The sequence below is a fragment of the Emticicia sp. TH156 genome (assembly GCF_002855535.1).
Classification (GTDB): domain Bacteria; phylum Bacteroidota; class Bacteroidia; order Cytophagales; family Spirosomataceae; genus Emticicia; species Emticicia fluvialis.
The window spans coordinates 115,343-346,028 of the sequence record NZ_PKRS01000001.1; the positions used below are offsets into that span (position 1 = coordinate 115,343).

Consider the following 230,686-nt stretch of genomic DNA (forward strand, 5'->3'; position numbering starts at 1 on the left):
AAGCTTTGCCCGTTAAAGCCGGAAGCCATCAATGCCAGTAAAATGGAACTGGGCCCCACCAAAGGCCTGACTTTATAACCCAGTTGATGGGCAAAGCCAACAGCAACAGCACCGGGGTCGGCAATACCGGGGCAACCGGCCTCGCTTATAATGCCTGCGTCAGCTTTTAGTTTTTTCAGTTGAGCCAGTGTCTGGTCTTGTGGTGTGTCTTTGTTTAGTTCATGAAACGTAAGCTCGTCTATCACCCTCCCAACCTTCAGGCTACTGATAAACCTCCTGGCAGTACGTATATCCTCAGCAAAGAAAATATCAACCTTTGTAATTACCTCAACTATCTGGGGCGACAACACACTGGTCTGTGTGTCGGGGGCCAATATGGTCGGAATCAGAAAAATATTCATCTTATGTAACAGGTAATAAAAACGAAAGGCATATCATATCTGTATAGACAGGGCAGCCTTTATGGCTTAATTATTTCAGTTTCATCCGGTTTATCAAGAGTCAGAGCCTGATGATATTGATTGAGCCTCCACATAGATAAGCCTATTAAAACCACATAAATAACCGAAACGGCATAAGCCAAATAAATAAAGAACTCGTGATAATTGATGCTTTTCTGAAAGAAGTTCTTGTAAAACAGTACCAGAATGCTGCCCAGATATGCGTAATAATCGGCAAAGGTAATCATAAAACCCACAGTACCCGAACGTTTGAAGGCCGCAATCATCCGCTCAAAATAAAGACTATTACACATGGCATAGGCCATATACAAGCCAAGACCCAACGTGGTGAGCCAGACAACTGGCGATATTACCCCTTGCTGATATAGCAATGTACTTAGCCCAATCAGGGCTCCACCCAGAAGCATGAGACACTGAATAAGAACAAAAGCCATGTAGTTGTTCTGCACCCAGCGCATGGCGGCCATCAATAGTAACACAGCAATAGCAATGGGTATTTCTGTCTGGGTAAAAATGGCTGAGTTATTTCCATAGCCGAGGGTTTTCCATATTTCGGGGGCAAAGTTATCGCGAAACTCTCGGAAGGTTGTAAGCAAAATATAAGAGACCACAAAAATAGTAAGGGTCAGTGTAAACTCATTAATAAATGCTTGCCTGTCTGGCTTCCGCATGGGTTTTCGTTCCGACCTACTGGCTTTATCTTTCTCGCTGGGCGGCGGTATCTGTCCCATTAGCCTTACGCAACAACCAAAGGGTAGTATCATAATGGCGCAAGCTACAAATGGCATCCAGGATTCGCTTACTTCCAGCGTGGCCATAACCCATTTACCAATGCTTTTGGCAAAGCCAGAACCCATAATAAAAGACGCCGTAAGCACGGCCACAAGCAGGTCAGTTACACGCCGGCCTTCCAGAAAACCAAGCATAATACCATACACCATACCTAAAGGCAGGCTGGCCAGAAAAATAAAAAACAGATTGTAAGGCGCCGGAACCCAAGCAAAAAACAGGTAACAAACCCATGACACCAAAATAATGAACATCAGATTACGGGCTCTGGCGGCCGGTGCCAATTCAGACACATATTTGATACCCAGACCTTTAGATACTGCAAAGCCCAATACCTGAGCCGTAATAATTAGTATTTTATAATGAATGCCAAAGAAATAAAGGTCATCATAAGTAGCGGCAGTGTAGGCGCGCCTGAACGGATAAAAGCACAGATAGGTAAAAAAGGCAGCTATGGAGGTAAATACAGCAAATGCTGTTGAATTAACTGCCAAATATGCTTTAAGTTTGTTCATTTGGTATGAAGTGTAAGGTAAATCTGGAAGCACTGCTGCCGGGGGCAGAAAAGATTAATTAAATTTTCATAGATGTATGTTCATGCAAATTTGAGAATTCCGAATGAATTACCTAATTTTACATCAAAAAAATAAGCTTTTATTCTAAGCCACAATGAGAGAGATACAATTTAGAGAAGCCCTGCGCGAAGCCCTTTCAGAAGAAATGAGACGTGACGAGAACGTTTTTCTGATGGGTGAAGAAGTAGCCGAATACAACGGTGCATATAAAGTAAGCCAAGGAATGCTGGACGAATTTGGCCCTAAACGTGTGATTGACACTCCTATTGCCGAGCTTGGTTTTGCCGGTATTGGTGTAGGAGCAGCAGCCAACGGGTTACGTCCGGTTATTGAGTTCATGACGTTTAACTTTTCTTTGGTAGCGATTGACCAGATTATTAACTCAGCAGCTAAAATGATGGCCATGTCAGCCGGGCAATATACCTGTCCGATTGTATTTCGTGGGCCAACCGGTAATGCCGGGCAGCTGGGTGCACAACACTCACAAAACTTTGAAAACTGGTTTGCCAATACGCCCGGTTTAAAAGTGGTGGTACCGCATAGCCCTTACGATGCCAAAGGTTTGTTGAAATCATCTATCAGAGACAACGACCCGGTTATTTTCATGGAGTCGGAGGTGATGTACGGCGATAAAGGTGAAGTACCACAGGAAGAATACCTGATTCCGCTTGGCAAAGCTAACGTGCTACGCGAAGGCTCTGATGTTACCATCGTTTCTTTCGGAAAAATGATTCCGCGTGTAGTTTTACCTGCCATTGCAGAATTGGAAAAAGAAGGCATTAAAGTTGAGTTGATTGACTTGCGTACAGTAAGACCTATCGATTACGCTACTGTAATTAACTCTGTGAAGAAAACCAACCGTTGCGTGGTAGTAGAAGAAGCATGGCCATTGGCGGCTATTTCGTCAGAAATCACTTATCACTTACAACGTTACGCTTTCGATTACCTGGATGCGCCCGTTATTCGTGTTAATAATATGGATATTCCTTTGCACTATGCGCCAACTTTAATTGAAGCTACATTGCCAAACGTAAAACGTACAATTGATGCTGTGAAAAGCGTATTGTACAAAAAATAAGCGTTTGTAAAATATATTATAAAGCAAAAATCTCCGGAGGGCTCTCCGGAGATTTTTCATTACCGGCCTATTCTGATGCCGAAGGTTGTCAGATTCTGAGACCAGTTCATATCAACAGTTTCATAAGGCGGAAACTTACTACGCGTGTTGCGGCTCTGGAAGAAGTTATTGACATCTCCCTCCAGAAAAAAAGTAAACGCCTTGTAGCCCAGGTTCAGAATTAATCCGTAACGATAGGGGTTATCTTTGCTTTTTATAGGAATTTTTACATCCTGCTGGTTAATTGATTTTATCTCAGGGTAAATCTGGCTACCGCCTATTAATCTTCCTATATAAGCTCCGAAACCAAAATGAAAGGTTTTCTGGTTTGAATTACCATAGAAATTAACAGTGGGTATTATCTTGAAATTGATATAAAACAAAGATTGATTGTAAGCCGATTCTGCTTTGGGGCCAGCAGTACCCACCAGGTTATCTATGGTATAATAGTTTCCAGCAGGCGACGGCCTGTAAACGGCAACGGTGTCAAACCCGGCAACATTGGTATTGCTTGCGCGCAGCAGGTATGAAACCCTGTTATTGATGTCGCGGTTCAGGTAATACCAGCTGATATCAAATCCATAATGCAGTAATAGTTCTTTTCTGCCTGTTTGTATAAAACTCTCCTGGCGCATGAGCCCAATACTGATATTTGGCGATGCGAACGTCTTTTGTCTGAATAAATCTGATGTGTTTTTGTAGGGATTATACACTGAATTTCCTCTTTGCAGATACCTGGCCGAACTAAAACCCAATGACAGATTCAGATAGGTGTTTCTGGTAAGCCTTTGCCACGGAGTAAGCCCCTCTAACTCTTGCTGGCGGGTGGTTTCTTTGGTAAAGGTATTGCCTTCGTAGTCTTGCCTGATACTGCGTCTGACATTCGAGGGCATCTCTGCCAGATCCTGATTCATTTGTCTTACAATGCGGTTCAGGTCATATTTTTCCAGCGCCTTCAGGTCTTCCTGTGTTGCGCCCCACAATACAATCTTTTTTCGCTTGCCTATATTTACCACTATTGAGTCTATTGCTGCACTGTTTATCATTGCAAAGCCATAGGTATCAGTACCTACAACCAACAACAGCAGCAAAAAGAACTTCTTCATGGCAGGTAATACATTAAAGATACGAAGTAACAGGCCATTATTTAACGGTAGAATCGGCAGGTATGGATTCATTTTTGAAACTCTGCTTCACAAATGCCCATATCTTATTAGGTTTGTTAGGATCTGCGGCCTCAGGGGTTTTATCAACCTGCCTGGCAAGGCGTTCCTGGCGGCTTTTTTTCTTCTCTTTTGGAGCAATTACATAATCGTCTTCATCTTCAGGAATCTCCAGTATAGCTACCCTTTCTCGTTTGGCAGGGGCAACTGCCGCAGCAACTTTATCAACAGGCTTACTGGGTCTGAAGATAATGGGGGCGTCAAAAATAACAGGGCGTACATAAGCCGGCTCATTTCTTGATGTTACATTGTTGTAGCTAAACTCCTGCTCGCCGTCTTCAGTAGTTACCAGATTATCAAACGTTTCATTGGAGTTTTCGTTTGGCTCCGGCACAAATGGTTTCACTTCGTTTAAAGACCGGCCATTCTTTTTATGCGCTTTCCGACCCGTATTCTGCTCTTGTGGCTTGTCTTTCAGCGCTACCAAATCAGATTCATTAAACCGGGCTTCTACTGAAAGCGGTTGTGGAGATTTAGCAGATGGTGAATGACGAGGCTCCATTTTATTGGCCATTATGCTAGTTTTGTCTGCAAGCACTCCATAAACTCCGGCAAGGCCAAGCATCACTATTCCTGCTGCAGCGGCTTTCCACCATACGAAACGCTTCTTAACATCTTGTTTTTGTTCAATGCGCTGCCACACCCGGCTTTTATCCCAATCGGGGCTAAAGTCAGAATTCTCAAGATTTTCTCTGATTTTACTATAAAAGTTCTCTGTTTGCATGACTTTTATTAGCTATTTGTAATTTCTTTTGCAATAATTTGCGTGCGTGGTTCAACTGCGACTTTGAGGTTCCCTCGCTTATCTGCAGTTGTTCTGCAATTTCTTTATGTGTGTAACCTTCAATGGCATACAGGTTAAAAACCGTACGGTACCCATCGGGTAATTCGGCAATCAGCCTGTAAATCTCCTCTGTCGAAATCCTGTCGAGTATATGATCATCAACTGGTACATCCACCGCTTCACTTTCAGGCATCAGATGAAAACTTGCCTGCCGGCGCAGTAGCATTAATGCCTCATTCACCACAATTTTTTTCATCCAGGCCTCAAACGATCGCAGGTTATCGAATCTGAAATGGATAATGCCATCAAAAATCTTCAGAAACGAATCAACCATTAAATCTTCGGCCAGCATTCGCTCACGTACGTAACGGTACGCAATCCGATACAAAAAACTGCCATAATGCTCAAAAATTTCTTTCTGAGCAGCAGCGTCTTTTTGTCGCAGACGTTCGATTGTAGAGGTTAGAATCAAAGTTTAAACTTGGCTTTTAGTGTTAATGCGTAAAAGGGTCAAAAAGTTGTATCAGCCAATAAAAAAACCTGAAATTAAACAAAAAATAAACCTTATGCAGGAGAAGAGCCGGGTATAAAACCCATCATTGGGTGATTCTGAAAAAAGCAGCAACGGCTTTCGCCGCATAGAGGAAGAGAATGTTGAAGGTATTTACCCTTACCCCTCTCTGATACCGGAGAGAGGGGCATTAAGGGTTATTTTTTATTTACTACGTTGAATCGCTTTCAGCAAAGACGTGTCATCGGTAGTATCAAGTGCTATTTCCCATATCATTACACCTCCGCAGCCGCGTTTTTTGGCCAGTCTGGTTTTGTTTTCAATGGTGATTGTTCCGTTATAAAAGGCGCCTTTCCAGTAATCATCGTACGCACTGGCGCCGTCTTTGATTAAATCGCTATAACCCGGACCATAGTTACCCATACCTTTTTTTGAATAGAAGGGTAGGCCCAACACGGCTTTGTGCGCTGGCAGGCCGCGTTCTTTAATCCAGTAGTCAAGACTTTTTACAGCTAATGAGTAGGGTGAGTGTGCAATAACATAACTCGGGCCGTAATCAGCGTCATAAGCCATCAGATTCAGCCAGTCCATCTTGTCAAATGCTGCTTTTTTGATTCCACCACCCGTTTTGCCATAAGAAATAACGGCTGCGGTAAGTTGCTTGCCTTTTTTATGCAGGGAATCTGCCAGCTCTGAAACCAGACTTACATAATGGTCGGCTGACGGGCTGTCTTCATCCGGATACTCCCAGTCTAAATCTACTCCATCAACGCCATACGTTCTTACAAACTGCAAAACGTTTCTTACAAACGTATGGCGCCCTTCGGCGCGCTCAGCCATTTTATGAAAACGGGTGTCGTCTCCGCCGCCATCGCCAATACCCCAGCCCCCAATAGAAATAAACACCGATTTTTTATGCTGATGTGCCACTTTTACCAGGCTTTTCAGCGACTCAGGATTGCCCAGTGGCAACAGGGTGTCTCCGGTTTTTGCCGGAATGGCAAACGAATAATTGATATGCGTAAGCAGGTGCATAGGCAATTTTTCAGCCGGGATGGAAGGCGTGTAATAACCTACCACCTTAAATTCTTTGTTTTGTGCAGATACAGCATGTGCCACTACTGACAGCATCAGTAACGATAATAACCAGGATTTAACTTTCATTTTTCTTTGGATTTGGTTTTGCATTTATTCAATTACCAGCCAGGTGTAACCCTCAGCAGGTAGCTGAACTGTTATTTCAATAGAATAATCACGGTTTAATGGATAAGCAGTTGCTTTGCCGCTTTGTTCTCTTACTTTAGCTACTTTGGTTAAGCCAGAATAATAGAGCGGCAGCTTAATTCTACGGTTGATGTTTTCTTTTAGAGGATTATACAGCATAACCAGGCCTTTGGTAGCCAAAGCAGGATTCACGTGCATGATACCGTCCCAATCGCGGCCGTCCGGGCGCCGCAGATGTACGATGTCAGAATTAAGGATATCTCTGTATTTTTTATACCATTTAATGGTTTCAGTTACTACTTTTTTTGTTTCCGGGGTATCATATAACCTAGGGCCGCGATAGCACGCCTGTATGCCTGCTCCGTAATACTGCATCATGAGTTGTTTGTAGTCTTTCAGGTGTTCGCTCAGAGGCTCTAATACTGCTTCGGCTCCGCCACCCTGGTATTTGGTAAGTGGCACAAAACCCCAGCCCATTGATGGAGTTTTATCCCAGGTGCCATCAAAAATATTCTGGCGGTTCAGTATTTTCTGTTGCTCTCTTGAAAGCGAAAAGTTAACCTCTCTGTAACCCAGCGCAATTTTGTGTGAGCCATCCATAAAATACCAGTCGGGCGCGTTAATATAAACACCACGGGCATTGAGCCATTGATAAAACTCTTTTTGCATTTGCATCTGTACCCATTGCGAATCATCTAAACCTTTGTGGCCGGGGTGTCTGGTAGAAGCGCACACATCGCCCGGATACGGGCCGTCATGTTCCAGCAGGTCAAATCCGGTTTCACTGATAAACTTTTTCAGGCTTTTGATATAATTAATTCCCCATTCACTGGCCAGACAAGGCGCATGGCCAAAGAAAGCGCCTTTATCAGGCAAACCCGTTACTGGGTCTATAACATCGTTCGCATCATCAATCCGCCTGCTGCTGAATAATGAATAACCCCCGAGTTTAATTCCTTTACTATGGGCATAGTCAGCCAGTTCTTTAAACTTCCGGATGTTCGCATCTGACGCATCTTCCATATTCAGGCCACTGCCAAAACTTAAAATCACCATTTCGTAGCCGGTTTCGGCACATTGGTCAATTACACCCTTCACGGTGGAGGGGTCTGTGCTGATGAGGTGCATAAAGACGGGGTTCTGGGTTGTCCAGGGTGCAATGGCACTATACATTTTACGGCGGGCCAAACCGTTTCTTTCCCTGTCGTAGCTGTCCAGAAGCAGTTCATACGTGCGGATGGATTTGTAGTTTGCTCCGGATGCCAGGTCTATACCTACGCCTAAAGTCGGATACACTTCTACCACACAAGGGGTTTCGAAATTGTAATTCACCTGCGATGTATAAGTACTGTCTATCTTCCAATGTGTGGCCTGGTCTGAAAGCTCATAGCGCATGGCATTGTTGTAAGCATAATTGTTTTCTATGTATATCTTTTGCGGTTTTTTCATCTTCTCAGGCTTACCTACTACCGCCGATTCTTCTTCTGGTGTGGCCAGAATCTCATTTACAACCTGTGTCAGCCTGAATGCCCCCTTCGATTGATTACTGATAGTAACCCATTTACTAAGCAACGGGATACCATCAAAAACTTCATAATGCACTGCTACCTCGATACCTTTCAACTCCGGCAAACCAGACTGAAAGAACAGCATAAGGCTTTTACCTTTGGGTTGTTTAGGGTTGGCTGTCCATGTGGTGGGTTTCCAGTCAAAATGAGGTTTTACTTCTCCTGTTTCATAACGCACAAATTTGAAGTCGTCTGGCCCGGCAGATAACCCGGATATCCACTCTTCTAACAGATACGCGTGTTCTTTTTGCCCGTATAGCCCACCCACATTAAAGGTCTTGCCATTGATAACCACCCGTGCCTCGGGTCTCACCGAACGCACAAATTGTTCGTTGGTTGAAAGGTTTTTGAAACTGACGGTGGCTGCGTTCGGACTGATTTTTATCCGGCGGCTAACCAATCCGTTCGTAATTTCAAGCATAAGTCCGTTCTGCAGAACATTCACTTTACTTTTTTGCATAAAAGGACGCACCAGCCAGTCTTGACTGGGGGTCTGGGCGAATGTCTGGCTGACAGCCAAAAGACCAATAAAAAGCAGATTGTTGAAGGTCTTACGGTGGCGCATATTATTTATGGGCATTAGATAGTTCATAAGTCCAGGCATACTGGCACGGAATAGTATTAGGGTTTACCTGCGGGGCAACTATGGTAAGTACTTTGTTTTTGTATGTAAACTTAATATCGCCGTTAAAACCCAGCAATTTTACTTTGGTGGGTTTTTCTATATTTTCAATTATGATGTTATCCTGCCATTTGCTGCAAATGGCATAGATATTAGCGCCTTTTTGGGTAAAATGCAGCTTTGAATCTTTTGCATAGGCGGGGGCTTTGTCCCATTTGCGAGAGCCATAAATGGCTTCTCTGTTTACCTTCATCCAGTCGCCTATTTCTTTTAATCGTTGCTGCATAATAACCGGAATCCTGCCGTCGGCAGTTGGCCCTATGTTAAGCAGAAAATTTCCTCCGCGCGCAACAATATCTACGAGTTGGTGCACCAGTTGCTCGCCTGTCTGGTAAACTTCCAGATTTTCATTGCGGTTATAGCCGAAAGATTCACCAATACCTCGGCATTCTTCCCAGGGTCTGGCAAATCCATTGGTCGGCAAATTGTCAGTGCCGCCATGACCGTACTCAGACGTATAAAAACTGCCATGTTTACTCTTGGTATCGTTACCCCAGCGGTCGTTAACAACCACACTGCTTTTTACGGGCGAATCATTATACAGCCAGGCCAGGAACTCTTCGCTTTGCCAGGTTTTGGCAGGGTGGTCCCATTCGCCGTCTGTCCAAAGAATATCGGGCTGATATCTGGTTACGAGGTCTTTCATTTGTGGAATCATCCGTTCGTTCACATACTTGTTTACATCGTTTTTATAAACCGGACTAAACCATTCGTATAAAGAATAATAATAGCCCATGTGCAGATTTCTGGCCTTTACTGCCTTAGATAAATCTCCGGCCAGGTCCCGGTGCGGGCCCACATCAACGGCATTCCAGTTCCAAGACTGGGCACTGGGCCAGAGTGTAAAACCCTCGTGGTGCTTTGACGTAAGGACTACATATCTGGCACCGGCCTGCTCAAATATCCTGGCCCAATCTTCTGGTTTAAACATTTCTGCTTTAAACTGCTGCACGAAGTCCTGATACGAAGCCTTGCCGTAGTTTTTTTCATGAAACGCTACAAACTCTTTATGAATTTTTAGATTAGGCGCAAAGAGCCGCTGCCAGTACCATTCGGCGTAGCCACTGCCAAAGCCGTCGGCATTAGAATTGGTTGCCCAGGCAGGCACAGAGTAGATTCCCCAGTGAATAAAGATTCCGAACTTGGCATCCTGAAACCAGTCTGGCGTGGGGCGCTGGTCGAGGCTATTCCAGTTGGGCTGATACTGGGCGTATGTTTGCAGACTTACCAGTGTTGTTAGTATTAGAAGGTATTTTTTCATGTTTACAGGTTGAATAAAGGCGTGCCGCGGTTTGATACCGCAACACGCCTGAGTACCTGAATCAACAGGTTATTATTTTATCAATTACTTAGGGAAATGGCTCTTTGCCATAAATACCTTGCCGCCGTCGTCGGCCAGCGTAACGGAATAACTGAAACCATGCTGAATAGAATAGGCACCGTATTCGCCCTGTTTATTGATGGCAATAAAACCTACCTGAAAGCCTTTGGCTTTTTCAGGGTTAATTCTTACAATACGCTCTACGGCTATTTTGCAGGCCTCTTCAGGCGTTTTGCCCAGGCGCATCATTTCGACCACCAGGTGGGTACCGGCAACTCTGATAACCTCTTCTCCCTGACCAGAGGAAGTGGCAGCACCGACTTCGTTATCCACAAACAGACCGGCACCAATAATGGGGGAGTCTCCTACCCTTCCGTGCAGTTTAAATGCCATACCACTGGTAGTACAGGCACCTGAAAGGTTACCTGAGGCATCCATGGCAATGGTACCCATGGTATCGTGGTTGGCGGTACCGTCTTCAAAATAACTCGGGGCAAACGGGCCGCTACCATTTTTACGAGCTTTAATCTGCTGTTGTTCTATATTAATTACAGGTTTGTATTCAGACTTCTTCAACCATTCTTTATAGGTTTTTTCAGCATCCGGCGATAACTTATCAGGCTCTCTTTTGAAACCATTTTCTAAGGCAAACTGCAAGGCGCCGTCGCCTACCAACATTACATGCGGGGTGGTTTCCATCAGTTTGCGGGCTACCGAAATAGGGTGTTTGATGTGCTGCAAAAATGCTACTGAGCCACAGTTGGCTTTTTCGTCCATAATACAGGCATCAAGTGTTACTTTTCCGTCACGGTCAGGATTCCCCCCCAACCCTACACAACAATTAATGGTATCTTCGATTGAATTGGCTGCTACCTCTACGGCATCGAGCGCGCGGCCGTTCTTTTTCAACACTTTCCAGGCCTCGGCGTTCACGGCCAGGCCGCTGTCCCACGTGGAAACCACAATGGGTTTGCCGGCTATGGTTTTTGTGTTAGAAAATGCCCTGCTTGCCGACAGGAATGGTAAGCTAAAAGCCGACCAGCGTATAAATTTTCTTCTCGATTGCATTATTTTGTTTGTATTAGGTTATTGAGCTTCTTTTAATATTTCACAAATGCACGGTCAACGGTGCCGTTATCATAAAAATCAAGTATGGCATAGGCAGGCTCGAAGTCTCTGAAAGGGCCTTTCCACCAATTACCTGAAACCGCCCCATTATTATAATGCGTTACTCCCTGATAGGTAAGCGCCTCTTGCATGTGCAAATGCCCACTTAAACAAACCTTTACGTTTGGATAATTTCTGAACAGGTTCACTAACGCATGCGCATCGGTATGAATTAAATAGTGCGGTTGCAGCAGGTCGCCGTTTTCGGGCATTTTATCAAAAAACAAACTGGCTGCCGCTGATAAAATGGGTATATGAGAGGAAACACAAATATGCTGCTGTGCCGGGGTATTGTCTAGCTCTGCCTTTAGCCATTCCAACTGCTCGGGGTCAATCTGACCCATAAAGCCGCCCTGAGGATAAAGCTGGGTAGAGTCAAGCATAATGAATTTCCAGCCTTTTTTTGTAAAAGTGTAATACCGTTTGGGCATCCGGAACTCTTCTACAACCCACTGTTTGCCATAGAGGTTGTCGCCTTTTAAATCTGCTGTTTTATTAAACCATCCCCATATATCATGATTACCGATAAGATGTTTAACTTCCAACCTGTTGTTTTCTTTCAATAACTTGCTGAAAAGGTTGAACTGTTGGCTGGTACCTTGTTTGGTGTTTTCAAGTGCGTCTAATATGGCATCACCGCCGTTGATTATAAAATCCGGCCTGGGAGACAGCATATTGGCGCTTTGATAAGCTCTGGCCATGCCGGCTTCTGCCTCGCGAATGGGTGAAACATGCACATCTGACAAGTAGGCTACCCTAAATGCCTTTTTACGGGCAGATGCTGCTTTTGATTCAACTCCTATCATGGTTCCTGCAATTGCACTATTTTTCAGAAATCGCCGGCGGTTCATATCCTGTTATCTGTTAATTTTCAACACCCATGCATAGCTGTTACCTGCAGATTTTCTGGCTTTTTCCGGAATTTCAACTACTATTTTACCATCCTTTGCCATCCATTTTATTTTCTCCTTGCTGCCCAATAAACTTACGGTTGCCGTTTTGGCCAATGTAAGTTTACTGATTTCAATACTGGCAGGAAGCGTTTCGCCTTCATCAGCCCTATAAATGGCATAAGTAGTATTGCCATTATGCGTAAACACCAGTTTGTTTTGTTTACCCAGTTCGTTGTCACCTCTTGTATTATAAATGGCCTCCCCATTTACCTGCATCCACTTACCAATTTCTTCCAGACGCTGATACGCTTCTGGATGGAAATCTCCCTCAGGACCCGGCGCAATATTCAAAAGCAAGTTACCATTTTTTGATACTACGTCGGTCAGAATATGAATTAATTTTCTGGCCGGTTTAAAGTTCTCTTTTGGTATATAACTCCAAGAATCGCCCATGGTCATACAGGTTTCCCAGGGTATTGGCATGTAATGGTCCGGAATCTGTTGCTCAGGCGTTACATAGTTTTCAAATTCGCCACTTACGGTTCTGTCTACTACCAGCAAACCCGGCTGATGGCTTCTTGCCATTCCGGCAATGCGTGGCATATCGATGTCCTGGTCGAAAGGAATGGTTCTCTGCCATGAAACTGTGGAATCGATAGTGCTGAACGGACGTACCCAACCCCCATCAAGCCAGAGGATATCCATCTTGCCGTAGTCGCTCATCAATTCTTCAATCTGGTTGTAGGTAAATTGCTTGAAAGCCTTCCATTTTTCTGGATATCTGGCCGGATGGTACGACGGATTACGGTCTTTTGGTGGAAAATATGACCACCAGTAATCGTTAGAATGCCAGTCTGGCTTAGAGAAATAGGCGCCAATCATGAAGTCGTCTTTACGGAAAGCTGCAAAAACCTCTTTGGCAATGTTGCTTTTCGGGTTAGAGGCAAAAGGTGTATTAGTAATTTTATAATCGCTTTGTTTGGTGTCAAACATCGCAAAACCATCGTGATGTTTGGTGGTAAAAACCAAGTATTTCATACCTGCATTTTTAGCTGCCGCAGCCCATTTGTCAGGATTAAACTGAATGGGATTGAAAGACTTCGGCAGGTCTTCGTATGCTTTTTTGTATTCGTACCAGTTGTCTTTGAAAGGGCCTTTGCGTTCGCACCAGCCTTCGTCTTCAGGGCAAAGGCTCCAGCTTTCTACAATACCCCATTTGCTGTAAGTACCCCAGTGCATCATTAAACCAAACTTTACATTCTGCCACTGGTTTAGTTTTTCTTTTACTTTGGGGTCGGTGGGTACAACATATTTATCATGATTCTGCTCTGAGTGTTGCTGAGCAGAAAGTGTGTGCGCCCAAACGGCAATGATAAGTGTGACTAGCGTTTTTTTCATTTTACTTATAATGAGAAAAGAAAGTTTAGCGCAGCAAAGGAATTGGTACCTTCTGTGTCTTGTTTTCTTATTCTCTTGTTTATCAATAATAATTACTGGTTATGGTTTAGACAGCCCCAACGAACGAAACACCGTTTCGTTATACGTTTAATAAATGCGGCCGTTCGCGTTCAATTTTCAGAATCAGCTCTCCAAAAAGCGTGTTGGCCCATGCAAACCATTTGCGTGTAAACTGAGAGGCATTGTCTTTATCGAAAGACTCATGCATAAAACCTGTGCCTGCATGTGTGGTTTTCAGGTAATACAACTGGGCCTTTATCTCCTGCTCACTAGTGGATGTCATGGCACGCATAATGATGCTCATGGGCCAAATCTGATTAACCAATGTATGCGGGCTTCCGATTCCCTCGGCAGCTTTGCCTTTGAAGAAATACGGGTTGCTGTCGCTCAGCACGAAACGTCTGGTGTTCTGATACACCGGGTCTGTAGCTTTTACCGCCCCCAGATACGGCAGGCTCAACAGGTTGGGTACGTTGGCATCGTCTTGTAACAGGCAGTTACCAAAACCATCTACCTCCATGGCATATACTGGCCCGTAGATAGGATGTTTGATGACAGCATATTTTTTAATAGCTGTTTCAACCTGGTTGGCAAGGGCTTTACATTCTGTTGCAAAGGCGGTATTATTCAGCACTTTCTCTGATATTTCGGCCAGCTGACGGAAAGAAACAACCGCGAACAGATTGGCAGGAATCAGGAACGGGTACTGGGTGGCATCGTCGGAAGGACGGAAAATACTGTGAATCAGCCCGTTTGGTTTGGTATTATTACCATAGCCATTACCGGGTACAGTATCTGTAGACCAGGAGGTGGTACGACCAAAACGGTAAGGCCCCCTGTCGGTAAAGCGCTGTTGCACTTTGCAGGTGGCAATAATCAGTCTGGCTGCCTGAAACCATCTGGCATCAAAAATACTGGTATCGCCCGAGGTTTTCCAGTAATGATAGGCCAGCCGAACGGTGTAGCACAGTGAGTCCAGCTCCCATTTACGTTCATGCAACTCAGGTTTCATGTCTGTGTGGTCGGAGTACCACTCCGACTTACCCGGCCCGTCGTTAAACGCATTGGCATAAGGGTCAATGAGTATGCACTCGGTCTGGCGGTTAACTACCCCCGCTATCAGGTCTTTCAGGCGGTCATCCTGCTTGATTAAAGGCAGGTAAGGCCATACCTGGGCCGAGCTGTCACGCAGCCACATGGCATGAATGTCACCCGTAATTACAAACGTATCTGGTCGGCCGTTTTTGGTTTTGAAAATAACCGTTGTATCAAGCGTATTGGGGAAACAGTTTTCAAACAACCAGGCCAGTTCAGGGTCTTTTACAGACTTTTTTATGCGCGCAATAGTGGCCTCAATGGCCGGGCTGGTAAAGTTTCTTTTGTCTGGCGCGACCCTCACAGTCGGGAAACCAGCGGCAAAGGCATTGGTACCTGCCAGCAGGCCTATACCAGCCAAAGAGGTAGTTTTAATAAAATCTCTTCTATTCTGATGCTGCATTTAACAAATAGGTTAATAATTAAATTCGGGCTGCCCTTAAGCGGTTTTCAGCAGGTTTTCAACCACATAGGTATGCACCCCATATATTTTGGCGTTTTCGCCCAGTTGAGAAATTTCAATTCTTAAATCTTCCTTGAAGTCGGTTAAGCAATACTTATTAATGGCGTGTTCTATCGGGTTTACGATGAGTTTCTGCGCTTTAGACAGCACGCCGTCAATAATAATAATCTGAGGATTAAATAAATGCACAGCTATAGACAAACCCTTGCCCAGTTCTAAGCCTATGTTGTGTATTATGTCAATAGCAAAGGCATCGCCCTGTTGGGCAGCCTCAATTACCATTTCAAGGTTAATGTCTTCAATTTTGTCTTTATATTCACCCAACTTAGACACTTTACCATGTCTTAGGCCGTCTTTGATGTTTTTAAGCAAGGACGAGGCCGAGGTTATGGTATCAAGACAACCTACTTTTCCACAGGTGCAAAGCACGCCATCAGGATTCACCTGAATATGCCCCAACTCTCCGGCAAAACCAGAGGCGCCGTCAAATATTTCACCGTTTACTACTACTCCCAGACCAATGCCCCAGTCAACATTAATAGACAACACATGATGCTTGCCTCTGGCCAGCCCGAATCGATACTCGCCAAATGCATTGGCTTTAGAATCGTTCAATACATAGGCTGGAAGCCTGAAATGCTCTTCAATTGATTTGGCCAGCGATTTATTCTCGCTGTTAAGGCTTTTATAGGTGTAGTTGATACCCGTATTTTTATTGACCAGACCCGGGATAGAAACCCCGATAGCAATCAGTTTTTTACCCTTCGTTATTTTCTGCTCTATTACGTTGTCTACCAACGAAAAAAGTGTTTCAAGAAAGATAGGATTGTTTTTTAGCTGTAAATCAAAAACCTGTGTAAAAATGACCTGATTACGGAGGTTAAGCAGAAAAACCTTGGTGTCGTGTGTGTTGATGTCTAGCACCATTACAAACTTTTCTTTGGGATTTATGCCGTATATAGCCGGCCGGCGGCCCTGCTTAGACACCCCAAATCCTGTTTCAATAATCCATTTTTCTTCAACCAGTTCTTCAATAAGTGCGGTAATTGACGGAATACTGATGTGTAATGAGTGAGAAAGCTCTGCTATGGTATTGGTTTCGTTGAGATACAACTCAGAGACGATGCCCTTTTTCTGTCTGTTTTTTTTGATATCGATGACCGATTCTCTACTGGTCACTTCAAGATCGTTATCGAGAGATACTTCTGACATTGTTTATAATAATTTAATGAGGTTAGGCTCATAACAAACAGGCAGGCGCTTTTAAGTGGGCTCCGGTTATGATTTTATATTTTCGTATAGGGTGAATTTTAAAAAACAGTAAGCAATTTATTAAAAAAACAGCAAGACTTTTTCTTGAATCAGGCTTTTTTGCAAATCAGGCCTAAATATCATATAAAATTTAATAAGACTTCATATGTTTTTAAAAAAATTTAATAATTAGTTTTTATTAATCAATTTTTATTTATGTTTGTAACCACATTTAAGATTTTTTTAAAAATCTGTTCGCATCAAAAAGTATCACTATATCAATTTTATATTGATTTTTTTGAACCGCATTCTTAATCCACCATATAAGTTTTGCTTTTTATCTCCTGTTTTCGCTACCCGTAAAACGGAGTATTTTAAGACCATTACTATAAGAATGTTTAACCTTAAATCGTCAGAGTATAGCTAAAAATTAACTAAATCTAGCCTATCTATGGAAGCAAAGTATATAGTAGGACACCCTCATAAAAACGTTTACTTGTCTTGCCGCCCGGCAAGATAACAGCACGTTGCCTGAGTGGTCATTTTCCTGTTATGCTTCAATGCCGATTCTGAAAATGCACCATTCAGCTGATTTTACCGATTTTCAAAGCAATCATTTTTAACCCAAGTCAAATTTATATGAGAAATTTTTTACCAAAGTTGGTGGTAATACTTTTGATGGGCTTCAGCCTGCCGGTATTAGCCCAGACCATTACAGGTAAGGTAACAACGAACGGAGAGCCGCTGCCCGGCGTTTCTGTAGCCGTTAAGGGCGCCCCTAACGGAACCATTACTGACACAGAAGGTAAATACACACTTACTGTACCTAATCTGAAAAGCACAATTGTTGCTTCTTTTATTGGTTTTACAACGCAGAACATTGACATTAACGGACGCTCAATTATTGACATTGAGATGGTTGAAGATGCCAAACAACTTAACGAGGTAGTTGTAACGGCATTGGGAATTAAGAGAGAATCAAAATCTATTGGTTACTCGGCCCAGAAGGTGGCATCGAAAGACCTGGTACAGGCTGCCCCGCCAGATATCGCATCTGGTTTGATGGGTAAAGCTGCCGGTCTGAACATCTCTCAACCAAACGGTGTGCAGGGCAGCTCTCAGAGAATCGTTATCCGTGGTAATAACAGTATCCTGGGCAGCAACCAGCCTTTGATAGTTATTGACGGTATACAGGTACAAAACGACCCCGTTGGCGGTACACAAGGTAAAAGTGGCGACGTAACCAGCCCTAAAGACTGGGGTTCGTTCCTGAACTTTGTAAACTCTGACGAGGTAGAGGATATCACCATCCTGAAAGGCGCCAACGCAGCTGCGCTTTACGGTGCACGTGGCGCTAACGGGGTTATTATGATAACCAGCAAAAAAGGTGGTAAAAGAGAAGGTTTTGGTTTAGACTATAACTTCTCGTCGCTATCAACAACGGCTTACCGTTTTCAGGATGTACAAAACGAGTACGGTTATGGTGGGGCATCTGCCCTTTGGTCGGCAACGCAACCTTTCCCAACAACTTCAAAAGGCGAATTGCGCTACCCTGGTAACTACCCATGGGATGCACAGGACGTAAACAATAACTACCGCAGTGGTGGCCCTATTCCGGGTGGTTATTCATCTTGGGATATTTTCAGCTGGTATGGCCCGGCTTCATCATGGGGACATAAACTGGATGGCACTGAACTTATCTGGTGGGACGGCGTTAAACGCAAATGGGCTCCACAACCAGACAACAGAAAAGCTTACTTTAACACCGGTAACACTACTACGCATAACTTGTCGTTCAGCGGTGGCGGAGACTACGGAACTTTGAGAGTGGGTTTGACCAGATTAGACAACAAAGCTATTGTGCCGAACAGCAACTATGACCAGACCAATGTAAACCTGGGTTCGTCATTAAACATTTCGAAAAAAGTTAAAGCTGAAATCACTACCAGCTATACGAACTATAACCGTCTGAACACGCCTGAGTCTGCCAACGATAACGGTTGGGCAAACTTTATGATTCACGGTATGTCACGCGATTACATCCCGTTAGAGTTTGACACTTACAAACTATCAAACGGAAGCAAAAACATTTTTGACCAGACTTCTCCATTCAAATATTATCCTTACAACAACAATGCTTTTAAGGATATGTTCTGGAAATTCTACGAAAACAACCAGAGACTATCACGCAATCAGTTGTTAGGTTCAATCCGTTTATCGGCAGACATCACGCCGTGGTTGAACATCGCCGGTCGTACGTCGTTAAACAATTCAACTACCAGCATCGAAAGCAAAAATACGCCTGTGGATGTTGCGGGTATTCAGGGAGCTTATGGTATGGAAAACATCAACAATACCGACCTGAACTTTGAGGCATTCACAACCTTACATAAAGACGGTTTGTTTGGCTCTAAATTTAACGGTAGCTTGTTAATTGGTAACTCGGCTCTTCGCAGCAGAAGCCATGGTGTAAATACCTGGAACGCCGGTAACTTTGACGTACCGTTCAAGTATTACCTGAACAACAACCTGGATAAAACCAAAATCACAACCGGTGAAACCCGCTATGATTTAAACCTGAACTCGTTGTTTGGCATTGCCGACCTTTCTTACAACAACTACCTGTTCTTGCAATTAACAGGCCGTAACGACTGGTCGTCTACCCTTCCAATTGCTACTTCGTCATACTTCTTCCCATCAGGAAGCTTGAGCTTTGTGTTTACTGAGGCAATTGACGCCTTCAAAAATCAGAACGTGCTAAGCTACGGTAAACTGAAAGTATCTTTGGCCGAGAGTGCTAACGGTACTAATCCTTACCTGACCCAGTACACTTATAATACCTCTACCATTACCAACACTATTAATGGTACAGCCGCAACTTCTTTTGGTGGTCTGCCGGTTCGTAGTTTACAAACTACGTTGCCTCCGGCTGGCTTATTGCAACCACAAAGAAACAAATCATTTGAAATTGGTACTGAGTTAGGCTTCCTGGGCGGTAAATTAAGCATGGAACTAACTTACTACCAGACAAGAGCAACCAGCCAGATTCTGAGCTCATCGCTGGCTACTTCTTCAGGTGCTACTGCAGTAACATTTAATACAGGAGAATTGGCAAATAAAGGTTTCGAGTTTATTGTAAGAGCTACACCTGTTAACTCTGGTTCATTCAGATGGGATCTTGCTTTGAACGGTGCACATAACCAAAACAAGGTTATTTCATTGGCTGACGGTATTGAGCGTTATCCGATTGCTGACCTTTGGGGAACAAACGGCGCCTTGATGTATGTAAAAGCAGGTGAAAACTATGGCACAATTTACGGATACGACTATACTTACTTAAACGGCCAGAAAGTGGTTAAACCAGTGGTTGATAAAACAACCGGTAAAGTAGTTGGTACACAATATGTAACCACTGCAGACCCGGTTGCTATTGGCAACACAACACCGAAACTGACAGGTGGTTTAACTAATAATTTCCGTTACAAAAACTTCAGCTTGTATATCCTGACCGACTTCAAACTGGGTGGTGATATTTACTCGGCAGACTACGGTGCTTCAGTTGGTCATGGTTTGTCGCCAAGCACATTAACAGAAAGAAACGGTGGTGGTTTACCATATACTTATCCTGATGGTAGCACAGCTAACCACGGTGTGATTCTTGAAGGCGTATTTGCCGACGGAACCAAAAATACAGACGTGGTACATTATATGTATAAATATGCAGGACAATACATGGGTTGGTCTAACGTAAAAATGCCAAGAAGCAACCTGGTTTTCGAAAACTCGTGGGCCAAACTTCGTGAGGTAAACCTTACTTACTCTATCCCGTCAGCTATTGTAAAACGTACTAAATTCCTTCAGGGGCTTGACGTATCGTTTGTTGGCCGTAACCTGTTCTATTTATTCACAACCTTGCCTGACAGAATGAATCCTGAGGCTATTAACGGTATTGGCAACGCCCAAGGTTTCCAATGGTCGCAATTCCCGGGCACTCGTGATTTAGGTATCTCATTAAAAGCAAGGTTATAATCCATTAAACACAGAATCATGAAATATCTATCAAAAATATTTATAGTAACCTTACTGATTACGGCAGTATCATGTAAGAATGATTTTGAGGAAATAAACGCTCCGTGGGACAAACCCAACAGCGCCTCAACGCCAGAGATGTTCAATGCGGTAATCAGTTCACTGCCATTGACAGCCGGAGAACAATCGGTTATGAATGCCTGGTTGTACCCCATTACACAGCAGGCCGCCATTACTTCTGGTTCTTACCCATACGACAACGCCAAAAATGATGTTTGGCAGAACTACTACTATACCCTTGGTAACGTAAGAGTAATTGAAGACAGAATTGCTAAAAGTGCAGACCCTGCCTCAATGAACAACGTGTCGGCTATGCTTAAAACTATTATGGCTTACAAGTCGTTTAAACTGACAAACTACTACGGTGCAGTACCTTACAAAGAGGCCGGATATGCTGCTTTGGCAGCAGATAAAGGCGTGGGTGTGTATAAATCAAAATACAATACCCAACAGGAAATATACACAGATATTCTGACAAACCTGAAATGGGCAGTTGATAACCTGAAAACCGATGCCTCTCAGTATTCGTTGGGTAACTATGAAACACTTTTCAAAGGAGACATCAGTAAATGGATCCGGTTTGCCAATAGCCTGCGCTTGTATATAGCTGCCACTATTTACAACAAAGATCAGGCTTTAGCAACTGCTCATATTACAGACGCGCTAACCAAACCTTTGCTTGGCGACACTGAAAACGTAGGAATCTGGCCAGCGGACCTGAACCTTTCTCTACAATGGCGTGAGTGGTCTTTTTCTGCTAACTGCTACTTAAGAATGGGTTCAACTATGTGGAGCCTGATGTCTGCTAATGACAATAAAGACGGTAGTGGTATATTTGACCCGCGTGCCCGTATATTTTATGAACCAAACAACGCAGGCGAGTGGGTTGCATATCCGCAAAACCCGGTTTCAGGCGTAACACCTACAGAAGGTGGTACACCTTATGACAAAAAACGTTACACAGCCTGGAGCGATAAAGGCGCCAGCAACCTGTATTCGCCGGTTAATTTGTATTTCGAGCAGGATCTAACCACTATCCCTGAACTTATCCTTACAGCAGCGCAGGTGCGTTTTATCAAAGCCGAAATTTACAACAGAGGTATGGGTGTTGCAGCCAACGCTGCCACAGCCAAAGCAGAATATGAGTCGGGTATAAAAGCATCGGTAAATATGTGGAAAGGCATTGCGTTTAAATCGCCGGTTTGGACAGTAGCAAAACCTTCATCTGCTACAGCAACCGATGCAGAAATCAGCACTTTGCTGTCGAGCCCGGTAGTGGCTTACGCTGCCGACCCTGCTACTGCCTTGAAACAGATATATGCCCAGCTATGGATTGACCAGTTCAGACAACCATTTGATGCCTGGACATTGAAAAGAAGAACAGGTGATAAAACGCCGGTTTCAACTTCAAATTCACAGTATTACACTGGTAACTTCGGTACTTACCAACGTTTTGTGTATCCGGACGACGAAATCACCTACAATGCAGACAACTTTAAAGCAGCTGCAGGCGGAACAAACCTGAACAGCACAAAATTGTGGATAACACAATAATTTGCACAAATATTTTATTATATTTGAACGAATAATTCAAAAATATTAAGTAGAATTGTTTCATCATAGTTTTTCCAGAAAAGGCCCTCAATCGAGGGCTTTTTTCTTTTCAGGAGGTTTTTATCTTGAAGATTGAGAATCAACAAAGCTTCTTGAAAACTTCACATAGAATCATAACACTTAGCTATGGCGGGTTGATTTTTTATTCTATTTTCGCGCATTGTTTTTTGTGACTAAACCAACCAATCACTACTATATGAAATCCTTCCTTTTTAAGACTATTGTCTTTTTGAAAAAGCCAAGTATCATTTATCGTTTTCTGGCTATTCCTGTTGCATTTTATGCCATTTTTTCAATCGCCATTCCGGACATCCAATTCAATATGGCAAGCGGCAAGACCGTAGAAATGTCATTTGACCAGCTAATCAAAACGCCAAAAGCAGAATTGCCCCGCTATTTAAAAATTAAAGATGCCGTTGTACCATCAGGGACTTACGTTTATGAAAGAAGCAAAAAGAGAGGCACTCTCAGAGGCATTTATTATCCGGTTTATCCAGAACAGAAACAGAGTATTAAAATCAGTGGCGCAAAAGTGGATAGCCTTCTCAAGGCAGCAAATGTTAAATCTTCTTCACTTCAAAATGAGGCCGACAGCAGTGTTTCTATTCCAATAATGCAGGATTACAGCAGCACAGAGGCCAAACTTGTGATTCATGATACCCATGTACAGGAAAGTGATATAAATGATAGCACAGGCCATTATTTTGATTCTCCGACTTTTTCTATCGAAGGTCGCAATAGCGGCGATGCCATACCTGATGATATAAAAAGTTTATTTACCGAAGATGGTATCAAGATTAGTAATGATGCCATATTGTTAAAAAAAGGTGAAACAGTTATGAAAACGTCATCGGCAATAATTCTAAGCGTTGTTGCCTTGATTATTGGAGTACTGGGAATCCTTACGTTTTTCCCTACAAATGTGCTTGCCAATTGGGCTGGGGTAAGTATTGTTTCAGAACCTGCCAAAAATGAAGGTGAGGCATCATCTCCTGAAAACAAAGCTTAATTATATAAGGCATTTTACAAAAAAAGCACCGGCGTGGGTGCTTTTTTTGTAAAACAGACTTCACTTAGCTTCTCCCCTATCTTCCACTATATCCTTATGCTCCTCCGCCACTTGCCTGATAAGATTACCTCCGGCCGGAATCCAGTCTGAAACTTTTGAAATAACCGATGGTGCCACTTTAGTGATGACCGGATAAGTGACCGATTCCTGCGTAAGATGTGAAGGCAGTTTTATGTCAATAGCATTGAGTAACCACAAGAAAACACTGATACCAAATACCCAGGTAAATATGCCGACTATTGCCCCTGCGAAGCCATCAATGGTACCCAGAATAGTAAACCGGAGCGCCCGGCTGAGCATCCAACCCAATTTGTTGATTAAGAATATGGTAGGAAAGAAAATAATAGCAAAACTCAGATAAGGCAAAAATCGGTTAGCCGTGTTTTCGCCAATGGCGGGGGCCAGCCAGTTCATGCCTATCCCCAGAAACTTAAAGCCCAACACAAGGGCTGCAATAAAAGCCAGAACACCAATAATTTCTATAAACAGGCCCTTTACATAGCCCTTATAAGCACCAAACAGAATTGGCACAATGAAAATTAAGTCAAGCACGTTCATGTTCTACAACAGGGTTATCAGGAATAATACGTAAAACTCCTGAAAAAATTTCTTTCCAGTTCCGGAGTTATACAAAGGTAAAATTTTTAAGCACAAAAAAGCGCTTATCAGACATAGAAAACCGCCTCAAAAAAGTCGATTGACAAATTCAGAAAACTACTCTAATTATCATAAAAAGACAGGTATAACACAAAAAAGCAAGAATAATTCCCTTAAATACACCAAATTTCGGCCTCTAAAATTTATCCTGATATTTTTCTCTTGATTATCAATATCTTAAAAACTATTTAGATAAATTCTAAAAACAATTATTGCAAACTGTGGTATTAATCTGTAAGTTTGACTACACTTTCATGAAAACAATTGGAGTAACCTTAAATTATACTAAGATGACTGACGAGCAATTATTAGAAGTAGAACCCCTGCTCATTGAGGATAAAACAAGATTTGTCCTTTTCCCGATTAAGCATAACGATATATGGGAGTTTTATAAAAAACATGAGGCATCTTTCTGGACAGCAGAAGAAATAGACCTTTCGCCGGACCTGAAAGACTGGGAGAATCTTAATGATGGGGAGCGTCATTTTATATCACACGTACTGGCTTTCTTTGCCGCATCAGACGGAATAGTTAATGAAAACCTGGCGGTTAACTTTATATCTCGCGTTCAGTTTGCCGAGGCCAAATGTTTTTACGGTTTCCAGATTATGATGGAAAACATCCACTCTGAAACCTATTCGCTTCTGATTGACACCTACATAAAAGACCCCGTAGAGCGTGATAAAATGCTCAATGCCATAGACCACATACCTTGTGTAAAGAAAAAAGCCGACTGGGCTTTGCGCTGGATAGACAATGGCAATTTTATTGAACGCCTGCTGGCCTTTGCCGTGGTTGAAGGAATTTTCTTCTCTGGCTCGTTCTGCTCTATTTTCTGGTTGAAAAAACGCGGTTTAATGCCCGGCCTTACTTTCTCTAACGAGTTAATATCGCGCGATGAAGGTCTGCACCGTGACTTCGCCTGTCTGCTTTATACCCGTTATATTAAAAACCAGCTGCCTTCTGAAACCATTTATTCACTAATTAAAGACGCGGTGGCAATTGAGAAAGAATTTGTAACCGATGCCCTGCCGGTTTCGTTAATTGGTATGAATGCCGAGTTAATGTGCCAGTATATTGAATTTGTGGCCGACCACTTGCTGGAGTCATTAGGACTGGAAAAAATATACAACACAGGCAATCCTTTCGACTTCATGGATATGATTTCGTTGCAAGGTAAAACCAATTTCTTCGAAAAACGTGTGGGCGAATATCAGAAAGCCGGCGTTATGTCGCAAAAAGAGCAGATGTCGTTCTCGCTTGACGAAGAGTTTTAATCAAGAAAAACATTTTGTTACATAGTTTGGTAATCTATAGGGGCAAAAGATGTTTTGCTCCTATTTTTTTTAAAATTAAAGACTTTGGTAAAGCTCAGTGAGCCGGGCGGCAATAGGCTTGCCTGCAAATTGCTTAATGTGCTCCTCTCCTGCTTCAATCAGTTTGTGCTGCAAGGTTTTATTGCTTAGCACCTCCTGCATTTTTTGCGCTATGTCGGCTGCATCAAGCGGGTTAGCATAAAGTGCCCCCTCCCCCCCTGCTTCTTCAAGGCAAGAGCCTGTTGCTGCCACCACCGGCACCCCGCTGCTAAGGGCTTCAATAACAGGTATGCCGAAACCCTCAAACACAGACGGATACACAAACAAACTACCACCTTGATACAAGGCAGGTAAATCGTCCATAGGCACCCCACTTAGAAACCTGACAGACTGAATACGATTTTGCTGTACGTATTTCTTTAGCTCGTCCAGATATGCGGATACTCCCCCTACCAGCACCAGTTCATACGCTTCGGTATTTAAGGATTCAAATGCCTGTATTAACCTTAGCTGGTTTTTCCGTTCGGTAAAAGATGCCACACATAGTATGTAATCTTTCGTAATACCATACTTTTTTTTAACCTGCGCCAGCGTAGCCTTGTCTGTTATTGGCTGACTAAACTGTGGTTGAAACCCCTGGTATATAACGGTTATCTTGTCGGCCGGTGTGCCATAAAACTCTATGATATCACGTTTGGTTTGCTCACTTACAGCCACAATGGCATCGGCGTTCTGGCAGGCATATCTGAATTTCCGCTGATAAAAAAACCTGTCTATGGCAGGGTATTGCTCAGGATACCGCAGGAATATCAGATCATGTATAGTCACTACTGATTTTATACCGGCTTTACCCAGACCATACGGAATCTCATTACTCAGGCCATGAAAAACCTCAATTTTATCAGTCTGTAAATCTTTAGTAATAAATCTGCTACGCCACAAGGCATTGGGCAGGTAGGCGTACGCCGCAGGAAGCTTAATATTTAATTGATTTTTGAAAGGCATCTGCGCATCAGGCCAGGTTGCTTTCTGCCTGGGTGTGTAAGCATAGTAGGCGTGTTGGGGGGCGTGTTCCAGCAAAGACTCTATAATAAACCTGCTGTAATTGCCTAAACCCGTGTAGTTATTAAAAGCCCGCTTGGCATCAAAACCTATTCTCATTGAACTATCTTTGCATTAAATTTGTAAATAAATATTAGGTCATACTTTTAAGAGACCTCCTTTTTACACCATTCAATATTTTTTTCCCTTAGGGGTTTATGGAATATCAAATCTATACTTTACCCAATGGTATTCGTATTGCACATCGTCAGGTACCACACACACAGATTGTGCATTGCGGCCTGATGCTCGACATGGGTAGCCGTGATGAAAAACCCAATCAGGTGGGTCTGGCCCACTTCTGGGAACACATGGCGTTCAAAGGTACAAAAAAGCGCAAATCTTATCATATAATTAATCGTCTGGAATCGGTAGGAGGCGAACTGAATGCCTACACCACCAAAGAGAAAATCTGTTTCTATGCGTCGGTGCTGGATAATCACTTCGAAAAATCAGTTGAATTACTGGCCGATATAACTTTTCATTCTACATTCCCTGAAAACCAGATTGAAAAAGAACGCGGGGTGATACTAGAAGAGATGTCGATGTATCAGGATTCCCCCGAAGATGCCATCCAGGACGATTTCGATGGGATTGTATTTGCCAATCACCAGTTGGGCGCTAATATTCTGGGCACGCAAGACAGTGTAAAATCGTTTACACGCAAAAGTCTGCAGCAGTTTATAACAGAGAATATGGATACCGACCGGATAGTTTTTTCGGTTGTTGGCAATATATCGTTCAAAAAGGTGGTTCAGATTACCGAAAAGTATCTGAAAGAAATACCTGCACGCAAGAGTGAAATCAGACGCGAGCCTCCGCAGTCTTATCTGCCGCAACAGGTAACCCTTACCAAAAGCATAACGCAGGCACACTGCGCCATTGGCCGCCCCGCCTATGCGCTGAAAGACGAACGCCGGCTACCATTTTTTATGCTGGTGAATCTCTTCGGTGGCCCGGGCATGAACTCACGCCTGAATATGACATTGCGCGAGAAATACGGACTGGTATATGGCATTGAGGCCAATTATTCGCCCTTTATAGATACCGGTTTTCTGGGAATATATTTTGCTACCGACAAGGCTAATCTGGAAAAGGCGAAGTCGCTCATCAGAAAAGAAATGCAATTGCTGAAAGAAAAACCTTTAGGTAAGTTGCAACTGCATACAGCCAAAGAACAACTGATGGGACAACTGGCTATGGCTGAAGAAAGCAACCAGAGTTATATGTTGATGATGGCCAAGAGTATTCTGGACCTCGGCAGGGTAGAGTCTTTAGAAAGCATATTCAATGCCATAAAGAAAATTGAAGCCCATGACCTGCAAAGTGTTACGCAGGAAATGTTTGATGAAAACCAGCTGAGTTACCTTACGTTTCTGCCTGAATAAAAACATAGCAAGAAAGAATTATACTTTTCGAAGCATTTTGAGAAGGCCGGACGAGCCTTTAACCGACTTTTTTTACTTTTGATAAATGAAAATTCTGGTGCGATGAAAAATATATATTTTACTGCCGGCCCGGCCGAATTATATCCCCGATTTGAGGAGTTTCTAAAACAAGCGGTTGAAGAGCAAATCGGCTCTATTTCGCACAGAAGTGGCCAATTCAGGAAAATATATCAGCATTGCGTCGAGAATCTTCGGGTTTTAATGAATATTCCCGAAACATCGGGTATCTTCTTTACAGGTTCGGCCTCAGAGGTATGGGAACGTATATTGCTCAACATGGTAGAGCATGAGAGTTTCCATTTGGTAAATGGTTCTTTCTCTGAGAAATTCTACAAATATGCCGGAAGCCTGAACAAATTTGCTCACAAGCAGGAAAAACCCATTGGTGAGGGCTTTAGCTATGCCGAAGTAGAAGTACCTGAATATGCCGAACTGATTTGCACTACCCAGAACGAAACCAGCACAGGCGTACAAATGCGCGAGGCTGATATTCATAAGCTGAAACGCAGCCATCAGAAGAAGTTCATAGCGGTTGATATGGTTTCATCTGCCCCGATTCCTGAACTGGATTTGTCTTTGATAGATACCGCTTTCTTTTCTGTACAAAAAGCCTTTGGTCTGCCTGCGGGTCTGGGCGTGTGGATTGCCAACGAGAAATGCCTTGAAAAGTCTAAAAAACTGGCAAAACTGGAAGGCCTGCATACCGGAGCACACCATACTTTACCAGCACTCTGGAAAAACTACGAGACTTTTGAAACCCCAGCCACACCCAATGTACTGGGTATTTATCTGCTTGGCAAGGTGGCCGAAGACATGAACCGTATCGGCATTGATACCATCAGAAAAGAAACCGACGAGAAAGCACGCAAAATATATAAGTATCTTGAAACCAGCAGCCTTTGCAGCATAGCGGTTCAGAACCCTGAACACCGCTCAAGAACCGTGATAGTCGCCAATACCACCAAGCCCTCTAAGCTAATTATTGATACGCTGAAAGAGAAAAATATGATTATCGGCAGTGGATACGGCCCCAATAAAGACACACAGATAAGAATCTCGAACTTCCCATCAAACACGCCTGAACAGGTAGATAATCTGTTGAAAGAGTTGAAGAATCTGGAGTAGTATATCTATTTAGTGATTTAGTGAATGAGTGATTTAGTGATTGTTTCGCTTAAATCTGATTAAATTCACTCAATCACTCCGTTTCTATCCCCCTTTCAAAACATATTCGTCAGAAATGCCAGCAATCAGGATGATGATGGTTACTGCCCCTGCCCATTTCACAATACAAACTACCTACTTTTAATAGCCCAGGCTTGCGCTAAGCCCCGTGCGGCATTTCCTCTCTGATTGAGATAGAAATTCCCGAAGTCATTCACCCCGCCATTAAATATAGACGGAATACTGTGCATCAGCAGTATAATAGCCACCGCTACGCGGAGTAAGAAGGTGTGTTGAGTTTTATAGAAATTTTATTACTTAAAAATTTCTATAAAATATTGATTATCATTAATTTATACAGTACTCTTTTTTTCTCATTACAAAATTTTCTCTATTTTTGGCTTATATCATAAACCTATTTAATCCCCCATGATAAATCAAGAAGCCAAAAACATCGACGAATTCATCGGCTGGTTCCCGCCTGAAGTACAGAAAATATTGCAGAATATACGCCACTTGATTCAGGAACTAGCGCCTGAGGCTACCGAGGCCATTAAATATGCCATGCCTACTTTTATACTTAATGGTAATCTGGTGCACTTTGCGGCTTTCAAAAATCATATTGGCTTCTACCCTGCCCCTACCGGCACAGCCGCTTTTAAAGAAGACCTTGCACCCTATAAAACCGGCAAGGGTTCAATCCAATTTCAGTTAAATGAACCCATACCTTATGATTTAATACGGAAAATCGTATTGTTCAGGGTAGAAGAAAACCGGAAGAAGGCCAAACCGGCCAAAAAGAAAAAAAGCGTACCTGCTAGTTAAGAAACGGATTAGAACGGCGCTCCTGACCTATGGTGGTAGAAGCGTTATGCCCGGGATATACCGTGTAATCGTCGTCCAGTGTCATAAATTTATTTCTGATGCTATTCATGAGGTCGGTGTAGCTGGACATCGGGAAATCATATCGCCCGATACTGCCTTTGAAAAGCACATCACCACCAATTATAAACTTTTGGGCATGGTTTACAAAAGACAGATGCCCCGGTGCATGGCCCGGTACAAACAATATTTCCAGTGTTGAGTTACCGAATTTTATCACATCTCCCTCATCAATAAAACCATCTTCCTGCACGGGTTCATAGCCGGGTATGCCCCATACTTTACACCGGTTTTCTACATCGCGCAGCACCGGCACTTCATTTTTGTGCATGAGCATTTTTACGCCAAATTTACGTTTCACAAAAGCACTGCCAAAAACGTGGTCCAGGTGTGTATGGGTCTGCAACAAATGCTTTACGGTTAGTTGATTATCAGCAATGAAATCGGCCAGTTCTTCTTTCTCATATTGCGCCAGACAACCCGGGTCAATAATAACGGCCTCTTTGGTTTCATCCCACAGCACATAGGTATTCTCTGCCAGAGGCGAAAAAGTAAAATAATGGATATGAATCATCGGTTCTTGTAAATTTAGGGCTAAAGTTAGGAAGAAAATGAATGAATTAATAAGGCATTTACCTACCAGGCTTTAACTATCTGAATTTCTTGAAACTTTTCTTTTTGTCTTTGGCAGGTGGCTGGGCGTTATTGCTTTGTACCTTTTTCTTCGGGTTTGAAAGTAGGCGCTCGGCTAAATCAGGGCGATTGAGTTTGAAGAGACGGCTACGGATCCAGTTCTTAAACTCCGGCTTATACCAGAAAAAGAAGCGGTTCTGTGCCAGTTTCTCTTCTTTGGTTTTGGCGGTTTTAATGGGTTGCAGGGTATACGGATGCACGCCTGAGTAATAGATAACCTCGGCCACTGTCATTGGCGTAGGCGTAAAGTCTTGTACCTGCTCCAGTTGAAAGCCTAAGTCTTTTGTTTCGGCAGCCAGATTGGCCATATCGGCTTCTTCACAACCAGGGTGAGACGAAATAAAGTAAGGAATCAGCGGTTGTTTCAAACCATGCTTATCCTGTATGTTATCGTATTTCTGCTTGAATTTCCTGAAATATTTAAAAGAAGGCTTCCGCATTACACGCAGCGTATCATCAGAAGTATGCTCAGGTGCTACTTTCAGTCGACCGGATACGTGGCGGGTTACCAGTTGCTCCATGTAAGCATCATGGTTGCCATCCTGATTGTTCTTGTTAAAATCATCTACCAGTAAATCATAGCGGATACCCGAACCCACAAAGGCCTTCTTTACGTCCGAGTGCGCATCAACTTTCTGATAAATCTGGGTAAGGGGTTTGTGCGAAGTATCCAGATTAGAGCAGATAACCGGATGAATACAGCTTGGCGCCTGGCAACGGGCACAGATAGATTCATCTTTGCCCTTCATGCGGTACATATTGGCCGATGGCCCGCCCAAGTCGGAAATGTATCCTTTAAACTCAGGGTGCTGAACAATCTGGTCTACCTCTTTCATGATTGACTCCTCGCTTCTGGAAGCGATAAACTTACCCTGATGCGCCGAAATGGTGCAGAAACTACAACCCCCGAAACAGCCTCGGTGCATGTTTATCGAGAACTTAATCATCTCATAAGCCGGAATCGGCCCGCGCTTTTTGTATTTAGGGTGAGGCAAACGCGTATAAGGCAAATCAAACGACTGGTCAATTTCCTTTTCATCCATTATTTTGAATGGCGGGTTAATAACCAATGTTTGCGCACCAACTTTTTGAATAATGCGGTTGGCCTGCCATTTGTTCGACTCCACCTCAACAATCTTGAAATTGGCAGCGTATTTCAGCTTATCGGCCAGGCATACCTCGTGGCTTGCCAGTTCAACGGTGTTCCAGCCTCTGTCATCAGGTAGAGCCTCAGCAGTATCCTGCATATAAGCTACCTGATTAATATTTTTGATGGTGTTCAGAGGAACACCCTTTTTAACCAGTTTCAGTATTTCGCGTAGGGGTTGTTCTCCCATGCCATACACCAGTAAATCTGCCCCTGAATCGGCCAGAATAGTAGGCATCAGTTTGTCTTGCCAGTAATCGTAATGGGTAACCCGCCGCAGTGAAGCCTCAATCCCCCCAATCAGCACAGGTACATCCGGATACAGCTCTTTCAGTATTTTAGTATAAACCGTAGTGGCATAATCAGGGCGATACCCTGCCTCACCCCCCGGTGTGTAAGAATCGTTTGATCGCAAACGTTTATTGGCTGTATAGTGATTCACCATCGAGTCCATACAACCGGCCGTTACACCAAAGAAATATTTGGGTTTGCCATATTTTTTAAAATCACGTAAATCGTCTTTCCAGTTCGGTTGCGCAATAATAGCCGTTCTGAAACCCTCACTCTCAATAATACGCCCGATAACAGCCGTACCAAAGGCAGGGTGGTCAACATAGGCATCGCCCGACACGAGTATTACATCTACTTCGTCCCAGCCTCTTTTCTCCACTTCTTTCAGGGTAAGCGGCAGCCAATCTGTTATGGGTCTTTCTGGTCTTATTATCATACTACAAAATTAGGGCTTTTTACGAGAAACAAGGCATTTTATTGTTATATCGGCCACAAATGCATAAAAAACCAACAAAAAGCGAATTCTTAACAACAATACCAGGCTTTAGGTTTCAAAGAAGAAAAATTATACTTTTTCAATAAAGAGCCTGTTGGTATTTCCGATTGGCATTTACGGGTATTTTTTCACGGAATGGAGACAGACAAAAACAGGCTGGTTTTTTTGCGCATTTAAACGCGTACCGGAAACGTTCCCGAAAACGAAACCGGTATATTTTATTAAAATTGTTTCAGAATGTCTTTGTTAAATACAAAATTTACATTAATATTCTACTGATTATTATCTGGCTGAAGTATTTTTGATGAAGCAACCCCAACACCTAAAAGCCGCTTCTTTTGTACTTTTTATAGATTTACCTAAACCCTAAATACACCAGCTCCGGTACTTATTCCACAAATAAACTTACAACACTATCGTGAAACAATTAACTATGGAAGGGGAATTTTAAAGTGTGCGGCTGTGAGCCTGGCAATGCCCTTTCGGGGCAATAGCAGGCAAAGCAGCCGCATCAATCCCTGTTTCTTTTGATACCTCTATTCAATATAAAAATACAGCGTGAAATGAACAACGATTTAAAAAATGATATTTCAAGAAGAAAATTCCTAGAGCTCGGCAGTAAGGGCCTAATGGCAACAGGTGCGATGGCTTTTGGCGTACCAACCATTGTACCGGCCTCAGTTTTTGGTAAAAACGCACCCAGCAACCGCATTAATGTGGGTGCCATAGGTGTGGGCCGGATATCGCGCGGGCACGATATGCCGGGTGTTTGGAAGCACGAAAACGCACAGATTATGGCCGTTTGCGACCTTGACAGCAACCGGGTTGATGCGGCACAGAAACTGGTAAATGGTTATTATACCAAAAAGACCGGAAAAGACTTTAACGGGGTGAAAGGCTATGGCGATTATAGAGAATTATTGGGTAATAAAGATATTGATGCCGTTATTGTAAGTACGCCCGACCACTGGCATGCGCCCATTGTAATACATGCGGTAGAAGCAGGCAAAGATGTGTACTGCCAGAAACCGGCGTCACTTACCATATCGGAAGGAAGAATGATGGCCGATGCCGTAAAAAGAACCGGCCGCATTGTGCAGATTGGCAGCCAGCAGCGGTCTACTTCTCAATTCAGATATGCGGTAGAGTTGGTAAGAAACGGAAGAATAGGTACATTGCAGAGAGTATATGTAGGACTACCAGGCGACCCCTCAGGCAATGAAGAGCCTGAGATGCCTATACCTAAAAACCTAAATTACGATATGTGGCTGGGTACCACGCCGGAAGTTTACTATACAGAAAAGCGAGTACACCCACAGGTAGGTTTCGACCGCCCGGGCTGGTTGCGTTGCGAGCAGTTTGGCGCCGGAATGATAACCGGTTGGGGCGCGCACCATATTGATATAGCTCACTGGGGTATGAATACCGAGCTATCAGGCCCGATTGAAATATGGGGCAAGGCCGATTTCCCAACCAGCGGTTTATGGAATGTACATGGCATTTTTACGACCCATGCCATGTATGAAAACGGAGTGGAGATGATTATCAGCAATGAGATTCCGAACGGTATTCGCTTTGAAGGAACAGAAGGCTGGATTTTCGTATCACGCGGAGACGGGGCGGTAACCTCAAGCGACCCGATAGCCAAACAAAATGCTGCCAAGAAACTGGATGCCAGCGACCCTAAGCTGCTAACCTCTGAAATTGGTCCGAATGAGATACACATGACCATAAGCCCTGACCACCACGGCAACTGGCTGGAAAGCATTGCCAGCAGGAAAGACCCGATTGCTCCGGCCGAAATAGGGCATCGTTCATGCACAGCATGCTTGTTGCACCACGCAGCCATGAAACTGAAAAGGAAACTATATTGGGACCCAAAAACAGAACGTTTTAAAAACGATAAAGAGGCAAACGCATTACTTGCTCGCCCGCAAAGAAGTGCGTATGCCATTAAAGTCCGTAAATAACCCACAAGAATATCTGATGAGAAAAAAACACTTGATAACAGGATTTGCTTTAGCGCTTGGTATGTTATTCAATAAAGACGCATCTGCCCAGTCTTCAAAAGAAATAAAACTGATAACCCTGGACCCCGGTCATTTTCACGCTGCATTGGTTCAGAAAAATATGTATCAGGAAGTAAGCCCGGAAGTAAGGGTTTACGCCCCTGCCGGAACAGACCTTGATTTCCACCTGCAACGCATACAGGGCTACAATACGCGTAAGGACAACCCGACTCAATGGCAGGAGAAAGTATATACCGGCAATGATTACCTTGAGAAAATGCTGGCCGATAAGGCCGGAAACGTAGTAGTAATAGCAGGCAATAACCGTATCAAGGCCGATTACCTTCAAAAGTCAGTCAATGCAGGTTTCAATGTACTGGCCGATAAGCCGATGATTATCAACGGTGGTGATTTCGAGCAATTGAAACAAACATTTGCCGCGGCAGCCCAAAAGAACGTTTTGTTGTATGATATCATGACCGAGCGTTACGAGATTTCAACCATGCTTCAGCGTGAGTTCTCTATGTTACCCGGCGCATTTGGTAAGCTGGAAAAAGGAACCCCCGATAACCCTGCCGTAACCAAAGAGAGTGTGCATCATTTTTATAAGTATGTTTCGGGTAGTGTGCTTACGCGTCCGGCCTGGTTTATGGATATTGCCCAGCAGGGAGAAGGCATTGTAGATGTAAACACGCATCTGGTAGACCTTATTCAATGGGAATGCTTCCCGCATCAGGTTATTGATTATAAAAAAGACATCAGAATTAACGATGCCCGCCATTGGACAACAGATATGACTCTGAGCCAGTTTAAGGCCATTACCAAGTTAGCAGGCTTCCCCGATTATCTAAAAAAAGACGTAGTAAAAGACACCTTGCTGAAAGTATTCTGTAACGGTGAAATCAATTATCAACTCAAAGGCATACATGCCAAGGCATCGGTTATATGGGCGTATCAGGCGCCGGAAGGTGGCGGAGACACCCATTATTCTATCATGCGTGGCACGAAGGCCAATCTGATAATCAGACAGGGAGCAGAGCAAAACTATAAACCAACACTGTACATTGAGCCGGTAACAAAGGCCGCAAGCTATGAAGCTGATTTATTAAAGGCATTGGCTGTGGTTCAGAAACAGTACCCGGGTGTTAGTCTGAAGAAAAACGCCAAAGGCTGGGAGGTTGAAATACCCGAGAAATACAAAGAAGGACACGAAGCACATTTTGGCCGTGTAACAGAAAAATACCTGGAGTTTCTGAAACAAGGCAAGCTGCCTGCCTGGGAAGTACCCAACATGCTTGCCAAATATTACACCACTACGCAAGCCCTGAAAGTGGCAACCAAAACCCGATAAAACTAACCTGATTAAACTATGGAGAACAACCCCAATAACCGACGTAAATTTTTAAAGGATAGTCTGGCTAGTACAGCAGGTCTTGTACTTTCGTCTAGCCTTGTGAACGAAATTGCCGCAAAGTCTGCCACAGTTGAAGCGCCTTATTTACACCGGAATCTTGAACCCGGCATTCGTTTTTCGGTAATCGGCCTTAACCATGGCCATATTTATGGCATGACAGAGGCCATTATTCGTGGAGGCGGGCAGCTCGTTTCTGTTTACGCAAAAGAACCTGATTTACTGGCGGCTTATGTGAAAAGATACCCGGACGTAAAACAAGCTGGCAGCGAGAAGGAAATATTGGAAGATAAATCAACCCAGTTGATATTGAGCGCTGCCATAGCCAGCGAACGCGCACCGATAGGCATCAAAGCCATGCAGCATGGCAAAGATTTTATGGCTGACAAACCCGGAATAACCAGCCTTGAGCAATTGGCCCTGGTAAGAAAAGTGCAAAAAGAAACCAGGCGTATTTACTCAATTATGTTTAGTGAGCGTTTCGAAAACCGTGCTACCGTTAAAGCTGGCGAACTGATAAAAACCGGTGCTATTGGCAAGGTTGTACAAACCATTGGGCTTGGGCCACATAGAATGAATACTAAAACCCGCCCTGAGTGGTTTTTTGACAAGAATAAATTCGGGGGCATTATCACCGATATTGCTTCGCATCAGTTCGACCAATTTCTGTTTTTTACGGGGTCAACCAAAGGTGAGATTGTGAGTTCCCAGATAGGTAATCTGAACCACCCTGAATTTCCGTTGTTTGAAGATTTCGGCGATGCGATGGTGAAAGGTAACGGTGGTACCGGATACATAAGAGTAGACTGGTTTACGCCAGACGGACTAAAAACCTGGGGCGATGGTCGATTGACGATTCTTGGGACGGAAGGGTATATTGAAATACGTAAGAATATTGATATTGCCATTAAAGACAAAGGCAATAACCTGTATCTGGTAAACAACCAAAAAACCGAGTACATCGATTGCAGCAATGAACCCCTGCCATTTGGCAGCCAGCTGGTAAGCGATATTGTAAACAGAACCGAAACCGCCATGACCCAGGACCATTGTTTTTTAGCGACAGAACTGTCTTTGAAAGCACAGAAATTTGCTAAAAGGTTGGAGCCTATAGTGAAGTAAATTACTAAGTACATATAGCTGAAAGCAGTTACATATAAAATTGTAACTGCTTTTTTGTTATCCGGTTTATCAACCAAGTTGTTTCACTTGGGTACTATTATGAGCTTTTTCATACGCTGCTCTGCTGCATGTCAGGTGAATACCTGCAACCACTTGTTACTTTTGTAAAATTACATGAACCAAAGCACAGCTTTTCGGTTATGTATACATATACGTTAAACAATAGCAAACATGAAAAATCTAAACGCAATAGGTCTTGACACAGAAAAGTCAAACGCACTGGCAGAAAAACTGAACGAATTGTTGGCTAATTACTCCATCTTTTATCAGAATGTAAGAGGGTATCACTGGAATATAAGAGGAGAAAAATTCTTTGAGCTACACCTTAAATTTGAGGAGCTATATAATGACCTGTTATTGAAAATTGATGAGATAGCCGAAAGAATACTGACACTGGGGCACTCGCCGAATCATAGTTATTCAGGCTACAAGAAAATATCAGAGATTAAGGAAAGTAGTCAGGTTTCTGATGGTCTGGAGGCTGTTAATGATATTTTGAATTCTTTCAAAATAATTATATCTTTCCAACGAGAGCTATTGAGTTTGTCTGCCGATACCAATGACGAAGGCACTAATGCATTAATGAGTGACTACATCAGAGCTCAGGAGAAATTAGTGTGGATGTACTCTGCTTATTTGCAGAGGTAGAGTATGAGCAATTATAAAAATAGATATACAACCAAAAGAGACATGCTTGTTAGAGCAGTCTCTTTTGGCTTTCCGAGAAATAAACCAACCGAATACCCTTGCTAATCTCATCAAATATGCTTAAGATTGTTTCACGAACAACCCTGCTGAGATGAGATTCCGATTAACCTTAAAACCTATTACCCCCCGTCAGAAGCTAACGCTGAATTATAACCATCCTTTTTCAAGCTGGATATACACCCGTATCAAAGAATCAGATGCCTCCTATGCCGCCTTTCTGCATCAGAAAGGCTATCGCACTCAGGATTCTACCAAAACCTTTAAACATTTTACGTTCTCAAAGTTTGTTGTACCTCAAAAAGCCAAAGCGATTGAAAAGGGCGACGACTACATGCTGTTATCTGACCAACCCATTTATATTACCGTTTCTTTCTTCATTGATAAAGCCGCCGAAGACTTCATTATTGGCCTCTTTAACAATCAGCAAATCAGCATTTATAACAAAAAATACCAGGCCGATTTCATCATATCTTCAGTTGAATCGTTACCTGCGCCCGCTTTTGCCAATGTGCCCCTGCGCTTTAAAGCCACCTCGCCAATGGTGATAGCCGAAAAACGCGCCGACGGTACTGATGAATACCTACCCCCCACTGACCCCCGGTTTGCCAGATACTTTGTACAGAACCTGTTTGATAAATATGAGTCGGTACACGGCAAAAGTATAGACATAGACACCGCCACGCTTGATAAGCTAATCAGAATTAAGCTCATAGATACCGAAAAGATGCGTTCTAAGCTCATCTGGATTAAGCAAGACCGCAACGACGAAACTAAAATTAAAGGCTACGAAAATTTTAGTTTTGATTTAACCGCCCCGGCCGGAATAATAGAAGCAGGATTTTACGGTGGCATAGGCAAATACACCTCGGCGGCAGGCATGGGGTTCCTGGAATTTATATAAAACAACAAGCTGATGAATGTCTTCCACGACAATAGCCCTAAAAACCGGCTATTAGGAATCCTTAAAAATCTTTTGGAGCAACCGTGCCATTATACCATTAAAATGCTGGCTGCCCGGTATAATGTGAGCCAATCTATCATCAAAAAAGATTTTGATGAGCTAAAAAACGCATGGTTTACATTAAAATACGACAAACAATACCGATACTACCTGGTCTCGGACAAATCGCTGGAACACCTTGAAGACGTGCTGTTTTTTACCGGGCCAGAGAAAGAGTTCTTACTTGAAGCACTCACCAAAGCCAACGCTACCGACAAACGGCTTGAGAAAATAAGGTCTAAGCTGGAGCGCATTTATGACGTATCAAAACTGGGCAGCAGTTTGTTTTCAAGAACTTTTCTTGATAAGGCCAATCTGCTTGAACAAGCCCGAAAACAAAAACGCGTAACGACACTGCTTAACTACCGCTCGACCATGAGCAGCCAGGTAAGCAACCGTGTGGTTGAGCCATTTCATATAAGTACCAAAGAAGACATACTGCATGCCTATGACCTGGAAAGGAAAGAGATACGCCATTTCAGGATTTCGAGAATTGAGCGAGTAGAACTGCAAACTGAAAACTGGCAACACGAGACCTTGCACCATGTAGCGGCAACAGACCCCTTTAGAATAGTCAGCGACCAGCAGGTATATATACACTTAAAGCTAAAGACCGGCGCAGTGAACGAACTGATTGATAAATTTCCGGTTTCGCAGGCGTATATACAGCCAAGCAGCACAGAGAAAGACATCTACCATTTTGAGTGCAAAGTAAATGCCGAGTTTAAGGGCATCAGCAACTTCATTTTGGGTCACTCAGAATACATAGTTGAGATTGTTGAGCCTGAATCACTCATTGAACATATTAATAAGAAGGTGGAGGGGATAAAGTTTTAGGGGTAGGGTGGATAATGAGTTAGGTGAACTAATATGTTTGTAACGGGAATTGAAATTTTGAATTCGAAGCTATTTTTTAGATTTCTTTTGAAACAAAGGATTAGTTTTCTTTAGATTTTCTAACTCTAACAACAATTTAGGCATGATTAAGTTTTCGATTTCTTGGCTTCGCTTTGCTGATATTGTTTTGCCTTTGATATTGTCAAAACAGCTATCATCAAATACAATTTCAGAGCTAGAGCTTCCTTTTTTGATAGTCAATTTCATATACATTGAAAAATATAACCCAAAGATAATGAAAGAATTCAATATCCTTTTCATAAATAGAAATTTGATTTTTTACAATTTCATTTTCAATGAGTTGAAGCGCAAGACCTTGGAATGCATTAAGTTGATCTTCTATGGCTTTGTCTTTAAAATCTATTTTCCAACCCGAGAGAGGTCTTCTAATATAGTAAAGGTACTTAGAAGTGACTAAATACATCTCTTTTACATTAAACTGAATAACTATTTGGATATCTTGAATGGAAAATGAAGAGCCACTTGGATGATTATGAACAAGGGTAGAATCTGCCAATTCAAATGCATATTTATTAGAAAGAGAAACGCTATTAATATCGCCCTTGAATCGTCTCTTCTGTTTACCATTTTTGAAAACATAAAGATTCTCTAGTGAGTCAGACCTAATTTTTCGAATGGCTTGTTCAATTGTTTTAGCTTCATCAATAGGAAGCGGGTAATGTGCATCGTCCATAATATACATTTAAAATGACTTCCCGGGTACGATTAAGGGTCTTTCAAATACAAGAACTCACTATAATTTCAATTCCCTGGGAAGTCCCACAAAAATAATTTGTTTTTTTTTACTTTATAGTACTATTTGCAGAAATAAATTGATAAAGATTCAAATACAATAAAACTCTATATGGCTATATGAGATTACACATTCACTTATCCCAAAATAAAGAGACAGTGCCTTTTACGTATCAAGAGAGGCAAGTCAGCAAACTGCATTATTGGCTAGGACACAATGAGGTGCATGACAAATTATCTCTTTATTCATTCTCATGGCTAAAGAAAGGCAAACAGGAAGGTAAAAAGGGCCTAAACTTTATTAATGGCAGCCAATACTTTATTAGTTGTTTTGATAGCCAGAATATTAAAAAAATCATTCAAAGTATCCAGACAGATAATGATTTTGGCTGGGGGATGAAAATCATATCCCTAAGCCTTGAAAAAGAACCTGTTTTCAACAATGAACACTCGTTTTCGTTAGGCAGCCCGGTATTTATAAAAAGGCCTCGTTCGGGAGAGAAGGATGCGAAATTCTACTTTTATAACGATTCAGAAGCCAACATTTTTCTCACCCAAACCCTAATCAATAAGCTTAAGCAAGCAGGACTATCAAGTGAAAGCGTTGAAGTAAAATTTGATGAATCGTATGCCAGCCCTCATATAAAAGGCTGCACTTATAAAGGAATTAAGAATAAAGGGTCTATGTGCTCAGTGATTATTAAAGGTACACCTGAGCAACTTGCTTTTGCTTGGAATGTAGGTGTAGGTAATTCTACAGGTATTGGCTTTGGCTCACTAATCTAAAATTAAAGAATTATGGAAAAATACTATGTAGTTAAATACAGCGGTCAATTTGGTTTTATTAAACCATGGACAGCGGTAAGAGACAGTGAAACTTTCTCTCAGCAATTTTTAACGCCATCTATTGTAGAAGGCATTGAAAAAAAGTTGTTTCCGGAGTTGTTATCAGAAAATGGAATAAAAAAGATAGTTGGGCATAGACTTTCATATACTCAAATCAGTTCTCAGCAAGAAGTCATTCAAACCCGAGGTTGGAATTCTACCCGACAAGGAAAGCAAATTCTTTTCGATAGACCTAAAGCTATTTTGTTGAGAGGCATCTTATTAGAGCCTGTGCTTCATCTTGCCTTTTTAACTAAAGCAGATGCTGAATCAGCATTAAGCCAGCATATCTGTCTTGTCAGAAATGAAGACTTAATGCTCCCAGTATCACTCGAAGAAGTATCGAAATACGACTTCAACAATGATACTGAGCGATTTGCAGGCTATGAATTAATCTTTGAAAAAAACGAAAAATCATTCATTGCCGGCTATCACAGACTAACGAATGACGTAATGCATGGATGGCTTAAAATAGTTGGCACACCTGTAAAACAATTCTAATGGAAAAGTTATACGCTAAATCAGGCCCGGAATGGACTTCTTTGGAGGATCATCTTTTGCATGTAGCATTTGCTGCTAAAGCATTTGCCAAACACCTTAAAAAAAATGAAGAATTAGCATACAAAGGAGCTATTTTACATGATATTGGCAAGGCACATCCTGCGTTTCAAGAGCGTCTTTTTAGCAATGCGAGGAAAAGTAAAACATTCAGACACGAAATCAGCTCGTTATTCTTTTTATCAATATTTCCTGCTGACGAATACGAAGCTTTAATAGAAATGATTATTGGGCATCATAAATCTGTAAATAATGATGCAGGCGAAAAGGGTCTACTTGATTTAGAAAAAGGATACGATTATTTGGATTATCATTTAGGAAAATGGGAAGAGTGGAGCGTTAAAGCCATTGAATTATTAAATAATTTAGGAATACATGCCTCAACTATTACAAAGGCGCAAGCACTTCAAAACATAGATTTTGTAATAACATATTGTAAGAAAAAAACGAAAGAAAGGGGTTACTCAGAATGGCGTGGACTTCTAATGGGAGCAGACCACTTTGCTTCTGCCGTTATTAATGATACAGAAAAACATATTAAAAAAGCTTTTAAAAACCCAAATCTCTGTTTTTTCAATAGAACAAGTGCTTTATATCCTTTATCATTAATTGATAATTTCCGCTCAGAAAAAAAACACACCATAGTTGTAGCATGCACAGGTGCAGGCAAGACTGACTACCTTTTTAAAAGATGTAAAGGGAGAGTGTTTTATACTTTACCTTTTCAGGCATCAATTAATGCAATGTTTAAAAGAGTTGCACATTCACTTAAAGATACTAATCCGGAACTCGACATTAGGGTCTTACATGCTGCTTCATGTGTTGTGAAAAGAAAAAACGATGAAGAAGAAGAAAGCGTTTTACAATCATTATTTGGGTCCTCAATTAAAATTCTTACTCCTCATCAATTGGCAGCAATTGCTTTTGGAATGAAAGGATATGAAGCATTACTGCTTGACTTAAAAAGTTGTGATATTATTCTAGATGAAATTCATACTTATTCAGGTATCTCTCAATCAATAGTTTTAAAACTAATTGAAATCTTAAAGGCAAATGATTGTAGAATCCATATTGGAACTGCTACAATGCCAACAATTCTATATAAAAAAATAATCGAGCTATTAGGAAATGATGTACTTGAAACCAGCCTTTCAGACGAAGAACTAGACAAGTTTAATCGACACAGGGTATTTAAAATTAACTCATTTGAAGATGCTAATCAGATTATATCAAATTCAACAACTCATAACGAGAAAGTTCTAATCGTTTTAAATACTGTTGACAAAGCTCAGCAAGTTTATGATTTGATTAAAGAGTCCTATCCAGAAATTGATAAACTTTTATTGCATAGCAGGTTTAGAAGATGTGACAGAAATGAAAAAGAACTAGATTTAATTGGCTTGGATAATGAAGGAAATCCGATACAGACATTTAATACTTCAAATAAAGCATGTATAGTTGTTTCCACGCAAATTGTTGAAGTAAGTCTGGATATAAGCTTTGATGTTATGATAACTGAAACAGCTCCTTTAGATGCTCTTATTCAAAGGTTTGGCCGAATAAATAGAAAAAGAACTACAGAAAATGCAGAAACAATAAAAGATGTTTTTGTGATTGCTCCGCCTGAAAGCGCTAAGGATGCTAAACCTTATGACATTGAAATTTTGAAACGGACTTTCAATGTATTAAGCAATGGCGAAATTCTTAAAGAACGTGAACTTCAACAAAAAATCGATACAGTTTTTACAGAAATCAACTTTTTAAAGATTGAAGAGCATGCAGTTTTTAAGTCTGATGGAAGAATTAGCATTGATAAACTCACCCATAGTAGAGAACCCATATTAATGCAACTACTTGAAATTGATTCCGTATCATGTATTCGTGAATCAGACCAGGATGAATACGAAAATTCTAACTTTGAAAGGAGGCTTGAATTGGAAATACCCGTCAGATACTTTTCAGTGTGCAAAATGAATCAATCAGAAAAAGGGAATAAACCTTTTATTATTCCTGATAAAGCCTATGACCTAGAAAAAGGACTATTTGTTAAAGAAATAAAAGAAGAAAATTTTAACTCTAAGTTTCAAATTTTATGATAACAACCGTTGTTGGAAAAACATTTTTAGAAGCATATAATGCAAAATATGAAGTAAATAAATCTCCGAAAGAGTTTTTTGAGGAAGTTTATTTTGAGTTATTCTATAATCACGCTAAATATATGCAATGGGTGACCAACTCTCCGTTTGTTCAAATGAAAACAGGCCAAAAACCTGAACTTTTGACTCATACTGAAAGAATTGAGAAGCTCGAAAACTTATTCGAAAAGGTTGAAAATTCAGAACCTGACGCAAGTTTTGCACTCGGTTTCCCTGCATCTGAATTAAAAGAATACGCAAGCACGTCTGGCCTGGTTAGTGATTTAGTTATACCAACAACACCCGATGACATTTACTTATCATGGATTGGCAGCGGTCTAGGGATTGGAGTAGCCGGTGGGTTTTCCATACTTTATAATGATGCTAAAATTACCTTACAGACTTTCGAAGGATGGAAAATTTATAGAAAATACTTAGAAGATGATGGGTTAGATAAACTTAGGGGGAATCAAATAAATACTTGGAATGGACAGTGGTTGAAATATTCATTAGATAAAGATGAATACAGGGAAGACTTTGATTTTACTGAATTAACTAATCAAAAAATCTTTGCTGTAAGTGAGACATTGGCAGAGGTTAATACTGTAAACTGGTCAGAACTTTTCTTTAGTCTCTCTCAATTGTATCCACAAGGCGAATTAACTGGTTACGTATACGGATTCGGTCAAACTAACAAAACTATAGGGTTTATACCTTTTTATCTAAAATCTGGCAGTAGAATAATTGATATTTATCGTCAATTATTCGGAGAATTAAATACTGACAAAAAACGCTTTGAAGCTCTTTTTGGGATGCACATTAAACGCGCTTGTGAGCTTGGCAGTATAGGATTGCAAGCACTTAGGCCTGAAGGGCTTGTTAAGTATATGAAAGAAGATAAAACTATTTCATTAAAGAAAGAAGAAGATACATTTAATTATTACGCATATAAAACCTGGCTTATAGCAATGATATCAAAAAACAAAGATGAAATAACAGATTATACACTTGAATTGGCGGAGACCTTTTTAGAGTATAGAAACCGCGGGAGTAAGAATGATAGAAAAACTCTATTAGAAAAATTATTCTCAACGAAAACAAAAAAAGCTTTTTTAACAAATCTGACAGAAATGATAGAAGGCTTTGAAAAAGAAGAAGATAGATTAAAACTTAGGAATTTTAGAAATGAAACTCATTTGATGACAAATGAAGAATTTGAATACTTTCACATATTACTAAAATTTGACTACACATTTGTTGAAAAAAATAATAAAAACTAAATAAAAATATGAATACTATTTATATCAGAACTTTAAAACGAGCAGAACACACAGTGTTTTGTGTTGCAGATGGCCAAAAATATTATTATGATAATCAATTTGGAAGAAGAATTCCTTTCTCAAGTGGACAACAAGTAAAACGCTCATTAATTGAAACATTATGTGATGCAATTAATCAAAAGCCTTCTCCAACTACATTCATATCTGAAATTGTAAATGTAAAAGGTAAGAAAGAAATCAATGAAGGAGAGGTCTTTGGCACTTGTGATCCGACTTTCGCAGACCAATTATTTGGAGGATGGATGAAAGCTTCCAAAGCTCTTGAAGGGGTTAAAAAAGAAAGGACTCTAAAGAGAAGAAGCCCTCTTTCTATCTCTGCAATGCGAGCTTTACACCCACTATTGGCAGGAATGCAAAAAGAAGCTGGATCTTTTGATAGAAGCGAAAGACCTAATAATCTAATCGTTGTGAGAGATGAAAAAGGCAATCAATTGTCAGATGAGGATATAAATGACTTATTAGACGGAAAAGACCGAAGCCTAACAAGAAAATGGCTAAATGCATCTGATAGAGCCTCAGGCTTGTTTGTTTCAGATATAGCAATTGATTTAAGACGCTTATTTTCTGTCTCATTAAATAGTTTTGAACCTGAAATGTCAGATAAGACTATTGATAAACTAAAAGAAGAAGGATGGAAAGAATCGGAAAACGTATTTGGCAAATGTCTTGTAGCACCAAAAGAATTAAGAAAAGAATGGATTAAAGGATTAGCTAAAGCAATCATTGACTGGAGAATCACCTCAAATCAGGCAAGAACATTTAGCTTAATGGATACTTTAGCAATATCAATTAGTGATAATGCAAATCTGATAGCAGGTAGCATTAGAGCAAAATTATCGGAAGAAGATTCAGACAAAGCCAATCCAATTGTTGAAGAAAACCTGAAAGGTGTAAACACATTTATTACACTTCAAGCCGGAGGATACATACAAACAAAAGGAGAAACTTCAGACGCCCTCGAAAAAGCAGAAGAAAAGCTGATAGAGCTTTTAACAAGTTTTGACTACGAGAATCAATTATAAACCATGCCCATCACAGCTACCCTCGTCAATTATCTGATGGTTTGTTACCGGAAACTCTGGCTACACGCCAACGGCATCCGGATGGAACATACCTCTGAGATAGTTGCTGAGGGTAGGCTCATAGGGCAGGAAAGCTACCCCCAACGCGCCGAACGATACACCGAAATTGAGGTGTCGGCGCAATTCCCCCACCCTGCTTACCAGTTTATATCGCTGGCAGCAAAAATAGATTTCTTTGACCCCTCAACGGGTGTGGTGCATGAAATAAAAAAATCAAACGCAAAAGAGCACGCCCACGTAGCGCAGGTGCAGTTTTATTTATATGTGCTGCGGCTTAACGGTATCCGGGCCGACTATGGGCTGCTTGAGTACCCAAAACTTCGTATTACTGAAAAAGTAAGCCTTTCGGCTTCTGACCAACAACAACTGGAAGCGCTCATTATAAAAACTCATGAAATTGCTACCCTGAGCCATTGCCCCGACAGGCTGCCAGTCAGTAAATGTAAGTCTTGCAGTTTCTTTGAATTTTGCTGGGTTGGAGAAGAATAAACCTGTATCATGAAAAAAACATACTACTTGTTTAATCCGGGCAGGATGTCGCGCCGCGACAATACGCTTAGTTTTACCCCCATCGACGAAAATAACGTGGAAGAGCAAACGCGTTACATTCCCATTGAAACCGTAGATAACATCTATTGTTTTGGTAGCCTCGATGCCAATTCTGCTTTGTATAATTTCCTGGGTAAGAACCATGTATCTGTTCATTTTTTCGATTATTACGAGCATTACACAGGCTCCTTTATGTCTAAAGATTATCTGCTGGCAGGCAAAATGCAGATAGACCAGACAAAGCATTACAGTTCTGACAAAAAACGACTTATAATTGCCCGTAAAATTATTGACGGTGCGGCGTTTAATATGCTCAAAAATCTGAGTTATTATGCCAACCGGGGCCGGAATCTGGCAGAGGCTATTAACCGTATCAACAGCTACATCGTACTTATACCCAATGCCACAAAAATTGATGAACTGATGGGCATTGAAGGGAATATCAGGCAGGCATATTACGCAGGATTTGATGAGATAATCAACGATTTTGAAATGGGGAACCGCACAAAACAGCCACCAACCAACGAAATTAACACCCTGATATCGTTCGGCAATATGCTATGTTATACGGCTTGCCTGAGCCAGATCTATCATACCCAATTAAACCCTACCATCAGCTTTTTGCATGAACCCGGCTATCGGAGGTATTCTCTGGCCTTAGACCTGGCCGAGATTTTTAAACCTATATTGATTGACAGGCTCATATTTACGGTTCTGAACAAGCATCAGATAAAAGCTGGCGATTTCAGAAAAGAGCTAAACGCCTGTGTTATGAAAGACTCGGCGCGGAAAACATTTGTGCAAGCCTTTGAAGAAAAACTAAAAGAGACTTTCAGGCACCGGAAACTGAGCCGCAATGTGTCTTACAAGCAGTTAATAAAGCTAGAGTGCTACAAGCTACAAAAACATATTTTGGGTATAGAAGAATATAAACCATTCAGGATGCTGTGGTGACCCATTGACAGAAAAATAATAAACTGCTATGTATGTGATTCTTGTTTATGACATAGGCGAAAAGCGGGTCGGCAAAATGCTTAAGTTTTGCCGGAAGTACCTGAACTGGATTCAGAATTCGGTGTTTGAAGGAGAAATAACCGAAGTAAAGCTGAAGGAAATGCTGATAGGCGCAAAGAAGATAATGAATGAAGAAACCGACAGTATTATTATTTTTAAGAGCCGGGAAGAAAGGTGGCTCGACAAAGAAATTATAGGTATTGAAAGGATGACAACCGATAATTTTCTGTAGGGGGGGGTGTCGTCGGTGCCTATAAAAACAGTTCATTGACATACTAAAAAATTAACACTGAGCAGGCAACTTACTGATTATCAATAGTCGTCGATGTACAGGCAAAATCCTTTCATTATACATCGACGACTTTTCGATTGATTTTTCCATCCAAAAACCTTATTTTTACATCATCTGAGCCGTTTTTTCAACGGCCATCAATCGCACCATATAGGAATTGAAATATATGGAAACCCAGAGAATGTGGCTACAATACCTCCAACCATCAATCGCACCATATAGGAATTGAAATAACAAACCGGACTTAGAAGCAATGGATTCTATTTACACCATCAATCGCACCATATAGGAATTGAAATACAAAAAGGCACGACAATGACAGAAGAGCAGCACAACCATCAATCGCACCATATAGGAATTGAAATTACATTCGACTCTTTTAATAAGTCCGCCTTACTAGATACCATCAATCGCACCATATAGGAATTGAAATGTTGTCACTTTTCAACGCCTCGGTAATGTCTTTCAACCCATCAATCGCACCATATAGGAATTGAAATTCAGAACACCTACGATAGCTTTAAACTTCTTTTCAACCATCAATCGCACCATATAGGAATTGAAATAATTTAAAAAAAGGGGGTAAAGTTATTACAAAGGGAGCCATCAATCGCACCATATAGGAATTGAAATATCGATTTGAAGAGGGTTCCAACTGATGCGCCTAGTTCCATCAATCGCACCATATAGGAATTGAAATTCTTTCAACCGTGCTTATGTCGGATGAAAGACTATAACCATCAATCGCACCATATAGGAATTGAAATCTACTTGCCGGCCCCGTTTGTATATACCCCTTAAAGTCCATCAATCGCACCATATAGGAATTGAAATAGAAACAATGTTTCTGGAGAAAATAGCGTATTCGGTCCATCAATCGCACCATATAGGAATTGAAATCCCGTTGCACGTGCGTTGTCATCCAGTCCGGCCCGTATCCATCAATCGCACCATATAGGAATTGAAATTCATAATAATACCCGTTTGTTTCGTCATAATAAGGCCATCAATCGCACCATATAGGAATTGAAATTCTATAATTTCCACCGGATGACAAAAAATTAAAATCCCATCAATCGCACCATATAGGAATTGAAATCTCGAAATGCCTGATATTTCCTGCTCTCTTGTTCTGCCCCATCAATCGCACCATATAGGAATTGAAATTCAGTACTGGGGTGCCGGTACATCATAAACATATCCCCATCAATCGCACCATATAGGAATTGAAATTTTACATTGGGGTTAAGTATCGTAATTGAAGTCGTATCCATCAATCGCACCATATAGGAATTGAAATTTCGGCCTCTTATTCTGGCAGCAAAGCAGCCCAGGAACCATCAATCGCACCATATAGGAATTGAAATTGCTTATCCTTATTAAGCGCTGCATAAAAGCAATTCCATCAATCGCACCATATAGGAATTGAAATGGCTAAATTCAGAACCTGGGTATTAAAACAATATGGCCATCAATCGCACCATATAGGAATTGAAATTGCGTTTGTAATTCCGGCCGTAACAATGTTGGTTCCATCAATCGCACCATATAGGAATTGAAATCTTTTAGTTTATTAATCAGCTTTGTCATCTTCAACCATCAATCGCACCATATAGGAATTGAAATAGCCGTAGAATTATAAAAACAAACTTTATTTAAGGTCCATCAATCGCACCATATAGGAATTGAAATTTGCCTGTATTAAAGTTGCATTTGTAGTATTGTTATGCCATCAATCGCACCATATAGGAATTGAAATGAAAAACCGTGAAAATGTTAGTGTTTCCGGGTTCCCCCATCAATCGCACCATATAGGAATTGAAATTCGCCAAAAATTGCAAAATATGTTCCTAAACTCAACAACCATCAATCGCACCATATAGGAATTGAAATAAAACTGCTGATATTGGAAACGGTATAATCGTAAAAACCATCAATCGCACCATATAGGAATTGAAATTCACCCCATTCATGTAATGCCGGAAGTCTGTATTTATCCATCAATCGCACCATATAGGAATTGAAATAAAGAAAATACTTTCTTTTACTGATGCAGATGCTAGCCATCAATCGCACCATATAGGAATTGAAATTATCATACGTCCACACATACTCGCAACGGTTATCCACCATCAATCGCACCATATAGGAATTGAAATTTTTTTTCAGTCAGTTCAAATTTTGAATTTTCCGGTACCATCAATCGCACCATATAGGAATTGAAATTAGCTGCAAAGCTTCTTGGCTTTGCTCCTTTATACGCCATCAATCGCACCATATAGGAATTGAAATTTTCAACTATCCAAGCCCCGTGTAGTTGCTCGTAGGCCCATCAATCGCACCATATAGGAATTGAAATATAACTGCAACTTGCGTTTATAGTACTCCACATCTCCATCAATCGCACCATATAGGAATTGAAATGCAAAAATAGAGCAGGCCGGACGAGTTCGCAAGAGGTCCATCAATCGCACCATATAGGAATTGAAATTTTCAGGGTTTTGCATAGCTACGAGAAGGTTAAAAGTCCATCAATCGCACCATATAGGAATTGAAATAAGCAAACCCGGCACCCGCCTGCGCATCCATCACCAACCATCAATCGCACCATATAGGAATTGAAATTTAATTGAAAGGTTAAAGAATCCAATTAAAGGCAAAGCCATCAATCGCACCATATAGGAATTGAAATAACATACCTTTATTGTTGTAATCGTTGGCCCCTGCACCATCAATCGCACCATATAGGAATTGAAATCTAAACGCTCACGGTCTGAAATTGACTTTTCAAGTACCATCAATCGCACCATATAGGAATTGAAATTGAAATAATTTGCTTTGGTTTTCTGCGTCTGTCACCATCAATCGCACCATATAGGAATTGAAATAAAACGATTTGAGTAAGAAAGATTAACTTGGTCATTCCATCAATCGCACCATATAGGAATTGAAATTGCTCCAACCATTGTCTACAATGGCCTTCTGGTTACCATCAATCGCACCATATAGGAATTGAAATTGAATTATTCAATAAATCTGGCAGGTTTGACCAGAACCATCAATCGCACCATATAGGAATTGAAATCCCCAATCCAGTTTAGCCCATGCTGCGATTTCATCGCCATCAATCGCACCATATAGGAATTGAAATTGAACTTGTTTTTGTTATATGCTTTTTGATACTAACCCATCAATCGCACCATATAGGAATTGAAATGAAGCCCCAATCAATTACAGGGTGAAAGGCATTATATCCATCAATCGCACCATATAGGAATTGAAATTTTCCTTCGGGAACACACACAGACAGCCAGAGGGCTCCATCAATCGCACCATATAGGAATTGAAATTAATAATAATTTGTTTTAATCTTCAATAGCTGCTACCATCAATCGCACCATATAGGAATTGAAATTGCAGATAATCCCTTGTCCATAGTTATTTTTATCTTCCATCAATCGCACCATATAGGAATTGAAATCCAAGACCAGATGGTATAATTTTAAATTTTGATGAATCCATCAATCGCACCATATAGGAATTGAAATTATTTATCAAATATCGAAAATGGTAAAGCTAACCCGACCATCAATCGCACCATATAGGAATTGAAATTAAGGGCGCGCACGGCGCACAGGCAGACGTAAGCGCCATCAATCGCACCATATAGGAATTGAAATGTAGCTGGTACCCATTTTTGTGCATAACGCGTATTGCCATCAATCGCACCATATAGGAATTGAAATTAGATATAGACAAAACAACTGTTTTACAGTTCTACACCATCAATCGCACCATATAGGAATTGAAATAGCAGTGGTTAAAAGCATCTATAGGAACGTTGAGGGCCATCAATCGCACCATATAGGAATTGAAATAAATGACGGGTGCGCAAAATCTATATCTAAAGTAATCCATCAATCGCACCATATAGGAATTGAAATTGAATAAATTTTCAGTAAGAACAGCCGGACAAAGTGCCATCAATCGCACCATATAGGAATTGAAATAACTTCTTTGAATGTAGGTAATTATGAGGCTGCTACACCATCAATCGCACCATATAGGAATTGAAATTTCTGCATAACCGGCCCATATCCATGCCGGATGGCTCTCCATCAATCGCACCATATAGGAATTGAAATATCGTCCTGCCATTCAGGTAATTCCAGTTTTTGTATCCATCAATCGCACCATATAGGAATTGAAATTTTCTACGTTCAAATCATATTTAAACGTATTATTTGCCATCAATCGCACCATATAGGAATTGAAATTAGGCTTTGGGGTTATGGTGGCTCAGCTTACGGTCAACCATCAATCGCACCATATAGGAATTGAAATATTAGATTAAGCCCTTTTGCATTAAAAGGCAGTTTAACCATCAATCGCACCATATAGGAATTGAAATTTACGAGCCAGTTTTCGCCGAAAAACCCTTCGCCCCCCATCAATCGCACCATATAGGAATTGAAATTGATATGGGCTACAGTTGAGGGCAATGCGATTGGACCATCAATCGCACCATATAGGAATTGAAATGCAGCTGTGGTATGTTTCTATGTACCTCTTTTAGTTCCATCAATCGCACCATATAGGAATTGAAATTTCGCGGTGGCCGTACTAATATCCTACCTGATGGCCCATCAATCGCACCATATAGGAATTGAAATTAGGCTTTGGGGTTATGGTGGCTCAGCTTACGGTCACCATCAATCGCACCATATAGGAATTGAAATGTCTAAATATACAAATTTCTTAGTACGGGCAGATAACCATCAATCGCACCATATAGGAATTGAAATATAATCAATTCGTTCCTGTTGTGTCATTATATGTTCCCATCAATCGCACCATATAGGAATTGAAATTCAATATTGGGCTAATGTGCCACACAGCGCAAACAATCCATCAATCGCACCATATAGGAATTGAAATTCAATCAAGGCCGTTTCTGTAGCAAGTGAAACACGTTCCATCAATCGCACCATATAGGAATTGAAATTTGGTCGTAAAGTTTTACAAAAGTTTTTCCGGCAAACCATCAATCGCACCATATAGGAATTGAAATATAATCAATTCGTTCCTGTTGTGTCATTATATGTTCCATCAATCGCACCATATAGGAATTGAAATTACAGCGCAAACAATTTCAAGGATTGACTTTTGAGCCATCAATCGCACCATATAGGAATTGAAATGATATTACGCCAGGCCTCAATCAAACCAGGGTTTACCATCAATCGCACCATATAGGAATTGAAATCACCAGGCACTTCAAAGCTCAATTGCGGCCTGTAACCATCAATCGCACCATATAGGAATTGAAATTCAATATTGGGCTAATGTGCCATACAGCGCAAACTACCATCAATCGCACCATATAGGAATTGAAATAACCTTTTCAAGAACTAAACGTGTCTGCCTGGCTCCCCATCAATCGCACCATATAGGAATTGAAATTACCTCATTATACGATTTTTCTGAATACTCAATAACCCATCAATCGCACCATATAGGAATTGAAATTGCGCGTTTCTCGTTGTCAGAAAGGAAAGGCATTTTCCATCAATCGCACCATATAGGAATTGAAATAACAGCGAAACGGCTAAGCTGCAAAACGACACCCTGAACCATCAATCGCACCATATAGGAATTGAAATACCTCAAAATTGTTTGGAAACAACAAAATGTCACACACCATCAATCGCACCATATAGGAATTGAAATGCATTCGCGTGTACACTGATTAAAACAGCATCTTTATCCATCAATCGCACCATATAGGAATTGAAATGTACTGACGGGTGTAAAATTTTACCCGATTTCGCAAACCATCAATCGCACCATATAGGAATTGAAATGATTTTGGGAACAGGGCTTAAAATCCAACGCTTTGAACCATCAATCGCACCATATAGGAATTGAAATAAAAATAAAAGAAGCACGCGAAAAGCAAGGGTTAACACCATCAATCGCACCATATAGGAATTGAAATTTTCTATTTCTAAAAAGCTTAAGCGTTTGCTTAAGCCATCAATCGCACCATATAGGAATTGAAATTTAACAATTACGGCGGCATGACAGCAGAACAAATACCATCAATCGCACCATATAGGAATTGAAATTTTAACAAGCATTGCCTAGTTCTACATGGTGTGCACCATCAATCGCACCATATAGGAATTGAAATTATTACAGCTCAACGGTTACGCCTAAAGCAGACATTCCATCAATCGCACCATATAGGAATTGAAATTAGCTGCAAATAATACCTATATAGCTAATCTGAAAACCATCAATCGCACCATATAGGAATTGAAATAGTTTTATGACACGAACGCGCTTATCTATGCCTTAATCCATCAATCGCACCATATAGGAATTGAAATTTCGTCAAGATAAACGTATGGAGGCGCACCGTCTTCACCATCAATCGCACCATATAGGAATTGAAATGTCTTTATTTTCAATCAGTGTTACCTTAGCATGGCAGCCATCAATCGCACCATATAGGAATTGAAATTGATATGGGCTACAGTTGAGGGCAATGCGATTGGATTCCATCAATCGCACCATATAGGAATTGAAATAACAGCGAAACCGCCCGGCTGCAAAACGACACCCTGACCATCAATCGCACCATATAGGAATTGAAATATGGCCGATAAAACATAAAAGTAGTTAGCCATATGAACCATCAATCGCACCATATAGGAATTGAAATTGTATTCTGGAAAAAAATGCGCTTACTGTGGTTTCCCATCAATCGCACCATATAGGAATTGAAATAACCCTGAATTTTAAAAGGTTCCCCGGGATAATTATCCATCAATCGCACCATATAGGAATTGAAATATATTGATAATGCGCTAGACAGGCTAAAAAGCGGCTCCCATCAATCGCACCATATAGGAATTGAAATGTATAGGACACAAAAAAAAGGTTGCACCAGGCGGCGCCATCAATCGCACCATATAGGAATTGAAATTTTGTCTGACTTAGATTCTTTTCTTTCAACCATTTCCCATCAATCGCACCATATAGGAATTGAAATTTTATACGTATCTTACCGTTCACAAAACCAGATAGTACCATCAATCGCACCATATAGGAATTGAAATTATATCTTACGCAGAGGGTAAGAGACCGGAGGGAGAGCCATCAATCGCACCATATAGGAATTGAAATAAAGTCTTTCCGGCACTTGTCCCCCCTTGTACCCCCCCATCAATCGCACCATATAGGAATTGAAATGTGATTGCCAGCGGCTTTTCGCTGTTTGACAAGTTCCATCAATCGCACCATATAGGAATTGAAATACCGGGGTGTTGGGGGACAAACCAGTACACAGATACCATCAATCGCACCATATAGGCATTGAAATATGCCGGTATAAACACGATGGATTTTTCTACGTTGCCACCAATCGCACCATATAGGAATTGAAATCGATACCCGACGATTACGGAGCAAATACGGGCAATAGACCACCAATCGCACCATATAGGAATTGAAACGATAGTACGGATTCCGATATTAGCGATTCTACTATTTCCACCAATCGCACCATATAGGAATTGAAACTCCTGAAACATCCGGGTTTTGCCCAGATGCACCACACCCACCAATCGCACCATATAGGAATTGAACCGCGTTTTTATGCTCTGTAAATAGAAATTCGGTCAACCACCAATCGCACCATATAGGAATTGAAACTAAAGCGGTACGCTGGAGAAAGGATAGCTAAATCCACCACCAATCGCACCATATAGGAATTGAAACACTTCATCAAGTAGGGCATTTTCAGAAAATATCCTACCACCAATCGCACCATATAGGAATTGAAACTTCAAAGAGGTTTAATAAAATCTAATTTATGCAACAACCACCAATCGCACCATATAGGAATTGAAACAACGCGATTTATGTCAACTGAGGTGTACCCCCCACGCCACCAATCGCACCATATAGGAATTGAAACGTTTGGGTACTACTACCAGTGAGCTTTTGAGTATGACACCACCAATCGCACCATATAGGAATTGAAACTGTGTGTATTAAAGCCTGAAACTCCAAAGGGTTTTGTAACCACCAATCGCACCATATAGGAATTGAAAGTTTCAGTCTATTTTGAACGTGGTCTCATATTCATTAACCACCAATCGCACCATATAGGAATTGAAAGACAATCCCCGCGATTGTAACCGACAAAGAACCTGGTCCCACCAATCGCACCATATAGGAATTGAAACATGTATTTTGCATCTTTAAAGTTGTATTTATAATTAGCCACCAATCGCACCATATAGGAATTGAAACAAAATTACAACGGTAATAACTGCATTAACTAAAAACACCACCAATCGCACCATATAGGAATTGAAATACAGCATTCAAAAACAAAATTTTCGGAATGGCTTTACTTTTGCTATGGTTATGGCCATAAAATCAATCCTTATTAGTAAACTATTACATATATCCTTAGCCACTATTTTTCCTGCTTTCTCTCTAAACATTCGCTAAATTGCTTTCCATATTCTTCAGTTTTATAGCTTACGCTGTTATCAATCAAAAAAAAAATTAAATATTCTGTAATGTTTCGTTAGGTGGGTCGTCTATGTTATTGAAATGGATTTAAAAGTATTTACACAATCGGTTCTTCAACACCAGGCTCGCTTATACAGGGTGGCCAAATTATACCTCAGGAATTCTGAGGAGGCAGAAGATGCCGTGCAGGAAGTATTTTTGAAACTGTGGGACAAACGACAACAGCTTGAGGCATACCAGAGTGTGGAAGCGCTGGCAGTACAGATGACCAAGAACCTTTGCCTTGACAAACTGAAGTCGTATGCCTACAACCACACGCATACCGGATTAGAGACCTTTGATATAGGCGAATTTGCCTACACACCTTATGAACTGGTGGAGTTAACCGATAGTAATGAATTATTAAAGAAGATTATTGACGCCTTGCCTGAAATTCAGAAAACGGTTTTGCACCTGCGCGATGTGGAAGAGTATTCATTTGAAGACATTGAGCAGGTTACAGGCCTGACCGTCAACAATATCAGAGTTATTTTATCAAGAGCCCGGAAGAGTGTCAGAGACAGTTATTTAAAAGTGAACAATTATGCATCAGGAAATTGAAAAATTATTGGAGAAGTACTACGAGGGAGAAACGTCGCTACAGGAAGAAAAGTATATCAAAGATTTTTTCAGTAAAAGCGATGTGCCACCCCATTTGCACCACCATGTGGCCGAATTTGGGTATTACCAAAAGGCAGCGGAAGAGCAACCCTCTGCGCAAATAAAAACTCAGGTATTAAACACCATACAAAAGCGCGGAAGGGTGGTGCAGTTTGGCATCGTTAGCAGAAGAATAGCCGCCGGCATTGCCTTGTTAATAGGTGGATTTACTGCCGGATACTATTACAATAACAGTAGGCCGGATATACTGATTGTTGAAAGCACGCCGGAATCAAACCTAAAAAAAACCTTACAGTTTGAACAGGTGAAAATGACGTCGGCCAGTGACCGGATTGATGCCGTACATCAAAGCCTTGAGCTGAAAGAGCTTGACCAGGAGCTGATACAGTTGTTAATCAATACCCTGAATTTCGACGACAACGTAAACGTTCGCTTGGCTGCCTGCCAGGCGCTGGCTCGCTTTGAAGATGAACCCATGGTTCGAGAAGGGCTCATTCAGTCGCTCAAAATACAAACCGACCCAAATATTCAGATTACACTTATTGAGCTGCTGGTAATAATGAAAGAGAAACGCGCATCAACTACCCTTGAGCAAATCTCTAAAGACAAAGCAGCATTGGATATTGTACGTCTGAAAGCACAGGAAGGCGCAGCCAGATTAATAACCTTGTAAACAATTAACAACAAACGGATTTTCGAAGAAATGTAAGGCCTTGTTCAGCGAATATCCCATTTTTAATCGATTCAGAATTATCTAAAAGCAAATTACAATGAAAAAACACATGCTTATACTCGCCTGTCTTTTTCTGACAGCCATTTATACCCAGGCGCAGGAATACAAACACAAACTTGCCAACAACGCCAGCAGCAAAATAGCCATAGAGCTGGATGCCGACAACCTAAAGATTGAAGGCCATAGCGGTGATGAGGTGATCATCAGAGGGGGAAGTACTGAAATACTACCCGAACAAGCCAAGGGTTTAAAAGCCTTGTATAATACAAACGTTGATAATACCGGTATAGGGCTTTCTGTTACGTCAGAAGATGGAATATTAAAGATTGAAAAAGCATCAAGAAAGTCGGCTAAATACACGATTCTTATCCCGAATAAAGCAAGTCTGATGTACAAACAGATTAACTGGCAAGGCTCCTGGATAGCCATCAATAATGTAGAAGGAGACCTGGAAATGAAAACCAACAATGCCGACATGAAACTAAATAACGTTACCGGGCCTATTGTAGCCAGCAGTATCAGTGGCAATTTTACGGCTGTTTTCAAAAACGTGAACCAATCAAAACCATGTGCTATTTCTCTGGTGAGCGGCGAGATTGACCTTACACTGCCCTCAACCACAAAAGCTTCGGTATTGGTAAAATCGGTAACAGGTGAGGTTTATAGCGACCTTGACATGAACCTGAAACCGGGTAAAGATGGTTTGCCAAAAGTGAGTGGCGGCCACAATATAGCAGGCACTCTGAATGGCGGCGGCGTAAACCTGAATCTGAATTCGGTAAGCGGCAATATTTACCTACGCAAGCAAAAATAACAACCTTTGTCCTATATAAAAATTATGAAAAAGCTATTAATATTACTTATGCTGGCATTTAGCCAGTACATCGGCTACGCGCAAAAAACAAAACTAATAGAAAAGCATCTGCCTTTTTCTACGGCTCAATCGGTTAATCTTAATCTCAGATTTGCTGATGACATTCAGGTAAAATACTGGGATAAAGCCGAGGTTTACGTAAAAATTGCCGTAGAAATAAACTCTGGTAAGCTGAATGATGCGTTAACGGTAAGCAGCAATAGTACAACAAGCCAGATAAGTCTGAAAACCGACTTTAACAATGCGCTGCTTGAAGACGGGAATGTAGAAGACTGCCCTGATAGCAAAGCCCACCAATCATCATGGAACCGCAACGGCAAAAGCTATTATGTGTGCAGCAAAATAAACTATGAGGTTTATCTGCCTAAGCAAGCCGAACTAGAGCTGGAAACGATAAGCGGAAACATCTGGATTAACTCAGTTTACAGCGCAATAAAAGCCAAGAGCATCAGCGGGTTTGTTGATGTAAGCTGGCCTAAAGGCAAAGGTGGAACCCTAGGTATGAAAACCGTTACCGGCGAAGTTTACTCTGACCTGAAAATTGATTTCACAAGCAAAAGACAAAAGAACCCTATAGTTGGGTATCCGCTTGAAGGCACTGTAAATGGTGGCGGCCCCAAAGTAACATTAGAGTCTATCAGTAATAATTTATATGTAAGAAGTAAATAATAAGTTGGTAGTCCGGTGGTTTAGCCTGTTCATCACAGGATTTGAATCACCGGATTTTTTATCCAATAACCTGCCACATCAATACTACGGCTTATATTAACTAAACCATGCCCGACAATCCTGTAAAGGGATTATCAGGCATGGTTTTAACTGCTATTCTTCAATTCTTCAGAACCGCCACTCGAGACACCCTGCTTTCAATGTTAAAATCGTAGATTAATTTCTCATTGCCCGACAATCCTGTAAAGGGCCTATCAGGCATGGTTTTAACTGCTATTCTTCAATTCTTCAGAACCGCCACTCGAGACACCCTGCTTTCAATGTTAAAATCGTAGATTAATTTTTCATTTCCGGCAGATACCGCCAGGGTATAAGCGCCGTCGTCAAGATGCTCTACATTCAGCACCAATGGTTTATTAGTCTGGCTAAGCTCCTGATAAAACACTTCACCCTTAGCGTTATAAATTTCAATGCTTGCGGTATTTTTTGTTACATCATCAAAAAGTACTTTCAGACGAAGGTTGCTCATATCTAAAACACTGATTTTTGATTCGATTTTTGTGCCTTTGGCAACCGGAGTTTCTGCTTTTGCATAGCTAAAGCTGCTGATAACTAAACCCAGGGCAAGAATAAAAAATGACTTCTTCATGATACATAAAATTTAAAATGTTGAACTGTTTTTTTCTTTGATGAGTCAAATATACAGGTCATTTTTATAGCAGAAATGCAGAATAGATAAACCCGGAACCTAAGATGATGAAAGCTGAGAAGGACTTGATTTAGGCACATATCGACAAAAAACAGGCAATTTTGGGCTTACAAGAACATACATCGTCATAATTCAGGTTTTTATCTACCTGTATCACGATTTGTTCCACATCATAAAAGAGGCCTTAAACCTTTAAGAATAACGGGGGGGAGTTCAGCACAATCAGAAATGGCGGGCCATGCTGTTCAAATCAGGCAGGTTAGGTAAGCAGTGGTGTAAAACTTAAAAACAAGCCCCATAAAAAATATTATTCTATGGGGCACTTTACCGTTATTTGAAATTGAATGCTTTTTTCAACTTATCAAAAATATCGTTATTCTTATAAAACCCTGCAAACATTTCAGCGCCTTTGCCGTAAGCAAAAACCGGAATCATCACAGCTGTATGCCCACCTGTAGTAAACTTGCCTTCCACTTTACCGTCTTTAGAAAGGCCGTTCAAAGAAAAGCCACCAGTTTCGTGGTCTGCCGTAATTATTACCAGGGTATTACCGTCTTTATCCGCAAAATCAAAGGCCTCGCCAATGGCTTTGTCAAAATCAAGCATTTCGTTCACAATATACTGGGTGTCATTTGCGTGGCCACCCCAATCTATCTGAGACCCTTCTACCATCAGGAAAAAACCCTTTTTGTTTTGTTTCAGAATATTCAGCGCCGTTTGGGTAGACACCAGCAACTGGTCTCCCCTGCCCTCCGATATCTTCACAGGGTCGCCCTCTGCAATCAGCCCGGCCAGTTTACCACTTTTTACTTTGGCCACCTCATCAATTGACTGCGCAACCTGATAATTTTTGCTTTTCAGTTCATCTAGCAGGTTTCTTCCGTCTTTTCTCTGGTTAAAATACTTACGGCCACCCCCAATAAACAGGTCAATATCTGTTTTAAGGAAATCAGCTGCTATTTCTTCCGACATCTTTCTTGAAGGCTGATGCGCAATAAATGATGACGGCGTCGCATCTACAATGGCACATGTAGCCACCAGGCCGGTAGCCAGCCCTTTCTGCTCGGCAATTTCAAGAATCGTAGGCAACGGATTCTTATCTGCATCAACCCCAATTGCGCCGTTATAGGTCTTTTGCCCGGTAGAAAACGCAGTGGCGCCAGCGGCTGAATCGGTAATAAAATTATCGGCCGAATGGTTCTTATGAAAACCAATTACTTTACTGCGCTCAATGTTAAGCGGGCCTTTAGCCGAAACAATGCCCGAGTAAATCTGGGCGGTGCCCATGCCGTCACCAATCAGAAAAATAATGTTTTTTGGATACTGATTTTTCTGTGCTTCAACTGTAAACGACCCTATTGTTGCCAAAACAGCAAGCGCACTTAACCACAATGTTTTTTTCATTAAAATGCTTTTTTTTATTAATACCCCGGCCCGCCCTTAAAAGACCATTGTGTACCTGCTGATACACCTAAAGACAGGGCATCAAAATGTGAATAATTATAAAACGAGGGGACAAAAAACGGAAAGAACCACCAAATAGCAGACCATCTTTTGTTATGATTTTATTAAGAATAACACAAGCCACACAAGAACAAGCCAATTTTTGGCGTTTATAGAGGCAAAAACGTATATATATCCACCAAAACTTTTATCTACTAAATATGCCATTTGCGTGGCATATTAGCCGTTCACCTCTCCATTTTTGATTAAACCTCCTAAATAATTATGTTTTTTGTTTACATTTTAAGAAATTTGAACAGCTGCATACTATGAGACACAAAGTATTTACTTACCGAATTTTATTATTTCCTGAGGCTTATCTGAAGAGTTAAATTTACTCTGATGTCTCTTAAATGCGAACACATGAAAACTAAGAATTATAAGATTTTCTACACTGATGACGACATTGACGATAAAGAAATATTTAAAGAAATAATCAACGAAATACATCCTGATTTTTTGATTGAGTTTCAGAGTGACGGGATAGAATTGCTATCGATGCTGAAAGAAACCCAGGCCAAGCCGGACATACTTTTTCTTGACCTGAATATGCCTTATGCCGATGGCTTTGAGGTATTGAGTGAAATACGACAAGACTCATCGCATAAAAATCTTCCTGTGGTGATACTCTCTACATCAAACGATACCAGTTCTATTGCCAAAGCAAAAGAATCGGGGGCTACTCTGTATGTTTGTAAGCCTGATTCTTATACCAAACTCAAGAATATTCTTGCCGAGTTATTGAGTTTAAACTGGAACAGCTATTTAGAATCGCAGCCTGTGAAAGAATTTGTTTATTGCTGAACAAATATCTTTTCTCTGACAATTGCCTGAGGAATACATGACCCACCAAGATAGCATTTTAAGCAAACTCAGGTCTGAGACCGGAGTTCTGCATACTGAATTAGAAAAAACTGCTCTTTCAAAAGCCCTGCTTGAAGAAAACGTTTCAATGGAAAACTACCTGCTCTATCTTCAAAAAATGAAGAGTGTGGTTGATTTTTACGAAAATTGCGTTTTTCCGGTTTTGATTGATACACTTGCTGATTTGCCACGCAGACGAAGACTTGCGATGATTGACCATGATTTGAACCGGTTATCGGCAAAGCCAATAGAACAGGATGTTTTTAATATTCAGAATGCAGGTGGGCATCCGCCCGTTCCGTACGCCTTAGGTTGTATGTATGTAATGGAAGGCTCAACACTGGGTGGCAGAATCATTCTTAAGCATATTGAAAAACACTTAGGGCTTTTGTCATCTGACGGCGCTTCTTTTTTTGAAGGCTATGGCGCCGAAACGGGGCAATTGTGGAAGTCGTTTTTAACAACATTACAGACTTATTCATTACAAAATGATGCTGATGCCGCTATCGTTGCCGGAGCAACTGATACCTTCAGGTCAATAAAAAATCATTTGGAGTCTTAACAGATGGCATTGAAAGATATAGTTAACCGCGAGCTTGTTAACCTTACCAATTGCGAACAAGAGCCTATTCATATACCGGGCAGTATTCAGCCTCATGGTTTTTTAGTAGCCACAGACACTAACGGGGTAATCAGATATTGCAGTGCCAATATCCCTGAATTTACCCAGTTCAAAGTCGAAAACCTGCTTCAGCAACCTATTGAAGTGCTTATCGGGGCCGACCAGCTTTCGCAGTTCAGGCACTACCTTACTGAGCTTCAGCGCACATCGGCGGCGCCTCATATTCTTGGTATAGGAAACACTCAGTTTCAATGTATGGTACATCAGGCAGAAGATACCTTTTTGTGTGAATTTGAGCCGGTTTCGGAGCATATTCCAAGGGTATCGGCAGTTTATGACCAGGCCATTAACTTTGCACGGTACATGAGCCAGGCCATGACCCTGCAACAGCTTTGCCATAGCGTAGCTACAGAAATACGGGCATTAACCGGATATGACCGCGTAATGGTGTATCGTTTCGATAAACAATATAACGGCGAAATATTTGCAGAAAGCAAAGTTGATGAACACGAGCCTTTTCTGGGTTTGCATTATCCGCACACGGATATTCCTGTTCAGGCACGGCAGCTATACATCAGGAACCTGATGCGCCTGATAGTAGATGTTAATTACACCCCTGTACCGATACTTACTAAAGAAAACAGCAGCAACAAAGACCTGGACCTCAGCTGCTCAACATTGCGCAGCGTATCGCCTATTCATGTGCAGTACCTGAAAAACATTGGTGTAAGCGCCACACTAACTATTTCTCTTTTGCACGAGGGCAAGCTGTGGGGGCTTATTGCCTGCCATCATTACTCGGCCAAATATCTTGACCATTACACCCGCATTACAGCGCAGTTGCAGGGGCATTTTCTAACATCACAGATTCAGGTTCGGGAAATGGCCGAAGGTTACGCCGTGGCAGCCAGAATAAACACCTCTTTAGAGACTTTACTGAACAAAACATTTGTACCCGAAAGAGCCTCTTTACAAGCATTGGTAAATCAGCCTCAGATACTTGAAATATGCCATGCCGCAGGCGTAGCGGTGATACTGAACAATGTTGTATACAAAGCAGGAAAAACACCTGACGACCCTGTAATTCTGCAAATTGCAGAGCTGGCCAGACAAAAAGCAGCAAACGGCATTTTTAACACCTCGGCACTTTCTGAAGATTTTCCTGAAGCCATAGCATGGTGTTCGGTGGCCTCTGGTATATTGTATTACCAGCTGGGGGTAGTGCATAATGAAGCCATAGTCTGGTTCAGACCAGAAAGCCTTCAGACTATTAACTGGAGCGGAGACCCTGAAAAAGCCATAATGAAAGATGTAAACGGGCTTTCGCCAAGAAAATCATTTGAAAAATACCAGCAGATTGTAAAATGCCGCTCTTACGACTGGACCCAGACAGAGCTGACCGCCGCCGCTACTTTTTCATATTCTATTCAGAAACTTATTACACTTATTCTGCTTACTGAAGAAGAAGCCCGCCAAAGAGAATTGACCAGACAACTGGAGGCATCGAACCTTGAATTGGAAAATATCAGTTGGATAAGCACTCATGATTTAAAAGAACCGCTGCGTAAAATACAATTGTTTTCGTCGCGCTTATTGAACATTGACAAGAATCTATCGGCTGATATGAGCGCCACACTCCAAAAAATGAATGCTTCTGCCAACAAAATGCAGAAACTTATTTCAGATATCACTAATTATTCCAGAATCAGGCATTCTGAAACAACACTCGAAAAAATTGACTTAGCTGCCCTGATCAATAAAGTAAAACAAGAGCTTGCAGAAGATATTGAAGAAAAAAACGCCAGCGTTGTTGCAGTTAATTTAGCTTTCATAGAAGGCATACCCGTTATTGTGCATCAGTTGTTCAGCAACCTGATAGGTAATTCTATGAAGTTTATCAAAGATGGCGTATGGCCGAAAATAGTAATTAAGCAAGAGCAGGAGCCAGTAAAATCACCAGAACCTGACGACACAAAACTATACTACAAAATTACTGTTGCTGACAATGGCATAGGCTTTGAAAACGAATTCAGCGATAAGATATTTAAGATATTTACACGCCTACATTCGGCAGATAAATATCAGGGCACAGGTATAGGGCTTGCCTTGTGTAAGAAAATCATGCAGTTGCACAATGGATATATCTATGCAGAAAGCGGAGAAAATCAGGGAGCTGTGTTTACACTTTATTTTCCTGTTTGACTACCGTGCCACGCTCTATTCAAGACTTGGATAAGCGTGGCACGGTTGAATTAATTCTCTATCTATTAAAATTCTCCCTCAGCAGGCTCTTTTGTTTTCTTCTTAGCCTGATGCAGACGATAGTTAAACGTCAGGTTCACTTGTCTCAATCGCCCTTGTCCGCGGCTTTCAGTAATAAAGTTAGGTCCTTCAGTAACAGAACGATAAATTCTTGAATTGAAAACGTCGCTCACATTCAAAGTCAATGTGGCATTGTTTTTCATGATGTCTTTACTTACCGCCAAATCCATCACGGCAATGGCTTTTCTTCTTCCCTGTGGGGTTTGTTGTGGTGCTTCGTAATTACCACGTATCTGGAAATCGGTATTATTCCAGAAAGTAAAGCGTGAGGTCATACGCGTAAACCAGCTGTAAGTATCACTTTTAAGGCTGGCATCAAAGTTAGCACCATTGGTAATGGCTCTGAAAAAGTTAAAGCTGCCATCCATTTTCCACCATTTATAGGGCGTTAAAGAGGCAGTAAACTCATAGCCGAACGAGTTTTCGGTAGCCAGGTTCTCAGGCCTTGTAAATGAATTGCCGGCATCGTCTACTTTCCTGATACGTACTATCTTGCCATCGGTATATCTGTAATACAAAGATGAGCTGATAGACCCGTTCTCGAAATACTTGATATGACCCAACTCATACACATCCGTAAATTCCGGATTCAAATCAGGATTACCGCTCCAGAAGTTACGGCTGTCGCTGAAAGTTGAGAAAGGGCTCAGGTCATTATAAGTCGGGCGACGGATACGACGGCTATAGCTAATCTGCATAGAGTTTTGTTTCGGAAACTCATAAGTAATATGCACACTCGGAAACAGGTTATTGTACTTACGCGGGTTTACTTCATTGGTTTTTCTTAGCGTAGTGGTCACATTTGTCCACTCTGCCCGAACCCCAGCCTGATACGAAAACTTGTTTACTTTATTGCCAATAATACCATAAGCCGCATTGATGTTCTCTTCGTAAAGGAAATCGTTGGTAAAACCGGCAATCGGGAACCACACGTCATTATCTCCCCTTTGTGTCAGCGAGAAATCGTTGGTCATATCGCGCGAGCTGCTTCTGGCACCCAATTCAAATTTACCCTCTTTAGCAAACGGATGCGTATAATCTGCCTGAAACAACAACTGTTTCTCGGTTTCATAATTCAGCGAGCGCTGCAATATAGCCGGAATATCAGAGGCGCTGCCATCAGGTCTGTAAGTCTGCTGGTTATAATACTGGTCAGAATCCTCCCAGTTATCCAGATACCTCACGTCGGCCGTCAGCTCATGGCCTTTTCTGGCAAACTTGCGTTTGTAAGTAAGGGCATATTCAGCATTGGGTTCGGTTTCAGTTTCGTCCTGTGTGCGGTTAGTAATACCGGTAGGGTTATTTAAATTGTTCAGGTAATCACGGTATCTGATATCCGAAAAACGTTTTCCTTTGCTTATTCTCCACAGGTACGAGCCTGTAAGAATATTGTTATCATTAAAGAAATAATCAATACCTGCACGGGCACTGTTATTCTCACCTTTCAGTTTGTTGGTTGAGTTCTGCTGGGTTATGAGCGTTGAATCGCCCTGATAAAACTCCTGATACAGCGAGTTTCTGCCCGGAGTATTTCGGTACGAAGCCGTATAATTAACGAAAAAGTTAAGGTTTTTACGCCGATAATTTACATTAGCCGCCAGACCCAGGTTAGTCGGGTAACCAGTAATCACATCAAAAGAACCGTTGAAGCCTTCTTTACGCTCTTTTTTAAGAATAATGTTAATGATACCCCCCATCCCTTCGGCCTCATAGCGTGCCGATGGATTAGTTATGATTTCAATTCGTTCAATGCTGCTTCCCTGAAGTTGTTGCAAGCCACTACCCCCTTTAATACTCACCAGCCCTGACGGCTTACCATCTACCAGAATCCTGACGTTATTACTGCCTCTCAGGCTTACGTTACCATCAATATCAACCGATAATGAAGGAATATTGGTCAGGATATCAATGGCCGTGCCACCAGCGTTGGCCAAATCTTTACCCACATTGAAAATACGTTTATCTAGCGACATCTCCATTGAGCTTTTCTCGGCGCGCACCTCTACTTCATTCAATACATTACTGGAGGTGGCTACTTTCAGGATTCCTAAATCATGCGAAGGTTTATCGGGTGATAATGAAAAAGGCACCGTTTTGGTGGCTTTATATCCAATAAACTCCAGCAGCGCATAATAAGTACCAGATGGTGCATCAATAGAAAAAGCACCGGCATCGTCTGTAATATTACCGGTAACAAAAGAGCTGTCGGGCAATTTATATAGCCGTACACTGGCAAAGGCAAGCGGTGCGTTAGACTGCGCATCTACTATTTTACCTTTCAGTTTAAATTTCACTGCATTCTGGGCTAAAGATTTTTCGGCTCCTAAAAAGCTAATCAATAAAACAACAATAAACGATAACAGTTTTGCGATTGAAAGTAAAGATTTGTATTTGATGATAATGTTCATTTCCGGATTGATAGATAGGATATAAGGCTGAAATCTGTTGTGGGTTAATTTACTTTATAAGCTACTACCTTGTTTTTAAGAAAAGTAGGCACAACCAGTAGTTTTTTGCTGGCAATGTATTCAAAATCGGCAGTATTCATTGGTTTTTCAATGGTATCTAGTAAAAGGTTTGTTTTGCCCTGGGGTGTTACATGCCAGATACGGCCTCTCCACTCACTAACAAAATAGCCTTTCTTACCATCAGACTCTATGCCGTCAATGCCGCTTTTCTCGGTACCCATTCCTTCAGCAAATTTGCTTAGCTCTTTAGTCTTGGTATCATAGGCATACAAAATACCTTCGCCATTGCCTATCAAGAGCTGGCCATTATCATAAAACAATCCGTTCGGATTTTTAAGCAGGCCGCCATCCAGTATTTTTTCAAGTTTACCATTCTGTAGTTTCCAAACCCTGTTGGCGCGCATATCGGTCACATACAAAGTTTTGTTCTTTTCATCAATCGTAATATCATTCAGCATTTTGGCTTCCGGCACATCATATTTATTAATTACCTTTCCGCTTGCCAGGTCAATTTCAACCACTGCATAAAAACCGGCCGCATATAGTTTGTTATCAATAATGCCCATGCCTTTAATGGCATTGAGCCCCCCGGTAACAACTTTTTGTTGTATTTTGCCATCCAGACCTATTTTAGCAATAAAGCTTTCCTGATTTTCGGGAACCGATTTTCCATTAATGCAAGAGACATACAAGACATTCTTTCTGGCGTCGTATAGCACCGACTCCGGCGTTGTGAGTGTGGTATCAGTTTCCCATACCTGTGTTAAGGTCGGGGTTTGAGCAAAGGCTGTCAGGCTAAGCGCACAGCAAAGCCAAAATGAAGCAAGTAAGATTTTCATTAGTAAAAAAGGTTAAATAGATTTTATTCAGGCTGAATGAATGTGAATATTACAAATTATTAAGGGCATTGACAAACAACCTATTCATAAAATAGACTTCCTATTCTATTAAATCGACAAAGTCATTCCAAAATCAGGCAGAATGCCCGGTGCTGCCTCTATTTATATGCCTCAATTGCTTGCCCAGGTTAGTTGGGGGCTTATCAGCAACAGGTTATGGCCTTCCCTCTGTCTATCCTGCAATAAAAGCAACTTGCTTATCAATATAGCCCAGGGGTGCTTCCACATGTTGAGTATCATCTTTCACAACATTCAATACAATCGTAAATGGCATATAATTTTTGCTATTGGCCTTACAAAAAACACAATTTTATGATAGACCAGGAAAACAGCTTTTACAGTCAGAATGACGAACAAGCAATAGAACCGAATAATGCGCAACCAGAAAAAACCTGGGATGTGCCACCCATGGAACCCGAACGTTCGGCGCAGCAGCAACAAGACACTATTGATGAGCGGCTGGCCGATGTGGCAGATACCAACGAAAGCACAGATAGCCCGCCGTTAAGAAGCGAGATGGATCCTCCGAGGGCTCCTGATATTATCCCTGATCAATCGCCGGATGAAATAAATTACCCCGGTAAGCAGGATATCCCTAGAGTTGAGCAACCAAAATTCTATGGTTCTTCTATCAGTTCTTCGTCGTCTATCGGCAATGAAGATGACAGACCCGAAAAAGGCGATGAGGCTCAGGAATTACAGTTAAAAGAAGAAGAAGAACGAAAAGAGAAAATTAAAGACCGGGAATCAGATTTGCGCGAGGCAGTGGAAGGACGTGAAGAAAGCATCAGGAAGTCGGAAGATGGAAACATAAGCGATAACCGTGGATACAACGAGATTCGTGAAAACTCTCCGGTAGGTAATGACCGCGATAAGGAGTTTTTGAATTAAGTTTGCAATAGTACCGAAAAGGCCTTGAATTGTTAATTCAGGGCTTTTTCAGTATATTTAGCGCGCTTATTCTAAAAAACGTGCTAATTTCAAACATGAAAAGACATTTGCTTCTGCTTTCTGTTTTTATAGTTTCAGGCTGTGGTGTAATTAGTACAACCCCAAAAAAGGTTTTGATAGATGGCATTTACAAACAAAAAAGAGAGAGCCTGACCAGAAAAGTTTATGTTAATATAGAGGACGAGACGCTCCGCATTCATCCTTTAAGCGTGGCCGCGAATAAAACTACCTTTGATACCCTCAACCCTGAGGAGGTATTCCCTGTAGAAATAAACAAGGCCGGCATCAGAAAAAGCGCCTTTACAGGCAATAGCTTTGATATTGATTTTCTGACCATTCCCATAAAATATCGCTTTGCCCGCCATAGTGTACCTGCGCAACTAAATGCTAATATTAATGGTGCAGTTTATCTGGGTTATCGAATAGACAAATATGTTGTGAGCTATAAGCCAGATTTGCTCGGGCATTCATTCAGGTATATCACTCATTATGGATTTTCGTGGGGCATTTTTAATGGCCTGGGTAACACCGCCATGACCCCCACAAATACTTTTCCGGCAATTGACCAGGAGTATGATGGCATTGTATGGAATAAAGGCATTGCCGGGATTTTTGCAATCAATAATTTTACATTAGGGGTATCAGCAGGTTTAGACAATTTGTTAGACAAAAATAAAAAGGCCTGGATTTATCAATCCAGACCATGGTTTGGCATTGCTATAGGCCTTAATCTGAACTAGAGCTTACTCTCCGAATATCTCCCCTGCCAGTTTTTCATCCAGGCCGTATAAATCATTGCGGAAATTAATTTTCCCGGCTGTATCAACCCAGGCTGTAAAATAAACTATGTATACAGGCATAGGCGGTTTTAGCTTTATTCCGGTTTCCTTATCGGTTTTCAGTACTTCGTCAACCTTGGTTTCGTTCCATTCTGCATTACTTCTCAGCAGGTAAAGCGCCAGCTTTTTAGGGTCAGATAACCTGATGCAACCATGGCTAAACGCCCGGTTTGACGCACCAAAAAGCCCCTTCGATGGCGTATCATGCAAATAAATATTGAAGCTGTTCGGAAACAAAAACTTCATCTTACCTAAAGAGTTGCTTCTTCCCGGTTTTTGTCTGAATGCATAAGGTACACTTTTTGTAAACGAATTCCAGTTAACACTCGACGGGTCAATGACCTTATTACCCGATAATACTTCCATATTATTTCTGGTCAGATACGATGTTCCTCTTTTCAGCTGTGGTAAAATTTCATTGCGTACAATACTTTGCGGTATATTCCAATAAGGATTCAGGACTATCTGCGACATGTTTCCTTTGAAAATACTAGTTTGAGACGCCGTTTTACCTACAACCACGTTCATGGTCCAGACCTGCTTACCATTCTCAAACACATGCAGCATGTATTCGGGTATATTTACCAGCAAGTGATTTTTTTCCAGTTCAACCGGTACCCATCTCAGGCGTTCCATATTAAGCATTATCTGCCTTATCCTATACTCAATCGGCCTGTTGAGTTCTTTTAATGTAGGTGCATCAATTTTACCCGTTGCTTTTAAGCCCATCCGTTGCTGGAAACTCGCCACGGCATTAACCAGAGAATCGGTAAAAATCCGGCTGGTATCTTTTATACTGAAGTCGCCCGTTAAATAAAGACTTTGCTTTACTGCCAACAGGCTTGAATCGATGTTTCCCTTAACCAACAAATTTTTATTGGTTACTATCCTGGGCAAGCCGCCCTGGCGCTCAATATTTCTATAAATGCGAAGTTTATCTTTAAGCCTGATGTAGTATTCATTAACAGGCTCTTTTACATGCTCTCCTTTATTAACAGATACAAGGGAGTCGAGCAGTAACTGATAATCTTTCTTTTTACGTGGTATGAACCACTCCAGATCAAGCGGATTTTTAGCTATACCTCCATAAACTTTTTCGGCATACTCAAAAAAAGTAGTGGTCATTAATAACTCAAGCCTTTGTACATCTTTAGTTCGGCTCAAAAAACCCTTTTCGTCGTTTTCGGCATCATCAATGAGCATATCCAGTTCATGATTCTGAAAACTGGTATCGGCAAAATCATAAGCATAATTCTTAAGCTGATTATGGAAGTTAAGGGCGGCATGATTCATACCCTTTTTGCTAAACCAGGCCGACTGGTAGTTACGGCGGGCATAAAACTCGTTTACCTCTTCTCTGATGGTATCTTTTACGGCAAAACCACTGAAGAATGCATTAACAACCGAGCTGTCGAGCAGTATATCTGTGAAGTTCTTTGTTGAATAAACGGTGGAGTCCTGCAAAGCGCCTCTCCGGAATTTTTTCCCTTTTTTGCAGCCACCAAGACTAACTATAACCAATAAAACAAGACCCAAAAAAACAACAGCGTTTCTAATTTTGAGCATACGGTGCGGATGTGTTTTCACGATGAATGTATAGCAAACTGCCATCGGCTATCACCGGAGCTACCTGGGGTACCAGCTCATTGGGCAGTGCGGGGCATCCAAAACTCCTACCTAATCTACCAAACCGCTTCACAAAGTTTGTACTTACGTAATCAGCGCCATGTATGATTATCTCACGACGACGGGCGTTATCATTAATACCTTTCTGTAAACCTGCCAGCAATAAAGCCATACCATGCTTGGGGCTACGGATAATCTGCCCAACCATGTAGAATCCGAGACTGCTTTTGTGCGACTCCATAGTATTAGAAAAAAACTGTGCCATGTTATCGCCTGATTTCTGCCCGTGTGCTACCAACGAAGAAAAAAGTAACTTTTTTTGCATCAGGTCTATCACAAAGAAGCGCTCCCTTGTAGAGGGTAAATTAAAGTCAATTATAGTAATGACAGATTTTGAGGGGTGGTATTTCTCATACCCGGCAATTGATTTCTGAAATGCCTCGAAGCTCACAATACCAGCCAGATTACATTGATTGTATAATGTCATTACTACATTATTTGTGGTAGCCACACTACCATCTGTTGTTTTTTTACTGGCTGTTTCATGGGCTACAGGCATTGTAAAATTGAGTGTTACCAACAAATAAATGAGGTGCAAGAAATTAAACATAGGCTTATTATAAGTTATTGCAATTACTTTAACGCCATTTATGCCAAAATCATTTCATGCAAACCCATAAAATTGAGAATTGAAATTCCCCAAATTGGGGAATTCTGTCCAACTACGTTTATTTATAAAGCGTGGAAAAAGTATATACGAAGCCCAATGTCAGAATTAAGCAAAAATACCCATTTTAGCTATGAATCAGCATTTTTTTTGTTATATTAGCTTTCATTCGGCTTTAAAATTTCAGGTTTTTATTTCACATCATAACTCAGTTTTAATTTTTTAATTTTCTGGCAAAAAAAAATCAAAAAAACCGAATAGCCTTACAAAAATGAGGCCAGCAAACCAGAGTTATGATTGTAAATCATCATTTTACAACCTTACGAACAAACTGCCTTCCATAGGCTGAAATTCTTAAATAATAGATACCACTCGGATATTCGGTTAAATCAAGAGGCATGTAACCTCTTACATAACTTTTTCTTTTTAACTCTCTACCCCTTGAATCAGTAATTACAACTAAAGCAAAAAAGCAGTAGCAATTATACAATTACCACTGCTTAATAATGTACTTTTTACTATTATTAATCCTATATAGCTTTTTTAGAACTAGTCACCAGTTACAAACTATTATAGTAATCAAATATGCGTATTAAATCGGCGTCTTCTTTTGTACCCAATTTTTCCTTTTTTATGTATATCTCAACCTCTCCGGCCTTGTCGCCAAATAAGGCAATAATAGATTTTTTATCGGTTTTTATCTTTGAAAGTTTTGAAAGCTCTCCGATATAATAGCTGGTGTTATTCAAGATATTTCTTTGCACAGTAGCTGAGCCGTACGGCTTCTCGTCAATTATAGACTTTTGGTTTTTCTTCCATAAAGTAATTTTTCCGGTCAATAGTTTTTCATAAAAAACACCGTCAGGGCTTCTTTCAAAATTATAAACGTCGGCTCCCTTTTTTACAGTAAATGCTGCCACAGGCTGGCTAAAAGCTTTACTTTGCCCGTCTGCGCCTCTAAAAATAACCATATTGGCTACCTGATCAAACATCATGCTTAAATTCTCAAACTTTTTACCCGAAGCCATGGTAACAGTGCCTATTTCCCATGTATCTAATAAAAAAGGAGACCCTTTTATATTGGTATACGGTTGACCGGAAATTGGTGTACCCCCCATTACATCTGCCGATATAGCCATCTGAGCCTTCGTACTAACTGTCATACCAGCAAAACAAAAACATACAATCAATAGCTTTCCAAGTTGTTTCATTGTTATAAAAAATTAAATTAATATAAAAAAATGGGTTGTCTTAGTAGAACCAGACAACCCATTACAAATATAAAAAAAACCTTCAATAAATTAATTACCTATACCAGGGTTTGTCTGGATTTCAGTCAAAGGAATACCAAAGATGTATCTTGGGTCAGATGGCTGAATTAAAGCACCCGCACCAAAAGAGTTAATTGGTTGACCTCTTCTTAAAATATCTACGGTTCTGAAACCTTCAGCAAACAACTCAATACGTCTTTCAGTCAGAATCGCATTAATCAAATCTGCTTTTGATGGTGAACCAAAATCATAAGTAGGATCTGAGCGACGGTGCACGGCTGTCAATAATGCCAACGCACGTGATTGACTTCCGGCTTCTGCCTCAGCTTCGGCAAGATTTAACAATACCTCAGCATAGCGAATGTTTGGCACGAAGTCTATGAACGGTGAAACACCGCTGAACTTAGTGCTGGAAGGAAATGCCGCAACACTAGTTGTAGGTACCGTTAGCTTGGCCTTACGGTCATCTGATGCTCTGAATTGAGGATTGGCATAAATACCGGTTGAACCCGTATTAATGAAGTATTCTACATTACCCGCATTGAAATAAAAGCCCAATTGATTTTGGGTACCTGGGGCATTAGTCTCTGCCATCGGGAAAGAGAAAATAGATTCAACCGAAGTATATGGAGCTCTGAAAACCGAAACTACATCTGCCTGCAATTGATGCGCCACTCTGTTAGGAGAGGTAAATGGTGCAGAAGCCGATACAATTTTGTTGGCTTCTGCAATTACACCAGCGTAATCTTTCTTCGCTAACAATACGCGCGTTTTTAACGCAATTGCCGTATTTTTATGCGCTCTGGTTGTACGCAACAATGGAGTGCTGTAGTTATCAGGCAATTCGTTTTCTGCCTCGTTCAGGTCTTTCAACACTTGGTCATAAATCTGAGCAACAGTACTCCTTGGCAAATTATTATTGGCAGAGGTAACTTCTCCTTTTAATCTTAGAGGAAGGCCAGGTGACGCACCGTTGTCTAATGCATACGGTTTAGCAAAAATTTGTACCAAAGAAAAATAGGTCAACGCTCTGATGAATTTCGCTTCGCCTCTGTAATTGGCAGCCAAAGCTGTACTTACGGCATTCGGATTTGCTGTTAACCCTTCCAAGAACAAGTTGGCACGGTTGATAGTCAGATAACCCTGTATCCAGAAGTTGGCTATATAGGTATCTGAAGGGTCCTGATTACCCTGGTAGGTTGAGTAACCGGTTACTGAGTTGGTAGTTCGGTTTACAAATTCTTCTGCACGGATATCGTTATAAATCAGATAACGACCACCGAAAAGCGCGCCGCTCTTGGCAGAACCATACAGACCTATTATCTGTGACTCAACACGGGCAGGAGTACTGAAAACAGTAGCATCAGACAAACTCAGCTCCGGAACAGCGTTCAGAAAATCTTCTTTACAAGAAGAAAGACTAAGCGTTAATGCCAATGATAGGAATCCTATTTTTTTATTTAATATTTTCATAAAATCAATGTCATTTAGAAATTAGAAACTTAAGTTTAGACCAAGTGTAAACTGTCTGCCTTGAGGAATCGAGTTACGCTCAATACCTGAGGCAAGGTTTGAATCTCCATTAGTTGAGATTTCAGGGTCAACACCCGTATACTTGGTTAGTAAGAAGGCGTTATTTACCTGAGCATAAACTCTCAAAGATGTAATACCAGTTTTACCAAATGTGCTAGGCACCCGGTAACCTAAAGTAGCCGTTTGCAAACGTAAGAAGTCTCCTTTCTCAATATTTTCAGATATCAGGAATGACGAACCATTTGAAATGTTATCTCCATAGATAGCTTTAGGAATATCTGTAATATCACCAGGTTGTTTCCACGAGTTCAAGACCTCAACTGAGTTGTTCCAAACGCGCTGATCTCTCAACCCAGCCTTACTACCGTTGTAAATGTAGTTACCACCTGAGAAAGTAAAGTTCAATGCTAAATCAAATCCTTTATATTTCAATGTATTGTTAAAACCACCATACCAGGTTGGCAAGGTTCCACCTAACACTACTTGCTGTGAAGATGGAGAAACTGTAGCTGAACCATCTGAAACAAATGTCCAGGCTGTTGCACCACCTAGGTGATTGTATTGCACTTCTTTGCCATCACGCGTAACAAAAATACGACGACCATTATCAGGGTTAACACCACGAGTTACCACACCATAAATTTGTGCTGCAGAATAACCAACTTTGGTGATATTTGTTGCTTCCAAACCAGAGGTATTGGTTAGAATTGGCGTATTATCATCAACCATGCTCGTAACCATATTTTTATTGGTAGAGAAGTTAATGTTAGTAGACCATGTAAAGCCTCCTTTGTTGATTGGAACTGCGTTAATTGAAAACTCCCATCCTTTGTTATACATTGAACCAACGTTGGCAAGAATTGAGTTACCAGGAATACCTTTAGAAGGTGCCTGAGGTACATCAAGAATCAAATTGTTGATATCTTTATTATACCAGTTGGCTTCAAGAGTAAATCTGTCATTCAGGAAGCTCACGTCAATACCAATATTTGTTTGTGCAGCAGTTTCCCATTTCAAATCTTTGTTACCTGCCTGGTTAAATGCCAAAGAAGCAGAAGAACCATATAAACCAGAACCGAAAGTAGAAAATGAACCATATGCATTATTCAAGTTACCATTACCAACTTTACCCCAGCTGGCTTTCAGACGTAAAGATGAAAGTTTATTTCCCAAGCCTAAAGACTTGAAGAACTCTTCTTCTGAAACTGTCCAGCCGGCAGAAACCCCGCCGAAATCACCCCAACGGTTTTGAGCTGCCAAAGCAGAGTTACCATCGCGACGATAGTTACCACTAATAAAATATTTACCTGCATAACTATAACTTACACTACCCAAATAGGCCTCGAAACCCACTTGTGAAATACCATTGCCTGCTGCGAGGTTGGTACTGTAGTTACCCTGGAAATCCTGAAAGAAGAAGTCAGCCAATGTCTGACGCTGTGCACCCCAACTTGTATTTCTTCTTTTCTGAACATCAGAACCAGCCACAATAGTTATATTGTGTTTTTCGGCAATGGTCTTCATATATTGAAGGGTGTTAATCCAGTTCCAGTTCTCACCACGAACAGTCTGATTGTATGCATCACCTTGCGCAGACCAGCCATCACCATTATACGGGTTCCAGAAACGGATGTTTTCAGTATTTCGGAAGTCCCAAGAGTAAGTAGTTTTATAAGTAAGACCATCATAGAGCTTAATTTCAGCACCCAAATTAGCAATTACGCGGCTGGTCTCTGATATATTTTTATCCAAATCTCTGAGAACAGCTGCATTAGGGAACTGTGCAGGTAACAAGTTGTTCTTACGCCCTACTGTATTGTTTTCAAGGTTATAAGAACCATCTGCATTATAAGCAGGCAGGTTTGGAACCTGAGCAACCGCAATACGGCCCAAACCTGATGTGGCAAACGCACCACCAGCATACGAACCACTATTAGGGGCTTTGTTCATACTATTGGTATAGTTTATGTTTGCCGATAACTTCAACCAGTTAGTTGCCTGATGATCCATATTTAAACGACCTGAACGACGCTGAAAGTTATTGGCCCTTAGGAAACCATCCTGATCTGAGAAACCCGCAGAGAAGTAATAAGTAGTTTTTTCTGAGCCACCCTGAACTGTAAGGTTATGGTTTTGAGAAAATCCGGTTCTATAAACTTCTTTATACCAGTCTGTATCTATTAAATTACCATTGGCATCATAATTAGGAAGGAACGAACGATTCTGGGCATCGCGTTGCGAAGCAGCAATCGCATTGGGGTTATTGGCTAATGCATTGGCAATTGCCATGTTTTTATGGTCCATGTATTGCTGTGCATTGAGTACATCCGGCAAACGTACTGCATTGCTTATACCAGCCCAGCTATCAATACTTACTTTGGTTCTGCCTGCTTTACCACGTTTGGTCGTGATAATCAATACCCCCGCAGCCGCACGAGAACCGTAAATAGCGGCAGACGCTGCATCTTTCAATACGTCGATAGATTCAATATCAGCAGGGTTAATATCTCCCAGAGGGTTATTGGTACTGGCATTACCTGAAACATCGCCGGTTGAAATAGGTATACCATCAATTACAACCAAAGGAAACGAACTCAATGAAAGTGAGCTAAGACCGCGCACACGGATAACCGGTGGGTTATTCAACAAACCATTGGGTTGAACAATATTTACCCCTGAAGCCTGGCCAGTTAAGCCCTGTGCGAAACTTTGAACAGGACGTTCAGCAATCTGAGTAGCTTTTACAGTAGATGCCGCACCGGTAAACTCTGTTTTCTTCTGAGTACCATAACCAACAACCACAACCTCACTCAGTTGTTTGTTGTCTGCAACTAACTGAACATCAACGATTGAGCGTGTTCCAACTGCAATCTCTTGTGTTAATGTACCAATAAAACTAAAAATTAATGTTGCATTACCTGACACAGTTACTTTGTACACTCCTGATGCATCAGTCTGAGTTCCTTGTTTTGAACCCTTTACCGAAACACTCACACCAGGCAATGGTGACCCATCTTCTGAGGCCGTTACTTTTCCAGAAACAGTTCTCTCTTGCGCAGACACCTGCCAACCGGTTAAGATAATCCCCAGCATTAAGAGAAGTAGAAATTGTTTTCTCATGTGATTGAAGGTTTGTTTAGTTTGTTTATAAATTCTAAAGACACACTTAAAAAGTGGATGGTAAAATTATTAAAAAGTGATTAAAAAAAAAACGACATTAAATTTTGATTAAAAAAATCAGCAGCAAATAAACGACTTTGTTGTACTATTTTTAGTTATTTAACAGAAAAAGCAGTAATAAGTGGCAAAATTGGCAAACTTAATATTTTATTAAAATTTAAAATTTCAGAAATTCAGATGGTCAAACATCTGCTACTCTAAATGGCTTTATCTCAATTGAATGCCAGACATTTTGCTGAATGTATGGCTCATTGAGGTACCAGTTCTGAAGAGCTGCTTCATCTTCAAACTGAACAATCATTACTGAGCCTGTCATTTTCCCTGATTCATCAAGTATAGCCCCACCCAAAATGAAGTGATTATTGGCTTTTAGGTCCCGGGTTCCGGCGATGTGTGAGGGGCGGGCCGCCATACGGCGTTCTAAGGCCTGAGAATCCGTTCCATCAATAGCGATGATAACATATTGATTCATTAAACTACAATTTAGTTTAGAAAATTCTATTTGGCTTTGCCAGAAGAACTTGTTAGTAATACTTTTTTCATTTGTCTGGCACTTTATAAAACTTGCTGGTTTTAGTCATTAAAAGTAGACTAACAAATTATTACAATTACCTGATACATTAATACGAACGTTTTATTGTATTAATTCGCTGTGTTCATTCGACAAAGAATGTCTATAAATTTTAAAATTTAATTTCAGCCAATGAGCATTCATGCATAAAACTGGCTGCCAATACAGCCTGCCAGTTAATCTTTACTTCATTAAACGCATAGGTCTATACAGGTAGATGGGCTGCGCCTATACTTATGGCAGGGTTAAACCGCCTGATAAAAAAAAGCCCAATTTATGATACGTAAAAACAGACCAGGCCTGATTATTTACGTAATTTGTTGAACGTAATAAGTAAAAAAATACCTTTCTGATGAACAAATTTGAAATTTACTCTTCAACTTTCTTAGAATATGACTTCCACATTAATTTATTTACTTGTTAAGGGTCATCAGATAATCTTTTATCTGGTATTTGAAGAATTAGTCCTTTTTAAGAAATGCCTGCTAAGTAACTCTCTTAAATTTACCACAACAGACCCACAAATAAATATCGCTTCCCATAAGCTCAGCTTTGCCGAAGTAAACTCGGTTATTGGACTGAATGCTGACAAAAGCTATTTTCTAATTGATATTCACGATTACGGCATTGGCTTTGAGCAACAATATGCCAAGCAGATATTTACTATTTTTCAGAGGCTCATCGACAAACAATCTTATGCAGGCACAGGTATTGGTATGGCGCTTTGCAAAAAAAAAATAGTTGAAAACCAAAAAGGGCACCTGTCAGCAACCAGTGAGCCGGGCAAGGGAGCAAATTTCATATTTACCTGCCGGCATCAGCAGCTTAAGTTTTTTGAACAAAAGAATACGAACATAAAAAACAGTGAAGATGACAACGCTACTATTCGTATTTGCCTGAACATACCAAAGGTGATGAAACACAAGCCGATTAACAGCGTAAAAATCTGCTTATCGGAAACGCTTTTGTGTTTCATCACCCTCAGGCAACTTATTTAAAGAATATGGCTAACTATTACAAACGATTGGGGTCTCTGTCCATACCTCCGTTACGGTTATCCATATCCTTTTCTATTTCACGGTTTTCAGAGTAATCGGCGTTTCTGTTTACACCCTCGCGGTCTTGTTCACGGTCTCTGCCTTGTTCGTTCTGGTCTGTCGTCAACTGGTCTGACTGCCCCTGCTGACCACCGGAAGTATTACTTTGCTGGCCCTGCTGGCTGGTATTTCGGTTTCCTGATTGTTGGTTGGAATCACGATTGCCAGATTGCTGACCCTGATTCTGGTTTGCTTGTTGGCCTTGTTGAGCGGTATCTCTGTAACCAGGTTGTTGTGTAGACGGGTTTCTTTCGTCTTCTCTCGGATTATTCTGTGAACTTGTCATAATTGTAATAAGTTAAAGGATAAAATAAATAATTTAACATTATTTCTTAAAAAAATTCTATACCATGCCATTGAAACTCAAAAATGCAGGCAAATTCTGTTTTTCCGAGGTTTAAATTTCTCAGCATCAACACAGTTGGGAAAATTAATAGGCAACGATTGCGATTTCCCGGCCGTTTGTGAGGCAATTTCTCCGTTTAATAAAATCGTCAGCCGAAATACCTCTAAATAATGGACGTCTGGCTTAAATTTTTACGAATTTTATACAGCATCAAGAAGTTTTTTCCAGAAAAGACATTTACATGAATCATTTTATTGGTTGTTCAGGCTTTTCCAATAAAGACTGGAAAGGTCAATTCTACCCGGATAGTCTGCTGTCGAAAGACTATCTGGCTGTCTATGCTGAAAATTTCAACTCGGTGGAAATTAATGCTTCATTCTACAGAAAACCCACCACCAAAACTTTAAACAACTGGTACGACCAGACCCCGGACGGCTTTGTTTTTTTTGTTAAAGCACCCCAGGCAATCACGCATATTAACCAGATGAAAGGTGTCAGTACCGAGATTGCCGATTTCTGTAAGCACATCAGTAATAGCCTGAGAGAAAAACTCGGTGGATTTCTGTTTCAGTTTCCGCCTTCTTTTTTATGCACCAAAGAGAATATCAATCATATTATAGAAGGGCTTAATCACCGGTACCTGAATGTGGTGGAGTTCAGACACAAAAGCTGGTGGAATAACCAGGTTTATGACTTACTGGCTGAGCAAGGCGTTGTTTTCTGTGGTGTAAGTATCCCCAAAGATATACCCGAAGAGGTAATTAGTAACCACCCTACTGCCTTGTATTACCGGCTGCATGGCAAACCGGAATTGTTTAAATCGGAGTATAGCGAAGAAACATTGCAGAAATTGGCCGAAAACATAAAAAACAGCCAGAAAGACACTTATGTGTACTTCAACAATACATGGGGTTTGGCCGCTATTAATAATGCCCGATACCTGCAAAAGTTGTTGGCACCTGACCATAGCTGATTACTTTGGCGTATATCTGCAGAAATAGAAAACCTGAAAACAAGAATAACTGGAAACTTTTAAGCACTACACGGGTGAGTCTCGACCGTAATTGTAGGTTAATAAAGGCATAAAGCATAAATTGCAGCAGAATAACAATCTTTATTTGCTACGGTAATGAAAACAACAAAAGCTGCTGCCCTGCGAACCTTACTCACGCTGTTTCCGCTCATTATTGCATTTCATGTATCCGTGATGGCAGATGTAATTCCGTACACTATTGTATGGGCGGGGCGAATCCATTCTACTCAGGAAATGTATGTTTTTGAGGCGGTGTCTATCGTTATCAATCTGCTGTTTATAACGGTGCTGCTGCTGAAAGCACAATATGTAAAAAACAACGTACCCGACCGGCTGCTTAATAACATTCTCTGGCTGTTTCTGATACTTTTTTCGGTCAATACCATTGGTAACCTGATGGCCAAAACTTCATTTGAGAAGTACGTCTTTACGCCCATTACCCTGCTTTCGGCCATACTTATCTGGCTGGTTGTAAGAAAAGAAAAAGCCTGACGCTTAAACAACTACACTTCGCCTACCAGATGCAGTTTACATGCCCTGCAGTTTTTTATTGGCGTGATAAACTCTTGCATGGCTGATATTACCCGTTTTTGCCTTGGCCTTTGCTAAAGCCCCGTTGTTTAAAGCGTGTATCTGCTCGCTGTATTCAGCCGGAAGAAGAATATTCTTCACCAGCCCATCGGCTTTGAGTTTGCGGCTCAATAAATACAGATTCAGCAATATTTTTCCCTTTGCCGAACTGCCGAAGTACAACAGCTCAGACACACGTGCCGGAACCACCAGTTTCTGGCACTCCAGCAAAATGCGGTAACGCGTAGTACCCAGATGCTTTTTATATTGTTGGAAGAGGTCTGCCGTGTAATGCCCATTCAGTAAGTCTGCCCGTAGATGCGCCTCGCGAGATTGTTGCCAAGCGGTATAATCTTCCGGCAGGTCTTTCAGGCCCATCCGTAAACCCACCTCCGAAAAGACATTGAAAACCTCTTTTTTTTCTTCCAGGCTCAGTTTTCTTTCTAACAACTCGTAGGCTACCACAGCATAATCAATCAGCATGTACAGTACATCTCTGTACGCCCAGTCGGGGATGCGTGCACCGCGACTCTGTTCAACGCCCTGATGGATACTGCTTATCTGGTCAATGGTTTTGATGGCGCTTTCCCGGTCGGCAAAGACAATCATTTGTGCATATCGGACTGTCGAGAACAATCGCCCTAAGGGGTCAGACGGAATCTTGCCTGTAAAATACAGCCAATCAACCGCTTTGTTCAGGGCAAATTCTGCCGCCGAGCCGGCAAAGATGAACAGAATCACATCTGAGTTGCCCCATATTTTTCTAACTATCGATTGCTTGTCAACAAAATCATTCATACTTGTTCAATTTTAAAGGCTTTGTTTTTGCGGATGTTTACCCGCGTTTGTTCTCCGATACTCTACCCAAAGAATGGTCAGAACACCCAGCGTGTAGGCCAGTAAATCATACCACGAAAAGCTGCTGCCCAGGGCAACGGCCACAATTCTGTGCTTCTCCCAGCCCATGCGATGCACGAAATGGAAATACTGCGATGCCTCAACCAGATAAGAGAACAGCAGCACCGCCGCCGACGCTGTCACAAAATGGGTATTCCAGAAAGTAAAAACGAAACAATAAACCAGAAACACCACCAGATAGTCTCCCACAAACGGCCTCACGAACGAATCATGCACATAGACGGCTATCATTACCTCAATAACGAAGAACACAACCGCCAACAATCCATATTTAGGTCTGAAAGTAAACATCGGTAATAATTAAAAGTACTTTGTTTTGCAAAGTTAATGATTATTTTTGGATTTGCTAGGGAGGTGGGGGATTTTTTGGAAGGGGAATTAGTATTTTTGAAAGTAGGAAAAAACAAGGAACGAAAATCTCTACATTCTAATTTGAATACCACTTTAAATCTATCAACTCTTTCTTTTATTAATAGTAAGACAGAAATATCAATTTTAAAATAGATGAATAATTTGTATTAAAGCAAAATCAAGTTTCGCTGCAAATGGTTTAAAAACATATTCAGCTTCTGAGAAATAGTAATTATTAACCGCAAAACTTGAAGTCAATCCTCGCACTTTTCAATACTATACTTTAATATTTCTATTAAAACTATTGATAACCAATATGCGGTCTGTTTGTTAACTAATTTAAAGAAATAGTCTGCATCCAAAATATCATCACTTTGCAAATTAGGTTGTCCTGAATTAAATAAATGAAAAAATCTATTTCTTAAATTTATTATAAAGGAGGAATATTCAGCAAACTTGATGGAAATACTCCTTGGTTCTACGGTATCAGTTGGAGAAAATATATTTTTATCTATGCAAATTTTATCAAACGCTCTAAATAGAAGACCCTGTATTTCTTCATTATCAGCTATAATGTTTATTGTTATTGACGATTCATACAAAGGGTCTTCTGAAAAAATTGTTTTTATAAAACTCTTAAAAAAACCTAACTCTCCTTTATCTTTATTGCCTGACAAGCAATCTTTAAGGAAACTGTAGGTGCCTTTAAAATCATTTGATTTTGAAGCGTAAATTAAAGGGAATGCATATGATATTGTTTCAAGGATTCTATACAGGAATGCAAACGCGGTGGTATGTGATTCTTTATTTTCATAATAAAAAAAATTACTAAATTCATTATTAAGTTTATAAAAAAATTGTTGATTCTGTTTTAAGAATCTTCTGTTCTTGAAAATATCCCCTAATTCTTCTATTGACAATTCTCCACCAAGATATTCAGTTAAGCGCTCCAATGGAGGTATATGAGTTTTAGTTTTTAAGAGGTCAAAATAATCCAATGATTGTTCAAATTCTGATTCATATAAATTATGTTTTATTTTAATTGATCCAATAAGTCCTCGAATTAATATTAACTTAGGAGACTGTCTTTCATTAACCTTTAGGCTTAATGTTTGCTCAGTGAATATTGCATCATCAATCGTTTCAATATGCTCAAATGAATTCATTATTCAGTCACAGTTTGTTCGAAAAAGCGTTCAGTTAAAAATTCAGCGTCTTCTTTAAAAAGTTGTTCTGCATTTTCAATAAAATATTTCGATAATTCTCTTCTATATTTCCCAATATTTATTTTTGAGGTTTTCATTGCCTTAAAAGCAATCTCAAAATTTTCAAACATTTGTGCTAAAAAATCGGCTTCAAGATTTAAAATATATCTGTGCGACTTTCTAAATCCGACACAAAACCCTATAAAATTATTAGCAAGTTGAAACCACACCCTATTTTTCTCATTAATTGACACCCTATCTACATAATGAACTATATCATCAAATTGAATCTCATAGCTATTAATATTGGTATCTAAAATTCTACCAATCAATATCTGATCCATTTTCTCATCAATTATTTTTGAATTTTCATTATGAACATTTGATGTCAGAAAGGCTATATACCCTTTTGAAATATCTGCAAGACTAAAGGCTTCTTTTATAGGATTTGTAGATTTTTCCTTTTCCGTTTGAATTTTATGTTGTAATGATGAGAAATCAAATAGTTCCTGCGTTAGAATTTCAATTTGATGTCTTGGTGTCATCCCTTTTGAACCATTATTTAGAGTAATCATTCGATAGAGAAGTTTATCCTTGTTATCCGCAATGATTATATTAAAGAAAATTTCTTTTCCTTTTTCAAACTCTTCTTTTTTTGAAGCTCTAAGTAATGTATTTAATCTTTGAATCCCATCCAAAACAAAGCCTTTAGAAATATTATCATTTATATATATCGTAAATTCCTCTGCGTTATTTAAATTGATAATTTCATCGACAAAAGCAATTGTAATCGGAGGCATCAAACATCCTTTTAAAATATCTCTTTCCAGTCTATCATAAAACCGATTATCAAGTAACTTCCTTTGCTCCTCGAACTTATTTATTAATGGACATATTTTTTCTAATGTATAATCATAGTTAGCTTGTCCAATTCCTACAAAGCTATTAATAACATTGTCTTTAGCTAAATTATAAATCGTTAAACCCATATCTTGTTTTATTTATGCTAATAGAATAATACTAAAAATCAATTATAAAATATTTAACTTCAAAATCAAAATAAATCTGATTTTATTTTGCGGGTTACAGATAAAACTTAACTTTAATTAGCTATATTTTTTTACTCTAGATTAAATTCAATGGAATTACATTAACAAGATTGAATTTAATTGCCAATTTTTCCACCCCTCCCCCACCCAAATCCCCGAATTTTTTAATATTTTTACCAAAAAACACTTCTTAAAAAACATCTTCTTCATGAAACCTACTATTACTTTTAAGTCGGCACTGATGGGCGTCTGCATCGGTTGCTGCGTGGTGGCGGGTGTCTTTGCTTCTAAAGGCCGTGTGTACTCGCGGTTTTTGCATGCGCTGAACGACACCACCAAACCAACAAAAGACACTACCAAGTATATACGTTACAAAGATTTACCGCTTAAAGCCACACGTAAACTGAAAACCACTACTACCGAAGGCACCTGGCTGTCGGTCGATGTAAGCCCCGACGGCAAAACCATTGCTTTCGATGTCATGGGCGATTTATTCACCATTCCGTTTGGCGGTGGCAAGGCCACCAATGTTACCAAAGGTCTGGCGTTTGATACCCACCCGCGCTTTAGTCCGGATGGTAAAAAGCTGTTGTTTATCTCTGACCGCACAGGCTCGGACAACGTATGGTACATCGACTACGAGAAGAAAGACACCATACAGGTTACCAAAGACCGAGACCAGAACTACACTTCTGCCGACTGGACACCCGACGGCAAGTATATTGTGTTCTCGAAAGGCCGTATGAACGTGCAACTCTGGATGGTGCATCACGAAAGTGGCGGTGGGGTACAATTGATTGACCAACCCACGAACCTGAAAACCATTGACGCCGCTGTTGGACACGACGGTCGATACATTTACTTCTCACAGCGCAGCGGTGCCTGGAATTATAACGCCATGATGCCGCAGTATCAGATAGGCGTGTATGACCGTGATAACGCCAAGCGCACTACCATTACCTCAAGATACGGCTCAGCCTTTACGCCAACCCTTTCAGGCGACGGTAAATGGCTGGTTTACGGTACTCGTTTTGAAGACAAAACCGGATTGGTGTTGAGAAACCTTGAAAATGGTGACGAAAAATGGCTGGCCTACCCTATCCAACGTGATGAGCAGGAGTCTATCGCTACTATGGGCGTATTGCCGGGTATGTCGTTCACACCAGACAGCAAGGCAGTGATTGCCTCTTATGGTGGTAAAATCTATAAAATCGGTGTTGATGGTTCTGCGCCAACGGCTATTCCGTTCAGTGTGGATCTGGAAATAGAAATGGCTCCGCAGTTAGAGTTCAAATATCCGGTTTCTGATACCACCCATGCGCTTATCTCACAGATTCGTGATGCCGTGCCCTCTCCTGACGGCAAAAAATTGGCTTTCACTGCCTTGAATCGCCTGTATATAGCCGATTATCCGAACGGTACGCCGCGCCTGATAACTACCAACGATTTCACCGAAGCTCAACCGGCATGGTCAAACGACGGTAAGAACCTTGTATTTACGACCTGGGCACCTGAAGGCGGTCACTTATATAAAGTAAACACTGAGGGCACGCCGAATCTGCAAAGGCTGACACAAAACCCTGCGTTATATGCACAGCCTGTGTGGAGCCCTAAAAACGACCGTATTGTGTTTATCCGTACGCGCTTGCAAGCCTTTAAAGCGTCTATCGGGCCGGGAGCCAATGGTGCAGAAGACGAAATCTGCTGGATAGATGCCAACGGTGGCCCTGTTACGGTTATCGACAAAGCTCGCGACAAGGTTACACCGCACTTTGTAAGCAAAATTACCGACCGCATCTATTTCAGCGCTAGCGACGGTGCGTTGCAGTCTATGAAATGGGATGGCACCGACGAAAAAACGCACGTGAAAGTAACGGGCATTACCACTTATGGTATGAGCATTGAGGGTGAAGACTTTGCCCACAACTGTATGCTGGCTGAAACGGCAGCGCAGGCTATGGAGGTAAACCGTCCGTCTCCGGCGTCTCAAATCATTATGGCGCCTAATGGCGAGCAGGCATTAGCACAGATTAACAATGAGATTTATACGCTGAATGTACCACAGACCGGTAAAACCGTAAACATATCGGTGGCAGATGCAGGCTCGGCGCAATTCCCGGCTAAAAAGCTGACCGAATTGGGTGGAGAGTTCCCGTCGTGGTCGAGCGATTCTAAACGCGTGCATTGGTCGCTGGGACGTTATCATGTGGTATATGATTTAGAAAGAGCCAGAACCTTTGACGACAGCGTGAAAGTGGCCAAAAAAGCAGAAGAAAAGCGCAAGGCTGATTCGCTGAAAATTGTGAAGACCGACACGGTGAAGATTAAAACCGACAGCGTGAAAGTAAAAGATGCCAAAAAGGCCACAGCAAAAAAAGAAGAGCCGAAATACAAACCTCAGGAAACGGAGATAAAATTGTATTTCAGTCGTGATATTCCAACCGGAACTGTGTTGCTAAAAGGTGCCCGCATCATTACCATGAAAGGTGCCGAGGTGATAGAAAACGGCGATATATTGATTGAAAACAACCGGATTAAGGAAATTGGAAAGAGCGGAAGCATTAAGGGCGCAGGAAAAGCCAAGGTGATAGATGTGAAGGGTAAAACTATTACGCCGGGCTTTGTGGATACGCACGCGCACATGTGGCCTCAGTGGGGTATTCAGAAGAATCAGGTTTGGATTTATGCCGCTAACCTGGCTTATGGTGTAACCACCACCCGCGACCCTCAAACTGCTACCACCGACGTATTTACTTATGGCGACATGGTGGAATCAGGCAAAATTCCAGGGCCGAGAATCTATTCTACGGGTCCCGGGGTTGGTTTCTGGGCGTATAACATTAAAGATTCTACGGGAGCCATCAATGCCCTGAAACAATACAGCAAGTATTATGACACGAAGTACATCAAGATGTACCTGACCGGTAACCGTCAGGCTCGCCAGTGGATTATCAAGGCTGCCAAAGATCAGAAATTAATGCCTACAACCGAGGGCGGTCTGAACTATAAACTGAACATGACCAACCTGTTAGATGGGTATCCGGGTCATGAGCATGCTATTCCGGTGTATCCGTTGTATAATGATGTAATCAAAAGTATTTCATTCTCGCAAATGGCGGTTACTCCTACACTTCTTGTAGCCTATGGCGGTCCGTTTGCCGAGATTTACTATTTTGAAACCGAGAACCCTTACCACGACAAGAAGATGCAGCACTTTATGCCTTATGAAGAGCTGGCAGAAAAAACCCGTCGTGTAGGTGGCTGGTTCCTGCCTGAGGAGCACGTGTTCCAGAAACATGCGAAATCAATGAAATCGATGGTCGAAGCTGGTTCATTGGCAGGTATCGGTAGTCATGGTGAATTTCAGGGATTAGGTTATCACTGGGAATTATGGTCGATGCAAAGCGGTGGCATGAAAAATCATGATGCGCTGCGTGTAGCTACTATTCTGGGTGCAAAAGCCTTAGGTCTTGATCAGGATTTGGGTAGTATTGAAAAAGGTAAACTGGCCGACTTGTTGATTATGGATAAAAACCCGCTGGAGAATATCCGTAATTCAAACACATTGAAAATGGTTATCAAAAACGGCCGTGTGTATGATGCCAGTACTTTAGATGAGATTTACCCAACCCAGAAGAAATTGCCTCGCACCGAGTGGAATTATGAGAAACCTGCCAATACTACGGGGTTGAATGAGTAGCCCCCAGCCCCTAAAGGGGAGTTTAACAAAAAATGACTGCCGTAAAGGCAGTCATTTTTTGTTTTAGATATTCGTATTCAATTTACCATATTTTAAATAGTACATTCTCAACAGTTTTGTAGCTTCCTTGGCGTTTTCAGCGCAGGCGGTGCAGAAGGTGCCTCTGCCTTCGGTCGGGCCTTCATATAACCAATGGAAGGTTTTGACATATTTGCCATCCAGACTGGCTACTCTTAATGTGTTGTTTTTTCAGTTCTAACACAACTTACCTGCCTCATTAAAATTGGCTTTGTTCAAGCTAAATATCATATTAGCGGAATCAGATAAGTTAAAACCTATAACTTCCCGAACTTTTATTTTTGCAACAATGTTGCATATTAAAGTTTAATTATTATTCGCTAAACAACACACAAAACTATGAAAAGCCATAACTACTATGATGCCGTTATCATTGGCGGCAGCTATGCCGGTCTGTCAGCAGCCATGAGTTTAGGCCGTGCCTTAAGAAATGTACTGGTTATAGATTCAGGCCTGCCCTGCAACAGACAAACGCCGCATTCGCATAATTTTCTGTCACAGGACGGCCGAAAACCACAAGAGATTGCCGATTTGGCCTTGGCGCAAATCCAACAATACAAAACCGTCCGGTTCTATAAAGGACTGGCTATCAATGCCACACAATCGGAGAATATTTTTGATGTGGAAACAGAAAACGGAGAAACTTTTTCGGCTCGAAAACTCATCTTTGCCACAGGCATAAAAGACACCATGCCTGCTATTAAAGGTTTTGCCGAATGCTGGGGTATCTCGGCTATACATTGTCCGTATTGTCATGGGTATGAGGTTCGGCAACAAAAAACCGGCATCCTGGCCAATGGTGAAGGTGCGCTTCATTATGCCCGGCTGATTAACCAATGGACGAGCGACCTCACTCTTTTTACCAATGGGCCATCCACACTTACAGAAGAGCAAACAGCCAAATTTATCAAACACAATATTGCGATAATAGAAACGCCCGTCTCCGAAATTATCCATACCAACGGGCAGCTTATAGCACTGGCTTTTGAAGATGGTACATTTACCGGCCTAAGCGCCATTTATTACAGACCTGCATTTGTACAACATTGCCCCTTACCCGAAAAACTGGGTTGTGAATTAAACGAACACGGCCTCATAAAAATCAGCGGGTTCCAGAAAACCAATGTGCCGGGTGTTTTTGCCTGTGGCGATAATTCAAACTTTGGCCGTTCGGTAGCAATGGCAGTATCTTCCGGCTCTATGACCGGAGCATTTGTCAATCATGAATTAATAGAAGAAGACTTCTAAGCCCACTGGCAGGTTTATTGGTGCGAAATGGTGTATCAACCGTAGATTCACTTTTTCAGCACAAATCTGCTTTTCATGCCATGAATATTGAGCTTGTGCCGGTCATGTGCACCAGCTCAAACCCCCTTTGGCTTACTATGGCGTATCTGGCTCTGATGTTGCCCCTGTGGGCAGGCGCATCTCCAGCAAATGGCCTTTAAACCCTGCTTTTTCGTAAGCCCTTTTGGCAATGAGGTTATCATCATATACTTCAAGACGAATCTCCGATACATTTTGACGGGCTGCCCATTGCCTCAGATAGTGCAGAACAGCCTTGTTGATACCCATACCTCTGAATTCAGGCTTGACATACATAAAACCCAGATAGGCATATTTTTCATGGTCAAGATAGTCTTTTGCCTCTTTCAAGAGCGCATAGCCAGACCCGGCCACTTCATTATCTACCTCTGCCACCACCACTTCTGCAGTAGGCAATTCGATGAGCTGCTTTAAGTCATAATAATGTATTTCACCCTTTTTCAGGGTCGGGTCAAATGGGCGTTCCGTATTTACAATTCCCTGCTCAAATTCCAGAAGCAAATTAATCTCTTCTAATCTGGCAGGTCTTACTGTTATGTTACTCATTTTCTTTAATCTTCTTAAATGCGTTTATTGTTTCTTTGGAATCATGATTTTATACCCCTGCCCGGGTTTAACTTCCAGCATCACATTCATCCATTTATTCTGCTCATAATATTTATCAGTCTTTGCGGCTCCGGGGTTATATACCAGCCAGGGGTTATAATACTTAAGCGTTTTATAGTTAATCTTATATTTTTGGGCAAGTTCTATCAGATTTACATCTTCTTTTATTTCAACTGCTTCCAATATTTCAGGAGCGCGATTCTTACTCAATTCATAACCATAAGCAGCCGGATTCTCACATATTATCTTCAAAGCCAGTATTCTGAACACGTAATCGTTGGTTTCCAGGGTCAGGTGTAAATCATAATAAGACTGCACCCCTTGTGCTTTCTGGGTATTCATGATGCTGGTTCGCCCTGAATTATAGGCGGCGGCAGTGAGGGTCCAGTTATTAAAAGTTTTGTTCAGGTTATTCAGAAAATTACAAGCCGCCTGTGTCGAAAGTTCCAGGTCACGTCGTTGGTCAACAAATCTTGACACCTCCAATTTATATTCCTTGGCAGTAGTATCTCTGAACTGCCAGAACCCGGCGGCCTTGCCCGAATTGGCGTAAGGCCACAGCTCACTTTCAATTACTGCCAGATAGAAGAAATCGTCCGGCACTTTATTCTTTCTCAGAATACCCATAATACGTTCTTTATAAAGCCCCACTCTTTGCAATATAGCCAGAGTAGAAGAATGCTTGTACACATTTTTGGTTAGCTCCTGCTGTAGTTGCTCATAAACAATAGGGTTATCCAGTGGCACGTTCTCAGCGGCAAAGTCTATTGTAGCCGGAACAGGTGGGAACGAGATTTTCTGCGCTACTGCCTGCGCCTGCACAGCTCTGAAACCAAACTGGCAAATCAGCAGACAAATACATACTATTTTTACCTTGTTCATGATAATTGGGTAAGGCTATTGTTCATTTTCTATTATACCAATTGTTGATAGTGGCGCAATAATCTATTTTCTAAAACTGCACTAAATGCTTTTTAACTGACCTTTAATTCTAATTTAAAACCAGTTTTAGGCCGACTGCTTTACTTTGTTGCATCAAAACAAAGAAACGAAAACGCAAAAAAGTAAACCAGTTAATATAAGATTTTATGACAGCAACTGTATCTGCTCTATTTTAATTAAATCATTATATTATTCTAAAACTCAAATAAGACAATGAAAAAGAACATCATTCTGGCTGGAATCATGGCTCTTCCATTTTTCACCCATGCGCAATCGCTTTCTTCTAACGCAATGTTAGTTAATAATTCGGTAACTACTGAATTGGCTATTCCAAAAAATGGAATATTTATCAATGCAGAAGAGTTTCAGAACGGAATACCAGAATTAGGTTTCGACAAAAAATCAAAACAAAATCATATTCATGAATTTGACAACAAGGTTTTCCTGACCGAAAATACCGAAAAAGCCAGCTTCCCTAAATCGGCTATCTGGGGTTTCCGTAAAAACAATCAGGACTACCGCACTTTCCAAAACACCGACTACGCCGTTGCGTATGCACCAAAAGGCTTGCCAATTTTGTTTTATACGCTCGGAGAAGTAACCGGTGAAGGAAATATTAAAGACGACATCATCACCACCTATTACTTTAGCCGTAACAGTCAATCGGCCATTTATCCGCTCACACTGGCCAATGTAAAAGAAGTGTTTTCAGACCAGCTTGGTTTTGTAAAAGCCCTGGACGGCTCCGGCTTGTCAGACGACAAACCAATTCATGAAATCAGTAAAGTGCTGGCAGCATACGTGCGTAATAATGTAAATTAGACAAAACAGAAGGGTAAAACCTTATAAATATATAATTGCTTTAAGGTAAGAATCGCTAAAGGTCAGGAAAAAGAATGATGGGTAGCCTTGCAAAAAAGGCAGGGCAAATAACAAAGGGCCGGGCTATTGATAGGGTTGCTCATCATTAAAAAACTAAAGATTGACCGATAAATCAAAAACTTTCACAAAAATGGTGGTATCTGACCACCATTTTTTGTTTTAAATTGTTTCAGTATAATCACAACCGGTTAAGTTGCCTTGTTAGAATTATACCCGGCACCTGCCTTAAGCATGAGACAACGAACAGTTTTTTTTATTCTATTCTATTTAACACCATTTGTTTTGCTGGCACAGATACCCTATTCTCAGCAAAAAGATGCCAGCGACGTGTTGCGCGAGCTATTCCATATAAAAAAGCCAAGAAAGAGCGACTCTAGTTCACTAAAAGAAGGTGGCAGGGTAATTGCCATACTTCCTACCCCCGGTTATGCACCGCAAAGTGGTCTTTTTGCTCAGGTAGTTTCTAATGTGACCATAAGAAATACCAATGCTAACGTATCTATTCTTAATCTGGTAGCAACCTTTACAGAGTTCAGGCAGTCAATATTTCAGTACACAACCAGTTATTTTACCAAAGACAACCGATTTTATTTCTCTAACGATTGGCGATGGATGGACTACCCGCAGGCCACCTACGGGCTTGGAATGAACACAACAAGGCAGAACAAAACAGAGATGAATTTCAGGTACCTGAGGTTATACCAGACCCTGATGCGCAGCATTGGCAAAAACCGGTATATAGGTATAGGTTATCAGTACGATTACCACTGGCACATTGAGAGCTACGCACAAGGCACACGTGTAGAAGAAATTAGTGGCTACAAGATGGGGGTTAACGGTAAATCGGTTTCTTCAGGCCCTACCATAGCGTTTCTGTACGATAGCCGTACAAATGCGATGAGTGCCACCCAGGGTTTGTATACCAACGTGGTGTTCAGGCAAAACCTGAAAAGCCTGGGCAGTAATACCAATTACCAGTCTTTACTGGTAGATGCCCGTAAGTACTTTGATTTGGCAGGCAATACGAATCATATACTGGCGCTGTGGTCTTATAATATGTTTACACATGGCAATGTACCCTATCTTGATATGCCAAGCACAGGCTGGGACACAAACGTAAATATGGGCCGTGGGTTTATTCAGGGGCGTTTCAGGGGTAAAAATCTGATGTATTTAGAAGCTGAGTACCGATTTACTCTAACGCGAAGCCATTTCATAGGTGGCGTTTTGTTTTCTAATATACAGACAGTAAGCGAGATTACCGACAACCGCTTCCGGAAGGCGATTCCGGCCATTGGCACAGGGCTGCGGATACGGATAAATAAGTTCTCAAAGGCCAACCTCGCTATTGATTTTGCTGTGGGAAGAGATGGTTCACGCAATATTTACTTCAATTTTGGCGAAGTTTTCTGATATCATTAAAATATTTATAAAAATAGTAAAAATATTTATAAAATAATTATGACTATTCAAAGTAATAATTATATTTGCCCAAGAATTACTGAACTTTAACCCATGTGACTATGTATTTAGATGTTATCGCCATTACGGGCGTATTTGGCATTCTACCATTGATTGCCGTTGTCGTAATTTTGGGCAGAGCCTACTGGTCATATCAACTATTGATCAAAAAAGGCTTAAAAACAGAAGGTGAGATTATTGACTATGAAGAGTACTCAGACGGTAAAGGGAAAAAGTCCTTTTTTCCTATTATCAGGTTCAAAACTTATCATGGGCAGGAAATCCACCAGCGAACCTCATATGGCCTTAACGCCAGAAACTTTATCGACAAAGGCTCGATTGTCGAAGTAGTGTATTCAGCGAGCAACCCGAACCGCTTTATGTTAAATAAATACAGCCCTCTAAAAACCGAGGAACCTGCATTTTTAGGTTTTATTGTAGGCTTTGGAATGAATTAACAGATTTAAAACCGAAAGACATAAATCTTTCAGTGTCTATAAAACATTACCCAAACGGCAATAACCACTGCAATCAGCATAACAATTTTAGCCCAGGCAGGAATCCAAACCCTGCCCGGGCTTTTTTCGTTATCGCCGGGCTCATCATCTTCCTCAGCTATTACGGGCCGGTGCTTCTCCTGCATATTATCGAGATACACCAGATAAGACCTGAATCGTTCATACCAGGCTATGGTTTCAGGTGTGAGGCTGACAGGCTGACTGTAAGCATCTGAAAGAGTATTGCCATGTATATTTACTATTTTTTTACTGACAAGTATATACAACAGATTCCTGAACTGCTGTTCATTCATGCCGGGTGAATCAGCAAATAGCTCCCGGCAAAGTTCATTATAAGCCGGCAACAAGGTAAAGTCTGTTTGCTTTCTTACCTGCCTTTCAAATGATACATTGATGATTCTGTCAATCTGCTGATTGGTTGTCATGAACAATGCTGTTTTGAGTTGTTGTCAAATATACATTTTGTGCTACTTTCTGTCAATTGTAACCACCTGTTTTTATTGTATGCTTTTGTAAAAGCCACAAAAATAACGGCAAAATTATGTATATTGGCCAGGGCTTTCAATACAATACTCAAGGATAAACCCATATTAAAGAAAATCATTCATTCATGAATTGCTTAATTAACCGTTATAAAGTCCAATTTCTGGCATTTTTGATGCTTGTGTTAGGAATCTCTGCCTGCCAGACCATCGGTAAAAAGGTAAAATACTACGCTACCGAAATAACCCTTAAAAACGGCGCAGTGCTGAAAGGGAGTACTTCGCCCATTGCCGGAGACAACTTCAGCTTTAAGGATGCCCAAACCAGCAGTAACTCTATCATCCAAAGTAAAGATGTTCAGTCAATCATCAAACAGACACCCGAGGGTCCCAAAGAATATGCGCAGTTTACCATAATAAATAACAAAAAACGAGGTAAGGTAGAAACCGTTTTGGCGGCGTATGAAGTAAAGGGAGAAGTGAGCCTGATTGCCCATGAGACCAAAGAGCATATACGAAAAACAAAAGACGTAAACAACCGGATGACCTTTGTAGAAGAAACCGAATTAATAAAACGCCTGTATCTGAAAAAACAAACCGAACCCGGTGCAGAGGTGCCTGCCGGTAACAAAAAAACACAGGTGGAAGAATTTAATGAGCTTGCTGTTAATCATTTTGCCGATGCACCCGCCCTTATGGCAAAAATTGGCGGCCCGGGCTATGAAGCAAAAGACATAAAAAAAATAGTAGCTGAATATAACCAGATTAAAGCGAAGAAAAATTGAGGGGTAGCCCGATTCTGATTTAAACTACTTCATCCTAACATATTTTTCAATGTTTAGCCTTTCAATATTTGCGCTTTCTACTTTTTCAATGCCTTTCTGAACCAGGGTATCGTTCTTGATTTCAATGGTAAAACTGAAATGGTGCCCCTCCCACTCGCGGGCATTACAATATTCAAGGTTTTCGGTGTAGGTATTCTCTTTCAGGGTATATGTACCACCACCCGCCGTGAAAACAGCCGTTGTTGAGTCTTTACCGCCTTTCAAATCGTGCTGAATAAAAGCAAAATGGGTATCGTTTATAATCTTGATAAAAGAAACCCCTTGGGTGTAATCAGTTACGGTTGTGTCTCCTTTTTCTACCAGTGTACCGCTTAGCAGTTTCCAGGTACCAACAATGGCTGGCGCCTCATTTGTATCGGTTTGTTTGGTGCAGGCAAGCAAAAGCGCAGCTACAAAAATAGAAATCATTACTTTTTTGAAATAGAGGGTTGTCATACGTTGTAAGGTTATTAAGGTTGAATACGAAAACTAAGGGTTTTCAGGCACTCATCCAAATGTATCGGCACAATTGCCTTCTCTATAACAGACACTACCAGAATTTTACATGAGTTTGGGATACATATTTGCGTAATCGAACCTTATATCCTAATTTTAGCCTATTACCTTAAACCAAGATTATGAAAACAACCGGCGACCGCATTGAAATTCATCTGAACAAACAACGTCTTATTTTCCTATTAATCAGTGCGCTGGCCTTTTTTGCCATCGGCATCTGGTTTGTTGCTAACCCCGGATTCTTCAAAAGAGGCATGATTGGTAACCCTGCTGTAATATCTGGCATAGGCATGCTAACCCTAGTTGTTTTTGGCCTCAGCAGCTTTGTGCTTGGCAAAAAAATGATTGACCAACAACCGGGCGTAATTATTGACAAGAGCGGCATTACCGATAATTCGAGCGGCATTGCTGCCGGGCATATTCCATGGAAAGATATCAAAGAGATTAAACCTGCAAGGCTTTTTAACAAGAAATTTGTAAACATTGTACTTAAAAAGCCCATCAGTAAAAACAATGGCGCAAAGAAAAAAGGCAAGAAAGACGACGACATAGTCGTGAGCATTTCTAACAATACACTGCAATGCAGTTTTGAAGAGCTTGAAAACGCGCTGAAAAGTGCCTTTGATAAATACAAAGTCAGTTAATTTAAAACAGACAATTCATTGCCCGAATGATAACATCTACGCCTAGGCAAGTGGGTTGAGCAAAGTGTGAGCGGTACGCTCAGGAAACAAAACCTGGCCAACACACCAAAATTGAGTTAAACTGAATAAAAATGTTTCACTAGCAGTTCTAAAAATGCCATTGATGCCGGAACCAAGAATAGAAACGCTAGCAAAAAAGAAGCTGGTTGGCAAACACCTGTCTATGTCTTTTGCCGACAACAAAACGGCAGAGCTATGGCGCAGTTTTATGCCCTACCGAAACAAGATTCAGCATAGCGCAAGTACTGACTTGTTCTCTTTACAGGTATATCCACCAGTATTCTTTGATGCTTTTAATCCGGAAGCGTTGTTTGAAAAATGGGCTGCTGTTGAGGTAAGCGACGCGTCTTTTGTTCCGGCCGGTATGGAAGTAATGATTCTTGAAGGCGGTTTATATGCCGTATTTACTCATAGAGGGTCCAGCCATGATACCAGCACCTTTCAGTATATTTTCAATACCTGGTTACCTCATTCGGCTTATGTTCTGGATAACCGACCGCATTTTGAATTGCTGGGTGCCAGATACAAAAACGCCGACCCTGAATCGGAGGAAGAATTCTGGATACCTGTTCAATTAAAAAGTTAATTCAGTTATCAGAATCTCCTTTCTGGCAAAATTCCTCTGCAACTATAAATTACAGGTAGTTTAAAAAATCAAGCCATTGTATAAGCCGCGTTGAGGCAAGGGTAATTCGGAAGGCCTTTGGTATGAAATTATACAATTCACTGAGACCACCTCTTTCCGAAAGAGTGGAAATAATTTCTCAGTTGATTATGGAATAAGGTTTTTCAGAAATAAATCTGAAAACTATCTTAAACCGTATCAGCATGGAGCTTTACGAACAAATCATCCGGCTTTTTGTATTAGCCATTCCTATTGCCTGTGTGGCTTGGACAGTTACGCATGAAGAGATTTTTAGAGAACCCCGCGAATACTGCAAAAATCAGAGCCAGGCAGGGAAAACCATTCTGCAAAGAAAATTCTTTTATGTGTTCACCTGCGAATACTGCTTCAGTTTTTATGTAACCATTCTTTTCGTTATCGTTACCAATTACCAATTGCTCTTTACCGACTGGCGAGGTTATATAATAGCCGTTTTTTCATTGGTCTGGATTGCCAACATTTATATGAGCTTGTTTTTTAATATCCGAATCGGCATCAAAAAAGAAGGGCTAGAAGCCAAAGTAAAAGAAAAAGAACTGGATGAAATCAGTAAAAGTTAAAAGTCTGAGATTGCATGAGGGATGGTTTTTTCCGTGCTTAATGCCATGGTATTGATAATTTATATACCTGCTAAAAACAACCGGAAAATAAAAAACCTGGCAGTTCTTTGATTAGTACTAAAAAGTTAATACAATTGCGGTATACTCTAAACCCTTGCTGCTATGTTATTGAAAAAGAAAAGTTTCATTATTCTGCATTCTGCTTTGTTCATAGTTTTACCTATTTTGTTTTTCTTTGAATTAATATATAATATCGTTAAAGGATCACCTGATTCGACAATAACAACGGATTTAAAATATCATTTTTTACCTTTTTTCGACCTCTCAAGTAATGCAGTAAAGCTACCGGAAGAAGTTAATTCTTTTTTTCGTGAGTCAAATTTAGGCTCTAATTTCTATTACATTATTTCGCCTTTTTTATCTATAATTGGCATATCAAGATTTCGAAAAACGGGCTCCTTAACTTTGTTAAATTGCTTATTAATAATCATATTATTTGACGAAATCTATCATGCAATAGTAGCATTTCTAACGTATATTGAATATCCTGATTATGCACCTTCCTTTTTGTTTATGGGTCAGTTAATTTTGAGAATACCGGCCAGTATAGTTCTTCTTTCTTACATCCGCTCAAAATTAGCCATAGAAATCCCGGCAGGTAATACCAAGTCTATCATGCAAGACCAGTCGAACAGGCTCCTGAATATGATTTTAGACCAGATTACCATTATTTACCTGACCTTTATAAGCACTGAATTGTTTTCTTTCCTCCCCTATAATTTGAGAGAGTCTGTTCCTCTTCTTTCTTTAGTTTTCTTCCAGTTAAGTTATTCCTTCAATTATTTTATGTATTATTTCATAATTGAGGGCTGCTTTAAAACCACGGTAGGTAAGGTGATTACGAAGTCTACAATTGTAAACGCTGACGGGGAGTTTATATCGATGGGCAATGCCTTTATAAGAACCCTATGCCGATACATCCCTTTTGAACCTTTCTCTTTTTTGATAGGTAGCCGCGGATGGCATGATTCTGTAAGTAACACAAGTGTTGTTAAATCATTCTATAAAAATGATGCAGACTAAAAGCTGTATCTTAACTGTAATTGAACATCTGATTTGTGATTACCGGGTATTGCATCGTTTCCACTACCGATGCCTGTCTGATTATGCAGTTGTGTACGGGCATATCTGAGCCAAACGTCTAGGTGCTTGTTCAGGTTGTACCGGGCTGTGAGATACGTTCGGATGCCCTTGCCATAATAGGCCGGAAAAGAAACGGCATAAAGAACCGTGCTCTCAAAGGCATAAATGCGCGAATCGTAATCGTCTGTGGTAAAGTAGGCTATCCGGCCGCTCAGGTTTAATTTTTTTATAGAACCCTCAAAATCCTGCATGAGCGCATAACCTGTTGACTTCGCACGTCCTTCATACTGAAAGCTGTTCACCTGCGCTCGTGTTCGCAATCTGAATGACCGATTTACAGAATAATCCAGATTACCCAAAATATTCTCTCTGAGAGTATTTACCACAATATCAGTCGGGGTGGTATTATCCGGCAGGTTTTTGCCTTTGTGTTCAGTATGATACTGCGCATAAACCAATACCTTTTTGTTGATTTGCCAGGCAGCTCTCAACAGGTAATCGTACCCATTTGATGGCGCATCAACCAGATACTTTAACCAGGGAAATTTGAAGCGGTCATAAAACCCACTGAAAGTAAGCGATTGGGTGGGCGCATACTTCAAACCCATGTAAATACCCTGCTCGTTGATATTCCGGCTTCCTTCTGCCAGTGCATTGGCATAAAAGCTATGGAAATCTTTATCATAATGCCTCAAATGTATGGCCCATTCAACCTGCCTGCTTAATGCGGCTATCCAACCACCGGTAAGGCCTTTGCCCCCGCTGCTGCTTTGGGCGGCTTCACCAAAAAAATTGAAGTTTTGCCAGGTATAAGTAAAGTTGGCACCAGCTACGGTGTTTTCTTTACCTGTAAACTCAAACTTATTATATAGTCTTGGCCTGCGCAACAGCACAGCATCAAACCGGGTGTGCAGTACCGTGGCGCCTATGTATCCGTTAGTAAATCTGAAGGTACCATTGAAACCAATATTCTGCTCTGTTAGTTGGTTTTTCCGTGCCAGTTCAGTTTCGGTACGATGATACCCCGAGGTAAGTACCGAGCTAAAGTATTCTTCCGGTTCTTCATCTGCCACATCAACGCTTGCATCACGCCTGTTGTAAGCGTAAAAAGCAGTAAGGTCTGTTTTTCGGAGCTGATAAGTGGCTGCAGCGCCTCTCAGGTTGCCCCCTTCCAATAAAGAGCTATACGGCCTTATACCCATATTGCTACGCCGTATGGTTGTCACGGCTTCGCTTCCTTTACCAAGAAAAAAACCGGCACCTGCTACCAGCCCCTGCCCGAACTGCACCTGATAATCGCCCACAACCAGGTTTTTCAGTTTGCCTTTATTTTTTAACTGCAGATGAAAACTGTAAAAATCCAGGTAATTGCTCTCTCCGGCATCTTTCTCGGCAACAAAGCCTAACTGAAAATCTTTAGGGCTACTGAGGCGATATCGCACATACAACTGCTGCGGTGTGCCCGCGTATTTGTTCGCGGTAAATCCCTTGCTTTTTTCCAGGGTTTGTGCGCTTCTTAAAACCAGATAGTGATCATTTGCCCGGTTTATGCTAGGTAATTGCCTGCCTGATTTCGGTCGTACGTCCACAAAAGGCAACAATTGCTGAATAGTAGGTAAATCAAAACCTTTAACGGCCTGTAGTTCATATAAACTCAGAAACGGGCCAAATGCCGCACGATGCGCCAGTAGGTTTTTAATTTGGGTAACTGATAAAATGTACAAAGAAGCCAGGTCTTCATAGGTAGCCGTATTAAGGTCTATCGGATTTTGGTATAACTGATAAAGCTGTTCGTATAGGTCTTCATAGGGTATGTTCTCCTGTTGCATCGGGAACAGCCTCTGTGTGAACTCATCCAGATTAATTTCAGGCCGTGGGGGTGTCTGTGCCCGGGTGCAGTATACACCAGACAGTATGAAAAAGATGAATGCCGGAAGCTTTTTCGAAAACCAGGCGATGGGAATCGAAATTTTTCTGCAGCAAATATCAAGAAGTGTCACAAGCAATGCCAGAGCTTAGGTTTGTTTTATAATAGCCGTTTATGCAGCAATCAAATATAAACATTTATTTTTTATTGCTCTGCGCCGCAAGAGTTATTGTGGATGATTTTACTCAAAAACCTGAAAAATATGATGGCATAAGTTTTTGATATATATAAGGAATATTAACTCTACTTAAAAATATGCACAACATAGAAAAACAAACCGAAATTTACATCAATGAGATGGGTTCTACCCCCCATCAACATGGCGTTTTCTTCAGGGTTTGGGCTCCGCATGCCGACTATGTGTCGGTCGTTGGAAACTTTAACGACTGGAACGAAGGAGCAAACCCGCTCATAGCCGGTGAGAACGGCTGTTGGGGTGTAAACGTAGAAAATGCGAAAGAAGGAGACCAATACAAATTTTTTATTAAGAATGGTGAGCTGAATCTTTACAAAAATGACCCCTACGCCAGGCAGGTAACCAGTTCGGTAGGGAATTCGATTGTTTATAATCCGAAAAAATACAATTGGGAGAATGTTAATTACCAGATTCCCTCATGGAATAATCTGGTAATATATGAATTGCACATCGGCACATTTAACCGTAGTAAGACCGATACCGTTGGCACTTTTCATGATGCTATCAGAAAACTTCCCTATTTACAAAAACTGGGCATAAACGCAGTAGAAATAATGCCTCCGTTCGAATTCGCAGGGGGGCTGTCGTGGGGGTATAACCCGGCACATCCTTTCGCTATTGAAACCGAATACGGCGGCCCGGTAGCGTTTAAAGATTTTATCAAAGAAGCGCATAAATTGGGCATTGCAGTTATTCTTGATGTAGTATATAACCATTTTGGCCCTTCAGATCTTGACTTGTGGCAGTTTGACGGCTGGCAGGAAAACGGTAAAGGGGGCATCTATTTTTATAACGACTGGCGGTCGTCAACCCCCTGGGGTGACACCCGCCCTGACTACGGCCGCCCCGAGGTTGGCCACTATATAAAAGACAATGCCCTGATGTGGCTGGATGATTATAAAGTAGATGGCCTGAGAATGGACATGGTACCGTATATAAGAAACGTACATGCAGACGGCAACCCCGCACATGATTTGCAGGAGGGGCTGAACATGATTAAATGGATTAATAACGACATTCTTGAGAGATACCCGAATGCCCTGGTAATAGCCGAAGATATGCATGGGCATGATTTCATAACAGATAATGTGCAGTCTGGCGGGCTGGGATATGGCGCGCAATGGGATGCCGATTTTGTGCACCCCTTAAGGAATGTGCTGACACAGGCTTCTGACGAGTACATTGACATGAATCTGCTTTGTTCGGCACTTTTAAACAGGTATAGTAACGATGCCATGCGAAGAGTGATTTTTACGGAGTCGCATGACGAAGTTGCTAACGGTAAATCAAGGGTAGCAGAAGAGGTTGAACCCGGTAATGCAACCGGTTGGTATGCACGTAAAAAAGCTACTTTGGGGGCGGTTATGGTGCTTACCTCGCCTGGTATCCCGATGATATTTCAAGGCCAGACAATACAGGAAGACAGTTGGTTTCAGGATACTGACCCACTGGATTGGAACCGCCTTAATGAGGTTTCGGGGATATCAAATATGTATAAAGATTTAATACACCTGCGCCGTAATCTGTCTGGTGTAACCGCCGGACTAATGGGGCAGCATACCGAACTTCTGGCTTGTGACCATGACGCCAAGCTGTTGGCGTTTCAGAGATGGCAAAACGGTGGAAGTAAAGATTCAACTGTTGTAATACTCAATTTCTCGCATCAGGCCAGAACAGATTACCCGGTTCGGTTCCCTGCTGAGGGGAAATGGACCGTACGCTTTAATGGTGATGCCGGGGTTTACGGTGATGATTTTGCTCATACAGAATGCACAGAAGCAGAAGCCATTATTAAAGACAACACCATTATGGCAGAGATATCGGTAGGCCCATACAGTGCACTGATACTTTCGCAAGACTAAATTGACATCATAAAAAGGGTTGTATTCTTAACGATACAGCCCTTCTGTTTTTAATCAACCACTGCTATGACAATCAAATATCGATGGCAAAAAATTGCAATTGGAATCGTAATCGGCATTGTAGTTCTACTGATTTTATTGACCATCGGTGGTTATTTCTTTTTGAAACCTCTGGTTGCCGACCGCGTTCAGAAGGGTGTATTGAAAGCCACTAACAGGCTGTATTATATTTCGTTTGCTGACATAAAGTATAATCCGAGCCTGGGTGAAATTGTGATTACCGACGCACATTTTAAGCCCGACACCCTCATTTATAAAAGACTGCATGCCATAAAAAAAGCGCCGGACGACCTTTTGCTTATTGATGTGCCAACGGTGAAGTTAACAGGGGTGAATCCGCTTGAGGTAGTCTTTGAAAAAATTCTGGATATGAACACCGTCAGTGTTCAGCAACCAACTATTACAGTTCTTCATAAAAGCCAGATATACAATAAAACGCTCGACTCTCTTGAAAGGAAAACACCTTATCAGTTAATATCGAAGTTTGTTAAATCATTGCAGATTAACCTGGTGGTTTTAACCAACGTAAACTTTACTTACGAAAACCGTGAGGCTGCCCGCCGTAAGAAAAGTGAAGTTAAAAATCTTGATATTGAGATTAAGAATGTATTGATTGATTCATTATCTGAAAAACCTTCTCAGAAGGTATTATATGCCGATGATTACACTTTCACCATTAAGGCGGTAGAATTACCCACTAAAAATCAGTTAAACGACCACTCTTTCAAAAACATAGTCTTCTCGCTTAAAGGCAGGCATTTATCAATAGATGAATATCATTTGAAACCCAAAGCAAGCGAAATGGCCTATGCTAAATTATCAGGCGGGCGCAACCGGGCAGAGGTTATATTGCGCAATATTGTTATTAAAGATATACACCCTGAAATGCTCTATCCGGACAATAAGCTATATGCAGGCTCTTTGCGCATTAACAGCGGTCTTGTGAAGATATTCAAGAATAAAGCCTACCCTGTTTTACAGCGGGATAAAACAGGCGAATATCCGCATCAGCTGCTTAGAAAACTGGATTTACCGCTGAATATTGATACCGTTTTTATCAATGATACAAAAGTTACTTATTCAGAGTATGACCCAGAGGCAAAACTGACAGGTTTCATTAGCTTTAACCGGATTAATGGTAAGATTACCAATGTTACAAACGACAGCCTGCCACTGGCTAAAGACGCCATTATGCGGGCACAGTTTCATAGCTACTTCATGAATCGCGGCAGCCTTAATGTGGCATTTACTTTTAATATTCCTTCAAAAAAGGGAGATTTCACCTGTCAGGGTCAGCTGGGCAATTTTGAGGGTACTTCTATTAACAATATAACTGTGGCGCTAACCAAGGTAAGTGTGCAGTCGTTAAAGATAAACAAATATGTTTTCAGGCTGAAAGCTGATGATTACCGCGTTACCGGCACAGGTATATTATATTATGAAAACCTGAAAGCCACTATTCTGAAGGTAGATAAAGAGACGGTTGAAAAAAAACCGAGATTCCGGCTCTTTAAAAAGCGTGCGGTGCCGACTTTTATAGTTAATAATCTGGTTTTAAAAGACGCTAACCCCCGTAAGAATAATCAACTAAAAACAGGCACTATCAATTACAAGCGCCCGCGGACCAAATCTTTCTTTGGCGCTATCTGGGGTGGTTTAGCGCAATCGCTTTTCCAATGTGTAACGGGTACTGTGAAGGATTGAGAATTCTCATAAATAACCGATATGATTAGGTTTAAGTTTTTGTCACTCATTTTTTGTATATTTATTTCTAAATATCATAATAGGAATAACTCAAAATTTGGTGACTAAAATGGATGAAAGTGTTTTAACCGCTATAGATTCTTTTAAAAAATTCAATTTCTTCTCCATAAATGATAAAGAATTCTCTGACTTAGTTTATTGTATTTTTCGTAATGAATCTGCATCAAAGCTTGGAGATTACTATGGAAAATACAATAGAGTAACTCCTTCGCCAGAAACAAGAGAAAAAGGAAAAGATTCAATGCTCTACTTTAATGATAAGCTAGTTGGAGTAATTCAATGTAAGCTAATCAAGAAGAATACGAATTTAAATGACTTTCTTAATGAGTTTATTAAATTCATTCTATATGGTATAGATGACAATTTGTTTATTGAAGCTAGAGAATTCTATTATTATTTTGTAGCACCTTACGGGTTTAATAATGAAGTCCTTGATTTTACAAGGTCAGATAACCGTCAAATTCCTAATTTGAACAAAGTAATTAATAAGGTTCTATCTAACTATTCAACGCTCAAAACTGCATTTGGTAATACTTCAATTCTCGAGCTCGAAAAGCAAATAACTGATATAATTCAAAAAGTTGTTATTGAACCTCTAAATTCTATCCAACTTAATAGTTGGCTTAACAAAGATTATAATAAACATTTAATTACTAATAATCCCAAGTATTCAGAATATACTGATGAACCTATTGAACAGATTCTGAATGACTTTTCAATTGCATCAGGATATGTTGCCAATTGTAGCAACTCTATTGATGGTATTCCTGATTCTCACATATTGAGAGATGAAGTAAATCAACTTTACGACAAGATAAATGCTCCAAATCAAAATGACAGAAAGAATCATAATGTTTATATCTTAGTTGGAGAGGCCGGGTGTGGTAAAAGTGGCATTATGAAAGATTTATATGATAGACTTTATCAATCTGAAGTCCCCGTTTTAGGTATTAAATCTGATAAGTACGAAAACTTAAGTTCATTGAATTCCTTGCAAGACCAGTTAAACTTACAAGATTCTATTTTTAAACAAATAAATACGCTAAGCTTTAGATATGAAAAAGTAGTTCTTCTTATTGATCAAATTGATGCTATCACTCTTTTCCAAAGTACAAAAAATAATAATTGGAATACATATAGAACCTTAATTTCTGCTTTAGAAAAGAAAGAAAATGTTAGAATCGTTATTTCAATAAGAAAAGTAGATTTAGAAACAGATATAGAACTAAAAGAACTTAATCAATACAACAAAATAACAGTAGGTCCACTAACTGAGGCTGATGTCACCCCCCTTCTAAAGCAAAAAGGAATTAAATATGACGAACTCCCAAAGAGTCTAAGACTCTTACTTGCGATTCCAAACAACCTTAATATCTTCAGTAAAATAAACAACGCTAAAATTGATGTTAATAAACTGACAACATTGAACTCTCTTTATAAAGAATTGTGGAGACAAAAAATCACCAATTGCCCGAAGTTGTTTAAAATATCAAACAATCGATGTAGTGAGTTAACTTTTGGTATCTGTGCAGAATTAAGTTCTCAAGGTAGTTTATTGACTTCTGATGAGATTTTTATAGACGACTATTATGAAGAATTAAAATATTTGAAGAGTTGTGGTATCCTTCGAGAACACACAGATGAAATAGAGTTTTTTCACTCAAAATTCTTTGAGTACGCTTTGGCAAAAAGCTTTATTGCAAAAAAGAAAACTTTGTTAGAATACATTATTGAAAATCGTCAATTTTTAGAAATTAGACCTATAATAAGAACTGTTTTAGACTTACAGAAAGACACAAATAAACTTGAATATTACCAATCATGCACCTCTATTCTTACTAGCGATGAAGTGAAGTTTCATTTCAAATTATTGGTAATTAATTCACTTGCTTTTCAAACTTCCATAACCCAAAATGAAAAACTAATTGTTGAAAAGAATGTCTTTTCAAATCCACTTCTTAAAACCTATTTTTTAGAGACCGTTATAGGACTTGAGTGGCTAAAGTTCTTAACTGAGAAAAACATTTATAGCCATCTAATAGAGGCCGGAGAACAGAATCTTTGCTCTTGGTTATTACGAAGGAACCTACCAGATGAAAGAAATTTTATCCTTGATATATTAAAAAATAATATTGTTGAATTTGGTAATAAAAGAGATTTTATAGTTAATATCTTATCGGATTTAAAAATATGGGACAATGATTTAGCATATCAATTATATGATGAAAATGCTAAACACGAAGAGACTCAAATCTATCAATTCTGTTACATGATGGAAGACGTTTCTTCATTTAAACCAGAGTGGGTTATTAAAAAATTTAATGCTACTTTGGAAGGCAGTGTAAATAAAACAAGTCAAGAATCGGATATACTTTCAAATTTTAAACATGAACAACGACAGCTTTTAAAAGTACTATTTGATCGCGCACCACAACAAAGTTTTGAATTTATACTATGCTTGATTGAAAAGTTAATCTCCTTGAGAATGTATGATTGTAACTATACTGCCCTTAAACGAGATTTTGCTTTTGGTATATGGAGAGATAATGATAAAGGCAATAGATCATTAATTGGTATGTTCAGTGATTTTGTTAAGAAACAAGCAGAATGTAACTCATTAATTTTCAGAAACTTTATACGCACACATTCCCAAAACAACTCTATTACAATTTTAGAATTACTGATAAATGGTTTTTTATCTAACCCAAAAATTTATAAAGATGAAGTTTACAATTTTGTATTGTTTTTTAATGAGAAAAAAGGCTTCACTATAGACGAAAAAATACATTATAAAATTAGAAGATTGATTACCATCTTATATCTTGATTTTAATAACTCTCAAAAAGAACGCATAAACGAAATTATTCTTTCTATTCAATTAGCTTATGAAAAAGATATTTTTATTCGTGAAGGTGTAAGAAAACATTATTTACACCTCAGTGGCAAAACTAAATATAAATATATTAATATAATACCTATTGATGAAATCAATAAAAACACACACTTAAAGAAATTGCAACAAGAACTGAATAGAAAGTTTGGAGAGAATAAAGATGAAAAACCTGAAAATCCCATCGCTAAATTTATAACAGCACCCCTTCCGTCAAATGCTTATAATAAAATGTCTATTAAAGATTGGGAAAAGACCTTTTTAATCTACCACGATGACTATCAAAGAGCCCCTTTCTCATTTAAAGGGTCTCTCTTGGAACATTCCAGAGCATTTAAAGAACAAGTTAAAGAAAGAAGTGACTTTTTTTTCCCTCTTATTGAAGATATAATTAACAAATTCCTTATTAGCAGACATTACGTTATTGAAGGCTTTAATGGCTTAATTGAGGCGAATCATAACCCAAATGAAGTAAAAAGAATATTTAAACTAGCCATGTGGAGTTTTAAGGATAGGAATACCATACTATATGCTACTTGGATAATAAGATACTTTATTAAAAATGACATTGTGGATAAAGAGATTATTGACTTCCTTTCCTATCATGCTAAAACACATTTTGATCCAAAACAAAACGAAAATAGTACTGATAAATTAATGAGTGGGATAAACTCAGTAAGAGGGTCTATTGCTGAAAAATTAAACTATTGTTATAAATCAGTCGAACACCAAAATTTAATTTTTACCACTGTAGAGGTCTTAGCAAATGATAAAACTGATGCTGTGCGTGTTGCTGTTGTTCATCAACTACATCAACTTATTTATCTGAACTCTGGTAAAACATTAAGTATATTTCAATCAATAATAAAAAACAATACTAAAAATGAAGCCGTATTAAAAGCATCTATTAGTACAGCAAATAAATTCTCTTTTCAATATTATGATGATATAGAATTCTACTTCAGATTAGCGTTGAACTATGAAGATTTGCAAGGTGATATTTCTCAATGTCTATTCTATTGCTGGCTTGATGATAATGAAAAAGCACTCCCACTTCTTGAGTCTACTTTAGAAAAATATCATAAATGCAAAATAAAAATTATCTATTGCGCATTAGAGTGTTTAGTTGAGAATGATACAGAAAATTTAGATACAAAAGCATTTAATATATTACTTAGGTATATTAATGAAAATGACAAAGAAATTGCAGACGAATATAATAGAGGAATTCTAAGACTAAAGCCTGAATATTTTATGACTGTTTTACCATTTCTAAAAGAATATTCTCGCTCTAATGTGATTAAAATTAAGCATGGGTATTTTTATCACTACTTATTGAGCTGTTGTGATAAGTTCCCCATTGAGTGTTTAGATTTAATTAAGAACTTTGACAAATTTTCTCCAAATGATGACCACTATGACAACGATTTACTTCAAATAATACTGACTTGTTATTACAGATTTGGAGAAGATGAAATCTCTAATAAACTGGAAGCTATAGAATTATTTGATAAAACTCTAATGGATAATAGATATCGATTAAATGCCTTTAAAACAATAGATTTATTTGACTAAACATAATATTTTTAATTCCAAAACCAAATTTGAAGCCCTCGACTGGAACATTAAACACACCTTATGGCATTGCAGACAGATAGGCCTGCTGAAACGCGTAGTAGATAAACGATATGATTTTGGGCTGAGATAAACAATAAAACATGCTAATGGTTATTAAAATAGCAATTCTATGAATCCATGCATGCCTTTAACTACAACTTAGATTTTAAAACTACTGACTTCCGGAAAAATCCTGAACTGTATCGCATTGGTGTAGGAGAACAAGGCGTATTACTGGTAGAACCCTACAAATCGGAATTACTTCCGCTATGGCGGTTCAAAACCGTTGAACTAGCCAGAGAATCGAGCAAAACCATTTATGAGCAGTTTGAAAAATACCTGAAAGAAAAAGACTTTGTAGGGGCAGATATGGCCCGTAAATACCTGCAAATGGGTTTTACCCGTGCACGGCGCTATGCCAACCACGCCAGCGGACAAAAGTATGCACAAGACAACCGGAAAGATGAACCCTTAGAGTATCCCTATTCAAGCGGAAGTAAGTTTAAAGATAATAAGGTATTGCCACAGGAAGCGGATGCGCTTACAAACGAAAAAGCACAGGCAGCACAGGTATTTAAGGAGCTCTGGTTTAAAGCTAAAGACAATCCAGATTATAAGGCATTGAAAAAGTGGTTTCGGGATACCTATTACAAATAACTTTATGCAATGAAAAAAACCACCTCTTGCAAGGTGGTTTTCACTGAATGATTAAGAAAGAAAGAAGTCGGAATCCTTATGAGCCACACATTTCGCACCCTTCAGGGTTATCAAGCGAGCATTGCATAGCAGCGTATTGATAGTCTCCGTCACCACTAAAAGTAGCGGCGGCAGCAGCTTTAGCCGTTTGTTCTTCGGCATATTTAGCATAATCAAGAGGTTTTTCCTCTACGGTTGTAACGGCCGGTACTACTTCAGCAATGGCTTGTCTGTCTACCGTAAATTTAACAGCATCAGCAGCAGCCTTGGTGCGTAGGTAATACATACCGGTTTTCAGACCCGCTTTCCATGCATAGAAGTGCATTGAGGTAAGCTTACCGAAATTGGCGTTTTCCATAAAGATATTCAGCGACTGGCTCTGGCAGATAAATGCGCCGCGGTCGGCCGCCATATCAATAATGGTTTTTTGCTTAATTTCCCACGCTGTTTTGTAGATTTCCTTCAAATTTTGCGGAATTTCGGCTATTGCCTGTACAGAACCGTTCGCTGCAATCAGTTTGTTTTTCATGGTATCGTTCCACAAGCCGATTTTCACCAGGTCTTTCAACAAATGCTTGTTTACTACCACAAACTCACCCGATAATACACGTCGGGTATAAATGTTTGATGTGTAGGGTTCAAAGCATTCGTTGTTACCCAATATCTGGCTGGTTGATGCCGTTGGCATCGGAGCTACCAATAATGAGTTGCGCACACCGTTTTGCTTCACTTGTTCACGAAGCACTTCCCAGTTCCAGCGACCTGACGTTGGTGTAACACCCCACATGTCGAACTGGAAGATACCTTGCGAAATCGGAGATCCCTCCCATGTAGCATAAGGTCCTTCTTTAATGGCCAATTCCATCGATGCCTCCATGGCAGCAAAGTATATCGTCTCAAAAATGTCTTTGTTCAACTGACGGGCCTCGTCAGATTCAAACGGCATTCTTAAGGTGATAAACGCATCAGCAAGACCCTGTACACCCAAACCTATAGGACGGTGACGAAGGTTGCTTTTTTCTGCTTCCGGAACAGGATAGTAGTTAATATCTATAACTTTATTCAGGTTACGGGTAATTACTTTCGTAACCTCATATAATTTCTCGTGGTCAAATTTCAGGAAGCCTGTTACCGTGTCTTTCACTATATATTTCGGCAAGGCTATAGAGGCCAGGTTACATACGGCTACTTCGTCAGGCGATGTATACTCGATAATCTCGGTACACAGGTTTGAAGATTTGATGGTACCCAGGTTTTTCTGGTTCGATTTCTTATTGGCTGCATCTTTGTAGAGCATGTAAGGCGTACCGGTTTCTACCTGCGACTCCATGATGGCAAACCATAGATCCTGTGCTTTGATAGTTTTGCGGGCGCGGCCTTCAAGCTCATATTTCTCGTACAACTTCTCAAACTCTTCGCCGTAGCATTCTGACAGACCCGGTGCCTCATGAGGGCAGAACAACGACCAGGTGTCGTTGGCCTCTACGCGTTTCATGAAGAGGTCAGATATCCATAGTGCATAGAACAAGTCACGTGCACGCAACTCTTCTTTGCCGTGGTTTTTCTTCAGGTCAAGGAAATCAAAGACATCCGCATGCCAGGGTTCCAGGTAAATAGCAAATGAACCTTTTCGCTTGCCACCTCCCTGGTCTACATAACGGGCGGTGTCGTTAAAAACACGCAGCATAGGCACAATACCGTTAGATGTACCGTTGGTGCCTTTGATGTAAGAACCCGTAGCGCGTACGTCATGTATAGCCAGACCAATACCACCGGCCGATTGGGATATCTGCGCGGTTTGGCGCAGGGTATCATAAATACCTGTAATACTGTCTTCTTTCATGGTTAACAGGAAGCATGAAGACAGCTGTGGCTTAGGTGTACCCGCATTGAATAAGGTTGGAGTAGCATGCGTAAACCAGCGCTCAGACAGCAACTCGTAGGTTTCAAGTACCCTATCAATATCATCTCCATGAATACCCACCGATACACGCATCAGCATGTGTTGCGGGCGTTCAACAATCTTACCGTTTAGTTTAAGCAGGTATGATTTCTCAAGGGTTTTATATCCGAAATAATCATATCCGAAATCACGATCATAAATAATGGCAGAATCAAGCGTTGCTGCGTGCTTCTGAATCACTTTCCAGGTGTCTTTGGCAATCAGAGATGCATTTTGCCCGGTCTTTGGGTCTACGTACTGATACAACATTTTCATGGTACCAGAAAAAGACTTCAAGGTATTTTTATGAAGGTTAGAAATAGCAATCCGTGCAGCCAGAATGGCGTAATCGGGGTGCTTTGTGGTCATCGAAGCGGCAGTTTCTGCGGCAAGGTTATCCAGTTCAGAGGTATTAACACCATCATAGATACCGGCTACAACTTTCATGGCTACTTCAACGGGTTGGACAAATGCCGGCTCAAGGCCATAGCACAAACGCTCGATACGAGCAGTGATTTTGTCGAACTTTACCGACTCTCGGCGGCCGTCTCGTTTAATTACATACATAAGGTCGTCTCTGTAAGGGGTTTGGATTCAAAAAAAACAATTCTGACCAAGCACAAACGGCCCAGACACGTTTAAAAATTACAGCATTATAACGTTTTCAGTTATCTTGGCCGCCTGTTTTTGCAGGCTTGCGGCCTTGAAACCTCAAAGCAGCCAGACTATATTTACAGATTGCAAAAGTTGTACCAGCACTCAAACAAAAAGTTTTGAGTATGTAAAATTAACAAAATCTACAGGCTTGCGAAAACCTAATATCTATACCTTATTTAGCAAAAGCAAAAAAGCGCAATATTAAGAAAATGTTAAGACCTAATAATCAATCAGTTAGTTTTCGAAGAAATCGAAAAAGTCAAACTCAAAAAGTTTTCCACAATGTTTTACACAAAAATGGACGTATTTTTTCTTGACTTTTCCCGCGTAATTTATATGCAGTATTTAGGTTCAAAGCTACATTAACAAATGTAAAATTTCTATTTTCAGAAAAAAAGAAAAATTCTGAAAAATTATCCACATCATACAAAAGACGCGTAATCGCGGCATTCCATCAACAATAAATCGCCCGATTGATAAGAAATACGCACCAGGCCGTCTTCTGCGGCCTCATTACTGCTCCCTGCTCTATAGCCCAATACAAGCGCTTCATTATCAAGCTTATACAACAGGTTTTCGGTTCGTACACCTTCTGCTGTTCCGATAGGTATCAAAGATATGGCCGTGCCTTTTGAAAACCATTTCTCAAAAACACCGGGGGCGGGCAGCAGCGGGTAAATTACAGAGTAATCATCAATCATCACTATCTGAAGTTTACTTTTGTAACGCACCAGGTTGGTCATATTAGTGATGGAATGGTCTGCCCTGCGCCCTGTAGCCCACACCACATTAGCGGCGGGGAATCCACGAGTTATCAACATCTCAAAAGCCTTGTCGAGATCGTTTTTTTCCTGGTCAGGCGTATGAATAATTTCAATAGGATACTGAATCCTTTCAATTTCTTCCAGGTCCAGGGCTTTATCAAAATCCCCCATCAGCACATCAACCTTGATACCGAGCTCCAGCACTCTGTGAATGGCCTGGTCCAGTACAACCACAAACGGGCTCCACTCAAGCAATTGGCCAAGCAATTCAAAACTACAAGCTTCGCCGTTGGCAATAATCAGAGCAGGCTCCTGTTTTTCTCTAACAATGTGATGAGACGACATTCAAACAAACAGATTTTAAACTAGGTAAAGGTTTAACCCATTACCGGTGGCAGAAGTTCTCTGTTTTGGGTAAATAATTTTTCCGCTCAGGGTTTATGCCCTTCAGAGAATCGTTCAATACACCAACCTGGCACCTGACTATCGGCAAATGGTTAAAATGATAAATCCGCACTGAATTGCTACAATTCTGAACAACGCTGCTAACTTTGAATTTTATTTCTGAAGATGCTTAGTTTTCCAAATGCCAAAATAAACATAGGGTTAAATATTGTAGAAAAAAGACCCGATGGATTCCACAATATAGAATCCGTTTTTTATCCTGTTAACTGGTGCGACGCGCTGGAGATTATTCCGGCTGAAGAGCTTCGGTTCGAAAGTTCAGGGCTGCCTATTCCCGGCGACCAGTCTAATAACCTATGCCTGAAAGCCTGGCACTTGCTATCCAGCAGCCAACCTGTACTGGCAGGTAAGGCAGCGGCCTTTCATTTGCACAAGGTTATACCGATGGGAGCCGGCCTGGGAGGAGGCTCAGCCGACGGTGCTTTTGCCCTTAAAATTCTGAACGAAATTTTCAGCCTTGGGCTGTCTACTGCAGGTTTGCAGCATTTTGCCCGGCAGTTGGGTTCAGACTGTGCATTCTTTATAGAAAACCGTCCGATATATTGTTTTCATAAAGGAGATGAATTTGAAGAATTTTCGTTAAATTTAAAGGGTAAATACATTGTAATTGTGAACCCGGCCATTCATATTTCAACGGCCGAAGCCTACAGCGGGGTAATACCCCAAAAGCCGGGGGTCTCATTAAAAGAGGCCTTGATGCAACCCATAAGCACCTGGGAGGGTCTTATAAAAAACGATTTTGAAAAGAAACTGTCAGAAAAGTATCCGGCCATTGCCGACACCAAAAAAACGCTGTATCAGCAAGGCGCCTTATATGCCTCTATGACCGGCTCAGGCTCAACGGTTTACGGTATTTTTGAGACAGAAAAAGATCTGAAGACTCAATTCCCGGACTTTGCGGTGTGGCAGGGATTTCTCAACTGATAGTTAGTCCAAACCAAAGAAAAATGCTGAAACAACTCACAAAACGCCGTGAACCCTTTGCATTCATGCTGTATCTGTTCATAGTTAGCAGCGGTTTACTGTTTTTCTTCATTATTCTGGTTTTTATTTCTAAAGAAGCCGCCAGCGGAGTGGTTCCCTTAAAAATACCCGGGGTTTTCTGGGGTAGCACGGCCATCATTCTGATCAGCAGTTCTACACTTCACTGGGCCAATAAGGCTTTCAGAGAAGAGCGTTTCAGGAGCTACCGGCTCAATATAAGCCTCACGCTGGTGTGTAGCGTACTTTTTCTTATTTTGCAGGGCCTGGGCTGGAAACAGATGCTTGAGCGCGGCATTACAATGAGCAACAATACAGGGGGTATGTTTATTTACATACTCTCCGGCCTGCATCTGGTTCATGCCTTGGGTGGTATCGTTGCGCTGGGTTTTGCCAACCGCGACGCCTTCAAACGTCTGGATTACGTGGAGTCTTATGTATACAGCGTAAACCCGCCAAATCAGCTAAAACTTAAATTAATCAGTATCTACTGGCATTTTATTGATATACTCTGGATACTCCTGTTTCTTTTCTTATTGTATCATGCTGCACAAAACCCGGGGAATAGTCATTAATTATATACGTTACCGAGAAACGTCAATAATTGCCAAAATTTACACCGAAAAATTCGGGGTGCAGTCGTATATAGAAAACGGGGTGCGCAGCAGCAAAGGCAAAAACAGAATTGCGCTTTTTCAACCCCTAAGCCTGCTAGACCTTGTGTTGTATCATGACGATAAAAAAGAGATACATCGTATCTCTGAAATCCATTCGGGGTTTCCGTTTAAAACGCTTCCTTATGACGTTTACAAGTCGAGCATTGGTATGTTTTTAAACGAGGTGCTCAACAAAACCCTGAAAGAAACCAGCGAGAACCCGGCATTGTTTGAGTTTCTTTATCATTCGCTCATTTTTCTGGATGAAACCGAGCAGCACTTCGAGAATTTCCACCTCATATTTTTGTTAAAGTTCTCGTTTTTTCTGGGTTTTTCTCCGCAGGATGCAGATGAGATTCTGATGCAGTTAAGAGATGCAAACATGATGATTCCGTTTGATTCAGACTACAAGGCACTGCTGAACGAACTGATAATGGCCGACTATCAGACACCCGTACTTATGAGCCGGGCGGCTCGCAACTATGTGCTGGAAGCCATCATTCTGTTCTACAAGCTGCATGTTGAAGACTTCGGAGAAATAAAATCGTTTCAGGTTCTGCGCGAGGTATTAAGCTAGCTTTTGCAATGGGCTTATGCTTAAGCACATAGGAGAGCGTATAAACAAAAAGAAAATTCAATATTTTTTAAATATACTTTGTTTTCTTTTTAAATATTTCTAATTTTGCAACCCGTTTTAGCGAATTTTAGAAGTTCAATATCAATAAATCAATGAAAAAAGATATTCATCCAAATTATAGACCAGTTGTTTTCTGGGATTTGTCGTCAGATTACAAATTTTTAACACGCTCATGTGTTAATACCAAAGAAAGCATCGTTTGGGAAGATGGTAACGAATACCCTGTTTACAAAGTAGAGGTTAGTTCTAACTCGCACCCATTCTACACTGGTAAAAACGTATTGCTTGATACAGCCGGACGTGTTGATAAATTCAACAAACGTTACGGTAAAAAATAATTTCCTGATTATTTTACAAAAAAGGTCTTTCAGCGTGCTGGAAGACCTTTTTTGTTTTACCGCTTAATGCTGCTTTTTTCTCAGAAACGGATGCAGCACTACTGAAAGCAGAATCAAAACGCCGCCTATATAAAAACCGGTGGTCATACGCTCTTTCTCTCCAAAAATAATATACGCCAGCAGGATGCCATAGATGGGCTCCATGTTAATAGACAGATTAAGCGTAAACGCCGAAATCTTCTTTAGTAATTTCAACATTTCATTGTATGGATACACCGTACACACCAGGCCCAAAATGGCAATCCATATCCAGTCGGTTGGGCTGGGTATCAGTTGAAAGTGCGTATCTGGAACAGCTAACATAACAAGAGGTATCAGCACCCAAGAGGCAACAAAGGCGCCTGTCATCTCATAAAAAATAATGGTTTGTGAGTCGTACTTTCTGGTTAGTTGAGCATTCAAAACAGAAAAGACAGTTGCCAGAAAAGCGCCGATTATACCAATTATAATGCCCGTCAGGTGACGGTATTCAAACGTAAAAACAAAGTACATACCCATAACTACCAACACACCAAGCAGCACCTCTACCCAGCTGATTTTGGTTTTATTGACGAGCGGCTCCATTATGCTGGTAAAAAACGATGTTACTGAAAACGTAACCAGACTTATGGCAATAGTAGACGCCCTGGCCGAGCCAAAGAAGCACATCCAGTGAAGGGCTATAATACCCCCTACTCCCAAAAGCGGCAGGCTGTCTTTCAATGGTATCAGAATATTTCTTTTCTGAAAACGAGCCAGCAGAAACATACCCAGCGAAGCCAGAAAGGTGCGATAAAATACTACCCCTAACGCAGACACATCAGTCAGCCTGCCCAGAATGGCCGTAAAGCCCAGAATAACAACAATCAGGTGAAGTTTAAGGTAATCTTTGGCTTGGGGATGTGTCATTTTTTAGGTTCTGGTATAACAACAAAACTGTTTATGGTGCTGAAAAACTGTCAAAGTTAATGAAATATGCCTTTAAAAATTAAACAATCTGATGGTTTTTGCTGTTGAAAGGATATAAACTAACCAACTGAACCAGTGAAAATTTTAATAACAGGTGGTACCGGACTTATTGGCCGAAGGCTGACATTACTGCTGCAAAAAAAAGGGCATCAGGTTGTTTATCTGAGCCGTAAAAAAGAGAACATCAAAGACGTAATAGTTTATAAATGGGATATATCAGCCGGATACATTGAGCCGGAAGCCCTTGAAAATATTGACTACATTGTTCATCTGGCCGGGGCAGGCATTGCAGACAAACGCTGGACGGAGGAAAGAAAACAGGAAATTATTGATTCGCGCATTCAACCTATTGTGCTGCTCAAAAAATATCTTCAAGAAAAAAACAATAGCATAAAAGGATTTATTTCGGCCTCGGGCATCAGTTGTTATGGCACCGATACCGGTGAAGCCCGGCTGGATGAGCATAGCCTTTTCGGAGATGATTTTCTGGCCTACTGTTGTAAGTTATGGGAAGAAGAAACCCGAAACTTTACCCCGGCCAGGCGCACGGCCAGTATAAGAACAGGTGTGGTATTGAGCCGGGAAGGTGGCGCTTTACCTAAAATGATGTTGCCCGTTAAGTGGGGTGTTGGCTCGTCCTTTGGCGACGGCAGGCAGTGGATGTCATGGATACACATTGATGACATCTGCCAGCTATATCTGCAATGTATTGAAGATGAAAACATCACCGGGCCTTTTAATGCGGTAGCTCCTGCTCCGATACGTAATGCAGCTTTTGTTGCAACCGCAGCAAAAGTCTTAAAACGCCCTTTTTGGGCGCCTGCTGTACCTGCTTTTGTGCTTAAATTACTTCTGGGTGAAATGTCTGCCGTATTACTGGGGGGCAATTATATCATTAACAAAAGAATGGCAGAGGAGTTGTCATTTAATTATCAATATCCGGAGCTTGAGACGGCTTTGCAGGACTTACTGAAATAAACGGTAACATTAACCTAATTTTGTTTTCTTCTGAAAGTCAATCCTTCAAAATTTGTTACCTTGCGTACAAATTTATTCAGACCATTATGCCTTCTATCTTTTCGAAAATAGTTGCGGGAGAAATTCCCTCTCACAAAATAGCTGAAACCGACCAGTATCTGGCATTTCTTGATGCTTTTCCGTGTGCAACTGGCCACACACTGGTGATTCCTAAAAAAGAAATAGATTATCTGTTCGACCTCGACGATGAGTTATACACAGGCCTTATGCAATTTGCCAGACAGATAGAACCTGCCATCAGAAAAGCAGTGCCATGCAAGCGGATTGGCGTAGCGGTTATAGGCCTGGAAGTGCCTCACGCACACGTGCATCTGATACCTATGAACAGCATGAGCGACATGAACTTTAATCATAAATTAAAAATATCACAAGAAGAACTGGCCGCCATTGCTGCTAAAATCAGAAGTTTCTTATAAGTATATGGAAATAGCCTACGCAGTAGTTATCTGCATTATACCCCTTTATCTGAGCATCAGGTGTATCTATCTGGCAAGGAAGAGTCCAAGAGTTTCTGATTTCATGAAGAGCATCATTACAGCTATTCTCATGGGCATTATACTTGTGTCTATCAGTGTTACCGTCCATCATTTCATGACAGAGGGGATATCTGAGGCAACGAACATGAGTATGGGAGTATTAACCACTGTGCAGGGTATTATATCAGGTGTGGTTTTTATGGTTACCCGATTGATGAGCAAGGCCTGAACCTGAAAGGCTCATTTACAGGCGCCTTTCGGGTTTAATCGCCCAGATAATATATTTCCTGTATTCCTTTTAGAAGTTTCACAAAATCAAGCTTCAGATCCTTCAAAAGCCCGGTTCTTATATCAAACACCCAGCCGTGCACGGTAGGGTAACCTTTTTTAAGATATTGCTGCTGCACACTGGCCAGTTTTATTACATTAATACACTGCTCCTGTACATTTAATTCAACCAGCCTGTCATAACGTTCTGGTACATTCTTAATGGCGTTCAGCTCTTCTTTATGCAGCCTGTACACGTCTCTTATATTCCTGAGCCAGGGGTTCAGTAATCCCATATCAACGGGCTGCATGGCTGCTTTTACACCCACACAATTATAGTGGCCGCATACAATAATATGCTTTACTTCCAGCGACCGCACGGCATATTCAATCACCGACATCACGTTTAAATCTGTTGCATTTACCAGATTAGCTATATTTCTGTGCACAAAAACCTCACCCGGCCCGGCGCCCATCAGGTCTTCGGCCGTAACGCGGCTGTCGCTGCAACCAATATACAGGTAATCGGGTCGCTGTTCTTTTGCCAGATTTTCAAAAAAAGACTGATTACGGCCCTTTTTCTCTTTCAACCACGCCAGGTTGTTTTCAAAAACTTGTTCATAAGTTGGCATATTGTGTCATTCAACAGGTGTCAGGTAAAACAAACTTTACAGGCTTATTATTTCAGCCGGGCTTTTAAGTCCTCAAACTCTTTCCGAAGTGGAGCTTGCTGGTATAAAATCTTATAGGTAAAATCAGTAACCGGAATATCCAGCTTGTAATCCTGCAGCATTTCGTATATACTTCTGGCAGCATAATAGCCCTCGGCCACCATGTTCATTTCCAGCTGGGCTGCCTGCACGCTGTATCCGCGGCCAATCATATTACCAAAAGTACGGTTACGGCTGAACTGAGAATAGGCAGTAACCAGTAAATCACCCAGATAGGCCGATGCACTCAGGTCGCGTTCCATAGGGTTTATGGCCTGTACCACGCGGCTTATTTCCTGCATGGCATTGGCCACCATTACAGCCTGAAAATTATCTCCGCCACCCAGGCCGTGCGTTATTCCGCAAGCCAGCGCTACAATATTTTTCATAACGGCCGCATACTCTACCCCATATAAATCGCCCAGGGCAGAGGCACTCACAAAACGGCAACGCAGTAAATCAGCAAAATCGCCGGCCAGGTTTAGGTTAGGAGACGCAATGGTCAGATACGAATGTTTCTCTAATGCTACCTCCTCTGCGTGACAGGGGCCGGCTATTACGCCAATATTCTCTGCCGGCACTTCGTATGTTTCTTCAATCCAGTCGGTTACAAGCTGGTTAGTGGCCGGAATCATTCCTTTAATTGCTGATATAACCTTTTTACCTTTCAGGTGGCTTTGATTAATATTCTTGAGGGCATCTGTCAGGAAAGCCGCCGGAACCGCCAGCACTACCCATTCTGTATCGCGCAATGCCTCTTTCAGGTTGGTATAAGGCTTCACTTTAGACGGGTGAATTTCAATACTGCTGAGGTAATGCGGATTATGATGCAGGCGCTTGATATGCTCTGCATCTTCGCTGTTTCGCATCCACCACTTAATATATACGTTGCTCTCGCTCAGAATCTTTATGATAGCCGTAGCCCAACTTCCGCCACCAATAACTGTTATTTTCATATTTTTTAACTAACCAGATGATGCAGCTGCCATACTATTGACTATTCTTTAACGTGTTTGCTGCAATAAAGTTTAAGATGCTAAATAAACCAAAAGGCCTGAAAAAACAAAGAGACTACCCACGGGCAGCCTCTTTGCAGAATGGTTAATGCTATACTCAAAGGTACTTATTCTTTCTTCTTCCCTTTGTCTTCTACTTTTTTTCCGACCAAATCACCGTCTTTCAGTTTTTTCGATACGGCAATAAATGGCCCAGACACTATAGACTCTCCTTCTTTAAGGCCTTCTTTTATTTCTATGGTTCCGGCTACGGTATCAGTAATACCGGTTTTCACCTCACGGGTTTTCACTTTGTTGTCGGCGCCTAACACAAAAACAACTTCTTTTGGCTGCTCTTTTTTCTTAGCCTTGGCTGGCTCATTGGCATTACCTTCACCGGCAGAGCCTTGCTGGTCTTTCTTCTCTTCATTGTTGGCGTCGCGGGTAGTAACGGCAGCAATCGGCACACTCAGAACTTTTTCTTTTTTCTCGGTTATGATATCAACAGTGGCTGTCATTCCGGGTTTGAATGGGTACACCTTCCTGGCTTTTCTGTCTACCAAATCGCGGTAAGACTCTGGCAGAATTCTGATTCTCACTTCAAATTCAGTTACAGCATCAGTAGCGCTAGACGCAGCCGCCAATGTACCACCAGCCCCATTAGCGGTGTTGGCTATCTCTGTTACAATGCCTTTGAATTTCTTGCCGGTTAGTGCGTAAGAGTCTACGTCAATATTGGCCGTATCGCCCAGGCTTACTCTTACAATATCGTTTTCGTTTACGTTTATTCTTACCTCCATGTTATTCAGATTGGCAATACGTAGCATCTCTGTACCAGCCATCTGTGAGGTACCCACCACGCGTTCGCCCAGCTCTACGCCCAGTTTAGATACAATACCATTCATAGGAGCGTAGATACTTGTTTTACGCAGGTTTTCAGAGGCGTCTTTTAAACCTGCTTCGGCACTTCTGATATTGTAGTTAGAGGCCTCCAGATTGGCCTTAGAAGCAGTTACATCCTGTTTAGCTACTTTCAGGTTGGTTTCTGCAATCTCAAGGTCGGCTGCAGAAATCACTTTTTCTTCATAGAGTTTTTTCTGACGGTTATACTCAGCCTGGGTTCTGATCAGTCTTGCTTCTGCCTGGGCAATGGCCGATTTGGCCTGCTCTGCACTGGCTCTTGACTGGTTCACTACGGCTTCAGCACGCTGAGTAATAGAGATATAGTTTTCGGGCTGAACTTTCAGTAAAAGCTGTCCTTTCTTTACAGAGTCTCCTTCTTTTACATACAAACCGATAATCTCGCCGGGTACGTCAGGTGTAATTTTCACTTCAACCTCGGGCTGGATTTTACCAGATGCCGAAACTGTTTCAATAATATCTGTTTTTCCTACTTTCACCAATTCAACTTCGGTAGGTTTTTCTTTACCTATCCAGCCGGCCGACTTTGCAATCAGTAGAAATATTACAAGCAGGGCTATTACACCGCCCAGAATCAACCAGATTCTATTTGATTTTTTCATTGAGAAAATAAATTTGTAAACAATTAGTAATAAGGTAAGTATGCAAACTTCTAAGTAAATGACTTAAAAATTAAGTGGTTTATTCTGATAATAATCTAAAATCTTGATTCTGAAAATGTAATCATATTTGGCTTGAATCTGGTTGGCTCTGGCGCGATCCAGGTTGGTTTTTGAAATACTGTAATCAAGTGAGTTTAGTGAGCCAACGTTAAATTTGGCTTCTGATGCCCTGAAGGCTTCTTCAAGCGCCCGCACCTGGTTGCCCAAAGCTGAAAATTTCTTGGCCGAATTACTCATGTTTACATAAGCCGTTTCAATATCCTGACGCAGGCGCAGGCGCACGTTCTCTGCCTGTACTTCTGCCTGTTTCTGCTGAATCACCGCACCTGTGGTACGAAATTTGGCATTGTACCCATTAAAGATTGGTACTCTTACGCTTAAACCAATTGATGTGTTAACGTTGCTTCTAATCTGGCGCAGATAACCGATTTTCTCGGTGGTGGTGGTAGTACTAGGTATCTGAGCAAAAACGTCATACCTTGTATTTCCAATATCTACATAGCCTGCGCGTTGCTCAATAATACTTGGTGTTACAATTATTTTCTCGGCAGCTGTGGTAGAGTTGGTGTTGGCGTTGGCAAAAGCCGTAACAACCGGGTATCTGAGTCCCTTGGCAATATCAACAGCTTTTTGGGCGGCTTTCACGCGCATATCTGCCGCCTGTACATCTGCCAGAAAACTCTGCGCTATTTCATATACTTCAGAAGAAGAATTAGGATATGGCTGAATATTGGGGTTGGGCACTTCTATTCGAACCACGTCAATGTTCCTTTCCATAGCCGTATTCAAAAGTTGTTTCAGGGTCAGTTTTGCCGATATAATTGCGTTTTCTGCATTTACAACCTGCACTTCGTCATTGGCTAGCTGAGCCTGGATATCGAACAGGTTTGTTTCAGGAACAGAACCTGCATTTACCAGTTTTTGGGTGCGTTCCAGTTGTATTCTTGATACCTCTACCTGCCTTTGGGCTATAGCCAGCAGGTCTTCCTGCGACAGCACGTTCAGGTAAGCTACTACTACGTTGAGGGTAATCTGGTTTTTCATGGCCTGCAAATCAAGTCTGGCCACTTCCATGTTGGTCTGGTTTAAAGCAATGTTGTTTCGGGTCTGAAAACCGTCAAAAACCGTAACACCACTTGAAAGCCCGAAACCGTTTGACCCCACCGTATTGGTAATGATACCATTGGTGTAAGGGTTAATGTTACGGCCAGTAAAAAGGTTAAGGTTGGCGGTTCCGTTCAGGTTGGGGTATCTGGCCCACTTAGACTGGTCGAGGGTGTTCATGCTGTTTTCAACAGCAAGCCCGCTTTGCCTGATAGAAAGGTTGTTTTTCAGAGCTACGTCAACGGCCTCCTGTAATCCGATTTTCTCAGATTCGGCCCTGCTGCCGCTGTTAGCTAAAGCCTGCGGTTGTTGTGCCTGAACAAAAGTATTAACGAGTAATAGCGTAGGTAATAAAATACTTGAAAATTTCATGAGGAAAATTTTTTTCATTTCGATGAACCTGTTCGATGAAACTTATAGGGCTTTATACGAGTTTTGGTATGACAATCTTACGAAACATTAGTATTAGGTTGCCACAAGAAATGGATAAACGGTTTTATTGAAGTTTAGAGTAAGTTCTTTAGGGTTTGAACTTCTTGAAAAATAGACTTAAGTTTGAACTGTATTTCGTTTTCAGTAAAATCATTGCTTTGCAAATGAGCCACCAAACATCAAAAGATTTCCTTAAACTGTTGAAAAACCCAGACTTTATTGACGGGATTTACAACTATTGTGATAGCTGGTGTGAGCGCTGCGGCTTTACAGAAAAATGCATGAATTTTGCTATGCGAAAATACAAAACCCCGGCCCATGATGACACCGGCGACAGCCTCTCGGATGTTTTCAGGCAAACAACTGATTTAATAAAGCAGGTTATTGAAGACAAAGGCCTGAGCTGGGAAGAGGTAGTAAACCAAGCCGATACACAGCCATTGACCCGCGACCCACACCAGGAAGCCGATAAACACCGCAACGTAATAAACGCCCGCGAATATACCCGCCTGTATGGGTCTTTTCTGAGAGAAGAGCAGGGTTTTATGAAAGGCAAAGGCGTTGAATTTCAGAACGAATTGAACAAAGGGGCGTTGTCGGTTGAAGAAGCCGAAGAGGCGTTGTCGCAAATTGAAGATGCCTTTGAGGTAATCAATTGGTACCAGAGCCTGATTTATATAAAAATCAGAAATGCCTGCCAGTTGTTTTTTGAAGAAAACCTGAGCGACTTTATGACAGACTTCTATAATGGCAAGGCCAAACTAACGCTTATCAGTATTGACCGCAGTATAGCTGCCTGGCTGGTTTTGCAGGTACATTTCCCGGAAAAAGTAAATAAAATTACTGAAATATTGCTTCAGCTGGAAAAACTACGCCAATATATAGAGAAAGATTTCCCTAATGCTCGTAAATTTGTGAGACCAGGCTTCGACAAATAACAGCCTTCATTTTTTAACCACTTTTCATGCAATACGAAATTGTTATAGGACTAGAAGTTCATTGCCAGCTTTCAACCGAAAGCAAAATCTTTGCTTCTGACTCTAACCGCTTTGGCAGCGAGCCAAACACCAATATAAGTGTTATTACATTGGGGCATCCTGGTGTATTACCAAAACTGAACAAAAAAGCTGTTGAGTACGCCATAAGAATGGGTCTTGCCTGCGGCTGTGAAATAACCCGCAATAACTATTTCGACCGTAAGAATTATTTTTACCCCGACCTGCCGAAAGGTTATCAGGTATCGCAGGATAAATTCCCTATCTGCAAAGGTGGTGGGGTAACCGTAAGGCTGAAAGACGGTAAACAATACAAAGAGCGGTTTCTTGAACTGCACCACATACATCTGGAAGAAGACGCCGGGAAGTCGGTACATGAAGGCGATAGCGAATATACCCGACTGGACTACAACCGTGCGGGTACCCCGTTGATAGAGATAGTGTCTGAACCCTGCATGAAAAGCGCCGAAGAAGCAGGTGCGTATCTGACAGAAATTCGTAAGATGGTGCGTTATCTGGATATATGCGACGGCAACATGGAAGAAGGCTCCATGCGTGCCGATCTTAATATTTCTATCCGACCGGTTGGAACAGAAAAACTGGGCACCAAAGTAGAGGTAAAAAACATGAACTCTATACGTAACCTGCAACGAGCCGTAGAATTTGAGTTTAAGAGGCAGGTAAGAATGCTGGAAACCGGAGAAACCATTATTCAGGAAACACGGATGTTTGATGCCGACACCGGTGAAACCTACGGTATGCGGGTAAAAGAAACAATGAACGACTACCGGTATTTCCCTGAGCCAGACCTTGCGCCTATCCATATATCTGATGCCTGGCTTGGCACAATCAAGAACCAGATGCCTGCTCTTCCGCATCAGTTATTCAAACAATTTACACAGGAATATGGCCTGCCTGATGAACACGCCGCAGTACTGACCGACAATAAAGATACGGCTGGGTACTTTCTGGAAACAGCCAGGTTTACAAAAAACCACAGGGCTATTGCCAACTGGCTTACTTCTACTATAAAAGGCTACCTGAACGACAAAGGCATTGAAATTAACCAGCTGGTTTTGAAACCAACTCAGCTGGCAGAACTCATTGCCCTGGTTGATGACAACAAAATCAGCAGTTCAACTGCCGCTCAGAAGCTCTTTCCGTTGTTGCTCGATAACCCTGCAGAAACAGCGTTGGCACTGGCAGAAGCCAATAATTTGATTCAGCAAAGCAATACAGATACCTTACAGGCGTTAATCAACGAGGTTCTGTCTGCTTATCCAGACAAAGTGAAAGAGTTTAAAAGCGGTAAAAAAGGCTTGCTGGGTATGTTTGTGGGTGAGGTAATGAAGAAATCGAAAGGTACGGCAGACCCTAAATTGACCAACCAGTTACTGATGGACGCGCTGAAATAGTCTTCAAAGCCATTATTCTTTAAAAAACTGTACATTAACTTCTATGAAAAAATCTATTTTTGCCATATTTTTTCTGGCCTTTGGTTGGTCATGCCAGTCGCAGCCCCAAAACAAGACAGCCGAAACCCCTGCAAAAGCTACAACAGGTAAACCATTTAGCATAAAAGGTAAAGTTACCAACGCGGTGTCGGGCAAGGCGTACCTTGAAAGAATGAACGACAGAAATATTGCGCTGAAAATAGATTCGGTGAATATTGCAGCCGACCGGACTTTTGCTTTTAAAGGTATGTTGCCAGACCCGGGCATTTACCAGGTAAATATTGCCAACCAGCAGGTAATTGGTTTGATTCTGGATGGCGGCGAGGAAATAAGCCTGGTGGCTGACGGTATGAGTACGCCTGACAAGGCGGCGTCTTACAGCATTGAGGGTTCTACAAACATGAAGAAGTTCAATCAGATTCTGGCAGAAGCACAGAATTTCAGAAAAACGCAGTTGAATCTGAACGAACAGTTTGAAGCCGTTTCAAAGAAACGCGACGAAAAGAAAAAGAAAGATTTACAAACACAATATGTAGCCGCCGAAGAGGCCTATTTTAATACGATTAAACCTATGATTGCCGAATTAGGCACCTCATTGGCTGGTATTATTGCGGTAAATAATTTTCTGAACCCTGAGAAAGACTTTGAGATTTTTGCCAACACTGCTGCTCAGTTGGAAAAAGAAGGCAAAAATTACTTTTTTGCCAAACTGTTTATTCAGGACGTAAAGCGTAGAAGTGCTGGCTCGGTAGGCGCGGATGCGCCTGATTTCAGCCTGCTCGATAAAGACGGCAAAACCGTTAAGTTGTCAGACCTGAAAGGCAAAGTTGTTATTCTTGATTTCTGGGCAACCTGGTGCGGGCCTTGTATTATGTCGTTTCCGGGCATGAAACAGGTGCAGGAGAAATATAAAAACAACACCGACGTGCAGTTTCTGTTTGTGAACACATTTGAACGCATGGAGCCAAGCCAGGTGAAAGGGTCGGTAGTTAACTTCATGAGCCAGAGAGGCTACGGGTCTTTCCCGGTTGTTTTTGATGCCGAGGGCGACGTAGCCGGTAACTATGGCGTAAATGGTATACCAGCCAAATTCTGTATTGATAAACAAGGGAAAATCAAGTTTAAAAGTACAGGTTTTCTTGGCTCCAGCGACCTGGTAGTACAAGAAATGATAAAATGGATAGACGAAGCTGTTAAGTAAAAACAACAGCAAAACTGCTATAAACAGAAAGGGGAAGATTTGCCGAATCTTCCCCTTTCTGTTTATAACCTGGTAACTCCTTTACGTTTAAGTGCCAGGTCATGTGCTGTGTCGTAATAGGATCGAAGATTGGTCCAGTCAAATATCTCAGAGATATTCTCTACTCTGTTACGCTGCATAATGCGGTCGCGGCGATTCATCGTTACGAAATTGAACATGATATCTGCCAGTTGGTCAGCCGCATCGTCATAGGTTTTAGTCCGGCGGTTTACCACATATACTCCAACACTTTCATAATCTCTCATTAACTGAATCATGAAATCACCGAAGCCGGATAAATCGCTCGTTACCGTCGGAATACCCCTCACGACACATTCAAGTGGTGTATAACCCCAGGGCTCATAATAACTCGGGAAAACCCCCAGATGGCAGCCACGTACAAACTGGCTGTATTCCATACCAAAAAGTGGATTGGTAGGAGAAATAAAATCAGGGTGATATACAAATTTCACACGGTCTTGCTGATGATTCTGCAGGTTTGTAAATTTCAGATAATCGGTAACCTCGTCTTCCTGCTTTAATAAATGTGTAACCGTATGTGGCAACTTCTTCGTTCTCCAGGTCTGAATGGTCCGTCGTAATCTCAGGCGCCAGTATTCATCAACAAAATCGTTCAGGTCTGGCAGATTAGGGTTCTCGTTAGCAGCAGAGGCATGAAAAAGGTTCTCGCCCACCTGCTTTTCAATGGCCTCGCAGGTTTCTCTGATTTCTTCCATTACGGCTCTTGACTGCAGCACTTCAGGATTAATAGAATAAACCGGATTTTTAGTAATAATAAACATAACCACGGTTGTATCAACCCCAGACTGAACCAACTTAAAGTTTAGCCTTTTAAGCGCCTCAAGGGTTATGTCATAACCCTTGTTTCTGAACTCATAACGCCCCGAAGTAAAGAAGTACAAAGTATTGTCGAGGTCCCAGCTATAACTCTGAAAAAAGTGCCCCATTACAAACTGATGTATTTTCTCTTTGTATTTCAGATGCAGATTCTGAAACTCATGGGTGGCTGCAAAACGGGTAACATTCAGCCCATTGGGCAGAATGAGGTCGCAGCTTCTGCCAAAAAACACTTCGCATTCTTTGGCTGTAACATCGCTAACTGTTGTTAGCACATGACTTTTCTGTGCAGCAAGCCGCTCAATTTTGGCCTGTGCGTGTATACCGTAATGATGCGCCTCATGTTCCCAGTTATAGTAAGGCAACCGCTCATAGAAGTTCGGCTCGTTTCCGGCAATATAGCGCCCCAGCATAGTGGCATGGGTGGTAAACACGGTAGACATCGGCACATTGTCTGTCCTTATATCTATTAGGGCTGTTGCCACCATCCATTCATGAAAGTGCGCAACAATATCATTTTTATGGCCGTAAGCTTCGCCGAATTCGGTCAGAAATACCCTAATCATTTCGCCTAGCGCAATTACCTGGTCAACCAGGGGCTCGGCATTTATGGTAGAAATCTGGTGCCTGTTCCAGATATTATGCTTTAAATCGTTGGCTTTATATAAGAGGTTCTTGAAATCAAGCAGAACAATTTTGGGTTTTCCGGTTACCAGCCAGCGTCCATAATGCGCCTCAAAACCCAGCTCTCGCATTCTTTTAACTGTCTTACCAAAATATGATTCATCAAGGTCATCAATAGGCTCAAATTCAACAACCGCCGTATTCTGAAAATACGGTCCTATTAAACAATAATTTTCTCCCCATTCTTCCACCATAGATGGCACCTTAGAACGGATTACCGTATAAATCCCACCTACCTGATTACATACCTCCCAGGCTATTTCTATCAATAATGGTTTTTTCTGCTCACGTGGTTGAATACTAACTGTTTCTTCTGACTCTTTTCTTAGTTTTTTGGACGTTACCATGTGGGTTATTTATTTAATCAATTCCGAACAGGTGAATTATGCAATAATTTTTAATAATTACAATAAATTGTTTAACTTTTCAAATATGCTTGAACTAAAAACAGAATCAGTACGTAAAAATGAAAAGCAAAACTATCATTTTTACCATTTGAGATGTCATAAGACAGGTTATTTTTTATGTCAGACCGCACAAAGTATCTGATTGGCGCGTTAATGGTTTTTGGAGCGGCTTTCGGCTTTGCCCTTAAGGGCATTTTTATTAAATCTGCTTATCGCTATGGTATCGATTCCATTACGCTTCTTGCACTCAGGTTTCTGTTTTCTGCCCCGTTTTATCTGGTAACTATCTTTCGTACGCGCGTTACAGAAGTGGCACACCCGGTTATACCTCTTAAAATTTGGTGCCAGGTGGTTCTAATAGGCTTTACCGGCTATTATGTGTCTGCTTACGTTAATTTTCTTGGTCTTGAGTACATCTCTGCCAGCCTTGAGCGAATCCTCCTTTTTATTTATCCTACCTTTGTTTTATTGATTAACTCATTTCTGGTTAAAAGAAAAGTAAGCCGCCTGCAATGGCTGGCATTGGTCATTACCTATGCAGGCATTATAGTGGCGTTTAACAGGCATTTTCAGGCGCATCAGCAAAAAAACATCGCATTGGGGGCTTTTCTGGTTATTCTGAGTGGTCTCACCTACTCGTTCTATTTAGTAGGTAGCGACAAGCTGATTGGTAAACTGGGCACCACACGCTTTACCTCCTGGGCCATGCTATCTGCTCTGGTACCCACTCTTATACACAGCTATATTTACAACGGCCTTGATATATTCGGCTTTCCGGCGCCGGTTTATCTGATTTCCATAGCTATGGCTATTTTTTCAACAGTACTCCCCACTTTTTTGTTTTCTGCGGGTATCAAACGGGTTGGTTCCGGCAATGCCTCAATTATAGCCAGCATAGGGCCTATCTTTACCATTATACTGGCCACAGCTTTTCTGAATGAACCCGTCTGGCTTGAACAGATAATTGGTACGGCACTGGTGCTGGCAGGGGTTTTTCTGATAAGCTGGAAAGGAAAAAAGTAAAACCGGAGTGTTTGCAGATAATTATTTTATAGAGATTCGTTAATTTATTTCTTAAGTTTGAATCTCGTTTATGCAAAACTATTGATTATGAAAATTTCGTGCTTTGTGCTGGCAATACTGGTGTTTCTGCAATCATGCAGCAAAGAAAAAACAGACACACAACAACCTTATGACGACATTAATTTCAGAACCTACTGGAATCCGGGCACTGCTGAAATCAACAGCTATGCTTTGCAGGAAGCACAATTCGGTAACCTGAATAATGGCGAGGCGATTATGGTTTTTAGCACCGAAGATTTCAGAAAAGACAAGCACGTAAAGCTGGAAACAAAAGATAGAGAGAAAGCAGTAAAAGTACTGAAACTCAACTTTATTAAGAGATTTGTTACGGGTATTCATGATTTCTCTTTATACACATCGGTATTTACGCCTGTACAAACCCAGGAGTATCCTTCTACACTTAAGGTTTCTAACACTAATCAGGACTGGAGCGGGCAAACTTTTCTACAACTCAATTTTCGCCAGAACGGTTATCAGGTTCTGGGTAAATCTTATTTTGATGAAGAAATAGAAGATGATTATCATATAGACAAAGCGTTGCTGGAAGACGAACTCTGGACGCGCGTACGCATGAACCCCCTGAAACAGTTACCGGTTGGTAAAGTTATTCTGGTGCCGGGTTTATCTTCACTGCGGCTTAGACGCGAAAAACCGGCACCAGCCATTGCCGATGTTACGTTGCAACCTTACCGAGGCGACTCAACCTTCAGGGGTGATTCTTTGTATGCCTATCAGGTAAAGTATGTTGAAAGCAAAAGAAGCATCAGCATTATATTTGAGAAGAATTTCCCGCATAAAATTGCCGGCTGGGAAGAGAGCTATCTGGCTAACAATAAGGTGCTTACCAGCAGAGGTATTCTGAAGGGCTCTATTCAGAACCCATTCTGGCAGAAAAATATGCCTTCTGACACCGTATATAGAAAAAAGTTAAATTTGAAGTATTGATTTCATACTTTTGTTTTGTATTTTTCGTTCAAGGTTCTGAATTATGAAGATATCCTGGAACAAAACCCCATTTTGATGAAAAAGCCTCCGGTTACTTATTACTTGCTTACTTTTCTGTTTTTAGTTCTTTCTCTTTTTTCCTGCGGAGATAAAGAAACCCAAAAAGCTGATAATCAAACCAATAGCCCCACTGTACATACCCTGATTTTTATTGATAAAACGGCAAGTGTAGATGTAAAAAAAGCCTTTGTGGCACAAAAGTATCAACAGACACTTACGTCTATTATAGAGCAGAATTTCAGAAAAGCAGGCGATACCTTTGAGATTTATTATATACACGAAAACACATCGAAAGGCCGCACTTTGTCTCTTACCTGCCGCACTGAAATGGAAGACACAGAAGGTGTAAATGCCACTGATATGGAGGCCATCAAGACAGCCTACGACTTGTCAATCCGAAAAGAAAGGAACTTTGTTATTCAGCAATCTTTAAACAGGCTGAAAACGCAGAACGATAACGCTTCGAATCTGGAAACCAATATTACTGCCAGCATACCGGTTATTGCGCGCCTGGCCGAAAGCCCGGGTATTACTAAAGTGTATTACCTGAGCGATATGGTAGAGAGTGTAAAGAATGGCAGGGATTTTCAGGTGAGCCCGCCTAAAGATGAAGCACAGGCCGAAGAATGGGCCAAAGTTGATGCAGAAAAGCTAAAAAACTATCAGCTGAACGGACCCGACATTTCAATGATTCTGCCGTTTGAGCCTACCAGTTCTTCTAAAGAGAATAACCCCACCGTTACTTACTACTGGCAAAAGCTGTTTGAACAACTGGGCGTAATGAATGTAACTGAAATGTAATAATCGTCCAAGAGCGCCTGTAATGTTAATTACTATAGCATTGGTTAACTGCTGGGCCTACAAGTTTATAACAGCTAACCTGGCACGCAATAAAACAAAAAATGGTGAGCCGTCTGACTCACCATTTTCATTTGTATATCTATTGGTATAGATTATTCTCCTTTCAAAGCTTCGGCACCACCCACAATCTCCAGAATCTCTTTGGTAATTGCGGCCTGACGGCTACGGTTGTACTCAATTTTCAAAGAGCGTAATAACTCATTGGCATTGTCTGTTGCTTTGTCCATGGCTGTCATACGAGCGCCATGCTCTGATGCGTTCGATTCCAGCACAGCCTTAAATAACTGCATTTTAATGGCCTTTGGTATCAGTTCCAAAACAATCTCTTCTTCTGAAGGCTCAAAAATGTAATCAATCTTGCTGGCTGCTGATTCATCAGCTTTTTTATCAACCAACGGAAGCATCTGCTCAACTCTGATGATTTGCGTAGCAACGTTTTTAAACTCGTTATAAACAAGCTCCACAACATCGTACTTCCCTTCTTCAAAGGCTGTCATGATTGATTCTGCAGCTGAGCGTGCATGCGCAAAATTCAGGTTCTGGAAGATGCTCATGAATGATTCGTTCACTTTATAACTGCGACGAGCCAGTGCTTCACCACCTTTTTTACCCAGTGCCAGAATCTCAACATTACCTTTAGCTGCCTGAGAAGCATACTTTTCATTAATAACAGCCAAAGCTGCTTTAATGATATTTGAATTAAATGCACCACATAGACCTCTGTCTGATGTAACCAGAACAACCAGAACTTTCTCTACCGCACGTACACTGGTATAAGGGCTTGTAGCGCCTACTTCAGTATTGGCTGATACGGTAGCAATCAGTTCGTTAAGCTTGGTAGCATACGGACGCATCTGAAGGATAGCATCTTGTGCTCTGCGTAACTTGGCTGCAGACACCATTTTCATGGCTTTTGTAATCTGCGTCGTTGAGTTTACCGAGACAATTCTATTTCTTACTTCTTTTAATGAAGGCATCTTTCTAAAAAATTAAGAATGAAAAGAGGGAGAACCCACTCTTCATTCTATATTATTATGCATATTTTTCAGCTAATTCTTTACCAACTTTCTTGATGGTATCGGCGGCGTCATCCAGCTTTCCGGCTGCAAGTGCTTTCAAAACCTCAGGATTCTGTGCTTTCAACAGGGTAACAAACTCATCTTCGTATTCTTTTACTCTGTTTACCGGAACTTTGTCTAACACACCATTGATTGAAGCATAGATGATAGCCACCTGCTCAGCAACCGGCGATGGAGAGAACTGCCCTTGTTTCAGGATTTCCTGGTTACGACGGCCACGTTCGATAGTCAATTTGGTAGCGGCGTCAAGGTCTGAACCAAATTTGGCGAAGGCTTCCAACTCGCGGAACTGCGCCTGATCTAGTTTCAGGGTACCTGCTACTTTTTTCATTGATTTAATCTGAGCATTACCCCCCACGCGTGATACCGAGATACCTACGTTGATAGCAGGACGGATACCGGCGTTGAAAAGGTTTGACTCAAGGAATATCTGACCGTCAGTAATTGAAATTACGTTAGTAGGGATATAAGCAGACACGTCGCCGGCCTGAGTTTCAATAATTGGTAGCGCCGTTAATGAACCACCACCTTTTACTTTACCTTTCAATGACGGAGGCAGGTCGTTCATATCTTGCGCGATAGAATCATTGGCATTGATTTTAGCGGCACGCTCCAGCAAACGGCTGTGAAGATAGAAAACGTCTCCAGGATAAGCCTCACGTCCCGGAGGGCGACGAAGCAACAATGACACCTCGCGATAAGCAACAGCTTGTTTCGACAAGTCATCATACACAACCAATGCCGGACGACCAGTGTCACGGAAATACTCACCAATAGCTGCACCTGTAAATGGCGCAAAGAACTGCATTGGAGATGGGTCTGAAGCACCTGCTGCTACGATTACCGTGTAATCCATAGCGCCATATTTACGTAGTGTCTGCTCAACCGCTTTGATGGTGGATGCTTTCTGTCCACAGGCTACATAAATACAATATACCGGCTCACCTTTATCATAAAATTCTTTCTGGTTGATAATGGCATCAATACAAACCGCGGTTTTTCCGGTTTGACGGTCACCAATTACCAACTCACGTTGTCCGCGACCAATCGGAATCATCGCGTCAATCGCTTTGATACCTGTTTGAAGCGGCTCAGTTACAGGCTGACGATAGATAACACCCGGCGCTTTGCGCTCCAAAGGCATTTCGAAAGTTTCACCCTGAATCGGGCCATTGCCATCAATTGGTTCAGCCAATGTATTTACAACACGACCAACGATACCGTCACCTACTTTCACCGAAGCGATTTCACCGGTACGTTTTACGGTTGCACCTTCTTTAATTCCTGTTGCGTCTCCTAAAAGTACTGCTCCTACGTTATCTTCTTCAAGGTTAAGTGCTAGTGCTTTTAAACCGTTTTCAAAAGCCAACAATTCACCGGCCTGTACTTTTGATAAACCATATATACGTGCTACACCGTCTCCGATTTGTAGCACTGTACCTACTTCTTCGAGTTCCGCTTCGGTTTTTGAACCTGCTAGTTGTTCACGCAGAATAGCCGAAACTTCATCTGGTCTAACTGATGCCATATTTATTTTGATGAGTTTTTAAATGTAGATCCGAAAATAGGTAGTACACCTTCATTTTTCGGGTGCAAAAGTACTACACAATTTTCACAATTCCGATATTTTGGGCAAAAAAAGACAAAAAAGGTAGGACTATTTTTAGAAAACCACTTGAAAGGCCTCTGCAACCCCCAATTTGCCCGATTTTACTGCCCACAAACATGTATTTTTTCTATGTTTTTCAGTTCAAAAAACAACATAAAACAGTGGTTTTCACGAGCTTAGCCGGGTAGGCATATTGTTTTTGAAAAGCTAAGGGTATATGTTTAAACATACCCTTAACTATAAAACTCCGGCTAGGCCTATTTGGCCGCCTTATAACTAATCTTATAAATGGTTCCGCCTAAGTCGTCAGACACATAAATTGAGCCGTCAGGGCCTTGTGCCAGTCCGCAGGGGCGGTGTTGTACCGGGCCGGTCGGTTTGGCAAGGTCTATACCGGCAAAGTTATCGGCAAAAATCTCCCAGGGGCCAGATGGCTTGCCATTCTTGAAAGGCACAAAAGCCACCATATATCCTTTTTTCAATTCAGGAGACTGGCCATGGAAAGCAACGAATGCTCCGTTTTTGTACTTAGCCGGAAACGCATTGCCCGTGTAAAACAACAATCCGTTGGGGCCCAGGTGGGCAGGAAACGCAGCAGCAGGATTAATGGCTTTTTCGCCACCGGTCTTTTTGCCATCGCCGCCGTATTCAGGGCACAGAATTTTCTTTTTCTGAAACTGGTCATAATACACATAAGGCCAGCCGGCATCTGCACCTTCATGTAACTCATACATGGTTTCGGCAGGTAGCTTGGTACTCATTTCAGGCGTATAATAATTCGGGAAAGCCTCATGAAACTGACCCCTACCGTGCATCATCACAAATAATTTATTGGTTTTGGTGTTCCAGTCAAGCCCTACAACGTTTTTCAGCCCTGTGGCATATCTTACACCATCACTATAAGTCTGATTAAGTTTATTAGTCTTGAAACGCCAGACTCCGCCAACCGAATCAAGCAATGCACAAGGATATATACCCTTGTTGGTGCCTTTTTCTTTACAGGTTTCATCTGGTGACCCCACAGAAACATAAATATTACCGTTGTTATCCAGTGCAATGGCTTTGGCTTCGTCGCGGCCTTTGGCAACCAGCCCGGTTACAATCTGCTCCGGGTTATCAATATTAGTAATTTCGCCGTTGGCATCCAGCTGATAACGATACACTCCGGTGTTAGACGATGAATACAGGTAGTTGTCTTTAATAACAATACCTGTGCCTTTATAATCTAGCAGGTTTTTCCGGGCATCCAGCTTACCGTCAGCATCGGAGTCATATAAATAAACAAGACCTTTGCCATCTTTCAGTTTAGAAAGTTTGGCATAAACGCCACCTTTGCTGTTAACGGCCATGTGTCTGGTGGCGCCGAGGTCGTTACCTAATACAGAAACAGAAAATCCGGCAGGCACTTTAATGGCCGGTGCGGGGGTTTCATCAAAAACAAAGGCAGAAAGTAGAGCCACTCCTGCCACAGCCGTGAGCCATGAGTGAATCCGAGAAATTTTACGCATGATTGAAAGTTTAGATTTTGGTTATGAATTGAATAGGGCCTGTAGCCATCAGACGGCAAATATATAAGTATGCCGATGATTCTTTGTAAATGTTCAATTTATTTTAACTTAATAATCTGATGATGAATAAAGCACCGAGCGTTCTTGGATCAATCTTTCTTGCGCGGTTTGGTTAGAGTTTGCAAAAATTCAATTAAATTCGTTAATCAACCTGTAACTATAACTTCCTATGAAAACCGTATTACTATTTGCCCTTTTAATAATGATGAACAACCTGACAACAGCGCAACAAAAAACATTGGGTAAGGTGAACCGCCTTGACCCAGCCATTGATAATCTGATAGATAAAGATGCAACAATTGAGATTCTGAGCGAAGGATACGACTGGGCGGAAGGCCCGGCCTGGGTTAAAGACGGCAATTATCTGTTGTTTTCTGATGTACCCGCCAACACGGTTTATCAATGGAAAGAAGGAGCAGGTGCCAGGCCTTTTCTGAAACCGTCCGGCTATACCGGGCTTGGGGTTTATAGTGATGAACCCGGCAGCAATGGCTTAATTATTAATAAAGATGGTATGCTGGTTTCCTGCGAACACGGCGACCGACGTATTTCAGTAATGCCGCTCAGCATAGGTGGCAAACGCACACTGGCCGATAGCTACGCAGGTAAGCGTTTCAACAGCCCGAATGATATTGTGCAGAAATCAAACGGCGATTATTATTTTACCGACCCTCCGTATGGTTTGATGAAGAAAGAAAATGACCCGACCCGGGAAACGGAGCTATTCGGCGTTTACAGAAGAGGAACCGACGGGAAAGTTACTTTAATAATAAAAGACCTTACACGCCCTAACGGCCTGGCTTTTTCGCCGGATGAAAAGACTTTGTATGTGGCACAGTCAGACCCTGACAGAGCCTACCTAATGGCATACCCTGTACTGGCCGACGGGAAAGTAGGTAAAGGTAAAATTCTGTTTGATACCACTCCTATGGTAAAAGAAGGGTTGCAGGGTTTACCTGACGGACTGAAAATCGATAAAAAAGGAAATATATTCACCACCGGGCCCGGCGGTATTTTGATACTGACGCCGGAAGGAAAGTTGCTGGGCCGCATTGAAACCGGGGTACCCACAGCCAATTGCGCCTGGGGTAATGATGGGTCAACGCTCTATATTACGGCCGATATGTATCTGCTCAGAATACAAACCAAAACCATAGGTGTAGGCTTTTAATAAAGAGGGAGTGATTTAAAACTCTTTTTTACTAAATAATACTTTGAAAAACCCCATCCCTGCCCTTCCCCAACAATGGGGAAGAGTGAAGAAGTCCCTCTCCCCAACAATGGGGAGAGGGGTTTAGGGTGTGAGGTTCTATTTCCCCCCTACCACTACTTCAAATAAATTTTCGGGTTTAAAATAGGTATTGGCCATTTCAAGTACATCCATTGGCGTAACGGCACGTACTTTCTGAATATAATTATCGTAGAAATCGGCTGGTAAATCGTCAAGTATAATTATTTTCTGCCTGTCGGCTATTTCAAAAGGCGTGTTCAACGACCCGACAAAAGACCCAATCATGTAATTTTTGGCGGTTTCAAGCTCTTCTTCTTCTACCGGCACCGTTTGTAGCAGGTTTATTTCCTTTAATATTTCGTCTAAAGTCTGCTGCGTAAATTCTTTCTTTACATCAGTACCCATTACCAGATATCCGCCTTCTTTCTGAGGTACCAGTCCTGACGAAATGCCATAGGTAAAGCCTTTTTCTTCGCGGATATTTTTCATGAGTCTGCTGCCAAAATAACCGCCGAACACAGTATTGGTAACCATAAACTTGAAATAATCAGGGTGGGTGCGGCCAAATAACTTTTTGCCCAGGCGAATGGATGACTGCAGGTTTTCGGTGCGTTCAACCAATATGCTTTCGGGATGTGTAATGTTGGCACTGGTATCAATCAAATGCTGATGCTGCTGAAATTCAACCGGGGTTCTGCCCAGGTATCTGTTCAGGGCCTGCACTTCTTCATTACCAAACTTGCCAGATATAAATATTTTAAAACCTTTGCCCTTTATATGCTTTTCATAAAAATCTGTTACGTCGTTTCTGGTGATATCGTCTATCAATGCAAGCGTAAGCGATTTGCCATAGGGATGATTAACGCCGTAAATCTGCTCTCTGAACACCTGACCGGCTACATAAGAGCTTTTTTCGAGGTTAATTTTCAGATTCTGTGAGGTAATATTTTTTTGTACCTGCAATTCACTTTCAGGAATTACAGAATCTGTAATCATTTCCAGCAAAAGCGGCAGGAGTTCGGGTAAATGTCTGGTAAGCCCATGTACGGTTATCGTGAGTCTTTCAACAGCCTGGCTGATTTCAAGAAAAGCACCGAAGGAATCAAAATGTTCGCTTATTCCGGTTGCAGTATGCTTAGATGTACCTTCTGAAAGCATTTTTGCAGCAAAAAACGACTCGCCGGTTTTATTCTCAAATCTGCTGCCTGCATCAAAAATTAATTCCAGACGCATTACCGGTTGTTCGCCGGCTTTAATCATGAAAACTGGTATCTGGTTATCGAGCAGTGTTTTTTCAGCTTTCGGGATACTTACCTGTTCTATCGTTTGTGAGGGCGGAGCAATTGTTCGGTCTAATATCATTGATTTATGGGTATAATCTTAACAGTTGTATACAGAAAAAGTAAAACAAATAATGATTCGGGCAGGAATAACATCATTCGTTTTACTTTAACAAACTTTAATATAATTAGATAACAATAATTTATCTGCTTGATTCCATCATGCCCAACAAATAATCAAGGTCATACTCAAGAACTTTACCACTTTGCCGCAGTTTTTTCACATCCTGTAGTTCAATTCCGTTGCGTACATAAGTAGGTGTGCTTAATGCCGGATTCCGGTATCCCTCTCTCATAAAACGCTGAATCATGTTTTTAATTTGCTCACTGTCATCTCTTTTGTGTTGCTCAGCTACAGCTGAAACCGCGTTTTTTGTCCTGGCAGCCTCACCGGTTTTCCGCTCCCCGTTTTTGTCTTCCACTTCCGGTTCCTGTGGCTCATTTTCAATTCCCAAATCAAAGCCGGCAGCCACAATTGTTACCCTTACTTTAGACTTCAGGTTTTCGTCAATAGCAAAACCATGCTTGAAAAGCCTTGCCTTGGTCTGAATCTGGCTTTCAATAAACTTGGTAACCAGTGTCTGGTCTGAAAGTTTGATTTTATGCTCGGTGCTATAGGCAATACTTACCAGTACTCTTTGTGCCCCGCCTATACCGTTGCTCTCAAGCAATGGTGACGAAAGCGCCGATTTAATGGCATCTTCGGCCCGTCGTTCTCCCTCTGCCTCTGCTGTACCCATTACAGCCTGACCCGCATTACCTAAAACTTTTTTTACATCGGCAAAGTCAAGGTTTATAATACCTGGCCGTGTAATAAGCTCTGCAATACTTTTTACGCCATTGGCCAGCACATCATCTGCCTTGGCGTAGGCTTCTTCTATATCCATATCGCCGTACTGTTGTTCTAGACGCTCGTTCTTGATAATCAGTACGGTGTCACTACAATTTTTAAGTTCTTCAATTCCGGCACGTGCCTGCACAATTTTGTCTTCTCCTTCAAAAGTAAAAGGGTCTGTAACAACAGCAACGGTAAGCAGGCCCATCTCTTTGGCAATGCGCGCTATTACAGGGGCTGCACCTGTACCGGTACCGCCGCCCATACCTGCAGTGATGAAAACCATCTCTGTAGGCGCTTTTAATACTTCCCGAATCACTTTTTCGCTTTCTTCAGCAGCTTTTTTACCCATTGCCGCTTCAGTACCGGCACCTAAGCCTTTGGTTAGCTCTATGCCAATCTGCAATCTGTGGATACCCGAAGGAGCCGATTCAAGCGCCTGCAAATCTGTATTACAAATAACCAGACCAATATCAGTTACACCCAGCCTGTGCATGTGTTTAACGGCATTACAGCCGGCACCACCCACACCAATTACCTTAATGATGTTCTTGAATTTGTTTTTACTTGTAACGATTTCGAAGTCTGGTTCTGGCGACATAATAAGAAAGAATTTATGTAGATTAGGAAAGCATTTTTAAAAGAAATATAAATACTAAGGCAATTGCTTTTGGAAAACAGTTGCCTTAATGTAGATCTCTGCCAAAAATGGTATCGGTACGTTTTAGCCATTGGCTACAGAGGGCTTTCAATGCCTGATACCAAAAAATATCTGCTCTTTATAAATAATAAAATTGGATACTAGTTTGTATAATTTTTGTCGTCTCCCATGTCAAGCTTACCAGCTGATGAGACTTTCTTTTTTAACCAGCCAAAGAGACCTCCTCCTGTGGGCTCGTCATCCTGTGGCTCTTCTCTTTTTCCGCTATTACGGCTCACCGAAGGTGTATCAGCACCATTCATGTAACTGCTTTGTGACTGATTCTCGGGCAAATCACCCCATATAACTTCTTGCGGTACACGTTCATCGAGCGGTAAAAAGCCTGATAGCACCAGGCCAACTACAGTGGCATACTTGGGGTCGGTGATTTTACTTATCGCACTTTCTCCTATGTTTCTGATAGTGTTGCCCACGCGGATGTTCATGCCATTGGTTACCTGTGCAAACACATCTTTTATCATGGCAATATTAGAGGTGCCTCCGGTTAGCACTACCCCGCTAATCAGCTGCCCATCATAACCCGAATGCATGATCTCGGCCATTACCATGGTGGCTATTTCTTTCAGACGCTCTTCAATGATGATGCTTACATTTTGCGCCACAATTTCTTTATCTGGCAGCCCCTCAACCCCCGGAATCTTGATTATCTCATTTTTTCCTACTTCATTAGGTGGCACTGCCCCCATAATAAGTTTCAGTTTTTCGGCATGGTCTGGCAGAATCTGAAAGGCCTTTACCAAATCGTTGGTAATGCTTTTACCGGCAAACGGTATTACCGCAATGTGGCGTAAGCCACTCTCCTGAAAAATAGCAATCTCGGTGGTGTCGCCGCCAATATTAACCACAACCACGCCCAATTTGCGGTCAATCTCACTTAACACGGCCATAGCATCGGCCAGGGGTGTAAACAGGGTATGAACTATTTTAAGCGGAATAAATCTGCGGTTGTTCTGTACTTTTACACCCACGCTTTCGATGGTCCGGCGTAAGGCCAGATGCGGGTCATTGGGTGTAGAAACCAAAAAGAAATTGCCACCCAGTATAATGCCAAAACGGCCTACAGGATTATCAGGCACAGTGGTTTTGTCAACTAAAAACTCCTGCGGGAATGTATGAATGATGACATTACCTGCCGTTGGCCGGAACGATTTCCGGATATCAACTGCTAATCTTTCTATTTCTTCTTTGCGTATGGTACTTCGGCTGTCATTACGGGTAATTGAACTCTGATGTGACCGCCCCTCTACGTTTTCGCCGGATATATTGACAATTACGTTGTTAATATTGATATCGGCCTTGTCAGACAAAACATTCAGTATACGGTCTATGTCTTTTGCTGTAAACTCTAGATTTACAACCGTGCCATTAGAGACACGACCCCTTTGGGTAGGTTCTTCCACGATGTCAAGAATCTTCACTTTCTCAACACCATCCATTATTCCTGCAACGGCACAAATTTTTGTGCTGCCAATATCAATACCTACTATTACGCCTTTACTCATTTCATTAGTTTTTAGGACATCATTCACTGCTCTTTGCCTTGTGAACGTATTTTCAATGCCGTTTTCATGCATTATTTACAAACCAGTTGCCCGTTATATTTTACACTTACCCGGGTAAATTTATCCCATCCCTGCACAGGCAATATCTGCTTATAGAATATCTTTAGTCGGTTTAATCTGTTCTGAATGTTCTCTGGCGCGCCAAACTCAATGGTGTGGTTTCCTAAAAGTGGCACAATACTGATATTACCGGCCTGGTCTATATCCAGCTGGGTAAACTGGGCTTTCAAGAAACTGTCTTCATTAATTAAATTAATAAAGCTCATCAACTTTTGCTGACGTTTTTGCTTTAAACTTGGCAAATTTCGGAAATATTCGCCCGAAAGCAATACAATTCTTGCGGAATATCTTTCAGAGAGCGGGAAAAAGCTCCCCTCATTATCTACATATACATCTTCACGGCCGTCAGAACCAAGAATACGGGCAATGGGTATGTGTTGTTCAATATCAATGTTCAGGTTTCCCTCAATACCTCTAAAAACCTGACAACTCTTGATTTGTTTATTCTTTAAGACTCTTTTTTCAATCTCCTGTAAATCTATCTCCTTAAAAAGCTTACCCTTTAGTTGGTCGGCACCGTAATTGGTAGCCAGTTCTTCAACTTCGTGTCTGTCAATAAAAAACTGATCGTCGGCGTTTTTGATTTTAACTTCTATTTTCTTGCAGCGGTCAGTTGAAAAAGTATTGCTTGAAAACACAATAAGCGCAACAACCGCTATGATGGCAACACCTGCCATTAGCCACCGGCCGATTTTCATTATGTTTAATTTCTTTTCCATTTCAGGCTGTACTTAAAAATAAGGTTTGCATTGTAGCAGAATCAGTGCTGAGCTGATTCCGGCACTTTAAAGGTTTTTAAGAAACGTATTTCTATCTGGCAGTAACTTAAACTGGTCGGCTTCTTTGGCCTCCAGGTCAGTTTTGCATAGTTCCTTAAGGCGCTCCACATCTTTGCTCCACTGGTGGCCGTTAAAATAAGACAGGCCCTTGTGGTCTCTTATTTTATACAAAGCCGAAGGCTTGTAGGCAGTACCCAGATATACATATTTTAGGCCGTTATCTTTAGCCCATCTGATAGCCCGCCACATCATCCATTTGCCTAAAGAGTGGGTACGCATGTATTCGGTATCAAAAAATGCAAACCAGTAATGCAGAAAACCGTCACCCATAGCGCCCAGTATAAATCCTAAGAACTTACCCTCTGAAGTAAATCTAAGGATATGCGTTCCTGTCTCTCTTGATAATATATACTGCCAGCGTTCAAGGCTCATGTTGTCGTCACCGATTCGCTGCGAAATATAGGCCTTGCAAAAATCAGTAAAGGCGGGGTCGTCCAGGTTAAAGTCTTCTTTTCTGATAACTTCCAACTCTATTCTAAGAGGCTCAACCAGCCTGTTGACCCTGCGGTTTTCTGAGGTATCATCAAAGTTTTCAAGATCAACTCTCAGGCTTCTGGCCAGATAAAATATATCTCCTTCAATACTCAGATCACCGGTATAGGGTAAAAAACCTTTTTCATAAATTCCGGCCAGCTCTTCCTGTGTTTCTTTCAGGCAATAAATGGCGTAGTCGAAAGTATAATTAGAGTAATCAACTCTGTTTTCAGAAAAGAAAATTTTCATAGGGTGATGGTGTGTCCGGTAATTTTATATCAAAGCCAGAACTTCTTCTGCTATTTCCTGCCCTGCGTTGGGCTTTCCTAAAGTTTTTATGTTTCTGCTTAATTCGTTCATGGTTTTGGGGTCATCGGCCAGAGCTATCACCTGATCAACCAGTTTTTCTCTCGCCTCTGCATCTTTTACACACCAGGCGGCATTTGCATTTACCAGGTTTAGCGCATTATGTGTCTGGTGGTCTTCGGCAGCAGCCGGAAACGGAACCAGTATTGACGGCTTGGCCGTGAGACATAACTCAGAAACCGACAAGGCCCCCGCGCGAGACACCACGAGGTCAGCAGCTGCATAGGCCAGATCCATTTCATAAATAAAGTCTGACACATACACACGGCTGGTCTGTAGGGCATCTACTGCCGCCCTGGCTTTATCTATAAACAACTTACCTGTTTGCCAGATAATCTGTAAATCATTTGAAATCAAATCGTTCAAACCCGCCAGTATTGATTCATTAATGGTTCTGGCACCCTGGCTGCCCCCAATAATGAGTAATACCTTCCTGTCGTCGTTCAACTTGAAATGCGCCAGCGCCTGTTGGCGTTTAGAGGCTGTTTCGAGGATATCTTTTCTGACAGGGTTACCAGTAAGCACAATTTTTTCTTTCGGAAAAAACCGCTCCATGCCCGGATACGCCACACATATCTTTCGGGCTTTTTTAGCCAGGTTTTTATTGGTTACGCCAGCAAATGAATTCTGTTCCTGAATCAACGTTGGCACGTTCAGAAAATTGGCCATTATCAAAGTCGGGCCGCTTGCATACCCCCCCACCCCAATAGCGGCATCGGGCTTAAAGTCTTTTATTATCTGATAGGTTTTCCATAAGCTGCGCAGTAGCTTGAACGGTAAACCCAGATTGGCCAGCATATTTGAACGGTTAAAGCCGGCAATAGGAAGCCCAATAATTTTGTAGCCTGCTTTGGGTACCTTTTCCATTTCCATTTTTCCTTCGGCGCCTACAAACAAGATTTCAATGCCCGGGTCTTTGGCTTTCAACTCATTGGCAATTGCCACCGCAGGATATATGTGCCCCCCAGTGCCACCACCAGAAATAATTATTTTTGCGCCTTTGCTCATCCGGAAAATAGCTGTAAATGATTAGGTTAATACAATAAATCAGGCCACTACTTTGCCCTCGTCGTGTTCGCCCTTGGTAACACTCAACACAATACCAATGGCTACTGATGTAAATAAAATGGAGGTACCTCCCATGCTCATCAGAGGTAATGTCTGCCCGGTTACCGGGCCTAGCCCCACATTAATAAACATGTGTACAAATGCCTGAAAAACAATGCTAAACGTTAAACCAACACATAAAAGCCCGCCAAATGCCCTGTTGGTGTATTCTACATTCTTAAGGCCTCTGTACAATAGCCATAGATACATAAACATAACAAGCACCGCCCCTACAAGACCGTACTCCTCTACTACAATAGCATATATATAGTCAGAAAAAGCATCAGGCAGATAGTTTCTCTGAAAACTCTTACCCGGGCCAATACCCACTGTTCCACCCCGGGCAATGGCTATCATGGCCTGGTCTCTCTGGTAAGTATCGTCTCTGTCGGGGCTACCAATTATTTTGTCGTTATTTAAATCTACTTTGGCAAAAGCTTCAATACGCTCTAAAACCACCTGACCACGGCCAAAATCAATTCCTTTATTATAAAGAAAAATACTGATGCTCAGCACTATTACAATTGCACTGATTACAAAAGTAGCCATCCGGAAAAGATAACGGCCCGGTACACGACCCACCCACATAATAATGAAACAGGTAATGCCCAAAATAACCGCCGTTGAAAAGTTGGTTACTGCCAGCATACCACATAACAGGCCGCACCAGAAAATAAGCCCCAACAGCGTTTTAGGATTATACTCAACATTTTGTCGGCGGGCCAGCATGGCAGCCAGATTGGTGATAAGCACCAAACGAACCAGATCTGACGACTGAAAAGACACCCCAAAGATGTTAATCCAGCGTTTGGTACCTCCAACGGTAGTTCCGAAAAAATACGTATACAACAAAATGATGGGTGTAACCCAGAGCAAAAGTCTTGAGATAACTGCGAAATTGGTGTAGTTAATGCGATGCATGAACCAGATAACCATAATTCCCAGCACCAAATGACCCGTATGCGAGAGCAGGTAACTTTCGGTGTTACCGCCGGCACGTTTATAGGCAAGAGCTGAGCTGGCGCTATATACAACCAGCATACTGAATAACGATAGCACGGCAATAATAAACCATATTTGCCAGTCGCCACGCAGTTTATCTTTTAACCACGTTTCCATGAAATAACAGAGCGGGTATCCGCGAGATTATAAGGTAAAGCACAAATTAAATTACAGTTAGGCTATTATAAACCTAAACTAAAATTCGATAACAAATGTAATTTATTTAGGATTGAAAGAAAAACAAAAATTTTAAATTTTATTAAGGGGCATTTCCGGTGGTTTTTGATACAGATAATACTTTTAAAATGCCTGCCAGGCTCAATAGCTGATTGAAAAAATAAGGATATACAGGCCTTTATAAAAACCAAAAGCTATTCATCATGCCCCGGTTAAAGGCTGGAAAAAAGCTTAAGAATGCAGAAGATTATTTCGGCTCGGTTAACTTCAGTTTGTTGGCTGCTTTTACAATCAGGAATAGCACCCAGGCTATAATAAAGAAATTGATAACCACACTCAAGAAATTACCGTAATTGATAACAATGGCAGGAATCTGCTGACCGGCGGCATCAACAGTGGCTTTTTTAAGCACTATGCCCCCTGTAATACCACCACTGGTGAAAACATTGACGATAGGCATAATGATATCTTCAACCAAAGAGGTAGTAATTTTACCAAAGGCTGCACCAATCACAACTCCAATGGCCAGGTCAAGTACATTGCCTTTGGCAATAAAAGTTCTAAATTCTTGAAACATAATTTTCAGGCGTTTATAAAGTTAAAAATTTACAGTTTAAATAATAACCCGGCAGCAAAGGCCTGGCTTATCTGAAATTTATCTATCTGGTCTTTATCATATATGGCCAGCATCGTGAAATTCAGATTCAGGTATCTGTTTACCTTGGCTGTGGCAATAAGGTTAATGTTATGGTCGATAGTGTTTTTATTGGGCAACAACTTTCTGGTTACATAGGCCTGAAAGGCTTGATAACGGCATTTAAGATTAACGTTTTTTATAATATCTTTATCCAGTGAGGCCACCATCTGAAAACCCATCTCGGTAAGCACTTTTTTACCCGGAGCGATACCGTAGGCATCAGTAGATTTGTTAAACTCAGTAAAATCAGTATAAATTTTATCGTTCAGTACAAATGTTTGGCGTAAGGTTGCCCCCCCTAACTGCACTAAAAAGTAACTTACCGGCTTGTACTCAACCCCGAAGCCCTCTGACAAATAACCGGGCGCCAGAAACCCTGAAATGGTTCTTCTCTGCTCAGTAGGCAGGCCGTCGTCCTGATACACCACGCCTTTGGCAAATTGTGTTAAGAAGTTGACTGTCGCAAACCAGTTTATTTTAGGATTTAACTTATGCGAATACTTGGTTTCCATAAAAAGACGGTCAATACTTTTGGCCGGCCTCTGGCCTTTGTTATTGACAGTTCCCAATTGAAACTGAACCTCGCCTGTAAAAGCTCCCTTATTTTTGTAATATTCAGACCTGTTATTAAACAATGCACCGATGCTCCAGTTATTGGTACCCCCACCCTGCCAGTTGTTAAATGACGCCTGACTAAAATTGATACCAAATTGCGCATTTCGCGGTTTCCAGAAACCAATTTTCAACGAATCTGCCCTGTTTTTTGCTTCTCTCAGTAACTGTTTTTTGTCTTTTATAGTTAGCGTATCATTCGCATTAAAAGCAAGGCTATCATTTTTTATTTTACTTTGCCCGGCCACCTGATAAACCCAAAAAATACAGGCAAATATGGCTATTACTTTTTTCATTTATTCTTTGGTTTTTCAATTAAACGCCATTTGCTTTCAGCGGTATATGTACCGGCAAAAGCAAATAAGCTATCATCTGCAATTATTGGGCAGGGATTTGCCAGAACTAACTACGGGACTCGGGAGGCTTATCTTAATACGGCTTCCTGAAAATAATTAAACACCTGAATACGACCGGAAATCTGGTTTTTGAACAATAAAATTGTTGCCAATTTGATTGTATCAGGTATCAAATATTTCAAGTCTTTTTCAAAAAATCAAATTTTTGACAAAAAAATTAGTATGCTTGCATAATATCAGTCTAATTTTATTAACTTTCGACTTTCTATTTTACCTCAAAAATACAAGACAATGACCGCAAAAGAATATTTACAAAACACCACGGCCAAGTTAAACGAGTCTGGAATTGAAGATGTAAACACAACTTTGCATTTTGATTTTGGCAGCGAAACCTACACCATGCACGTAGCAGCCGGCAAAGCAGAGTTAAAAGATGGCTTTGAAGGAAACGCAGAATGTGTGATTAAGGCCAATGAAGCAGACTTTGTGAAAATTGCAACTGGCGATATGAACCCGATGATGGCAATGATGATGGGGAAACTGAAAATATCTAACCCGGGCGCCATGATGAAATATGCCAAAATGCTTGGCCTGATGTAACGGGCTGTGTGCTTTTTGTTTCAGCATCTTAAAATTTTTCAACGTGCGTATCATGGCAAAGAATTTCTTCAGTAAAAGAAATGTGAATTTTCTACTTTATGAAGTGCATGACGTAGAGTCACTGACAAGGCATAGCTATTTTGCAGACCATAACAGGGAAACGTTCGATATGACCATCGACACGGCCACTCAGATAGCCGAAAACCTGATGTTTCCGTTTCTGAAAGACATTGATAAAAACCAGCCTGAGCTAAAAGATGGCCAGGTACAGGTGCACCCCTCTATCAGGAATTACCTGAAAGCAGTAGGGGAATCTGGTATTATCGGAGCTGACTTCGATTACGAAAACGGTGGCGCCCAAATGCCGGTAACTATCACAAGCACAGTAGGATACATCCTGATGTCGGCCAATAACGGTATGATGTATACAGGCCTTACCGCCGGTGGTGCAAGGCTAATTGCCAGCTTCGGCTCTGATGAACTGAAAAAGCAGTATATAGAAAACATGATTACCGGCAAATGGCAGGGAACCATGTGCCTTACCGAGCCACAGGCGGGCAGTTCGCTCTCTGACATTACCTCTTCTGCCGAGCCTCTGGAAAATGGCGCTTACAAAATAAGAGGGCAAAAAGTTTTTATTTCAGCCGGAGACCATGATGCAACCGAAAACATTATACATCTGTTTCTGGCCCGTATTAAAGGTGCGCCAAAGGGCACGAAAGGAATATCTTTATTTGTAGTACCCAAATACAGGTTGGATGGCACCGATAATGACGTTACCTCTATGGGTATTTATCATAAATTAGGCCAAAAAGGAGTACCCGCCATGCACTTGGGCTTTGGCGACAGAAACGACGATTGTATCGGGTATCTGGTAGGTGAACCCAATAAAGGGTTGTCTTATATGTTTCAGATGATGAATGAAGCACGTATAGGCGTGGGCCTTACCGGGGTTTCTATTACTTCTGCTGCTTATTATGCTGCCCTAGAGTATGCACACGAAAGGCCGCAAAGCCGCAGGTTAAATGCCAAAACCGCATTAGACACACCTCAGGTACCAATAATTCAGCACCCTGACGTGAAACGGATGCTGCTATTCCAGAAATCGGTAGTAGAAGGAGGCTTGTCTTTGTTGCTGGAAACCTCTAAGTATTTCGACCTGTCGGAAGCAAGTGATGACCCAGAAGAAAAAGAAAACGCTCACCTGATGGTTGAGTTGCTGACCCCGATTGCCAAGACTTTTCCATGTGAATACGGTGTTTTGTCTATCAGCAATGCGGTTCAATGCTTTGGCGGATATGGCTTTACTGAGGATTTCCCGGTTGAACAATACTACCGCGATATCCGCATTACGCCTATTTATGAAGGTACAACCGGGATACAGTCGCAGGATTTACTGGGTAGAAAAATAATGCTGGCGGGCGGAAAACCCCTGCAACTGCTTGCTGCGGAAATAGGCAAAACAATTGAAACAGCCAACCAATATGAAGGCTTAATAAAATATGCTCAGCTGCTTACAGAAAGCACCGGGCAATTATCGAAGGTAACAAAACATCTGTTGGGTATTGCAGGCACCGGTGATATTGAAAGATTCTTGTCTGATGCCACACTTTATATGGAGCTTTTCAGCCTGAATGTAATTGCATGGCAATGGCTGAAACAAGGCGTTGTGGCGCAGCAGAAGCTATTGGCAGGTGCCAATGATGCCGACTTCTACGAAAGTAAGATTCATACCATGAAATATTTCTTTCATTATGAACTGCCCAAAACACAAGGGCTGGCAACACGCCTTACAGATACGGAAGTACTGACAATAATGACAGAAAAAGAAATAGTAATGTAACAACCGGGGGGCTGCTCAGGCACCTCCCCGGTGCTTTCAATACCGAATCAATTAGCGGATTTTACTGTTCCTGCACCCGAAGTGTTGGCAACAACAGAGGTAGCGCCGCCTTTGTAACGCACACTGCTTGCTCCACTGGCTTCGGCTACTATTCTACTGGTAACATATACTTTGGCTCCACTTGAACCCGAGGCATCAATTGTAGCCGTAGATACCTTAAAGTCATAAGCATTGAGGCTTGAAGCACCTGATACATCGGCAGTGAGCTTCTGTCCGTCGCCAACAATAGCAACACTTGAAGCGCCTGAACAATCAAGGGCTAAATTTTTTGCATCAATATCAAAGGTAGCGCTCGACGCGCCCGACAAATCAATACCAAAAGACTCGCTGCTGAAACCCGATACTTTTGCTTTACTGGCACCTGAAAAACTGACAGCCACCAATTTGGGCATGGTTATGTTGATGTAAACTTCCTTGCGGTTTTTCCAGCCAGACCAATTAGACGGATAGCCAATCCGGAGTTCACCGTTTGACACTTTCACAACCAGGTCTTTCAAATCCTGCTCACGTCCTGAAGTTTCTATCTTGTAATTGTTAGACTGCGTAACCGTAATAATAAAGGCATTGCCCATATCAAGTTTATCGAAGCCGCTTAAACTGAATGAACGCTTAGATTCCTGTGCGGTAGCAGCAGTTGCAATGAATAGGAGTAAAATGAATAGCTTTTTCATGATTTTGTATTTGTTATAGTATCTATCATTCATAAGATGAAAAAAAACTTTAAACGTTGCACAGCAGGGCTTAAATTTTTGAATTTATTTATTTGGGTTATTTCAAAAACAAAAAAGCTGCCCAGAACAGGCAGCTTTTTCAATATCAGTACCTAACCGATTCTTACTTGTTTAATATCATTTTCTGATACAAAGGCTTTTTTGAGTCTCCACGCACTACTCTGACTGTCAACTCTGTTGCAGGCAGGTGTTCAGGCAATACATACGCTTTACGTAATTCTTTTACGGTTCCTGTTTTTTGCAATACCCTGGAGCCATCCTGGTTGACGACATCAACTGTTATCAGTTCAGTTTCATTCATTCCTGATAATTTCAGGAAAAACTCACCGTCAGTAGGGTTTGGATACACCCCGATAGCCGGTTGGATATTACGACTTTTGGCTCTGGTAAAAAGCGTACCATTGGCGAGGTCAGTGGTTGCAGAGAGACTGGCATCTTCACTTATTGACCAGGTACCTTTATCAAGAAAGGCTATTACGTCTAAATCAGACCCATTGGCTAAAGATATTTTTGCTGAACCTCTGGTCGATTCAGATTTCAGTGTCCAGTATTCATTCTGATTGATAGCGTCAACATTTTCTGAAATCTTCTCAGAAATACTCAAGGGGCTTCTATACAGATACGATGCCGTTAAGGTCTGATTGCTATGATTACCTGCTACCCTGAAAGCACGGTAATTGTTGCCATCTCCCAGCGGAAATTCAAAAGATTCGCTACCTTCTTTACTGATTACACCTTTGATATGAGAAAAATCGGAGGCTCCGTCATATCTGCTGCCAGCACTGAAAATCAGCGGACTCTGCGAAGAAGATTCAATCACCCCTCTACGGAAAGACAACGCACCTTCAACCCGCAAGGGAGTTTCCAGCTTTAAATCGTTATCGAGCAGTAACTGCCCGAAAGACACTTCCTTTGGACTTCTCAGTACCTGCATACTGTTGCCGTCGAAAACAACTGTTCCGTTCGATTTCAACAAACTCAGGTTATCAAAATTCTTCTGAAAATGTATCTTACCGTTGTTAGTGATTTTCCCGTCGTTTACTACATCAGTATTAAAGCTCACAACGGCACCTTCGCTCACAAAGAGTTCAGCACCATTATTATACACTTGCGCCTGTATTTGCGTAGCCATCAGGCATACGCCAAAAGAGTAGATAATTTTCTTCATACAAAACCCTTTTAATATTGCTCGCTAAATGTAAATAATATTCATTAGAAGAAAAAGAATTTAATGCAAATTCTATTAATTGGTTTAAAAAATAAAGGCTGGCAGTATCCTGAAAAACAAATCAGTAAAGCTTTACTTTATTAACCAGCAATACCCACACCAAAGCCAGAGAGGCAATCAGAGCAAAAGCAAAAGGCAGGCTTATGCTTTCAGAAACAAAGCCTATCAGAACCGGCCCGGCCAGAAATCCGGCCATGCTAAAGGTATTCATGGTTGCCAAACCCGCACCTTTGGCCATGCCGGGTACCCTTGCCGAGCTGCCGTAAAGAATAGGCGCCCCGCATGAAACCCCTGCCCCCACTAAGGCAAAACCTAAAATGGCCGTGGCTGTGTAGGGCAACAGAATAGATATAATAATACCGGCGGCAGCAATAATACCACCTATTTTAAGCACCTGATTTCCGCCATAACGCGGAATAAGGGCATCGCCGGCAAAACGACCCAGTGACATACAAAGTGAGTATCCGGCCAGCCCCCAGCCAATAAAGTAATCTTGTGTTTGTACTACATCGCGCATATAAACGGCTGTCCAGTCGGCCATGGTACCTTCGGTAATATTGGTACACAGGCTTATCAGTATCATCAATAGTAAGGCGCCTTTCGGAAAAACAAATTTTGCGCCTTCGCCAGCTTCTATCTTTTCTTCATGAATACTCATAACCGTGGGCCGGATAAAAAATGCAAGACCTATAAAGCAGACGGTTATCAGCCACATATGGTAAGTTGGGGGTATTTTCATACCCTGTGTAAAACTTGCCAGAATAGAGCCCAGCATTAGCCCGGCACTAAACATACCATGGCAGGTAGACATGATGTTGATGCTATATTGATGCTCGAGACTGGTAACACAGGTGTTCATGGCCACATTGGTGGTAGAAATGCTGATACCCACCAGAAACAAACTAAAGGCTACCAGCGGCAGGTAGGTCATAGTTACAGGCATGGCATACACCACCGACATAAAAATCAGACCGGCAATGGTGGTGTTTCTCATACCAAAACGGTTAATGAGAATAGTAGTAAAGGGGTTCATACCTGCGGCACCCAGAGGCATAAAAAGCAGCAGCAAGCCCAGTTGGGCATCATCTAATGCATATTTTTGCTTTACAAACGGAATAAGCGTAGCCCAACTGCCAAACAACATGCCCATGGCTGTAAAAACCATGGCAACAGCCAGACTCTGGCGATGAAAGAAAAATGTTGATAAATGCTTAAACATAAAATAAGAGAGCCAACAGGATGTATTTTAAACAATACTGACCTGATGGCTGATAATACAATTCAATTACAAAATATTTTTATGCCGTAATTTCTATACGGTTCTTTTCAGGGTCCAGAATCACACTTTCATAGTAGCCGTCGCCTGTCCATCGGGGCTCTCCAACAACCTCAAAACCAGCTTTTCTGAATAGCTCCGTCATTTCATCAACTTTTGCTTTGCTCCCTACTGAAAAAGCCAGGTGCGTAAGACCCATAAACTGTTCATGCCCACTATTTGTGGTATCGGTAATACCGGGCATCTGCATCAGCTCCAGCCTTGCGCCTGAATCAAAAGCAATAAAGTATGACTCATAGTTTTTCTTCTCATTTCTATACTTCTCATTGGCTACCCCACCGAAATAAGTAACGTAAAACTCGCGCATCAAATCCAGTTTTCTTACCCAAACAGCCACGTGCTCAATTTTCATAGCTCAAAAAATGATTTAATATGCTGGTAAGTCAGCCCTCTGTAATCTGCAATGTAGTGGGTGCAAACCGGTAATTCTTCCTTTTTATAGGTTGTTAAAACCCCAATAACTTTGGCACCGGCAGCTTTACCGGCCGTAACGCCTGAATGCGAATCTTCAAAAACAAGACAGTTTTCAGGCAGTATACCCAGATTAGCCGCCGATTTTATATAAACCTCAGGGTGGGGCTTATGATGGGTTACATCTGCACTAGATAACAGCGACTGCATTTTATCTGCCAATGGCAATTTGCTTAAAATCATTTCAAGGTTCTCGACAGGCGCAGAGGTGGCAATACCCGTTTTGATGCCATTGGCTTTCAGGTCGTCAATAAAATCCAGAAGGCCCTCAATAGCAACTACTTCTGGTTCATAGAGTTGTCTGAACAGCGCCTCCTTCTCAAACTCCATCAGGTTAAACTCGTCGCCGGTTACCTCTCTTTTAAGAAAGTATTTCAGAATATAGCTGTTGCTTTTGCCATACATGTGGGCTATAAATTCTTCTTCTGTGGCCTCAATATCATATTTTTTCAAGAATGCCTTCCAGGCCAGCGAATGGTGAGGGTTGGTGTGGCAAATAACCCCGTCCATATCAAAAATTACTGCAAATGGTGTTTCCAATAGTAGATATCTGATTTTTAACGCAAAATTACGGCTTTTGCCCGGCGTTTACCAGTTATTTATTTGCTATTTCTGATGCCTGATTGACCAGCCGGCCATCAACAAAAAGAATACCGTCAAAGCAAGCCCGGAAACATATTTAAAAGCCTGATTTCAAGAAATTGACGGGCCAAATTATTAGTATTGCAGAAAAGAACTATCTCTTTAATTATTTGGTTACATGATTTGAGACTTTTCTCTCTTAATGAAAGATTTACCAATTCCAACAATATAAATACCCGAATCTGTACGAAGGACACCGGGCTTTTTCTGCATGGACAATTCTGCGCTTAATTTAATAAAATACCCCGATGTTGATGCCCTTGACCCTAAGCAATTCATCATCATTAAAGGAGCCAAAGTAAATAATTTAAAAAATATTGATGTTGCCATTCCGCGCAACAAACTGGTGGTGGTAACGGGGCTTTCAGGCAGTGGAAAATCGTCTCTGGCGTTTGATACCCTCTTTGCCGAAGGCCAGCGTATGTATGTAGAGAGTCTCAGCTCTTATGCACGCCAGTTTCTGGGCCGTATGGAAAAACCCGAGGTAGAGTACATCAAAGGTGTTTCGCCGGCTATTGCCATAGAACAGAAGGTAGCCACCAAAAACCCGCGCTCTACTGTGGGTACTACCACCGAAATCTACGACTACCTGAAGCTCTTGTTTGCCCGCATTGGCATTACCTATTCGCCGGTTTCAGGCAAAGAGGTAAAAAAAGATACGGTAACTGATGTTGTGAATTTTATTCTGTCAAAAGAAGAAGGAACCAGAGTAATGGTACTGACCCCGCTGAAAATAAAAGACAACCGCAATGTAAAAAAAGAACTTGACCTGCTGCTTCAGAAAGGATACACCCGTGTGCTGGTTGACGGAGAAATAAAACAGATTGAAGAAATAGTTGAAGGAACTGAGATTATAGACGAAAAACAGCACAACATTGAAATTCTGATAGACCGGAACGTGGTAAAATATGATGAAGATACGCAGTTCCGTTTCTCAGATTCTATACAAACTGCTTTTTTTGAAGGAGAAGGCGAATGTATTGTAGATGTAATTGGCCAGGGGAAACAGACTTTCTCTGACAGGTTTGAGTTAGATGGCATAGCCTTTGAAGAACCAAGCGTTAATCTATTTACTTTTAATAATCCGTATGGCGCCTGTAAACGCTGCGAGGGATTCGGGAAAATTCTGGGTTTAGACCCTGACCTGGTGATTCCGGATAAAAATCTTTCGGTATTTGAAGGAGCCATTGCTCCCTGGAGGACCGAACGCATGAGCGAGTGGGTAGCGCCGTTACTCAAAAATGGCATCCGTTTCGACTTCCCCATTCACAGGGCTTATAAAGACCTTACCCAGGAGCAAAAAGACCTGCTCTGGACAGGCAATTCTTATTTTGAAGGCCTGGACGCATTCTTTCGGGATATAGAAAGCCAGGTACACAAGGTTCAGTACCGGGTAATGCTTTCACGCTATCGGGGGCGTACCGATTGCCCTGAATGCCGGGGCTCGCGACTGCGTAAAGATGCAGCTTATGTAAAAGTAGGTGGTGCTTCTATTACCGACCTTGTACTGATGCCGATATCAGATGTATCACAATTCTTTAATAATCTTGAGCTGCCTGATTATCAGCAAGGCATAGCCAAAAGAATACTGATTGAAATTAACAGCCGTCTCGATTTTATGGAAAGGGTTGGTTTAGGATACCTGACACTCAACCGATTAACCTCCAGTCTGTCAGGCGGCGAGTTTCAACGTATTAAACTGGCCACCTCTCTGGGTAGTGCTCTGGTTGGTTCAATGTACATTTTAGATGAGCCAAGCATCGGCCTGCACCCGAGAGATACGCGCCGTTTGGTAAGCGTGCTGGAATCATTAAGAGATTTAGGTAACACCGTAGTTGTAGTAGAGCATGAGGAAGAGGTAATGCTGGCAGCTGATGAGATAATTGACATAGGCCCCGAAGCAGGAACCCTGGGCGGTAACCTGATGTTTCAGGGGAATTGGGAAGATATTATGCGGTTGAAAACAACCCCACCCCTAACCCTCCGCGACGGCTGCCGCCCCAACAGTGGGGAGGGAGCCGTAAGCCACACTATCCGCTTCCTGACAGGTGAAGACCATGTGCCTGTGCCTCAGAAAAGAAGAAAACCTGCCGACTTTATTGAACTAAAAGGTGCCAGAGAGAATAATTTAAAAGAGGTAGATGTAAAATTTCCGCTAGGTACACTTACCGTGGTAACGGGTGTGAGTGGTTCGGGAAAATCTACACTGGTTCGCAAAATCCTTTTCCCGGCCATCGCCAGGCTAAAAGGAGAATACAGCGAAGAAGCCGGAAAATATAGCGAGCTGATTGGCTCTCTCGACAGAATTACGCAGATTGAAATGGTTGACCAGAACCCAATCGGTAAGTCGTCGCGTTCTAACCCTGTTACCTATATTAAGGCCTACGATGCTATCAGGCAGTTGATGTCAGACCAGCCCCTGTCTAAAGCCCGCGACTACAAACCGGCTTTCTTCTCATTCAACGTTGATGGCGGCCGTTGTGAGGCATGCCAGGGAGAAGGAGAACAAACCATAGAGATGCAGTTTATGGCTGATGTACGCCTGAAATGCGAAAGTTGCGGTGGCAAGCGCTTCAAACAGGAGATTCTGGAAGTAAAATATAAAGATAAAGACATTGCCGATATACTGGCCATGACGGTGGATGAGGCGCTAGAGTTTTTCAGGGAAAGTGACCCGAAACTGGCCGAGAAACTACAGCCTTTGCAGGATGTGGGCTTGGGTTACATTGGTTTGGGGCAGTCGTCAAGCACTTTGTCGGGTGGTGAGGCACAAAGGGTTAAACTGGCATTCTTCTTAAGCAAAGGCAATGCCGATAAAGGTAAAACCTTGTTTGTGTTTGATGAACCAACAACCGGGCTACATTTTCATGACATCAAGAAGCTGCTGAAAGCCATTAATGCCTTGGTTGACCAGGGAGACTCGGTTATTATTATTGAACACAACATGGAAATCATTAAGTCGGCCGACTGGATAATTGACTTAGGCCCTGAAGGCGGAGAAAAAGGTGGTTACCTGACTTTTGAAGGCACGCCAGAAGATATGGTAAAGCTGGAAAATAACTATACAGCTGAGTTCCTGAAAGATAAGATAGAGGTCTGAACTTAGTTCAGACCTCTATCTTAATGCATTATTTCAAATATAATATTGTCTTTTACCTTGCTGTTTTCTTCATCAACCAAAGCATTAATATCTTTAATTACCTCAAAAAAAACAGCCAGTTTTTCAGCAGGGATAGTCTCCTGAATCTTCTTGTTGAAGATAATCACTCCTTCGCGGGCAAAATTCCTCTTTTTCTTCCCTTCTTCTGTCAGGTACACCTTTACAAAACGCTTGTCGTCGGCATCTGTTTCTCTGTAGATCCAGCCTTTTTCTTCAAGGGTTTTCAGCATGCGCGTCAGACTTCTGGGCTCCATACCTATCGACGGCCCAATTTTAGTTGCCGGCGTACCTTTCTCTGAATCAATATTAAGCAAGACATACCCAATGGCCATGGTAATATCATATTGCCCTGCATAAGTATTATACATACGCGAAATGGCATGCCAGGCCCATTTAATGTAAAAATCAATAGTCTTTTCCTTCCTCATTGGTGTTTTTTGCTTCGGGTAACCACAAATGTAGAAAAAAATCAGTATGCAGGCATACTGTTCGGAAAATTATTTTGAGAAACAGAAACCTTCTTCTTTTTTAATTGATATACAATATTTCTAAAATGTAAATTTTGTTTTCATTCATGCCTGCATTCTTCATAAATGCTTACTTATCTTTGAGTTATGAAAAAAAAAGCGACCGGTTGCCCGGTCGCCCATATCATACATTAAGTAATTTGCTATAATCAACCATTTACTTTCCAAACCCAGCCAAAAGTATCTTCTACTTTACCTGTGCGTAAATCATTCAAAGCATTTTTCAGTTTAGAAGAAACCGACGATTCGGTTATGGCAGGTAAATCGTAATCTTCACCATTGTAGCCAATAGCTGCAAACGGAGAAACCACAACCGCTGTACCGGCGCCAAAAACCTCGGTTACCTTACCGCTTTTTATACCGGAAATTACCTCATCTACAGATACTTTTCTTTCTTCAACTTCAATATTCATCGATTTCGCCAATTGCAACAGCGAATCGCGGGTGATACCTTTCAGAATTGTGCTGCTTACAGCAGGGGTTACCAGTTTGCCATCAATCACAAACATCACGTTCATCGTGCCAGACTCCTCAAAATACTTGTGTTCAATGGCATCTGTCCATAACAATTGGGTATAGCCTTGCTCCTGCGCCAACTTAGCCGGATACAAAGAGGCTGCGTAGTTACCTGCACATTTGGCATAACCCACACCACCCGGAGCAGCACGGATAAACTCGGTCTCTACTTTCACTTTTGGCGGTGTAGAGTAGTATTTACCGGCAGGGCTCATAATAATCATGAACCGGTAGCTCTGAGAAGGGCGAACACCCAGGTAAACATCACTAGAGAACATAAACGGACGTAGGTACAAAGAGTTATCTTCACCTTTAGGAACCCAGGCCGCATCTAAACGCAACAACTCTTCCAACCCGCCTACAAATATATCTTCAGGTACCTGTGCCATACACATACGTTCTGCCGAAATATTGAAACGTTTCCAGTTTTCCTGCGGACGGAACATCAAAACTTCGTCATTATCATTCTTGAAAGCCTTCATACCTTCAAAAATGGCTTGTCCGTAATGCAGCACTGCAAGCGCCGGATTATAGCTGATATCGCCATAAGGTAAAATTTTTGGTGTCTGCCACGCGCCGTTTATATAGTCGGCTACGAGCATGTGGTCTGTAAAGAGTGAGCCAAACTGAATATTATTGGGGTCAAGCTGATGTATCCTGCTTTCAGCTACTGTGGTCACGTCGAAGTTTAATGTCTCTGTCATGGTAAACCTTTTTTAATAACTCAAATAAAATTTCTTTTGCGAAGCAACAAAGAATATACCACATTGTCAAGGAAAAATGCAAAAATAGTTGTTAAGACAAGTTTTCTTTTCCAGATACTCCTTTAAGTAGTTTTGTCTGATAATAAAAACTCATATTCTGGCGCAATTAAAAGCTGCCTGAAAGCCGTTGATGCTATACGTAGTACGATACAAGTGGTACATACGCACAGCTGAAGAGCTGAGGGGTCTTCATTAAAGCCATTCTTACAAAACTTAGGCTATTAAACCCGGGCAAATGGCAAAACTGGTGGTAATAAAAGGCATTAAATGCCATAAGTTTACCGGGGATTTTGCCTCTTATGCTTTTTTCAGTTTTCTTTGCCAACTGCCCTGATATGAACTAATTCAAGTGTCTGACTGAAACAATCTTTTAATTGAATGGTTCTTAATTGTTAAACGGGTGCAACCTTTCTGCAGATTGAGTACTATGAAACCACGTACACTAGTTGTTGGCGATATACATGGCGGGCTGAAAGCATTAAAGCAGGTTATGGAACGTGCCGCTGTGAGTAAAGATGACACCCTCGTATTTCTGGGTGACTATGTAGATGGCTGGAGCGAGTCGGCACAGGTAATACAGTTTATGATAGAGCTTAACGAAACCCGGAATTGCGTTTTTGTGAAGGGGAATCATGATGTTTGGTGCGAAGAGTGGCTGCGCGAAAAAGAATGGGATAAAGTTTGGGGCTTTCACGGTGGTTTTCTGACAGTGAAAAGCTATGAATCAATAAATGATGCAGAACGGCTGGAACATCTGAATTTTTTTGAACGCATGAAGATGTATCATATCGACGAAAACAACCGCCTATTTATACACGCCGGGTTTACTTCTATGCACGGGCCGATGCAGGAGTTCCACCCATCTAATTTTAACTGGGACAGAACCCTTTGGGAAATGGCGCTGACGATGGATAAGCACATCAGGAAAGACTCAAAACTGTTTCCTAAAAGGCTTTTGATATTTGATGAAATATACATTGGGCATACCCCAACCCTGAACTATGACACAACCGTACCTATGAACGGCTGCAATGTTTGGAACATAGACACCGGGGCGGCGTTCTGGGGTAGCCTTAGTATATTAGATGCCGACACCAAGCAATTCTGGCAAAGTGACCCCCTGCCCCAATTATACCCCAACGAAAAAGGAAGGAACAGATAATAACTTTACTGGCACGCTACTGATTTGCCCGTAGACCTGTTCTGCTTCTACAAAAGCAACAAATACACTGCCCGGTAAAACATCGGCCCTCTATACCTCTTTTAGCAGTAACAAAACCTTAACGGGACCGGTTAAAAAAAACTAATAGTATGCTTGCATAATATTTTCAAAAAATATTATCTTTGTAACAGTATGCGCGCATAACAATGCGCCTGCATTTTCAAAAGACGAATTTCAACTCATAATACTATGTTAGCAACTGAAAATAAAGCATCAATTAAAGGAGGAGAATTCCTGATAAAAGATGTGGAAGCACATCAGATTTTTATTCCGGAAGAGTTTTCAGAAGAACAAAAATTGATTGCCGACACCTGTCGCGATTTCTTGCGTACAGAAATCCACCCACGGCTGAACGAAATTGACAATGCCAAGTCGCCGGAGTTGATGTCATCTCTCATGACCAAAGCGGGTGAATTGGGTTTGTTGGGTACTGCCGTGCCGGAAGAATACGGCGGGTTTGGCATGAGTTTTAATACCTCAATGCTGGTAGCAGAAGCACTGGGGCAAGGCCACTCGTTTTCAGTTGCGCAGTCGGCCCATACAGGTATTGGTACCTTACCTATAGTATATTACGGAAACGAAGAACAAAAAGCTAAATATCTCCCGTTACTAGCTACAGGCGAATGGAAAGCCGCTTATTGCTTAACAGAGCCGGATTCAGGGTCTGATGCCAACTCTGGCAAAACCAAAGCAGCTTTGTCGGCAGATGGCAAACACTATATCATTAACGGACAAAAGATGTGGATAACCAACGGCGGTTTCGCCGATTTATTCATTGTCTTTGCCAAAATTGATGATGACAAAAACCTGACGGCATTCATTATTGAGAAATCGTTCGGTGGCATTACCATGAACGAACCAGAGCACAAGCTGGGCATTAAAGGCTCAGACACCCGCCAGATTTTCTTTAACGATTGCCATGTACCTGTTGAAAACATGTTGTCGTCTCGCGGTAATGGTTTCAAAATAGCAGTAAACATACTCAACGTTGGGCGTATTAAACTGGGCATAGCCGTAATAGGCGGGTCTAAAGGCTCTCTTGGCCATGCTATTAACTACGCCAACGAGCGCAAGCAATTTGGTGTTTCTATTGCCACATTTGGCGCTATTAAATATAAACTGGCCGAAATGGCTACACGCATTTTTGCCTCGGAGTCTGCCAACTACAGAGCCGGACAAAACATTGACGACGCCATAGAAGACCTGAAAGCCCAGGGCTTAACAGATGCCGAAGCCAAGCTGAAAGCACTGGAGCAGTTCTCTATTGAGTGTGCTATTATGAAAGTGCACAGCTCTGAAGTGCTGGATTATACCGTTGACGAAAGCCTGCAGGTGTATGGCGGTATGGGTTATTCGGCCGATGCACCTATGGAGCGAGCTTACAGAGATGCGCGTATCAACCGGATTTTTGAAGGCACCAACGAAATCAACCGTATGTTGATTATTGACATGCTTTTGAAACGTGCGTTGAAAGGCGAGATAGACCTGATGACCCCCGCAATGGCCGTTGCCAAAGAAATTATGTCTGTGCCTGATTTTGGTGGCGCCGACGACGAAAGCGTATTTGCCGTTGAAAAGAAAGTGTTGAAAAACCTGAAAAAAGCAGCGCTGATGGTAGCAGGTGCAGCCGTGCAAAAATTCATGATGTCGTTGTCTGAAGAACAGGAAATACTAATGAACCTGGCAGATATGGCCATTGAAATTTATGTGGCTGAGTCAATATTGTTAAGAGTTGAGAAATTGATTGGCGTTAAAGGAGAAGCTAACGTGGCACTGCAAAAAGATATGGCTCTTATTTATCTGCACGAAGCCGTAAACAAAGTAAACATTGCAGGCAAAGAAGCCATTGCGTCTTTTGCTGAAGCCGATGAGCTGCGAGTAATGCTGATGGGTCTGAAACGATTTACCAAGATTGAACCATTTAACCTCAAAGCTGCGCGCCGCAGAGTGGCCGAAGCCATGATTGAGGAGAATAAATATATTTTTTAAAGCTCAAATAATCAATAACTAAGAACCAAAAAACCGTCTTCCGCTTGGAGGACGGTTTTTTATTTGGCCACTATTGTGGCAAAACTCTGATAAACACTATTAAATGCCAATAACCACAAATTCCCCAACTACCTCTTTTAGAAACTATTATGTTTTTGCCAACCAAATGGTTAACTTTAAAATGTATAGAACGGTGTTACCAAAAAAACCAAAGTATTTTGAGTTGCAAGTGGGAGAAAGCCTTAATCATATATGCAGTTACAGAGATAACTGCCGGCATCCAACAGACAAAGCATGACCCTTTTATTATAATCCGCAATACTAATAGCCAGATGGTATGATGCTGGCAGCTTAAAATATCATTCTAAAAAGAACCAAACCTATGGAAAAGGAGCAGAAAATAACGCCTTTCTTATGGTTCAATGGCAACATTGCAGAAGCTATTGAATTGTACACTTCGGTTTTTAAAAACACCAAAGTGCATTACACCAATAAAGTAGGCGATAAAATTATGAATGCCAAATTTGAGCTGGAAGGACAGGTGTTGCTGGCTCTGGATGGTGGCCCACATTTTGCATTTACACCGGCCATATCTATGTTTATTGATTGCAAAACCCAGGAAGAGATTGATTATTACTGGGATAATCTGATAGCCAACGGTGGCAAGCCAAGCAGATGTGGCTGGCTGGTAGATAAATTCGGGTTGTCGTGGCAGGTAGTACCAGATGTGCTCGGTCAATTGCTGGGCGACCCGGACCCTGCAAAGGCACAAAGAGCCATGAACGCCATGCTAAAGATGGATAAGCTGGATATTGAGACACTTAAAAAAGCCCATGCAGGAATTTAACGTAAAGAAAACAAACAACACCACAAACAGGCCAAACCAGCTTTTGAAATAATATTCATCCATCTACACACGCTCTTTTTATTGCGGTATTGTGTGCGCAAAAAATTGGGATGGTTTTTTATTTTTTTTGAAATTAACTACCTTTGGCACTCTAAAAACTATTATGACATTATCGTAGTGAATGCTACGGACTCAGATTTAAACTTACATATCATGGCATACGGATTACTAAAGGGTAAAAAGGGAATTATTTCTGGCGCATTAGACGAAAAATCTATCGCATGGAAAGTGGCACTGAAAGCAAAAGAAGAAGGTGCTTCTATTGTATTAACCAACGCTCCTATTGCTATGCGCATGGGCGAAATTAAGAAACTGGCCGAAGCCTGCGAAGCCGAGATTATTCCTGCAGATGCTACTGTTGTAGAAGAAATCGAAAATCTTTACACCAAATCAATGGACGTGCTAGGTGGTAAAGTTGACTTCGTATTGCACTCAATCGGTATGTCGCCAAACATTCGCAAAGGAAAAGCCTACGGCGATTTGAACTACGACTGGTTTCTGAAGAGTGTTGATGTATCGGCCTTATCATTCCATAAATTCTTACAGGTAGCCGAAAAAATGGATGCTATCAACGAGTGGGGGTCGGTAGTTGCTTTATCTTACATGGCGGCACAACGCACGTTTCCGTTCTATACTGATATGGCAGAAGCAAAAGCCATGTTAGAATCAATTGCACGCAGCTACGGCTACCGTTATGGCAAATTGAAGAATGTACGTGTAAACACGGTGTCGCAGTCTCCAACCAAAACTACTGCCGGTACTGGTGTTGGCGGTTTTGATAAATTCTATGATTTTGCCGATAAAATTGCTCCGCTGGGTAATGCCTCGGCTGATGCCTGTGCAGACTATGTAATCACGCTTTTCTCTGACCTTACCAAAATGGTAACCATGCAGAACCTTTTCCACGATGGCGGTTTTGTGAATACCGGTATCTCCGAAGACGTAATGGGATTGCTTGATTAAGTAAAAATCCTACTGATTATTTTGAAAGAGTATACTTAAAAATTAGTTTTCTGAAAACAAAAACCTGCTCCGGCTAACTACAATACCCGATATGTCAGCCAAAAGGTAATGGTAAGAGAATTAACATTTTTGGTATACTCTTTTGCTTTCTTCATATAAGCACCGAAAGTGATACTTAAAACGGGTTAGATTTTACAACACCTCTTTTAATATTTTCGGTTATTTTATCTTCTTCGGCAAGAATTTTCGTAAAATAATCCTTTCCTACAATGGTAGATTGCCATTCATTCGATATAGATGTTTCTGTAGTCAGCAGCCAGGTAGTTACAATCATTGGGTCTCCGAAGTCTGTTCTAAACTGCCCACTCCAACTTGTAACAGAATCTGAATTCATTAGCCCGTTTTGCCAAACCACTACCCAGCCAATAGCCATGCAATTGCCAGTCTGGCCATCAACCTGGCCGATTAAGCTATACATGCCTTCGGCATCTCCGACTTTTGTCTCGTAAGTACCTGAAATGTTACTTCCCGAAACTTGAAGGGTCATCTTTGACCCAAGTTCATTGTACCAAACCCCTTCTAGATTGTTCATGATTCTATTAATTAGGTTTTAAAAAAGATTTACTTTTTAATGCAATCATTCTTTTCAGTGCAATAAACATCCATTAGCGCCTTAGCCTTAATAAAGCTATACATAAAAAAAAACAAAACAATGATATTTTTATTAAACGGCACTTCTGTTTTGATGATGACTTTTTAACATGATATATGAAAAAAGGGGCTGTTCTTTACAGAAACAGCCCCTTCCGGTGTTTTTTGTTCAGATAATTACTTCTTCCATTCTCCTTCTACCAATCTCCAGATATTCAAAGGGTTATCACTTTTCAGTTCATCCGGCAGTAATTCATCAGGGAAATCCTGAAAGCTTACCGGGCGCGTAAAGCGTGTAATGGCTTTTGTACCTACAGAAGTAGAGCGCGAGTCAGTAGTTGCAGGGAAAGGCCCTCCGTGTATCATGGCATGATTTACCTCAACCCCTGTCGGGAATCCGTTTATAATCAATCGACCCACTTTCTGCTCCAGTATATCTAATAAGTCAGAATATTCAATTAAATCCTCAGGCGTACCATGAACAGTAGCCGTCAGGTGGCCGTCCAGATTACTGGCAGCTATCAGAATTTCTTCTTTTGTATTGGCTTCAACAATAAGGCTGGTTGGCCCGAATATCTCTTCTGCCAGTTCCGGCTTGGCATTTAACGACGCAATATCGGTGCGAAGAAACACAGGCTCAACAGCGGTAAAGCCTTCAGGTGCTTTGCCTACACCCATTACCTGTGTAAATTGCTTCGAGTGCTCGGTACCTCTCACATAGGCATCTTTTATACCCGGTGTAAGCATAATGCCCCCTTGTGTATGCGGCGCATTTTTCTCAATTTCATCAATAAAATCCTGGTTGTTTTCCAGAAACAGCATACCAGGGTTTGTACAGAACTGCCCTACCCCCAGCGTTACCGATGCCAGATAGCTGTTGGCAATTGAACGGCCTTTTTCTGCCAGAATCTTAGGTAAAACAAAAACCGGGTTTACACTTCCCATCTCGGCATATACCGGTATAGGTTCAGGGCGACGAACCGCCGCATCAAACAACGCTTTACCACCCTTCAGCGAGCCGGTAAACCCTACTGCTTTTATAACCGGATGTTTCACCAAAGCCATCCCGATTTCGTGTCCGTCATCAAATAACAAAGAGAAAACGCCGTCAGGCATACCTGTTGCCTGCGCTGCTTTCTGCACTGCCAGACCTACCAACTCTGAAGTACCCAGGTGGGCAGGATGCGCCTTCACAATTACACAGCAACCTGCTGCAAATGCCGAGGTGGTGTCGCCCCCGGCTACAGAAAACGCCAGTGGAAAATTACTGGCTCCAAAAACGCCAACCACACCCAGAGGGCGTTCCATTGAGCGTAAATCGGGGCGGGGCGCCGGCTGACGGTCAGGCATAGCGGCATCAATGCGGGCATCAACCCATGAGCCTTCTCTTAACAAATGAGCATATAACCTGAGCTGACCAACGGTTCGGCCTCTTTCACCCATGGCTCTTGCATTAGGTAAGCCAGACTCCAGCATGTATCTTTCCAGCAGGGTGTCGCCCAGATTCTCAATTTCTTCAGCTATTTTTTCTAAAAAATTAGCTTTTTCAAAGCCTGATTTTTTTCGATAAACCTGAAAAGCCTTTTCTGCTTTTTCAGTGGCCAGCTCAAGCTCGTCTAAAGTGGCTTTAAAAAAAAGCGGAGACAAGGCCTCGCCTGTTGCCGGATTAACTCCTTGAATGGCTACTGTTCCTTCAGAGAAAGATTCATAGCCAATAATATTTCTACCAGTAAGTTGCATAGCAGGGGTATTTAACAAAGAGCTTTACTTATAGGTAAAGCTCTTTTTGTATCTGAATAATTACTTAACTTCTACTGTGTTAATTAAAGTTCCGATTCCCTCAATAGTAATACGTATTTCATCGTCCACTTCAAGAGTGAAATCATCGGGCGGTACTATACCGGTGCCTGTCATCAGGAAACATCCAGACGGAAACGACATTTCTCTGAACAGAAATTCAGCCAATTCGGTATGTTTTCTCTTCATACGGCTGATAGCCACAGAATCGGTAAAATAGGGTATTCCGAAACGAACAATCTCAAGTTTAATTTGCGTATCTGAAGAAATGGGCTCGTCAAGTATGGTAATGCAGGGCCCAATGGCAGCACTTTTATCGTATGATTTGGCCTGTGGCAGATACAAGGGGTTTTCGCCCTCTATATCTCTTGAGCTCATATCGTTACCAACGGTGTAACCAGAGATCTGTCCTTTAGAATTGATAAACAGCGTCAGCTCTGGCTCAGGCACATTCCATTTAGAGTCACGGCGTATACGTACTTTTTGCCCGGAACCAACAACACGGCCAGGCGCAGACTTAAAAAACAGCTCGGGGCGCTCTGCGTCATATACTCTGTCATAAAAGTTATCTCCACCAGAGTTCTTAGACTCTTCCATGCGGGCATCACGGCTTCTGAGGTAGGTAACTCCTGATGCCCATACTTCCTGCGACTGGATTGGTGGCTGTAAACCATTTTCAATAAGCGATTGATACTCACTTACCGGCTCAAGCAGTTGTATTTCACGGAGCAGCTCGAAGAACAGATTTTCGCGGTTAATGAATAAATCCCAGTCATGATGACGTGAAAGAAAGTACTGATTCTGGTGTTCAATAACGAATCCCTGTGAGGTTTTGTAGGCTTTCATTGAATAATAGTATGGTGTTTCTCTTTTGTTTAAATGACGTACGGTCATTACCCCATAAGTCTGTTTTTGAATGCCACAGATAATACCTTACATATTACCTGCGCAAATTTTGTTAAAAACTATCAATTAAGCAACGAACCCAACTGATATTCATTATTACTTAAAAATGTTGCCTGAGTACTACGATTTTTTCTCTTAACTTAGCGGCATTAAAATAAAAAGTAAGTTTATGTTCAGGAAACTACTCTGTATCAGTGTTTTTGTTGTAATCACCAGCCGGGGCTTTTCGCAGGCTTTTACATATTACCCGTTCAACTCAGTTTTTTCTATTGCATCCAACCCTAATCAACCCGTATGGGCCGACTTCCGGTTTCAGATGAACTCCTATTTTTCTTCGCTCAGCACCGAGATATCGCCCATGGTAAATGTCATTAAACATGATAAAGCCAGGTTTTACGTTGGTGCGGGGGTAAAAGCCAATTTTTTGAATTACCTGAACGACGACCCCAAAAACAGGAATCCACTGGAAGGCTATTTTATGAATCTGGGTGTGCGTGTATCTCCTTTTAGTAAAATGCCACAGTTTCAGGGTATCTTTGAGCTATCTCCCTATGCCAATAAAAAGTTTGACCTTGGTGTTTTCAGGGCCAATCTGGGTATTGGTTATGTATTTATGAAGAAGAAATAGTATAATTTCATGGCTGTTTCAAATAATCAGCCAGTCGATTCAATAATTTTCGGTGTCTATCATCCGGTATTTTTCCTAAAGTTCCTCTGATTTGTTCCTGTGGTATCACTGCCAGAAAAGTAAGCCGAATTAAGGAAGGTTGTTTCAAATGATTTTCTAAATTCGGAAGAATTAGTTCATCAAAATTTTCAATTATCTGATGAAGCTGTGTTGAAATACCACAGACCAGAAAATCATCATATTTGGGTAGCTTTCTCAGCAAAAGTATAGGTCTGTTCTTAATATGTCCGTCTGCCTGCGGAATACTTGCCAGAACAATCTCACCTTGTTTCATTGTTGAAATCAGGGTTTATTTCAATACAATCCTCCAAAGTATACTCAGGTTCATTTACGCCAAAGGCCTGATTCAAGCCTTGATTTGATAACTGGACATACTCTTTTCTTTCATCCTCTTCACTATCCAGTAATTTAGATTCATGCTCTTTTATCCACTTTGCTACTTTCCTTTGCTCCTGACGAGACAAAGTTTTAAACAAAGTTATTAATGCACTGGAAGCTGTCATAATCAAAAATATTAATTACTTAATCATAAACGAAGAACCTATTTCAAATATAACAAAAATAATCTGCAATATTCTACTTTCAACCTACAATTGAGGTATCTGGATCCCCATAATTTTCCTGTACAAATCAATGGCGAAGAGGTCTGTCATGCCTGATATGAAATCTACTACCGCCAACAGGTTTTCGTAAAGGCTTCTCTCTTTGCCAATCATAAATTGCTTCGGAATGAGCTTCAGCAGCTTTTTTGACTTGGGCGTCTCCGGCGAAAGCACAGCCGATACAAACTCTTTCAGCAAACCACCTATTACATGGTAACCCGCTATTTCAATCTCAATTACTGACTTATCGTTATATATTTTTTTCACTGATATCTCATCAATCTTCTTAATCAGGCCAATCGTTTTTTCATCAAGCAAATCAATCAGAGGTTTGTTAAGGGTACCAGCCAGTAATGCTTCTTCATGTTCAAAAAACACTTCAGTGCATTTACTTGTCAACTGTCCTATCAGCATTGCTCGTAAGAACGATAATTTCTGTTTGTCGTCTTCAATGTTGTCTACGGTTTCGGTTATATCAGGCTTTCCCTCCCGTTTTTCAAAGAATGGCTCCAACAGTTGCCGGGCTTCATGTGTAGATAAAATTCCTAAGCGGTGGGCATCTTCCAGATCAATAATTCTGTAACAGATATCGTCTGCGGCTTCTACCAGAAATACAAATGGGTGGCGGGCATAAATGTGAGCCGTGTCGTCTAAACGGTTAAGCCCCAGTTCTGTTGCAATACGCCGAAAAAAATCACTCTCAGAATCAAAAAAACCTGACTTTTTAGTTGATATCAATCCGCCTTTTCTGAATCCTGAGGTGGAATCAGACGGATACTTGACTATCGAAGCCAGGGTGGCATAGGTAAGATTCAGGCTGCTTTGGTTAAAAATGGTGGTCAGAATCCTGAACGCATTGGCATTGCCCTCAAAACTCCTGAAGTCGTTAAGCTGGTTTTCTGTCAGGCCTTCTTCAAGAAGTTTACGTTTGTCTTCGTCCAGTTCTTTAAAGTACGTACGGATGGCATCTTCACCCGAATGCCCGAACGGAGGGTTACCAATATCATGGGCAATACAGGCCGTCATCACTACTGCCGACAGCTCAAATTTATAAAACTCCTTTGCCTCCTGGCTTAGCCCGGCATCATATTTGGCAACTATCTTTTCGCCAATGGCTTTGCCAAGCGAACGCCCGACAGATGCTACCTCGAGACTATGCGTAAGGCGATTGTGTACAAAAACTGCTCCGGGTAATGGAAATACCTGCGTTTTGTTTTGCAAACGCCTGAATTGCGACGAGAAAATCAGACGGTCGTAGTCGCGCATGTAATCATTACGGAATATATCCTGCCCCGGTTTGTCTTCCTTGCCTAAGCGTTTATTAGAAAAAAGCGTTTGCCAGTTCATTTATTACTTCAAATTTTGCTGCAAGATACAAATGCCGGTTTGTAATCTGGTACAAAATGTTTATTCTCTGGCCAGCCATTTAAAGCACAAACAAATAAATTAAACAAAGCAAAGAAATAGTAGTACTTTTTTGGCAAATCTGTATAATTGTTGGCAGATAGAAGTAGATTTGTATAAACAACACCAAAGTTATTATCTTCAATTTTTTCTGATTTGAAAGTCATCATAATTAAATACAATGCAGGCAATGTACAGTCGGTTATGTATGCGTTGGAGCGTATTGGCGTAGCCTATGAATTGTCTGACAACCCCGAAACAATCCGTGCCGCCGAAAGGATTATTTTTCCGGGTGTAGGTGAGGCCAGCACAGCCATGAAAAGCCTGCGTGAAAACGGCCTTGACCAATTGATACCCACACTGAAACAACCTTTTCTGGGTACCTGTGTAGGAATGCAATTGCTCTGCCGGTCGTCGGAAGAAAACAATACCGATTGCCTGGGTGTGTTTGATGTACCCATTCTGCGTTTTCCGCAAATAAAAGGCTTTAAGGTACCGCAAACCGGCTGGAACGACATTTACGATTATGCTTGCCCTTTAACCGACGGATTAAACAGCAATGCTTTTGTATATTATAACCATGGGTATTATGCGCCCTTGTGCGACTTTACCGTAGCTAAAACCACCTATATGCTTGAGTATTCGGCCATGTTGCAAAAAGACAATTTTTATGCGGCGCAGTTTCACTCAGAAATAAGCGGAGACGTGGGGCAGAAAATCTTTGAGAACTTTCTGAAATTGTAATTCGCATGATTTTCATGACAAATGCGTTATATTTGTATAAAACAGTACGACCATGACTATCTACAATACATATGATCAATTGGCAGAATTAATTGCAGGTCTTGACCCGGCTAAGGTTTTAGCATTAAAGGCCACTGATGAAATGCAGACTCGTCTGGAAAATCTAATTGAAAAGTCAAAAGAAAGTAGTCTGGATAGAAGAGAGAAAGACGAATTGGATCATTATATAGCATTGGAAAGACTTATCCGCCTGGCTAAGATTCGTGCTCAATCTCCTGAACAAGCCTCATGAGTCGTTATATATCTGAAGCACTCCGTAATAAAGTTGCTAAAAGAGCCCTATTTCGATATGAGTATTGTCGAATCCATTCCGGAAATTCATTCTTTGTCTTTCATATTGACCATATTGTAAGTCTGAAACACAGCGGACCTACGACAGCCGAGAATCTGGCATATACCTGTCAGATTTGTAATAACAACAAAGGCTCTGATATAGCTACTTTTTTAGAAGAGTCCAATATTCCGGTACGTTTTTTCAATCCCCGCATCGATAATTGGAATGACCATTTTATAGCAGGCGAATCAGGCTTACTTGAGGCAAAAACCGACATTGGTACAGCTACTATTAAAATTCTGGATTTAAATCATCCCGATTCAATTATTGAAAGACGTGAGATGATTCGCCGGGGTATTTTCTAACAATTAACAAAATTTTATGCTACAAATTATACCAGCCATTGACATTATAGAAGGTAAATGTGTACGCCTCACACAGGGAGACTACTCACAAAAGAAAACTTATAATGAAAACCCGCTCGAAGTAGCCAAAATGTTTGAGGATGCGGGTATTAAACGCTTGCATCTGGTTGATTTAGACGGCGCCAAGCAGAAGAAAATCATTAACGCCAAAGTACTGGAAACGATAGCTTCTAAAACTAATCTGCACATTGATTTTGGTGGAGGGGTGCAGTCAGACACAGACATTAAGCTGGCTTTTGATTGTGGTGCCAGACAAATTACAGGAGGCAGTATTGCGGTTAAAAATCCTGAGTTGTTTGAGTCCTGGATACAAACCTACGGCAGCGAAGCCATTATTCTGGGCGCTGATGCCAAAGGAGAAAAAATTGCCGTAAGCGGTTGGGAAGAAGAAACCAGTGTTTGGGTATATGATTTTGTAGGCGAGTGGATTCAGAAAGGTATTCAATACACCATCAGCACCGATGTGGCCAAAGATGGCCTGTTGCAGGGGCCATCAGTAGATTTATACAAAAAAATGCAGGAGCAATTTCCGGACCTGAAAGTGATTGCCAGCGGCGGGGTTAGCTCGATGCAAGACCTGGAAGAATTGGCCGAACTGAATATTTTTGGTGTAATTGTAGGCAAAGCTATTTACGAAAACCGCATTAGCCTGAAAGACATAGAACGCAGATTTATATGATTCACGAGTTCAGAAAAGACGGCTTCCTCATCAGCACCGACAAACAACTATTGCAGTTTGACGTAATTCATGATTTTCTGAAAACCAGCTATTGGTCGCCCGGCATCCCGCTTGATGTAGTAAAACGTGCAGCAGGGGGCTCTATTGCTTTTGGTATTTATAAAGAAAGCGGTGAACAGGTCGGTTATGCACGGGTGATTTCTGACTGTGCTACTTTTGCCTATCTGGCAGATGTATTTGTACTGGAAACTGAGCGAGGCAAGGGGCTATCAAAATGGTTGATGGAATGCCTATTGCAACTGCCCGAACTTCAGAGACTTAGACGGTGGTCGTTGGCTACAAGAGATGCGCACGGTTTATATGCCCAATTCGGGTTTACGCCTTTAGATAACCCCGACATCATGATGCAAATAGCCAGACCCAATATTTATATAGAGATGAAAGAAGCAAATGGTGAATGATGAATGGCGAATTAGCGAATAATTTTAAATTTTGCCGGGATGGCTCAGTTCAAGATTAATTACTTAACCACTCATTCACTAAATTACTAAATAAATTACCAACCATGCTTACCAAACGAATTATTCCTTGTTTAGACATAAAAGACGGACGCACAGTTAAGGGTACAAATTTTGTAAACCTGCGTGATGCCGGCGACCCCGTTGAACTAGGCGCTGCCTATGCTGAACAAGGTGCCGACGAACTGGTGTTTCTGGATATTACCGCAACTGTTGAAGAGCGAAAGACGCTCATTGAATTGGTAAAAAGAGTAGCCAGAACTGTCAATATTCCGTTTTGTGTAGGTGGCGGTATAGGCTCGGTGTCTGACGTATCAAAACTGCTTAATGCCGGGGCTGATAAGGTCTCTATCAATTCCTCTGCCGTTCGTAATCCTGACCTGATTAATGAACTGGCGCTTGAATTTGGTTCGCAGTGCATAGTGGTTGCTATAGACACCCGATACATTACACTTGACAACGGTTTACAGGAACATATCGTACATACACATGGTGGCCGTAAGCCAACCGAATTAAGAACCATCGCCTGGGCAAAAGAAGTAGAAAACAGAGGAGCCGGAGAGATACTGCTTACCTCAATGGATACCGACGGTACCAAAGCAGGATTCGCCCTTGAATTAACAGCCTTGATTTCAGACAATGCCAATATACCTGTTATAGCCTCGGGTGGTGCCGGAACAATGGAACATTTTTATGAGGTATTCACAGACGGTAAAGCAGACGCAGGTCTGGCAGCCAGTATTTTCCACTTCAAAGAAATCGGTATTCCTGAATTAAAACATTATCTGCGCGAAAAAGGCATTTCTATGAGAATTTAGTCTTTGCATATCCCGATAATGGTTTCCCAATTATTCCGCAGCCTCTGGCCGTTTAATATTTCTGACGTTCAATCAGGTTTTCAAGAATCAACACCAGTTCATGCGCTTCGCATTCCCAGTGCATGTGGGTAATGGCCATAGGCGCCAAAAACCGCAAGACCGGATTTTCATAAGCCCCCAGTAAAGCGGCTCTAAAATAGTAAAACGGAGCCTTAAAGGTCGTATTAACCCGGGGTTCAGATAAAATCTGTTCTATTGCTTTCTTAAAGCCAGAATGCCCCTTTCTGCTCAACCTGAGTAAGGCCGTCTGTAGAATTACTCTATTCATGCCCCATTTGTGTTTTTCAAGCAACGTAAGCGTGTCTTCTATAAGTTTGTTTCGGTAAGCCTCCAGATGAGGCACTTCAAAGTCTCCCAGCAAACGCGCATAATGATAAATAATTAAAAGAGCGGTTGCATAGTTACGTGCTACCACAAACGGTTTTTTGAGGTATTCGTTATGTTCTATAATGCCGCTCAGATAAGCGTAAGTATCTGCATCATACTCATTGTAAGGCAGTCTATGCCTTTCAAACAAATACATTAGGTTGCATAAAGCACAGGCATCAAACTCAATACCCATATTTTTACCAAACCAGGTTGAGTACCCCCTGAGATGTTTATAATGGCTGAAAGTATTCTTTATCTGCCGCACCCTGGCAGGCCCGGGCGACAAATTGGCATGCTGTTGTAGTTTTTCTTTCAACCAGCCCGCCTCCTTTTTATTTGCAGGTTGTGTAAGATACACCAGCGCGGTATCATCAATATCATCAGGTATCCTGAAATGCTCCATCCTATGGAAAACATATCCACCAGAAAAATGCCCTGAACGTCTGCCGTCTTTAGGTGTTTGCCAGAAATTGTAAGTACCCAGCCCGTCTTTATTTTGATGAGCCGGATAATTGTTGACTGCTTTTGCGGTAATAGTCTCAATTACAGCCTGGTTAGCTGCACTCAGATAAGACTTCAGCTGATTCAGTACAAATACAATAGTAGCCGTGTAAAATATATTATTGTCGGGCCGTCGGTATCTCAGGTAGGGATTCTGACGGTAAGAAGGGAAAATGCCCTCAGGGAAGTATGCATCGCCCCGCGATTGAAGCGAGGCGATGCTCTGAATAATGGAATCTATTGAATTAACTGAAACTGCCTGGCGCATGGTCTACAGTATTTTCAGAACCAGCTTGCCTGTGTTTTCACCTTTAAACAACTTCATGAGTGTATCCTGAAATGCTTTCACACCACCTTCGGCAATATCAACCCTGGCATTGAGCTTGCCTTCAGCTACCCAACCGGCCATTTCTTTTATAGCTTTGCCATAATTGGCAGCATTATCAAAAACAACGATGCCTTCCATACGTGCCCGGTTTACCAATAACGACATATAATTACTTGGCCCTACGGGTTTTTGAATAGCATTGTATTGCGATATGGCCCCGCAAATAACAATTCTGGCTTTCATGTTTATCAGTGTCAGGGCGGTGTCCAGTATTTCGCCTCCAACGTTATCAAAATATACATCTACACCATCCGGGCAAGCCTCTTTCATGTTTCTTCTCAGGTTTCCGGTCTTATAATCCACACAGGCATCAAAGCCTAACTCTTCTACTACATATCTGCATTTTTCTTCTCCGCCGGCAATACCCACAGCCCGGCAGCCTTTAATTTTTGCTATCTGGCCTACAACACTTCCAACGGCACCCGCCGCACCAGAAACCAGCACGGTTTCGCCGGGTTTGGGCTGGCCGGTCTCCAACAAACCAAAATACGCCGTAAGACCCGACATACCCAGTGTACCCAGATAAGCAGGCAAAGGCACAAAGGCGGGGTCAACCTTTACCAGATGCTTACCATCCAGCACGGCGTATTCCTGCACACCTGTAATACCAGTTACGGAGTCTCCGGCGGCAAAATCCGGATGCTTTGAATCAACCACCAAACCTGCCCCCAAGGCACGCATTACTTCGCCTATATTTACAGGTCTTACGTAAGACTTCCCCTCGTTCATCCACCCGCGCATGGCTGGGTCTATTGAAAGATATTGTACTTTTACAAGAACTTCATTATCCTGTAAATCGGGTACATCTATGTCTTCAATCTCCCAACATTCAGGAGTTGGGTTACCAATCGGGCGGGCCAGTAAATTAATGCGTGTATTTTTCATAAACTATCAGGTTGATTTTATCTCCATTTTTCAAAACTATTACATAAAAACAAATTATTATCAATTTTTATAGACGAATTCTCGTGCTTGTGTATAAATTTACGTTTACAAGTAAAAAAACTAAGAAATATTTGAAAAACTTTTGCAGGATTTTTGGTTAATAATCAGGAGTTTAGTATCTTTGCAGCCCGAAATTAGATTAGCAAAGATATTAAATACATAAAACAATGGCGAAGAAAGGCAATCGTGTACAAGTCATTTTAGAGTGCACTGAGCAAAAAACAAGCGGTGTAGCAGGTATGTCTCGCTACGTAACTACCAAAAATCGTAAGAACACTACCAGTCGTTTGGAGTTAAAGAAATATAACCCATTCCTGAAAAAACATACAGTACATAAAGAAATTAAATAATTTTTGATTGCAGGGGTTCATCAGATTTTATCAGAATCCTGAGAATCAATACATAATAAAACGATACTAAAATGGCAAAGAAAGTAGTCGCTACGCTTCGTGATAAAACCGCAGGTAAGAACTTCGCAAAAGTTATCAAGGCTGTGAAGTCTCCAAAAACCGGTGCATATACTTTCAAGGAAGAAATGGTTCCTATGGAAGAATTGCAAAGTGCTTTAAAAGCATAATTCCGATAAAAATATTGGTTGAAGCCTTCTTGCATTCAAGAGGGCTTTTTTGTTTTGGCAACCAAGGCAGGTAATATTGCCTCTGTTTTGTGAATAACCTTCTAACACTTTAGCTGAACAAATTGGAAACCCCGCAAAGTAATGAACACCTCTTCCCGATTAAGGTGATTGCCAGTGACATCGACGAGCTCAACCATGTGAACAACATTGTTTATTTGCGCTATGTGCAGGAGGCCGCCGGCAACCACTGGCACACCACAGTGCCAGAAAATTTAAGCGCGCAGATTATCTGGGTGGTGCGCAGGCATGAAATAGATTACCTGAAGCCCGCTTTTCTGGGCGATGAGCTGACAGTAAAAACCTGGGTTGATAATTTTACAGGCGTAACCAGCGACCGCCACTGCGAAATATGGAGAGGGCCTGAGCTACTGGCGCGGTCAAGAACTATATGGGTGTCGCTTGATGCAGGCACGTTTCGCCCCAAGCGTATAGGCGAAGAAATCGCCAGTTTATTTTTTGGCTCCGTAAAGGAATAAAAGTCAGATTATATTGAAAATTAAACTGAATGTATAACAAAATTGTTATAGTTTTGTCATGATTCACACAATCTTAGCCGATTGTTCATTTTTATACTATTGTTGTTAAATGGGATTATTTGACTTCTTTTCGAAAGAAAAAAAACAGACACTTGATAAAGGACTGGAGAAATCAAAAACAAGCATTTTTGATAAACTCTCGCGTGCCATTGTGGGTAAGTCGAAAGTAGATGATGAGATTCTGGACGAATTGGAAGAGATTCTGATTAGCTCAGATGTGGGCGTTGAAACTACCGTGAAGATTATCAGAAGAATTGAAGCCAGAGTAGAAAGAGATAAATATACCAACGTTGAAGAATTAGACAGAATCCTGCGTGAAGAAACTGCTGCATTATTGGCCGAAAACAACTCGCAGGATGTAAAAGATAGTTTTGAAACAGAGCACCTGCCCAAACCGTATGTACTGATGGTTGTGGGTGTAAACGGCGTAGGTAAAACCACCACCATTGGCAAGCTGGCTTATCAGTTTCAGAAAAGAGGCCAAAAAGTGGTTCTGGGTGCTGCGGATACTTTCAGAGCAGCAGCTGTTGACCAGCTAAAGCTATGGGGGCAACGTTTGGGTGTGCCTGTGATAGACCATGGTATGAATACCGACCCATCATCAGTAGCGTTTGATGCCGTGAAAAAGGGAATGGAAATGAATGCCGATATTATTATTATTGATACGGCAGGGCGTTTACATACCAAAGTAAACCTAATGAACGAGCTGGGGAAAATTAAGCGGGTGGTTCAGAAATTTCTACCCGAAGCACCGCATGAAGTGATGCTTGTGCTGGACGGCAGCACCGGCCAGAACGCTGTAATTCAGGCGCGAGAGTTTACGAAAGTAACAGAGATAGATTCATTAAGTATCACAAAGTTAGACGGAACCGCCAAAGGTGGGGTAGTGATTGGTATTTCAGACGAATTCAAGATTCCTGTAAAGTACATTGGTGTTGGCGAGCAAATGGACGACCTCCAGGTATTTAACAAAATGGAGTTTGTGGATTCGTTGTTTAAGAAATAGCACAATTGTTTTGCCGCAAAGTACAGAACAGACACGAAGTCTCAGAATCTTAGATAACTACAAAAGCCGCTTTTCAGCGGCTTTTGTAGTTCATTCTATTAGAGCAGCTGATTAAGCTACATCACAAATTTTCACACTTTGCTTGAGAGAAGCAATCTGGTCTGCACGTTTTGGTACAAACTCCTGCCCTACAAAACCTTTATAGCCTGTATCTACAATTGCTTTCATAATTGCCGGGTAGTTCAGCTCCTGCGTGTCATCAATTTCTGCACGGCCTGGCACACCGCCAGTATGATAATGCGCAAAATATGGGTGATACTTTTTGATGGTGGCAATTACGTCACCTTCCATAATCTGCATGTGGTAGATGTCATATAACAACTTGAATTTATCTGAGCCCACCTTATCGCACAATTCAACGCCCCATTTGGTGTGGTCGCACATATAGTCTTTATGGTTTACTTTGCTGTTTAGGAGCTCCATTACCATGGTAATACCATATTTCTCGGCCGATGGCATCAGTTTTTTCAAACCTGCGGTACAGTTCTCCAATCCTTGTTCGTCAGACATACCTCTGCGGTTACCTGAAAAACAAATCACTTTGTCGTATCCGGCGGCTTTCAGTTTCGGAAAAATACCTTCAAAACTGGCTATCAGTTCAGGATGAAGGGCCGGGTCGTTAAACCCTTTCTCAATACCCAGCCCGGCACCCCAGGGCAAAGCGCAGGTAAGGCCGAATTTCCTGATAGTTGGCCATTCATCAGGGCCTTGCAACTCTACCGATTTCATACCCATATTGGCGGCCTCACGGCATAGGTCTTCCAAAGGTATTTTGCTATAACACCAACGCGCAACCGAGTGGTTAATTTTACCGTTCAGTTCGGCGCCCAATACTTTTTCGTTTGCTGCAAAAGCTTCTGTAAGGGTCATAGGTGCCGATAATATTGCCGCACTGCCTATGATGTTTTTCAGGGCCGAACGACGAGATGAGTTAGCTTCCATTGATTATGTAAATTAAATTGAATAGTTCTTTTAATCTCTGATACTTACACTTTGAGCCGTCGGGAAATCTTTCGGAACAGCCTGTGTTACTTTACCCGTAGCCGCCCACTCGGTACCTCTCTGAAGGGTAGTAATAAATCCATTGCATTTCTGAGAATAGTTGCCATGCCCCAGAGTGGTATGAAATACCCTGCCTTTACCGTAAGTGATGGTCATAAGCATTGGTTCTATTCTGCCCGAGCCTCGTTTTTCTTTGTCGCTGTATGCGGTTGCTAAAACCTCCATGTTTTCAGCAGGGCCCCTCAATCTGTCATACAACTCGTCTTTTTCGTGCAGCCATGCTTCTGGCAAACCCTTGGTTATCGGGTGTTTTGTATTGTGTACTTTTACCAGAAACTGGTGTTCTACTCCATGACTCCCCCCCTGGCCGGCACTTTTATCATGTACGAAGTTATGCTTTTCCTGGTCATAATACACATAAGGGCCAGATTTTTCGGTGCGATTACCCCAGCCGCCCAAGCCTATCATTTTATTGTAGGCGTCCCACTCCGGAAAAGCGTTGTCGGCAGCATGCACCACCACAAAGCCTCCGCCATTACTTACAAACTTTTCAAAAGCTGCTTTGGTGGCATCAGACCATGAATCACCGTTGTAATTAGACAATACTACCTGATACGCTGAAAAATCAGGCTTAAAGGTACTCATATCGCCTTTTTCGGACGGTGTGGTGGCCACATCTACTTTAAAAAGCCCCGTTTCTTCCAGATACCCCTTCATCATGCTGGTGGTCTGCGGCCAGTTTTTGTGGTTATTCCGTCCGTCAATAATTAAAACATTCACAGGCTGCTTTGCTTTCTTCTGCCCCCAAGCCCGGCCCGTCAGTATAATTGAGAACACCGCCAGAATTATAAGGAGTTTTCCGGCAAAACTTCGCTTGATTAATGCTGTTTTCATTATTTCAGATTTTATAGGATACCTCCAAAACTATTTTTTGCTCTTACGAGTATAAACCTCATGATTTTCGTTTCCACCTGATTTCAGATAAGCAATCAGATCTTTCAGTTCATCTTCGTTCAAACTGTTTATCAGACCCGGAAGCATGACCGATACCGACGAATACTTGCTTGAAACTACATCTTTTTTGGCTACTTTCATCAGTACGTCTGGCGCATAAGGATTCTGCGAAATGTAATAGAACGTTTTATCTTCATTTGCCAGCCGGCCCACAACAGAATCACCGTTTTTAAGTATCAGCTGTGTTGCAGCATATTGGTCTGACACCGCCTTGCTTGGATCTATAATAGCCTCAAGAATATCTTTGGTAGAGAAGCGGGTACCCAGCTGTGTTAAATCAGGACCAACGTTGCCGCCTTCGCCCTGAATACTATGGCAGCGGCTACAGGTAATGGCATTATACATATCTTTACCCTGCTGGAAATTCCGCGCGCCTGCGTCTTTATCTACCACTTCTACGGCGTTGTCAAGTTTCCAGTTTTTACCCGGGCCTTTCGGATAATTTTGTATTACCAGGTCATTGCCCGATTTAGACAGCATGTCTGCCCCAGAGAGCTTTTCATAATACGCTACCTGTTGTTTCGGCACGTTCTCCAAAGCCAGTTTACGCATCCTGTCTATGAAACCAATGTAGCTTACACCACCCTTATAGTTAAGAGCATTGCGCAACCATTTAAAGTATTTTTCTCTCAGCGGTGGTGTCCAACCTGTTTTGGCCGATGTAAGCACCGTGGCAATGTAGGTCTGTTGCACCGGAGGTGTTTTCTCTAACATTTTGGCAATATCAAGGCCATACTGTGGGTTTCTCATAATTAAATCTGCCGACGAGGTGGCCGTTTGTCCGCCAGCAATGGTGCCGGCTGCTTCTTTCTTGTCAAGAAGTGCCACGCATTTGGCAACTGCTCCCGGCGCCTCTAAATGCACAAGAATCCTGCTCAGCAACTTGTTCTGCTCGTTTCCGGTTGAAGGAAACTGCGGATTCATATACGCAATCATTCTTGTTTTTGTGGCTGGCTCGGGTTCACCCATTCGTACAATTACCAATTCAAAAGCACGGAGAATATCAATTTTCTGCGATTCTGATAAAGCAACATAGTTTACACTTAACAACGATTTCAGGATGCTTTCTTTCAATTCCGGCTGCCCCTGTCGTGCCAGGCCAATCATGGCATTAATTACCTTAACGGGGTCTTTTTCTGCCAGGGCTTTCTGTTGCCACTCTGCCACTGGCTGATGCTCTAATGCCAGCCTTGATGCATAACGGATAAACCTGTCCGGATGGCTTAAGTTAGGCCAGGCTTTATCTATAGCCAGCGGATTAGGGTCAGTATGGAAACTTTCAATTTCTCTTCTGAGTGTGTTTTCTTTGGTAGGTACACTTGCAAGAGAAGTTTCAACAGCCTCGTTGCCATTATAATAGACACGATACAAATCTGATTCAAGTCTCCGGCCGCCTGTCAGGAAATAAAGGGCGCCATCCGGGCCAATTACACCGTCGGTCAGCGGTAGAGGTAAACCAGATAAGAACTCGTCTCTTTCGGCAGTATAAGATGAACCACTTGGTTTTAGATGTATAGCATGAACGATACCGAAACTCCAGTCGAACGCCAATAGGACATTTTTATATTTTGCCGGGAATTTAGCGTCTCTGGTATGCAGCAGGTTGGTTGGTGACCCCTGACCGATACCAACAACAGGCGGAAGGTTATCAGGCAATACCGGTTCCCAGGTTCCGGAGCCTGTTCGCCAGCCATATTCACTGGCACTGGTTACATGGCATATACGGGTTGGGCGATACCATGGCAGGCCGAAGTCCCACTCCATATCCGAATCATAGGCGAATAAATCGCCCACTTCATTAAAGGCAATATCATAAGTATTTCTATAGCCACCGCTCACTAATTCCCAATGTTTGCCATCCGGGTCTACATTGGCTATCCAACCGCCCGGTTCCTTGCGGTCGGTGGCATGGCCACGAGGGTCTTTTATGTGCGGAAACAGTTTGTCGTATTTCCAGTTGGGTGGCAGGCGATACGAATCAAACTTCGGTGGGTCGGTATAGTTACCGGCTACAATGTATAAAGATTTTTTATCGAACGATAATATAACACTGTGCGGGCCATGCTCGCCATCTCCTTTCAGTTCTTTCAGCAAAGTTACCTTGTCGAACTGGTCGTCTCCGTTAGTATCCTGTAAGCGATATAAGCCACTTTTACGCGGAAACTTCTTGTTGCTGCTGTTGTTCATCATCACATACAGACTATTGAAGGCATACAACAAACCCTGCGCATTTCCCAGAGCGACGGTGTCTCCCTGAACTGTCAGTTTTTCTACTTTAGGCTTTGTACCTTGCCCAATGGCAGGAATGGTAAGCCGGTATAAAATACCATACTGGTCTGAGGTAATCATGCGGCCTTTGTCGTCAAAGGCCATCGAAACCCATGAGCCCTGCTCGTTTTCTGAAGGGCTGTACAGGTGTTCTGCCTTAAAGCCCGATTGCAGCTTTAATTTGGCTATTTTAGGGTTTTCATCTGCCGTAGCCGGATTCTCCTTCAGGTTTGAGTAAGAAGCCACCATCAGGAATACCCCAGTAACACCCACAAGGAGTTTCAGTGCATTTGGTTGAGTGTACATTAGTTTATTTTTTAGGATTGAATGTCGGTTTATTCCGGCCCCTTCTCTACATCGTCTCGGTAAGCAATGCGCCATAACAGCACAAATGAGATTTTTGATGGCTCCCTCAACAAGAGGAAGGCTAACCGGGGCCCAATGGTTTACCTTATGATACTGAAATACAATTCAGCTATAAATTCAGGTCTTTTCTGTTAAAAATACTTTCCGGCTGTGGGGCATGACCTGCCAGAATGGCCAGCACGTTTTTAACGGTTGACACACACATATTTCTGTAAGTAGTTGCTGTCAGGCTACCTACGTGCGCCGTAATAATGGTTTTCGGATGGCTTAACAGGGGTTCATCTGCCGCCGGGGGTTCTGTTACCAAAACATCGGCGCCAAAACCAGCAATTGCACCACTATTGAGCGCATTAATCAGGGCGGCCTGGTCTACCAAAGCCCCACGCGCAGTATTAACCAGCATAGCCGTAGGTTTCATTAAAGACAGTTCCTTTTCGCCAATCAGGTTTTTGGTATCTTCAAACAAAGGCAAATGTAAGGTAACTATATCTGAGACGCTCAATACTTCTTCAAGCGGCAATGCCTGATAGGCTGACTGCACCGGAAATTTATCCCAGTAAACCACATTCATTTGAAAGGCATCGCCTAATTTAGCTACACGCTTCCCAATATTACCCATACCCAGAACACCCAGCGTTTTGCCTTGCAGTTCGTCTCCATCAAACTGGTTGCGCCATTCCCAGTTGCCGGCTTTTACCTGCCTTGCCGATTCGTAAAAATTACGTTGAAGCATCAACATCAGCGTAATAGCATGTTCTGCAATGGTACTAGAGTTTGACCCCGGCGCATTAACCACCTTTATGGCACGGGCTGAAGCCTCTTTTACGTCTACGTTATCCAGGCCAACTCCGCAGCGGGCAATTACCTGCAGCGCCGGGCAGGCCTCCATCAGTTGTTTATTGCCCTGCCCTTTCCCACGGGTAATGACGGCGTGGATAGAATTTTCAGCAAGAATTTCCGTCTGAGTTTTTTCTCCCCATACGGTAAAAATCTCAATCTCTCCTGCACTGGCGGCACTATTCAGCAAATCCATTGCCTCGTCGGCAACGGTTTCTAAAAGCAATACGTTTTTTTTCATTATCTGTCGTGATACAAAGTAGCATTTGCCGATTTATATCCTCTGAAATCGTTACGGCCTGAAACATAAATACCTTCATGAAAAAGCTCGTCTTCAAAAATACGAGGGTCTACATCACTACCCGGCGCTGAAGAAATCTCAACCAGATTACCTGAGGGGTCTCTTACAAACATCTGCATGGCGCCATCAGGCAGCTTACGCACCTTGCCCCAAGGCGTAATATCAATTATGCCCAGCTCTTTCATACGGAAAAAGATGGTATTAAAATCATCTACCTGCACGCATATATGCGCTCTGAAAGAAACGGCATCTTCCCATTCAGAAATATGTAATTGCTGCTCTTCGTTAAACTTGAAAAAAGCTGCGGGGTAATCAAACAAAAATGCCGGAAGTGGTTCAAGCCCCAGTTCATTTTCATAAAATTCACAAGCCTTTTCAAGGTTGTCTACTATAACGGTTACGTGGTTTATTTTAACTGCTCTTGCCATAGCTTTATATTGTTTATTTACGTTAGCCCCAACCTGCCCATTGGCATACAGTTGAGCTAATTGGTTATCAGATTAAAAACTAAATTGCCTGTTTAAACTCGTTCACGAAGTCCCAGTTCGGAGTTAATCCCAGCCCCGGAGCTGTCGGAACTTCAATCATGCCATCTACGGCCTGTATTTTCTCATTTACGAGGTCATACATCATCGGGTTTCCGCCTGAAGAAAACTCTATTATAGTAGCCGCAGGCGCAGCAAATGCCACATTTACCCCGGCCATAAACGAGAACGCCGAACCCCAGCAATGCGGAGCCAGTTCTAGCTGATAAGTATGGGCCAGGTGTGCCACACGCATGGCTTCGGTAATACCGCCGATAATGGCAGAGTCAGGCTGAACAACATCCAGTGCGCGCACTTCTATTAAATCTCTTACGTCAAAAGCGGTATATTCGCTCTCACCGGCTGCAATCGGAATACAAGTTGAGGCTTTTACCTCTGCAGTGCCATGCCTGTTATCGGGGCTGATGGGTTCTTCAAACCAATAAAGATTACAATCTTCCACACCTTTGCAAAACTGCTTGGCTTCTGGCACACTGAACGTGCCATGGGCGTCGGTCATCAGTTTAATGTTTTCTCCTAATGCTTCTCTGGCAGCTCTCACACGGCGGATACTCTCCTGAACGGTTTCGTCCATTACCCCTACGCGCATTTTTACTCCCTGAAAACCCTTCGAAACATAACCCAGCAATTGCTCACCTATTTTATCGGTACCGGCCCAGCCACCGCTGGCATAAGCTGGCATTTTTTCGCGGCAGGCACCACCCAATAACTGCACTACGGGTACTCCCAGTGCCTTACCTTTCAAATCCCATAAAGCGGTGTCTACGCCGCTCATGGCTGATATGGTTAAACCTCTGCGGCCTAATATCGGAAATTTCCGCCCTCTTTTCAAGGCGTAGTGGTCGCGGGTGCCGTTATAGATATGTTCCCAGATACGGGTTATATGGTGTGCATCCTTACCTATCAGTAAAGGTTTAATTTCATTCTCTATACAACTGACGATTGACGCACAAACACCTGATGAACCTACCGCTGCTTTGGCTTCGCCGAAGCCCTGTAAGCCGGTATCGGTAGTTACGACTACCAGTGTCATATCAAAATCTGTAAGCAAGCCGTAGTCTGAAAAGTGTTGTTTCTCTTTAGGGATAGGACAACGAAGCCAAAACGCTTCAACATTAGTAATTTTCATTCAAATTAAGATTAACAGGTTGGTGGTGGCGGGTAGCACACGCATATTAAGGATATAAGTATTAGCAGGCGAACTGAAAGTTCGCCCCACAATTCAGATAAGTGGCCGTAATGTATCAATTGACCGACGGGTAAGCATGGTATAGAAATCTTCTGTTACCGACGAGCTCCCGTGGTCTTCCAGAAACTTCTTTTGTTCGGGGCTTAACCCCTCAGGATTCAGCTCAATTGAGTTCGGGTAAGGGTTGGCTGGGGTTCGGTCTAATGGCGAGCAAAATTCAACCGACAATACCTTGTCATAGTCTATTTCGCGCAGGGTTTCAATAATTTTCGACCAGTTGATGGTACCCATACCAGGAGCCATACGGTTGCTGTCTGCCACATGGAAACCCACCAGCCTGCCTTTTGCCCTGCGGATGGCATCGTAGGTATTGTCTTCTTCTATGTTCATGTGAAAAGTATCCAGACAAACGCCGCAATTAGGGCCAACTTCTTTAGCCAGCGCCAGCGCCTGGTCACCACGGTTAATAAAGTACGTCTCAAAGCGGTTAATCGGTTCTATACCCAGGGTAATACCCACGCTTTCAGAGTACTCATAAATCTCTTTCATGCTATCAACAGCCCATTTCCATTCTTCGTCGGGTCGGCCGTCAGGTATAATTTTACCTACTGTTCCGGGTACTACAGACACCATTTCGCCTTCCAGTTCTTTCACCATCCGCACTACGTCTTTCACATATTGAATTGATTTTTCCCTTTGAGATTTGTCTTTGGCAAGCAGGTTTCTGTCTTCCAGCATCAGGGTTACCGAGCCCCAGCATTTCAATCCGTGGTCTTTAAGAAGCTTACCTATCTTACGGGTGTCGTAGGCTTCGGGGCTTCCGGCAATCTCCAGTTTGTCATATCCTAATGCGGCAATTCGTTTAATAGTAGTCTCGATGGATTCTGCACGCATCCAGTTGTGAATAGAAATTTCCATTTTGAAGGTTATAAGTGTTGAATATATTCAGGAGCATCGGGGTAAATGCTTCAGGGCAAAAATAATAGTATTTGTTTAAGTTTTTTGATTTTTCAAAGATAATATTTGCTCTTTCAAAGGCCTGTACTACAAATACAATATTCCGGTAATAATACTGATGTAAATCGTTTTAGTACCTCTGAGCACAGCAGAATTTTGGGAATAAAAACCTGAATCGGAAAAATGTTAAGAAATTGCCTATTGCAGCACGAGCGATTCATTGATTATCTCATGAATACGCTTTCTGATTCTTAAGGTATTGATTTTGTTGTTGGTAGAAACGGGGTAAACCCTGTTTGAGAGGAAAATGAAGATAAGTTCGCGGTCTGGGTCTACCCAGACAACGGTGCCTGTAAAACCGGAATGCCCGTAACTGTTAGGCGAAGCCGAACTGCCTACAATGGGGCTGTCTGAATCGCCGGGTTTATCCCAGCCTAATCCCCTGTGGCTTTTTTGCGTATAGTTGCGGGCAAAATGGCGTGTGGTTTCAGGAAAAAGATATTGACGGCCGCCATAATACCCGTTTTGCAGATTCATCTGAAATAGTTTTACCAGGTCAGATGCATTGCTGAATAGCCCTGCATGGCCTGATACTCCTCCTAAAAGTGCGGCATTAGGGTCATGCACGGTTCCCTGAATCTGTGAAGCCCGGAAACCTGATTCGTTTTCAGTAGGCGCAATGATAGTCTTCGGGAATTTAAGCAGTGGATTAAACATCGTAGAGGTCATGCCCAGCGGTTCGTATAAATTTTGCTCCAGAAACTCTTCCAAAGGTTGGTTGGTTATCCGTTCAACCAGCTTTTGCATCATAATCAGGCCCAGGTCGCTGTAAGTATAGCGGAAACCGCCCTGCCGGTCTTGTGTGTTCAAGAGTTTAGAGTCAATGACCCATTTCCATACCGAGTCTCTAATTGCCGGCTTTATGTACAGATTACCGGCTACCTGTAAATTGGCAGGTATTTGCAGACTGTCTTTGCTGAAACTGTAATATTCAGGTTTGAAGGTGCTACCGGTTTTGGTTTTCTCCCAGAAGGGCATAAATGCAACCAGCCCGGCCTGATGCAACAGAATATCTGAAATCAGCATTTTTTCTTTATTGCTGCCTTTCAGCTCTGGCAGATAAGTGCTTAGCTTTTCATTCAAATCAACGGCGCCACGCTCGTTGAGCATCATAACAGCCTGTAATGTAGCCGAGACTTTGGTCATAGAGGCGATGTCGTACAGGGTTTGGTTAGTTACCGGTTCATATAAACCGTATCTTAAAGTTCCGAAGCTCCGGTTATATACTATTTTGCCTTTTCTGGCTACCAGAACCTGGCAGCCCGGAAAAGCCCTGTTGTCTATCCCCTGCTTTACTACCTGTGCTATTTCGTCCAGCTTCCGGCCATTCATGCCCACACTTTCAGCATCTCCAAAAGATATGCGACCAAGCCTTTGGGTCTGAATACCGGCACCAACTTTCAGGTCGTTATCAATTGAAACCGGCAGCCTTCCTCTGGCCGGTAAAGCGCCGAACAATAGCTGTGGCACCACCCGGTGAGAGGCAGGATCGTCTTCATAACCACATATCAGATTCCGGGTGTGGCTGTATAATCTTAAACCGTAAGGGTTACCAAAAGCACATACCACCACGTGGCTTCTTTTACCAAGCTGATGAATAAAATCCAGCGTAGCCGGAGTTACGCCATAGTTTCTGTCTCCACGGCTATTCATACCGTGCACGCTAACCACCACAACTTTGTATTTTGAGGCCTCGTCTAATACCCAGGCAATGTCTTTTTCAGAACCGGGCTTAAATGGCACCACAAAATTTTTAAAATTGGCATATTGACTGAGCGTTTTCTGAAATTCATTGTCGTAGTCGGCACTGATGGCAACAGAAGCAAAAGTGAGGGTATCAAGATGATTGAAAGGAATAAGATTATCCTGGTTTCGGGCAACAGTTACTGCCTGTTCAAAAAGAGCGGCTTTCAATTCCAGCGATTTTCTTCCGTTCAGGTCAGCACCCAACTCAGCCATATCAACAGGCTTATAATTGCCAAGCCCGGCCCAATACTTAGCCATCAGAATTTTTCTCACACGGGCATCCAGCACATCTGTTGGTATCTGGCCGGTTTCCACCGCCTTTTTTATGCGGTTAAATGCGGCAGGTAAATTGCCTGTTTGCAGTAAAATATCATTACCTGCCATAAATGCCAGAAACTCAGGCTCGCCGGGTTGCAAGCCTTGCGTAATGCCCCTCATATTGAGGGCATCAGTAACCGTAAGTCCTCTGAAACCCATCTGGTTTTTAATGATTTCGGTAACTATCCGCTCAGATATAGACGTAGGTGTATTCCCTCTTGTTTCCAGAGCAGGCACCAACAAATGGCCTGTCATGACGGTACCGATACTATCGGCAATCAGGCGTCTGAAAGGATAAAGCTCAACCTCATTGAGTCTTTTCATTGAGTGCGTTACTACCGGCAGTGTGTGGTGCGAATCCTGGTCGGTATCACCGTGACCAGGAAAATGCTTGGCACTGCCCATTACATGATAGCGTTTCATGCCCCGCACATAAGCCAGCCCTTTTTCTGCTACATTTATCTGCGACTCCCCGAATGAACGATAATTGATTACAGGGTTATCTGGATTGGTGTTAACATCAATAGAGGGTGCAAAATTGATATGAATACCCAGTCTTTGGCATTGCCGGCCTACTTCCTGTCCGAATCGCTCAATATAGGCGTTGTCCTGAATGGCCCCCAGGGTAATCTGTTTTGGGAAATCAATAACGCTGTCTAAACGCATACCCAGACCCCATTCGGCATCTATGCCAATCATGAGCGGAATGCGTGAAAGTTGCTGATAACGATTGGTTAATCTGGCCTGGCGGTGAGGCCCTCCCTGAAAAAAAATAAGACCGCCAATATGGTATGCAGCAATGTTGTTTTCAACCTGCTGATAATATTTTTCGGTGCGGTTAGAGTAGGTGGCCATCATAAACAATTGCCCTACTTTTTCGTCCAGCGTCATTGAGGCCAGCAGGCTGTCGGCCCACTTTCCTTGCATTTGCAGATAGTCTTTAGATTTGTCAGGGGACCGCGTAAAAGAACTGATTACAGTAAACAAAGTCAGAACAAAAGCCCCCGCAATTATTATCTTCCTCACTAAAAAATCCTCCCATTTAAATTATTAACACCAGCCAGAAGCTTTTTTCTTCAAGTAAAGTTAGGCCTTCATTTTAATTTGCTCAATTCGTATAGACCTATTTTAATTTATTTTTAATCAATTTCAACCACTACTCCCGGCGTAAGCGGGTGTGCCACACAGGTAAGAATGTAGCCCTGCTGAATCTCTTTATCGGTAAGGCCTTCTTCTTCGTCCATTTTTACTTTACCTGAAACGCACTTCCCCATGCAGGCTGTACACATACCAGCCTGGCAAGAGTAAGGCAGGTCAATATCAATGTCAAGCGCGGCTTCCAGAATGCTCTGGTGTGGTTTCACTTCAAATTCATGCTCCTCTCCTTCATAGATAACTTTAATCAGCTGGGGTTTTAGGGAGTCTTCGTTCTCTTCTACAAACAATTCATCAAGCATAGGTGCATGAAAATTCTCGCGGTGAATCCTGCTCTTGTTTACATCATATATATTAAGGCCTTTGATGATGTCTTCCATCATACCGGCAGGGCCGCAGAGAAAAAATTCGTCTTTGGTAAAATCGGTGAACGAGTCTTTCATGAAACGGATACCGATGCCCTGGCTGATGCGCCCTACCTGCCCCACCCAATAATCTGAAGGGCGTGACAAAATATGATGCACCTTTAGTCGCTCGCGATAGGTACGCTCCATTTCTTCAATTTTATCCTTAAAAATAATGCTACCCTCGCTGCGATTACCATATACAAGGGTTATTCTTGACCCTGTTTCTACTTTAAGAACAGATTTTGCAATGGCTATCAGCGGCGTAATACCACTGCCTGCCGCAAAAAGAACCAGATGGCGGCTATGCCCGGCGTCAGGTTCTACATAAAAATTACCCATTGGTTCTACAATCTCAATAAAGTCTCCTACTTTAACTTTATCGTTCAGGTAGTTGGAAACCAACCCGCCTTTTACTCTTTTTACTGTTATACCAATAGAGGTATCAGTATGAGGCGAGGTAGACATGGAATAACTGCGACGTACTTTTTTACCGTCTAAGGGCACAATTACTGTAATAAACTGCCCTGCTTTATATTTAATCTGCTCGCTTAATGGATGCCAGAAATAAATAGTAACGCTGTCCGGGGTTTCTGTTACAACTTCTTTTACCTGCAGAAAATATGTTTTTAATGTCATTTTTAATTTGCCGGGTAAGGTTCTGTTACCCTTCAGATACTTTTTAAATATTTTAACTACTCACGCTATCGCACAGGTACTTTTTAAGGTATTTACTTTTCTTTTTTGGCTCTTTCAAATAAAACCACTAAAGTATGTACACCGCAATGGTATATTTTATGCCTTCATCAAAAAGTTGATGGCTGCCGGCATAGTGCAAAATTAGGCTGTAAAGACCAAACGAACTAATTTTCAATGATTTAGCATAAAAAAAAGAGAAACAATTGCTTTTATTTCAGGAAATCTCTAATTTTGCAGCCCCAAAATACTCCCTTGAGACGCAGCCCGTTAGTTCAAGGGGACATTCAATTTTGAGAAGTGACTGATTCCGGAGTTGCTATGTGTTGTTTCAACACCTTAAAAATTGTCGAAAAAAAGCCACAGTTATTAGTATAAGCTTTTGGGGGCAAATACTGAATAACGAATGGCAACAGCTTTTTTCAAACACATTTAACATTTAAAAATAGTGAAATATCTAAGTTACAAGACGATTTCGGCAAATAACGAAACCGCTAATAAAGAATGGGTGGTTGTAGATGCAACCGACAAAGTATTGGGTCGTTTGTGCAGCCAGATTGCTAACATCATTCGTGGCAAGCATAAAACCAACTATACTCCGCATGTAGATTGCGGTGATAACGTAATTGTTATCAATGCCGAGAAAATCCGCCTGACAGGAAAGAAAATGACCGATAAAGTTTACGTTCGTCATACGGGCCATCCGGGTGGTCAACGTTTTGCTACTCCTCGTGAGTTAATGGCAAAAGACGGTCGTCGTGTAGTTGAGTATGCTGTAAAAGGTATGCTTCCAAAAGGTCGTTTGGGACGTCGTCTATATACAAATCTGTATGTTTATGAAGGACCAAATCACCCACATGCAGCGCAAACGCCAAAAACAATTGAGCTGTAATATCAACGGGTAATAATTTATATTTTTTAGAAAATTTTCAAAATCCTATATAATAATGCAAGTTATCAACGCAGTAGGTAGAAGAAAAACAGCCGTTGCCCGTATCTACATGAAACAGGGTAATGGAGCAGTTACTGTGAATGGTCGTGAATTAAAGGAGTACTTCCCTTCTGAAATTCTTCAAATTGTATTGAACCAACCATTTACTGCCGTAAATGCAACTGGTCAGTATGATCTTAAAGTAAATGTACAAGGTGGTGGTATTGCTGGTCAGGCAGAAGCAGTGCGTATGGCAATTGCCCGCGCATTGTGTGAAGCTAACACAGAGAACCGTCCGGCATTGAAAAAAGAAGGCTTCTTAACTCGTGACTCTCGTATGGTTGAACGTAAAAAATACGGTCGCCGTAAAGCTCGTAAGAGATTCCAATTCTCAAAACGTTAATATTATTTACGAATTACATCCGGCAGTTGCGAAGTCGTATTTTCGCCTGCTGCGTGTAATTCGTAAATTCTTTTGTCCAGACAGCACTTACAGTGATGCCGACGTGCTGTGCTGCGTAATTTAATTTTTTTCAACATTTTATCATTTTACCAAAAATGGCACAATTACAGTACAAAGACCTTCTGGATGCAGGTGTACACTTTGGTCACCTTACCCGTAAATGGGATCCTAAAATGGCTCCGTATATCTTCATGGAGAAAAACGGTATCCATATCATTGACCTTAACAAAACTTTAGCTTGTTTAGAAGACGCACAACAAGTGGTAAAAGGTATTGTTCGTTCTGGTCGTAAAATCATGTTTGTTGCAACCAAAAAACAAGCACAGGAAATAGTGGCAGAAGAAGCAAAACGCTTGAAAATGCCTTACGTTACTGAGCGTTGGTTAGGTGGTATGCTAACAAACTTTGCTACTATCAAGAAATCCTTGAAAAAATTGCAAAACGTTGAGCGTATGTTGAAAGACGAAGCAACAGCGAGCAACCTTGCTAAACGTGAGCGCCTAATGCTAGACCGCGAGCGTATCAAATTGGAAAGATTATTGGGTGGTGTAGCTGATTTATCAAGACTTCCGGCTGCTTTGTTTGTTGTTGACGTAAAACGTGAACACCTGGCCGTAGCTGAAGCGCACCGTTTGGGTATACCTGTAATTGCCATGTGCGATACTAACTCAAACCCTGAGTCGGTTGAGTATCCTATCCCAGCCAATGATGATGCCTACAAATCAGTAGCTTTGGTAACTCTTGCTTTAGGTAAGGCTATTGAAGAAGGTATCATGGAGCGTAAAATGGATAAAGATAACGCCGCTCTGCAAGAAGAAGAAGAAGCTAAACGTGCAGTAGACGAAACACCAGCAGCAGTTGAGGAAACTCCAACAGCAGTAGCCGGTGACGAAACTGAAGCATAATTAGCCCAGAAATACTAAGTTTAAAGGCCCGGAATCAAAACTCCGGGCTTTTTTTTGCTTCTAGAAAATAATCTGGAACCGGGTGCCTTCGCCAACTTTAGAAAATACTTTCAGGTTACCGCCATGCATTTGCATAATCTGCCGTGAAAGGCTCAGACCAATGCCGGAACCGGTCTTTTTAGTAGTGTAGAACGGAATGAATATCTTCTCCAGTGCCTCGGGTTCTATGCCGCTGCCGTTATCGCCAATTTCAACTATTTTCTGTTCATCAATTTCAAAGGTTCTGATTCTTACCTGAGGATTCAAACGAGACTCCGTAGCTTCAACTGCATTTTTTATAATGTTTATCAGCACCATTGCTATCAGCTCGGTGTCGGCCATTAAATCAAAGCTCTCTTTAAAGTCTGTTTTTAACTCAATCTGTTTCTCTTTCAATTGCGGCTGAACCAGGTTTAGCACCTGAGCTATTAACTCTTTAGAGGTGGTTTCTTCAAACTTCGGTTTGGGTATGCTGGTAAACTCGCGGTAGGCATTTACAAAGTTCATAATACCCTTGCTACGGTTTTCTATCGTAAACAAGGCTTCTTTCAGGTCGTTAACAGTTTCCTGAATACCCTCTTCCTTGCTTAAATCAAGCTCAATAATTTCACGCATGGTGCTGGCTAGTGATACTATCGGCGTTACAGAGTTCATAATCTCATGGCGCAACACTTTGGTCAGGTTCTGCCAGGCTTCCAGTTCTTTCTGTTGCAGCTCAGACTGAATGTTCTGCAACGAAATTAGTTTAATGACACGCCCCCTGAGGCTCACGGTGGCAGCGTTGATAGATATCTGTTTTTCGTTGGCTGTCTGATACAGTGCCTTACTGCCAGAAGAGATATTGTTCAGGATGTCAAACAATTCAGCATGGGCGGTTTTAGAAAGCTCGCTGATATTGCGCAAACGATAAATATTTAAAATACGAAAGGCGGCATTGTTTATAAGCTCAATGTTGCCAGACGAATCGTAAGATAAAAGCCCTACATTTACGTGCTGAACAATAGTGTTAATGTAGTGCAGGTTAGCTTCTTTTTCGGCGCGTGCCTGGCGGAAGGCCTCCAGAACTCCATTGAATTGCTGGTTTACCTCTTCAAAACTTCGGCCCAGTTTGTTATCAGACCGAAACTTAACGGCAAAGTCAGAATACCGCACAGACTCAAAAAAACGAGCCAGCTTCCGGTTAATAGAAGTTGTATAAGTGAAAATCCAGAAAAAGACGAGTGCCGACAAAATACCAAACAAGCCCACTGCCGACCACTGGTTCTGTAAAAAATAATAAACCATAGCCAGAAGTGTTACACTTAAAACACTAATACGCAGGATGATACCAATTGCAAAATGCCTCATGAAAAATAGCTGCTTGTAGGCGTGAAATTAAAAGACGGTTAAACGGTTAATCTTTTCAAAAAGAAAGAATTCTAAAGATAACCCTACGATTTAAAAAATCGTGAAACAACACAAAAGAAAATTTGTCAAATTTCGTTAAATACTTGTTAAATCAATAATAAAATGAGAACCAGACACATAAATAAAAATTTAGTTACCCTCCTAATTCTGGGAATATTGTTGTCGGGCTGTTCTGCTCAAAGAGATTTTCTTTCAGATAATTTTTCTAAAGCAAAAGCTACCCACCAACGCATAGCCATATTACCATTTGATGTGCAGTTTGAAAACCCGGTAAACCGGAATCCTGATACCCGCACGCAAAGATTTTTCAGCCAGCAGGAACGTGAAGCAAGCCTTGATACCCAGAAAGAACTATTTGCCTACGCCGCCAAACAGGTAGAAAAAGGACGATACGAACTGGCGTTTCAGGATTTCACCAAAACCAACAGCATACTGGCAAGCAGTGGTATCAGGCTGGAAGACATAGGCAAGCATGACAAAGCTCAGCTGGCACGTATATTAGGGGTAGACGCTGTAATCTGGGGTCAGTTGCAGGTAGTTATCAGCCGCCAGAACCGGTACTCTATGATGCCCTCTTATATGGGTAATGATGGTGTTGAGGCCAATGTGAATCTGTATGATGCAGCGACCGGAGAGCTACTGTGGAAAACCAATATGAAACAGCGCCCAAACAACCGCATGGATACCCCCCACCACCTGACCAGCCAGTTGATTGCACAGGTAGCCAAACATTTACCATACCGAACAAAATAAGTGGATTATTAAAGTAAATTTTTCTAATTTCGCGCTCTGAACTACCGGCACTGTCATCAAAAAAGACCGTGGCCGGAATATTATTAAAAATTAGCATTTACTTGATATATTATGGGAAGAGCGTTTGAATTCAGAAAAGCTCGTAAAATGAAGCGTTGGGGGCAAATGGCCAAAACATTTACCCGTATTGGTAAAGATATTGCCATTGCCGTAAAATCTGGCGGCCCGGACCCTAACAGCAACTCGCGCCTGAGAGCCATCATACAAAATGCCAAGGCTGCCAATATGCCAAAGGCCAACGTAGAAAATGCCATTAAGCGGGCGTCTTCTAAAGAGCAGGAAGACTACAAAGAAATGGTTTATGAAGGATACGCCCAACATGGCATTGCCATACTGGTTGAGTGTACCACCGACAACACCAACCGCTCGGTAGCCAATGTGCGCAGTTATTTCAGCAAATGTGGTGGCAGCCTGGGTACATCTGGAATGTTGGATTTCATTTTCGACAGGAAGTCGGTCTTTAAGATTGCCAAGAACGACAAAATCGATGTGGAAGAACTGGAGTTTGAATTAATCGATTTCGGCGCAGAAGAGGTATTTCTTGATGAAGAAAGCAATCAAATTAATATTTACGGCGAGTTTACCGCCTTTGGCGCTATTCAGAAATTTCTGGAAGAGAAAGGCTTTGAATTACTACAGGCCGATTTTGAGCGGATTCCGACCGATATGAAAACCATTTCGGAAGAGCAGGCCGCCGACGTTGAAAAACTGATAGAAAAACTGGAAGAAGATGACGACGTGCAAAATGTGTATCATAATATGATAATCGCCTGACCTGAATCCTGATTTCTATATTCGTCAGAATCCAAAAGATTCTGACGTTTTTATTTACCCACCTCACTTCTGCCTATACCATGTTTCATATTCTGTACTCATTTATTCTGTTAATGATTATGTCAACCCCTGATTATAGCATTTCTTTATCAAAAAACGAGTGGAAAGACCTCGACAGCAAGTATTTCAGGCATTCAACCACCGGCCAAACCGCAACGCAGGAAACACTGGTAAAGCTGAAATATGACGACCAATACCTTTATGTTGCCTTTGAGTGCCACCAGAACCCCTACTGGAAAGAAAACACTTATCAGGCACATAACACAGAAATGTATAATCAGGAGGTGTTTGAGGTCTTTATAGCTGAAGGAACCGAAGTGCCTGAGCGATATCTGGAACTGGAAATAAACCCCAATAATGTATTGTGGATTGGGAAGATACATAACCCTACCAAAGGACATGGCGGAGGAAATTCGGCCGAAATGATAGACTATGCAAAGGCCGGTATCAAACACAGTGTAAAAACGCAAGACGATACCTGGAGTGGCACTTTACAAATACCTCTGAGCCTGATTGGCGCAGGAAATACGAAAGATTACAGAGCCAACTTTTATAGAATTGTATCAACGCAATCGCACAAGAAAGGCGACTGGAAATGTAACCCCAAAGAATGTGATTTCTTATGCTGGAGCCCAACCATGAGCGGTAAAACTCCGGCTTTTCATAGACCTGAGTATTTTGGCTCGCTGCATTTCAAATAAAAGGCCAATAACCAGCTTCATAATTAATTACTTCGCTTAATCAGCCTGCATCTTAAAACAAATGTTAAAGGTGCAGGCTGATTAAATTCACTGGTTTTCATCCTTTAAAATCTTGCCCAGCCCCTCGCCCATTTTTTTCATGCGGGCATAGTTTTCGTACGAGTTTTTGGTTTTATCCATCTCAATCTTCAAACTACCCGGATACATCCTGATATAAAATGCCATCTTATTATCAAGCACCATATCGGCATCCAAACGTGCATTTTCAAAAGAAAAATCGCTTTCGTTTTCAAGTTCCTCATCCAGATACTGCTGCACTTCTTTAGTAAACCTTTCGGGATACCTGGCAGTAAATTTATACAAATCATGAGTTTCGCTATGCGAAATAGAAATATCCCCTTTGTTTTCACAAGACGAAAAGAACACAAGCCCCAGAGCAGAAATCAAAAATAAGTTACATAGCTTTTTCATAATTATTTGGTACTAAAACGGTTTGAAATCGTTTCGATAAACAAATATAATGCAATGCTAGATACATTGCTATACATAGTACCTTGCTATTGCAATTATTATGATAAACGGTGCGATTAAAGGATAAACGGAACCCGGCAACTCAAAGTCATTCATTCCTATTGGCAGTTAAGCCAATATCCTGCTTTTTCACGCACGCATCTATCCTTTAAAAATCAGAATTTACTCTTGAAAAATCAGCTTTTGTCAGAAATCCCTACCCTGCAAAACCCGATTCCGATAGGTTTGCATCATCATTTAAACCAGCATACTTATGACAAAGCTTATACCTTATATTCTGTTTTATCTGTTTCTTGTACCCATTCTAAAAGGGCAGACCAACATTAAAGGCAAAGTAACCAATAAAAACGGAGAGGCCATTCCGGGTGCCAACATCTATATTAAAGGCAGCTATGATGGCGCCATCAGCGATGCCGAAGGAGGCTTTTTATTCAGAACCAGTAAAAAAGATACAGCCACATTAGTAGCCAGTTTTGTGGGATATGATAATTATGAGCAAAAAATGAAGCTAGCCGGCGGCACAACCGAAATCAATATCAGAATGCAGGAGTCGATGAATGTCCTGAATATGGTAACTATTACAGCCGGAACTTTTGAGGCATCAGACAGTAAAAAAATGGTAATGCTGAAACCTTTAGATATTGTAACCACTGCCGGAGGCGGCGCTGATATAACAGCGGTTATGCAGCTTTTACCCGGTACTCAAAGAGTTGGCGAGCAGGAAGGACTGTTTGTAAGAGGCGGCTCAGCCAACGAAACCAAAACCGTTATTGATGGTATGATAGTTCAGAATCCGTTTTTCAGCAGTACGCCTGATGTGCCTCAACGCGGGCGTTTTACACCTTTTATGTTTAAAGGTACCGCCTTTAGTACAGGCGGATACTCTGCACAATACGGGCAGGCTCTTTCGTCAGTATTACTGCTGCAAACCCGCGACAAAACCGATGATGCCAGCGGCTGGAACATCAACGCCAATATGGCTGGCCTGGGCGCTACTTATACGCACAAGGGGAGCATTTCCGGCTCACTTTACTACACCAACCTTACCCCGTTTTTTAACCTGATGAAATCAAACATTGCGTTTGATAAAGTACCGCAGGGCCTCAATACCTCATTGACCATTAATGAAAATCTTACTAAAAACAGCACCCTGAAAATTTACGGAAGCTACACTGAAAATCAGTCAATCGTCTCATTCCCCACTTATCAATCTACAGACTCATTTTATAAATTCAATCTGAAGAACAAAAACATATTTACCAATGGTACCTACCAGGTTAACTTTGATGAAGGCCAATGGATATTACTAACAGGCTTATCTTATAGCCGCAATACAGATAAGATAAATATTGGTAATGATGCCGGCGACCGCCTGGACGAACGCACACAAATACGAACGGTATTAACCCGGCTATTTGGTAAAAACAACGCCAGCTCGGTTTTATTTGGAGCCGAGTTTCATGCCATTAAAACAGGCAATATCTATAATCAGTATGATTTCAGTTTGCAGGATAATTACAGCGCGGCGTTTACAGAAACAGAATTATACATTACCCCAAAACTGGCCGGAAGAATTGGCATGAGAGCCGAATATACCAGTGCGATTGACAAGGCAAATATTGCTCCGCGGGTTTCATTGGCCTATAAAACCGGGCAGTACAGCCAGGTATCGCTGGCGGCAGGGCAATTCTACCAAACACCAGAGAAAAACTATTTGTACCTGAACCGTAATCTGGATTATGAATTAGCAAACCACCTGATTTTGAATTACCAGATTATTAAAAATGACCGAACTTTCAGAATGGAAGCCTTCAGGAAAGACTACAAAAACCTGGTATTAGAGCATACCAGCTATTATGACCCGAACCCGTACCGTTTCCCAACCGGGCCGACTGACAACAAAGGCAAAGGCTTTGCACAAGGCATTGATGTATTTTACAGAGACAAGAAAAGCATAAAAAGCGGTGAGTTCTGGCTGACCTATTCTTTTCTGGATACCGAGCGATTATTCAGAAACTACCAGAAAGAAACTATGCCTACTTTTGCTTCAAAACATAATGTTAGTGTAGTTTACAAGCAGTTTTTTGAGAAAATAAGTACTAACGCAGGTGTAACCTTTACCCATACAAGCGGCAGGCCCAATTATGATTTCGCTACTACTTCGTTTGCGCCTCAGTACACCAGACCTTATGAAAACGTAAGTCTATCTGCCAGCCACATACGCACCGTCAAGGGTACCTTTATGGTATTTTATGCTACTTTAGACAATCTGTTTGCCCGTAAAAATGTATTCGGGTATCGTTATTCTGCTGATGGCAAGCAACGCTTTGAAGTAATACCCCCCATGTACCGGACCTTCTTTGTCGGGGTTTCCATCAATCTATCAAAACAAATGAGTAAACCTAAAGAGGCAGATCTGGATAACTTGTAAAAGTTGGAAACGCACGCCAGAAAAAACCCATAAGGTAAAAGCACTATGACCGTAAAAAAAACTACATATATTGATTAAAGGCGGATTTTCTCTCAAATAACCCGCTCTTCGTTAACAGCGCACTTGCCCACACAGAAAGTTAATTTATCTTTGAATGTCCAAAATTTGAACCAAAGAACAATTAACTTGAACCACCAAACATGAAACAGAACTATCTTTTTTGCTATCTGCTATTGCTACTTACCGCCGTTATTTCTTGTACCAGCGAACAACCTGCAGCCAAGTCCAGCGAAGCCAAAATAGCTAAGCTGGAATTTGAAACCGCCGGAACAGTTTATGCCACCACCATTACCGGAAATAACATTAGCCTGGAAAAGGCCATTCCTTACAGTGCTAAAGAAGTGTCCGTAAAAACCATCACCGTTTCGAACGGAGCCACTGTAAACATCAAGGCTGGAGACAAACTGACAACCGCCCAAACCGACATTCTTGTAACGGCAGAAGATGGGGTAACCAAGCAGACCTACAAAATTAACTGGCAGATAGCTGCCGCATCAACAGAAGCGGCACTGACAGAAATTGTGTTTGCTTATAAAGGCGCCGACTATACCGGAACAGTAAGCAATGCTAACATTGTATTAAAGAAAGAATTGCCTTACAATGCCGATGGCACTATCAGCATCAAATCATTTAAGGCATCTGCTAACGCAACTGCCAACATCAACGTTGGCCAGGAAGTAGGCGTTGATAAATCGCTAACCGTTAGCATTACTGCTGAAGATGGCAAGGTTAAAAACAATTATACACTGAATAGTTTCAGAGACGAAGAGGGTAAGCTATTAATTGCCCAGTCAACCATTAAAAGTTGCGAGGCTTTTAAAACTTTTCAGACGGGCGAATTTATGGTTGAAAATAACCTCTGGAATGTTACAGGGTTAACTGCGGGTTCTTATTCATTGTGTGTTTATAATTATAATGCTGATTCACGATTCCTTTTGGGTTGGTCGTGGGACTTCCCAACTTCTGCTACCAATATTAACGCCTATCCTGAAGTTATTTACGGCCAAAAACCGTGGTATCCGAACACCACTACCGCACAATTGCCGAAGAAAATCGGTGAGTTGGGCAAGCTAAAAGTGAACTATGACATTGAAATGCACATTGAGCGTGGAAGTTATAATCTGGCATTTGATAACTGGATTAGCTCGGCAAAGGTAGCCACACCAGGCAATGTTCAGTTTGAGTTTATGATTTGGGAAGATTACCAGAACCTTGAGCCATTTGGCACCTTTAAGGAAACCGTAAATACTACCAACGGTAGTTATAAGTTTTACATGGGCGAGCCCACCTGGGAGCCAGCAGGCTCTAACTGGACCTACGTTGCCTTTGCAAGAACAGATAAAAGGCAAGCCGGCAAAGTAGATGTTGACGAGCTGATAGCCTATCTGGTAAGCAAAGGTATCGTTTCAAAAGACAGTTACCTGTCTTCTATTGAGTTTGGCAACGAATTAGGTAATACCAAAGGTTACAGCGTTCTGAAGACCTTCGTAGTAGAGACCAGATAAATAACTATACAGGAGGCTGCATTTTACAGGCAACCTCCTGTATCATTAACCCTGCTCTGCCACTTTTCTTAATTCATCCAGTACATAGCCCCAGTCATTTTCAGAACGCTCGGCGGCGGCTTCATCTTTTAAACCATCCTGTGCTACGGTAAGCAGGGTTTCTCCGGGCTTCTCTTCTAATGTGTAGGTTATATTTGCATAATTTGCAGGAATATCGTCTGACCCACTCATATTACTCCAATAATTATACGTAACCGATTTCCCGTGTTCAATAGCCAGTATGGTTCCTTTGTCTTCATAGGGTTTTCCTTCCCACTGGCCCGAAAAAACTATCGGGCTGCCCACCTGCCAGTCGGTTCTGGTTTCGGTGCCAAACAAATACAGCTTTATTTTCTCAGGGTTAGTGAGCGTATCCCACACAGCTGCTGCCGGAGCTTTAATTAAAATGGTTTTTTTTATTTCTTTTGGCATAGTTTCAAGCTGGTTTTTATAATTAAATCTTTTTTACGGGTTCTCTTAAAATAGTTTTCAGCTTTTCAGGAGCTGTTTTGTTGAAGTCAGACAAATAAATCTCATGGTGCAAACCATTTCTTTGCAGCTGCCTGGCCTCTGAAAACGCCTGAATCTGCAAGAGGCTCTCAGGCTCTTTATCAAAAGGCCCTATGTGCAGCATCTGTACGCAAAGCCCCTCTTCCATCTCAAACAATTCAACACTGGCAGCCCGGGCAATCTGTTTTTTATAGGCTACATTTTCAGCAGTGATTTTAATATCTTCTGCGGCTACAAACGCCGGCAGGCGAATCAGCATTCTATACTGCCATTCACTACGGGGTATTTTTTGTGGGGCTTCGGTCATAGAAACCCTGCTATTGGTGGTCTCATCAAACCACCAGAGGCCCTCCAGTTTAGCCACTACAAAATCTTTTTGCTTAGCCTTATACAAGAACTTAAGGGCATAAGCGGTAGCATACAAAGCCTGTAAAGCGGTTCCATAGTCAGGCTGAGAAGGGTCTCCCTTGCCCAAGACAGACAAAAATCTGGCTGCTTCAATATTTACCAGCCTTGGCTTTGTTGTAGCTGTATAGTAAGCTTTGTAAGCTTTACTTAAATCGAGTTTTTCCATGTTGCAGTGTCATTTTATAAGAAACCCTCATCGGCACTTGGGCCATAGCTCCCCGGTATAGGAATATTGAGCAGGCGTAAGAACACCCCTAGCTGTGCACGGTGATGAATTGTCTGGCTCAGACACATACGCAGCACATCTTTTTTAGGTCTCACACTGTAAACGGTTTCACCACTACGAAGCGTCCAGTTTTTGTCAATCTGGCCTTCATATTCTTCTTTCAGGTACTCGCGCCCCTCTCTCAGGTTATTTTCAAAATAGGTCATTAAATCTGATGTATTGTTAACCTGTACCGGGTTGTAAGGGTTGTTCGCAAAATTCAGTTCATCGGTTGTCATGGTCATTTTTATCCATGAGGGCAGTTCGCCTATGTGGGTAGCCAGTTGCCTGATGCTCATGCTTTTTTCGTGCGGTCTCCAATCATACTTGTCGTCAGGCACAATAGATAACATTTTACGGGTAGTTTGGGCTTCCTGCTCAAATTCGTTTGAAAATTCCTGTAAGAAAGACATAGTTTTTTTTGCGTTTAAATGAATGATAATGCAAAGAAAACGGGCCTCACTGACAACCCTATGTCAGTCTGTTTTTGAAATTTTCTAAAAATTTTTCAAAATTCAACCGGCAGCTGATAATCGTTCAGCGTAATGTGGTTTTTCTTTCTGTAAGGGAAACCGGTATCCTGAATAGAACAAATGCGTGAAACCTTAAAATCGCGGTATTCTTCTCTCAGATGGCACCAGGCTATCATGTGCCAGCTAAAAGCATAAAAAACAAGGCCTATGGCTTCTACCTGCCTTTTGCTTGATTCTTCCTTATTATTGACGTAGGTTATTTCAAGAATATTTCTGGCTATTATGGCATTCTGAATACTACTCAGGTACTCAAAATCATTGTTGAGTCGCTGAGGTATCTGCAATCTTATATTGTCTGTCAGCATATCTATCTTTTCTTTCTGGCTGGTACGTAAAACTGCCTTCACTTTGCTTAGGGCTGACGAGTAGTGTTTCCTGATAGACTTATCGGCAAACCCTATTGTAACGCTTTCCATGAGCAGCAATGCGTTGGCTTCTTCAATGCTGAATGCCACCGGTGGCAGAAAATACCCCGGTACTACAAAATACCCTTTCTGGTTTTCAAACCCAACCGGAATACCCAGTTCACCCAGTGCCTTGATGTCGCGATAGACAGTACGGACACTGATTTCATACTTTTCGGCAATGCTTTCGGCACTTACATATTTCTTTGACTGCAAAGTGGTTACAATGGCCATCAGCCGGTCTATTCGGTTCATCACTATCAGTTTATAAGATTGTCTGTCAAAAATAGTAAAGTATTTACACCTGCAAAAACCAATTTCACGCCCACAAAGGTGGGTTTCGTCAGAAAGCCCTGTGGTGTCGCTCTCGTAGTTTCTAATTTTGAAGCATCAACCCGAAGCAAACAATTATGTATCATTTAAACATAGTAAAAATGAAACGAATTATTTTAACTATCAGCTTTTTATCTTTAATTTTCGTTCAGTCTTTTGCGCAGAAGGCCGAGTACGTATCGGCAATGGAAACCGCCATCGGCCTGTTAAGCGAGTTTGAAAACACTGAAAATACCAGGCAGGGCGTAAGCCAGCTGGAACGTATTGCAACTGCCGAACCTAACGAATGGCTACCAGGCTACTGGGCAGCTTATGGCCTCGCCAACCTGAGCTTTGCAGAGCCGGAGGCCGACAAAAAAGATTTGCTGCTTGACAAAGCCGATAAGTTTCTGGCCCATGCCGAAAAACTGCAACCGGGTAGTGATGAAATAGAGGTACTGAAAGCCTACATAGCCAATGCAAGAATGGCAGTAGCCCCGCAAGACCGCTGGCAAAAATATGGCACTACGGTAAGCATGAGCTTGCAGAATGCCAATAAAATAAACCCTGAAAACCCCAGAGCCAAATTATTAGAAGCCCAGGGTATCTACTTTACACCAGAGGCTTATGGAGGTGGCAAGAAAAAGTCAGCTCCGTTGTTTGAAGAAGCCCTAAAGAGATTCGCAAAATTTAAGCCGTCATCTGCCATTGCGCCCAACTGGGGTGAACGAGACGCCCGATGGTTGTTATCACAAACAAATTAAGCAATGAAAGAATCGACCGTTTTGTTAGGATACGCAGACCTTATTGAAAATACAGATAAACATCTGAAAAAACACTTCATACTTTTTTCAATATTGGGGTTAATCGCCGGTCTTGGCAGTTTCGTTCTGGAAGGCGGATGGGGTAACATTAACGCAGGCTTTCATACCTTACTTGAAGTAATAGTGAACCTGGCACGTTTGTTAATCATCTTTGCAGTAATCGGGCGGGGGCAACCGCTGCCTGGTTTCAATCATTTTCTGGCTATATTCAGACTCAGAAAATCAGCCTGGTCAGATACCTGGTCTAATTTTAAAAACAATGTAAGGCATCATTTTCTGGCTATTTTAGTCAATTTAATAATTTACGTTATAGTGGCCGTTATTACCAATATTGCCATATTTGCTACGCTTAAATACACCCCCTTACTTAACTGGCTGAAATCGGCAGATTTAATCAGCCAGGCGGCAGGCAAATGGCCAGTAATACTTCTTTTAAAAAATATCTCTATCATTCCGTTTACACTGGTATTTGCGACCCTGCTTGTGATGTGGATTGTAGAACGAAACAAAACAATAGAGGAATGAACTACTTACCATCAGAAATAAAAAATATTCCGTCAGACGGCATACAAAATCTGCAGGCAGAGACCATTGCCGGTGGAATAGAGCTGGTAGGATATGACGAGAACCAGATACGGATAGAAATATATGCATCTAAGCGGCTGGTAGTTAACCTGTTCAAAAAAGAAAGTGTTAACTCGCATGACATAGGCCATGAGCTGGTAAGCCTAACCCGGCAGGGAGACAACCTGCGTGTAGCTGCAAACAATAATGGATTCTGGAAATGGGACTGGCTGAGTTTCTTCCGGGTTTCGCTCCGGATTTTTGTACCCCGAAACATAAACGCCGTAATCACAACCAGTGTTGGCGACATATCTCTTAACAACCTTAATGGCAGGCAAATGCTCCGTACAACCATTGGAGACGTAAGAATTGCTAATTCTTCAGGCGAGATTCAGGGCAAAGCAGCTGCAGGTAATATTAAGATTAGTAATTGTGATATCAAGGCCGACCTTTCATCTTCAGGTGGAAACATACTGATACATAATTCAAAGGGAGAAATTAACTGCTCTACAAGCGGTGGTAATTTCAAAATGGAGAATTTCAGCGGAAAACTTTACACCAAAACCAGCGGAGGCAACATAAAAGCTTACAATATTTCAGGCGAATTCAAGACGTATACCTTCGGAGGCAACATCAGGCTTGCAAACATGAAAGGCAATATTGGCGCCTCTACCAAAGGCGGTAATATCAATATTCAGGCGGTTTCAATTAACGAATACCTCTGGATTGAAACCTCCGGCGGCAACATAAAAGCACAATTACCCTTAAACCAGGGCATGCAGATAGAGGCCGACGGCGGTTCGGTAAGTGCGCCATATATTCAGGGTTTTCAGGGCATTAACCGCTCAGGTTTTCTTTCTGGTAGTGTCAACGGGGGTGGTGCAAGTGTAAAATTAAAGTCATTTGGGGGTAATGTTAAAATATATGCCCCCAAAGCTGAGCCTTATATAGAGGAAACCGGGTTTAAAAAAAAACAGCCTACCTGGGCTGACCGTCTCAGTGTAGAAAAAGCCCCAGATGTCAGTTCGCAGGTTACGCCAGTTCAAAACGCCCCCCTGAATCCTGAACCGGCCAGACGCTATTATAAAGACCGCACCGAGGGGTTCAGAGTAAATTTCAGAGGTATTATAAACAGGCTTAACTCCAGGTTTTTATTTTACACGCTGCTTTACACCATTTTTTTTATTTACGGACTTAACAGCATTCTCTATTTTTCGCTAGAGCTTCTGAACCCCACTTCTCTTGAAGCAGAACAGAATAAGGCGGTATTTCTGGCTAACCTCACAACCGGGGTGTCTTGTTTTATAAGCCTTACCATTTTTTTACTTTTTATAGAGCGCTTTCTGATTAAGAACTGGTCAAAGTACACAATTCTTATTGTGCTTACCTATGGTGTTATTATGCTAACACGGCTCATACAGAAAGCAATTTACCTGCTTGAAAACGATGGAGGCCGTTACTGGACCCATTACTGGAAAATTATGTCTGTAAAATATACCGATGGCTGGCTTGTTAATCAGGGCACCTTATATCTGTTCATACCTATGATAGCCGTTTGCGTATTTTTTTATAACTGGCAACGGTCTAAAGACCTGGACCGCAAAATATCTGAACAGGAGTACCAATTACTGAACCTTGAAAAGCTGAAAACCAAAGCACAACTAAACGCATTAGAGGCACGTATTAACCCGCATTTTTTGTACAACTCGTTAAACAGCATTACAGGTCTGATTCATGACAACCCCGATAAGGCCGAAGAAATGACCATTCAGCTCTCAAAATTGTTCAGAGCTACGACCGGCCGTTCTGACCAGAGTTTTCATACCATAGCCGAAGAGCTGGATATCGTAAAATCTTACCTGTCTATTGAGCAGATGCGCTTTGGCGACAGGCTGAACTATGCCATTAACATAGAAGCTGGTCTTGAATCAATCAAAATTCCACGCTTTCTGCTACAACCGGTGGTTGAAAACGCCATCAAACATGGTATTTCTAAAATAACCGAACACGGTATTATTGATGTAAAAATAAGTAAAGAAGACACCCTGATTGCTTTTCAGATACACGACAACGGCCCGGCTTTTAAAGAAGATTTAAGCGGAGGCTATGGACTGAAAAGCATCAGTGATAAATTGCGCCTGATTTATGGCAATGAAGCTGGTGTGCAAATACAAAACAACGATTTCAAAGCCATTATCATCAGAGTTCCGGTTGAAACAGCCGATAAAACACATATAGAAGTGTAGTACAATAAAAATACAGGATTGTATGTTAAAGACCATATTAATAGACGACGAACCCCTGGCCATAAGCCGCTTAAAGAGACTGCTGGCTAATTATGGCACGACCATTCAGATAATTGATGAAGCGCATAACGGACAGGAAGGGCTGGAGAAAATAGAATCGCTCAAACCGGACCTGATATTTCTGGATATTGAAATGCCCCTCATGACAGGCTTTGAAATGATGGCTAACCTGTCTTATATGCCAATGGTTATTTTCTCTACCGCCTACGACCAATACGCCATAAGAGCATTTGAGGAGAACTCGGTTGATTACCTGCTGAAGCCCATAGAAGCCGAAAGATTGGAAAAAACCATAGAAAAACTAAAGAAACTGGAAGACAAAAAGGAAGACAGTTCGCTGAATGCCAATCTGATGCAATTGCTTGAGCAGTTAAAAATAAAAGAAGATGCCCTGCGTACACCTGCTCAAAAGCAAACCACGGCTCACTCCATATCAGTAAAATCAGGCGAACGCATTCTTTTTATACCCTTAACTGAAATCAGTTACTTTGAGGCCGAAGACAAATATGTGTTTCTGAACACAACAGATGGCAAACAGTACCTGACCAACTACACCATAACGGGTCTGGAAGAAAAATTACCCGATAATTTTGTGCGTGTCAGTCGCTCGGCTATTGTTAATTCTTTCCACATTAAAGAACTGCAAAAGTATTTTAACGGTAAATATCTGGTTGTGATGCGAGACAGCAAAACCACCAAACTGGAAACCGGTTCTACCTACGGCGATAACCTGAAAAAGCTGATGGAAATTTAAGATTAAAGGGCAAAACTAAACCTTTTAGCTATGGCATAGTTTTTTAATACTTATTAAAGATACCCATGTTTAAAATGAACATTAATCTTTAATAATTATATGAATCTTAAAAGAATCTTCGGGTCAATACTTACAGTGTTAGGCATTGCCGGTCTTATTTATGCTGCCGTATTATTTGTAAATACCACAGGTGGCACCAAAAACATTAAAGCGCTTATTATTTACGGCATTATTGGTTTAATTTTTTTCAGCTCTGGTATCAATCTGATTCGCACCACTAAAGATGAAGCATAACCTGTAAGCCTGCAAAATTTATGACCCTGCAAGAGCGCCACTATAGAAAAACTACCATGGCAGTACAGTTGTTACATTTACGGTTTCATACGCTTTGATTTTACATACAAATTTCTGAAAATTGTATAAACAAACTCAAACCGTATGACCAAGCCTCTGTTAACCACACTTTTAGCCTTTTTAGTCTCATTTGCCATTGCACAAAACAAAGAAATCGTAAAAACCGACAAAGCTCCGGTACCGATTGCTCCTTACAGCCAGGGTGTAAAAGCCAACGGCATGCTGTATGTTGCCGGGCAGATAGGCCTAAGCCCAGAAAACCGTAAACTGGTTGAAGGCGGCGTTGAAGCCGAAACGGTGCAGATAATGGCCAACATCAAAGCCATTGTAGAAGCCGCCGGGGCTAAAATGGAAGACATTGTAAATACCACCATCTACATGAAAGACATGGGCAACTTTGCCAAAGTAAACGAATTATACGGCAAGTATTTTACTGACAATTACCCCGCCCGCACTACTATCGGGGTTGCCAACCTGCCCGGCGGAGCCAATATCGAAATGGCTGTAATAGCCGTTTTACCCAAAGTTCGTCGAAAATAAGTCGAATATGAGCCCTTCCTTATCTTCCGGGTACATTTTTAATATACATCATTCAGGTTTTTATTTATTTTTGTTAATCAATCAAGTTCCTTCATCATATTCATGAAAAACACCATTCTATTTATCTGTTTATTGGCGGGGTTCACGGCGTTTGCGCAGATGCCGGCCACTACCCAATACAATGCCAACACCCGTTTTGAGCAAATGGGCACCGAGCTACCCACACCCAACACCTACCGCACCGCCTCTGGCGCACCGGGCAAAGACTACTGGCAGCAAAAAGCCGACTACGACATTAAAGTGGAGTTGGACGACGCAAACCAACGCATTATTGGAACAGAGGTAATTACCTACACCAACAAATCGCCTGACGAACTGCGTTACATCTGGTTGCAATTAGACCAGAACCTGTTTGAAAAAACATCTATCAATGCCTTAACCAAAACAGGTGGCATTGAAAACCAGATGTCTTTCGGAGCCATTCAGGGTATCAACGCACCCAGTTCGGTAAGAGCCACTATTGCCAGCAACAAAGAGTATGGTTACAAAATTACTTTGGTAAAAGATGCCAAAACCGGTGCCAATCTGGTGTATACCATCAACAATACCATGATGAGAGTAGAAGTACCTACACCTTTGAAAACCGGGCAATCTTACTCTTTCCGTGTCGACTGGAACTACAACATTACAGACTACTATGGCCGCTCGGGTATGGAATACTTTCCGAAAGACGGCAACTATAATTACTTTATTGCACACTGGTTTCCGCGGATGGCTGTATATGACGACGTAAACGGCTGGCAGCATAAGCAGTTTCTGGGGCAGGGAGAGTTTACTCTTCCGTTTGGAGATTACAAAGTTGAAATTACTGTACCTAACGACCACGTTGTTGGGGCAACCGGTGAATGCCAGAACTACGACAAAGTTTTGTCTGCTACGCAACTGAAACGTTTCGAACAGGCTAAAAACTCTAAAACTCCGGTTGTGATTGTTACGCAAACCGAAGCAGAAGCCGCTGAGAAAGCTAAGCCAACAGGTAAAAAGACCTGGATTTACAAGGCATCTAATGTGCGCGACTTCGCCTTTGCATCGTCTCGTAAGTTTATCTGGGATGCCATGCAGACTGATGTGTATAACAACGGCCGCAAAATATGGTCAATGTCGTTCTACTCAAAAGAAGGTAACCCGCTTTGGGGGCAATACTCAACCCGCGTAGTAGAACATACTTTGAGAAGCTATGGTAACCGTACCATTCAATACCCATATCCGGTAGCCATTTCATGCCATGCTACTGCAGGCGGTGGTATGGAGTACCCGATGATATCGTTCAACGGTGGGCGCCCTGAGCCGGATGGCACCTACTCTGAAATGACCAAAGCAGGTATGATTGGTGTAATTATCCATGAGGTTGGCCACAATTTCTTCCCGATGATTGTAAATACAGACGAGCGCCAATGGACCTGGATGGATGAAGGCCTGAACACTTTCTGCCAGTATCTGGCTGAGCAGGAATGGGACCGTAACTTCCCGTCGCGCCGTGGTGAGCCACAATACATTGTGCCTTACATGAAAACCGATAAGACACAACAAGTGCCTATTATGTCGAGCTCAGACAACGTTATATCATTAGGGCCAAATGCCTACGCTAAACCTGCTACGGGTTTAAATATGTTGCGCGAAACCATTATGGGTCGCGAACTGTTTGACTATGCATTTAAAGAATACGCACGTCGCTGGGCGTTCAAATCGCCGCAGCCTGCCGATTTCTTCCGTACTATGGAAGATGCCTCAGGTGTTGATCTGGACTGGTTCTGGAAAGGCTGGTTCTATGGCGTAGAGCCTGTTGACCAAGACCTGGCCGAGGTTGAATGGTATTCTATCGACAACCAGGACCCGGTTGCTAAAAAAGCGGCCGATAAAGCTGATTTTGACGCCAAGCGCGAAACCCTGAGCAATATCCGCAACAAAACAGATATTAAACAAACCGTAGTAGAGGCAGACACAACGATGAGAGACTTCTACAACTCTTATGATAAGTTTGCCGTAACAGCTACCGACAAACAGAAATCGGATCAATATAAAGCCAGCTTGTCAGAAGAAGAACGTAAAATGCTGGAAGAAGGCAAAAACTTCTATGTTTTGAAAATCAAAAATAAAGGTGGTTTGCCAATGCCTGTTATTGTGAAACTGGATTACGAAGACGGCACTAACGAAATTGTGAGAATACCTGCTGAAATCTGGCGATTAAACGATAAAGAGATTAAGAAAACGCTTCCAACTACCAAAAAAGTGAAGAAGTTTACACTTGACCCTTTCTATGAGATTGCCGATATTGATACAGCCAATAATGCATTCCCACGTGAGCCGGAGCAACCAACCAAGTTTCAGGCGTTCAAACAAAGGGCGTTCCAGCAAGGGCCAAACCCTATGCAACAGGCTAAACAAAATCAGCCGTCTGGTGTTCAAACCAGTGGTAAGAACTAATTCTTACCCTACACATAAAGCATAAAGACGAAAGCCGGGGTGTGTTTGCCCCGGCTTTCGTTTTATAATTCAATTTAGATTCTTAATTCCTGACTCTGAACTCATACTTTCCTGAACCCACCAGCAATTTGGTGTGATTACCGTCTATGCCATCAATCTTGATATCAGACGAAACCGGTTTGCCTCCCTCCTCAATATCAGGTACGTTGGTGGTTGGCAAATAAACCGTAGCTGTGGTGTTGGCCGGAATTTCAATGGTGTAAACTGTATTTTTGCCGTCTTTTTTCCAGCCAGATGAGGCCAGACCATAATTGGTGATGATTTTGGCACTGGCAGAGGTCAGCCCGTCGCCCAAATGTGGTTTAATGATAATTTTCTTGTAGCCAGCACCAGACTCATCAACATCAATACCGGCTACATCACGATACATCCAGTCGCCCACGGCGCCATACGAATAATGGTTGAAAGAGGTCATGCTTGGGTCCTGAAAAGTGCTGTCGGGCTTCATGGAATCCCACCTTTCCCAAACGGTAGTGGCGCCCATTTTAATTGGATACAGCCATGACGGGTAGGTATCCTGCAATAACAAACGATAGGCCACATCGGTTCTGCCAAAACGTGTCAATACAGGCGTAAGGAACGGCGTACCCAAAAAGCCGGTAGTCAGGTGATAATTATAGCTTTTTATGTTATCAACCAGTCGGCCTACCGCCTGCGGGCGTAATTCTTCCGGCAGCATATCAAACTGTAAGGCAAGTATATAGGCTGTCTGGGTTTCAGAAATCAGCCTTCCGCTGGCTGTCATAAATTCTTTGCGGAATGCGGCCTTTATGCGCTCCAACAGGGCTTCATAATCTTTTACCTCCTCTGTTTTGCCCAGGAGCCTGGCCGCTTTGATCATCAGGCTGGTATTATAAGCAAAGAAACACTGTGCTACCAGATAATTATCTGTAATGGCAGACTTCTGGCCTATCAGACCTTTCGAATCATCTACCCTGTATGATAGCCAGTCGGCAAACTGGAAACCAGTATTCCATAAATCATTATTTGCGGCTTTTCGTACATAATCCAGATATGCTTTCATGCTGGGGTATTGTTCTTCTACCACGCGCTTATCGCCATATACTACGTACAGATTCCATGGAATGATGATACCCGCATCAGACCAACCCGCTGCACCTGCCGGGGTATCAAAAAAAGTACCTTTCAGGGCATTGGGTATCACAAAAGGAATGGCGCCGTTAGGATTCTGGTCGGCAGCCACATCTTTCAGCCATTTAGAGAAAAAATTGTTTACATTGAAATTGAAAGCGGCCGTGCGTGAAAAAACTTCAGCGTCGCCTGTCCATCCAAGGCGTTCATCGCGTTGTGGGCAATCAGTTGGTACATCAAGAAAGTTACCCCTTTGCCCCCATTGAATATTCTTTTGTAGCTGGTTTACCAGTGGATTAGAGCATTCAAAGCTGCCCGTTGGTTTCATATCAGAATACAAAGCCACAGCGGTAAAGTTATCGGGGTTCAATGGTTCTTTCAGACCCTCAACCCTTACGTATCTGAACCCGTGGAAAGTAAATCGCGGTTCGTAGGTTTCAACCCCCTGGCCTTTCAGAATATAAGTATCCTGCGCCAGTGCGTTTCTGAGGTTATCAAAATAAAGCCCACCGGTTTTATCAAGCACCTCAGCGTGCGAAAGCACAATTTTATCTCCCGCATTACCCGATACCTTCATTTGTACCCAACCTACCAGATTCTGGCCGAAATCAAGTACCTGCTCGCCTTTTGGTGTTCTTAGCACCTTTACAGGCTTAAAGGTTTCATGTTTAGTAATCAATTCATGGTTGGCAGAGAAAAGAATATCTTTCGGGAAGTTTTTTACTACCACCGCCTGCCAGTTTTTGTCGTCATAGGTAGCGGTTGCCCAGCCTGCCTTCTCCTGCCTGGCATCATATACTTCGCCGTCATAAATTTCAGAGAATTGAATAGGCCCGTTTGATACTTTCCAAGTGCCGTCAGAAATAACAGATTCTGTCTTCCCATCTGCATAAGTTATATTTAACTGGCAAAGCAATGCTGTTTCTTTGCCATAGAAATTCACCTTTTTCTCCCAGCCTAATTCACCTCTGTACCAACCATTGGCCAGGCTTACACCAATGGCGTTTTTGCCTTGCTTTATAAGATTTGTAACGTCGTATGTCTGGTACAACAAACGTTTATTGTAGCTGGTCCAGCCGGGTGTCAGGTAGGCATCGCCTACCCTTTGGCCGTTTATATGTGCCTCATACAATCCTTTAGAAGTAATATAGGCAATAGCCGATTTAATCTTTTTTGATGCACTGAATGATTTTCTGAATTGCGGCACTATGCCGTAGGCAGTATCTGCTTTAATGCCGGACGAAATCCACTGGGCTGTTATTTCAGAAGCCGGGTTGAGAAGGGCCGTCTGCCAGAAAGCCGTGGTACTCCAGGGTGACTCATTCGCCTGATTATCCCAGACTTTTACCTGCCAGTAGTATTTCTGCCCCGATTTAAGCGGAGCTCCCTGATAGGTTTGTAAAACTGACTCATCAGTATTTACTTTGCCTGAATCCCAAACCAGATTTTTTTTGGTGAAATCGGGAGATGTGGCTATCCGAATGCTGTATGCTGTTTGAAGAATGTTACGACCGCCTGCGGCAATTTTCCATGTAAAACGTGGCCTGGTTACGTCCAGACCGATAGGATTCACCCGGTTTTCGCAGGTTAAATCATAGGTACTCAGGTTTTGAGCCATCACGCTAATGCCAGCGAGACAGATGAGCAGGGTAAATATTCGTTTCATTGCAATTTTTAATTTTATCAATAATATTTTGCACTATTCTACAAAATAAACCGAAAACAACCAGAGTACCCTCATTTACTCTCCTGCTATTGTCTCATTTTGATAAAATAAAAATCCGTAGCAGAGGCTGCTACGGATTCATAACTTATCTAATTAACATTTGTTATTGCTTTGCGGTCATTTCGCTGGCCATTTTTACGGCATTGTAGGCATTTACAATGCCACCCGTTACCGACAAATCTTCAAACTTCACAATCTCCTTGGTTCCGGGTTTGTAAACTCTCAATTCCGGTGCCTTCACTGCCGACTCCAGAATAATTTTCTTCAACTGGGCTGCCGTTAACTCAGGGAAATACGATTTCAGTAAAGCGGCAACACCTGTGGTGGCCGGTGCAGCCATACTTGTACCGCTTTTTTCTTCATATTTAGAACCCGGAATGGTAGAGTAGATATCAACCCCTGGTGCAAACACATCTACATTGTTTTTACCATAGTTGCTGAACTCTGCCACGGCATCGGGTGCATTTTTCCATGACAAGGCTCCTACTGATATCCAGTTTTCGGCTTTTCCGCCATTGGCATAGGTATTGGTGGGGTAATGCACGTCTACATCAGTATCCTGATTATCATTACCGGCAGCGGCTATCAGCAATACACCTTTCGACTGCGCATACTTCACGGCGTCGTCGACCCATTTTTTCTCAGGCGAATACGGTTTCCCGAAACTCATATTGATAATCTGTGCGCCGTTGTCTGCGGCGTAACGAATGGCATTGGCCACGTCTTTATCTCTTTCGTCGCCATCAGGTACGGCACGCACCACCATAATGCGTACATTATCTGCCACACCTTTAATACCCAGATTATTATTGCGATTGGCCGCAATAATACCTGCTACATGGGTACCATGCATACCGTCGGGTCCTACCACTTCATTATTGCCATATTCGCCATATTGCAATTTATCAGGCTTGTCGCCCACCACTACACGTGGGTTGAAATCAAGATTGAGGTTATACTTCTGCTCGTTTTCGTAGTGTTCAACGGCATCTTTAATATCGCTGCCGGTAGCGCCCAGCTCCATAAACTTCTCTAATGTACGCTTGGCCGCTCTTACACTGCGGTCTACGCTGTTTTCGTCAATGCCGGCTATGCTTTCTTTTGTCAGGTTATCCGTTTTCAGATAAGCCTTCAATACATTCTCAGACTCTACGAAGTTCTTATACAACTGTGCATAAAATGGGGCATATTGTTCAGCTTCTGCTTTTTTCTCTTCATATTCTTTTTGCAGCTTCTGATACAACGCGTATTCAGCCTGATTTTTACGTAATAGTTTCTTAGATGGTTTATCTCCGAATTTTTCCTTCAGCTGTTTCAGCATGCGTGTTATTTCAATCTGCTCGTGGTTTACGTCCTGGCCGTCTTTGCCACCCAGAAAATCCCAGCCATTGATATCGTCAACGAACCCGTTTTTGTCATCGTCTTTACCGTTACCTGCAATTTCTTTAGCATTTACCCAGATTCTGTCTTTCAAATCCTCATGGTTTACATCCGTACCACCATCAATAACGGCCACCAGAACAGTTTTAGATGGTTTGCCTTTCAATAATTCGGCGTATGCACGCTCAACGCTCATACCTCTAACACCGTCTTTTTCAAAATCAAGATTCTGCCAGTTTGGTTTAGTCTTTAACTGTTGTGCGCTGGTTTGTAGAAAAAAAGAAAGGAGAAAAATTGAAAAAAGTACTTTCTTCATTATTTAGTTTTTTGTGTTAATAAAATAGACCTGATTGTTAAAGTATAGCGTCTTTCGCCGGTACCTGCCTACCTAAACAAATAAGCTGATTGCGAATATAAACGATTTGCTCCGGCTTTTATTTAACCCATAATGGGTTATTTTGGTTAATATTTAATTAAAATAAATATTTAGTGATTATAAATTTTCAAGTGCCTGCCTGAAATCCGCAAGCAGATCGTCGATATTTTCAATGCCTGTTGATATCCTCAGCAGGTTATCAGGGCTTACCGAATGGGCGCCCTCTGCCGACTTACGGTGTTCTATCAGCGTTTCTACTCCGCCCAGGCTGGTAGCATGTTTTACCAGTTTCAGGTTGGCTGTCAATTTCAGGGCAGCTTCCTGGCCGCCTTTTACCAGTATTGACATCATACCTCCAAAACCGTTGCTCATTTGTTTTCTGGCAACCTTGTGATACTCATTGGATTTCAGCCCCGGATAATTTACTTTTTCTATCTGCGGATTCCCTTCCAGAAACATGGCCAGTTTCATGGCGTTATGGGCATGTACCGGCATCCGGACTGCAAAAGTAGAAAGACTACGAAACAACAACCAGCAGTCGAAGGGAGAAGGTATTACGCCTCCTGTTGTTTGAAAATTCCTGATTCTGGTTTTCAACTCCTGCGGGCAATTATCGTTAAAAATAATGCAGCCACTCAGAATATCAGAATGCCCTCCAAAATATTTGGTGCTTGAGTGCATGATAATATCCACGCCAAAATCAAACGGACGGGTAAAGTAGGGTGTAGCCCAGGTGTTATCGCAGCCCACCAAAATATTTTTAGCTTTTGCCAGTTTTACTACTGCCTGTATATCAGTAATCTTCAAACTTGGGTTTGATGGCGTCTCTACCCATATCAGCCTGGTGTTTTCTCTGATTGCCCTTTTTATCTGGTCAATGTCTGTCATATCTACGACTGTGCAGGTCATACCCCAGTGTTCATACAGGCTCTCAATCATATAACGGGTGCCGTAATAGATGTCGTCCGGTAAAATTACATGGCTGTTGGTACCCAAAGCATGAAAAACGCTCATAGTAGCTGCCTGACCCGACGAAAAAGCAATGGCATCAGTACCACCTTCCAGCGCAGCCAGTTTTTCTTCCAGCATGCGTCGGTTGGGGTTAGAGGCACGGGCATAAATATCGCGCCCCTCAACAAAGGTTCCGTCGGCGGCGCGCTCAAAAGTAGTTGAAAGAATAATGGGGGGTATCACCGCTCCGGTGGCGGGTTCACCATGATTTCCGGTATGTATGGTTAGAGTTTCTAATTTCATGTGTAATTTTGGGGATTAATAACGGCTAAAGATTATATTCCTTTAAAATAACTACCTCTATACGGCAAATATAACCAATAAATGAAGCAAAAACTTAACATTATAAAAATCGGTGGCAATGTAATTGACAACCCAGATGCACTGGCCAGATTCCTGAAAGACTTCTCGGCTTTACCCGATGCTAAAATACTGATTCACGGTGGCGGTAAAATTGCCACCAAAATAGCAGTTAAGCTGGATGTTGAAACCAAAATGGTAGACGGCCGCCGTATTACAGACCTGCCTATGCTAGAGGTAGTAACAATGGTGTATGGGGGTTTGGTAAACAAACAAGTGGTGGCAAAGCTACAGGCTTTGGGCTGCAATGCCATTGGCCTTACAGGCGCTGATGCCGGAGTAATACTAGCCAGAAAACGCCCGGTAAAAGAAATTGACTATGGTTATGTGGGAGACGTAGCGCAGGTGAACGACAAAATCATTAAAAACTTTGTAGAAAATGAGCTGACACCCGTTTTTGCACCACTTACTTTTGATAAAGAAGGAAACATACTGAACACCAATGCCGATACGCAGGCCTCATCGGTAGCGGTGGCTATGGCGCAGCATTACGAAGTAACCCTGATTTACTGCTTTGAGAAAAAAGGAGTTTTGTCTGACCCTGAAGATAATGAATCGGTAATACCTACCCTAACCCCGGCCAGCTATGCACAATACAAAGCTTCAGGCGCCATTAATGCCGGTATGATACCCAAACTGGATAATGCCTTTGCCGCCCTGCAGAAAGGCGTAGCCAAGGTGATTATCTGCCATGCTGATGAATTACTGCAAGCAGTTGCCCATGGACAAAGCGGAACACAAATAATTCTTTAACTTTGCAGAACTACCATTATTAAGAAGATATGATGCAGAACTCCAATCTGGTTGAGACATTAACGAAAGATGCCATTGAATTGCTAAAAGACCTGATTCAGACAGAGTCTTTCAGTAAACAGGAAGATGAAACAGCGGCAATTATAGAAGAGTTTTTCAGGGAAAGAAACATTCCGTATCGCCGAAAGAAAAACAATATCTGGGCAAGAAATAAATTCTTTGACGCCTCTAAACCCACCGTTCTGCTTAATTCCCACCACGATACCGTTAAGCCTAACCCTTCCTGGACCCTTAATCCGCTTAACCCGCTTTTAAAAGACGGCAGGTTATATGGCCTGGGCAGCAACGACGCCGGCGGGTGTCTGGTGTCTCTGATTGCCACTTTCTGTTATTTCTATTACCGCCAGGACCTTAGCTATAATGTAATAATGGCTGCAACAGCCGAGGAGGAAATATCAGGCCGTGACGGCCTTGAAATTGTAGCACCCGAATTACCTGAAATATCGTTTGCCATTGTAGGCGAACCTACCCAGATGCACCTGGCTGTTGCCGAAAAAGGATTGCTGGTATTAGATTGTACAGCACATGGTAAGTCTGGCCACGCGGCAAGAAACGAAGGCGAAAATGCTATTTATAAAGCCATTAACGACATCAACTGGTTTCAGACATACCAGTTCCCTAAAGTATCAGAAAACCTGGGACCAATTAAAATGACTGTTACCATCATTGGCGCCGGTACCCAGCACAATGTAGTGCCAGATGCCTGCAAATTTACAGTTGATATACGTGTAACAGAGCAATATACACTGGAAGAGATTATTGAAACCGTAAGAAAAAACATTGGCAGCGAAGTTGTACCACGGTCTATCCGCCTGCGCCCTTCAAGCATTCCGATGGAACACCCGATTGTACAGGCAGGTATTGGCATGGGGCGTAATACTTATGGGTCGCCTACCACATCAGACCAGGCCTTGCTAGACTGCCCTTCGCTTAAAATGGGGCCGGGCGATTCGGCACGTTCGCACACGGCCGATGAATATATCTACCTGAACGAAATAGAAGAAGGAATTCAATTATATATACAGATGTTAGAAAAAGTAATTCTATAAACACACTTTCTGCCACAGGCAGCACATTTTATTAATGAATATCATCTTTTACTTTTTCGCCGTCCTTTGCGGAGTAGCCAACAGCATACAGTCGGGCGTTAATGCCGAACTACGCAAGGGCATCAATAATCCTATTTTTGCTGCTATTATTTCGTTTTCGGTAGGGCTTGTGGGGCTTATACTCATTACGCCGTTTTTCAAAGAGCCTCTTCCTTCCTTATCGGCGCTTAAGTCTCTGGCCTGGTGGAAATGGATAGGCGGAATACTGGGCGCTTTTTTTGTTACCACAGTTATTCTTATTGTACAGAAAATCGGTTCGGCCAATATGCTGGCCCTGATTGTGGCAGGCCAGTTAATTACCGCTATGATACTGGATCACTACGGGCTGCTTGGCTACAAAATGCACCCGATTACGCTATGGAGAATTGTAGGGGGCGTGGTTACAGTGGTTGGTGTATATATGATTGTAAAAAACTAAGGGTATCAGGAAGCATGGTTATTTTCTGATAATGCTTCCTACTACCTCCAGTATCTTTTGTGTGGCCCCTACATTAGCTGTTACATAATTGCTGCAAATAGTGGCAGCGCTCTTTCGGCTGGCTTCGTTAGTCTTCATTCCTATATATAAAGACTTTAGTTCTTCTGTATTTTCTACAGGAAACGCCCCGCCTGCTGCTATTAAATCGTTGGCTTCCTGAAATTTGTGATAGGCTTTATTACCGAAAAATATAGGCATACCAAATGTGGCGGCTTCCAATATGTTATGTAATCCCTTGCCAAAAGAACCACCAATAAAGGCATACTCGGCATATTGATACAAAGAAGACAACAGACCTATGTTGTTAATAAAAAGTACGTCACAGGCTTCAAGGTCAGGTGTTTCGCGGGCGTCAGAGAACAGCACCGTTCTCAAGCTGAGTTGCTTACGCCATATTTCAATTTCAGCATCATGGATTTCATGTGGAGCAACAATAAATTTGGTGCCATCTTTCAAATTGTTCATCAGCGGAATCATGACGTCCATATCTGCCTGCCAGGCCGAACCAATGATGAATACCTGTTTGCCATTCTTGAACTGCTCAACAACCGGAATCTCCTTGCGGTTGTCTACAATCTGTTTTACGCGGTCAAAGCGCGTATCTCCGGCCAGAGTGGTGTTAGCAATACCGATACCCTCCAGCAATTCCAGCGATTGCGTGTTCTGCACCAGAATATGGTCAAACTTATGTAACACTTCCTGGTAAAATCCGCCATAAAACTTAAAAAATACCTGATTCGGCCTGAAAATGGCAGAAAAAGAAATAACGGGTATCTTCCGTTTCTGCAACTGCGTCAGATAATTATTCCAGAATTCGTATTTCACGAAAAAGGCGATACTAGGCTTTACAATCTCCACAAAACTGGCTGCGTTTTCGGGAGTATCCGCCGGAAGGTAATAGATGTAGTCGGCACCGGTATAGTTTTTCCGGATTTCATAACCAGACGGCGAAAAAAAAGTAAGAAGTATTTTATAGTTGGGATACTCTTTTCTGAAAGCCTCAATTACCGGCCTGCCCTGCTCAAACTCGCCCAGTGAAGCGCAATGAAACCATGCCAGCCTGGTAACGCCAGAGCGCCAGTGTTTGCGTTCGGCATCTGTTTTCAGTTTATCAAAAAGATTTTTTCTGCCCTCTACCCACAACTTTGCTTTTTTGTTGAAAGGCGAAACCAGCCTGAGTAATGAAACATAGGCGTAGATTGACAGATTATAAAGGAAGTTAAGCATCCTGCTAAGGTAATTAAAAATCTAAAACAAAGGCAAACCTACAAAAAACCTTTCAAAAAGTATCTTTCAGGTTAATTAACTGTGTGGTTGTATATGCTGCCCCATTAGGATATACTACCGGCTCCTGACAAATCAAAAAAACAATTCATCCCAAAAACAACCTCCTACACAACACTTACGCCCCTCTTCACATATTTTTGGAGAGATATAATAATATTTTCTTAAATTTAATGTTATAATGGCATTATAAGGGTTACTATTATTACCCGCTTAATATCATTTATTCGTATTAACAAATTCCTGAAAAAAGCTATTATTTAATTAATCGGGGAAATAATTAAAAACTAATTAACCCATGTCTCTGCTCAGTCGTTTAAAAAATTGGCTTCTGTCTGAACAACCCTCAGATGTGCCTGCCGAGGTTTTGCCTGTAACCAATGAACCTCCTGCCGTATCAATTCCTGCGGGTGTGGTTGCTGTGCAAGAGCCCACTCAGCCTGCCGAATTACCTTTTGCTCCGTTCTGGCTTGAAAACGAAGACGCCCTGCGCGATGAAGGCGTAATCTTTGGATTATCTGATTCAAAAGCAGATGAAAAAATTGGCGCTATCAGAAATTACTTTTCGCATAAAACGGCCAATCTGGAAAAGACGGTTGAGTATTACTCTGAAAAAATCGGAGAACTGAATCTTTTTATTGAACAAAAAGAAAACAGAATTAACGAATTAAAAGATAAAGGTGTAACGCTTGAAAACCTGGAGGCGTCGGCTCACCATCTGCCTCGCACAATAGCAGGCTTTTTGTTATCGGTGGCCATGTGTGTAGGCAATTACTTCCTGATTGACGAGTCTATTCTGACCAATTTCCCGCGCAATCATCAATTTATTGCTTTGGGGGTCTTGCTGGCCGGTATGTTTAATCTCTTTACGCCGAAGTCGCTCTTTCATGAGCAGGAAAGGAAAATTTCGTGGAAGAACGTTCTGGAAGAAATAGGTATGCCTGCAGCCGCTTCTATTTTTGTGTTTGTACAGGTGTTAGAGACCCAGTCTACCGCGCGTGCGCTGGCTCTGCTTTTATTTAGTTTCTTTTTATTTCTGTTTGCAGGCAAACTACTGTTAAGCAACCTGACATTACTTAAAAATGATGCAGGCCAATGGATAAGCAACCTGAAACTGGCCAGAGACAAAAGCAACAAAGCCAGTGACTGGGAAAACGAGGTAAATCAGCTTAAACTTGAAATTGATGAAAAGAGAGTAGAAAAATGGAAGATAATTGACGCGCTGAAAGCACCTGAAGCAGAGCTGAAACGGCTGAACGAAAAACGCGAGATGCTAATTAAACTCTTTGAAAGCGAGTTTAATCTGGCCAGAAGTTACCGCGAAAAACTGACAAACAAGGAAATCAAGAAAATATTGGAATAGCACTTCACCTCGTGAAACCAACCTGTACAATCAATGGAAAAGGAAAACGAAAATTATTATAATACTGATTTTCAGCACGGGTACATTACCGGTGTTGAGAATGTTGACAAGGCAACTTACGAGAGCTATCTGTCAAGCCATGTAAGTTTTGAGTGGCTACAAGGCCGCATTAACGATAAGCGCGAAGAACTGACCCGGATAGACCATGCCATTGCCGAAAATCGTGATAAGCGAAAGGCTTCTTTTGATAAATTACAGGAGCATCTGCAGGCCATTGATACCCAGACCCAGCACATAGGCTATATAAACAAAGACATTGATGCCAATCATGCAAAAATTGCCTCTATAGAAGTAAAGCACAAAAAATCTGAGTCGCCCTACTCTCTGTTTGCGGGTATTTTGTATCTGTTGGCAGGGGTAGCTTTTGTATCAGGCGATTTGATTATATCGCACGAAATTGTGGCCTATGCGCTCAATATCCGTAACAATTTTGAGGCCTGGGCATTTGCCATTGGCCTGGCCATGTTATCGGTACTACTGAAACCTGCCTATGAGCGGCTGGTTGAACACCCTTACCTGCATAACTATAACGAAAAAACTAAAAAGGTTTATGGTGTATTTCAGGGCTTCCTGCTGGTGTTTTCAATAGGTACCATGCTTGTTTTGGGTTGGTTCAGGTACGAGGCCTACAAAACCGATAAACTGAAAGAGGGTATCAATAAGCAAATAAAGGCAATGCAGCTGAACAGCACGCCTTTAGACCCGTCGGCCGTGCAACCTGCCAACAATCAGGCGCTTATACAGAAAATGGATGAGCAATTGAAAGCCTACGACAAACTGAATATTGATTTGGTTAACAGCCCCTGGGCTTTAATGTCATTCGTTTTGAGTGGTATTCTGTTTGCCATTGCGGGTGCTATCTGTCTGGGCATTGCCCTGCCGGTGATGCATGCCTACTGGTACCGATGGCTGCAGTCTGGCCCGGCGATCAGAAGATTACGCAAACAAAATGTAAAACTGACTGACACCCTGAAAGAGGCTGAAAAAGCATTGGCCGCACAAATAGCACAAAAAAACGTACTTGAAAATGATTTGATAACCTTACCCGAGGTTGCTGAATTGAAAGAAGAGAAAAAGGCGGTTCTTGCTGAAATTGATAGCATGCTTGAACACGCAAAACTTGCAGATCAGGATAGACGAATCAACTCGTTTAATGATGGTGTGGCCAAAGGCACAGCCAACAGGAGTGAAATGACAGACGACGAATATGAAGAGTTCAGGAGTTCGTCAGTAAGGCAAATGCGTAATGCCCAGGATTCAAAATCAGACGCCGGCCCGAAAGTGTACCGTAACAATGGTTTAAGGCCGCATCAGGCATTGCGTAAGGTTATCACGGAGCAATTCAATCAGAATCAAAATCCGAATTAATCAATCATTATAATTTATTATACAGAAGAAACATGAGCGCTCGTGTTTCTTCTTTTTTTATGTTCGTAAGTCCACAAACAGATATTTTACCTATTTTTGTCGCCAAAACTATTTTAGCTATAAACACATGGAATCAACAGAAATAAAAAAAATCCCACTGAATAACCTGCACGAAAAAATCGGCGGGAAAATGGTACCATTCGCAGGCTTTCTGATGCCTGTCAGGTATTCGTCAGATATTGAAGAGCACAACTGTGTACGCAATGGCGTAGGCGTGTTTGATGTGTCGCACATGGGAGAATTTATGTTGACCGGAGATAAAGCCCTTGACCTGATACAAAGAGTATCGGCCAATGATGCCTCTACCTTGTTCGACGGAAAGGTACAATACAGCTACCTGCCCAACAGACAAGGCGGGGCGGTTGATGATTTACTGGTGTACAGACTGACCGAAAACTGGTATTATCTGGTTGTGAATGCCTCGAACATTGAAAAAGACTGGGACTGGATTCAAAGCCATAATACAGATAATGTACCGATGAAGAACCTGTCAGACTCTACCTGCCTGTTTGCTGTGCAAGGGCCAAAGGCTATTGATACGCTACAAAAACTGACTGATATAGACCTTGCCTCTATGGATTATTATACTTTCAAAACAGGTATGGTAGCTGGTATAGAACCTGTGATGGTATCTGCAACGGGTTATACAGGTGCCGGTGGTTTTGAATTATATGTAGACAACAAAGATGCAGAAAAACTATGGAATGCCATATTTGAAGCCGGTGCCGAGTTTGATATTAAACCGATTGGTTTAGGTGCAAGAGATACCTTACGCTTAGAAATGGGTTATTGTTTATACGGCAACGATATTACCGACACTACCTCTCCGTTGGAGGCAGGTTTGGGATGGGTAACCAAATTCAATAAGAACTTTGTTAATTCGGCTAATCTGCAGGCACAAAAAGCCAATGGATTGAAACGGAAACTGGTTGGTCTGGAAATGATTGACAGAGGTATTCCGCGCTCGCATTATGAAATCTGTGATGCCGAGGGCAACAAACTGGGAGAGATAACATCCGGCACCATGTCGCCAACTTTACAGAAAGGTATTGCGATGGGCTATGTACCCACCGAATTTTCAAAAGCCGGAACTGAGGTATTTGTTAAAGTAAGAGATAAACTGTTGAAGGCAGTAGTTACTAAAACGCCATTTGTGAAACCGGGGGTGTAAGAATATTATTTTAAGGGGAGTATCCTGACTCTGATTTTATTAATGTCAAAGGTTATGAGGCTCCCCTCTTCAATATAATTTTTGTATTGATTCAAACATCTGACAACTATTTCTCCTATTGCATCAGGGAGTAAATCCTGACTCTTAAGCTGAAAAACGCTTGGAGATTTTGCTTGTGTAGCTGCTAAAATTGCTCCGAAATCTAAGTCATTTGTAAAGACTATGTAGTCATTAGCGGAAGCAAATTGAAATATTACTTTATCTGCATCGTTTGGCCTACCGACCTTCATCCAATGAATTGCTTCAATATCATTCTTTTGGAAGAATTCAACCCAGCGGGGAGATAAGTTCATGTCAATTAATATCCTCATGAAAATACAACCGGGATATCTACCTCTTCTGCCCGCCACGCAGCATAAGAAAGCGCCTGACGTAAATCTTCCATTTCCAAGTAAGGATAAGCCTCTATAATTTCATCATTCGAGCGTCCGGTGGCTAATAAGCCTACAATTGTTCCTACTGTAACTCGCATACCGCGAATACAAGGTTTCCCTCCCATAACATTGGGGTCAAAAGTGATTCTATTCAGATTCATACACAATTGATGGTTTCTTTTACAAATATAACGATTTCGGCGGTAAAACCTTAATAAAAATGGGAATGCGCTTGAACACATTCCCATCTCAAATCTTATATTCTAATATATTTAACTCACCGGCCCACCGTTCCAGACTGCCTTGTGGGGTTGTAACAATGCCAGTGAGCCATCGCGGTCTTCGGCCATCAGTATCATACCGTTTGATTCTATTCCCATCATTTTACGCGGAGCCAGATTAGCAAGGAATGTAACTTGCTTGCCTATCATTTCTTCCGGCGTGAAGTGCTTGGCAATACCACTCAGGATAGTCCGTTTCTCAAAGCCATCATCAACCAGAAACTTCAACAGCTTATCGCTTTTCGCTACTTTCTCTGCCTCTATAATGGTTCCGACGCGGATATCCAGTTTCGAGAAATCATCATATTGTATAGTTGGTTTCAGCTCAGGTACTTTTTTATTCTCTAACTCGTTCATCTTCTTTGTATCTAGTAATTTCTGCACTTGCTTTTCTACCACGCTGTCTTCAATCTTGGTAAACAACAACTCAGTTGGGTTTAGCTGATGTCCTGCTGACAATATATCAGCACTACCTGCTGCTTCCCATTTATGAGTGTCGATATTCAGCATATTAAATACTTTGGCAGATGTAAAAGGCAGGAAAGGCTCACTTACAATGGCAAGGCTCGCGGTAATCTGTAAGGCAATGTTCATGATAGTACCCACTCTTTCAGGGTCTTTTTCTTTCCAGGGTTCTGTTTCTGCCAGATACTTGTTCCCAACCCTTGCCAAATCCAGTACGAGGCTCAATGCCTCGCGGAATTTATACCCGGCAATGGCCGTGCCTATCGCATTTGGCAGACTGGTCAAATCTTCCAAAGCCTTAGTATCAATCTCTCTCAATTCTCCTCTAGCTGGTACAATGCCGTTAAAGTTCTTGTGCGTTAGCACCAATGCACGGTTGATAAAATTACCAAATACACCCACCAACTCACTGTTATTACGGGTCTGGTAGTCTTTCCACGTAAACTCACTGTCTTTGGTTTCAGGGGCATTGGCTGTTAATACATAGCGCAATACATCCTGCTTATCCGGAAACTCTTCCAGATATTCATGCAACCAAACCGCCCAGTTTCTTGAGGTAGAGATTTTATCACCCTCCAGATTCATGAACTCATTGGCAGGTACGTTATCAGCCAGAATATAACTTCCTTCAGCCATTAACATAGCCGGGAAAATGATACAATGGAAAACGATATTGTCTTTACCTATAAAATGTACCAGCTTGGTGTCTTTGTTTTTCCAGTAGTCTTTCCAGTCTTTACCGTTCTGGTCAGCCCATTCTTTGGTAAAGGTAATGTAGCCAATGGGTGCATCAAACCATACATATAGTACTTTACCATCAGTATCAGGTAGCGGCACTTTAATACCCCAGTCCAGA

At 41.8% G+C, this 230,686-nt stretch carries 198 protein-coding genes and 1 CRISPR repeat array (2 of these 199 cut by a window edge); of the genes, 102 read left to right on the forward strand and 96 right to left on the reverse strand.

The features are described 5' to 3' along the window. Both C0V77_RS00510 and C0V77_RS00515 read right to left on the reverse strand, forming a co-directional pair. Positions 1 to 401, reverse strand: partial view of an SAM-dependent methyltransferase gene (locus C0V77_RS00510; protein ID WP_101724359.1) — the 5' portion only. The gene continues 289 nt to the left of window position 1, outside the view; 401 of the gene's 690 nt are visible here — the first part of the coding sequence; its start codon is at positions 399 to 401; its stop codon lies off the left edge, out of view. A 59-nt stretch (positions 402 to 460) separates the two neighbouring features. Next, positions 461 to 1,765: a DUF5690 family protein gene (locus tag C0V77_RS00515; protein ID WP_101724360.1), complete on the reverse strand. Its 1,305-nt coding sequence runs from the start codon at positions 1,763 to 1,765 to the stop codon at positions 461 to 463. Positions 1,766 to 1,919: 154 nt separating this feature from the next. On the opposite strand from C0V77_RS00515, the gene C0V77_RS00520 reads away from it, so the two are divergent. Continuing rightward, entirely contained in the window at positions 1,920 to 2,903 is a 984-nt protein-coding gene (locus C0V77_RS00520) for a pyruvate dehydrogenase complex E1 component subunit beta (RefSeq protein WP_101724361.1), read from the forward strand. Positions 2,904 to 2,962: 59 nt separating this feature from the next. Here the strand turns inward: C0V77_RS00520 and C0V77_RS00525 are convergent, their stop codons facing one another. From C0V77_RS00525 to C0V77_RS00575, 11 genes are all read right to left on the reverse strand, one after another. Further along, positions 2,963 to 4,120, reverse strand: a complete 1,158-nt coding sequence (locus C0V77_RS00525; protein ID WP_101724362.1) for a hypothetical protein — start codon at positions 4,118 to 4,120, stop codon at positions 2,963 to 2,965. After that, positions 4,086 to 4,889: a hypothetical protein gene (locus C0V77_RS00530; RefSeq protein ID WP_101724363.1), complete on the reverse strand. Its 804-nt coding sequence runs from the start codon at positions 4,887 to 4,889 to the stop codon at positions 4,086 to 4,088. The genes C0V77_RS00525 and C0V77_RS00530 overlap by 35 nt, the downstream gene beginning before the upstream one ends. Next, the gene (locus C0V77_RS00535) at positions 4,867 to 5,421 is read right to left on the reverse strand and encodes an RNA polymerase sigma factor (protein ID WP_101724364.1); all 555 of its coding nucleotides are present in this window, start codon (positions 5,419 to 5,421) and stop codon (positions 4,867 to 4,869) included. Before C0V77_RS00535 ends, C0V77_RS00530 begins: the two co-directional genes overlap by 23 nt. Before the next feature lie 243 nt (positions 5,422 to 5,664). Next, positions 5,665 to 6,624: a glycosyl hydrolase family 18 protein gene (locus C0V77_RS00540; RefSeq protein ID WP_101725001.1), complete on the reverse strand. Its 960-nt coding sequence runs from the start codon at positions 6,622 to 6,624 to the stop codon at positions 5,665 to 5,667. Between the two features lie 24 nt (positions 6,625 to 6,648). Next, on the reverse strand, positions 6,649 to 8,817 hold the full coding sequence (locus C0V77_RS00545) for an alpha-galactosidase (RefSeq protein WP_229236167.1): 2,169 nt from the start codon (positions 8,815 to 8,817) through the stop codon (positions 6,649 to 6,651). A gap of 1 nt (position 8,818) precedes the next feature. Beyond that, a complete protein-coding gene (locus C0V77_RS00550; protein ID WP_101724365.1) occupies positions 8,819 to 10,195 on the reverse strand; it encodes an alpha-L-fucosidase in 1,377 nt (458 codons plus the stop codon). Positions 10,196 to 10,279: 84 nt separating this feature from the next. Continuing rightward, entirely contained in the window at positions 10,280 to 11,323 is a 1,044-nt protein-coding gene (locus tag C0V77_RS00555; RefSeq protein ID WP_101724366.1) for an isoaspartyl peptidase/L-asparaginase family protein, read from the reverse strand. 32 nt (positions 11,324 to 11,355) lie between these two features. Continuing rightward, entirely contained in the window at positions 11,356 to 12,273 is a 918-nt protein-coding gene (locus C0V77_RS00560; RefSeq protein ID WP_101724367.1) for a metallophosphoesterase, read from the reverse strand. 6 nt (positions 12,274 to 12,279) lie between these two features. Beyond that, complete coding sequence (locus tag C0V77_RS00565) at positions 12,280 to 13,713, reverse strand: alpha-L-fucosidase (protein ID WP_101724368.1); 1,434 nt, start codon at positions 13,711 to 13,713, stop codon at positions 12,280 to 12,282. Between the two features lie 139 nt (positions 13,714 to 13,852). After that, on the reverse strand, positions 13,853 to 15,271 hold the full coding sequence (locus tag C0V77_RS00570) for a glycoside hydrolase family 125 protein (RefSeq protein WP_101724369.1): 1,419 nt from the start codon (positions 15,269 to 15,271) through the stop codon (positions 13,853 to 13,855). Between the two features lie 36 nt (positions 15,272 to 15,307). Further along, entirely contained in the window at positions 15,308 to 16,543 is a 1,236-nt protein-coding gene (locus tag C0V77_RS00575; RefSeq protein ID WP_101724370.1) for an ROK family protein, read from the reverse strand. Positions 16,544 to 17,221: 678 nt separating this feature from the next. Here C0V77_RS00575 and C0V77_RS00580 point away from each other — a divergent pair. The 3 genes from C0V77_RS00580 to C0V77_RS00590 all read left to right on the forward strand — a co-directional run bounded on the left by C0V77_RS00580 (position 17,222) and on the right by C0V77_RS00590 (position 23,294). After that, positions 17,222 to 20,611, forward strand: coding sequence for a SusC/RagA family TonB-linked outer membrane protein (locus C0V77_RS00580; protein WP_216824386.1), 3,390 nt, complete (start codon positions 17,222 to 17,224; stop codon positions 20,609 to 20,611). An 18-nt stretch (positions 20,612 to 20,629) separates the two neighbouring features. Then, entirely contained in the window at positions 20,630 to 22,225 is a 1,596-nt protein-coding gene (locus C0V77_RS00585; protein WP_101724371.1) for a SusD/RagB family nutrient-binding outer membrane lipoprotein, read from the forward strand. Positions 22,226 to 22,454: 229 nt separating this feature from the next. Beyond that, positions 22,455 to 23,294, forward strand: coding sequence for a hypothetical protein (locus C0V77_RS00590; RefSeq protein WP_143705980.1), 840 nt, complete (start codon positions 22,455 to 22,457; stop codon positions 23,292 to 23,294). A 60-nt stretch (positions 23,295 to 23,354) separates the two neighbouring features. Here C0V77_RS00590 and C0V77_RS00595 read toward each other — a convergent pair whose 3' ends face one another. Then, complete coding sequence (locus C0V77_RS00595) at positions 23,355 to 23,912, reverse strand: CvpA family protein (RefSeq protein WP_101724373.1); 558 nt, start codon at positions 23,910 to 23,912, stop codon at positions 23,355 to 23,357. 389 nt (positions 23,913 to 24,301) lie between these two features. Here C0V77_RS00595 and C0V77_RS00600 point away from each other — a divergent pair, with 389 nt between their 5' ends. Beyond that, a complete protein-coding gene (locus C0V77_RS00600; protein WP_101725004.1) occupies positions 24,302 to 25,288 on the forward strand; it encodes a ribonucleotide-diphosphate reductase subunit beta in 987 nt (328 codons plus the stop codon). Positions 25,289 to 25,363: 75 nt separating this feature from the next. Here the strand turns inward: C0V77_RS00600 and C0V77_RS00605 are convergent, their stop codons facing one another. After that, positions 25,364 to 26,488 (reverse strand): glycosyltransferase family 1 protein, encoded by a 1,125-nt coding sequence (locus C0V77_RS00605; protein WP_101724374.1) that lies wholly within the window; start codon positions 26,486 to 26,488, stop codon positions 25,364 to 25,366. A gap of 98 nt (positions 26,489 to 26,586) precedes the next feature. On the opposite strand from C0V77_RS00605, the gene C0V77_RS00610 reads away from it, so the two are divergent. The 3 genes from C0V77_RS00610 to C0V77_RS00620 all read left to right on the forward strand — a co-directional run bounded on the left by C0V77_RS00610 (position 26,587) and on the right by C0V77_RS00620 (position 29,865). After that, positions 26,587 to 27,816: a pitrilysin family protein gene (locus C0V77_RS00610; protein WP_101724375.1), complete on the forward strand. Its 1,230-nt coding sequence runs from the start codon at positions 26,587 to 26,589 to the stop codon at positions 27,814 to 27,816. A gap of 102 nt (positions 27,817 to 27,918) precedes the next feature. Further along, positions 27,919 to 29,001, forward strand: coding sequence for an aminotransferase class V-fold PLP-dependent enzyme (locus C0V77_RS00615; RefSeq protein WP_101724376.1), 1,083 nt, complete (start codon positions 27,919 to 27,921; stop codon positions 28,999 to 29,001). Between the two features lie 468 nt (positions 29,002 to 29,469). After that, positions 29,470 to 29,865, forward strand: a complete 396-nt coding sequence (locus C0V77_RS00620; RefSeq protein ID WP_101724377.1) for an iron chaperone — start codon at positions 29,470 to 29,472, stop codon at positions 29,863 to 29,865. On the opposite strand, the gene C0V77_RS00625 is transcribed toward C0V77_RS00620, so the two are convergent. Together C0V77_RS00625 and C0V77_RS00630 are read right to left on the reverse strand one after the other, a co-directional pair. Next, positions 29,858 to 30,496, reverse strand: coding sequence for an MBL fold metallo-hydrolase (locus tag C0V77_RS00625; RefSeq protein ID WP_101724378.1), 639 nt, complete (start codon positions 30,494 to 30,496; stop codon positions 29,858 to 29,860). The two genes, C0V77_RS00620 and C0V77_RS00625, sit on opposite strands and share 8 nt — an antisense overlap. Before the next feature lie 76 nt (positions 30,497 to 30,572). Then, the gene (locus tag C0V77_RS00630) at positions 30,573 to 32,489 is read right to left on the reverse strand and encodes a YgiQ family radical SAM protein (protein WP_101724379.1); all 1,917 of its coding nucleotides are present in this window, start codon (positions 32,487 to 32,489) and stop codon (positions 30,573 to 30,575) included. Positions 32,490 to 33,112: 623 nt separating this feature from the next. Here C0V77_RS00630 and C0V77_RS00640 point away from each other — a divergent pair. The 6 genes from C0V77_RS00640 to C0V77_RS00665 all read left to right on the forward strand — a co-directional run bounded on the left by C0V77_RS00640 (position 33,113) and on the right by C0V77_RS00665 (position 39,696). Beyond that, a complete protein-coding gene (locus C0V77_RS00640; protein WP_101724381.1) occupies positions 33,113 to 34,519 on the forward strand; it encodes a Gfo/Idh/MocA family protein in 1,407 nt (468 codons plus the stop codon). Positions 34,520 to 34,580: 61 nt separating this feature from the next. Continuing rightward, entirely contained in the window at positions 34,581 to 35,909 is a 1,329-nt protein-coding gene (locus C0V77_RS00645; protein WP_229236188.1) for a putative oxidoreductase C-terminal domain-containing protein, read from the forward strand. Positions 35,910 to 35,927: 18 nt separating this feature from the next. Further along, positions 35,928 to 37,091, forward strand: coding sequence for a Gfo/Idh/MocA family protein (locus tag C0V77_RS00650; RefSeq protein ID WP_101724382.1), 1,164 nt, complete (start codon positions 35,928 to 35,930; stop codon positions 37,089 to 37,091). 231 nt (positions 37,092 to 37,322) lie between these two features. Continuing rightward, a complete protein-coding gene (locus tag C0V77_RS00655) occupies positions 37,323 to 37,799 on the forward strand; it encodes a Dps family protein (protein WP_101724383.1) in 477 nt (158 codons plus the stop codon). A 151-nt stretch (positions 37,800 to 37,950) separates the two neighbouring features. After that, the gene (cas6, locus tag C0V77_RS00660) at positions 37,951 to 38,760 is read left to right on the forward strand and encodes a CRISPR-associated endoribonuclease Cas6 (RefSeq protein WP_101724384.1); all 810 of its coding nucleotides are present in this window, start codon (positions 37,951 to 37,953) and stop codon (positions 38,758 to 38,760) included. A 12-nt stretch (positions 38,761 to 38,772) separates the two neighbouring features. After that, positions 38,773 to 39,696: a YafY family protein gene (locus C0V77_RS00665; protein ID WP_101724385.1), complete on the forward strand. Its 924-nt coding sequence runs from the start codon at positions 38,773 to 38,775 to the stop codon at positions 39,694 to 39,696. A 235-nt stretch (positions 39,697 to 39,931) separates the two neighbouring features. On the opposite strand, the gene C0V77_RS00675 is transcribed toward C0V77_RS00665, so the two are convergent. Next, positions 39,932 to 40,450 (reverse strand): hypothetical protein, encoded by a 519-nt coding sequence (locus tag C0V77_RS00675; RefSeq protein ID WP_143705981.1) that lies wholly within the window; start codon positions 40,448 to 40,450, stop codon positions 39,932 to 39,934. A gap of 179 nt (positions 40,451 to 40,629) precedes the next feature. On the opposite strand from C0V77_RS00675, the gene cas6 (C0V77_RS00680) reads away from it, so the two are divergent. From cas6 (C0V77_RS00680) to C0V77_RS00735, 12 genes are all read left to right on the forward strand, one after another. After that, entirely contained in the window at positions 40,630 to 41,295 is a 666-nt protein-coding gene (gene cas6 / locus C0V77_RS00680) for a CRISPR-associated endoribonuclease Cas6 (RefSeq protein WP_101724388.1), read from the forward strand. Between the two features lie 12 nt (positions 41,296 to 41,307). Continuing rightward, on the forward strand, positions 41,308 to 41,895 hold the full coding sequence (locus C0V77_RS00685; protein WP_101724389.1) for a hypothetical protein: 588 nt from the start codon (positions 41,308 to 41,310) through the stop codon (positions 41,893 to 41,895). Beyond that, the gene (locus C0V77_RS00690; RefSeq protein ID WP_101724390.1) at positions 41,895 to 44,048 is read left to right on the forward strand and encodes a CRISPR-associated helicase/endonuclease Cas3; all 2,154 of its coding nucleotides are present in this window, start codon (positions 41,895 to 41,897) and stop codon (positions 44,046 to 44,048) included. The genes C0V77_RS00685 and C0V77_RS00690 overlap by 1 nt, the downstream gene beginning before the upstream one ends. Continuing rightward, positions 44,045 to 45,367, forward strand: coding sequence for a hypothetical protein (locus tag C0V77_RS00695; RefSeq protein ID WP_101724391.1), 1,323 nt, complete (start codon positions 44,045 to 44,047; stop codon positions 45,365 to 45,367). Before C0V77_RS00690 ends, C0V77_RS00695 begins: the two co-directional genes overlap by 4 nt. An 8-nt stretch (positions 45,368 to 45,375) precedes the next feature. Further along, positions 45,376 to 46,449 (forward strand): CRISPR-associated protein Cas7, encoded by a 1,074-nt coding sequence (locus C0V77_RS00700; protein WP_101724392.1) that lies wholly within the window; start codon positions 45,376 to 45,378, stop codon positions 46,447 to 46,449. A gap of 3 nt (positions 46,450 to 46,452) precedes the next feature. Then, positions 46,453 to 46,998 (forward strand): CRISPR-associated protein Cas4, encoded by a 546-nt coding sequence (gene cas4 / locus C0V77_RS00705; protein ID WP_101724393.1) that lies wholly within the window; start codon positions 46,453 to 46,455, stop codon positions 46,996 to 46,998. Between the two features lie 9 nt (positions 46,999 to 47,007). Further along, positions 47,008 to 48,012, forward strand: coding sequence for a type I-B CRISPR-associated endonuclease Cas1b (gene cas1b, locus C0V77_RS00710; protein ID WP_101724394.1), 1,005 nt, complete (start codon positions 47,008 to 47,010; stop codon positions 48,010 to 48,012). A gap of 28 nt (positions 48,013 to 48,040) precedes the next feature. After that, the gene (cas2, locus tag C0V77_RS00715) at positions 48,041 to 48,304 is read left to right on the forward strand and encodes a CRISPR-associated endonuclease Cas2 (protein ID WP_101724395.1); all 264 of its coding nucleotides are present in this window, start codon (positions 48,041 to 48,043) and stop codon (positions 48,302 to 48,304) included. Between the two features lie 194 nt (positions 48,305 to 48,498). Continuing rightward, a CRISPR array of direct repeats spans positions 48,499 to 56,753; the repeat unit is 30 nt; unit sequence CCATCAATCGCACCATATAGGAATTGAAAT. Positions 56,754 to 56,995: 242 nt separating this feature from the next. Continuing rightward, positions 56,996 to 57,514 (forward strand): RNA polymerase sigma factor, encoded by a 519-nt coding sequence (locus tag C0V77_RS00720; RefSeq protein ID WP_101724396.1) that lies wholly within the window; start codon positions 56,996 to 56,998, stop codon positions 57,512 to 57,514. After that, positions 57,498 to 58,247, forward strand: coding sequence for a HEAT repeat domain-containing protein (locus C0V77_RS00725; protein ID WP_101724397.1), 750 nt, complete (start codon positions 57,498 to 57,500; stop codon positions 58,245 to 58,247). Before C0V77_RS00720 ends, C0V77_RS00725 begins: the two co-directional genes overlap by 17 nt. 97 nt (positions 58,248 to 58,344) lie before the next feature. Then, positions 58,345 to 59,121: a DUF4097 family beta strand repeat-containing protein gene (locus C0V77_RS00730; RefSeq protein ID WP_101724398.1), complete on the forward strand. Its 777-nt coding sequence runs from the start codon at positions 58,345 to 58,347 to the stop codon at positions 59,119 to 59,121. Positions 59,122 to 59,145: 24 nt separating this feature from the next. Then, a complete protein-coding gene (locus tag C0V77_RS00735; RefSeq protein ID WP_101724399.1) occupies positions 59,146 to 59,850 on the forward strand; it encodes a hypothetical protein in 705 nt (234 codons plus the stop codon). Between the two features lie 280 nt (positions 59,851 to 60,130). Here the strand turns inward: C0V77_RS00735 and C0V77_RS00740 are convergent, their stop codons facing one another. Together C0V77_RS00740 and C0V77_RS00745 are read right to left on the reverse strand one after the other, a co-directional pair. Next, the gene (locus tag C0V77_RS00740) at positions 60,131 to 60,499 is read right to left on the reverse strand and encodes a T9SS type A sorting domain-containing protein (RefSeq protein ID WP_101724400.1); all 369 of its coding nucleotides are present in this window, start codon (positions 60,497 to 60,499) and stop codon (positions 60,131 to 60,133) included. A gap of 390 nt (positions 60,500 to 60,889) precedes the next feature. Beyond that, entirely contained in the window at positions 60,890 to 61,963 is a 1,074-nt protein-coding gene (locus tag C0V77_RS00745) for an alkaline phosphatase (protein ID WP_101724401.1), read from the reverse strand. Positions 61,964 to 62,425: 462 nt separating this feature from the next. On the opposite strand from C0V77_RS00745, the gene C0V77_RS00750 reads away from it, so the two are divergent. From C0V77_RS00750 to C0V77_RS00760, 3 genes are read left to right on the forward strand one after another with little or no spacing between them, the layout of a single operon-like run. Next, a complete protein-coding gene (locus tag C0V77_RS00750; protein WP_158237855.1) occupies positions 62,426 to 62,866 on the forward strand; it encodes a response regulator in 441 nt (146 codons plus the stop codon). Between the two features lie 37 nt (positions 62,867 to 62,903). After that, positions 62,904 to 63,488, forward strand: a complete 585-nt coding sequence (locus C0V77_RS00755; protein ID WP_101724403.1) for a biliverdin-producing heme oxygenase — start codon at positions 62,904 to 62,906, stop codon at positions 63,486 to 63,488. 3 nt (positions 63,489 to 63,491) lie between these two features. Next, positions 63,492 to 65,750: an ATP-binding protein gene (locus C0V77_RS00760; RefSeq protein ID WP_101724404.1), complete on the forward strand. Its 2,259-nt coding sequence runs from the start codon at positions 63,492 to 63,494 to the stop codon at positions 65,748 to 65,750. Between the two features lie 65 nt (positions 65,751 to 65,815). Here the strand turns inward: C0V77_RS00760 and C0V77_RS00765 are convergent, their stop codons facing one another. Beyond that, positions 65,816 to 68,278 (reverse strand): TonB-dependent receptor domain-containing protein, encoded by a 2,463-nt coding sequence (locus C0V77_RS00765; RefSeq protein WP_101724405.1) that lies wholly within the window; start codon positions 68,276 to 68,278, stop codon positions 65,816 to 65,818. Between the two features lie 44 nt (positions 68,279 to 68,322). Further along, on the reverse strand, positions 68,323 to 69,177 hold the full coding sequence (locus C0V77_RS00770; RefSeq protein ID WP_101724406.1) for an SMP-30/gluconolactonase/LRE family protein: 855 nt from the start codon (positions 69,175 to 69,177) through the stop codon (positions 68,323 to 68,325). A gap of 372 nt (positions 69,178 to 69,549) precedes the next feature. Here C0V77_RS00770 and C0V77_RS00775 point away from each other — a divergent pair, with 372 nt between their 5' ends. Beyond that, the gene (locus C0V77_RS00775) at positions 69,550 to 70,128 is read left to right on the forward strand and encodes a hypothetical protein (RefSeq protein ID WP_101724407.1); all 579 of its coding nucleotides are present in this window, start codon (positions 69,550 to 69,552) and stop codon (positions 70,126 to 70,128) included. 95 nt (positions 70,129 to 70,223) lie between these two features. Further along, positions 70,224 to 70,928 (forward strand): hypothetical protein, encoded by a 705-nt coding sequence (locus tag C0V77_RS00780; protein ID WP_101724408.1) that lies wholly within the window; start codon positions 70,224 to 70,226, stop codon positions 70,926 to 70,928. A gap of 3 nt (positions 70,929 to 70,931) precedes the next feature. Here the strand turns inward: C0V77_RS00780 and C0V77_RS00785 are convergent, their stop codons facing one another. From C0V77_RS00785 to C0V77_RS00810, 7 genes are all read right to left on the reverse strand, one after another. Further along, positions 70,932 to 72,593, reverse strand: coding sequence for a murein L,D-transpeptidase (locus tag C0V77_RS00785; RefSeq protein WP_101724409.1), 1,662 nt, complete (start codon positions 72,591 to 72,593; stop codon positions 70,932 to 70,934). Then, positions 72,580 to 73,263 (reverse strand): murein L,D-transpeptidase catalytic domain family protein, encoded by a 684-nt coding sequence (locus C0V77_RS00790; protein WP_101724410.1) that lies wholly within the window; start codon positions 73,261 to 73,263, stop codon positions 72,580 to 72,582. Before C0V77_RS00790 ends, C0V77_RS00785 begins: the two co-directional genes overlap by 14 nt. Positions 73,264 to 73,627: 364 nt before the next feature. Continuing rightward, positions 73,628 to 73,810 (reverse strand): T9SS type A sorting domain-containing protein, encoded by a 183-nt coding sequence (locus tag C0V77_RS23540; RefSeq protein ID WP_143705982.1) that lies wholly within the window; start codon positions 73,808 to 73,810, stop codon positions 73,628 to 73,630. Positions 73,811 to 73,880: 70 nt separating this feature from the next. After that, positions 73,881 to 74,531 carry a hypothetical protein gene (locus C0V77_RS00795; protein WP_143705983.1) on the reverse strand — a complete coding sequence of 217 codons (651 nt, stop codon included), beginning with the start codon at positions 74,529 to 74,531 and terminating at the stop codon, positions 73,881 to 73,883. A 90-nt stretch (positions 74,532 to 74,621) separates the two neighbouring features. Beyond that, positions 74,622 to 76,064, reverse strand: a complete 1,443-nt coding sequence (locus C0V77_RS00800; RefSeq protein WP_101724412.1) for a RagB/SusD family nutrient uptake outer membrane protein — start codon at positions 76,062 to 76,064, stop codon at positions 74,622 to 74,624. Positions 76,065 to 76,085: 21 nt separating this feature from the next. Further along, positions 76,086 to 79,244: a TonB-dependent receptor gene (locus C0V77_RS00805; protein WP_101724413.1), complete on the reverse strand. Its 3,159-nt coding sequence runs from the start codon at positions 79,242 to 79,244 to the stop codon at positions 76,086 to 76,088. Between the two features lie 241 nt (positions 79,245 to 79,485). After that, a complete protein-coding gene (locus C0V77_RS00810) occupies positions 79,486 to 79,776 on the reverse strand; it encodes a YciI family protein (protein ID WP_101724414.1) in 291 nt (96 codons plus the stop codon). A 491-nt stretch (positions 79,777 to 80,267) separates the two neighbouring features. On the opposite strand from C0V77_RS00810, the gene C0V77_RS00815 reads away from it, so the two are divergent. Further along, positions 80,268 to 80,873, forward strand: a complete 606-nt coding sequence (locus tag C0V77_RS00815; protein WP_101724415.1) for an ATP-binding protein — start codon at positions 80,268 to 80,270, stop codon at positions 80,871 to 80,873. Positions 80,874 to 80,889: 16 nt separating this feature from the next. On the opposite strand, the gene C0V77_RS00820 is transcribed toward C0V77_RS00815, so the two are convergent. Then, positions 80,890 to 81,258: a hypothetical protein gene (locus C0V77_RS00820; protein ID WP_101724416.1), complete on the reverse strand. Its 369-nt coding sequence runs from the start codon at positions 81,256 to 81,258 to the stop codon at positions 80,890 to 80,892. 301 nt (positions 81,259 to 81,559) lie between these two features. Here C0V77_RS00820 and C0V77_RS00825 point away from each other — a divergent pair, with 301 nt between their 5' ends. Both C0V77_RS00825 and C0V77_RS00830 read left to right on the forward strand, forming a co-directional pair. Next, positions 81,560 to 82,291, forward strand: coding sequence for a DUF72 domain-containing protein (locus tag C0V77_RS00825; RefSeq protein WP_101724417.1), 732 nt, complete (start codon positions 81,560 to 81,562; stop codon positions 82,289 to 82,291). A 156-nt stretch (positions 82,292 to 82,447) separates the two neighbouring features. Beyond that, positions 82,448 to 82,843, forward strand: a complete 396-nt coding sequence (locus C0V77_RS00830) for a hypothetical protein (protein ID WP_101724418.1) — start codon at positions 82,448 to 82,450, stop codon at positions 82,841 to 82,843. 36 nt (positions 82,844 to 82,879) lie between these two features. Here C0V77_RS00830 and C0V77_RS00835 read toward each other — a convergent pair whose 3' ends face one another. The 4 genes from C0V77_RS00835 to C0V77_RS00850 all read right to left on the reverse strand — a co-directional run bounded on the left by C0V77_RS00835 (position 82,880) and on the right by C0V77_RS00850 (position 86,384). Then, positions 82,880 to 83,719, reverse strand: coding sequence for an oxygenase MpaB family protein (locus tag C0V77_RS00835; protein WP_101724419.1), 840 nt, complete (start codon positions 83,717 to 83,719; stop codon positions 82,880 to 82,882). 12 nt (positions 83,720 to 83,731) lie between these two features. Further along, positions 83,732 to 84,130, reverse strand: a complete 399-nt coding sequence (locus C0V77_RS00840) for a DUF2809 domain-containing protein (protein WP_101724420.1) — start codon at positions 84,128 to 84,130, stop codon at positions 83,732 to 83,734. Between the two features lie 314 nt (positions 84,131 to 84,444). Beyond that, on the reverse strand, positions 84,445 to 85,356 hold the full coding sequence (locus C0V77_RS00845) for a hypothetical protein (protein ID WP_101724421.1): 912 nt from the start codon (positions 85,354 to 85,356) through the stop codon (positions 84,445 to 84,447). Then, positions 85,356 to 86,384: a hypothetical protein gene (locus tag C0V77_RS00850; protein WP_216824387.1), complete on the reverse strand. Its 1,029-nt coding sequence runs from the start codon at positions 86,382 to 86,384 to the stop codon at positions 85,356 to 85,358. The genes C0V77_RS00845 and C0V77_RS00850 overlap by 1 nt, the downstream gene beginning before the upstream one ends. A gap of 268 nt (positions 86,385 to 86,652) precedes the next feature. Between C0V77_RS00850 and C0V77_RS00855 the strand changes: the two genes are divergently transcribed. Next, complete coding sequence (locus C0V77_RS00855) at positions 86,653 to 90,144, forward strand: amidohydrolase family protein (RefSeq protein WP_216824388.1); 3,492 nt, start codon at positions 86,653 to 86,655, stop codon at positions 90,142 to 90,144. Positions 90,145 to 90,561: 417 nt separating this feature from the next. After that, positions 90,562 to 91,470 carry an NAD(P)/FAD-dependent oxidoreductase gene (locus tag C0V77_RS00860; RefSeq protein ID WP_101724422.1) on the forward strand — a complete coding sequence of 303 codons (909 nt, stop codon included), beginning with the start codon at positions 90,562 to 90,564 and terminating at the stop codon, positions 91,468 to 91,470. A gap of 135 nt (positions 91,471 to 91,605) precedes the next feature. Here C0V77_RS00860 and C0V77_RS00865 read toward each other — a convergent pair whose 3' ends face one another. Next, positions 91,606 to 92,094: a GNAT family N-acetyltransferase gene (locus C0V77_RS00865; RefSeq protein ID WP_101724423.1), complete on the reverse strand. Its 489-nt coding sequence runs from the start codon at positions 92,092 to 92,094 to the stop codon at positions 91,606 to 91,608. A gap of 24 nt (positions 92,095 to 92,118) precedes the next feature. Then, the gene (locus C0V77_RS00870; protein WP_101724424.1) at positions 92,119 to 93,036 is read right to left on the reverse strand and encodes a lytic transglycosylase domain-containing protein; all 918 of its coding nucleotides are present in this window, start codon (positions 93,034 to 93,036) and stop codon (positions 92,119 to 92,121) included. Between the two features lie 273 nt (positions 93,037 to 93,309). Here C0V77_RS00870 and C0V77_RS00875 point away from each other — a divergent pair, with 273 nt between their 5' ends. The 3 genes from C0V77_RS00875 to C0V77_RS00885 all read left to right on the forward strand — a co-directional run bounded on the left by C0V77_RS00875 (position 93,310) and on the right by C0V77_RS00885 (position 95,897). Then, positions 93,310 to 93,918: a hypothetical protein gene (locus C0V77_RS00875; protein ID WP_101724425.1), complete on the forward strand. Its 609-nt coding sequence runs from the start codon at positions 93,310 to 93,312 to the stop codon at positions 93,916 to 93,918. 291 nt (positions 93,919 to 94,209) lie between these two features. Then, positions 94,210 to 95,391 carry a BamA/TamA family outer membrane protein gene (locus C0V77_RS00880; protein WP_101724426.1) on the forward strand — a complete coding sequence of 394 codons (1,182 nt, stop codon included), beginning with the start codon at positions 94,210 to 94,212 and terminating at the stop codon, positions 95,389 to 95,391. Positions 95,392 to 95,501: 110 nt separating this feature from the next. Further along, complete coding sequence (locus C0V77_RS00885) at positions 95,502 to 95,897, forward strand: DUF3592 domain-containing protein (RefSeq protein WP_101724427.1); 396 nt, start codon at positions 95,502 to 95,504, stop codon at positions 95,895 to 95,897. Positions 95,898 to 95,926: 29 nt separating this feature from the next. Here the strand turns inward: C0V77_RS00885 and C0V77_RS00890 are convergent, their stop codons facing one another. Continuing rightward, positions 95,927 to 96,382 carry a hypothetical protein gene (locus C0V77_RS00890; RefSeq protein WP_101724428.1) on the reverse strand — a complete coding sequence of 152 codons (456 nt, stop codon included), beginning with the start codon at positions 96,380 to 96,382 and terminating at the stop codon, positions 95,927 to 95,929. A 185-nt stretch (positions 96,383 to 96,567) separates the two neighbouring features. Between C0V77_RS00890 and C0V77_RS00900 the strand changes: the two genes are divergently transcribed. Beyond that, on the forward strand, positions 96,568 to 97,224 hold the full coding sequence (locus C0V77_RS00900; protein WP_101724430.1) for a hypothetical protein: 657 nt from the start codon (positions 96,568 to 96,570) through the stop codon (positions 97,222 to 97,224). Between the two features lie 24 nt (positions 97,225 to 97,248). Here the strand turns inward: C0V77_RS00900 and C0V77_RS00905 are convergent, their stop codons facing one another. Beyond that, on the reverse strand, positions 97,249 to 97,719 hold the full coding sequence (locus C0V77_RS00905; protein WP_229236168.1) for a hypothetical protein: 471 nt from the start codon (positions 97,717 to 97,719) through the stop codon (positions 97,249 to 97,251). 182 nt (positions 97,720 to 97,901) lie between these two features. Between C0V77_RS00905 and C0V77_RS00910 the strand changes: the two genes are divergently transcribed. From C0V77_RS00910 to C0V77_RS22990, 4 genes are all read left to right on the forward strand, one after another. Next, positions 97,902 to 98,423, forward strand: a complete 522-nt coding sequence (locus C0V77_RS00910) for an STM3941 family protein (RefSeq protein ID WP_101724431.1) — start codon at positions 97,902 to 97,904, stop codon at positions 98,421 to 98,423. Between the two features lie 163 nt (positions 98,424 to 98,586). After that, positions 98,587 to 99,069, forward strand: coding sequence for a GyrI-like domain-containing protein (locus tag C0V77_RS00915; RefSeq protein ID WP_101724432.1), 483 nt, complete (start codon positions 98,587 to 98,589; stop codon positions 99,067 to 99,069). A gap of 242 nt (positions 99,070 to 99,311) precedes the next feature. Then, a complete protein-coding gene (locus C0V77_RS00920; protein WP_101724433.1) occupies positions 99,312 to 99,707 on the forward strand; it encodes a hypothetical protein in 396 nt (131 codons plus the stop codon). Positions 99,708 to 100,280: 573 nt separating this feature from the next. Then, positions 100,281 to 100,790, forward strand: a complete 510-nt coding sequence (locus C0V77_RS22990; RefSeq protein WP_158237856.1) for an RDD family protein — start codon at positions 100,281 to 100,283, stop codon at positions 100,788 to 100,790. Here the strand turns inward: C0V77_RS22990 and C0V77_RS00930 are convergent. Next, a complete protein-coding gene (locus tag C0V77_RS00930) occupies positions 100,787 to 102,679 on the reverse strand; it encodes a helix-hairpin-helix domain-containing protein (RefSeq protein WP_101725008.1) in 1,893 nt (630 codons plus the stop codon). The two genes, C0V77_RS22990 and C0V77_RS00930, sit on opposite strands and share 4 nt — an antisense overlap. A 353-nt stretch (positions 102,680 to 103,032) precedes the next feature. Here C0V77_RS00930 and C0V77_RS00935 point away from each other — a divergent pair, with 353 nt between their 5' ends. The 5 genes from C0V77_RS00935 (at position 103,033) to C0V77_RS00955 (ending at position 111,823) form a co-directional block, all read left to right on the forward strand. Continuing rightward, positions 103,033 to 104,835 (forward strand): alpha-amylase family glycosyl hydrolase, encoded by a 1,803-nt coding sequence (locus C0V77_RS00935; RefSeq protein WP_101724435.1) that lies wholly within the window; start codon positions 103,033 to 103,035, stop codon positions 104,833 to 104,835. 66 nt (positions 104,836 to 104,901) lie between these two features. Then, positions 104,902 to 106,599, forward strand: a complete 1,698-nt coding sequence (locus C0V77_RS00940) for a hypothetical protein (RefSeq protein WP_101724436.1) — start codon at positions 104,902 to 104,904, stop codon at positions 106,597 to 106,599. A gap of 109 nt (positions 106,600 to 106,708) precedes the next feature. Then, positions 106,709 to 111,124 (forward strand): ATP-binding protein, encoded by a 4,416-nt coding sequence (locus C0V77_RS00945; RefSeq protein ID WP_101724437.1) that lies wholly within the window; start codon positions 106,709 to 106,711, stop codon positions 111,122 to 111,124. Beyond that, positions 111,117 to 111,257: a hypothetical protein gene (locus C0V77_RS00950; protein ID WP_216824389.1), complete on the forward strand. Its 141-nt coding sequence runs from the start codon at positions 111,117 to 111,119 to the stop codon at positions 111,255 to 111,257. The genes C0V77_RS00945 and C0V77_RS00950 overlap by 8 nt, the downstream gene beginning before the upstream one ends. 47 nt (positions 111,258 to 111,304) lie before the next feature. Further along, positions 111,305 to 111,823 carry a DUF4385 domain-containing protein gene (locus tag C0V77_RS00955; protein WP_101724438.1) on the forward strand — a complete coding sequence of 173 codons (519 nt, stop codon included), beginning with the start codon at positions 111,305 to 111,307 and terminating at the stop codon, positions 111,821 to 111,823. Between the two features lie 76 nt (positions 111,824 to 111,899). Here the strand turns inward: C0V77_RS00955 and C0V77_RS00960 are convergent, their stop codons facing one another. Continuing rightward, positions 111,900 to 114,371 carry a ribonucleoside-diphosphate reductase subunit alpha gene (locus C0V77_RS00960; protein WP_101724439.1) on the reverse strand — a complete coding sequence of 824 codons (2,472 nt, stop codon included), beginning with the start codon at positions 114,369 to 114,371 and terminating at the stop codon, positions 111,900 to 111,902. Between the two features lie 512 nt (positions 114,372 to 114,883). Continuing rightward, complete coding sequence (locus C0V77_RS00965) at positions 114,884 to 115,570, reverse strand: thiamine diphosphokinase (protein ID WP_101724440.1); 687 nt, start codon at positions 115,568 to 115,570, stop codon at positions 114,884 to 114,886. A 225-nt stretch (positions 115,571 to 115,795) separates the two neighbouring features. On the opposite strand from C0V77_RS00965, the gene ispE reads away from it, so the two are divergent. From ispE to C0V77_RS00985, 4 genes are all read left to right on the forward strand, one after another. Next, positions 115,796 to 116,614 carry a 4-(cytidine 5'-diphospho)-2-C-methyl-D-erythritol kinase gene (gene ispE / locus C0V77_RS00970; protein WP_101724441.1) on the forward strand — a complete coding sequence of 273 codons (819 nt, stop codon included), beginning with the start codon at positions 115,796 to 115,798 and terminating at the stop codon, positions 116,612 to 116,614. Between the two features lie 23 nt (positions 116,615 to 116,637). After that, positions 116,638 to 117,246, forward strand: a complete 609-nt coding sequence (locus C0V77_RS00975; RefSeq protein WP_173830510.1) for a cytochrome c oxidase subunit 3 — start codon at positions 116,638 to 116,640, stop codon at positions 117,244 to 117,246. Beyond that, positions 117,215 to 117,904, forward strand: coding sequence for a DNA repair protein RecO (gene recO / locus C0V77_RS00980; RefSeq protein ID WP_101724442.1), 690 nt, complete (start codon positions 117,215 to 117,217; stop codon positions 117,902 to 117,904). Before C0V77_RS00975 ends, recO begins: the two co-directional genes overlap by 32 nt. Positions 117,905 to 118,056: 152 nt before the next feature. After that, the gene (locus C0V77_RS00985; RefSeq protein WP_101724443.1) at positions 118,057 to 118,302 is read left to right on the forward strand and encodes a type B 50S ribosomal protein L31; all 246 of its coding nucleotides are present in this window, start codon (positions 118,057 to 118,059) and stop codon (positions 118,300 to 118,302) included. A gap of 63 nt (positions 118,303 to 118,365) precedes the next feature. Here C0V77_RS00985 and C0V77_RS00990 read toward each other — a convergent pair whose 3' ends face one another. Beyond that, positions 118,366 to 119,250, reverse strand: a complete 885-nt coding sequence (locus tag C0V77_RS00990; RefSeq protein WP_101724444.1) for a DMT family transporter — start codon at positions 119,248 to 119,250, stop codon at positions 118,366 to 118,368. Between the two features lie 135 nt (positions 119,251 to 119,385). Here C0V77_RS00990 and C0V77_RS00995 point away from each other — a divergent pair, with 135 nt between their 5' ends. The 3 genes from C0V77_RS00995 to C0V77_RS01005 all read left to right on the forward strand — a co-directional run bounded on the left by C0V77_RS00995 (position 119,386) and on the right by C0V77_RS01005 (position 121,053). Beyond that, complete coding sequence (locus C0V77_RS00995; protein ID WP_101724445.1) at positions 119,386 to 120,288, forward strand: TIGR01777 family oxidoreductase; 903 nt, start codon at positions 119,386 to 119,388, stop codon at positions 120,286 to 120,288. Positions 120,289 to 120,374: 86 nt separating this feature from the next. Then, a complete protein-coding gene (locus C0V77_RS01000) occupies positions 120,375 to 120,764 on the forward strand; it encodes an HIT family protein (RefSeq protein ID WP_101724446.1) in 390 nt (129 codons plus the stop codon). Positions 120,765 to 120,768: 4 nt separating this feature from the next. Continuing rightward, on the forward strand, positions 120,769 to 121,053 hold the full coding sequence (locus C0V77_RS01005; RefSeq protein ID WP_101724447.1) for a hypothetical protein: 285 nt from the start codon (positions 120,769 to 120,771) through the stop codon (positions 121,051 to 121,053). Positions 121,054 to 121,087: 34 nt separating this feature from the next. On the opposite strand, the gene C0V77_RS01010 is transcribed toward C0V77_RS01005, so the two are convergent. The 4 genes from C0V77_RS01010 to C0V77_RS01025 all read right to left on the reverse strand — a co-directional run bounded on the left by C0V77_RS01010 (position 121,088) and on the right by C0V77_RS01025 (position 125,855). Then, the gene (locus tag C0V77_RS01010; RefSeq protein ID WP_101724448.1) at positions 121,088 to 121,723 is read right to left on the reverse strand and encodes a carbonic anhydrase; all 636 of its coding nucleotides are present in this window, start codon (positions 121,721 to 121,723) and stop codon (positions 121,088 to 121,090) included. Positions 121,724 to 121,770: 47 nt separating this feature from the next. Further along, positions 121,771 to 122,757, reverse strand: coding sequence for an NAD(P)H-dependent glycerol-3-phosphate dehydrogenase (locus C0V77_RS01015; protein WP_101724449.1), 987 nt, complete (start codon positions 122,755 to 122,757; stop codon positions 121,771 to 121,773). Positions 122,758 to 122,924: 167 nt separating this feature from the next. Further along, positions 122,925 to 124,319, reverse strand: coding sequence for an efflux RND transporter periplasmic adaptor subunit (locus C0V77_RS01020; RefSeq protein WP_101724450.1), 1,395 nt, complete (start codon positions 124,317 to 124,319; stop codon positions 122,925 to 122,927). Positions 124,320 to 124,382: 63 nt separating this feature from the next. Next, complete coding sequence (locus C0V77_RS01025) at positions 124,383 to 125,855, reverse strand: TolC family protein (protein WP_158237857.1); 1,473 nt, start codon at positions 125,853 to 125,855, stop codon at positions 124,383 to 124,385. Between the two features lie 224 nt (positions 125,856 to 126,079). Here C0V77_RS01025 and C0V77_RS01030 point away from each other — a divergent pair, with 224 nt between their 5' ends. The 3 genes from C0V77_RS01030 to C0V77_RS01040 are packed head-to-tail and all read left to right on the forward strand — an operon-like array spanning position 126,080 to position 129,565. After that, positions 126,080 to 126,853 carry a hypothetical protein gene (locus tag C0V77_RS01030; RefSeq protein ID WP_158237858.1) on the forward strand — a complete coding sequence of 258 codons (774 nt, stop codon included), beginning with the start codon at positions 126,080 to 126,082 and terminating at the stop codon, positions 126,851 to 126,853. Between the two features lie 26 nt (positions 126,854 to 126,879). After that, positions 126,880 to 128,325: an Asp-tRNA(Asn)/Glu-tRNA(Gln) amidotransferase subunit GatB gene (gene gatB, locus C0V77_RS01035; RefSeq protein WP_101724453.1), complete on the forward strand. Its 1,446-nt coding sequence runs from the start codon at positions 126,880 to 126,882 to the stop codon at positions 128,323 to 128,325. A 43-nt stretch (positions 128,326 to 128,368) separates the two neighbouring features. Then, positions 128,369 to 129,565: a TlpA disulfide reductase family protein gene (locus C0V77_RS01040; protein ID WP_101724454.1), complete on the forward strand. Its 1,197-nt coding sequence runs from the start codon at positions 128,369 to 128,371 to the stop codon at positions 129,563 to 129,565. 62 nt (positions 129,566 to 129,627) lie between these two features. Here the strand turns inward: C0V77_RS01040 and C0V77_RS01045 are convergent, their stop codons facing one another. Next, on the reverse strand, positions 129,628 to 131,493 hold the full coding sequence (locus C0V77_RS01045) for a glycogen/starch synthase (protein ID WP_101724455.1): 1,866 nt from the start codon (positions 131,491 to 131,493) through the stop codon (positions 129,628 to 129,630). 177 nt (positions 131,494 to 131,670) lie between these two features. On the opposite strand from C0V77_RS01045, the gene C0V77_RS01055 reads away from it, so the two are divergent. The 3 genes from C0V77_RS01055 (at position 131,671) to C0V77_RS01065 (ending at position 134,442) form a co-directional block, all read left to right on the forward strand. Next, a complete protein-coding gene (locus tag C0V77_RS01055; protein WP_101724457.1) occupies positions 131,671 to 132,576 on the forward strand; it encodes a DMT family transporter in 906 nt (301 codons plus the stop codon). An 87-nt stretch (positions 132,577 to 132,663) separates the two neighbouring features. Further along, a complete protein-coding gene (locus C0V77_RS01060; RefSeq protein ID WP_101724458.1) occupies positions 132,664 to 133,581 on the forward strand; it encodes a hypothetical protein in 918 nt (305 codons plus the stop codon). A gap of 75 nt (positions 133,582 to 133,656) precedes the next feature. Continuing rightward, positions 133,657 to 134,442 carry a hypothetical protein gene (locus C0V77_RS01065; RefSeq protein WP_101725010.1) on the forward strand — a complete coding sequence of 262 codons (786 nt, stop codon included), beginning with the start codon at positions 133,657 to 133,659 and terminating at the stop codon, positions 134,440 to 134,442. Positions 134,443 to 134,594: 152 nt separating this feature from the next. Here C0V77_RS01065 and atpG read toward each other — a convergent pair whose 3' ends face one another. The 3 genes from atpG to C0V77_RS01080 form a co-directional block, all read right to left on the reverse strand. After that, positions 134,595 to 135,479, reverse strand: a complete 885-nt coding sequence (atpG, locus tag C0V77_RS01070) for an ATP synthase F1 subunit gamma (RefSeq protein WP_101724459.1) — start codon at positions 135,477 to 135,479, stop codon at positions 134,595 to 134,597. Between the two features lie 55 nt (positions 135,480 to 135,534). Continuing rightward, entirely contained in the window at positions 135,535 to 137,109 is a 1,575-nt protein-coding gene (gene atpA / locus C0V77_RS01075) for a F0F1 ATP synthase subunit alpha (protein WP_101724460.1), read from the reverse strand. Between the two features lie 338 nt (positions 137,110 to 137,447). Continuing rightward, a complete protein-coding gene (locus tag C0V77_RS01080) occupies positions 137,448 to 138,701 on the reverse strand; it encodes a PQQ-dependent sugar dehydrogenase (protein ID WP_409012773.1) in 1,254 nt (417 codons plus the stop codon). Positions 138,702 to 138,927: 226 nt separating this feature from the next. On the opposite strand from C0V77_RS01080, the gene C0V77_RS01085 reads away from it, so the two are divergent. Beyond that, positions 138,928 to 139,929, forward strand: coding sequence for an SMP-30/gluconolactonase/LRE family protein (locus tag C0V77_RS01085; RefSeq protein WP_101724462.1), 1,002 nt, complete (start codon positions 138,928 to 138,930; stop codon positions 139,927 to 139,929). Positions 139,930 to 140,067: 138 nt separating this feature from the next. Here the strand turns inward: C0V77_RS01085 and C0V77_RS01090 are convergent, their stop codons facing one another. From C0V77_RS01090 to C0V77_RS01130, 9 genes are all read right to left on the reverse strand, one after another. Then, positions 140,068 to 141,351: a pitrilysin family protein gene (locus C0V77_RS01090; protein ID WP_101724463.1), complete on the reverse strand. Its 1,284-nt coding sequence runs from the start codon at positions 141,349 to 141,351 to the stop codon at positions 140,068 to 140,070. A 121-nt stretch (positions 141,352 to 141,472) separates the two neighbouring features. After that, positions 141,473 to 142,765 carry a cell division protein FtsZ gene (gene ftsZ / locus C0V77_RS01095; RefSeq protein WP_101724464.1) on the reverse strand — a complete coding sequence of 431 codons (1,293 nt, stop codon included), beginning with the start codon at positions 142,763 to 142,765 and terminating at the stop codon, positions 141,473 to 141,475. A gap of 200 nt (positions 142,766 to 142,965) precedes the next feature. Continuing rightward, positions 142,966 to 144,387: a cell division protein FtsA gene (ftsA, locus tag C0V77_RS01100; RefSeq protein ID WP_158237859.1), complete on the reverse strand. Its 1,422-nt coding sequence runs from the start codon at positions 144,385 to 144,387 to the stop codon at positions 142,966 to 142,968. 71 nt (positions 144,388 to 144,458) lie between these two features. Beyond that, positions 144,459 to 145,226, reverse strand: a complete 768-nt coding sequence (locus C0V77_RS01105) for a cell division protein FtsQ/DivIB (RefSeq protein ID WP_101724466.1) — start codon at positions 145,224 to 145,226, stop codon at positions 144,459 to 144,461. Positions 145,227 to 145,292: 66 nt separating this feature from the next. Then, complete coding sequence (locus tag C0V77_RS01110; RefSeq protein WP_101724467.1) at positions 145,293 to 146,069, reverse strand: GNAT family N-acetyltransferase; 777 nt, start codon at positions 146,067 to 146,069, stop codon at positions 145,293 to 145,295. Positions 146,070 to 146,093: 24 nt separating this feature from the next. After that, positions 146,094 to 147,194 (reverse strand): undecaprenyldiphospho-muramoylpentapeptide beta-N-acetylglucosaminyltransferase, encoded by a 1,101-nt coding sequence (gene murG, locus C0V77_RS01115; protein ID WP_101724468.1) that lies wholly within the window; start codon positions 147,192 to 147,194, stop codon positions 146,094 to 146,096. A 39-nt stretch (positions 147,195 to 147,233) separates the two neighbouring features. Next, positions 147,234 to 148,412, reverse strand: a complete 1,179-nt coding sequence (locus C0V77_RS01120; RefSeq protein ID WP_101724469.1) for an FtsW/RodA/SpoVE family cell cycle protein — start codon at positions 148,410 to 148,412, stop codon at positions 147,234 to 147,236. A 307-nt stretch (positions 148,413 to 148,719) separates the two neighbouring features. After that, a complete protein-coding gene (gene mscL / locus C0V77_RS01125) occupies positions 148,720 to 149,049 on the reverse strand; it encodes a large conductance mechanosensitive channel protein MscL (RefSeq protein ID WP_101724470.1) in 330 nt (109 codons plus the stop codon). A 29-nt stretch (positions 149,050 to 149,078) separates the two neighbouring features. Beyond that, positions 149,079 to 150,077 (reverse strand): DUF3078 domain-containing protein, encoded by a 999-nt coding sequence (locus tag C0V77_RS01130; protein ID WP_101724471.1) that lies wholly within the window; start codon positions 150,075 to 150,077, stop codon positions 149,079 to 149,081. Between the two features lie 351 nt (positions 150,078 to 150,428). On the opposite strand from C0V77_RS01130, the gene C0V77_RS01135 reads away from it, so the two are divergent. Next, positions 150,429 to 150,737 carry an SCP2 sterol-binding domain-containing protein gene (locus C0V77_RS01135; RefSeq protein ID WP_101724472.1) on the forward strand — a complete coding sequence of 103 codons (309 nt, stop codon included), beginning with the start codon at positions 150,429 to 150,431 and terminating at the stop codon, positions 150,735 to 150,737. Between the two features lie 52 nt (positions 150,738 to 150,789). Then, entirely contained in the window at positions 150,790 to 152,580 is a 1,791-nt protein-coding gene (locus C0V77_RS01140; protein WP_101724473.1) for an acyl-CoA dehydrogenase, read from the forward strand. 47 nt (positions 152,581 to 152,627) lie between these two features. On the opposite strand, the gene C0V77_RS01145 is transcribed toward C0V77_RS01140, so the two are convergent. From C0V77_RS01145 to C0V77_RS01165, 5 genes are all read right to left on the reverse strand, one after another. After that, complete coding sequence (locus C0V77_RS01145; protein ID WP_101725011.1) at positions 152,628 to 153,311, reverse strand: head GIN domain-containing protein; 684 nt, start codon at positions 153,309 to 153,311, stop codon at positions 152,628 to 152,630. 163 nt (positions 153,312 to 153,474) lie between these two features. Continuing rightward, positions 153,475 to 154,539, reverse strand: a complete 1,065-nt coding sequence (locus C0V77_RS01150; RefSeq protein ID WP_101724474.1) for a hypothetical protein — start codon at positions 154,537 to 154,539, stop codon at positions 153,475 to 153,477. 121 nt (positions 154,540 to 154,660) lie between these two features. Continuing rightward, a complete protein-coding gene (locus C0V77_RS01155; protein WP_101724475.1) occupies positions 154,661 to 155,818 on the reverse strand; it encodes an MFS transporter in 1,158 nt (385 codons plus the stop codon). Positions 155,819 to 155,897: 79 nt separating this feature from the next. Further along, complete coding sequence (locus C0V77_RS01160) at positions 155,898 to 156,287, reverse strand: VOC family protein (protein ID WP_101724476.1); 390 nt, start codon at positions 156,285 to 156,287, stop codon at positions 155,898 to 155,900. Next, a complete protein-coding gene (locus C0V77_RS01165) occupies positions 156,284 to 156,946 on the reverse strand; it encodes an HAD family phosphatase (protein WP_229236169.1) in 663 nt (220 codons plus the stop codon). Before C0V77_RS01165 ends, C0V77_RS01160 begins: the two co-directional genes overlap by 4 nt. 313 nt (positions 156,947 to 157,259) lie before the next feature. Here C0V77_RS01165 and uvrA point away from each other — a divergent pair, with 313 nt between their 5' ends. After that, a complete protein-coding gene (gene uvrA, locus C0V77_RS01170; RefSeq protein ID WP_101724477.1) occupies positions 157,260 to 160,148 on the forward strand; it encodes an excinuclease ABC subunit UvrA in 2,889 nt (962 codons plus the stop codon). A 20-nt stretch (positions 160,149 to 160,168) separates the two neighbouring features. Here the strand turns inward: uvrA and C0V77_RS01175 are convergent, their stop codons facing one another. After that, the gene (locus tag C0V77_RS01175) at positions 160,169 to 160,636 is read right to left on the reverse strand and encodes a MarR family winged helix-turn-helix transcriptional regulator (protein WP_101724478.1); all 468 of its coding nucleotides are present in this window, start codon (positions 160,634 to 160,636) and stop codon (positions 160,169 to 160,171) included. A gap of 248 nt (positions 160,637 to 160,884) precedes the next feature. After that, positions 160,885 to 161,955, reverse strand: coding sequence for a branched-chain amino acid aminotransferase (locus tag C0V77_RS01180; protein WP_101724479.1), 1,071 nt, complete (start codon positions 161,953 to 161,955; stop codon positions 160,885 to 160,887). A 487-nt stretch (positions 161,956 to 162,442) separates the two neighbouring features. On the opposite strand from C0V77_RS01180, the gene C0V77_RS01185 reads away from it, so the two are divergent. The 4 genes from C0V77_RS01185 to C0V77_RS01200 all read left to right on the forward strand — a co-directional run bounded on the left by C0V77_RS01185 (position 162,443) and on the right by C0V77_RS01200 (position 167,096). Next, positions 162,443 to 163,177: a metallophosphoesterase family protein gene (locus C0V77_RS01185; RefSeq protein WP_101724480.1), complete on the forward strand. Its 735-nt coding sequence runs from the start codon at positions 162,443 to 162,445 to the stop codon at positions 163,175 to 163,177. Positions 163,178 to 163,426: 249 nt separating this feature from the next. Continuing rightward, positions 163,427 to 165,226, forward strand: a complete 1,800-nt coding sequence (locus C0V77_RS01190; RefSeq protein ID WP_101724481.1) for an acyl-CoA dehydrogenase family protein — start codon at positions 163,427 to 163,429, stop codon at positions 165,224 to 165,226. A gap of 382 nt (positions 165,227 to 165,608) precedes the next feature. Then, entirely contained in the window at positions 165,609 to 166,073 is a 465-nt protein-coding gene (locus C0V77_RS01195; protein ID WP_101724482.1) for a VOC family protein, read from the forward strand. Between the two features lie 213 nt (positions 166,074 to 166,286). Beyond that, a complete protein-coding gene (locus C0V77_RS01200) occupies positions 166,287 to 167,096 on the forward strand; it encodes an enoyl-ACP reductase (protein ID WP_101725013.1) in 810 nt (269 codons plus the stop codon). Between the two features lie 175 nt (positions 167,097 to 167,271). On the opposite strand, the gene C0V77_RS01205 is transcribed toward C0V77_RS01200, so the two are convergent. From C0V77_RS01205 to C0V77_RS01215, 3 genes are all read right to left on the reverse strand, one after another. Next, entirely contained in the window at positions 167,272 to 167,688 is a 417-nt protein-coding gene (locus C0V77_RS01205) for an avidin/streptavidin family protein (RefSeq protein ID WP_101724483.1), read from the reverse strand. A 236-nt stretch (positions 167,689 to 167,924) separates the two neighbouring features. Further along, positions 167,925 to 169,487: an aldehyde dehydrogenase (NADP(+)) gene (locus C0V77_RS01210; protein WP_101724484.1), complete on the reverse strand. Its 1,563-nt coding sequence runs from the start codon at positions 169,485 to 169,487 to the stop codon at positions 167,925 to 167,927. Positions 169,488 to 169,547: 60 nt separating this feature from the next. Then, on the reverse strand, positions 169,548 to 170,390 hold the full coding sequence (locus tag C0V77_RS01215; protein ID WP_101724485.1) for a fumarylacetoacetate hydrolase family protein: 843 nt from the start codon (positions 170,388 to 170,390) through the stop codon (positions 169,548 to 169,550). Between the two features lie 229 nt (positions 170,391 to 170,619). Between C0V77_RS01215 and C0V77_RS01220 the strand changes: the two genes are divergently transcribed. Next, on the forward strand, positions 170,620 to 171,078 hold the full coding sequence (locus C0V77_RS01220) for a hypothetical protein (protein WP_101724486.1): 459 nt from the start codon (positions 170,620 to 170,622) through the stop codon (positions 171,076 to 171,078). A gap of 7 nt (positions 171,079 to 171,085) precedes the next feature. Here the strand turns inward: C0V77_RS01220 and C0V77_RS01225 are convergent, their stop codons facing one another. The 3 genes from C0V77_RS01225 to C0V77_RS01235 form a co-directional block, all read right to left on the reverse strand. Continuing rightward, positions 171,086 to 171,412 carry a type II toxin-antitoxin system PemK/MazF family toxin gene (locus C0V77_RS01225; RefSeq protein WP_101724487.1) on the reverse strand — a complete coding sequence of 109 codons (327 nt, stop codon included), beginning with the start codon at positions 171,410 to 171,412 and terminating at the stop codon, positions 171,086 to 171,088. Continuing rightward, entirely contained in the window at positions 171,399 to 171,641 is a 243-nt protein-coding gene (locus C0V77_RS01230) for a hypothetical protein (RefSeq protein WP_101724488.1), read from the reverse strand. Before C0V77_RS01230 ends, C0V77_RS01225 begins: the two co-directional genes overlap by 14 nt. 84 nt (positions 171,642 to 171,725) lie before the next feature. After that, on the reverse strand, positions 171,726 to 173,087 hold the full coding sequence (locus tag C0V77_RS01235; protein ID WP_101724489.1) for a deoxyguanosinetriphosphate triphosphohydrolase: 1,362 nt from the start codon (positions 173,085 to 173,087) through the stop codon (positions 171,726 to 171,728). A gap of 213 nt (positions 173,088 to 173,300) precedes the next feature. On the opposite strand from C0V77_RS01235, the gene hisH reads away from it, so the two are divergent. From hisH to hisF, 6 genes are all read left to right on the forward strand, one after another. Continuing rightward, positions 173,301 to 173,888: an imidazole glycerol phosphate synthase subunit HisH gene (hisH, locus tag C0V77_RS01245; protein WP_101724491.1), complete on the forward strand. Its 588-nt coding sequence runs from the start codon at positions 173,301 to 173,303 to the stop codon at positions 173,886 to 173,888. 52 nt (positions 173,889 to 173,940) lie between these two features. Beyond that, positions 173,941 to 174,180: a hypothetical protein gene (locus C0V77_RS01250; RefSeq protein WP_101724492.1), complete on the forward strand. Its 240-nt coding sequence runs from the start codon at positions 173,941 to 173,943 to the stop codon at positions 174,178 to 174,180. Further along, positions 174,177 to 174,587: an HNH endonuclease gene (locus C0V77_RS01255; RefSeq protein ID WP_101724493.1), complete on the forward strand. Its 411-nt coding sequence runs from the start codon at positions 174,177 to 174,179 to the stop codon at positions 174,585 to 174,587. The genes C0V77_RS01250 and C0V77_RS01255 overlap by 4 nt, the downstream gene beginning before the upstream one ends. Positions 174,588 to 174,603: 16 nt before the next feature. Then, entirely contained in the window at positions 174,604 to 175,326 is a 723-nt protein-coding gene (gene hisA / locus C0V77_RS01260) for a 1-(5-phosphoribosyl)-5-[(5-phosphoribosylamino)methylideneamino]imidazole-4-carboxamide isomerase (RefSeq protein ID WP_101724494.1), read from the forward strand. Beyond that, positions 175,323 to 175,787: a GNAT family N-acetyltransferase gene (locus C0V77_RS01265; protein WP_101724495.1), complete on the forward strand. Its 465-nt coding sequence runs from the start codon at positions 175,323 to 175,325 to the stop codon at positions 175,785 to 175,787. The genes hisA and C0V77_RS01265 overlap by 4 nt, the downstream gene beginning before the upstream one ends. A 104-nt stretch (positions 175,788 to 175,891) precedes the next feature. Continuing rightward, a complete protein-coding gene (gene hisF / locus C0V77_RS01270; protein WP_101724496.1) occupies positions 175,892 to 176,662 on the forward strand; it encodes an imidazole glycerol phosphate synthase subunit HisF in 771 nt (256 codons plus the stop codon). 52 nt (positions 176,663 to 176,714) lie between these two features. Here the strand turns inward: hisF and C0V77_RS01275 are convergent, their stop codons facing one another. Together C0V77_RS01275 and C0V77_RS01280 are read right to left on the reverse strand one after the other, a co-directional pair. Further along, on the reverse strand, positions 176,715 to 177,860 hold the full coding sequence (locus C0V77_RS01275) for a hypothetical protein (RefSeq protein ID WP_101724497.1): 1,146 nt from the start codon (positions 177,858 to 177,860) through the stop codon (positions 176,715 to 176,717). Positions 177,861 to 177,863: 3 nt separating this feature from the next. Beyond that, entirely contained in the window at positions 177,864 to 178,865 is a 1,002-nt protein-coding gene (locus C0V77_RS01280; protein ID WP_101724498.1) for an NADP-dependent oxidoreductase, read from the reverse strand. Positions 178,866 to 179,092: 227 nt separating this feature from the next. On the opposite strand from C0V77_RS01280, the gene rpmG reads away from it, so the two are divergent. The 4 genes from rpmG (at position 179,093) to ftsY (ending at position 181,104) form a co-directional block, all read left to right on the forward strand. Then, the gene (gene rpmG, locus C0V77_RS01285) at positions 179,093 to 179,275 is read left to right on the forward strand and encodes a 50S ribosomal protein L33 (protein WP_101724499.1); all 183 of its coding nucleotides are present in this window, start codon (positions 179,093 to 179,095) and stop codon (positions 179,273 to 179,275) included. Positions 179,276 to 179,346: 71 nt separating this feature from the next. Then, positions 179,347 to 179,502, forward strand: coding sequence for a DUF4295 domain-containing protein (locus C0V77_RS01290; RefSeq protein ID WP_101724500.1), 156 nt, complete (start codon positions 179,347 to 179,349; stop codon positions 179,500 to 179,502). A 122-nt stretch (positions 179,503 to 179,624) separates the two neighbouring features. Beyond that, positions 179,625 to 180,038, forward strand: coding sequence for a thioesterase family protein (locus C0V77_RS01295; protein WP_101724501.1), 414 nt, complete (start codon positions 179,625 to 179,627; stop codon positions 180,036 to 180,038). A 109-nt stretch (positions 180,039 to 180,147) separates the two neighbouring features. Then, positions 180,148 to 181,104 carry a signal recognition particle-docking protein FtsY gene (ftsY, locus tag C0V77_RS01300; RefSeq protein WP_101724502.1) on the forward strand — a complete coding sequence of 319 codons (957 nt, stop codon included), beginning with the start codon at positions 180,148 to 180,150 and terminating at the stop codon, positions 181,102 to 181,104. Positions 181,105 to 181,215: 111 nt separating this feature from the next. On the opposite strand, the gene C0V77_RS01305 is transcribed toward ftsY, so the two are convergent. The 9 genes from C0V77_RS01305 to C0V77_RS01345 form a co-directional block, all read right to left on the reverse strand. Beyond that, entirely contained in the window at positions 181,216 to 182,106 is an 891-nt protein-coding gene (locus tag C0V77_RS01305; protein ID WP_101724503.1) for a hydroxypyruvate isomerase family protein, read from the reverse strand. A 30-nt stretch (positions 182,107 to 182,136) separates the two neighbouring features. Then, entirely contained in the window at positions 182,137 to 183,060 is a 924-nt protein-coding gene (locus C0V77_RS01310; RefSeq protein ID WP_101724504.1) for a ThuA domain-containing protein, read from the reverse strand. Between the two features lie 30 nt (positions 183,061 to 183,090). Beyond that, on the reverse strand, positions 183,091 to 185,754 hold the full coding sequence (locus C0V77_RS01315) for a c-type cytochrome (RefSeq protein WP_101724505.1): 2,664 nt from the start codon (positions 185,752 to 185,754) through the stop codon (positions 183,091 to 183,093). 169 nt (positions 185,755 to 185,923) lie between these two features. Continuing rightward, the gene (locus tag C0V77_RS01320) at positions 185,924 to 186,892 is read right to left on the reverse strand and encodes a 2-hydroxyacid dehydrogenase (RefSeq protein WP_101724506.1); all 969 of its coding nucleotides are present in this window, start codon (positions 186,890 to 186,892) and stop codon (positions 185,924 to 185,926) included. Continuing rightward, positions 186,892 to 187,380 (reverse strand): VOC family protein, encoded by a 489-nt coding sequence (locus tag C0V77_RS01325; RefSeq protein WP_101724507.1) that lies wholly within the window; start codon positions 187,378 to 187,380, stop codon positions 186,892 to 186,894. The genes C0V77_RS01320 and C0V77_RS01325 overlap by 1 nt, the downstream gene beginning before the upstream one ends. A 79-nt stretch (positions 187,381 to 187,459) precedes the next feature. Further along, positions 187,460 to 188,626 carry a mandelate racemase/muconate lactonizing enzyme family protein gene (locus tag C0V77_RS01330; protein ID WP_101724508.1) on the reverse strand — a complete coding sequence of 389 codons (1,167 nt, stop codon included), beginning with the start codon at positions 188,624 to 188,626 and terminating at the stop codon, positions 187,460 to 187,462. Positions 188,627 to 188,719: 93 nt separating this feature from the next. Further along, positions 188,720 to 189,604 (reverse strand): sugar phosphate isomerase/epimerase, encoded by an 885-nt coding sequence (locus tag C0V77_RS01335; RefSeq protein ID WP_101724509.1) that lies wholly within the window; start codon positions 189,602 to 189,604, stop codon positions 188,720 to 188,722. 237 nt (positions 189,605 to 189,841) lie between these two features. Beyond that, positions 189,842 to 192,694, reverse strand: a complete 2,853-nt coding sequence (locus tag C0V77_RS01340) for a glycoside hydrolase family 3 N-terminal domain-containing protein (protein WP_229236171.1) — start codon at positions 192,692 to 192,694, stop codon at positions 189,842 to 189,844. Positions 192,695 to 192,906: 212 nt separating this feature from the next. After that, complete coding sequence (locus C0V77_RS01345; protein ID WP_101724510.1) at positions 192,907 to 193,965, reverse strand: ferredoxin--NADP reductase; 1,059 nt, start codon at positions 193,963 to 193,965, stop codon at positions 192,907 to 192,909. A 505-nt stretch (positions 193,966 to 194,470) separates the two neighbouring features. Between C0V77_RS01345 and rplM the strand changes: the two genes are divergently transcribed. From rplM to rpsB, 3 genes are all read left to right on the forward strand, one after another. Continuing rightward, the gene (rplM, locus tag C0V77_RS01355; protein ID WP_101724512.1) at positions 194,471 to 194,914 is read left to right on the forward strand and encodes a 50S ribosomal protein L13; all 444 of its coding nucleotides are present in this window, start codon (positions 194,471 to 194,473) and stop codon (positions 194,912 to 194,914) included. Between the two features lie 55 nt (positions 194,915 to 194,969). Continuing rightward, entirely contained in the window at positions 194,970 to 195,356 is a 387-nt protein-coding gene (gene rpsI / locus C0V77_RS01360; protein WP_101724513.1) for a 30S ribosomal protein S9, read from the forward strand. 155 nt (positions 195,357 to 195,511) lie between these two features. Beyond that, positions 195,512 to 196,321 (forward strand): 30S ribosomal protein S2, encoded by an 810-nt coding sequence (rpsB, locus tag C0V77_RS01365; protein WP_101724514.1) that lies wholly within the window; start codon positions 195,512 to 195,514, stop codon positions 196,319 to 196,321. A 60-nt stretch (positions 196,322 to 196,381) separates the two neighbouring features. On the opposite strand, the gene C0V77_RS01370 is transcribed toward rpsB, so the two are convergent. Beyond that, positions 196,382 to 197,707 carry a PAS domain-containing sensor histidine kinase gene (locus tag C0V77_RS01370; protein ID WP_101724515.1) on the reverse strand — a complete coding sequence of 442 codons (1,326 nt, stop codon included), beginning with the start codon at positions 197,705 to 197,707 and terminating at the stop codon, positions 196,382 to 196,384. A 162-nt stretch (positions 197,708 to 197,869) separates the two neighbouring features. Here C0V77_RS01370 and C0V77_RS01375 point away from each other — a divergent pair, with 162 nt between their 5' ends. The 3 genes from C0V77_RS01375 (at position 197,870) to C0V77_RS01385 (ending at position 200,115) form a co-directional block, all read left to right on the forward strand. Then, positions 197,870 to 198,520, forward strand: coding sequence for a hypothetical protein (locus tag C0V77_RS01375; RefSeq protein WP_101724516.1), 651 nt, complete (start codon positions 197,870 to 197,872; stop codon positions 198,518 to 198,520). 111 nt (positions 198,521 to 198,631) lie between these two features. Then, positions 198,632 to 199,354, forward strand: a complete 723-nt coding sequence (locus tag C0V77_RS01380; protein WP_101724517.1) for a YebC/PmpR family DNA-binding transcriptional regulator — start codon at positions 198,632 to 198,634, stop codon at positions 199,352 to 199,354. An 80-nt stretch (positions 199,355 to 199,434) separates the two neighbouring features. Then, positions 199,435 to 200,115, forward strand: coding sequence for a carbohydrate-binding family 9-like protein (locus C0V77_RS01385; RefSeq protein WP_101724518.1), 681 nt, complete (start codon positions 199,435 to 199,437; stop codon positions 200,113 to 200,115). Positions 200,116 to 200,202: 87 nt separating this feature from the next. Here the strand turns inward: C0V77_RS01385 and C0V77_RS01390 are convergent, their stop codons facing one another. Beyond that, entirely contained in the window at positions 200,203 to 200,586 is a 384-nt protein-coding gene (locus C0V77_RS01390; protein ID WP_101724519.1) for a hypothetical protein, read from the reverse strand. A gap of 313 nt (positions 200,587 to 200,899) precedes the next feature. Here C0V77_RS01390 and C0V77_RS01395 point away from each other — a divergent pair, with 313 nt between their 5' ends. After that, complete coding sequence (locus C0V77_RS01395; protein ID WP_101724520.1) at positions 200,900 to 203,077, forward strand: TonB-dependent receptor; 2,178 nt, start codon at positions 200,900 to 200,902, stop codon at positions 203,075 to 203,077. A 200-nt stretch (positions 203,078 to 203,277) separates the two neighbouring features. Then, on the forward strand, positions 203,278 to 204,642 hold the full coding sequence (locus C0V77_RS01400) for a GH12 family glycosyl hydrolase domain-containing protein (RefSeq protein ID WP_101724521.1): 1,365 nt from the start codon (positions 203,278 to 203,280) through the stop codon (positions 204,640 to 204,642). 45 nt (positions 204,643 to 204,687) lie between these two features. Here the strand turns inward: C0V77_RS01400 and C0V77_RS01405 are convergent, their stop codons facing one another. The 4 genes from C0V77_RS01405 to C0V77_RS01420 form a co-directional block, all read right to left on the reverse strand. Then, positions 204,688 to 205,113 carry an SRPBCC domain-containing protein gene (locus C0V77_RS01405; protein ID WP_101724522.1) on the reverse strand — a complete coding sequence of 142 codons (426 nt, stop codon included), beginning with the start codon at positions 205,111 to 205,113 and terminating at the stop codon, positions 204,688 to 204,690. Positions 205,114 to 205,135: 22 nt separating this feature from the next. After that, complete coding sequence (locus C0V77_RS01410) at positions 205,136 to 205,765, reverse strand: GyrI-like domain-containing protein (RefSeq protein WP_101724523.1); 630 nt, start codon at positions 205,763 to 205,765, stop codon at positions 205,136 to 205,138. Positions 205,766 to 205,779: 14 nt separating this feature from the next. Then, the gene (locus tag C0V77_RS01415) at positions 205,780 to 206,277 is read right to left on the reverse strand and encodes a DinB family protein (RefSeq protein ID WP_101724524.1); all 498 of its coding nucleotides are present in this window, start codon (positions 206,275 to 206,277) and stop codon (positions 205,780 to 205,782) included. A 95-nt stretch (positions 206,278 to 206,372) separates the two neighbouring features. Beyond that, on the reverse strand, positions 206,373 to 207,056 hold the full coding sequence (locus tag C0V77_RS01420) for a YafY family protein (RefSeq protein ID WP_101724525.1): 684 nt from the start codon (positions 207,054 to 207,056) through the stop codon (positions 206,373 to 206,375). Positions 207,057 to 207,235: 179 nt separating this feature from the next. Here C0V77_RS01420 and C0V77_RS01425 point away from each other — a divergent pair, with 179 nt between their 5' ends. The 7 genes from C0V77_RS01425 to C0V77_RS01455 all read left to right on the forward strand — a co-directional run bounded on the left by C0V77_RS01425 (position 207,236) and on the right by C0V77_RS01455 (position 214,939). Continuing rightward, positions 207,236 to 207,877: a hypothetical protein gene (locus tag C0V77_RS01425; protein ID WP_143705985.1), complete on the forward strand. Its 642-nt coding sequence runs from the start codon at positions 207,236 to 207,238 to the stop codon at positions 207,875 to 207,877. 3 nt (positions 207,878 to 207,880) lie between these two features. Next, entirely contained in the window at positions 207,881 to 208,462 is a 582-nt protein-coding gene (locus C0V77_RS01430; protein ID WP_101724527.1) for a hypothetical protein, read from the forward strand. Further along, on the forward strand, positions 208,459 to 210,747 hold the full coding sequence (locus C0V77_RS01435; protein ID WP_158237860.1) for a histidine kinase: 2,289 nt from the start codon (positions 208,459 to 208,461) through the stop codon (positions 210,745 to 210,747). Before C0V77_RS01430 ends, C0V77_RS01435 begins: the two co-directional genes overlap by 4 nt. A gap of 22 nt (positions 210,748 to 210,769) precedes the next feature. Beyond that, the gene (locus C0V77_RS01440) at positions 210,770 to 211,561 is read left to right on the forward strand and encodes a LytTR family DNA-binding domain-containing protein (RefSeq protein ID WP_101724529.1); all 792 of its coding nucleotides are present in this window, start codon (positions 210,770 to 210,772) and stop codon (positions 211,559 to 211,561) included. A gap of 99 nt (positions 211,562 to 211,660) precedes the next feature. Next, positions 211,661 to 211,855 (forward strand): hypothetical protein, encoded by a 195-nt coding sequence (locus tag C0V77_RS01445; protein WP_101724530.1) that lies wholly within the window; start codon positions 211,661 to 211,663, stop codon positions 211,853 to 211,855. A 144-nt stretch (positions 211,856 to 211,999) separates the two neighbouring features. Further along, on the forward strand, positions 212,000 to 212,455 hold the full coding sequence (locus tag C0V77_RS01450; RefSeq protein WP_101724531.1) for a RidA family protein: 456 nt from the start codon (positions 212,000 to 212,002) through the stop codon (positions 212,453 to 212,455). Positions 212,456 to 212,557: 102 nt separating this feature from the next. Continuing rightward, positions 212,558 to 214,939: a M1 family metallopeptidase gene (locus C0V77_RS01455; RefSeq protein ID WP_101724532.1), complete on the forward strand. Its 2,382-nt coding sequence runs from the start codon at positions 212,558 to 212,560 to the stop codon at positions 214,937 to 214,939. Positions 214,940 to 215,021: 82 nt separating this feature from the next. Here C0V77_RS01455 and C0V77_RS01460 read toward each other — a convergent pair whose 3' ends face one another. The 3 genes from C0V77_RS01460 to C0V77_RS01470 form a co-directional block, all read right to left on the reverse strand. After that, positions 215,022 to 217,757, reverse strand: a complete 2,736-nt coding sequence (locus tag C0V77_RS01460) for an alpha-L-rhamnosidase (RefSeq protein ID WP_101725015.1) — start codon at positions 217,755 to 217,757, stop codon at positions 215,022 to 215,024. Positions 217,758 to 217,920: 163 nt separating this feature from the next. After that, complete coding sequence (locus tag C0V77_RS01465) at positions 217,921 to 219,513, reverse strand: S8 family peptidase (RefSeq protein ID WP_101724533.1); 1,593 nt, start codon at positions 219,511 to 219,513, stop codon at positions 217,921 to 217,923. A gap of 177 nt (positions 219,514 to 219,690) precedes the next feature. Then, positions 219,691 to 220,827 carry a PLP-dependent aspartate aminotransferase family protein gene (locus C0V77_RS01470; RefSeq protein ID WP_101724534.1) on the reverse strand — a complete coding sequence of 379 codons (1,137 nt, stop codon included), beginning with the start codon at positions 220,825 to 220,827 and terminating at the stop codon, positions 219,691 to 219,693. A gap of 81 nt (positions 220,828 to 220,908) precedes the next feature. On the opposite strand from C0V77_RS01470, the gene argB reads away from it, so the two are divergent. Genes argB through C0V77_RS01485 form a run of 3 tightly spaced genes read left to right on the forward strand, consistent with a single transcriptional unit; the run spans position 220,909 to position 223,284 of the window. Beyond that, positions 220,909 to 221,697, forward strand: a complete 789-nt coding sequence (gene argB / locus C0V77_RS01475) for an acetylglutamate kinase (RefSeq protein ID WP_101724535.1) — start codon at positions 220,909 to 220,911, stop codon at positions 221,695 to 221,697. Between the two features lie 29 nt (positions 221,698 to 221,726). Next, complete coding sequence (locus C0V77_RS01480) at positions 221,727 to 222,806, forward strand: M20 family metallo-hydrolase (RefSeq protein WP_101724536.1); 1,080 nt, start codon at positions 221,727 to 221,729, stop codon at positions 222,804 to 222,806. Between the two features lie 34 nt (positions 222,807 to 222,840). Beyond that, positions 222,841 to 223,284, forward strand: coding sequence for a DMT family transporter (locus C0V77_RS01485; RefSeq protein ID WP_101724537.1), 444 nt, complete (start codon positions 222,841 to 222,843; stop codon positions 223,282 to 223,284). 18 nt (positions 223,285 to 223,302) lie between these two features. On the opposite strand, the gene C0V77_RS01490 is transcribed toward C0V77_RS01485, so the two are convergent. Beyond that, positions 223,303 to 224,571: a 3-deoxy-D-manno-octulosonic acid transferase gene (locus tag C0V77_RS01490; protein ID WP_101724538.1), complete on the reverse strand. Its 1,269-nt coding sequence runs from the start codon at positions 224,569 to 224,571 to the stop codon at positions 223,303 to 223,305. Between the two features lie 355 nt (positions 224,572 to 224,926). On the opposite strand from C0V77_RS01490, the gene C0V77_RS01495 reads away from it, so the two are divergent. The 3 genes from C0V77_RS01495 (at position 224,927) to gcvT (ending at position 228,650) form a co-directional block, all read left to right on the forward strand. Then, the gene (locus tag C0V77_RS01495; protein WP_101724539.1) at positions 224,927 to 225,991 is read left to right on the forward strand and encodes a hypothetical protein; all 1,065 of its coding nucleotides are present in this window, start codon (positions 224,927 to 224,929) and stop codon (positions 225,989 to 225,991) included. 33 nt (positions 225,992 to 226,024) lie between these two features. Next, the gene (locus C0V77_RS01500) at positions 226,025 to 227,419 is read left to right on the forward strand and encodes a hypothetical protein (RefSeq protein ID WP_101724540.1); all 1,395 of its coding nucleotides are present in this window, start codon (positions 226,025 to 226,027) and stop codon (positions 227,417 to 227,419) included. A gap of 127 nt (positions 227,420 to 227,546) precedes the next feature. After that, positions 227,547 to 228,650 carry a glycine cleavage system aminomethyltransferase GcvT gene (gene gcvT / locus C0V77_RS01505; RefSeq protein ID WP_173830511.1) on the forward strand — a complete coding sequence of 368 codons (1,104 nt, stop codon included), beginning with the start codon at positions 227,547 to 227,549 and terminating at the stop codon, positions 228,648 to 228,650. A gap of 5 nt (positions 228,651 to 228,655) precedes the next feature. Here the strand turns inward: gcvT and C0V77_RS01510 are convergent, their stop codons facing one another. The 3 genes in view from C0V77_RS01510 to metG are tightly spaced (at most 24 nt apart) and all read right to left on the reverse strand, a layout consistent with a single transcriptional unit that may run on beyond the window. Then, entirely contained in the window at positions 228,656 to 229,021 is a 366-nt protein-coding gene (locus tag C0V77_RS01510; RefSeq protein WP_101724541.1) for a DUF5615 family PIN-like protein, read from the reverse strand. Beyond that, positions 229,018 to 229,332: a DUF433 domain-containing protein gene (locus tag C0V77_RS01515; protein ID WP_310587005.1), complete on the reverse strand. Its 315-nt coding sequence runs from the start codon at positions 229,330 to 229,332 to the stop codon at positions 229,018 to 229,020. The genes C0V77_RS01510 and C0V77_RS01515 overlap by 4 nt, the downstream gene beginning before the upstream one ends. Positions 229,333 to 229,356: 24 nt before the next feature. Continuing rightward, on the reverse strand, positions 229,357 to 230,686 hold the 3' portion of the coding sequence (gene metG, locus C0V77_RS01520) for a methionine--tRNA ligase (RefSeq protein WP_101724543.1). Its footprint extends 698 nt past the window's final position; the window shows 1,330 of its 2,028 coding nt (coding positions 699-2,028); its start codon lies beyond the right edge, outside the window; its stop codon occupies positions 229,357 to 229,359.

Excerpts from the sequence above, each read along its gene's own strand:
- C0V77_RS01005 (WP_101724447.1), top strand. The coding sequence starts at position 120,769 with ATGGAAATAGCCTACGCAGTAGTTATCTGCATTATACCCCTTTATCTG.
- C0V77_RS01375 (WP_101724516.1), top strand. The coding sequence starts at position 197,870 with ATGAGAACCAGACACATAAATAAAAATTTAGTTACCCTCCTAATTCTG.
- C0V77_RS01420 (WP_101724525.1), bottom strand. The coding sequence starts at position 207,056 with ATGAACCGAATAGACCGGCTGATGGCCATTGTAACCACTTTGCAGTCA.
- recO (WP_101724442.1), top strand. The coding sequence starts at position 117,215 with ATGCTGCACAAAACCCGGGGAATAGTCATTAATTATATACGTTACCGA.
- C0V77_RS01425 (WP_143705985.1), top strand. The coding sequence starts at position 207,236 with ATGAAACGAATTATTTTAACTATCAGCTTTTTATCTTTAATTTTCGTT.
- C0V77_RS01145 (WP_101725011.1), bottom strand. The coding sequence starts at position 153,311 with ATGAAAAAGCTATTCATTTTACTCCTATTCATTGCAACTGCTGCTACC.
- C0V77_RS01230 (WP_101724488.1), bottom strand. The coding sequence starts at position 171,641 with ATGACAGCTTCCAGTGCATTAATAACTTTGTTTAAAACTTTGTCTCGT.
- C0V77_RS01465 (WP_101724533.1), bottom strand. The coding sequence starts at position 219,513 with ATGAAGAAAGTACTTTTTTCAATTTTTCTCCTTTCTTTTTTTCTACAA.
- C0V77_RS01150 (WP_101724474.1), bottom strand. The coding sequence starts at position 154,539 with ATGAAGAAAATTATCTACTCTTTTGGCGTATGCCTGATGGCTACGCAA.
- C0V77_RS01045 (WP_101724455.1), bottom strand. The coding sequence starts at position 131,493 with ATGGTAACGTCCAAAAAACTAAGAAAAGAGTCAGAAGAAACAGTTAGT.
- C0V77_RS01040 (WP_101724454.1), top strand. The coding sequence starts at position 128,369 with ATGAAAAAATCTATTTTTGCCATATTTTTTCTGGCCTTTGGTTGGTCA.
- C0V77_RS00540 (WP_101725001.1), bottom strand. The coding sequence starts at position 6,624 with ATGAAAGTTAAATCCTGGTTATTATCGTTACTGATGCTGTCAGTAGTG.
- C0V77_RS00825 (WP_101724417.1), top strand. The coding sequence starts at position 81,560 with ATGAATCATTTTATTGGTTGTTCAGGCTTTTCCAATAAAGACTGGAAA.
- C0V77_RS01010 (WP_101724448.1), bottom strand. The coding sequence starts at position 121,723 with ATGCCAACTTATGAACAAGTTTTTGAAAACAACCTGGCGTGGTTGAAA.
- hisA (WP_101724494.1), top strand. The coding sequence starts at position 174,604 with ATGCTACAAATTATACCAGCCATTGACATTATAGAAGGTAAATGTGTA.
- C0V77_RS01455 (WP_101724532.1), top strand. The coding sequence starts at position 212,558 with ATGAAAAACACCATTCTATTTATCTGTTTATTGGCGGGGTTCACGGCG.
- C0V77_RS00800 (WP_101724412.1), bottom strand. The coding sequence starts at position 76,064 with ATGAAAATATTAAATAAAAAAATAGGATTCCTATCATTGGCATTAACG.
- C0V77_RS01450 (WP_101724531.1), top strand. The coding sequence starts at position 212,000 with ATGACCAAGCCTCTGTTAACCACACTTTTAGCCTTTTTAGTCTCATTT.
- uvrA (WP_101724477.1), top strand. The coding sequence starts at position 157,260 with ATGGACAATTCTGCGCTTAATTTAATAAAATACCCCGATGTTGATGCC.
- C0V77_RS00790 (WP_101724410.1), bottom strand. The coding sequence starts at position 73,263 with ATGTTTAATTTCTTGCACCTCATTTATTTGTTGGTAACACTCAATTTT.
- C0V77_RS01105 (WP_101724466.1), bottom strand. The coding sequence starts at position 145,226 with ATGGAAAAGAAATTAAACATAATGAAAATCGGCCGGTGGCTAATGGCA.
- C0V77_RS00650 (WP_101724382.1), top strand. The coding sequence starts at position 35,928 with ATGGAGAACAACCCCAATAACCGACGTAAATTTTTAAAGGATAGTCTG.
- C0V77_RS01430 (WP_101724527.1), top strand. The coding sequence starts at position 207,881 with ATGAAAGAATCGACCGTTTTGTTAGGATACGCAGACCTTATTGAAAAT.
- C0V77_RS01085 (WP_101724462.1), top strand. The coding sequence starts at position 138,928 with ATGAAAACCGTATTACTATTTGCCCTTTTAATAATGATGAACAACCTG.
- C0V77_RS01490 (WP_101724538.1), bottom strand. The coding sequence starts at position 224,571 with ATGCTTAACTTCCTTTATAATCTGTCAATCTACGCCTATGTTTCATTA.
- C0V77_RS22990 (WP_158237856.1), top strand. The coding sequence starts at position 100,281 with ATGGGTCAGTTAATTTTGAGAATACCGGCCAGTATAGTTCTTCTTTCT.
- C0V77_RS00755 (WP_101724403.1), top strand. The coding sequence starts at position 62,904 with ATGACCCACCAAGATAGCATTTTAAGCAAACTCAGGTCTGAGACCGGA.
- ftsY (WP_101724502.1), top strand. The coding sequence starts at position 180,148 with ATGGGATTATTTGACTTCTTTTCGAAAGAAAAAAAACAGACACTTGAT.
- C0V77_RS00735 (WP_101724399.1), top strand. The coding sequence starts at position 59,146 with ATGAAAAAGCTATTAATATTACTTATGCTGGCATTTAGCCAGTACATC.
- C0V77_RS00875 (WP_101724425.1), top strand. The coding sequence starts at position 93,310 with ATGAAAAAGAACATCATTCTGGCTGGAATCATGGCTCTTCCATTTTTC.
- C0V77_RS01190 (WP_101724481.1), top strand. The coding sequence starts at position 163,427 with ATGTTAGCAACTGAAAATAAAGCATCAATTAAAGGAGGAGAATTCCTG.
- C0V77_RS00550 (WP_101724365.1), bottom strand. The coding sequence starts at position 10,195 with ATGAAAAAATACCTTCTAATACTAACAACACTGGTAAGTCTGCAAACA.
- rpmG (WP_101724499.1), top strand. The coding sequence starts at position 179,093 with ATGGCGAAGAAAGGCAATCGTGTACAAGTCATTTTAGAGTGCACTGAG.
- C0V77_RS00890 (WP_101724428.1), bottom strand. The coding sequence starts at position 96,382 with ATGACAACCAATCAGCAGATTGACAGAATCATCAATGTATCATTTGAA.
- C0V77_RS01500 (WP_101724540.1), top strand. The coding sequence starts at position 226,025 with ATGGAAAAGGAAAACGAAAATTATTATAATACTGATTTTCAGCACGGG.
- C0V77_RS01025 (WP_158237857.1), bottom strand. The coding sequence starts at position 125,855 with ATGAAATTTTCAAGTATTTTATTACCTACGCTATTACTCGTTAATACT.
- C0V77_RS00695 (WP_101724391.1), top strand. The coding sequence starts at position 44,045 with ATGATAACAACCGTTGTTGGAAAAACATTTTTAGAAGCATATAATGCA.
- C0V77_RS00520 (WP_101724361.1), top strand. The coding sequence starts at position 1,920 with ATGAGAGAGATACAATTTAGAGAAGCCCTGCGCGAAGCCCTTTCAGAA.
- C0V77_RS01205 (WP_101724483.1), bottom strand. The coding sequence starts at position 167,688 with ATGAACAATCTAGAAGGGGTTTGGTACAATGAACTTGGGTCAAAGATG.
- C0V77_RS01470 (WP_101724534.1), bottom strand. The coding sequence starts at position 220,827 with ATGAAATTAGAAACTCTAACCATACATACCGGAAATCATGGTGAACCC.
- atpA (WP_101724460.1), bottom strand. The coding sequence starts at position 137,109 with ATGGCATCAGTTAGACCAGATGAAGTTTCGGCTATTCTGCGTGAACAA.
- argB (WP_101724535.1), top strand. The coding sequence starts at position 220,909 with ATGAAGCAAAAACTTAACATTATAAAAATCGGTGGCAATGTAATTGAC.
- C0V77_RS00585 (WP_101724371.1), top strand. The coding sequence starts at position 20,630 with ATGAAATATCTATCAAAAATATTTATAGTAACCTTACTGATTACGGCA.
- C0V77_RS00640 (WP_101724381.1), top strand. The coding sequence starts at position 33,113 with ATGAACAACGATTTAAAAAATGATATTTCAAGAAGAAAATTCCTAGAG.
- C0V77_RS00620 (WP_101724377.1), top strand. The coding sequence starts at position 29,470 with ATGATAAATCAAGAAGCCAAAAACATCGACGAATTCATCGGCTGGTTC.
- C0V77_RS01055 (WP_101724457.1), top strand. The coding sequence starts at position 131,671 with ATGTCAGACCGCACAAAGTATCTGATTGGCGCGTTAATGGTTTTTGGA.
- C0V77_RS01140 (WP_101724473.1), top strand. The coding sequence starts at position 150,790 with ATGGCAAAGAATTTCTTCAGTAAAAGAAATGTGAATTTTCTACTTTAT.
- C0V77_RS01000 (WP_101724446.1), top strand. The coding sequence starts at position 120,375 with ATGCCTTCTATCTTTTCGAAAATAGTTGCGGGAGAAATTCCCTCTCAC.
- C0V77_RS00900 (WP_101724430.1), top strand. The coding sequence starts at position 96,568 with ATGAATTGCTTAATTAACCGTTATAAAGTCCAATTTCTGGCATTTTTG.
- C0V77_RS00780 (WP_101724408.1), top strand. The coding sequence starts at position 70,224 with ATGAAAAGACATTTGCTTCTGCTTTCTGTTTTTATAGTTTCAGGCTGT.
- C0V77_RS01410 (WP_101724523.1), bottom strand. The coding sequence starts at position 205,765 with ATGGAAAAACTCGATTTAAGTAAAGCTTACAAAGCTTACTATACAGCT.
- C0V77_RS00685 (WP_101724389.1), top strand. The coding sequence starts at position 41,308 with ATGGAAAAATACTATGTAGTTAAATACAGCGGTCAATTTGGTTTTATT.
- rpsI (WP_101724513.1), top strand. The coding sequence starts at position 194,970 with ATGCAAGTTATCAACGCAGTAGGTAGAAGAAAAACAGCCGTTGCCCGT.
- C0V77_RS01330 (WP_101724508.1), bottom strand. The coding sequence starts at position 188,626 with ATGAAAATTACTAATGTTGAAGCGTTTTGGCTTCGTTGTCCTATCCCT.
- C0V77_RS01020 (WP_101724450.1), bottom strand. The coding sequence starts at position 124,319 with ATGAAAAAATCAAATAGAATCTGGTTGATTCTGGGCGGTGTAATAGCC.
- C0V77_RS01495 (WP_101724539.1), top strand. The coding sequence starts at position 224,927 with ATGTCTCTGCTCAGTCGTTTAAAAAATTGGCTTCTGTCTGAACAACCC.
- C0V77_RS01250 (WP_101724492.1), top strand. The coding sequence starts at position 173,941 with ATGACTATCTACAATACATATGATCAATTGGCAGAATTAATTGCAGGT.
- C0V77_RS00795 (WP_143705983.1), bottom strand. The coding sequence starts at position 74,531 with ATGAAACAACTTGGAAAGCTATTGATTGTATGTTTTTGTTTTGCTGGT.
- hisF (WP_101724496.1), top strand. The coding sequence starts at position 175,892 with ATGCTTACCAAACGAATTATTCCTTGTTTAGACATAAAAGACGGACGC.
- C0V77_RS01380 (WP_101724517.1), top strand. The coding sequence starts at position 198,632 with ATGGGAAGAGCGTTTGAATTCAGAAAAGCTCGTAAAATGAAGCGTTGG.
- C0V77_RS00805 (WP_101724413.1), bottom strand. The coding sequence starts at position 79,244 with ATGAGAAAACAATTTCTACTTCTCTTAATGCTGGGGATTATCTTAACC.
- C0V77_RS01480 (WP_101724536.1), top strand. The coding sequence starts at position 221,727 with ATGATGCAGAACTCCAATCTGGTTGAGACATTAACGAAAGATGCCATT.
- C0V77_RS01275 (WP_101724497.1), bottom strand. The coding sequence starts at position 177,860 with ATGCGCCAGGCAGTTTCAGTTAATTCAATAGATTCCATTATTCAGAGC.
- C0V77_RS01515 (WP_310587005.1), bottom strand. The coding sequence starts at position 229,332 with ATGGGAATGTGTTCAAGCGCATTCCCATTTTTATTAAGGTTTTACCGC.
- C0V77_RS00940 (WP_101724436.1), top strand. The coding sequence starts at position 104,902 with ATGACAATCAAATATCGATGGCAAAAAATTGCAATTGGAATCGTAATC.
- C0V77_RS01030 (WP_158237858.1), top strand. The coding sequence starts at position 126,080 with ATGAGCCACCAAACATCAAAAGATTTCCTTAAACTGTTGAAAAACCCA.
- gcvT (WP_173830511.1), top strand. The coding sequence starts at position 227,547 with ATGGAATCAACAGAAATAAAAAAAATCCCACTGAATAACCTGCACGAA.
- C0V77_RS00785 (WP_101724409.1), bottom strand. The coding sequence starts at position 72,593 with ATGCTCAAAATTAGAAACGCTGTTGTTTTTTTGGGTCTTGTTTTATTG.
- C0V77_RS01445 (WP_101724530.1), top strand. The coding sequence starts at position 211,661 with ATGAATCTTAAAAGAATCTTCGGGTCAATACTTACAGTGTTAGGCATT.
- C0V77_RS00575 (WP_101724370.1), bottom strand. The coding sequence starts at position 16,543 with ATGTCAGAAGTATCTCTCGATAACGATCTTGAAGTGACCAGTAGAGAA.
- cas4 (WP_101724393.1), top strand. The coding sequence starts at position 46,453 with ATGCCCATCACAGCTACCCTCGTCAATTATCTGATGGTTTGTTACCGG.
- C0V77_RS00525 (WP_101724362.1), bottom strand. The coding sequence starts at position 4,120 with ATGAATCCATACCTGCCGATTCTACCGTTAAATAATGGCCTGTTACTT.
- C0V77_RS00600 (WP_101725004.1), top strand. The coding sequence starts at position 24,302 with ATGACTGACGAGCAATTATTAGAAGTAGAACCCCTGCTCATTGAGGAT.
- C0V77_RS00840 (WP_101724420.1), bottom strand. The coding sequence starts at position 84,130 with ATGTTTACTTTCAGACCTAAATATGGATTGTTGGCGGTTGTGTTCTTC.
- C0V77_RS00765 (WP_101724405.1), bottom strand. The coding sequence starts at position 68,278 with ATGAACATTATCATCAAATACAAATCTTTACTTTCAATCGCAAAACTG.
- C0V77_RS01440 (WP_101724529.1), top strand. The coding sequence starts at position 210,770 with ATGTTAAAGACCATATTAATAGACGACGAACCCCTGGCCATAAGCCGC.
- cas1b (WP_101724394.1), top strand. The coding sequence starts at position 47,008 with ATGAAAAAAACATACTACTTGTTTAATCCGGGCAGGATGTCGCGCCGC.
- C0V77_RS00645 (WP_229236188.1), top strand. The coding sequence starts at position 34,581 with ATGTTATTCAATAAAGACGCATCTGCCCAGTCTTCAAAAGAAATAAAA.
- C0V77_RS00665 (WP_101724385.1), top strand. The coding sequence starts at position 38,773 with ATGAATGTCTTCCACGACAATAGCCCTAAAAACCGGCTATTAGGAATC.
- C0V77_RS00935 (WP_101724435.1), top strand. The coding sequence starts at position 103,033 with ATGCACAACATAGAAAAACAAACCGAAATTTACATCAATGAGATGGGT.
- C0V77_RS01265 (WP_101724495.1), top strand. The coding sequence starts at position 175,323 with ATGATTCACGAGTTCAGAAAAGACGGCTTCCTCATCAGCACCGACAAA.
- C0V77_RS01135 (WP_101724472.1), top strand. The coding sequence starts at position 150,429 with ATGACCGCAAAAGAATATTTACAAAACACCACGGCCAAGTTAAACGAG.
- C0V77_RS01320 (WP_101724506.1), bottom strand. The coding sequence starts at position 186,892 with ATGAAAAAAAACGTATTGCTTTTAGAAACCGTTGCCGACGAGGCAATG.
- C0V77_RS01435 (WP_158237860.1), top strand. The coding sequence starts at position 208,459 with ATGAACTACTTACCATCAGAAATAAAAAATATTCCGTCAGACGGCATA.
- C0V77_RS00615 (WP_101724376.1), top strand. The coding sequence starts at position 27,919 with ATGAAAAATATATATTTTACTGCCGGCCCGGCCGAATTATATCCCCGA.
- C0V77_RS01310 (WP_101724504.1), bottom strand. The coding sequence starts at position 183,060 with ATGAAAACAGCATTAATCAAGCGAAGTTTTGCCGGAAAACTCCTTATA.
- C0V77_RS01510 (WP_101724541.1), bottom strand. The coding sequence starts at position 229,021 with ATGAGGATATTAATTGACATGAACTTATCTCCCCGCTGGGTTGAATTC.
- C0V77_RS01280 (WP_101724498.1), bottom strand. The coding sequence starts at position 178,865 with ATGAAAAATACACGCATTAATTTACTGGCCCGCCCGATTGGTAACCCA.
- C0V77_RS01200 (WP_101725013.1), top strand. The coding sequence starts at position 166,287 with ATGGCATACGGATTACTAAAGGGTAAAAAGGGAATTATTTCTGGCGCA.
- gatB (WP_101724453.1), top strand. The coding sequence starts at position 126,880 with ATGCAATACGAAATTGTTATAGGACTAGAAGTTCATTGCCAGCTTTCA.
- atpG (WP_101724459.1), bottom strand. The coding sequence starts at position 135,479 with ATGCCTTCATTAAAAGAAGTAAGAAATAGAATTGTCTCGGTAAACTCA.
- C0V77_RS01160 (WP_101724476.1), bottom strand. The coding sequence starts at position 156,287 with ATGAAAATTGAGCACGTGGCTGTTTGGGTAAGAAAACTGGATTTGATG.
- C0V77_RS01255 (WP_101724493.1), top strand. The coding sequence starts at position 174,177 with ATGAGTCGTTATATATCTGAAGCACTCCGTAATAAAGTTGCTAAAAGA.
- C0V77_RS01415 (WP_101724524.1), bottom strand. The coding sequence starts at position 206,277 with ATGTCTTTCTTACAGGAATTTTCAAACGAATTTGAGCAGGAAGCCCAA.
- C0V77_RS01390 (WP_101724519.1), bottom strand. The coding sequence starts at position 200,586 with ATGAAAAAGCTATGTAACTTATTTTTGATTTCTGCTCTGGGGCTTGTG.
- C0V77_RS01175 (WP_101724478.1), bottom strand. The coding sequence starts at position 160,636 with ATGAGGAAGGAAAAGACTATTGATTTTTACATTAAATGGGCCTGGCAT.
- C0V77_RS01305 (WP_101724503.1), bottom strand. The coding sequence starts at position 182,106 with ATGGAAGCTAACTCATCTCGTCGTTCGGCCCTGAAAAACATCATAGGC.
- C0V77_RS00920 (WP_101724433.1), top strand. The coding sequence starts at position 99,312 with ATGGAGCTTTACGAACAAATCATCCGGCTTTTTGTATTAGCCATTCCT.
- C0V77_RS01340 (WP_229236171.1), bottom strand. The coding sequence starts at position 192,694 with ATGCAAGGAAAGTGGGCCGACAGCCTGCTGGCCTCAATGACGCTGGAC.
- C0V77_RS01110 (WP_101724467.1), bottom strand. The coding sequence starts at position 146,069 with ATGAAAATTTTCTTTTCTGAAAACAGAGTTGATTACTCTAATTATACT.
- C0V77_RS00820 (WP_101724416.1), bottom strand. The coding sequence starts at position 81,258 with ATGACAAGTTCACAGAATAATCCGAGAGAAGACGAAAGAAACCCGTCT.
- C0V77_RS01090 (WP_101724463.1), bottom strand. The coding sequence starts at position 141,351 with ATGATATTAGACCGAACAATTGCTCCGCCCTCACAAACGATAGAACAG.
- C0V77_RS00965 (WP_101724440.1), bottom strand. The coding sequence starts at position 115,570 with ATGTCGTCTCATCACATTGTTAGAGAAAAACAGGAGCCTGCTCTGATT.
- C0V77_RS00560 (WP_101724367.1), bottom strand. The coding sequence starts at position 12,273 with ATGAACCGCCGGCGATTTCTGAAAAATAGTGCAATTGCAGGAACCATG.
- C0V77_RS00910 (WP_101724431.1), top strand. The coding sequence starts at position 97,902 with ATGAAAACAACCGGCGACCGCATTGAAATTCATCTGAACAAACAACGT.
- C0V77_RS00700 (WP_101724392.1), top strand. The coding sequence starts at position 45,376 with ATGAATACTATTTATATCAGAACTTTAAAACGAGCAGAACACACAGTG.
- C0V77_RS00930 (WP_101725008.1), bottom strand. The coding sequence starts at position 102,679 with ATGCAACAGGAGAACATACCCTATGAAGACCTATACGAACAGCTTTAT.
- C0V77_RS01120 (WP_101724469.1), bottom strand. The coding sequence starts at position 148,412 with ATGGAAACGTGGTTAAAAGATAAACTGCGTGGCGACTGGCAAATATGG.
- C0V77_RS00865 (WP_101724423.1), bottom strand. The coding sequence starts at position 92,094 with ATGAGTAACATAACAGTAAGACCTGCCAGATTAGAAGAGATTAATTTG.
- C0V77_RS00725 (WP_101724397.1), top strand. The coding sequence starts at position 57,498 with ATGCATCAGGAAATTGAAAAATTATTGGAGAAGTACTACGAGGGAGAA.
- C0V77_RS00955 (WP_101724438.1), top strand. The coding sequence starts at position 111,305 with ATGCATGCCTTTAACTACAACTTAGATTTTAAAACTACTGACTTCCGG.
- C0V77_RS00880 (WP_101724426.1), top strand. The coding sequence starts at position 94,210 with ATGAGACAACGAACAGTTTTTTTTATTCTATTCTATTTAACACCATTT.
- C0V77_RS00860 (WP_101724422.1), top strand. The coding sequence starts at position 90,562 with ATGAAAAGCCATAACTACTATGATGCCGTTATCATTGGCGGCAGCTAT.
- C0V77_RS01180 (WP_101724479.1), bottom strand. The coding sequence starts at position 161,955 with ATGACAGAGACATTAAACTTCGACGTGACCACAGTAGCTGAAAGCAGG.
- cas6 (WP_101724384.1), top strand. The coding sequence starts at position 37,951 with ATGAGATTCCGATTAACCTTAAAACCTATTACCCCCCGTCAGAAGCTA.
- C0V77_RS01400 (WP_101724521.1), top strand. The coding sequence starts at position 203,278 with ATGAAACAGAACTATCTTTTTTGCTATCTGCTATTGCTACTTACCGCC.
- C0V77_RS01155 (WP_101724475.1), bottom strand. The coding sequence starts at position 155,818 with ATGTTTAAGCATTTATCAACATTTTTCTTTCATCGCCAGAGTCTGGCT.
- C0V77_RS00730 (WP_101724398.1), top strand. The coding sequence starts at position 58,345 with ATGAAAAAACACATGCTTATACTCGCCTGTCTTTTTCTGACAGCCATT.
- C0V77_RS00775 (WP_101724407.1), top strand. The coding sequence starts at position 69,550 with ATGATAGACCAGGAAAACAGCTTTTACAGTCAGAATGACGAACAAGCA.
- C0V77_RS00675 (WP_143705981.1), bottom strand. The coding sequence starts at position 40,450 with ATGGACGATGCACATTACCCGCTTCCTATTGATGAAGCTAAAACAATT.
- C0V77_RS00745 (WP_101724401.1), bottom strand. The coding sequence starts at position 61,963 with ATGAAAAAAACATTGTGGTTAAGTGCGCTTGCTGTTTTGGCAACAATA.
- C0V77_RS00855 (WP_216824388.1), top strand. The coding sequence starts at position 86,653 with ATGAAACCTACTATTACTTTTAAGTCGGCACTGATGGGCGTCTGCATC.
- C0V77_RS00960 (WP_101724439.1), bottom strand. The coding sequence starts at position 114,371 with ATGTATGTAATTAAACGAGACGGCCGCCGAGAGTCGGTAAAGTTCGAC.
- C0V77_RS01060 (WP_101724458.1), top strand. The coding sequence starts at position 132,664 with ATGAAAATTTCGTGCTTTGTGCTGGCAATACTGGTGTTTCTGCAATCA.
- C0V77_RS00610 (WP_101724375.1), top strand. The coding sequence starts at position 26,587 with ATGGAATATCAAATCTATACTTTACCCAATGGTATTCGTATTGCACAT.
- C0V77_RS00515 (WP_101724360.1), bottom strand. The coding sequence starts at position 1,765 with ATGAACAAACTTAAAGCATATTTGGCAGTTAATTCAACAGCATTTGCT.
- C0V77_RS00530 (WP_101724363.1), bottom strand. The coding sequence starts at position 4,889 with ATGCAAACAGAGAACTTTTATAGTAAAATCAGAGAAAATCTTGAGAAT.
- C0V77_RS01015 (WP_101724449.1), bottom strand. The coding sequence starts at position 122,757 with ATGAAAATAACAGTTATTGGTGGCGGAAGTTGGGCTACGGCTATCATA.
- C0V77_RS00770 (WP_101724406.1), bottom strand. The coding sequence starts at position 69,177 with ATGAAAATCTTACTTGCTTCATTTTGGCTTTGCTGTGCGCTTAGCCTG.
- C0V77_RS01325 (WP_101724507.1), bottom strand. The coding sequence starts at position 187,380 with ATGGCAAGAGCAGTTAAAATAAACCACGTAACCGTTATAGTAGACAAC.
- rpsB (WP_101724514.1), top strand. The coding sequence starts at position 195,512 with ATGGCACAATTACAGTACAAAGACCTTCTGGATGCAGGTGTACACTTT.
- C0V77_RS01485 (WP_101724537.1), top strand. The coding sequence starts at position 222,841 with ATGAATATCATCTTTTACTTTTTCGCCGTCCTTTGCGGAGTAGCCAAC.
- C0V77_RS00750 (WP_158237855.1), top strand. The coding sequence starts at position 62,426 with ATGAAAACTAAGAATTATAAGATTTTCTACACTGATGACGACATTGAC.
- C0V77_RS00850 (WP_216824387.1), bottom strand. The coding sequence starts at position 86,384 with ATGGGTTTAACGATTTATAATTTAGCTAAAGACAATGTTATTAATAGC.
- murG (WP_101724468.1), bottom strand. The coding sequence starts at position 147,194 with ATGAGCAAAGGCGCAAAAATAATTATTTCTGGTGGTGGCACTGGGGGG.
- C0V77_RS00545 (WP_229236167.1), bottom strand. The coding sequence starts at position 8,817 with ATGCGCCACCGTAAGACCTTCAACAATCTGCTTTTTATTGGTCTTTTG.
- C0V77_RS01370 (WP_101724515.1), bottom strand. The coding sequence starts at position 197,707 with ATGAGGCATTTTGCAATTGGTATCATCCTGCGTATTAGTGTTTTAAGT.
- C0V77_RS00690 (WP_101724390.1), top strand. The coding sequence starts at position 41,895 with ATGGAAAAGTTATACGCTAAATCAGGCCCGGAATGGACTTCTTTGGAG.
- C0V77_RS00885 (WP_101724427.1), top strand. The coding sequence starts at position 95,502 with ATGTATTTAGATGTTATCGCCATTACGGGCGTATTTGGCATTCTACCA.
- mscL (WP_101724470.1), bottom strand. The coding sequence starts at position 149,049 with ATGTTTCAAGAATTTAGAACTTTTATTGCCAAAGGCAATGTACTTGAC.
- C0V77_RS00985 (WP_101724443.1), top strand. The coding sequence starts at position 118,057 with ATGAAAAAAGATATTCATCCAAATTATAGACCAGTTGTTTTCTGGGAT.
- C0V77_RS01315 (WP_101724505.1), bottom strand. The coding sequence starts at position 185,754 with ATGTACACTCAACCAAATGCACTGAAACTCCTTGTGGGTGTTACTGGG.
- C0V77_RS01220 (WP_101724486.1), top strand. The coding sequence starts at position 170,620 with ATGTTCAGGAAACTACTCTGTATCAGTGTTTTTGTTGTAATCACCAGC.
- ftsA (WP_158237859.1), bottom strand. The coding sequence starts at position 144,387 with ATGAGTAAAGGCGTAATAGTAGGTATTGATATTGGCAGCACAAAAATT.
- cas2 (WP_101724395.1), top strand. The coding sequence starts at position 48,041 with ATGTATGTGATTCTTGTTTATGACATAGGCGAAAAGCGGGTCGGCAAA.
- C0V77_RS01335 (WP_101724509.1), bottom strand. The coding sequence starts at position 189,604 with ATGGAAATTTCTATTCACAACTGGATGCGTGCAGAATCCATCGAGACT.
- C0V77_RS00595 (WP_101724373.1), bottom strand. The coding sequence starts at position 23,912 with ATGAACGTGCTTGACTTAATTTTCATTGTGCCAATTCTGTTTGGTGCT.
- C0V77_RS00740 (WP_101724400.1), bottom strand. The coding sequence starts at position 60,499 with ATGAAGAAGTCATTTTTTATTCTTGCCCTGGGTTTAGTTATCAGCAGC.
- C0V77_RS01460 (WP_101725015.1), bottom strand. The coding sequence starts at position 217,757 with ATGAAACGAATATTTACCCTGCTCATCTGTCTCGCTGGCATTAGCGTG.
- C0V77_RS01210 (WP_101724484.1), bottom strand. The coding sequence starts at position 169,487 with ATGCAACTTACTGGTAGAAATATTATTGGCTATGAATCTTTCTCTGAA.
- C0V77_RS00975 (WP_173830510.1), top strand. The coding sequence starts at position 116,638 with ATGCTGAAACAACTCACAAAACGCCGTGAACCCTTTGCATTCATGCTG.
- C0V77_RS00655 (WP_101724383.1), top strand. The coding sequence starts at position 37,323 with ATGAAAAATCTAAACGCAATAGGTCTTGACACAGAAAAGTCAAACGCA.
- C0V77_RS00870 (WP_101724424.1), bottom strand. The coding sequence starts at position 93,036 with ATGAACAAGGTAAAAATAGTATGTATTTGTCTGCTGATTTGCCAGTTT.
- C0V77_RS01290 (WP_101724500.1), top strand. The coding sequence starts at position 179,347 with ATGGCAAAGAAAGTAGTCGCTACGCTTCGTGATAAAACCGCAGGTAAG.
- C0V77_RS01235 (WP_101724489.1), bottom strand. The coding sequence starts at position 173,087 with ATGAACTGGCAAACGCTTTTTTCTAATAAACGCTTAGGCAAGGAAGAC.
- C0V77_RS00915 (WP_101724432.1), top strand. The coding sequence starts at position 98,587 with ATGCCGGAACCAAGAATAGAAACGCTAGCAAAAAAGAAGCTGGTTGGC.
- C0V77_RS00810 (WP_101724414.1), bottom strand. The coding sequence starts at position 79,776 with ATGAATCAATATGTTATCATCGCTATTGATGGAACGGATTCTCAGGCC.
- ispE (WP_101724441.1), top strand. The coding sequence starts at position 115,796 with ATGCTTAGTTTTCCAAATGCCAAAATAAACATAGGGTTAAATATTGTA.
- C0V77_RS01215 (WP_101724485.1), bottom strand. The coding sequence starts at position 170,390 with ATGAAAGCCTACAAAACCTCACAGGGATTCGTTATTGAACACCAGAAT.
- C0V77_RS00845 (WP_101724421.1), bottom strand. The coding sequence starts at position 85,356 with ATGAATTCATTTGAGCATATTGAAACGATTGATGATGCAATATTCACT.
- C0V77_RS00580 (WP_216824386.1), top strand. The coding sequence starts at position 17,222 with ATGAGAAATTTTTTACCAAAGTTGGTGGTAATACTTTTGATGGGCTTC.
- C0V77_RS01195 (WP_101724482.1), top strand. The coding sequence starts at position 165,609 with ATGGAAAAGGAGCAGAAAATAACGCCTTTCTTATGGTTCAATGGCAAC.
- C0V77_RS01185 (WP_101724480.1), top strand. The coding sequence starts at position 162,443 with ATGAAACCACGTACACTAGTTGTTGGCGATATACATGGCGGGCTGAAA.
- C0V77_RS00905 (WP_229236168.1), bottom strand. The coding sequence starts at position 97,719 with ATGACAACCCTCTATTTCAAAAAAGTAATGATTTCTATTTTTGTAGCT.
- C0V77_RS00625 (WP_101724378.1), bottom strand. The coding sequence starts at position 30,496 with ATGATTCATATCCATTATTTTACTTTTTCGCCTCTGGCAGAGAATACC.
- C0V77_RS01130 (WP_101724471.1), bottom strand. The coding sequence starts at position 150,077 with ATGAAAAAAGTAATAGCCATATTTGCCTGTATTTTTTGGGTTTATCAG.
- C0V77_RS01225 (WP_101724487.1), bottom strand. The coding sequence starts at position 171,412 with ATGAAACAAGGTGAGATTGTTCTGGCAAGTATTCCGCAGGCAGACGGA.
- C0V77_RS00555 (WP_101724366.1), bottom strand. The coding sequence starts at position 11,323 with ATGCAATCGAGAAGAAAATTTATACGCTGGTCGGCTTTTAGCTTACCA.
- C0V77_RS00835 (WP_101724419.1), bottom strand. The coding sequence starts at position 83,719 with ATGAATGATTTTGTTGACAAGCAATCGATAGTTAGAAAAATATGGGGC.
- C0V77_RS01345 (WP_101724510.1), bottom strand. The coding sequence starts at position 193,965 with ATGACATTAAAAACATATTTTCTGCAGGTAAAAGAAGTTGTAACAGAA.
- C0V77_RS00630 (WP_101724379.1), bottom strand. The coding sequence starts at position 32,489 with ATGATAATAAGACCAGAAAGACCCATAACAGATTGGCTGCCGCTTACC.
- C0V77_RS00760 (WP_101724404.1), top strand. The coding sequence starts at position 63,492 with ATGGCATTGAAAGATATAGTTAACCGCGAGCTTGTTAACCTTACCAAT.
- cas6 (WP_101724388.1), top strand. The coding sequence starts at position 40,630 with ATGAGATTACACATTCACTTATCCCAAAATAAAGAGACAGTGCCTTTT.
- C0V77_RS00815 (WP_101724415.1), top strand. The coding sequence starts at position 80,268 with ATGACTTCCACATTAATTTATTTACTTGTTAAGGGTCATCAGATAATC.
- C0V77_RS00830 (WP_101724418.1), top strand. The coding sequence starts at position 82,448 with ATGAAAACAACAAAAGCTGCTGCCCTGCGAACCTTACTCACGCTGTTT.
- C0V77_RS01395 (WP_101724520.1), top strand. The coding sequence starts at position 200,900 with ATGACAAAGCTTATACCTTATATTCTGTTTTATCTGTTTCTTGTACCC.
- C0V77_RS01065 (WP_101725010.1), top strand. The coding sequence starts at position 133,657 with ATGAAAAAGCCTCCGGTTACTTATTACTTGCTTACTTTTCTGTTTTTA.
- C0V77_RS00990 (WP_101724444.1), bottom strand. The coding sequence starts at position 119,250 with ATGACACATCCCCAAGCCAAAGATTACCTTAAACTTCACCTGATTGTT.
- C0V77_RS00565 (WP_101724368.1), bottom strand. The coding sequence starts at position 13,713 with ATGAAAAAAACGCTAGTCACACTTATCATTGCCGTTTGGGCGCACACA.
- C0V77_RS00945 (WP_101724437.1), top strand. The coding sequence starts at position 106,709 with ATGGATGAAAGTGTTTTAACCGCTATAGATTCTTTTAAAAAATTCAAT.
- C0V77_RS00570 (WP_101724369.1), bottom strand. The coding sequence starts at position 15,271 with ATGCAGCATCAGAATAGAAGAGATTTTATTAAAACTACCTCTTTGGCT.
- C0V77_RS00720 (WP_101724396.1), top strand. The coding sequence starts at position 56,996 with ATGGATTTAAAAGTATTTACACAATCGGTTCTTCAACACCAGGCTCGC.
- C0V77_RS00605 (WP_101724374.1), bottom strand. The coding sequence starts at position 26,488 with ATGAGAATAGGTTTTGATGCCAAGCGGGCTTTTAATAACTACACGGGT.
- ftsZ (WP_101724464.1), bottom strand. The coding sequence starts at position 142,765 with ATGTCGCCAGAACCAGACTTCGAAATCGTTACAAGTAAAAACAAATTC.
- C0V77_RS01405 (WP_101724522.1), bottom strand. The coding sequence starts at position 205,113 with ATGCCAAAAGAAATAAAAAAAACCATTTTAATTAAAGCTCCGGCAGCA.
- C0V77_RS01385 (WP_101724518.1), top strand. The coding sequence starts at position 199,435 with ATGTTTCATATTCTGTACTCATTTATTCTGTTAATGATTATGTCAACC.